This is a genomic window from Pseudomonas sp. LBUM1662 (assembly GCF_059695915.1).
The window spans coordinates 3,736,374-3,967,059 of sequence record NZ_CP166793.1 but is presented as its reverse complement, the minus strand read 5'-3'; the positions used below and the strand labels follow the sequence as shown (position 1 = coordinate 3,967,059).

Below are 230,686 nucleotides of genomic sequence, written 5' to 3'. Positions count from 1 at the left end.
CGCCCAGAACGAAGACACCGACACCTTTGCGGTGGGTGCGGTGTTGAACTGGTAAGCCCGGAATCAGCATCACGCAGATCCAATGTGGGAGCGGGCTTGCTCGCGAAAGCGGAGTGTCAGTCAGCAAAGATATTGAATGTTAAGCCGCCTTCGCGAGCAAGCCCGCTCCCACAGGGGTGTGTGGTGTTTTGCAGATCCCGGTAGATATCTCATCCCATCGAAGCGCCTGACCGCTACCCAAGTAGCATACGTCGCAGCCCGCAAGCTTCGTACACTCGTGCCTCATACACGCGCACCTGCGGGGGGCGACCATGCAGCAGGTCCAGAGTGAAGGAGTCGTCAGTGCAATGTCCCAGGCGACCGACGCCCAGCAGGTCGCTCAAGAGCTGGCGCGACAACTGTTGCACCCGCACCTGGGCTTCGTGCTGTTCTTCTGTTCCGCCGAGTACGACTTGCAGGCGCTGGGCCAGGCCTTGCAACAGAGCTTCGGCGGCATCCGGCTGGTGGGCTGCACCAGCGCCGGGGAAATCACACCCCTGGGTTACGGTCGCAACTGCGTGACGGCGGTAGGATTCGACCATCGGCACTTTTCCATCGACGCCGAACTGATCTGCGAGATGGAGCGCTTCAGCCTGATCGACGCCCAGCAAATGGTCGAGCGCCTGGTCAGTGGTTGTCGCAGCAATACCCTGGCGCCGATCAAGGGCAACAGCTTTGCCCTGACCTTGCTCGACGGTCTGTCCAGCCGTGAAGAAATGGTCCTCGCGGCGCTCAGCGCAGCGTTGGGCGATATCCCGCATTTTGGCGGTTCGGCCGGCGACGACAACTACCTGACCCACACCCACGTCTATTTCGGTGGCGAGTTTCACAGTGGCGCGGCGGTGGTGGTGCTGGTCAATACCTGGCTGGATTTCGAGGTGTTCACCACTCACCACATTTTGCCGAGGGCCGAGAAACTGGTGGTCACCGGGGCTGACAGCGCCTCGCGCCGGGTCTTCGAACTGAATGCCGAGCCGGCGGCCGAGGAGTACGCCCGGCACATCGGCGTGCCCGTGGCCGAACTCGACCACCGGGTCTTCGCCGCGCACCCCTTGGCCGTGCGGATCAACGATCAGTATTACGTGCGGGCGATCCAGCAGGTGCATCCGGACCTGAGTCTGAGTTTTTATTGCGCCGTGGAAAACGGCATCGTCCTCACCGTCATGACGCCCGGCCCGATGCTGCCGAACCTGCAAACCTTGTTTGAAGGCTTGCAGGAGCGTCTTGGCGATCTGCTGCTGACCATCGGCTGCGACTGCTTTCTCAGGCGTCTGGAACTGGAAGACGGCGGCAGCCTGGAACAAATCGGAACATTTCTGCGCGACCAACGGGTGATGGGTTTCAACACCTACGGAGAACAGTTCAATGGCATGCACATCAACCAGACCTTCACCGGGGTTGCCATTGCCCGGGGCCGGTCCCCTGGACATCGTTGAACTGCAGGCGCAGCTCGCCAGCCTGCGCCACGACAACCACAAACTGCAGCGCATCAACGGCGCGCTGATCGAGCGGATCGAATCCGGCATTACCCGCGGCAACGACCCGTATGCGGCGTTCCAGCATTCGGTGGTGCTGGCCGAGCAAGTGCGTGAACGCACCGATGCCTTGAACCAGGCCATGGCCGAACTCAAGTCGGGCAATCACTTGCTCAGCGAAGCGCGCCTGCGGGCCGAGACGGCGCATCAGCATCTGATCGATGCGATCGAGAGCATTTCCGACGCCTTTGTGCTGTTCGATGCCGAGCAGCGCATTGTCTTGTTCAACAGCCGTTTCAAGGCCTTCTGGGGCAACAGCCGGGTGCGGATCAACGCCGGCATGCGCCTGGCCGAGGTCAAGCGTCTGATGAGTGCCACCGGTTTGTTCACTGAAGAACCGCGTGGGCATGCCGACGAAAACCTGATCTATCGCCTGCAGAACGGCCGTTGGTTGCAAGTCAGCGAACGGCCGACCCAGGAAGGTGGGCGGGTGATCCTGTTCACCGACATTACCGACGTCAAACTCAGTGAAACCGTGCGCCGTGAGCAAGCCGTGGCGCAGAAATCCCACTTGCTGCAACGGGCGGTCGACAACCTGTCCCAAGGCGTCGCCATGGTCAATGCCGAAGGCGTCCTGGAACTGTGGAACCGCCGTTTCCTCGAACTCAGCGGACTGGCCCCGGTGGCGGCCCATCGACCATTTGCCGAAGTGATCGCCGACAGCGAATTGAACCTGTTGACCCCGGCCAGTCGCGACGCCAACGGGCGGCTCGTGCAGGAATGCGAGCAGCGCCTCTACGATGGTCGGGTGCTGGAAATCCGCACGCATCCGTTGCCCACCGGCGGCTTCGTCAACACCTTTACCGACATCACCGAGCGTTACCAGCACGCCGAAGCCCTCAGCGAAAGCGAACGCTGGATTCGCCTGATCACCGACCATGTGCCGGCGCTGATCGCCTACCTCAACGCTGACCTGGTCTACGAATTCACCAACAAGGTCTACGAAGAATGGTACTGCTGGCCTCGCGGCGTGATGCTCGGGCAGAGCCTGCGCGAAGTTCACAGCGAGCAGCATTACCAGCGCCTTGAAGCCTATGTCGCCCGGGCCCTGGCCGGTGAGAGCGTGACGTTCGAGTTCGCCGAAACCAACATCAACAATCAGGAGCGCTACATGCTGCGCTCCTACGTGCCCAATCGCCTGGCCACCGGCGAGGTGGTGGGGATTTTCGTGTTGATCCGCGACATCACCGAGCGCCGCCGCACGGCCGAGGCGCTGCATCAGGCCTATCAGAATCTCGAGTTGCGGGTGCGCGAACGCACCACCGAACTGACCACCCTCAATGACCAATTGCTGCGAGAGATCGACGAGCGTCGGCGCGTCGAATCGCGTTTGCGCGAGGCGAAACTTGAGGCCGAACAGGCCAACCTGTCGAAGACCAAGTTTCTGGCCGCCGTGAGTCACGACCTGCTGCAACCGCTCAACGCGGCTCGACTGTTTACCAGCGCGTTACTGGAACGGCGCGAGCCGGTGGCCAATGCGATTCTGGTGCGTAATGTCAGCAATTCGCTGGAAGACGTGGAAAACCTGTTGGGCACGCTGGTGGACATTTCCAAACTGGATGCCGGGGTAATCAAGGCCGACATTGCACCGTTCGCCCTGAGCGAACTGCTGGAAAACCTCGCCGCCGAGTACACCCAGGTGGCCCGCAGTGAAGGACTTGAGCTGCATTTCATCCCGTGTTCGGCGTTGGTGCGCAGCGACATCCAGTTGCTGGCGCGGATCCTGCGCAATTTGCTGAGCAACGCCATTCGCTACACCTACAGCGGGCGTGTGGTGCTTGGGTGTCGGCGTCATCATCAGCGATTGACCATCGAGGTGTGGGACAGCGGCATGGGCATTGCCGAAAATCGTCTGGAAGAGATTTTCCAGGAGTTCAAACGCGGCGATGTGCAGCGCCCGGATCAGGACCGTGGATTGGGCCTGGGGCTGGCGATTGTCGAAAAGATCGCTGGAATCCTCGGCCATCGGATTCACGTGCGTTCGTGGCCGGGCAAGGGCTCGATGTTCTCCGTCGAAGTGCCGTTGAGCGCCACCGCCCCCACGGCGCAACCGGCACTGCTGATGAGTGAGCCGATGCTGGAACGTCTGCGCGGGGCGCGGGTGTGGGTGCTGGATAACGACGCGGCGATCTGCGCCGGCATGCGCACCTTGCTGGAAGGGTGGGGGTGTCGGGTGGTCACGGCGCTGTCGGAGCAAGACCTGGCGCGGCAAGTCGATAACTACCATGAAGAAGCAGACTTGCTGATCGCCGACTATCACCTGGATGACGATCAGAACGGCGTCGATGCCGTCGCCCGGATCAACGCCCGTCGCGGTTCAGCGATCCCGGCGATGATGATTACCGCCAACTACAGCAATGAGCTGAAACAGCAGATTCGTGAGTTGGGGCATACGTTGATGCATAAGCCGGTAAGGCCGATGAAGCTCAAGACGGCGATGAGTCATTTGCTCGGCAGGCCTTGAATCTTCTGGTGACTGGCCTCTTCGCGAGCAAGCCCGCTCCCACATTGGATCTGTGACGTACACAAATTCTGTGTTCACTGAAGATCAAATGTGGGAGCGGGCTTGCTCGCGAAGGGCGCGACGCGGTCTTCCAGACAAACTTCAACGCCGCAGATAAGACCCGAAATCAATATCCCCGGCACTCAGGATCGCCTGCACCCGGTTGTGCACGTTGAGTTTGCGCAGGATCGCCGAAACATGCGCCTTGACCGTGGTTTCGGCGATTTCCAGGGTGTAGGCGATCTGCTTGTTCGATTCACCCTTGGTCATGCGTTCAAGCACCAACAGTTGCTTGCGGGTCAAGGCCTGGAGCAGTTCCGGCGGGAAGCTCGGGTTGTCATTCATGCGCCGGTGGGTGCCGCATTTTTGTGTGCGGATGATGTCCGGTGGCAGGTACACATTGCCATTGAGAATCTGCTGGATGGCCTCGGTCATCTGCACCCGGGGTGAGGATTTGGTGATGAACCCCACCGCGCCATAGGTGATGGCTTGCAGCACGATCTGCTTGTCCTGCTCGGCCGAGACGATCACCACCGGAATGGTCGGCGCCTCGTTGCGCAGGTTGATCAGGCCATTGAGACCGTGCATGCCGGGCATGTTCAGGTCGAGCAGGATCAGGTCCAGGTCGTCGTGTTCCTGGGTCAGCAACAGGGCGCTGTCGAGGTCGGCGGTTTCCATGACCTCGCTGCCCGGAAAACCATCGCTGATGACGTTATGAATGGCTTCGCGAAACAGCGGGTGATCGTCGGCAATCAGAATTTTGTACATAGCCTTTCACCTCATTATTTTCATTATGGTGTGGCAACAACACGCAAGCGTAAAGATCAGGGGAAGGGCTCGGGCTGGGCGGGCGTCACGGGCAGATTGGCTGCCTGCCAGGCGTCCAGGCCGTCGCGGTACCAATACAGTGTCTTATAGCCCATGGCCGCGGCGCGTCTGACGGCATTCCAGCTCAGCCAGCAGTCGGAGCGGCAGTAGAAGACCAGCGGTTGCGCCAGGTCTCCTGCGGTCAATGCGTTCAGGTTACGCGCAAAATAGCCTTGCCAGTCAGCTGTCAGGTCGCCGTCGCCGGTATTGGCCAGCCAATGGCTGCCGGGCAGGTTCTCGTGGGGCTGATCTTCGATGAAGCGGCCTTGCAGCCATTGGCGACGGTAGACGTCGATCAGCACCGGGCGCGGTGTCTGGGTGAGCAGGGTTTGCAGGGCGGCGGTGTCGATGATGGCCGCGCCTTGCAGCTGATTCGGGGTCGGGCTGCGATAAAGGTTGATGCGATAGCCATCGGAGGAGAACAGCGGTGTGTCGGCCTGCGCCACGCCCAGCAACAGGCTCAGCGACAACGCAGCAAGGGAAGGGCGCAACAAACGACGTTGGGCACGCGGCATGGGGTTCAATCCTTATAGTTATGAACCCATTACATGCCAGTCTCGGTGCGTTGGGAATGCGACGATAGACAGGAAAACCAGTACTAAAGTAGTAATTTTCCCTGTCTGCCCAACACAAGTCCCCTGTGGAAGCGGGCTTGCTCGCGAATCCGGTGTGTCAGTGAGATCAATGCTGACTGGCACACCGCATTCGCGAGCAAGCCCGCTCCCACAGGGGAGGAGGATTTACAGGGGGATCTGTGTGGTCAGGTGGTTTTGCGCAGGGCGGCGTGTTGTGGGTTGAAGGTGAGTACGGCCAGCAGGGCGAAAACCAGGGTCAGCCCCGCGCACACCGCCAGTGCCAGCGGGTTGAAACGCTCATACAAGGCAAACCGCACCAGCTCCACCGCGTGGGTAAACGGGTTCAACGCGCACAGCCAGTACAACCACTCGCTGGACTCGCGCATTTTCCACAGCGGATACAGCGCCGACGACAGGAAAAACAGCGGGAAGATCACGAAATTCATCACCCCGGCAAAGTTCTCCAATTGGCGGATCGCATTGGACAGCAGCAGACCCAACGCGCTGAGCATCAACGCCACCAGCAACAATGCCGGCAAGGCGATCAGCAACCCCATGGCCGGTGGCTGCACGCCGTACACCCAGGCAATCGCCAGGAAGGCATACACCTGCAACAGCGAAATCAACGAGGTGGCCAACAGCTTGCTGCACAGCAGGAAAGTCCGGGGCAGAGGGCTGGTCAGCAGCACGCGCATGCTGCCCATTTCCCGGTCGTAGACCATCGACAGCGAACCCTGCATGCCGTTGAACAGCAGGATCATGCAGGCCAGCCCGGGGATGATGTACACCTCATACGGAATGTAGGTGTCATACGGCTCGATGATCGCGATTCCGAGTGCTGCACGAAACCCGGCGGCGAACACCAGCAACCACAGTAAAGGCCGCACCAGTGCACTGAGAAACCGCGTGCGCTGCAACACAAAACGCAGCCATTCGCGCAGCACGATGCCGCTGAAGCATTGCCAATAAGCATTCATCAGGCGGCTCCTGATGTCGTCAGGCGGGTAAAGGCCGAACCGAGGTCGCCGCCGTGTTCCAGGCTCAATGCATCCGCCTGTCCACTGGCGACCAGGCGACCCTGATGGAGAATCAGCAAATCGTCGCTGGGCTGCACTTCATCCAGCAGATGGGTGGTCCAGAGCACGCTGATGTCCTGCTCGCGACACAGATTGCGAATGTGTCGATTGAGCGCCAGGCGGCTCGCCGGGTCGAGGCCGACGCTGGCTTCGTCGAGCAGCAGCAGACGTGGCTCATGCAGCAAGGCGCGGGCGATTTCCACCCGGCGGCGATGCCCGCCATTGAGTTCGCGCACCCGCTCGCGCCGACGCTCGGTCAGGGCCTGACGCGCCAGTTCGGCGTCCACCCGCAGGAGCATCTCGCGCCGCGACATGCCTTGCAGCGAGGCGTGGTAATGCAGGTTCTGTTCGACACTGAGGTCCAGGTCCAGCGTGCTTTGCTGAAACACCACACCCAATTGCTTGAGCGCCGGGCCTGCAGCGTTCCGCAGCGAATAACCGCCGACCCGGATGTCTCCGCGCTGCACATCATAGAGCCGGGTGAGCAGGGCAATCAGCGTCGACTTGCCCGCGCCATTGGGCCCCAGCAGCGCGGCAAAACGCCCGGTTTGCAGATTGAAACTCACCTGGCGCAAGGCCTCACGCGCACCATAGGCAAAGCTCAGGTCGCTGACTTCGAGGACGTTCATGGCGTCACCACCACGCCCCACGGATAACGCCCGACCTTCACCGATTTGGTCACTTTGAGGCTGTCGACATCAATCACCGACACATCGCCGCTGACGCCGTTGGTGGCCAGCAGTTGCTTCTGATCCGGGGTAAACGACATCTGCCACACGCGCCGGCCCACCAGCAGGTAATCGAGAATTTCGAAGGTCTTGGCATCAATCACCGCCACATGGTTGGCCGGACCGAGGGCGACGAAACCGTACTTGCCGTCGGCGCTGAGCTTGATGCCCACCGGCTGAACCTTGTCCGGGTGCACGCCTTTGATCTGGAAGGTCAGGGTCTTGAGGACTTGACGGGTGGCGACGTCGAGAATGGTCACCGTTCCGCCGATCTCTGCCGAAGCCCAGAGCTTGGAACCATCTGGCGCGAACTCGACGAAACGCGGCCGCTGATCCACCAGGGTGCTGTCGGCCAGGGTCTGGGTGCTGGTGTCGATCCAGTGCAGCATGTTCGTGGTTTCGCTGGTGTTCACCGCCCACTTGCCGTCGGGGCTGACGGCCATGCCTTCGGGTTCGACGCCGACGTTGATCTGGCTCAGGACCTTGGAGGTTTCGGTGTCGATCACGGTGACCAGCGCATCGTCTTCGTTGGAAACGTATAGCCAGCGGTTGTTGGGGTGCAGGGCGAACTGCTCGGGGTCTTTGCCCGAGGGCAGTTCCTTGATGATCTTGCGCGTGGCGACGTCCATCACCTGGACCCGGTCGGAGTCGCTGGCGCAGATGTACAGCAGCTTGTTGTCGTGGGACAGCAGCAAACCGCGCGGGCGCTGGCCGACGGGCAGGGTGTCGGTGACTTGCAGGGTTTGCAGGTCGATCAGGCTCAGGCTGTTGTCTTTTTCGTTGGAGACCCAGGCGGTGCTGGCCGCGGCGTGCCCGGCGGCGAGTAGCAAAGCGCAAGAGAGCAGGGTGCGGCGCATGGCGAATTCCTTTTTTGTTTTAGTTGTCTGGATGCGGGATCAGGGAAAGCGGCAGCTGACCTCGGGCTTGTCGTAGCCGAGGCTGTCCATCTCGTTGAAGGGGTGCAGGAAACCGTCCTGCGGCGACGTGCTGACCAGCGCCCGGGGCTGGACGATGGGAATCGGTTGGCGCAACTGACCGTTCCACGGCCGATAACTGAGCTTGCGACCCTTGAAACCGTCCAGCGGCAGTTGATCGCTGATTTCCAGCGCACGGATCGCCACGGGATCGACCTGCCGCAGTTTGCTCACTGCGCTGGCGATGCTGCGCACGGCGATCCATGCCGCGAAATCCCGGTCATTCATCCAGCGCCCGGCCAGGGCTTCGAAGCGTTTCTGCAATTGCGCGGCGCCGTAGGTTTCCACGGTTTTGTGCCAGCCCACCGGGGTCAGGCCCTGAGTGCCGGCGACTGGCCGTGGGTACCAGGTCTGGTAGGGCACGTATTCGCCGAAGTCGCCGCGTTCGTCCGCCACCAGCACCACGTCGTACTCGGCGGTCTGGGTGAACAGCGGCATATCGGCCTGGGCGCTGCGGCGCTGGTCGTTGTCGAAGCTCCAGGCTTTTTCCGCCACCAGTTTCAGGCCGAAGCGTTTGGCGGCGCGGCGCAGGGCGGCGGCATAGGCTTGATCGTCCGGGGTCGGGCCGACGATCAGCAACGCTCGCTGCCATTTGCGCACCACCAGAAATTGCGCCAGCGCATCGGCGAGCATCGCCCGGCTCGGCAGGCTGTGCAGCACGTTCGGCAGGCAGTCGGTGGTGCGCAAACTGTCATCGGGGCTGCCAGCGTTGAACAGCAAACTGTCGGGCAGCACGGCGCTGAGCCGGCGCAGACTCTCGACCGGCGCATTCACCACAAACAGGCGCAGACCCTGTGCATGCTGGGCCTTGGCTGCTTCGATCAGGGCCTCCGCGCTGTCGGCATTGACGCTGACCAGGCTGTAACTCTGGTTGAGAAAACGCCCGGTGCTGTTGCTGTCGGTGATCGCCAGTTCGGCGCCGCGAAGTCCGGCATCGACCGGCTCGGGAATCACGTTCGACAGCAACGGGCCGGGGTCAGGTCGATAGCCCAGGTAGCCGATCTGCACCTGCAACGGCGCGTCGGCCGCCTGGCTCTGGGTCGCCATCCCGGCGGCGCAGGCAATCGCCAGCAAGTAGATCAGGGCGTAAGGGGCAAGCTGGCGCATATCGGCACTCCATTACAGGTAGCGCCAGCATAGGAAGCCTGCGAGGCAGAATGAAATATGCAGAAAGTACTGATGGGCCAGTACCAAGGTCGTAACGCAGCAGGGTGTGCCCCACAAGCCCTACTACCAAGGGACTAGAAGGCGGCCACCAAAGCAGCATGGGGATTGTGCGAAGCCCGTACCAAGATGGGTGCCATAGCCTCTTCCAAGAGGTTTTGCGTGCAATCTTGAGGGCATAACAATGACAACAAAACGCAACGCCTTGCTCGTTGCCGGACTGCTGGCCGGTTTTATCAGCGCAGGCTCCGTCTGGGCTCATGGCAACGTGGTTCCGCAGGCAATCGCCACCCCAGGCCTGACCCCGATCAAGGATGCCGGCGTGCAGGTGGATGCCGATGGTTGGGCGGCGGTTAACCCCTATCGCGCCTCCCCGGAACACGAGAAAGCCGTGGAAATCGGCTCCTCGGCCTACAACCAGAACTGCGCAGCCTGTCATGGCCTGGAAGCCAAATCCGGCGGCATCGCCCCTGATCTGCGCATGCTTGATGTCGGCGATGCGGGTGACGAATGGTTCGTCGAACGGGTGCGCAACGGTGCCGTGCGCGATGGTCGGGTGTACATGCCGAAGATGGCTGATTACCTGAGTCAGGAAGCCTTGTGGGCCGTGCGCACTTACCTGGACAGCGTTCACGTCGAGGAGTAATCCATGCGCCTGTTCGCTGTGTTGATCAGCGCCGTGTTGCTGTGCTGCCAGGTCGTGCAGGCGCAGGTCCGCACCTATGACGAAATGATCGCCGCCGGGGAGCTGAAAGTGGCGGTCTACAAGGACTTCGCCCCCTATAGTTTTGAAGACGCCGGTCAGGCCCGTGGCGTTGATGTTGAGCTCGCCCAGGCGTTGGCCAAGGTCCTCGGCGTGCGGCTCACTTTGATTTGGGCGCCCGCTGGCGAGAAGCTCGATGATGACCTGCGCGATTACATCTGGCGGGCCAGTCAGCTGCACGATCTGCAACTGGCCGACCTGATGATGCGCGTGCCATACGACCGGGATTACGCGCAAAAACGCAACGAACTCGGTGAACTGGAAAACGGCCATGTGGTGATGTTCGGGCCGTACCAGAACGAACAATGGCAGGTCGCTTATGACCGTCGCCGTCTGGAATCAGTGGGCAGCGTCGCCGTGTTCGAGCATCACCCGATCGGCGTCGAAGTCGACAGCGTACCGTCGTTCTACCTGACCTCAGTGTTCAGCGGCATGCTTGCCGGTAAAACCCACCACTATCCCGGCGTGCCTCAAGCGTTTGCAGCGATGAAGGCCGGTGAAGTCGACGCGGTCATGGCCATGCGCGGCGAGATCGACTGGCAGGTTCACGAAGCCAACGATCCGCAAGTAACGCTGGCGGAAAACGCCTACCCGAACATGGGCAAGCAACTCTGGGAAATCGGCATGGCGGTGCATGAAAGCAACCGCCAACTGGCCTATGCCGTGGAAGAGGCGCTGGAGGCGTTGATTCGCGAGGGTGCGGTCAAAACCATTTATGGCCATTACGGCCTGCGCTATGACGTGCCCGAGATGTATCAATAGTGAACTGGCGAGCGCGTTGTCTGTTGCTCTGCTGGTTACCCTTGGCGGCGCACGCTGGCGCCATCGAGCCGGGCAAAGACCCGGTGCCCTCGGTGATGTGGGCCTTCTATCACAAGCAAATGCTCGGTGATGCGCCGTTCGTGTTCGATGAGCGGGTCAAGCTGCTGGCGCCGCCGTTCGCCGAAGACGCGCGGCAAGTTCCACTGGAAATCGACGCCCGCGCGTTCAAGGGTGACGTGGTGAAAATCCTCGCCTGGGCTGAGTTCAATCCGCTGCCGAAGATTGTTGATTTCCAACCGGTCGACCGCGTGCTGCCTTGGCTGTCGATTCGCATCCGAATCGAGCAGGCCACGCCGTTGCGTGCAGCGGTGCTGACCCGCGACGGCCTCTGGCATGTCGGCTCGACCCTGATCGATGCGGCGGGCGGCGGCTGCACGGCACCGAGTGTGGTGCGCACTCAGCCAGGCTGGGAAGAGCACATCGGCGAAGTGCTGGGCGGGCGTTATCCCCGTGGTGAATTCAGCCGTGTGCGCTTGCAGGTGGCGCACCCGATGGACAACGGCATGGTCAGCGGCATCCCGGAATTTTTCATCAATCACGCCGAACTGCGCGACCAAAACGATCAGCTGTTGGCCCGCCTTGAGCTGTTTCCCGCCGTCAGCGAAAACCCCAACCTGGCCTTCGACATCGAAGGGGCAGGGCAGACGCGCTTGGTGCTGCGCGACAACAGCGGCAATCAATTCGATGCGGCCATACCCTGACCCCAAGGAACGCGTGATGCGCTGGATGCTGCTGTTGTTTATGAGCCTGAGCCTGCCGGCCCTGGCGGACCTTGACTATGAACTCAAGCCCCGGCAGATCGCCGAAGACACCTGGCTGCTGGAAGGCAGCACCGACAATTTCGCCAAGGCCAACGGCGGCAACATCGTCAATACCGCGTTCATTGTTACCGAGCGGGGGGTGGTGGTGATCGACACCGGGCCGTCGAAACGCTATGGCGAGGCGATGCGCAAAGCCATTGCTGCGACCACCGACAAACCGGTGATCGAGGTGCTGCTGACCCATCACCATCCCGACCATGTGTTGGGCAATCAGGCCTTCAGCGACGTGCCGATCGGTGCACTAGCCGGCACCACCGAGCTGCTGCATCAGCAGGGCGACGCCATGGCCGAGAACATGTATCGGCTAGTGGGCGACTGGATGCGGGGCACCGAGGTGGTGTTGCCGACGCGGACGCTGACACCCGGCGCCCTCAATTTTGGGAATCACGATCTGCGCCTGCTGAGCCTGGGTGGGCACACTGGCGCGGATCTGGCTATTCTCGACCAGCAAACCGGCGTGCTGTTTGCCGGGGATCTGGTGTTTTACCACGGCTTCCGGAGCCTTGTTAACTGTTACATTTGTTTTATCTTCCATAAATCAGTCACTTACCCAATCTAACTTTTTTCACATATTTTTTTACGCGTGGAACGAGTGAGTGACTGCCAATCTGCCTCATTGCAATCTCATGGCACCCCCTCATTTGAGAGTTCGTCAGAGGTGGAGGTTAGTCTATGACGGTCAGAGGGCGCGCGATTCCAGAATCGATTATGTAATCGAAGAAAATCCAGTTCGAGTGGTCGAGCTTTTTGTCCATTAACGAGACTGGGGGGGCATTTGGGGTTGAAGGTGTTGATCCTGTTGCAACGAGTGTTCCGGGCTACCATCCGGCGATCTTGCTAAAGATCGATATCTGCGGCGATCTCAATAGAATTCAGTCCAGCCGCCAGCTGAAACATGAGGCCGAGCAGAGCGTCAAGTTGATGTGGCTGCTTGTTACTGCGCCGCGATGAAGATCGCTAGGGACGATGGTGGAGCCCCTGAGAACGGATCAGCCTCTGGTTTTGGGACAACCTCGAGGGGGAGTTTCTGGGCGATTACTACCTGTCGTGAAGGGTAGTAATCGCCCCAAAGCTGATGGTGGCGTCAGGCTGAAATCGACCCATAGCGGACGCTCAAGAGTGGAGCCGAATGGCTGTGAAGACGCCACAGTTACCTGAAATGTATCCATTACAATTTTTTGAATGTATTGGTCGGTTGATTTTACGATGGGCCTCAAGACTTTTCTGGCGCGAGAGCACCATGCACATTGCGATCCTTACCTTCGAAGGGTTCAACGAACTCGATTCGCTCATTTCGTTCGGCATTCTCAACCGGGTTCAAAAGCCTGATTGGCGAGTGTCTATCGCCAGCCCCACAGATAAGGTGCTATCGATGAACGGCCTGATGGTCGAGGCGCAGGCGTCGTTAGAGGAAGCCTGCGGCGCGGATGCGGTGCTGGTGGGTAGTGGGAGATTGACTCGGGACGTCGTCGCGGACGACGCACTGATGTCTCGACTGAAACTAGACCCAGCTCGCCAACTCTTGGGGGCCCAGTGCTCGGGCACGCTCATACTTGCAAAGCTCGGCTTGCTAGATGACGTTCCGGCTTGCACGGATCTTATCACCAAGCCATGGGTTGAAGAGGCCGGCGTGGCGGTGCTCAATCAGCCGTTTGTGGCTAAGGACAATGTCGCAACCGCTGGCGGCTGCTTATCGTCGCAGTATCTGGCCGCTTGGCTCATCTCCCGCCTAGCTGGTGCAGAGGCTGCACGTAGTGCTCTTCACTACGTTGCTCCGGTGGGGGAGAAGGACGTTTACATAACGCGTGCAATGGCGAATATTTCGCCGTTTCTTAAGTCGAGCAGTGGCTGCTAATGGTTCTTAGAGCGGTGATGGTTAATGCTCAGTTTTGTCGGGTAATCAGGCCGCGTATGCAGACTGGCCTCATGGTCGACCTCTTACGAGATGCTTAATTAACTTTCGGCGCTCCATCATCCTGGCCAAATACATGAGAGGCCGCCTCTATCCGCTCTTCGAGTTGAGCAATGTAGGTTTTAGCGTCCTCTAGGCTGGGGAACGAAACTGACGTTTCGCCTAGCCAAACTTTGCAACCGCTTCCTTGCTCATTTGTTTCAATAGTGATTTTCATCTGCAAACCCTTTGCTGTTGAGGTGGCGGAGGGTAGCGCATTTTTTAGATGATTCAAAATGTATCAGAGGCTCTATATCGGGGGCTTTGGAGGCGAATTGATGTCATTCTTTAGACTTCGCTAGGTCTTTCTCTAGGTGATCAAGGAGTGACGCCAATTTTAGCTCGGCATCAGCCAGCGCCTGCTCTGACGCGACTTCCCAGTACGGTGCGATTTCGAGCAAATCAGGTTCCGCCTCGGCCCGCAGGCACCATTGATGATGATCGTGCCATGAGCCGAGCGACGCTTGTACCGACTTCAATTGAGCCCTGGATTTTGCCTTGAGCGGTGACAGTCTCGGAAACGCATCGGAGAGGTATCTTGCGTTTTTCACGATGATCCTCAGCTCGTGCCGGTCAAAATGTTTATCCCGAAGTCCAGCGATCAGCTGAGTGATTCTTTTCTTCAGGGCTTTCTGGATTTGTCTTTTGACATCAGCCAGTTCGCCGGCTCGCTGGGCAGTCCTGAACAACTCTGGCCATCGATCCAGTTCGCCAAACAGTTTGTCGAGCATTGGGCTACCGATGATCTTCCGATATTGTCCTGTCATGGTTGCGCTTCGGCTCATCGCTTGGCGCGGGTACCCCATTTTCCGAAGCTCATCAACGATGACCTCCAGATCCCTCGTGGGAGTCGTCGCTCTGCCAACCTCAGCGGCGGCCTGATTCAATTCGATAATCTCCGGCATCTTGCGCAGCGGTCGCAGAAGGCTGCGTATTTTCCGAACCGCTATCCTCAAGTCATGCAGGGCTTCGCTATCGCTGTTGGCTTGCAGTCGAGCGCGCGAGTGATAGAGGGAGACTTCCAAGGAAATGATCTGAGCCACAAAATCGTCGACAAAAGACATCATCGTCCTCGCTTGTGAGTTAGTTTGCAGAGCGTAGCAGAGCGACTGTTCGTTGCAGCCATTGCACACGGACACTGAAATATAAAATTCATCAAGCTACCGCTGTGGATTCGCAGGAAATCGATAAACTGGAATCTTTTGCCGCAGGAATGGTGTTGATGCGTCGTGTTGTTTTCAATCAAAAAGGTGGGGTAGGCAAGTCGAGTATTGTTTGCAACCTGGCTGCTGCAAGCGCAATGGAAGGCTACCGGACACTCGTTGTCGACCTAGATGCCCAAGCCAACTCTACGTATTACCTCACCGGCCTGACCGGGGATGACATCCCGGTGGGCATCGCGGATTTTTTTAAGCAAACGCTGTCCTCGGGGCCGGCAGCCAAAAAAAGCCGGGCTCACATCATTGAGACACCCTACGATAATCTTCACCTCATCACTGCCAGCCGCGAGCTTTCGGATTTACAGCCCAAGCTGGAAGCGAAGTTCAAGATAAACAAGCTGCGTCGGCTGTTGGACGACATTTCCCAGGATTACGACCGGGTTTATATCGATACGCCGCCGGCGATTAACTTCTATACGTTCAGTGCACTCATCGCCGCGGATGCGGTTTTGATTCCATTTGATTGCGATACCTTCGCTCGTCAGGCGTTGTACCAGGTGCTGGCACAGGTGGCAGAACTTCAGGGGGACCATAATGAGTCATTGGTCGTTGAAGGGATTGTCATCAATCACTACGTCAGCATCACTGGCTTTCATCGCAATCTGGTTGAAGAACTCATCAACGAAGGGCTGCCGATTCTCCCGGTGTATCTCGGCAGTTCAGTGAAGATGCGTGAATCTCATGAGCAGTGCCGACCTTTGATTCATCTCGACCCGCATCACAAGCTGACAGGCCAGTTCGTTGAACTCTTGCATGTGCTGGAGTCGGCAAACTGAGCGAGCTGAAAGATCTGGAAATAATGCATTCCATCGACTTGAAGGTGAGCGATCAAAACGCTGCTTAACTGAACAGAGCGTTTTCTCGGATCACTGTTCGAGCGAGGAGAAAGAAATGGCTGACAAAATTCGGGTGCTGTTTGTCTGCGCTAAAAACGATGTCCGTTCCTTGCTGGCCGAAGCGCTGCTTCGCCACACTGATTCTTCACACTTTGAAGCTTTCAGTGCTGGCCTCGAACCCGGCGAGGTTGATCCTCGCACCCTGGAATCTCTCGAACACATAGGCATAGAGAGCAATGGCTTGCGTAGCAAATCGATCGATGAATTTGAAGGACAGCAGTTCCACTACGTCATCACACTGTGTGATAAGTCTTCCGAAGAAGCCTCACGAATGCCGTCTTCCGATGAAGCGATCATGTGGAGTTTTGAAGACCCGACGACCAGTGAGAAACATGACCCTTTGCGTCATGCACTCCAGGAGATTCACGACCGCATCAAAATGTTCGTCACAGTAAAGACAAGGTCGTGATGTTTCGAAATTCAGGAGAAAAAAGCTTCTGAGCGTTGTTGCGCAGGCTCCGTGTTTCTGTGCCGTTGCTGCCAAGCTAACTGTGCCTGGACTTCAGCTGCTGCATTTAAAACGCTCTGCGCCCAGTTCTCATCATCCGGACGCACGACCACGACGCGAAAACCGTGATCATAGCCTTCAATCTGCACGCCCTCGGAATCATCGACATGCAAGTCGATATCGAATGCGGGTGGAAACTTCGAAGGGGAGTTCGAAAGCCCATGCGCTGTCAGGGCATGGTTATGCCGAACACTGTTGACCACACCGTCAACGTGGATACCGTGCAGCAATAACCAGCGCCGGATGTAAGATGGTGTCCGACCGGACGACGTGTAGACCCAGATGCTGCATCCCTGTCGGCGTAACTCTCGGGTCAGGTCGCGTGTTCCCCTACGCAATGGCTCGCCCAGCCAACGATGAACAAAAGCCGGTAGCCTGCTGTGCCCGACAGCGCAGTGATGGGTCTGACAGGCCAACGTGTCATCGATATCAAACGAAATACGGATGCGCTGGCGGCTGAACGCGTCCATCGGAATGGAACGCTTGATTGCTTGCCACGCTCGACCGCTGGAAACCCGGCATCTGTCGAGCATCGGATACTTGCTCATCATTCGCCCCCCAGATAGATGGGCACTGGTTTGTCGCTCACAAAAAATTCCTTTGGATCAGGCGCTTGTTCTTCCAGGAAGGCTGCATACTTTTTCTTGATCTTGGGCAATTCGTACAAGGCCTTGACGCCATGTTTGGCGGAGTTGCGGATGACGGATGACGGGTTGAAGTAACCCTCGGCGTTGTCCAGCGTCAGTACGAACGGCGGCAGCCCTGCACGCATGAGCAAGTAACTGACGATCAGCGACCCAGTGCGGTTATTGCCTTCAATGAACAATTGCGGCTTGCTGAGGATCCGTACATAGACACCGGCCGCACGTTTCCAGACAAATTCGCTGCGATACGCACAGTACCAGTTGTACAAGTCCTTTATCCCGCCTTCAACGTTGTTGAAGAAGTGTTCTTCGGTAGCCGCGAGGTGCTGAGCGTACTCCAGACGACGTGCCGGGTCTCGGCCGCAGAGAACGGTGGCATTGATCTCCAGCATCAGGTTCAGTTGCTGAAGATCGAACAGATCGACACCACGGGCGACATAGTCGTCAATCAGCGCATAGCCATCAACCACATTGCGCAGCACTTCGTCAGTCAAGGGATCACGCGGCTCGGTGAAGTGCCTGCTGAGCTCGGCAAAGCGCCCCTGCACCTTACGGAGTGCACGCTCGATTGCTGGCAAATCAAGACGACGCTTTGCGGACATTGGCAATCCTGATTAGAAGTGTGAGAGGTAAAAAGACCGAAGGCATGCCAATGTCGTTTGCCATTGGCTGCTTTCGGTCTTGACTGGACGTTTGTCGATTAGCTGAATTTGCCGCTGATGTAATCGCTCGTCATTTGCTCGCGGGGATTGTCGAATATCTGGGCCGTGGGGCCCATCTCAACCAGATAGCCGGTACGCGTACCCTGGGAAATATCCACCGAGAAAAATGCCGTGGTGTCAGCGACACGGATCGCCTGCTGCATGTTGTGAGTCACCAGCGCGATGGTGTAATCCTTCTTCAACTCGACCATCAACTCCTCGACACGGCGGGTGGCGATCGGGTCAAGTGCGGAGCACGGCTCATCCAGCAACAGAACTTCCGGCTCGGTCGCGATGGCGCGGGCGATACACAGCCGTTGCTGTTGGCCGCCCGAAAGGGACAGGCCGCTGACCTTGAGCTTGTCTTTTACTTCATCCCACAACGCCGCGCCCTCCAGGGCGTGCTTGACGCGATCACCCAGGTCGCCCTGGTAGCGATTGAGGCGTAGGCCAAAAGCGACGTTATCGAAGATGCTCATCGAGAACGGGTTTGGTTGTTGAAACACCATCCCGATATAGCGGCGCACGACCACGGGATCAACGCCCTTGCCATAAACGTCTTGCCCTAGGAAATGCACATGACCCTCGAAGCGAAAGCCTTTGACCAGGTCATTCATCCGGTTGAGGCTGCGCAGTACGGTACTCTTGCCGCAGCCCGAAGGACCGATGAATCCGGTGATCTTGTTTTTTTCGATCGGCACATGGCTGTCACGCACCGCCATGAAATTGCCGTAGAAAATCTTGTCCAGCTTGCAGTCCATGACCACAGGGACCTGTGTCTCGAGCGGGGCAACTTTTTGCGCAGATAATACATTCACACTATGTGCTCCCATTCTTAAAACTTTGGCTTGCCGAAGATTCGGCTGACGATATTCACGATCAGCACGATCATCACCAACACCAGCGAGGCCGCCCATGCGAGCTCAAGCTGATTGTCGAACGGCATGCCGGAGAAGTTGTAGATCAGTACGGCGAGCGATGCGGTCGGATTCATCACCGCCAGGCTGCCGTCGTGGTAGATCCAGTAGTTGCTGAACAGGGCGGTAAACAACAGCGGCGCGGTTTCGCCGGCTGCACGGGCCACCGCCAGCATCACGCCGGTCAGGATCGCTGGCAGGCCGGTAGGCAGTACGATTTTCCAGATCACCTGCGATCGGGTGCAGCCCATACCGTAGGCAGCATCCTTCATGATCTTGGGCACCATCCTCATCGATTCTTCAGCCGTCAGCACAACGATGGGCAGCATCAATACTGCCAGCGCCACGCCACCTGCCGGTGCCGAGTAGGTGCCCGTGGTCATCACCACCAGGGCGTAGGCAAAAACACCCGCCAAAATCGAAGGCAATCCGGTGAGCATCTTGGCGGCAAAGCGCGCGGCGTTGGCCAGCTTGCTGTCCGGCCCAAGCTCAGCCAGAAAGATGGCCGCCATGATGCCGACCGGAACCGCGATGGCAGCGGCGATACCGACCATAACGAAGGTGCCTGCCATCGCGTTGCCGAAGCCGCCACCCGTCTCGAAGCCGGTCGGCGGCAGTTCTGTGAACACCTCTAGGCTGAGGCGGGCACCACCACGTGTGATCAGCATGTAGAGCACGGAAATCAGGGGCACGCTGGCCAGCAGGGCGCCAGCCCAGACCAGCGTAGTTAACACCAGGCTGCGCAGGGCGCGTCCTTCAAACTTGCGCTGCAGACTGGGCAAAGCGGCTGTCGAAGAAGTGATGTCAGTCATCATTTAGTACCACGCTGGGCATAGACCATGATCATGGAGCCGATGACGTTCACGATCAGGGTGATCAGCATCAGGACCAGTGCTGCATACATCAACACCTCGATCTCGGTCGGTCCCGCCTCGGGGAAGTTCAGCGCCAACAAGGCCGCGAGCGTGTTGGCGGGTGCAAACAGAGAAAGGGAAATGTTGTTCGAGTTGCCTACCAACATGGCCAGGGCCATCGTTTCACCCAAGGCCCGACCCAGACCCAGCACCAGCGAGCCAAAAATGCCGGTGGCAGCGGAGGGCACCATGACCTTGAGAATCGCTTCCCAGTGGGTGGTTCCCATGCCATAGGCCGCCTGCTTGGTTTTCATCGGAACGCCGGTGAGGGCATCCTGCGAAACAGCGGCAATGGTCGGCAGAATCATGATGGCAAGCACCAGCGCGGCAGGTAACAGCCCCGGGCCACTCAAGGTCGTGCCGAAAAAGGGGATCCAGCCAAGTTCACTGTTCAGCCAATCCGTGAGGGGACGAATGGCCGGGATCACTACGTAGATGCCCCACAGGCCATAAACGACGCTGGGAATGGCCGCGAGCAATTCGACAATGGTGCGAAAAACGGCCGCCAGTTTCGCGGGCAGGAAATCCTGGGTCAGGAAAATCGCCATGCTGACGCCGAAAAAGCCTGCGATCATCAAGGCGATGAAGGCGCTGTAGAGCGTGCCCCAAATGGCCGGCAGGATGCCGTACTTGCCCTGGTTCACGTCCCACACGGTTCCCAAAAGGACGTCAAAACCGTGTTTCTCCATGCCTGGAAGTGCCTTGCGTCCCACCTCGAACACCAAGGCAAAGACCAGCGCCAGAACGAGAACCACACCGATGCGCGCCAGTGCGCGGAAGGTGCGATCAACCAGAAAATCCTTTGCAGACGGTGGACGGCAGGCGGAATCCGGATTGACCGGTACGACAAATGGCTTGTTCATGGGCTATTCCGGCGTAGGGGAGAACGCTCTCGGCGAGGCTGGAAGCACACGCCGAGAGGTCTCGCGAGCGTCACTGGATGTTGGCGGAAGCTTTGCGAACCTGATCGACGACCGATTGCGGCAGGGGGATGTAGCCCATCGAATCGGCGATTTTCTGACCTTCAGTCAGGCTGTACTCGACCATTTCACGCATGGCTTTGGCCTTGGCCGGGCTTTCGTTCTGCTTGCGGAAGATCATCCAGGTGTAGGAAGTGATCGGGTAGGACTTGGCGCCATCCGGATCAGGCAGCCAGGCCACCAGGCTTTCAGGCATCTTCACCGCAGCCAGAGCTTCGGCACCGCTCTCGGCATTCGGCACAACGTAGTGACCGGCCTTGTTCTGCAATTGGGCAAAGTCGACCTTGGCCAGCTTGGCGAAGCCGTACTCGATGTAGCCAATGGCGCCCGGGGTCTGACGTACGGTAGCGGTCACGCCATCGTTTTTAGGCGATTTGATGAATTTGTCGCTGGCTGGCCAGTTGACGGTGTTGCCTTCACCCAACTCCTGCTTGAACGCCGGGTTGATTGCCGCCAAGTGCTTGGTGAATACCGCGGTGGTGCCGCTGGAATCTGCACGCACGACAACGGTGATCGGTGTAGCAGGCAGTTTCAGCTCCAGGTTGGCCGCGACGATCTGCGGGTCGTTCCATTGGGTGATCTTGCCCAGGAAGATGTTGGAGTAAACATCGCGTGGCAATTTCAGCCCTTTAGGACTGCCTGGCAGGTTATAGGCCAGGACGATTTCACCCGCTGTCATCGGCAGCAACTGCGCGCCTTCGGCAACCTTGGCGATGTCCTCGTCTTTCATCGCCGAGTCGCTGGCGGCGAAATCGACCGTTTTGTTCAAAAAGTCCTGCACACCTGCACCGCTGCCCTTGGATTGATAATCCACGGTGACGCCAGCGGTTTTCTTGCTGAAATCCTTGAACCAAGTGAGGTAAATCGGAGCCGGAAAACTGGCGCCGGAACCTGTCAGTCGAACGCTTTCAGCAGCGAAAGACACTGAGGTTGCACAAAGAGAAACCGTAATGGCGAGCGCAACAGACTTCATCAAATTTTTCATCGAAGGAACTCCTTGTGATAGCGGGCTCCGAAACTCTGCAACAATCTTGTTACGCCTTTATGAAAGTCCGATGGCACAAGATCTCGCTGATTGACTTGTCTGCCAGTTCGATATCGCCTTGCACCCGTAGCCGCCCTTGATACGGGCCTGCTTTGAAGCAAAAGTTTTTGTAATTACTTCGTAACCAAGTACGACTAACACTGAGTCAGGCCCTTCCCGACGCGAGTTGCTCCTATGCTATCAACCGAAGACACACTGATACAGCGCATCCGCCGTGAGCTGCTTGATCACAGTGACGAAGAGCTGGAACTGGAATTATCCGAAGACGGCACTGACCTGAATGCTCTGTTCGATGAGCAGGTAGAGGAAGGAAGTGAGAAGGAAGCTCGAAGAGTTTATTTCAGCGAACTATTCCGCCTGCAAGGCGAATTGGTGAAGCTGCAAAGCTGGGTGGTAAAGACAGGCCACAAAGTAGTCATTCTGTTCGAAGGTCGTGATGCCGCGGGCAAAGGTGGTGTCATCAAGCGCATTACCCAACGGCTCAATCCTCGCGTGTGTCGGGTTGCCGCGTTGCCTGCACCCAATGACCGCGAACGTACCCAGTGGTACTTCCAGCGCTACGTCTCACACCTGCCTGCAGCGGGTGAGATCGTGCTCTTCGACCGTAGTTGGTACAATCGCGCAGGCGTCGAACAGGTGATGGGTTTTTGCAACGCCGATCAGTACGAAGAGTTCTTCCGCACTGTGCCAGAGTTCGAAAGAATGCTTGCACGCTCCGGCATTCAGCTAATCAAATATTGGTTCTCCATTTCCGACCAGGAACAGCACCTGCGCTTTCTCAGTCGCATTCACGACCCGCTCAAGCAGTGGAAACTCAGCCCAATGGATCTGGAGTCCCGTCGGCGCTGGGAAGCCTATACCAAGGCCAAGGAAGTAATGCTGGAACGCACCCACATCGCCGAAGCGCCATGGTGGGTGGTGCAAGCCGATGATAAGAAGAAAGCAAGACTTAACTGCATCCACCACCTGCTCGGGCAGATGCCCTATGAAGAAGTAGAGTTACCGGTGATCGAACTACCGCAACGCGTAAGACAGGAGGATTACTCCCGCAGTCCGACGCCACCGGAACTCATCGTTCCTCAAGTCTATTAAAGAGAGGCTGGAGCGAGGCGCCCTTCGATTGGAGAGCAGCATTCGAAGCCGGATAGCCTGAACGACCGCCTCGCAAGCCTTCCAATTGCGGTGAAATCGGGGCACAGTGCCCCGGCATTTATAAGTCAGAAGCGAACGTGGCGTCCCCCTGTAACTGATGAGCGTCAGCGGTCGTCTGGCGACCCACCTTGAACCATGCGGCGTACAATGCAGGGACGAAGAAAATCGTTAGCAGCGTCGCCACCGTAAGACCGCCCATGATCGCAATTGCCATCGGCCCCCAAAACACACTGCGCGTCAGCGGGATCATTGCAAGTACGGTCGCCAGCGCCGTCAGCATCACCGGACGGGCCCGGTGTATTGCGGCATCCAGCACAGCATTCCACGGGTCGCGCCCTTCAGTGATTTCGATCTGCACTTGATCGATCAGGATCACTGCGTTGCGCATGATCATGCCACCCAGTGCGATGATGCCCAGGATTGCAACGAAGCCCAGCGGCGACTGGAACACCAGCAGCGCCGGCACCACACCGATCAGCCCCAGCGGTGCGGTCAGCACGACCATCCACATGCGAGAGAAATTCTGCAGTTGCAGCATGAGCAACAGCAGGATGGTGATCAGCATCAGCGGGGCCACCGCGAGCAGCGCTTTGTTGGCCTTGTCACTTTCCTCAACGGCTCCGCCCGTGTCGATGCGGTAGCCCGAGGGCAGCTTCGCTTCGATGTCCTTGAGCAACGGCTGGATCTGCTGAGTCACCGATACACCTTGCTCGCCATCCTTCACGTCGGCACGCACCGTGATTGCCATATCGCGGTTCCGGCGCCAAAGCACTGGCTCTTCCAGCTCAGAGCGTACTTGTGCGACTTGCGACAGTGGCACCACCGTTCCCTGGCGCGTGTAGAGGTTGATGTCTTTCAGCGTGTCGAGGCTCAGGCGCTCGGCGGGCACGGCGCGGGCGACGATGTCGATCAGCTCCTCGTGCTCACGCAGCTGCGACAAGGTTGCGCCGTTCATCACAGTCTGGGTCGCCAGCGACACGTCCGCCGGCGTGAGACCGAGTGCGTTTGCCTTGTCTTGATCAAGCTCGACCTTCAGCGTGCGCACCGGGTCGTTCCAGTCGAGCTGGAGGTCGCGCACCTTCGGGTTGGACGCAATCACGTTCTCCACCTCGCGAGCGATCTGCCGCACCTTCTGGGTATCAGGCCCGACGACGCGGAACTGCACCGGGTAGCCGACAGGTGGGCCCAATTCGAGCCGGGTCACGCGCACCCACGCCTGGGGGAATTGTTGGTCAGCGGAGGCCACCAGTCGCGCACGTACCCGCTCGCGTGCGTCCAGGTCTTTGGTCATCACAACGAACTGGGCAAATCCGGGATTGGGCAGTTCGGGGTTGAGCGAGAGATAGAAGCGCGGTGCGCCGGCGCCGGTATAGGCGGTATAGAAACGCACGTCCTCGTCCTTCGCCAGGATCTCCTCCATGTGCTTGACCTGCTCGGTCGTCGCCGCGAACGAGGAGCCTTCCTTGACGCGCAGGTCTATGACCAGCTCCGGACGCGAACTGTTGGGGAAGAATTGCTGCGGCACCAGCTTGATACAGGCCAGAGCAAGCACCAGAGCGGCAACCGTCGCACCGATGACTACCCAGCGACGCTCGATGGCGGTATCGATCAAGCGGCGCAAGCTGCGGTAGAACTTGGTGTCGTGCGGATCGGCGTGCTGGTGCGTGCCCAAGTCGTTGGGCAGCATCTTGACCGCCAGGTACGGTGTGAAGATGCCGGAACAGATCCACGAGAACAGCACCGCGGCGCCAACGATCCAGAAAATGCCACCCGCGTATTCGCCGGTGGTGGACTTCGAGAGGCCGATCGGCAGGAAGCCTACGACCGTGATGAGTGCGCCGGTCAGGCGCGGCATCGCGGTGGACTGATAGGAGAAGGCGGCCGCCTTCACGCGGTCCATACCGGTTTCCATCTTCGCCACCATCATCTCGATGGCGATGATGGCGTCATCCACCAACAGTCCCAACGCGATAATCAGTGAGCCGAGCGAAATACGCTCGAGGTTCCAGCCCATCGCCAGCATCACCAGTGCTACGCCGCCCAGCACCAGCGGCACCGTGGCCGCGACCACGAGGCCGGCGCGCCAGCCCAGGCTGGCCAGGCTCACCGCGATCACGATGATCAACGCCTCGGCCAGCGCGCGGCCGAAGTCCAGGATTGCATCCCTCACTGTGGTGGGTTGGTCGGCCACGAGTTCCAGTTCCACGCCGTGCGGCAGCTCGGACTGGATCTTGGCGACCGCCGCGTCCATCGCCTTGCCAAGGTCCACGATGTTGCCGTCGCTGGTCATCGTGATGCCGAGCATCAGCACGGGCTGGCCGTTGTGGCGGACCGTGTAGGTGGGCGGATCTTCGAATCCACGTGTAACGGTCGCAATGTCGCCGAGCTTGATCTGCCGGCCGCTCGCAGAGATGGGCACGTTGCGGATCGCCTCTTCGCTGGCGAACTGGCCGCTCACGCGCACCATGACGCGGTCGCCGCGGGTGTCGATCTGGCCCGCCGGCACCATGGCGTTCTGGCTCTTGAGGCTTTCGGCAATGGTCAGCGGTGTAATGCCCAGCGCGGCCAGGCGCTCGTGCGAGAACTCGACGTAGACACGCTCGGCCTGCTTGCCGATGAGATCGATCTTCTTGACCATCGGCACTTTCAGCATCTGGCGCTTGATGTCCTCGGCCGCGTGCGACAGGTCGGCCTGACCGACGCCGTCGCCCTTGATGGCGTACATCAGGCCATACACGTCGCCGTACTCGTCGTTCAGGATCGGGCCGATCACGCCGTCAGGCATCTCGAGGCTCAGGTCGTTGAGTTTCTTGCGCGCCTGGTACCAGGCTTCGCGCTGGTCAGCCTTGGAAGTGCCGCCGCGTACGGTGAGCGTCATGCCTGCGTAGCCTTGCCGCGCGTAGGTGACCACCTTCTCGAAGTTGTCGATCTGCTCGAATTTCTTCTCCATGCGGTTTAGGACCTGGTCCTGCAACTGCTGGGCAGTGGCGCCCGGCCAGATGACCATGGCGGTCATGGACGGCACGGAAAAGTTCGGATCCTCGAGCTGGCCGAGTCGGGTGAAGCTGAAGGCGCCAGCCACCGCGACAATGAGGAGCATGAACAGAACGATAGCGCGGTGGCGCAGCGCCCAGTCGGTGAGGTTGAAGTTGTTCATCGGGCTGCCTGCTGCGTGGTATTGGCGTCAACGATCGCCGCACCGGGGAGCGCGACCTTCAGTCCGGACGTCATCTTCTGGACGCCGGCGGTGACGACCAATGCGCCGGCCTGCGGCCCAGAGACGAGCACCTCGTCGTTGCGGTAACCCCAAACGGCCACACGCTCCAGATCAACTATGCCTGCCGGATCCTTGCCCGTAGGCGTGACCACCCACAGCGCCGGCTGACCGCCGTTCTGCGTCAATGCCGTGGCTGGCACTGCCGCCACAGAGACACTTGTCATGACTCGCTCGGCCGTCACCGTGGCGGTGGCGCCCAGCGGCAGCGCTTGCAACGGCTTGAGCCGCGCGCGATAGGTACGCGTCTGCGCTGCGGCTTGCGGCGATAGCTCACGCAGCGTGACATCGAAGACCTCGCCCGGCGCACTGGCCAGCGACGCCTTGAAACGCGCGTCCTTGAAGACGGCCAGTTGATTCTCGGGCACATCGATGACGATCTCGGACTCATCCGGATTCGCGATCGAGACAACCGCTTGACCCTCCGGCACAACCTGCCCGGCCTCAAAGCGCACAGCCGTGACGACGCCGCTGCGCGAGGCGCGCAACGCGGTGTACTTGAGCCGGTTGCGCGCGAGTTCGAGCTTGCGTGCCTCGGCCTCGGCAGTTGCATGCGCGGTTTGCGCATTGGTCTGCGCGCGCTCGGCGTCGGCCGCACTGACCGAGCCGTCAGCCTTCAGTGCGGTCAGACGCTGGCGGTCCGAGTCGGCCTGGCGTGTCTGCTCGACGGCAACTGTCCACTGTTGTCGCGACGCTTCTTCGGCGAGGCGGTAGTCGCTGTCATCCAGTACCGCCAGTATGTCGCCTTCGCGCACAAACTGGCCGACATCGACCTTGCGCTGGGCGATCTTGCCGCCCACGCGGAAGGCTTGGTCTACTTCGTGCCGCGACTGCACGGTACCCACGTAGCGATTGATGTCGCGAGCGTTGTCGTAGCTGATTTCAGCTGTGCGCACCGGTCGGGGTGCCTGTACCGCTGGCTGGTCCGGGCTGCACGCGCAAAGCATGACGGCTACGGCCAGAGCGCCGGCCGCAGTAAGGGAGGTTTTCAAGGCGGTTCCTCTTTGTAAAACGAAATTCTCAGGAAAGTGGTGGCCGGTCGGCTGCGGTGGCTGCTGTGGGAGTAGCGGGTTGTTCGAACACCTGCCAGCCCCCGCCCAGTGCCTTATAGAGCTGCACGCTATCGATCAGCAGGCGGGTGTTGCTTTCGTTGGAATTCAAGCGTGCCGCCAGGCGCGCGCGCTGCGAATCCAGCAGTGGCAACAGGTCGATCTGCCCGCGGTTATAGAGCGACTGGGCGCGGTTCTGTGCAGCCTCGGCGGACGCGGCGGCCAATTGCAGCGACCCGGCGCGGCGCCGCTCTTGCGCCAGCGTGACGAGGGCGTTCTCTACATCTTCGAGCGCCCGCACGATGCCGTCTTCGGCGCGCAGCAGCGCCTCTTTTTGAGCACTTTCGGCCGCATCGTTGATTGCTTGCGTGCGCCCGGCGTTAAAGAGCGGCATCGCCAGCAAACCCGCCACGTTAGTGAAGCGTGCAACGCCGAGATCGGCGCCGTTCAGGCTCAAGCCCTGGCGGCCGAAGGAGGCGTCGAGGAACAGCCGCGGAAACCACTCGGCCGCGGCCTGCTTGCGGCGCGCATTGGCTGCATCGAGCTGCGCCATCAACGCCAGCACGTCAGGTCGACGTTGCAGCAGCTCTGCGGGCTGGCCTGGCTTGGCCTCGGGCACCACTGCCACATCGCTGATCGAAGACTGGATGTTCGCGGTATTGAAGGACTGGTCGGCAATCAGCACCGCAATACGATGGCGCGACACAGCCACCTGTGTTTCCAGCGGCGGAATCTGCGCCCGCGCCGACAAGGCGTCGGTCTGCGCGCGTTCGACGTCGAAGGCCGAGGCCAGCCCCGCCTGCTGGCGAGCGACAACCAGACGCAGCGTCTCGTCCTGCATCGCTGAGATGGCGCGCAGTGTCGCGACCTGGCGTTGCGCGCCGAGCAGTGTGAAGTAATTGCTGACGACGTCGCTCATCACCAGCAGGCGTACGCCGCGCATGCTGTGCTCCGCGGCCATCGCATCGGCGTCAGCCGCCGCTGCGCCGGCGCGCAAGCGGCCGCTCAGGTCGAGCTCCCACGAGACGTCCAGCCCCGCACTGGTGGTCTCGGTATCCGGATAACCCTGTTTCGTGGCCGAGCTGTAGCCGCTGCTGCGATCGCTGCCGGAGGCGGATGCGCCGACACTCGGGAACAGCCATGAACGGCTGACCGTTTCGTCAGCACGCGCGGCGTGCAGGCGCTCGGCGGCAATCTTGACGTCGCGATTCTCGCGCGCGGCTCGGCGCACCAGATCCGTCAACACCGGGTCGTGGTAAACCTCCCACCATGCCGCCTCGGGTTCCATTTCGGAGGCCGTGCTCGCGGCGAAGTTGCTCGGTAGGTCTACCGACGGCGTCAGCACCTCCGTGGAGCAACCGGTCAGGATCAGGGCGATGGACGCGGCAAGCGCCGCACCCTTTACGACACCGATTACGCGTTCGGCATGTTGCAGGGGCGTCTGCCCGGTGTTGCGGGTCAACAGGTGGAAGTTTGGAAGTCGCGGCATCGGATTGGGCTCGTGCAAATTCGAGGTGGCATCAGCGTAGGGCCCGGTGTGCGCGAAGTCGTCAGCGAAGGGTCGCCGTTCGGTCGCCATATCGAGCACTCGTTCGTGGTGGAGGCGTCACTCGCCGCCGGTATCTGCCGTGTGCTCGCCGGCTGTCAACGCGAGGTCCGAGGCAATCGACTCCAACAGCTCTTCGGCGGACGAAAACTCGCGCTGTCGTCCGGTGACCAGGTTTTCGAGGCGGCCCACCAGGGCCCCCGGCGCGGCGTCGCTGCGCAGCTTCACTACGTAAGAGCGGCGGCTCGGGTACTTGGATTCAGGGTTCAGGATCATCGCAGACCAGGGGGGCAGGAAAGTTCGACACAGCGTAAGCGGCCCTCTGGGGCGAGTCGTAAGCGAAAGGTCAGACTTCGGTCGGGACAGCACCGTAGGTTAAGGTCGTGAACACCGCAGCCCCTGTGGGAGCGAGCTTGCTGGCGATGACGGCGGCACATCCAGCATCAATATTGGCTGACCCACCGCTATCGCGAGCAAGCTCGCTCCCACAGGTTTTCGCCCTTAACTTTTCAAGTCGACTGCGTAGCCTGAAGCAGCAAGCGCGCACGTTTCGCCAGCTCGGTTCCGTCAGTTTCCGTCGACTGGTCAACCAGCGTTGCCAATTCCTGTTGATCGTCGGCCGTAGCGACAGGGAGCTCGCACAGTTCGACCAGCGCTTCCAGCTCCAGCCACGGTGCTTCCTGGGCGCGAGCTTCTTCAACTGCGCGCCGCACCGCAGCGATGCCGGCGTCGGGCCGACCCTGTGCTCGCGAGATCGCTGCTTCCAGCAGCAACAGCTGCGGCAGGTAGACGCGCTCGCCCAGTTCCTCGCCCACCCGAAATGCTTCCTGCAATTCAAATTGCGCTGCGTCGCAATCACCTGCGAGCAGCAGCGCCTCGGTGGCGTAGCCGAGCACCTCGCTGGCACCGGAACGCATTCCAAGCCCGGTGTGTTCTTCATAGGCCTCGCGGATGCGACGGTAGCCATCAAGCGGTGCACCGTTGCGCGCGTCGGCCCAGCCGCGCCACCAGCGGCAAGCCGTACGCCCGAGTGCGAGCGAATATTTATCGACCAGCGCCTGCATGTCGTCGGCCAGCGCGGCTACACGTACGTGGTTTCCCATCCGCACCTCGATCAGCACCTCCTGCCAGGCGGCGACCAGCCAGGTCATGGGTTGACGCAACGCCTGCGCGCGTGCCCGCGCCTGCTGCATGTGGGCTCGGGCTTGCTCAACCAGACCTGACCGCACGAGTTCTATAGCCAGCATGCCGTGCAGCATGACCTGAGGATCAGCCGCAAAAACCTCGTTCGTCCCGATGTCTAGTGGCTCGGCGATTGCGAGGGCGCGTTCCAGCCAGCGGCGAGTCGTTTTCGTGCGTCCCTGGAGGTGATGCACCTCGCCCTGGACGATGCACGCCGCCAGCATGAGCTCTTGATCATTTGCGTCGCGGGAGAGGGCTTCGGCACGCTCCGCCACTTCGAGCGCCAACGCATAGTCGCCGCGCAGACCCAGCAGATAACCGAATCCGTGCAGCAGGCGACCACGCATGGGGTGCTCGGGGACATCCGCCAGCAGTCTGTAGGCACGTTCGAAGCTGCTCTTGGCTTCGCTGCCGACACCGAACATGTGGAAAGCCGAAACCCCTTGCAGCGTAGCCAGGGTCATTTCGAGCGCATTGCGCTCCGTCCCTTCGGGAGCCTGCATCAACAGGACCAAGGCGCGCTCAGTGAGACCAATGCACAAGTCCGGGCTGAAGTGCAGCAGCGCGGCTACCGCGGCCTCGGCGTAGTAACGCAGCGCAATCATCGGCTGCCGGGCGCGGTCGAAGTGCATTGCCAGCTCCGACGCAGCAACCGGCACGCCGGTCGTGCGTTCGCGTTCGAGGGCAGCGCCGACCTGGCGATGGAGTTGGGTGCGCAATGAGCGCGGCGTGCGGTCGTACAGCACCTGGCGGAAGAGCCCGTGTCGGAAAGAGTGGGGTGGCTCTAGCGTCTCTTCAACTTCAGTGGACCGTGATTGTATGAGCCATACCTGTTCGCTTATCAGCTCTTCACAGGCGTGTGCCACCGAAGCGAGCTCGCGCTCGAGGGCCAGCGAAACCGTCTCGATGCGGAATTCAACCCCGCACACCGCTGCAGCCGAAAGAAGGGTGCGTTGCTCCGGACCCAGCCTGGCGATGTAGTGATCGATGATGGCTGCGAGGTTTTCGGGCACCGCCAGATCCGCAAGCCGAGCCTCGATGGTGGTTTTGTCGTCCTTTGGGTCCATCACTTCACTGGTGATCGACGAAACGAACAACGGCACACCGTCGGTCCGTTCGTGCAGGGCGCGCACGAAGGCTTCATCGCGTGCCAGCGAAGTCGAGCGCAGCGCCACATACTCAGCGACCTCGGTTTCCGAAAACGGGTCGAGCACCACTTCTTCGCATAGACGTTGCAGGCGCAGTTCGTGGCGCAACGAGCTGAGGGGATGATCGAGCGCAACCACCTCGGCGAGGCGGAAGCTCGACAGCCACATCAGCCGCGTGCGGCCACGTCGCCGTGCTACATAGTTGATGAGCTGGACCGTCGCCCGATCGCTCCAGTGCAGGTCTTCGGTCACCAGCATCAGCGGGCGCTGCTCTGTGTAGCGGTCCAGCAATTCGCCCATTTCCCTCAGCATGCGATCCGGGCCGACGCCGGCAAGCTCGCGCCGCAACGCGTCTTTCTCCTGCGGGGTATTCAGCCAAGGGAGTTGCAGCAGCCAGGTCGGTGCCACGGCGCGCATCAGCGCCGGCAAGGTTGGGTCGCTGCGGCACAAATCGGCTAACGCCTCCAACACCGGCAGATATGGCTCGCCGACACCGTAGTGCTCCACGCAATGGCCGCGTGCGTAGGCGATATCGCCAACGCCTGCAAGGAAATGTTCGATCAACGTCGTCTTGCCAATTCCCGGCTCGCCGGCGAGCCAGACCACCGCGCGCTGGCCGCCATTCGCCTGCTCCCAGGCCCGTTGCAGCCTGGAGACCTCGTCGGTGCGACCGATGAATGACGATGACAGAGGTGTGAAGGCCGCTGTAGCCGTCGCGGGTGCAGGCGCTATCGAACGTGTGGAGGAGGGCGGGGCGATGAAGCGATAGCCGCGCCGTGACACCGTCTCGATGAAACGAGGATGCCTGGGATCGTCGCCCAGTACCTTGCGCAGATCGCTAATGGCCGTCTTCAGGACCGAATCGCTGACGAACCGATGCCCCCACACGGCATCAAGCAAGGCGTCCTTGGTCACCAGCGATCCTGGCTGGCGTGCCAGCGCGCATAACAACGTGAAGGGCGTCGGCGCCAATGCCACCGCTTGCCCATTGCGCGACAAACAGGCGTTGGACTCATCGAGCTCGAACTCGACGAAGCAGAGCAAGACTGGGTTGGGATGGGGCTGCGGACGTGCCACGGTTGATTCCTAAAGACTAGACAGAGTGTGCGCCGCGATCTTCACGAGGCCGTCTTCAGCTATGCCTCCAATGACAACGCTGATCAGCGCTGAAGCCAAGCGTCGCCGGTCGGAAACTGGCACACGCGCAAACTCCGTTCACGTCGCGCAATTCGGCTCGCCCATTGGCCCCGCGCGGCTTGAGCATGATCTCAAAGATTAATGACAAAAACATCAATATTGAAATATCTCTCAATATTGAATACCTTGACCTTGCCTGACGATGAGACCTCGCGTCTCACGACTTCAATCACAACAAGGGCCCGAGATGAACAACAACAAGAAAGTTTGCGAATTGCCTCCCGCCGCCGTCGACGTGCTGGTTATCGGTTATGGTCCGGTAGGTGCGACCATCGCTGCGCTGCTCGGCCGCTATGGGGTCACGACCCTGGTACTGGACAAGGTCCATGACGTCGTACTGATGCCGCGTGCCATTGCTCTGGACAACGAGGCGCTGCGCATCCTGCAACAGGCCGGTTTGTCGGAAGACGCTTTCGAGAAGATCGTTATCCCTGAAGTGAGGATGCACTCCCCGGTACTCGGGCAGTTTGGTCGAGCCAATACCGAGGGGTGCGTCGACGGCCATCCGAAACTCGTGACGTTCTATCAACCCGACCTCGAACGTGCGATGCGCGGCCAGGTTTCCCGGCTAAAAACCGTGACCAGCCTGGGTGGCTTCGAGCTTGAGAGCCTGGTCGAAGTGTCAGATTGCGTCTTCGCTTCCGTACGGGATGAAAATGGGCAGTCGCATTCCATTCGTGCCCAGTACCTGATCGGAGCGGATGGCGCTAGCTCCAGGGTCAGAGCGCTGATTGGCCAGGAATTCGAAGGGCAGACCTATGTGGAAGATTGGCTGATTGTCGATGTCAAGAACCGGCATAAGTCAGCGATTGATCACATCGAGTTTCTCTGTGATCCGCGGCGCCCGACACCGCACATGCCCGCACCCGGCGGCAGGGAACGTTGGGAGTTCATGCTGCAATCCGGCGAGTCCCGGGAAGAGCTTGAGAGCCCGGAAAGCATCGCCCGGCTGATCGCGCCATGGATCAACCCGCAGGAGCTGGAAATCGAGCGCAAGGCGGTGTATCGATTCCACGCGCGGTGCTGCAACAGATTCAGCAAGGGGCGCGTCTTTCTCGCCGGTGACGCAGCGCACATCACGCCTCCTTTTGTCGGGCAAGGCCTCGTTGCAGGACTTCGAGATGGCGCCAACCTTGCCTGGAAACTGGCTTGGGTCCTTCGCGGCCATGCCGCGCCTGCAATACTCGAAACCTATGACGTAGAGCGCCGCCCCCATGCCCGGGCGATGATCAATCTGGCGAAACTCATGGGCCGCCTGGTGATGCCCAAGAACAAGATCGCCGCTTTCTTTGTCCACGGCCTGATGCGCACGCTGGCGTTGACGCCCACTACCAGGAGGTACTTCGAACAGTTGGACATCAAGCCGAAGAACACCTTCAAACACGGCCTGTTCGTGCAGCATCGCCGTGGCGACAAACTGGTACGCGGCAGCCTGTTTCCCCAGGCCTGGACTCGCAACCTGCAAAAGCAGATCAAACTGAGCGACGATGCACTGGGAGATAGCCTGACTCTGGTTGGATTCGGTGTGGACCCGTTGTCATTGCTGACCCCTGATCAGATCGTTTCCTGGGAAAAAATGGGCGGCCACTTTTTAGAGGTCAGGGCACGCGGTCAACGCTCCGGCGGCAGCTGTGACTTCATCGAAGACATGAACCATGAGATCCTGCCGCTGGCTGCCAAGGGAACGCTCGTCGCGGTTCGCCCCGACCGTATCATCATGCACCACGCCCTTGGCGCAGAAGCAGACAATCTCCTTCGAGACTGCAGAAACCTGCTGGCCAGCGAAGACGCCACGCCTGACAGCGTTTCCGTTACCATCAACGAGCCCATTAGATTACGAGCTTGATCATGCATTCCCCCACACTTCCTTTAGAAGCTGATGCGCCAGAACCTCTCACGAGAGGTCACAAGAAGCGTGAGCGCACCCGTCGTTGCCTGGTGGACGCGGCATTGCGCCTTATCGCACGCAAGGAAGTGGGGGAGATCGCACTGCTCGAGGTCGCTGCGGAAGCCGCGGTATCTAACGGCACCATCTACAACTATTTTCGGACTCGCGACGAAGTGCTGGAGGCGGTGGGCATCGCAATGGCCGCGGAATTCTCCGATGCCATTTCCGCCATGAGCAGGCATGTGCACTGCGGCGCACAGCGTCTTTCGATCGGTGTTCGCATGTTTGTGTGCCGGGCCGCAGCCGACCACCAATGGGCGAATGCGCTGCTGCGCATCATCCATTTCGACCAGGCCATGCGCTCGCGTCTGGCTGACCATGTGCTGGGTGACTTGCGTGAGGGACTGCGTGCGGGGACTTTTGTTTACGAGGACGAAGGGATCGCCCTGGACATCGTCCTGTCGTGCACAACCGGAGCAATGCGCTCGGTTGTCGAGGGACGTGCAGTGGCAGAGCACGATTTGCGGGTTGCCGAAATGATTCTCCAGGCTCTAGGCGTCACACCTGCCAGAGCCAGGAAAATCGCCGGCAAGCCGCTACCGGCCTGATCCTCTACCTGGCTTGATCAATCCATTGCCGATAGCTCTTCGCCTGGCGACGAGCCTTCAGTTGATTGCCGATCAATGCCATGAGTGGCGAAGTCCCTGGGTTTGTCCGTTTACCTTGACTCAGCAAGCCGAGCTGCTTCTTGATCACCGATGCCACTGCCAGCGATGCCAGCGTCTTGTTCTTCCAGCTGACGACGATGGGCTCCACTCTGACGTCTCGACCTGCCATCCATTGCCTCGGCAGGGCTGGTACGATTGCCAGCGCAGTAGCAAGTCCGACCATTGACACCGAGCCGCTCACCACTCTCTCCGCAACCTCCTTTCTGCGCACGCCGCCGGTGACCATCAGCGGCATGCGCGCTATTTCTCCTATTTTTTCTGCGAACTCGAGAAAGTAAGCTTCTCGAGCGAGGCTGCTGCCATCGCGGGTTTGCCCCTGCATAGCTGGGCTTTCGTAGCTGCCACCCGACAACTCGACCAGATCGACCGCCTTGGTGTTAAGCATTTCCACCACGCGAGCCGCATCTGCTGCATCGAAACCGCCGCGCTGAAAGTCCGCGGAGTTGAGCTTCACAGCGACGCAAAAGATCGGTGCCACTCGCTGGCGAATTGCGTCGATGGTTTTCAATAGAATTTGCGCACGATTTTCGAGGCTACCGCCCCAGCGGTCATCACGCCGATTGGTCAGGGGGGAAAGGAATTGGCTGAACAGGTAGCCATGCGCGGCATGAATCTCCACGCCGGTGAATCCGGCGCGCTCCGCCAACACCGCCGCTTGGGCATAGCGCTCAATCAGCTCTTCGATCTCCTGCTCCTCCAAAGCCCTGGGCAGCACAAACGCTTTTGAAAGTCCGGGGATATCGACCGCAACTGCGGAGGGGCCCCTTGCCGGTTGGCCCATTGAAGCCAATAGCTGCCGTCCGGGATGATTGATTTGCATCCAGGCCTGAGCCCCGCGACTGCGGCAAGCATCGGCCCATAGCTTGAATTTGCCCAGGTTCCGATCGTCCTCAAGCACGACGCCAGCGGGTCCGGTCAAGGCGTGGCGGTCAACCATGACGTTGCCAGTGATGATCAGACCGGCACCACCCTCCGCCCAGCTCCGATAGAGCTTGACCAGCGCTTCCCCTGGAGCGTGATCCTCATTGGCAAGGTTCTCCTCCATGGCAGCCTTGGCGATCCGGTTTGGAATCACCGTGCCGTTGGGCAATCGAAGCGGTTTGAAGAGATTTGAGCCGGTCATGTTCTGTCCTTCAGCTTATAAAAAGTCGCCAACATAATTGAACATGCGTGTTCAGTTGTGTCAATGCGAAGGGCTTTTGTTGATCCGGCTTCCTCGATTCTAGTACTGGGATTATTTGGTTTTGCTTCGGTTTTCAGACAGAAAAACCGACATACTAAAAAATATGGTTGACGTGAAATGAACACGAGTGTTCAATCGGTCCATAAGGTAATCCTGGAGAGAGAACCGTGGAATCCCTGAATCCAACACAGCGCCGCATTCATCAAGCCGCCTTTCGCCTGTTCGCTGAAAGAGGCACCTCTCAAGTGAACATTCTTGACCTCGCCCAAGAGGCAGGCGTGGCGCGCGGAACGGTCTATAGCAACATCGACAGCATGGAAAACCTGTTCGAGGCGGTCGCCAGCCATCTCGCGAGGGAGATGCATGAGCGCGTCAACAAAAGCTTCAATTCCCTCACGGATCCAGCTCAGCGCCTGGCCAATGGCATTCGATTCTTCATTCGCCGAGCCCACGAAGACTCCCAGTGGGGCGCGTTCATCCATAAATTCGCCATGAGCAATTCTGCGTTGCGCGAAATGTTCAGCAGCCAGGCGACGAAGGATCTTCTGAGCGGGCTTGCCACTGGGCGCTACACGTTTGCGCAGGAGCAATTGCTTTCGGTACTGACGTTGATATCGAGCAGCGTGCTTGGTTCGATTTTCCTGGTACTGGAAGGTCACCGGACGTGGCGCGAGTCGGGCTCTGATACCGCCGAGCTGGTATTGCGGGCATTGGGTGTGCCGCCAGAAGAGGCGCGTGCGTTGTCGACCCAAGAGTTGCCGGCGCTTCCATCTCTCGACTGAGCTCGTAACTGATTTGACTGAATAAACCCCTGAGTTTTCAGGGGTTCGGGACCGCTTTGCCCTAAAAACCCGGAAAACAACAATGAACAACAAAAACGAATTGCACCGGTTGGCGACACCACACCCCGCGCAGCATCCGCAGCCGACGGTGAAGGCCCAGGCTCTGACTCACCTGATTTTCCAACGGCCGGACTTGAATGAGGCGGCGCGTTTCCTGACTGACTTCGGTCTGACGGTCAGTCGTCAGGAGGCCGATACGCTCTATCTGCGGGGCACCGAAGCTACTTCATATTGCTACCGTGTCCAACAGGCCGAGCATGCACGTTTTATCGGCTTCGGACTGGCAGTGCAGTCCCTGGAAGATCTGGAAAAGCTCGCTCGAATCCCGGGCGCGTCATCGGTCGAGAAATCGGAACATCCGGGTAATGGGTATTGCGTCAAATTGACGGATCCTTCCGGTTTTATTGTGGAAGCCGTCTGCGACCAGACGCCAGGCACGGCACTGGTACATAGGGCCCCTCTGCACTGGAATCTGGCGCACCAGCAATCGCGAATCAACGCCACGCAGCGCCCGCCGATTGCTCCCCCTGAAGTACTCAAGCTCGGTCACATCGTCATTGAAGTGGCCGACTATCAAGCGACCTGTGCCTGGTATACGCAGCATTTCGGGTTTATTCCCAGCGATGTGCAGGTACTCCCCGACGGCACGCCTATCGTCACTTTCATGCGCCTTGATCTTAGTGACATTCCCGCGGATCACCATACGCTCGCGATTGCGCAAGGGTTCATGGCGACCTATAGCCATAGCGCCTATGAAGTCGTCGATGCAGACGCGGTGGGAATGGGGCAGCGCGTCCTGCGCGAGCGCGGTTGGGAACACTCATGGGGAATCGGCCGACACATTCTGGGCAGTCAGATCTTCGATTACTGGCAAGACCCATGGGGCGATAAGCACGAGCATTACTGCGACGGGGATATTTTCACGGCCGCTCGGCCGACGGGCATTCATCCGGTAAGCCCCGAGGCAATGGCCCAGTGGGGTCAGCGCATGCCCAAGAGTTTTACCAAACCCAAGATGAGCCTGGCCAATCTGCTTCTGCTGATCCGCAATCTGCGGCGCAGCCCGGACCTGACCATTCGCAAGTTGATAACACTCATGCGGATGTTCGGGTAGAGCTGCCGCCATGTCGGACAACTCAACCCGGTTTGGCCGGCGGGACGTGCTTAAAGCCGGCGCTTTGATTGCTGGCAGTGCGTGGGTCTACACCGTTGCCAGCCCATCTTCAGAACAACACCACAGTTCCCACGCCACCGAACGCGGGACAAACGCCGCTCCAGGAGTACCTTCAATGTCTGCTGTACACGTAGTCCGCTTTGAATTTGAGAACGGTATCCACTGGGGCGTGCTTCGCCAGGGCCGTATCACGGTCATCCCCGGTGTGTTTGAAACCACCGGTGACTTCCTTCGCCAGAACAGTATCGATGACCTCGCTCAACTGAAAGGTACAGAGCTTGCGGAGGGCGAAGTAAAACTGCTGTCGCCGGTGACCCGCAACCAGCAGTTTGTCTGCCAGGGTGCCAATTACCGTCAGCACATGATCGAGTCGGGCATGGACCCGGATGCGAAGAAATTCAACATGATCTTCACCAAGGCGACGAGTTGCCTGGTGGCGGCTGACAGCGACTTGATCAAGCCGCGCCACGTGCGCTTCCTTGACTACGAGATCGAACTGGGCCTTGTGATGAAGCGCTCGATCACTGGCGCTGTTGCTGTCACCGACGCCAATCTGCATGAGTTCATCGCCGGCGTCGTCATCGTCAATGACTACTCGGCGCGCGACATTCAGATTCCCCAGATGCAGTTCTACAAGGGCAAGAGCTACCGCACTTTCGGCCCGGTCGGCCCGTATCTCTGCCTTCTGGATGCCAAGGACATGCATTACCTCAAGGCACTGCAGCTGAAGCTGACGGTCAACGACCAGGTGCGACAGAACGACAGCACGGCCAACCTGGTTTACGGTCCCGCTGAAACCCTGACCGAACTCTCCGCCTTGCAAGATCTCGACGTTGGAGACCTGATCGCCACCGGTACTCCTGCGGGCTGTGCTCTAACGATTCCTTCGCCTGGCAAAATGCGCATTGCAGCCCTTTTGCCAGAAGCCACCAAGTGGAAGCTATTCCTCAAGGCGCAAGAGGGCCGGACGCAGTACCTCAAGGCAGGTGATGTGGTCGAGGCGCGCATTCGCAGCGCCGATGGCGTGATCGACCTCGGCGTGCAACGCAATCGAGTCGTGGGGGAAGCCTGATGGTTGTGCAGACCCTGAATGACATTGAAAGTCTCGAACGAGTCCCCTTGTCGGGGCGTGGCCTGGCTTGCAGCACTTATGAAGCGCTGCGTCAGGCGGCCGAGCGCACCCCCCAGGTACCGGCGCTGAGTTTCTTCGCCGATGCCGCCGATTTCAAGCGCACCTGCGAGTGGAACTACTCCCAGCTCTTTGGGGATATTACCCGCGCGGCGAATGCCTTCGATGACCTGGGCATAAAACCGGGCGAGGTGATTGCCTTCATCCTGCCAAACCTGCCGGAAACCCACTTCACTATATGGGGCGGGGAGGCGGCGGGGATCGTCATGGCGATCAATCCTCTGCTTGAGGCCAAGCAGATGGCTGGCTTGCTGAGTGCCGCGAAGGCATCCGTGATGGTGACACTCGCGCCGACGCCAGGCAGCGATCTGTGGCCCAAACTGGTTTCGCAGCTGGATCAGTTACCCACGGTCAGGTCTGTCGTCTGGGTCAGCATGGAACCCTATGTCTCCGAATCTGTGCGTGGGGCTCTGAAGGCCGCGGCACTGAAGGAGCGAGACTTACACAGCGGTATCGCGATCCACGATTGGCGATCGCTGATGAGTACTCAGCCGCATACACACCTGAAGAGTGGTCGGCAAATTCGTCAGGATGAATGCTCCTCTTATATCTGTACTGGCGGCACCACCGGACTCCCCAAGATCGCCGCGCGTACCCATGGCTCTGAAGTATTCAATGCATGGGCCGTGGCCGCTCACTTGCAGCCAAGCAGTGGTGGCCAGGTTATCTTTTGTGGCCTGCCGCTGTTTCACGTCAATGGCCAGCTGGTGACTGGACTGATGCCTTGGACTCAAGGCGACCATGTGATCCTCGGGACGCCCCAGGGGTATCGTGGCGAGGGGGTGATCCCACGATTCTGGGAGATGGTCGAGCACTTCGGTATCAACCTCTTTTCCGGCGTGCCTACTGTCTATTCCGCACTTCTGCAAAATGAATGGCAGGGTCGCGACCTGTCCAGTCTTCGCTTTGCCATGTGTGGCGCCGCCCCCATGCCGGCTGAGCTTTTCCGGGAGTTCGAGAGCCGTACCGGGGTGAAAATCCTTGAAGGTTACGGCCTCACTGAGGGGGCCTGCGTCTCATCAATCAATCCACCCCATGGCGAGCGCCATATCGGCTCCATCGGAATACGGATCGCCTACCAGAATATGCGCGCGATCTTGCTCAACGATTCCGGAGAGTACCTGCGCGACGCCAACGTGGATGAAATCGGCCTCATCACGATCAGCGGTCCAAACCTCTTTGAGGGTTATCTGGAGGAGCGTCATAACCAGGGCCTCTGGATCGATATCGACGGTCAGCGCTGGCTGAATACGGGCGACTTGGGTCGCCAGGATGCGCAGGGCTATTTCTGGCTGACCGGGCGCAAGAAAGAGTTGATCATCCGCGGTGGCCACAACATCGATCCCAAGCAAATCGAGGAGGCACTTCAAACGCATCCCGCCGTCGCTCTGGCCGCTGCTATCGGCAGTCCCGATGCCTACTCGGGCGAGGTGCCGGTCGCCTACGTTCAACTACGCCCCGGGCAGGCGTGCAATGCCGAAGAACTTGAGGCGTTCGCTCATCTCAATATCAGCGAGCGGGCAGCCGTTCCCAAGCGCATTGAAATCCTCGAAGCACTGCCACTGACCGCCGTGGGCAAGATATTCAAGCCCGCTTTGCAGCAGCGGGAAATTGCCAAAGTAGTCCAGCAGGAAGTGGAACGTCTGGGGCTTTCGGATATTGCTGTTGACGTCGTGCAGGACAATCGTCGTGGGCAGGTTGCCTGCGTCAGGGCCGGAACGGGCCAGGAAGTTCTGGCTCCGCTCTTGGGCCGTTATAGCTTTCAAGTCGAGTGGATTTAATTGAGTTCCTGATTCGCAATCTGTAAGTCCGGCAGTCATGCCCTGGCGCTATTTAGCCAGGGTGTTTTACACAACATTGATCCACTCCAACCGGCACTGAAAAGTGCACGGAAAGGCGAAGCCTTGCCTGGTGCAATCAACAAAAACAATAAACATGAGGTGGAAAATGAAACTGAATAGCCGTGTGATCCCGAGTGTTTCTACTCAGCGTAAGTGTGCAGTCTGGATTGAATTCAGCAGTGCCATCGCACTACTCAGCGCCTCTACCATTGCAAGCGCCAATGGAATTGCGTTAAACGAACAAAGTGCAAGCAGTGCGGGAACTGCCTATGCGGGAAGGTCTTCTTCCGCGCTGGACGCCAGCACCATCTTTGGAAATCCCGCAGGCTTGACCAAGTTGAAACGCAGTGAGATTTCCGGCGGGGCCGCGGTCGTCTCAGTGCGCGATGACATCAGTGATGCGCAGAGCAGTGCCTCAGGAACGAATAAAGGGGACTCTGTACCGCTGGGAGTTGTGCCCTTTGCTTATATGTCGACGCCACTTGATGATCGTTTTTCGATTGGACTGGGTCTCTATGCTCCGAGTGGTCTGATCAATGATTACGAGAGCTCTTTTCAGGGGCGCTACCATGGCTCCTATAGCACGACCAAGGAAATAACCCTTCAACCCACCATTGCCTATCGGATCAATGATTACGTGTCCATTGGTGGCGGTCCGACCATAAACCGTTTTAATGCAAAGCTTCAAAATTACCTGGCCACCGGCGCCCTGAACAACGGCGAGGACACACTGGTCACCATCAAAGGCGATGACACGGCACTTGGCTACAACGTAGGCATCCTGGTTGACTTTACTGAGGCAACCAGTTGGGGGATTAACTATCACTCGAAGGTGGACTATGAACTCGAAGGGCATACTGAAGTTTCTGGCTCCCCGAGCGTCATCCCGCTGGACGGAAAGTATGACAACAAGATAGACCTCACAATGCCAGAATCCTTGGATACGTCTATCACGCATCATTTCAATAGTCGCTGGACGGGATACCTGGGAACCACCTGGAAACGTTGGAGCCGGATCAAGAAGGTCGAGGCCGTCAACAGCGGTCTTTCTCCCGTGGGGCAGGCGGCTGGCATGGGAACGGTGATCGAAGAAATGAATTGGCGTGACACCTGGAGCACCGCCGTTGGCGCCTCTTATCAATTGAACCAGCAATGGCTGCTGCGCGCAGGCTACGCCTATGATCCGTCGCCCATCAGGAATGCCGATCGCAGCGTGCGCATACCGGTTGGGAATCGCCAGGCCGTGACCTTGGGTGGCGCTTATTCGCCGAGTTCCGATCTGACGATAGACTTTGCTTACGGTTATCTCTGGGATTCCAAAGTCTCGGTAAAGCAACCGGACAACTCCGGTCTTCAACCGCAATACAGCGCCAATTACAACAATAGCGCGAATGGGTTTTCTGTGCAGGCAACCTATCGGTACTAATCGATTTGTTCCAGAGGATTTCCACTACGAACTGATTGAGTAGTTTTTTCAGCGCCCATAATTGAACCTGCTGTTGGGGCTTTTTACAGCGGGCGGACGCTACGCGTTCCACGGCGTTAGTAGCCATGCCCAATCGAGGCGCTTTACCAAGCTCCTTGCTGTCGGTGCACTCTCCACAAGGGGGGCTCTGCTTTATCTCTGCGCCTGTCTGAAGGTCGCCGCTATCCGTGGCGATTGGGAAGACCCCCGAACTCGCGTTTCGCGGGTTCGGGACGGCGCCACCGGACTGCAGCCCTCGAACGAAGCTATCCATTTGCCATCACCGTGTCCACCGTCCACTTTTGGCCGTTTTCTGCCCGTCGAGAGAGGCAGAAAACGACCCATAGGGGTCGTCTTGAAAACCTCTGAGGTTCTGCGCCAGTGCAGTTGTATCAAGCAGCGCCATTGCAGCCGGCTTCCTCATTCAGACTTGTCCACTATTCGCAGTCTGTATTCAGATCGACAGTTGCGTGGATCTGACACCTAAAGGCGCATAAATCACGTCAAAGAACATCGTGACCTTCGGCTCGCAGAACGCAGTTGGGTCGTGTGGCACGGTGGTTTTCCAGCTCAACGAAAATGACATTCGCTGCGCTGGCTGCGTTCACTAGCAAATCTTAAGCGGTAGCGAACTCAGATTTAGGCTTCTTCTGCCTGATGGTCAGGATGATCGCCGCAGCAAACAAGCACAGTACACCCGCTGTGAAAAACGCTGGCAGGTAGCTAAGAAGATTTACTCGGGACCACCCAGCTCCGTAAGCAGCTACCGCAGCACCAATTTGATGGCCTGCGAAGACCCATCCAAACACCAAGCCAGCACGCTCTGGCCCGAACTTGTTGACGGCGAGGCGTACTGTAGGTGGGACTGTTGCGATCCAGTCGAGTCCGTAGAACATCGCGAAGACCGACAACCCGAAGATCGTGAAGTCTGAATACGGTAGTGCAATCAGCGAAAGCCCGCGCAGTCCGTAGTACCAAAACAGCAGGTGCCGGCTGTCGTAACGGTCTGAGAGCCATCCCGAAAGAACGGTGCCGATCAGGTCGAACACGCCCATGGCGGCAAGCAGACCCGAAGCTTGAATCTGATTAATACCGAAGTCGCCGCACAATGGAATCAGGTGCACCTGAACCAAGCCAGCGGTACTCGCGCCACAGATAAAAAAGGTGGCGAACAAAATCCAGAACACACGCGTCTTGGATGCATCGCGCAGCGTATGCAGAGTCGCCATAAACACTGACTCACCACTTGCGACTGGCGCAACGATTGGATCAGTGCTCGTGTTGCCGTAAGGGCGCAGACCTAGATCGCTCGGGCGGTCACGCATGAACATGAGTACTGCGAACGCAGCCAAGGCAAGCATCGCAGAGAGTACAACGAGCGCCCAACGCCAGCCATGATGTTCGGTGATGCTTGCGAGCAGCGGCATGAAAACAAGCTGGCCTGTGGCGTTACTCGCGGTCAATACACCGATCACAAGACCTCTGCGGTGTTCAAACCAGCGGGACGCTACCACTGCACCCAGTACAAGGGCTGTCATGCCGGCGCCTACGCCAACACCCACTCCCCATAATGCAACTAACTGCCAGACCTTCGTCATATTGAGCGACACAAGGAGGGAGGTCATTATTAAGGTGATTGCTGCGACCGTGACATTGCGCGGCCCGTATTTGCTCATCAATGCAGCGGCGAATGGAGCCGTCAGACCAAATAAGACAAATCGGATCGAAAGTGCTGACGAGATCTCCGTAGTGTTCCAGCCGAATTCCATCTGCATTGGTACGATGAAGATGCCAGGCGCACCTACCGCTGCGGCACTTACCAAGGCAGCCAAAAATGTCACGGCGACCATGGCCCAGGCATAGTGGGATCCTCGTCGGGTGAGGAGATTGGAGAGCCATTCTGAAAGCATAGGTACCTCTGAATTTTGCCACCTAGAGATTAGAAAAAGGACAGTCAGGTGGCTTGATTAGCCATCCGCCGCTCCGTTGCGTTTGCGACCAAGTTCTTCTCACTGCATTGGCACGTGCAGGATCAAAATTTATTCAAAGCAACCCCGATAATGGTCTGTCGCGGCGCGTTATTGCCGAGAGGCTTTTTTAAAGGCGCAAGCAGTCCGCATTTGGGATTTAGTAACTTGTGCGAAAGCCGGGGCAATTTTCCGTCGGACTTACGAGGAAAATGAGGCAGTCCATAAAATCTTAGGAACTGAGAGACAGCTTGGCCGGAAGCAGCCGCCGATGAAGCGGCGCCTCCAAGCCTTCTACTGTTCTAAATTAGATATTTGCCTAGCGCACAATGGGGATTGGCCGATAGCACTCTAGATCTGGGTGAAGCCGCCATCCACGAACATTTCCGAGCCCGTGGTGAAGCTACTGTCGTCGGAAAGTAGGAAAACGGCTGCTTTGGCGATTTCTTCAGAACGGGCCATTCGACCTAGTGGAATGGTCGATGCAATCCGGGTCTTGATCTGAGCGGTCTGCTCGGCTCCTCCCGGTGAATCGAATGCGGGAGTATCGGTGGGGCCAGGACTAATCGCGTTAACACGGATGTTACGAGACTTGAGGTCATTGGCCCACGACCGTGCAAATGATCGAACCGCCGCCTTCGAAGCTCCGTAGATGCTTCGACCTGGGTTGCCTTTTGACCCAGCAACGGATGCCATCAGCAGAACGGAAGCGCCGTCCGACAACAACGGTAAAGCGCCCTGTACGGTAAACAAAGTGCCGCGCACGTTCACGTCAAAAACACGATTGTATTGCTCGATGTCTATCGCACCCAACGGCGCGCTGGCTTGAGCTGCCGCATTGGCAAACACCATGTCGAGCCGGCCTTTCTCTTCGGTGATGAGTTTAAACAACCGATCCACGTCATCAAGATTACTCGTGTCGCCCTGGACCCCTGTCACATTGCTACCGATCGAACGTACAGCTTCATCCAGATTAGCCTGACGACGACCCGTGATGAATACGTGCGCGCCTTCTTCGACCAGCAAGCGTGCTGTCGCCAAACCAATTCCAGAGGTGCCACCGGTGACGAGTGCAATTTTCCCTTCAAGTTTTTTCATGCTGTATTCCCCAGTAATTTCAGCCGAGCCATCCGCGTGCTGCGGCGACTAGATGTTGTAGCCGCCGTCGGCATCGATGATCGTGCCAGTGATGTAGGACGCGGCAGGGCTGGCTAGAAAGAGAATGGGTGCAACGACTTCTTCCAGTCGGCCAAATCGCGGGAAACACAAGCGCTCTACCAAAGGCGCCAAAGCGTCCCGCAGATGCGCGTTGAGGTCGGTTTTCATAAACCCAGCGTGTACCACGTTGACGGTAATGTTGCGCTCGGCCAGGTCACGGGCGACCCCTCTGGAATAGCCATCGATGGCTGCACGCAATGCCGCGAGATCGGCGATACCCGACATGCCAGGTCGGTTGCCCAGGTTAGAACCGATCATCACGATTCGGCCCTGATCGCTGAGTACTTTGGACGCCGCACGCACAGTGGCCATGAACCCCGAAAGCGTAACGGCCCAGAAGCGATCGAATGCTTCGGCGTCGCGGGCGGGATCATCGACTCTACCCAACTGATCGATGGAGGCGTTGTTGATGAGGATATCGATACGGCCGAACTTGGCCATTACTCGATCAATGAGCGATTGCGCGGCGTCGACGTCCGCCTGATCCGCTTGAAATGCTTCGCCTCGCACGCCTTGAGCGGTGACGTACTCGATCACGTTGAGTGCCTGCTCTTCGGCGAACACGTAACTGATGGCTACGTCTGCGCCTTGCTCGGCGAGGGCCTTGGCGGTCGCTGCGCCTAAGCCGCGCGACCCGCCAGTTACCAAGGCGACTTTGCCGGTAAATAATTTTGTCATGCTGAATCCCGTAATGGCTGAAGACATTCGTTGATGAGTCTTGAGCCAAAAGTAACCGGGAGAAGGGCGGGCGATAATTGCCCGAGCCACGATAAAACCTATCGATAGGCGGAATAAATCAGCATGACATGAACACTGCCGGTCAGGTCAGGCCAGCATGTGCTCGGCAACCTCGTCAGGCAGATCGAACTGCGGCCAATGTTCTGCATCGAGTGTCGTCAGCGTCGCGTGGGGGCAATGGGCGGCGATATCTTTAGCGACGGCAGTGTTGAGGTACTTGTCCAGACCACCCCAGATCAGTTTGACCGGCTTATTGAATTTAGCCAGTTCAGGAAGGCGCCGGTCATTTGCCGCAAGGTTTGCGTACGCATTCCCGGTCATGGCCAGGAAGGCGGGCATTGCACTCGGCTGCTGGGTGAAGTTGTGCGCAATGATAGGTTGCAACACCGTTTCGAAGCGCGTCCTCATTGCCGGCGTCATGTTGGCCAACAGTAGGCCCTGCTGAAAATTGAAGAGGTAAGCTGCTTGCTTAGGGTCCGTCATCATCGCGTGGGCCAAAAGCTTGGTTTTCGGATTGCAGCACAGTTCAATGAAGTCGGGAAAGGCCAATACGGAGGCGTTTGCGTAATAACAGTTGAGCAGTACGAGAGAGGCAACGCGGTCTTGATTGTCCAATGCGAAGTTAACCGCTGCCGGACCCCCCGCGTCGTGCCCAACCGGGATGACTGAATTCAATTTTAGATCATTGACTACAGCGTTGAAGTCAGCCAATTGCTGTTCAAAGTCATACCGGAAGTCTGTCGGTTTGTCGGACGCACCGAAGCCAAGAAAATCGAAAGCAATAACGCGACGGCCAGCGGCGCTCAGACGTGGGGCCAGATCTTCGTAGATACGACAGTTATCGGGAAAGCCGTGCAGCAGGACAAATGCAGGTTCTTTGCCGGGATAGTCACGAACGTAGATTCGGTGACCGTCCTTCAACACGATCTTTTCAGTGAAGCCTGTTGCTGGTTTGGGATGACTCGCGGTTGCCGTTGACTCAGCAGTGGCAGCCCAGGCAGAGCCCTGGTTGATTGTTGCCATCCCTGCGGCGAGAAGCATCGAGTGCTTTAGCACATCGCGACGCGACAGCTCACTGCGATTGAGGCTATTCATTTTTATTCCCCGTTCTGGTCCTGTGCAGTTGAATCACGTAGGTCTGGATTTCCGTTCTTTGGACTTCCAGCAGCACTTTGCGAATTGCTCAGAAACGGATGACGAGCAATAGCATTCATGATTTATTGAAGGTGGTCACTATGAATGTGTCAAGGCGACACGTCGTCATCGGAGAGGGGCTCGCGCTCAACATCATCAGGCGCGAAGAGTGACGGTGAACCTGTGCATGACACAGGCTCACCTCACCTGGTTTATGCGTTGAAAAGATCTTTATGAAGAGTGACAAACTCTTGCACGGTCATTGGCGCTTGTCCGGTGACTTCTCGAATGATCTTGTCTTCGCCTTCGAACACACCATGCTGGTAATCCAACGCGACTTCGACCAGATGTTGAACGACGAATGGAGGTAAGCCGGCTTCAAGCAGTTCGTGTTTGTATTCTTCGAGGCTGATTTGCTGATAGGTGATCTTGCGCCCAAGCACCTCGCCGATAGCGTCCGCGACACCTTGCTGGTTCAGCTCGACGGGACCGTGCAGCGTGTAGGTTTGGCCTGCATGTCGTTTCGGATTTTCAAGAATGGCAGCAATCAGGCGGGCCTGATCCTCAGCCGCGATGGGGGCGTGGCGGCCTTCCCCGAACGGCAGGCGGATCTCGCCTTTTTCCAGAATGTGCGAGCGGAAATGGGGATAGATCAGCCATTGCGCGAAGTAGGTGGGGCGAAGGTGGGTCATTGCCAGTCCTGACCAATCAAAGACGCGCTCCGCCGTCCAGTGATCAAGCGCCGCATTGCTCTTGGCTTCGCGTCTCGCGGAAATCTGCGACATGTTGACGACGGCTTCGACGCCGGCTTCCTTCGCTGCTTGGGCGAAACGAGCAGTCGCATCAATCAAGCCTGGGGTAATTGGGTATACGAAGTACGCGGTGCGAACACCTTCAAGTGCGCTGCGCACGGCGTTCAAATCCAGCAGATCACCCAGCACCACTTCGGCACCCATTGCACGAAGCTCTGCCGAACGTTCATCTTCCTTGTGCACCAGGGCCCTGACCGGTACACCTTTAGAAGTGAGGATTTCAACAGTTCTACGACCGGTGTACCCAGTAGCGCCTGTTACGAGAATGGTAGCTTGCGTCATGTTGGTAGCCTCAATTTATGGTGCGAAAGGTTAAATATTACGCTCGTCATAAATATAGATGTTAAGTAACATCTAAGTCAAACACCATTGATCAGGATTTTTGGCATGCGCAAATCACGGCAGGAAACCAGCGAGACCCGGCAACGAATCGTTGATGCTGCCAGCGTCGAGTTTCGCAAGAACGGTATTGGCGGGACGGGCCTCTCGGGGCTTATGGCGGCTGCGGGCTTAACGCATGGCGGTTTTTATCGTCACTTCGAATCCAAAGATCAGGTGCTGGCTGAGGCCTGCGGCGTGGCGGTCGATACACTGGTATCGGAGTTGGAGGGCGTAGCGAACGTCGGGGGATTCAATGGGGCAGTGAGTCATTACCTTTCAACCGACCATCGGGACTCGCTGGAAAAAAGCTGCCCTTATGCAGCACTTGGGAGTGAGCTGGTCCGGAGCAACGAACAGGTAAAGGAGATCGCTACCCAAGGTCTGGAAAGGGTCATTGAATTGTTGGCCGCCCAGTCTGAACCCGGAAAAAGCGAGTCCGCGCGTGCTCATGCACTCGCCGCAATGTGCACGATGATGGGAGCGCTCACCTTGTCGCGAATGGCCTCGCACCCAGCGCTTTCAGCTGAAATTCTGGAGACTGCTGTGAGCCATCTGACTCAATCCGAACGGCTAGAGGCTTAAGAGACTCCTGTGTTGGCGACAGCCTTCAGATTCGCACGGGTTGCCGCAATGATTTCCTCGGCCAGCTGAGGATTTGTGGTTTTGGTCGCCCGCGCCATAGCCACACTGCCGACCATGCTGCACATGAAAAACAACGCTTCGCGACGTGCGGTTTCATCGGCGAAATCTCCGGCGAGCACTTCCTGGAGGATGGCGACCATGTCCTCGAAACCGTGAGTGAAGGTGTTCTTGACGGCGTCGTCCTGACTTTTGATTTCGCAGGTGTACGCGGCCATCGGACAGCCCTCAGCGACGGCCTCGACGTGCTCGGGGGACACATAGGCGTCAATTAGCGTTTCCAAGTCATTCGCAGCCGGCCCCATCATGGCACGCCATGAGTCGCGACCGTTGGCCATTGCTTTCCGGCAAGCAGCTTCGACCAACAGGCTCTTAGATTTAAAATGTCCGTAAAAACCACCTTGGGTCAGTCCCGCCTCTTCGCTGATTTGCGCGACGCCAGTGGCGGCGAAGCCCTGCGTCTGGAATAGGCTGGAAGCCGCAGCAATGAGCGCTTCACGGTTGTAAGCGTTTTGTTCTTTTGAAACCTTCACGCATCACTCCTGAACTACACTGATCCATTTATTGTGATCGCCTTCAATAGAATGGATACTTTTGCGGGCGATCACTATGATAGGTGCCCGGCATGGACATTTAAACCCTCACGCAGGTACTCCCACATGAAAGCGATCCAGATCAACGCTTACGGCAACCCCCTCGAAAGTCTGGAGTTGGTCGACATCGCTGAGCCACCGCCACCCGGACCGGGCGAGGTGCTGATCGGTCTAGAGTTCGCCCCAGTTAACCACAACGATTTACTGTTGTTTGGCGGTAAGTTTCCGGTGCATCCGCCATTACCGAGTGTTGTCGGCAACGAAGGCGTTGGTATCGTGTTGGTCGTTGGAGCGGGCGTGGACAATGTAAAGGTCGGGGATCGCGTGACGCCACCGCTCTATAGCTTTACCTGGCGCGAGCGGATGGTCATTCCCGCCGCAGATCTCTTCGCTTTGCCCGTGGACGCGGATATTCAGCAGCTCGCCATGTTGCGTATCAATCCGCCCACAGCGGCACTTTTGCTGAGTGAATTCGTTGACCTAAAACCCGGCGATTGGGTGGTGCAGAATTGCGCGAACTCCGGGGTGGGTAGGGCGGTGATCGCCATCGCCAAGGGGCGCGGGTTACGGACGGTCAATTTTGTGCGGCGACAGGAGCAAGTCGCTGAGGTGGAAGCGGCTGGTGGAGACATTGTTTTGGTGGATGAAAATGATGCGACTGAGCGCGTTCAAGACATGGTCGGTGACGGTGCAGTGCGCTTGGCGCTCTGCGGCATCAGCGGAGTGGCGACTGCGCGATTGGTTAGCGCGTTATCGGCTGGGGGATCGCTGGTCAACTACGCACAAATGAGCGGCGACATGTCTGCACCGGGAGATCTCAGGCCGCTGATGAGAAAGAGCATCACGATGCACAACTTTTATCAGAACAAACCCGCATTCAGGGTGAAAGTGCCTGAAATATTGCATGAAGCGGTCGAGTTGATCAGATCCGGAAGTCTGCAAGTACCGGTTGCAAAGGTGTATCCGCTGGCAGCCTTTAAGGACGCCATCGTCCACACTCAAAAAGGCGGCAAGGTGTTGTTAGAGATCAACGGGGCTCACTGACGGTTTGGTTGAGGAGGCGCCGATGTTCGGCGCCCCCGCACAGTCAGATCAGAACGTGATACCGAACGCGGAAAACGCGCGGTCCATGCGGTCGTCCAGCAGCTCTTTGGTTTCTTTCCAGGCCGGAACTTCATCCAGCAGGCGTTGCTGCCAAGCCATGATGTTCGGGAATTCATCGTACGGCGTTTTGGTTCTGGCCATCTGCGAGAACGGTGCTGCGATATCGAAGTCCGCCAGCGTCACCTGGTCACCGACGATGTATTTTTTGCCTTCGAGGTGTTTGTCGAGCATGGCGGCGTTGCTGCGGATGTTGGTGAAGATGAACTCGACCATAGTCGGGTCTTCCGCCACGCCCATCACGCGTTTGCCGATGCGTTCGTTGAACAGGTAGGACGAAAATACGCGCCAGTGTTCAGCGGACCAGAACATCCACTGCAAGGTTTCATACCGGGCGGTGCCCTTGGGCAACAGCGGCGAGTCGAACTTCTCCGCCAAGTAGAGGTTGATGGCCGAAGCTTCGGAGATGACGATATCGCCATCGACCAAGACCGGTACGCGACCGACCGGGCTGATCGCCAGAAATTCCGGCGCTTGGCTTTCGCCTTTCAACAAGTCGACCGGGATATGTTCGAACTGAATGCCCATGTGTTTTGCAGCGGTCCATACGCGGCGAAAACTGCCGGAACCACTGTCGCCGTAGATGCTGATGGTCATGACTGACTCCATAAAACTGAATGTTAAGGGCGTTGCGCAGAGCCAGACTAATAGAGCGGTTCAAAAGTGATAATTGGTTGGCCGGCGATAAAATTTATCGCCGGCCGGAATATATATGCAGGCCGGGTATGACAGCGGTAGAGGGGCGGTGTGGACAGATTTTCGGCGTTAGAAATCTTCGTGAGGGTTGTCGAGATCGGCAGCTTTTCGCGCACGGCGATTGAGCTGTCGATCAGTCAATCTACGGTCAGCAAGCAAATTACCGATTTGGAAAAACAGTTACAGGCGAAGCTATTTTCACGTACCACCCGCCGGTTGTTTTTGACCGATGCCGGTGAGCGGTTTTATGAGCAGGCGAAGCTTATTCTTGAGCAATACGCCATGGCTTTAGGAGATGTATTCAATACCCGTCAGACGCCTTCAGGCACCTTACGTATCGCTACACCAATTCTGCTCGGGCGAAAGCAATTGACTCCGTTACTGCCGCGCTTTTTCCAGCGCTACCCCGACATTGTGTTGGAGCATTTCCTGAGTGATTCGGCGACAGATCTGATTCGCGATGGCGTAGACGTGTCTATCCGCGTTGGCGAAATGAAAGATAGCTCTCACCAAGCGCGAAAACTTGGTGCTCTGCAACCGGTCACCGTAGCCTCGCCGGCGTTCCTGGAGGACCATCCAGCGATTCTTCATCCTCGCGATTTGGCTCGCGTACCGTGCCTGATTTACCTGCGCAACCCGACGCCTTTCGAGTGGACGTTCAGCGATGTCAACGGTGAGATAGTGTCGGTTGAAGTTCAGGGATCCTATCGGGTGAACGTGTTTGAAGCGCTTTGCGAAGCCGCGATCGCAGGGCTTGGAGTTTTGAGAGCGCCATTGTCGGCCTGCGGCGAGGATCTGGAGGCCGGTAGATTGGTTAGGCTCCTGACAGATTACGACGCCGCTTTCGTTCCCATCTATGCGGTGATGCCTGCCTCATCCTGGATCCCACAGAAGACCCGCGTGATGGTGGATTTCCTAGTGGAAGAGTTCCAGAACAATCCGTGGCTTAGAGGGCCAGACTAAAGCTCTGGGCCAGCTGGAAACGCTTGCATGGCGACCTGCACGATCTCCAGAAGTTGGTCAGAAGTTGCACCATCTCTGGCTTGCACAGCCAATCCTCGGGCCAGCACATTGAAGTAGGCGGCTAATGCTTTGACATTGGTGTCGGCGGACACGTCACCTTCATCGATGCCGCGCTGAATCCTCGCCTCCATTGCATGGCGTGCCATCGATCTGTGCTCGGTCATCATTTCGCGAACCGAATGCAACGCCGGAGGAACGTGAACGCATGCTACGGAAATCATGCAGCCAGAGGGTAGATCGTCTCGGGTGAACTCAGTAGCGGTCGCCTCCATCAATCGTCTGAAGGCGGTTCGCGTGTCAGTCGCATCATTCAAGATGCCGAGAAACCACTCACCTGACGCTGCCAGATAGGCATTAGTCGCCTCTGCGTAGAGCTGCTCTTTACCCCCAAACGAGTTGTAAAAGCTCGACGCACTGATTCCCATAACCGCAATCAGGCTTTCGAAGGATGTGCCTTCGTAGCCCGACTCCCAAAACAATTTCATTGCTTGGTGTACGGCAATCGCCCGGTCGAAATTCGATGGCCGCCCGCGACCACGTTTTTTGGGTTCAGATAATTTTGGTTCAATCACTCCAATATTCCTTGACGAGGGGATTTCCATCGCCATAGTATTGCATATCGGAGTGATCACTCCAAAAAACATTTCCCCCGATTTAACGCATCGCTTATGAGGTCGCTTTTATGAAAATTGGGATGTTGGGCTCGGGCACTGTGGCGCTGTCCATTGCTAAGCACGCGATTGATCAGGGCCATGAGGTCTTGCTGAGTAATCGCAGCGGAGCGACTAAATTGGGCGATGCACTGTCGCAGTTGGGGCCTAAGGCTTCCGTCGTCACGCTCGCCGAAGCCGCCGCAGCACCAGTGGTGCTGCTAGCTACGCCTTGGACAACTATCAAGACAGTTCTCAACGGACTGCCAGCTTGGAACAGCCGAATCCTAATTGATGCTACTAACCCGTTTTTGGAGACAACGCCCGAGTGGGTGTTTGACGACCTTGGAGGGCGTGGCGCGAGTGAATTTGTTGCCGAACTGGCACCGGGAGCGAGGGTGGTTAAGGCGTTCAACAATCTTGAAATGGCTAACTTCAATGCTGGCCCCGTCCACAACCAAGGCCGAAGGGTGCTGTTCGTGTCAGGCGATGACAGCGAAGCCAAAGAATTCGTGACCGAGTTTATTCACAAAATTGGCTTTCGCACCGTCGATCTCGGTGGACTCCAGGAAGGTGGAAAAATGCAACAGGCCGGCGGCCCTCTGGCCGGGCACGACTTCTTACTCCCCCAATAATCATTCTTTCTAAACAAACTATCCTTCTGGAGTGCAAAACGATGATTGACGAAAACGGGCCACACTATTTTGTAGCCTTTCACACCCCAGGGCCGAAATGGGTACCGGGCGTGAAATACAACGAACAACCTGAGTTTATGACTCATGTGAATTACATGATCGAACTGCATCAGAAGGGGCTGATTGTGCTCAGCGGCCCTTTCATGGAAAAGGCGGGCGGGCTCAATGGAGTGTTGGCAAACGGCGGCATGTCGATTTTCAAGGCCGCTGATTTTGAAGACGCAAAAAAAATCGCCGGCGACGATCCAACGGTCAAGTCCGGCTTCCTAAACCTCGAAGTCAAAATGATGTGGGTCCCATTCCATACCTGACAGCACATCGCTTTTGAATCCCCCATTTTCCTTTTGGAGTAACAATCATGATTGACGAAAACGGCCCGCACTACTTTGTCGCCTTCCAATCGCCGGGCCCGAACTGGGTTCAAGGCGTTAAGTACAACGAACAGCCTGGGTTCATGGATCACGTGGGCTACATGATCGAAATGCAGGAGAAAGGTCTCACCGTGCTCAGCGGGCCGTTCATGGAGAAAGCCGGTGGCCTCAACGGTGTGCTGGCAGACGGTGGCATGACGATCTTCAAGGCCGCTGACCTCGAAGAAGCCATCAAGATCGGCACTGACGATCCAACGGTTAAGTCAGGCCTACTGAATGTCGAAGTGAAGATGATGTGGGTGCCGTTCCATACCTGATAAGCCCAGGAAGACTCATATGATGTTCTTCGGGGTTTAGTTTTCATCCTTTGAGCGGCGCTTTACAGCCCGCTCTTTTTTTCAGGCGCGGCAGGCCAGCCACTGATGACCGACTGCAAGAACTGTTCAGATAATTGAGGGCTGTCCAGCGCTCTGGCAATCAGCATTGCACCAGCGATTGAGGAAAGTATGCGAAGAGATTCCCGGTACTTCTCGTCATGAGTTTCGCCTTTGACCAGCGCCATCAGCGTTTCAATCAAGTCCTCAATACCTTTGGTAAACGCACTGCTGACTGCACCGCCAGTGCGAGCGACGTCTGCACCTAAAGCGGGGATGGGGCAGCCCTCCATCCAGTTATCTAGATGCGCTTGCGTCAAGTAACCCTGTATGAGTTCCGAGATGGATTTTGCGCTCTGCCACTCCTGGATGTTTGACTCGAATGTTCTGCTGACGGCTTCCGATGCTAGCTGTTCCTTTCCGCCAGGAAACTGTCCGTAAAATCCGCCATGGGTCAGACCCACTGATCGTGAGAGTTCACCAATTCCAATTCCATCTATACCTTTTTCGCGGTATAGGCGGGATGCAGCGGTGAGGATCGCCTCCTTATTCGCCGCCGCTTGTTCTTTCGTGACTTTCATGAGGTGTTCCTCTAGGACAGGCGAACCTGCTTGAACCGGTTTGCTACGATGCTAGCATTGATTACGGTGATCATATAACGTCGTAGACGAACGTCTATCGGGCCTCCGCGATGCTAGGTGCGTCCCGAGTCTGCGACTCTAGTCAAATCTATACGGGGATCTGTCCCATGAAACGTAATGAGCTGCGCAGTATCGATTTGAATCTGCTTGTTGTCTTCGAAACGCTCATCCAGGAACGTAACTTAACTCGTGCAGGTAAGAGACTATCGCTCGGCCAGCCAGCGGTGAGCGCTGCGTTGATCCGACTTCGTAGGCTGTTCAACGACCCATTGTTTGAGCGCAATGGTCGCACAATGGTGCCAACGCCTAGAGCTTTAAGTGCAGCGCAAATGCTGGGCCCGGCGCTTGATTCTGTTTGTGTTGCTCTTGCGGATACCAAGGGTTGAACAGGGCCAATTCTTCTTTCGGCTCTAAACATGATGCCTATCATTAATAGTGATACCTAAGTTCACTCCGTTCAATTCGTCGAGGCCTCGCGTGAGGCCGAGAATCCAGAAATCCCTAAACCCGTCTGGCGGACACATCCCATGGAACAGTCACTAAAACCTTTGCGTTATCCTTTTGCTGCGTTGGCCCTGACAGTTCTGGCAGCGTGTGACCGCACACCTGATGCAGCGTTGGCTTCAGCAGCGCCACACGTCACCGTTGCCAAGGTGCTCGAACAGCCCATCACCGAGTGGGATGAAGTCACCGCTCGACTGGAGGCGCCAGAAACCGTCGAGGTTCGTCCTCGGGTTTCGGGTCAGATCGACCGTGTGGCCTTCACCGATGGTGCGCTGGTAAAAAGAGGTGATTTGCTTTTTCAGATTGATGCACGTCCGTTCGAACATGAAGTCCATCGCATCGAAGCGCAGCTGCAACAAGCCCGAGCAACTTTGGTTCGCACAGGCAATGAAGCTCAGCGCGGCCAGCGCTTGTTAAGCAGCAACGCGATTTCCGCAGAGTTAGCCGACACTCGCACTACCACTGCACAAGAAGCGCGGGCCGGTGTCGATGCCATTCAGGCGCAGTTGGATCTCGCACGCTTGAACCTCAGTTTCACCCGCGTTACCGCACCGATCACCGGTCGAGTCAGTCGGGCGGAAATCACCGCCGGCAACATCGTCACCGCTGACACCACGCCGCTTACCAGCGTTGTCTCCACCGATAAGGTCTACGCCTATTTCGATGCTGACGAGCGCATGTTCCTTAAATACAGTCTGCTTTCCCGCCAAGGACAGCGCGGTCAAGCCACTCCGGTGTACATGGGCCTGTCAAACGAGGAGGGCAACAGCCACGTTGGGCAGATGAACTTTGTCGACAACCAGGTCAACTCGAAAACCGGCACTATTCGCGGCCGCGCGGTATTCGATAACGCTGACGGTCAGTACACCCCCGGACTGTATGCCCGTTTGAAGTTAGTCGGCAGCGCTGCCTACCCCGGCTTGCTGATCAAAGACGAAGCGGTGGGGACTGACCTCGGCAAGAAGTTTGTGCTGGTCGTCGATAAAGACAACAAAGCTGTCTATCGCAGCGTCGATCTGGGGCCAAAGCTTGAGGGGCTGCGCATCGTTCGCAGTGGTTTGCAGAAAGAAGATCGCATTGTCATCAACGGCCTTCAACGCGTTCGTCCTGGCGCGGTGATTGATCCGCAGGATGCGCCAATGGCTAGCCCGGAAACGGTTGCCACACTGGCGAGCCAGCGTCAGGCAATTGAAGCCAGTAATCGTCCCGTCATCCAGTCGCCCGTCTCTGTCAAATCACCCGAACTGGTGAAGACGGAAACTGCGATTTCGCCTCGCGGTTAATGGAGATCTGACATGAAATTTTCCCAGTTCTTCATTACGCGGCCAATTTTCGCCGCCGTACTGTCTCTGCTGATTTTAATTGCTGGCACTATCTCGCTGTTCCAATTGCCCATCAGCGAATACCCCGAGGTGGTTCCTCCGACCGTGGTGGTCCACGCCAACTATCCGGGTGCCAACCCAAAAGTTATTGGGGAAACGGTGGCTGCTCCACTGGAGCAAGCCATTACTGGCGTAGAGAACATGCTGTACATGTCCTCGCAATCAACCGCTGACGGTCGCCTGACTCTGACAGTGACCTTCGCCCTCGGCACCGATCTCGACAACGCCCAAGTTCAGGTGCAAAACCGCGTGACCCGCACCGAGCCAAAGCTGCCGGAAGAAGTGACGCGCATCGGTATTACCGTCGACAAAGCCTCGCCTGAACTGACGTTGCTGGTGCATCTGGTATCGCCGGACAAGCGCTACGACATGCTCTACCTGTCGAACTACGCGATCCTAAATGTAAAGGATGAATTGGCCCGTCTGAACGGTATCGGCGACGTGCAGTTGTTCGGCATGGGCGACTACTCACTGCGTATTTGGCTCGACCCGAACAAGACCGCCTCGCGCAATCTGACCGCAACTGATGTAGTCAACGCGGTGCGTGAGCAAAACCGTCAGGTCGCTGCTGGGCAACTCGGTGCGCCACCGGCGCCGAATGCCACCAGTTTCCAAATGTCGATCAACTCCCAGGGACGGCTGGTCACTGAAGAAGAGTTTGAAAACGTGATCATTCGCAGCGGTGCCAACGGCGAAATAACGCGCCTGAAGGACATCGCCCGAGTTGAACTCGGCTCAAACCAGTACGCTTTGCGCGCCTTGCTGAACAACCAGGAAGCGGTAGCGATGCCGATTTTCCAGCGCCCCGGTTCCAACGCCATCGACATCTCTAACCAGGTGCGGGCGAAAATGGCCGAGCTGAAGAAAAACTTTCCGGAAGGTATGGATTTCGAGATCGTCTACGACCCGACTATCTTCGTTCGTAGCTCGATTGAGGCGGTGGTCCACACCCTGTTCGAAGCCCTGATTCTCGTGGTGCTGGTGGTGATCCTGTTCCTGCAAACCTGGCGCGCCTCGATCATTCCCTTGGTCGCGGTGCCTGTTTCGCTGATCGGTACCTTTGCCGTGATGCACCTGCTCGGATTCTCGCTCAACGCCTTGTCGCTGTTCGGACTGGTATTGGCCATCGGTATCGTGGTCGACGATGCGATCGTGGTGGTGGAGAACGTCGAGCGAAATATCGAGGGCGGGCTGGAGCCGATCGAAGCGACCAAGAAAGCCATGGGCGAAGTGACGGGGCCAATCATCGCCACGGCATTGGTGCTCTGTGCGGTATTCGTACCGGCGGCGTTCATCTCTGGCCTTACCGGGCAGTTCTATAAGCAATTCGCGTTAACCATTGCCATCTCGACGGTCATTTCGGCATTCAACTCGCTGACCCTTTCGCCGGCACTGGCGGCGGTATTGCTCAAGGCCCACGGCGCGCCGAAGGATCGCTTCTCGAAAGTGCTCGATCGTTTGCTAGGTGGCTGGTTGTTCAGACCTTTCAACCGCTTCTTCGAAAAGGCCAGCCACGGTTATGTGGTGGCAGTAGCCAAGATCATTCGGGGCAGTAGCGTTGCGTTGCTGATTTACGCTGGCCTGATCGCGATGACCTACATGGGCTTCAGCACCACCCCAACCGGGTTCGTGCCGACGCAAGACAAGAAGTACCTGGTGACCTTCGCCCAATTGCCAGACGCCGCCAGCCTGGATCGCACTGAAAATGTAATCCGTCGCATGAGCACCATCGCCATGAACGAACCGGGCTTCGACAGCGCCGTGGCGTTTCCGGGCCTGTCGATCAACGGCTTCACTAACAGCCCGAACGCCGGTATCGCGTTCATCGGGTTGAGCAACTTCGAAGAACGCACCGACCCGAGCCTTTCGGCGATGGGGATTTCCGCATCGCTGAACGCCAAGTTCGGCGGCATCCAGGACGCCTACATTGCGGTGTTCCCGCCACCACCGGTACAAGGCCTGGGTACCATCGGTGGTTTCCGTTTGCAGATCGAGGACCGGGGCAACTTGGGCTACGACGAGCTGTACAAGGAAACCATGAACATCATCACCAAAAGCCGCTCGGTGCCGGAATTGGCCAACCTGTTCACCAGCTACACGGTCAACGTTCCGCAGGTCGAAGCAAACATCGATCGCGAGAAAGCCAAGACTCACGGCGTGGCCATCAGCGATATTTTCGATACCTTGCAGGTCTATCTCGGCTCGCTGTACGCCAACGACTTCAACCGATTTGGTCGCACGTATCAGGTCAACGTTCAGGCTGAACAGCAGTTCCGCCAGGAGCCTGAACAAATCGGCCAGTTGAAGGTGCGCAACGACCGTGGCGAGATGATCCCGCTGGCGACCTTCGTCAAGGTCACGCCCACCTCCGGCCCGGACCGGGTGATGCACTACAACGGCTTTATCACAGCGGAAATTAACGGCGGCGCGGCACCGGGATACAGCTCCGGCCAGGCTCAGGCTGCGATAGAAAAACTGCTCAAGGAGGAACTGCCCAACGGCATGACCTACGAGTGGACCGACCTGACCTTCCAGCAGATTTTGTCCGGCGACACCGCGTTGCTGGTGTTCCCGCTCTGCGTACTGTTGGCGTTCCTGGTACTGGCAGCACTGTACGAAAGCTGGAGCCTGCCATTAGCGGTGATTCTGATTGTACCGATGACCCTGTTGTCGGCGATTGCGGGGGTAATCATCTCCAAGGGCGACAACAATATCTTCACCCAGATTGGGCTGATCGTACTGGTGGGCCTGGCGTGCAAAAACGCGATCCTGATCGTTGAGTTCGCCAAGGACAAACAGGATCAAGGGCTGTCGCCACTGGACGCGGTGCTTGAAGCCTGCCGTATGCGTCTGCGCCCGATCCTGATGACTTCGTTTGCGTTCATCATGGGTGTGATTCCGCTCGTGACATCGACCGGTGCCGGATCGGAAATGCGCCGTGCTATGGGCGTTGCGGTGTTCTCCGGGATGCTCGGCGTGACCTTCTTCGGCTTGCTACTGACACCCGTGTTCTTCGTGTTGATCCGTCGCTACATCGAACGCAAAAACGCCCGCAAGGTTGCCAAGGCTGAGCAAACCCACGCTTCGAATCCGGAGGCACACTGATGAACACTCTTAAGCTTTTTTTACCCAGCCTTCTGGTTCTAGCCCTCGCTGCCTGCACGGTAGGTCCGGACTACAAGGCACCCGATACCGCTCCCGCGACGATCGCGGCAGCGCACACCAGCCAGTACGATCAGTCGCGATTTGAAACGGTATGGTGGCAACAGTTCGATGACCCCACGCTCAATCAGTTGGTGAGCAAGTCCTTGCAAGGTAACCGCGATCTTCGTGTTGCGTTCGCACGCTGGAAAGCGGCACGGGCGATACGCGATGACGTCAGCAATGACAATTTGCCGGTGGTCACAAGCCGTATTAGCAGCGAGCAAGGGCGGGCTCAAGTGCCGGGCCAAACGGAGCGCCGAGTCAATCAGGAACGTTACGATCTTGGTTTGGACATGGCTTGGGAAGTCGATCTGTTTGGGCGTATCCAGCGTCAACTGGAGTCCAGTAATGCGCAGGAGGGCGCAGCAGCGGCCGATCTATACCAATTGCGCGTGACGATGATCGCCGAATTGGTGGACGCCTACGGACAACTGCGCGGCGCCCAACTGCGAGAAAAAATCGCCTTGGCGAACCTGAAGAACCAACAGGACTCGCGCACTGTGACAGTTAGTCTGCGTGATGCCGGAGTCGGAAATGAACTCGATGTAGTACGGGCCGATGCGCGTCTGGCTGCTGTCGAGGCAACTGTTCCGCAGCTACAAGCGGAGCAGGTGCGGCAGCAAAACCGCATCGCCACGCTGTTGGGTGAGCGCCCGGATAAATTGAGCGTATCGTTGGCCCCTGCGGATTTGCCGGCCATCGCGAAAGCGCTGCCAGTCGGTGATCCAGCCGAGTTGCTGCGCCGGCGTCCGGACGTGCTCGCTGCCGAACGCAGACTGGCATCCGCCACTGCGGATATCGGCGTGGCCACCGCAGACCTGTTTCCGAGGGTGAGCTTGAGCGGCTTTCTGGGTTTCACCGCTGGTCGAGGTTCGCAGATTGGCTCCAGTGCTGCCAGAGCCTGGGGGCTCGGACCAAGCATCACCTGGGCGGCATTTGACTTGGGCAGCGTTCGCGCACGCATTCGTGGTGCCGACGCTGACGCCGAAGGCGCCTTGGCCACCTACGAGCAACAAGTTTTGCTGGCTTTGGAAGAGTCGGAGAACGCATTCAGTGATTACGGAAAACGCCAACAACGGCTGCTATCGCTGATCCGGCAGAGTGAGTCGAGCCGTGCAGCAGCTGATCTGGCAGCCATCCAATACAAAGAAGGGACCGTGGATTATCTAGTGTTATTGGACGCACAGCGTGAGCGCCTCAACGCCGAGGATGCTCAGGCGCTCGGCGAAACCGATCAATACCGTGCGATCGTTGCGATCTACAAAGCACTGGGAGGAGGCTGGGATAGCGATAAAGGTTGATCAGGCCCCTAAGTCTCAGCGATTTGCATCGCTGAGACGGTTTGTTAATCAGAGCCCTTGTTCAACTGCTTGCTCAAGCGACGGACCACTGGGTTGCCAATCCAAAAGCTTGCGCGCGTTGATGGCGCGTACACGTGCGTTTGTCGCCAGCGCAATCCGAGCGAAACCACCCAGTTCAGACATCGCATCATTAATGTCCCAACTTAGGGTTTTGCCTTCGAAGCCAAGGGACTTGCTCACTGCGCGCGCGATTGATTGGAAGGTGCTTTCACCATTCTCTGCAAAGAAAAATGCTCCGGATGGCGCGCGTTCCAAGGCTGAAAGGTAAAGATCCACAAGGTCGTTGATGTTGACGTTGGACCAGATAGTTTTGCCGCTGCCGATGTAAACCCCGGCACCCAGTTCTTTGGATTTCGCGACGATTTTGGGTAATTGGTCACTCACGACTTTCATGCCTAGGCCGTTGCCGTAAACCGTGGACGGGCTGATTACAAATGCGCGCAAACCTTGGTTGACGCCCGCAGTCCTGACCATGCGATCGATTTCAATTCGGGGGACGCGGTGCAGCATGGGTGTGAAAGGCTGATCATCTCCGTAAATGGCCTGACTAGGTTCACCTCCCATCGCGTCGTCACAGACGATGCTGGCTCCGCTGGTATGGATGAGGGTTTTCCCGGTACCGGCCAACGCAGTGATCAATGCTCGAATGGAGAAGTAATGATCTGAGTTCGCGGCATTGATAGTGGCGTCGGCGGAGCGCGCGACCTCTTGAAGCAAATCGGCGTCATCAAGCGTTCCGATCTGCGCAGCAATGCCCCGCGCTTCCAACCATTCAGCTTGTGCAGGCGTCCTTACCAAACCGATAACCTCATGTCCGTTTTCGACCAAGCGGTGGCTGATGGAACCGCCTAAGTACCCCGATGCTCCAGTGACAAATACCTTCATCTTCAATCCTCTGTGGTGACGTTTTGGCTCACCACGCTTGTGCATCACCGCGCGGCGCAAAGCGTGTTGAAGAATGGTGCGGTATTCGCAAAATGGGGACTATCGGGTGATTTTGAATATCACCTATCCGAGATCAAAATGAGTGATCGTTTCCAAGAGTTAAAGGTGTTCGTGAGGGCGGCTGAGACAGCGAGCTTTTCGGCGGCAGGCCGGGAGCTTGGTTTATCTCAGCCCTCCATCTCCCGAATAATTTCTGAACTCGAATCAAGATTAAATACGCGGCTATTGCTGCGTAGTACCCGTCGAATTGTGCCAACGGAGGCCGGACAGGTTTTTTTGCAAAAAGCACGGCAGATTCTGTTTGATCTGGAGGAGGCCGACCACGTCGCAATGGGGATGGACAGCCTGAAAGGTGTACTGCGAGTGGCGCTGCCCTCCATCCTGGCGGGAAGGATTGTCATCCCCCAGTTGCCGAAATTTTTGGCAATCCATCCTGAGCTGAAACTGGAGCTTCTGACGTTGGACAGAATGCATGACCTAGTCGCTGAAGGCGCTGATATGGCGATCCGTTTTGGCGAATTGGAAGACTCGTCATTTGGTTTCAGGCGACTCGCGATTGAGCACAGGTTGTTGGTTGCCTCGCCATCCTTTTTGGATGCATTGGGCACTCCTCAGCATCCATCGGATCTGGTGAATTTTCACTGCATTGCAGGCCCTGGCGGGTCAGCAAGTCCGGGCTGGAATTTCAGCCGTGATGGTGTATCGACTGTGGTGAAGATGTCACCGCGTATCCGTGTCGCTTCGGCAGAGGCTGCCTTGGCCAGCGCTTGTTCGGGGCTAGGATTGACCATTGCGTCTGCTTGGATCTGTGAAGCTGAGCTGGACTCTGGGCAACTGATTTCGGTGTTGCCGGACTGGTCGCTGGATTCAATTGAGGTCAACGCCGTTTATCCCGCCGGACGGGTACCTTCGCAAAAAGTACGGCTTTTCACTGAGTTTCTTTCAGACGTAATGCAGTCGCTCTGAGTGGCAACAAGCAGGGTTGAGCTGTAAAGCTTGTGGGCCTTACTGGATGCTGCTCTATTCAATCGCGTGAATCCGATATTCCGCTCCCCAAAAAGAAAAAAGCATTGCTGATTTTTTCATTGAGCTGGTAGATTCTCCTTAATAATAGCGATCGCTATCAATGTTGTTGATAGTCCAACGTAAGCTCAATGGTGGGGCCTTCCAGCATGTCAGTCTCAAGCGTCAGCAATGCAGCCGGTACATACTCTCAACAAGCCTTGTTTACTTCCAGGCCGACACCCCAGACAACCGATGTAACTACAAATACTGACCGTCCAGCCGACGTCGTCAACGAACCATCTCCATCCACTGTAGTGACTCTAAGCGAGGCGGCGAAGAATCCTGCCTCTCAGGTTGATGCAGAGAAATTTCCGGGGCTTGCCGCTTACGCCCGAGGTGAGAAAAACATCACTCTTACCGTTGAGGAAGGGAATGAAGGCGTGCGTCTCGGCATCATCAAAGTTGGAGTAGACAAAAGCTCCATGCCGCTTAGCGAGGCTTGGGCGCCACAGCTTTTCGTCCAAGCAGGCGGCGGCAAGGATCTCGATCTCAGCCATTTCGTGAAGCAGCTAAATCGCGCTGGAGTCAGCGACGCCAACGCACAAATCATGTTCAAGACCTTCGACAAGTCTGGCGATGGCAGCCTTTCGCTTGATGAGTACTACGCCGGTATCAAGTCGGGCGGCAGCCAGAACACCGAACTGTTTCAGAGGCTCATCGACACCTACACACGCAATGCGGATGGCAGTGTAAACGACACCTCTACCAACCAGTTCCTGGCTCAGGGTTTGGCCGTAGCCACCGCGTTCTGGTCACGCCATAACAACTGACTCACAGCCTGGACTCTGAACTCTATAAGAGTGTCTTATGAACAATTTGATAGAGCTGTATGGCGCCAATACAGGAAACAGTTTTCGGGCTGCAATTGCGTTGGAAGAGGCGGGTATTGCCTACACTGCCAAAAAAGTGGATCTGTGGGCACATGAACAGCGCGATATACCTTACAAGGCTCTCAATCCTGCCGGTAAGGTTCCTACACTGGTCGACCATTCGGAGACGCCAGCGCTGATCATCAATCAGTCGAACGCGATCATCCAATACGCTGATGCTAAAGTTCCAGGTCAGCTCGCGCCAATTTGGCCCGGCCCAGAAACTGTCAGAGTTTTTGATCGCTACTTCTTTTTCGTGACTGACGTTATCGCTCCTAGCCACGCCGCATTCTTCCTACGTCAGGCGGGATTGGACGATGCCGCCGCTGTGATAAGCGAGCGCGTCATCGAGCAACTCATCTTTGCAGAGGGTTTTCTGACGGAGGAATTTATGGCCGGAGATCGTTTCTCTATGGCAGATATTTCTGCATTTACGATCGCTTCATCTGTTCGCGACCGTTTGGACTGGAAAAGCCATCCTCGACTGGCAGAATGGTTTCACGCCATCGAAGCAAGGCCCGCCGTTCAGCGGGGCTTGAACGCTTTCCAATAGTCAGGGAGAGTAAGTGTTGCTGGCGAGGTAAGGTTAGTCGCCAAGATCTCAACGTCTTGGCGTAGTTGTGTGGAAGAGTTTTTGAACGTCAATGTGGATACCAAACACATCACGGCAAAAAGCGTTTTGCTCGCAAGCTAGCAATCATTTCGAGCAACGCGACTTCTGTGTGCATAGGCTCTGTGAAACCGGCACGGCGAATCTTACCCATGTCAGATAACAGGTCCTGTTGGAAGTTGAATACAAAGTCTCCGAACCCCCAGTTCACTAACTGTGCATATGGTATGGGTTGCAAGTCGTGTTTCTCTGCGAGGTGCTGCCAAACATCTGCCTGATCAGCCATGTGTGTGCTCATCGACATCGGTTGTGGCTCATCGATCGGCAAGCCAAGGGCTTCACCCAGCTTCTTCCACAGGTGATTCCAGCGGAACGGTTCACCGACTAAGTTAAAGGCCTCATTGCGCGCACTATCGGCAGTTGCGGCCCATAGGCTTGCGCGTCCAAGCCAGCGAGCGTCTGTCAATTGAGCATATATTCCACGATAGGTGTGTGGCGAACCGGGGAATTTGAGTGGCACGCCGGCTTCGCGGCACAGTGCCGCGTAAACACCGATGACCATGGCGATGTTGAAAGGATTGCCAGCGATGTCGCCCAACACTGCATCGGGGCGCAAGATCGACCATTCCAGCTCGCCTGCCAGTTGGCGTTCACGCAGGACGTCCTCTTGGGCGAAGTACAAGTTCGCCGCCAAGTGCCGAGAAGCATCCTCGTAAAACGGTGTAGGAACCGGTCCACCCAGGTGCCCACCGTAGACTTTTGCACCCTGGTACAACACGACCCTTTGAACTTTCGCGCCGGCGGATTTCAAGCCGTCGAGCGCGTTGCGCAACATGGCCGCATTGGTTTGCGCCTCGATGAGGGCATTGCTACTGGGCTGATAGGCCGCGAAAAATACATGGGTGATATCGCTGGCATCCGCCAGTGCGGTCTTGGTAGCTGCTGCATCTGTGAGGTCGCACTCGATGGAAGCGACATCCGGGTTCAGACTGCGACGCAGGGCGCGGACACTCCATTGCGGATCTGCCACCAGGGTCTCCACAACTGCATTGCCTATGATGCCGCTCGCTCCAACGACCAAGGCATGAAGACGAATGCTCATGCTCAACCCTCCCTGATCATGGAGGCACATACATTGCGTGCTGCGAGCTGGGCGTTTGAAAGGTTATGGCTAAGGCTGAGCGACGGCACCATGGGAATTCCTGAATAGTTATGAAGGGCATCAAGCGATGAGCAGCTATGCTGCGTCATTCATGATTTCTTCGGTATCCACTACCCACGAACATCAGATATCCGAATATCAAATGAGTCGTGGTTTTCAGGAAGTGACACGGCTGAGGATTCGTACCATCTCGTGGCTTTTGGGGCGGCTTCTAGACTGACCGCTATTGGCCGATTGTCGCCCGGCGTGAAGGGCTGCAATGGGTCGATTTCTGCCTGTCACGAGGGGCAGAAATCGGCCAATCTCTGCCGGTCGTCATTTCAGCGTGCGCTGTGCAAATCGAATGCGAACAGCTTGTCAGCAGTAGTGCAATTTACTGGGTTGAGTTCATAGGCCAGGGGGCGGTCAAGAAGCCAGTGCAGTTTTGCACGGCCCGAGTGTCCGCCTCCAACCAGAAGCCGCTACCAACGCTAAGGTATTCGGTCGGCAAACTCATTGTTGGGAAAGACGGCACTCGTGAACTCCGCAGGAAGGCGCGTTGCAAGCTCCTTCCACCACGGTGAGACGTCCTCATTCATGAAAAGGATGGGATACATCTGGTCGTTAACGCAAGCCAATGCTCGCAGATAGGTATCAGCTAGACTTACTTTTTTTCTTTATGGTATGCAATTTAAACAATTCAAGAGCCTTGCTCTCATCAAGCATTATTTCAATGAGCCTAGCTGGAACTTCTTGAAACTTTAGACGCAAACACCTTGATCGCAAATCTAATTTTAGAAATCGACAAATTGGATTTTTACTAGGCTCCAAAAGCTTCAAGGTGTCACGCTTAGTGTTTTTAGTGTATATATCAATGCGTGAACGGTTTCTCTCTACCATAAATAAATCAGATACACCGAAACCTCTAATGTACTCACATTCGGATGAGGCAAAAGCGTACTTTAAGGTAGACCCTTCCTTCATGCACTTATTCATTAACTCCTTTAGCGGAGGACAAATTTCCTGGTAATAACATTTCACCTTTCTAAAAATTGCTTCTTCGCCATACTCACTTGCCAACCACGCTTTGGCAGCAACAGCACGGTGATTTCCTAATCTACAATAGATGGCACCACCCGTGAATCCTATCCTCAGCTCTAGAGACGAATTTGGAGCTGGGAACGATTTATCTAGGAGATCAGATGTAAAATAGCGAACGATATCATCGCGAACGTCATCCCATCCTTGGCAATGCAATCCCTGTGCAGCATTACGCCAACTGGAGCCTGGAGCGTAGAAATCTCGAGGCTTAAGAGCTATAAGGTTTTTGATTGGTAGATCAAGATAGCGTTCAATGCTACTTTTTCTTTGTGAGCCAAATGCTTCTATGACATCCGCATCATAGATCTCATCATCCATAATACCGCCTCTTAGAGTATTATTGGCGGAGGCGTGTATTTCATCTTTCATACTATTCTTGTGGTTCCTATTGTCGGGAGTATATTGCCGCTTCCCAAACACTAAAGATTAAGCTAGGGGGCGGACCTTAGCCCGTCCCAGCGAATGATGTGAGCGATTTTAGCGCATTGCTAACTGCCGATTATGATGCAAAATTTATTATAATCGTACTGTTTCGTGTTGTAGAAGGCTTTTGCCTTTTCCCAGAACAGGCTGCTTGCTGATGTTGTCTCGATAAAAACCTCTTTAAATCCTTTCTTTGCAAGGCACTCAATAGTTTTTTTGAGTAGATAAAACCCTAACCCTTTTCCTCTTTGTTTTAGATCTATGTAGAGTTTGAATATTTCTGCTGACTCATCTCCGAAAGGGCCTATTGCTGCTGCGCCAATAATCTCCCCGTTAGACTCTAGCGAAAAATGGTACTGAACCATGTTTCCAAAAATATCCACGATCCCAACATTTTTTTCCTTGGAGAGCTTGCTCTGTAAAACGTCCAGTTGTTCCTTGGTTGCGTTATCAATTACACGCATGGGCTTTCCTGAGATGGTTAGCGTTTAACATGATAGGCTCGACCCGGCTTGCGGTTGCGAGTCCTATCGATGGAAGGGTCAGGCGTCAGGTCGAGAAGCCGACCCATTGGTTTTGAAGGGAGTAGCGAAGCCACGTGTTCTCTCGTGCATGCAACCAGTAACCCACCCAAGAATTGTCGAGATCGAATTCGTTCAGGTAGTCGTCTCGCACCGATACCAGCACGCCCGAGAACGTTGCACTCGGATCGAAGATTAGCTGAATTCGATTATTAGCTCGGACGGTGCACCCGGACTGATGAAGGTTCAGATCCCAGGCGTAAAACCCATCAATATTGGACACAACATTCGGATTCTTTGAGGTGGCAACTCTAGGATTTAGGCTCGTAGTAACATTCGGATTGATACTTGAAGCGACCCGGTAGTTCAGGCTTGTAGCCACCCTTGGGTTGTGGCTGGTCGCAACGTTCGGGTTCAGACTGGTTGCAACGAACGGATTCTTGCTAGTCGCGACGTTTGGATTGAGTGACGTAGCGACATTTGGATTCAGCGATGTGGCCACGAAGGGATTGCGTGAGGTCGTGATCGCTGGGTTTCTGTTCGACGGAACGTTCATCTGAGACTCCTCATAACGCCCAACTATAAGTAGACGACACAAGCGGGGTAATGCCTCCCTCCACTTGCGTCTGATAAAGCTCCATGTCCATGGACGACTCCTTCAGTAGCTTGAAAGGCGCGGAGAAAAAGCGACATGATATGGATGGAGATTACGACGTCGCTCCCAACGTGTCCATGGCCTGTTTTTGACCGGCTACTGCCGTTCGTGTCCAGGCCCTAGCCATCTTCTTCGAGAAGCCGCTTCTAGCCGAAATAGGCCGCCTATTAGTCTAAAAAAAGCGCTAGGCAATGCTGGCGTTTTTATCACTCAGATCTATTCCTGCCTCTTTCCGAATCGCCCTGCTTTTGCAGACGCATTGAATCACTGCTTTTGGCCGTTTTCTGCCTGTCAAAGGTTTAAAACGACCTTAAGTGTCGCGACCCTACTGGAAGTCCATCCCGGGGCTTCCTTCATCGTCGCCATGCGGTGGGACACCACACGATCCAGTCAGTACCCCATGCCCGCCACGCCTCAATATTTCTACTGCTAAGCTGAAGCCTCCACGGAGGATTCGCAATGCCCAACTCAGACCTGCTCCCTTCTTTGCTGTTCAAAATCAACGAAAATCAGTTAGCCCTGGAGGCTGCCATCATGGAGCTGACGCTTTGGGTTGAGCAGCGTGGATCGGAGGAGGCCGGCGGCAATGTCCGTGCGGCCCTGCAAACAATAGACAAGAACGAGGAGTTCATCAAAATGAGCCTAGCTGTGCTCATGGCGCCGGAGTAAGCATGCAAAAAAAGCAGTAGCCAAAAGTTATCTGTCACTACCTAAGAAACCTCGGGAATTCGTGTAAAAAACAATCGAGCTCAGATGGAGGCGCACTGATATGGACTTACTATCTATGCACGAGAGCCTCCATTCACAGATCTCATCTACAAAGGAGCTTCTCCGGTGGCAAAATTTACATGGCCTGGTTATCCGAAGTCAGAAGCTGAATTTGAGCAGCTTATGGCCGCAATTGATGATCTCCTGGCGACGGAGGAGTTGAAGCCCTTTCAAAGACCACTTCATGTAGGACGAAAGTTCTGGGAAGCGTTCGGTTGGGGCGGGTTAGCTTTGCCGGCAGACGAATTGGCGAATCAGCCCGGATTTCAGGGCGATGTTCTGATGGCCAAAGCTCTTCGCTGGTATAAGGAGACGCTCGGAAATCGATTGAATTCCTATTTCGAATTGGGATATGTACCTGCACTACTTGGTCGTACAATTTGGCGCGTTCGGCTAGCAGGGTGGTATGGGACAGTAAATTTTTTTGCGGACAGAAATTTAAATAATAAAGGAATTAGTAAAGGAGCTAAGGCGACTTTGCCAAGCATGAATATATTGACGCTTGTTGAAGATTTGCCTCAAGGAATGGTTGATCGCCTTTCCAGTTCTGAGATCGAAGCTCACTTTAAATTTCATATGTTCGCAGTGGAAAGCATTCAGTGGCGAAATAATTTGCCCTGTACAAATATTTTGGCAGTTGCAAGAGACGACTATAATTGCTCCACCCAAGAGATCCTGGAAGATCGCTACGTCCAAGCCAGATGGGCCGCACAACAGTGCGTTGAAAAGACGCTGAAAGGTATACTGGAAATAGCTGGGTCGACCTATCCAAAGGGAGCGAAAGGTCATGATCTTAGCAACTTGGCGACCATGCTTCATGAAACGCATGGAGTGGTCATTAATGATCATTTAATTAAAATGGCGCATTGTGCAACAGGTGCCAGATACAAGGACGAGCCATCTACTCAGATTCAGGCGTTGCATGCAAATATAGCGGCACTGGGGATATATGATATTTTAAGTAAAAGTCCGCAAGTCGAGAAGCTGCTGGCTGCCTATTATGTGGAGCATCCTATTACTTAGTTTGGTGGTTTAAGTAGTGAGAATGTTTGTGGTTTCTATTGATCCTTATCATCGATAATAGAGTTTAAATTTATGCAGAAGAGAGATGATGCTTTTTCTATAACGATCAATGATCCGGACTCGGTTGATGGTTCTGGGATAGTAACAACGGAAAACATTAATGATGTGCTGCTATTGATCTTTAAAGAAAACAGTATTTATAAGCTATTGACTGCCGATTCAACGGATCCACAAAAAACCCAGCCAGATACCGGGCACACATATGAAAAAATAGCGGTGCTTGGCTCAGCCTCTCCCTATGTGGCTCGGATATTTCTTCAGTTTAAACGCATTATTGATCAGGTTTTTCCGATAGACTCCATAAAGCCAAAGCTTTTAGAGCAGGTTTGGAGTCTAAACGAACAACTACTGCTGTGCGCGCAGTTTGAGTCTAATATTCGTGAGCAGCTTGATGATGTTATGCACAAGTGCGATTTAATCATTGAGCAGAACAAGTCCAGTCGCGCCATCCCACCGCTCGCTAAAGTAAAAAATTTAGAGAATGACGCGAAATCCTTCCTTTTGGTGGGGAAGCAATTTTTAATAGATTGCTTTAAATTAATAAGCCTATTTACTGGTTTGCCTTCGGGCGCAAGAGACGAGGCGCATTTCGATAAGCATATAAAGTGGCTGGAGCAGAATCGCCCTGCTTTAAATAAGCTATCTTTAACTCTCGGTAATGACCTGCATTGGATTCGTAGATTGTCGGAGTGCCGGAATGCTATCGAACATCCTGGGCCAGGCCAGTCACTTACGATAGAAAACACAAAACTTCATCCTGGTAATAAATTTTCACTCCCGACTTGGAGTTACAATCTAACAAATAAAATTAATGTGCAGGAGTCATCAGTTTCTATTCATCAAGAGCTTGATGCTTATTTGAATAATATGCTTTATCTGTTGGAGGATATTCTTTTGTTTTGTATTTCCGCAAATTTGCCCGATAATGGGATGTTTTCAATATATGAGCACGCTGAGCCAGACATAAAGCCGAGTTGCCCTATTAAGTATTATGCAAGCTTAAGTGTTGAGTTTTATTCAAAGTTGAAGCCAATTTAACTTTGTGCTTTTGTGGTTTGGTATCCGGGTGCGCTCGATTTGCACTATGTCTGCAAGATAAATATGTTTTGAACGCGACGTCAGCATCTACTTTCTGCCGATCACCGTGCGCTGTGATCGGCAGAAGGTCACTACATCTGGTCAGTTTATATGCCAGCAGCCCCCCAGGCAGGATTAACGAACAGCTTGACGGGAGGTTCATAGGCTGAGAGCTTGCGAGCAAACACCAAACGGAACGGACGCCCATGTCGAGTAAAGATCTCCAAGCCAAGAAGCGTCACCATTACGTCTGGGCGAAATACCTGACCCGCTGGGGCAGCGGCACGAAGAATGTTTTCTACACAACGAAGACTGGGAAGATCGCCCACGACAGCGTTCTAGCCATAGTCGCTGACGACTACTTCTATAAGGCCACCACGCTTACAAAGAGGGACGTTCAGATAATTAAAGGCTTCTCCCAAAAAAGCCCTGATCATCTCCATCAACAGCACATGTCGTACCTTAATGATTTTCTCAAGATACAGCAGCTTGAGAGCATTTATCATAAGTCTGGTATTAAGGACCAGGAAACCGAGCAGCGTCTACATGCGTTAAAGTGCAACCTACTAGAAAACCTCCACGCCTCCCATGAGAAAAAAGCGTTGCCAGTGTTGGCAGCGCTCGCTGATGAACAGCTCGATGTCCTGCAGGATAAACAGCATATGATCGAGTTCATGATGTTCTTCGGTCACCAGATATCCCGCACAAAGCCTTTTCGAGATGGTGTGGTCCAGGTTCAACCCCGGAGTACTGCCCTGGAGATTGAAGTGGCCGATGCGATGGCGCATGCGTGGTGGTTCATGAGCTACATGTTCGGGATGAGTATCGGCTTTAGCCTGTACGTAAGTCGCCACGAAGATATACATGCATTACTGGTGAATAACACGAGCGTGCCTTTTATTACGTCTGATAACCCCGTAGTCAATGTGCACTCTTGTGTCTCAGAGACGGAGTTCGCGGCGCCTGAGCATGCTGACTTGTACTACCCGATCTCACCGAGGATCGGCTATATCATCTGTAATTCCGAACGGTTCACGCCGGGCAGAAATGAGGTTGATGAAGCCACCGTCGCAGAGCTCAATGCCAAAGTGGCAGCCCAATCCATGGTGCACATCATAGGTGATAGCGAGAACGCCATTCTCCCCTTCAAAAAGTACCTCGGGCAGCGCTACAAGAGAAAACCTGATGGCCATGTCATCGTCTGACTGACGTTGCAACACTGTCTCTACAACCCTTCGTTACGACTCGACGACGCCTGCGCAATCGGGGGCGTCGGCACCGCGTGCACATGGACGATAATCCGTTTGTCGCAGTGGAGGGGAGGGAGTTCGGTCACAACGCATTGCGAATCCTCTCGATTGAGTTAAGTTTCAAATTAGGCGGACGACATTATTGGTCCTTTTCGGACCTCTCTGCCAATCATGGACAATCGAGTCCGAAATCGTCAGGGGGAAAAAAAACATCTGAAAATGCACTTATCCCCCTCCCGCCGACGGGCTCCGCATCCGTTTTTTGTGCAAATGGTTGGTGTGTAGAAATCAATAGCCCGGCCCAAGCCCGCTGGGGGCTCTGCGGGAGGATTGGATGTTTCACGGAGTGCAAGGTTTTGCAAAAAACTGAAAAGCCAATCCGCAGTTGTGAGGCATGGGCACTCATCGTAGCAAAATGTGAGAAGCTCGGTTTATAAGGTACGGCCAAGAAAAAAAGAGGGATTTTCGGGTTTTTTGAAATTTGGATGGCGCGAATATTGCGCACTGAATAGCTATGCCATGTACCGGCATGCCGCTACTACAACCCCAGTCAGCTGGGCCTGAGAGGCTAGTTGCTGTATTTCAGAAGCTCTCCGATCACATCGGTCAGGATCGCCAGTACGCCGTCCCTATTCGATGGCGATCCGTAAAACTTTCCTTGATCAACGATCAATTTAATAACGCCCTTAACCCATTGTTTAAGCGTTCAATGGAGTTTCAGGTATGGTCTCATCTAAATTCCTAACGGGATGGTCGTATGTGTAGTAGTCGATGTAATGCTCACTGCCGTTTATTAGCTTTAAGATGATTCTTGCAAGAATAACTCTTAATATTTTAGTTTGGCGAATAAGATCAATTTCGTCTCCGGAAATAATTTCATTTCCGTGGGCGGCATCATTGCGTTTGCTCCAGGCAGTATTTTCAAGGTTTCCTAATGGTAATCCTAGGGCTGTATAGAAACGCTCTGCAATAACTCGTTGTGAAGCATCGTTGCCATTGTCGATTTTGTACTGAAGCAGGCGAATTAAATTTGCATCTACTTTCTGTTTTTGCAGGAATTTTGTAAGAGTTTTTTTTATTTTTTTATAATCGTTGGGTGGTATGATTGTATGGCTAATTGACAACGCGGTATTTTTAATCTCGCGCTTTTGAATGGTTTCTATCATTGATCCGTAATAAGCTGGCTTCATGAAGTATGGGGAGGATTCTGCATGCCATAAGCGGAAAAGAAAGTTGCGAAGGTAATGTTTGTCATAGTTGTCAAAAAAAGCACGTACGAGGCTTTCTAGTTTGCTTATATCTAAATTATAATAATCAGATGTTATCGGGGCAAAGGGCTGTGAAGGTACGCTCCATGCTCTATCGCCCATAGTCATAGGTGTTAGTGCTTCGAATGCGATCAAGTTACCGCTATCGTTATAAAAACAGCTGCCAAAGTGTACGAGCGGTACACCGAAGGCAAAAGCTAGGCTGTTGCGAATCGCTTCGCGTGTTGCACAGTCGGGACTTCCAGTATAAAAAATATAGCCGGGATTTTTTGCTTTGGGGATTTCCTCGCTTTCCATCGTGCCGATGAATACAGTGTGACCTCCTAGTGAAAGTCTTGCGCAGGAACTTGATAAATTAGTGAGGCCGGGTGAATCCATTTCTATCGTAATTGGTGGTTCTCCGGTAAAGGTTCTCTTGTACTTACTGGATTTTTCTTCTTTGAACCCGTGAGGCCATTGATAGTGGGAAGGTAGATTGGCTATTCGGTCTAGTGTGAAATTTATCGGTTTGTCGCTGAATTTGTATTCAACTCGATTAATGCTGTATCGAGACGTCGTCGCCGTGTCTCTGTTGTGTGGTGAAAGTTCTGTATGGACATGTTGGAGGGTGACGCCGTCGATCATGCCGCTTCCAAGTCTTCCTTTTAGCTCTATGGTGTTATTGGAAATGTAAACATGCCCCAAAGGCATCTCTTTCATTTTGGGGCTATCGGTCGCACTGGAACCCACCTTGAGGGTTATTTTGAAATTATCGTCCCTTGATAACTCGAACCCACTGATTATTTTTGGCAAGTCATCACTTTGGCCTAGTTGAACTATGTACTTCCGCGCAAAATTTTTTACTGGGTCGTTATTCCATATGTCCATGTTATATCTTCCGTTGAATGGGGCAGGATCGGGATATATCGTTCTGGATGAGCGTAGGCCGATCTCCGCAAAGATTTCAACCAGTAACATGGCTACCGTTGGATCGTTTTCAACGACGATTTCTAATCGGGCTATCGGTAAGAATGTTTCTCATTTCGAGGCCGTACATCGGTTCCTTATCGGCGGAACATCACCACCTTGTCAGGTTAGGATGAGCATTGTTTTTTTATCACTCAGGAAGTCTATGGACATCAGCAAGCTTCGACACGGTAAGCGCGTCAGCGTACCGAGTGAAAAAGTAATGCAGCATCGACCTTGGGAGGAGCCTTACGGAACGGTTGTAGGAAGCGTTAGCGCGAATGGGGTATCGGTACGGCTGGACGGAGAGTGCGCCACAATTATTAGGCTCCCCCCAGAAGACGTGGACGACGAATAGGTCGATTAGCTGCAAGGCGATGTGTTCACTCGGACAGGGAGTGTCCACATTGTGTCCACAAAGCTAGGAGATTTATTCGGAATATGAGCGAAAATATCGCTGAAAGCTCCGGATTGTGAGGCTCATGTGAAGAGTCATTGACGCGCCGGGTTGATAGGAAATCAACACGAGGTTTACGTGGCTGAGTCTATTAAAATCTATGAGCATGCCCTGTTAGCCCTATGCAACAAGGATTTTAACCGGTCGTGAAGGGCCGCTTCTGGCCCAGAGTGTGTAAAAACGCTTCGTCAAAATTGAAGTTTGCGCGTCTATGCGAAATCTGAAAATTATCGGCTGCTCAGCCGATCTGGATTTTGCGTAGAAACGCGAGTTTCAGTCCAACACTGGGCTCCAATTGCGCTGAAAAACGTTTTTACACAGCCTCGGCCGATAGCAGCCTGTCATGAGAGGCTGCTTTCGTCCAAAGCGGCCATCCGGCTGGATACTTTCGCCCCTTTCCGGTCCCTCGTGTCTGCGAGCTAAAGCCATTTCTTAGCGTCCGAGTGAGGGCGGCCCAAAGAGCTCAGTTTCCCAGTCTTCAAGAGGCGGCGTTACTATGAAAGATGGGTCGCAGTATGACCTTAAGTAGTCAGTCGCTCTCCTTTGGGCGTAGGTGAAATTGAGCACGTTGCCTTCACTGTCCATCTCTATTACGTTCGCGAATATCGCGAAGACCATCTCAATTGCACTCGGCTCAGAGCCATAAATGTCGAGGTACTCCACGTTTTCAAGCATGTAGTGGCTTCCACTTGCCATGAAGTACACAAACGTTCGGAGTGCTCCACTGAAATCATTACTTAGCTTCTTCATGTACATTTTCTTTTAGTAAATATTCTGGGTTTAACTGCTTCATAATCAAACATCTGCTTTTTTGCCGTTTATTGCGGTAGAGACAGGCCGGAACCGACCCAGGCTGTGTGAAAACGCATGCGCCGTTTTGAAGTCTGCGTTGCTACGTAAAATCTCCCAGCGTTTGGTTAATCAGCAGACCGGAAATTTGCGTAGGAGCGCGATTTTCGCTCCAGTCCTGACTATAAAACCTGATCCAAAACGTTTTCACACAGCCTGGACCCAAAGCTACCGGTCAGGAACGGCAGAATTTGGCCACTCATCATCGAGGGATTCTACAAATGCCCAATTTTCTGAAGCGCATTTGAAAATAGAATGGGGGACGTACGGAAGCCGCATGGCTTTTTGATTTTTAGTACTAGTAACCCAGAGATAAAATTTCAGATCAATATTAGTTATGTCGAATGGAATATTGATAGCCTCATACAAAACTTCAAATAATACGAACGGCCATTGACTTAGTGAGAAATGATAATGGCCACTTTCATACGGCACTCGATCCGAGTGAACTCCCCAGTATGTAATTTTTCCATCTTCTAGCTTGGCCATCCAAGACCCTGCGGGGTAATCTACGCCCATGGTATGCATGGGCATAGATGCCATCTGAAACTGCTCAAGATTATGGGTGAAATTATTTCTTTTTTTAAAAATGTGTGCTTTTTTTAAGCTAAGCTCCTTCGCGGGATCATCTATAGGTTCGAGGGGGTAGCTAACATTGGGTTCATTGCAGTGTCCAGGGAGATAGCCCAAATGTATCGAGCAAAAAAGTTTTTGTTTTCCATTATCTGTCAACGTATCCATGCCGGAGTAAAAAGAGTTCTTTACCCCGAAGATCTCTGAATGCTTTGCTAGCAAAAGCTTGGTCAATCCAAGCGGGTCATCTCCATTTCCATCTCGTTCCATATCGACTGCAATCTGCTTTTGAGCAATGTGAATGTCTTTTTTACTATTCACCCAGTCGGCGAATGTCAGATGTTTTTCTTTTCTGCCCAGTATGTCGAAACAGGTTAACAACAAATATGTAACAAGCGCCTCTCTTTCATGGCGCGCATGGAGCCAATATTTAGCGGTATCCATCGCATACCCCTCAAAACCCTCAAGCTGATCCGATTCTTCGAGTAAAGCCTGAGCGAGGCGGAGTCGCGCATGTACTAACTCACGGGTGGTATTATCAATCACTATTAATGCCTCTCATCGTACCCTGGACTACTTGTGCACAAACTATAGATGGCCAAGCTGGTCGAGAGAACGCTGTGCGTTAAAAAAGGTTAAGTCGAAGCGCCGAACGATATCAGTGGCGTAGAGTATCAGCCTTGACGCTACGGGGACTTAGAAAGCCGAAGCTCTCAAAAAATTTAGTACATGGGATTACCATTTTAATGGCGTCGATGGAGGTGGCTGGTGACGCTGTTAGGTGCCCCCGAGAGGCAGCTTCTGGCCGATTGCTGCCTGTCGCGAAGAGCCGCGGTCGACCCATTGCGGTCGTTGAAGGCACCGATCTAATCGGTCGCCTATTGTTCCAGCCAGTCAGAATGAAGCTGCGGAAAACGTTTTTGCAGCCACAGCTACTCTTTCGACCCACGCACGGGTAGGTAGTCTGACACTGAGCGAAGGATTTGAGTCCGGGGCTCTGCGAATTTACGACCATTTTCGTGAGGCGCCGAGTTTGACAGCGCTTGATAAGGGCATTCACGTTTCACCCCATACACGGCCGCAGGGGGGCACCCGAATTAGGCGCGCATATGACCACCGATGACAGTTGAGTCAACGAGGGGGAGGTTTCCTGGTTTTGCCGGGATGGGGGGGCGAAATCGGGCTTAATACGCTACTGCGCTGGCGTTTTTTCGCGAGGCTCGGCCAGCCTCTTTTGCAGATAAAGCAGCATCAACACCGAATTTTTCTGGGCCTGCTGAGACTGCTGATCGAACAACGCAACAAGCTCTTTTTCACTCTTGCAGTCGGCTTTGCCAACACCCTTGGAAAATTCACAGGTACCGTATTCGCCCCAGCCTTTTCGGGCGTCATCGGTGTCTCGGGCGGGATACACCCAATACGCTTTCCACGCACCGTCAACGATAGGTTTACCGGCCGCGTCTATCTGCTCTATCGCCTGCAAGGTTGCTGTCGCAGCGTCATCCAAAAAGCGCCGAGGGGAGGCGTCTGCTTTACCCACCTCATCGCGAAGTTCCTGACATTGCGCGTCAGACAAGCCGAACACCGGCTGCGCTTCAATGCTCTCGAACTCATCAAACGGATCGGGATGATTGCCCGGCAACTTGGCGTGGTAAGCCGGCACCACATGGCCGGGTACGCTCATGTCCTGAATGTAATGCAATACCCGACCCGCCTGCTCGTACACCTCAACCGGGTCGGCATCGGGCTTCGCCAGCAGCTCGTCCAGCGCCTCAATGCGTTTGGTAAAAATCACATCCAGGCTGCGATTGGCGAACCAGAATGGCCTAAGCATTTTGTTGCGGTTGTAGAAGTGCCAGTTGGTGATGCGCTGATGGAGTGTCAGCGGGCTTGAATCCTCTGCATCCGTCCCTTCGGCCAACGCCTCACCCAAATGCGCAGGCAGCTTTATCCCCGTGCAGATCTGATACGCCTGCGCGGCTTTCAGCGCGTAGGCCGAATGCAGGTCGGGGGTGAAGGCGAAGGCAGGGCTTGAAGGGTTGAACAGCAGCGATATGCCCAGTGCTGCCAGGTAACGCGTTGCAGTTGAACGGTCTATCGGGGTGGCTTCCATGCTGTTGTTCTCCAGAAAATTTGTGTGATGGCGGGGGACACTCACGGTACACACAGGGCAATTTAGCAGCTAGGTGGTGCCTTGCTTCCATGTCCTGTTCGACTTGCGACGCTAAACGTTGACCTTGAATCACCACTGGTTCTTGTAGTGACGCGCTACCCCCCGGTGCTACGCAACATCGAACTCGATCCATGTTCTACGTTGGTCGCCCCCGTTACCGACGGTTCCTACCCGGACCGCGTGGATGGACCCGGAAGGTGTTTCAAAGGGAGCTTTGCCTTCCAGGAGTTTTGGGTTGTCAGCGCGAACAACCCGCGGGCCGCACTGGGCCTCAAGTGCCGCAATGAGTGAGTGGTAGGGCATCTCGCCCCACTTCACTTTCTTTGCATCGTGCTCATTGGTGGGAACAAAGGCGGTGAGATCCTCACTCGTCATCAGCTCAAGGCCCTTGGCCTTGGCAGTCGCGTTCTCGCTGCCGTGGTGACCCACCTTGTAATAGACGGTTCTTTTAAGCAGGTCCGGGCCAGTCACGATGGACCCATCTGACATCTCCCAGTCCGTGTCCTGCCAACTCAGCCAGTTGCCAATTTGCGCATCGGCTGCGAAGAGAAAAACGCGACCTGTGTCCACGATCTCGAAGGCGAGTACGAGGCTCGTGTTGTTGGTCTTGTTGTCTAGCTGCATCGCCAATGTGCCGGCGGAACTTAGCCAGTCGAAGTCTATCCTGCGCCACGCCTGATCGGTCTCGTTTGCGTCATCGGTTCGCACGTGTTTCTTGGAGGCAATGAGGGGCGACCGCTCACTCGGGCCGTAGTAATGCGAGTACGCGAATGCGGAAACGGGATTGCGCGGCTTGATTGAACGCTCGACGTCGGTGAGGCGGGTGCCCAGGCAGGGGTCGAAGGGAGCTGTCGGGTCAGTGAGGTCGCTTTCTGGTGCAGCTGCAGAGAATGCGCTTGTGAGCGTCTCGGCAACGCGGAGCCCGTCCTCATCGCTGGCCATCTGGTAACGCTCACCAACGCGGTCCACGATGTTGAGGTAGTCAGGATTTCGGGACGGAGCAAGGACGTACGCTCGTATCGCAGGTGTGCTGGGAATGTTGAGCGGCGCTTGCTTGGGTTCGAGATACTTGATTCCTTTGCTGGCGAGCCGGCTGGCGGCATCTCGCATACCGCGTACCGTTTCACCCTGGGCTCCGAAACTGAAGGCCAAGAGCTCGTCTATGCCTTCGCGCAGAGGCGCAGTCGGCTGTGCTGCGTCCAGGTGGGACGCGCCATGCAACTGTCGGCTAGCGCCGGAGAGCGCGTTCAGGGCCTGCTGCTTGAACTTGTCCAGGTCTTGAGCGTCGGGGTCCGTCGGTGATTCCGTCCAGGCCATCCACACCTCGTCGATTTTGAAGTTTGCAAATCGGTTAGAGGATTCCCTGAAAGCGGAGATGTGGTCAGTGTGTTCGTGCGTCAGCACCAGGACATCGATTTTGCCGCCGGTCTGTTGGTGAAGGTCGGCGACTATGTCGTCGATGATTTGCGACCCTCCCTTGATAGACGTGTGGATCCCGCAGTCGATGAGCATCCAGTAAGGGTCACCACTGTCTTTCTCAAAGCGGAGCAGATGACAGTCACCGATGCCTTGGCAGTAGTGGCGGATAGTGAAGCCCGGGTTCTTAGTGGGCATGACCGAACCCTCCGTTGTAGGCGTGCAGGAGCGCGAACGGCTCGCCCGGGTTCGTCGCGAAATAGAGTGCTTGCAGAGCGCTCAGGGATCCGATTGACGCCTGCTGTTGTTGCCTGGCCAGGCGGCTTTCGCTGCCACAGTTCTTGACGATGGCGTAGCGTACTTCGCTGGAGTTCGTGCGCGGATCCAGAATAAGCGTCGTACCGCCGCGGAACCACATCTGCGGACCATCCGGATTATTCGGGTCAACAGGGACGCGACGGCGTTGCAGGATCGTCGCAACCACCTCGGTTTGAAAGCCGCCATCGGGCGTCACACGGCGTGCAGGACGAACGCTGGGCACATCGAAAGTGGTGCAGCCTTCGGCCGCATCTTCCACAACCTCCCCATCGGCTGAAAACCTCGGTACACCGGGAAGCAGGCCAAACTCCGCGTACAGCTCGGGATTACGTTTTAGAAGGTCGGAAAGACGCCTCCACAGCGTCCAGCGATTAGTTTCGTTGAGCCTTTGTATTTCCTCTCTATTAAGCTTGAGGTCCCAGCCGAAGTTAAGGTCCTTCACCAACTCAGCCAGCCACTTGGGCCGCGAATTGGCGATCGTGCCCCAGGCGAGCGACTCCTCTGAGACCGTCCGCACGTCTCGCGGCAGGAGGTTGCGTTTTCGGAATGCGTCCATGAAAGCGACGCGGTAGTGGAATCTGTCCACGGCGACCAGATCAATATCGGCGGTGATGAGCGCGCGCAGATACTCGCCAAAAGTGATATCGACAGCGGGACAATAATCCAACGCGCGGATGCACATGCGCAGGACGTGCCGGGCAGTCTTGCAGGTCTCCTCCGTCAGTCGTTCGACCAGATCGTGAGGGAGGGCACCTTGAGGAAGGAGGCCGGAGCCATTCGTGGCAATACGGATGAGATCTGCCGTACGGCGGTCGACGATGCTGAGGAACGCTTCGTACACCGCCGACACTAGGATTGAGCCTCGCGCATGCACATCAATCTCGTCGGGATATTTGGGCTTCTCGCCCTCGTCGAGATAGTCGCGCAACGGGCCCCCACGGTTCGTCCCCTCGCCGAACTGCTTGGCAAGCGAGCCCAGCAGGCGGGCTGCGTCTAATGTTCCGCGAGCCTGCTGAACCTGAAAACGCACCAGCTCAGGAATTGAGAAGTGCTGGAAGATGGCTACGATGTCGGCGAAGGCCTCGTGGAAGGCCGGCACGTCAGGGTTCGATGCGTCTTGGAAACGGCGGTGCAACCCGTCCAGCAGCGCGTGCGACATTTCATGGGCAATGATGTCACTGGAAAGGCATGAGAACACCATCGTGCCGCCTGGCGTTGCACCGGTTGGGTCGGATTGAGACTGGAAGTAGCCGAATAGCAACGCAACTTTGTCAGGGCTGTAATAGGCGTTGTCGGTGCGCAGTGCATGGGGATAGACCCGCAAGCGACGCACGGTGTAGGCCTTGTACTGCGACTGACCTTTTTTGTCGGTGACTTTTGCCCACCGCGCTGCCCAAAGAACTCGTCGGCCAAGTGCTTCTTCGAAGTTCTTGATGGTTTTCATTGCAACGGCATAGACCATCTGCTGATGGAAAGCCGGGTTGCCCTCGGAGGGCGGCCATCCGTCTTGACCCAGCAGCTTTGGCTCGTTCAGGTCTACCGGGTCGTAGAGGCGATCAGATGCCGGGTCAATGTCAACAATTTCAAGGTATTCGCCGACCGGGCCGGGCTTGAGGTCTTCCTCCCAAGGGATGCTGATGACGGTCTCGTTGATCTCGACGGAGTTCAGTGTCTTGGCTATGGAAGGGTCTAGCGCGTACACCCGCAGGCGTCGCGGTGGAGTGGGCAGCACTTTGGGTTTGCGCTCGATTTGTGGCCCTGGGGCGGCGGCAGGGCTGACGTCTGTGGCGGCCTGCTTACGACCGAGGTGGTGCTCCAGGAAAGCTTTTAACGGAGCCGATGGATTGCCTGCATCGAGTGCTGCTTCGAGGTAGCGGTTGAGCATGGCCGGCGCGACGCTGGTGAAGGCATCGCTGTCCGGGATTGCCTCATCCACCAATCGGTTGCGCTGTGCCATCTGCGTCAACTCGAGCGCAAACATCTCACTCACCACAGATTTCTGCCCTGGGACGAGACTGACGCCACCGATACCGAAGATCAGATTGAGCCAGCCCCAACTTGGTTCCGCTGCTGAGGTTTTCAGGAGATCCATTGCGGCGGGGGGCGCGAACTGAAGCACTGCGTCGGCCTGCAGCACCCCTCGTCCAATCTTCTCAAGCGTTTCTTCTTTGCCCATGGCCGCCGTGGTCTGCAGCGCAGATCGAAACAGCGCCCATCGCGCTGCCTCGACTCGCATCCATGGCTCGGGATAAGCAGTGAGCGCCTGGGCGTGCCTGGCCATCCACAGAGCCACGGCGGCGGCCAACTGCGGTGTTGCGGAAGAGGTGCCCGCGCCATCCATACTGACGAGCTTGTCGCATCCAAACTCCGCCCATGGCACGTTAGGCGTGAAGGCGCCCATTGCTGTCTGCATCGCCGACGCCGGCCCATAGTTCCCCTGCATGGTGAACGGGCTCAGGCCAGCATAGGCCCGACCGTCAGCCATCACGCCGCAGGCAGCGAGTACGCGCTTGAAGCGGGCAGGGAATACGACGGAGCCAGGTGTTGGTGACTTGGCGTAATTGTTGCCTGCTGCTGTGACCATGAACAGGCCGTTCTCGTAGGCCAGGTTGACTGCGTCGGCAAGGGCACGTGAAGTCTGGCCACCCATGCTCATCGACAAAACGTGCGCTCCCTGGTCCACCGCGTATTGGAAGCCCTGGACCATGGTGCTGGTCGAGAACCGCACAACCCAATCCGCGATGCGTATTGGAATGACGGTCGCGTGAGGGGCACCACCAATGAAGTCGGCAAAGCCTTGCGATACAGGAGCGTTCTTTATCTGGTTGCCTGCCAAGAGGCTTAGCGTAGCGTGACCATGTCCTTGGTTGCGAATGGCTGTCCATCCGTCCGGCGTGCGATCGGTGGCGTCATTGGGACGGCCTTGATCTCGAAAGTTGCGCTGATTCTGTGTGTCAAGGTGCAGTGGCAGGGTGGCGTGATTCGGGTCATAGCCAGTGTCGAGGTGAGCAATCTTGGTGGCCTGTTGATCTGCCGGGGTGACGCTGCTTCTCGCAAGGGCAAGCTGCGAATACTGGTTCTGAAGATGCCAGTCATTGCCCGAGACTGATACGGCCTTGCGACCCGACTCGTCCTGAGGATGAAAGTTGCAGGTTGCTGCTGAAAACGCTTGCGCAGCCTTTGTCGAGTCAGGAAACCATTCTTGCTCAGTGTCCGGCTCGACGAACTCGATAGGCGCACCACCCGTGGCCGCGAATGCTGCCCCCTGGGATAGCATTGCATGGGCGGCGTCCCAAGGGTTAATCGTAGGCGGCAGTAGCGCTCGGTACCACGTTGAGCCTTGCGCCACCGTCAAGCTTGCCGCGCCGGCCATCGCTGGTTGAGCGGGAATCTTCAGGATTTCTTCCAAGGCTGGGCCGCCGACTGCTGCCGCGAGTCCTTGATTCTGCCCTGTGTTTAAGCTCCCGCGGACTTTGACCAGCAGTGCCTGTCCCATCTCTATTTTCCCTTGGGGCGTCGGATCAATCTGAATGTTCTAGCCCATTTCTCGATTAATTCCAGCCTGAGGAGATCGAGACTGAATGGCGAACCGGGAAAAATCGCCTTCAGGTATTCCGCCACTATGTTTCGGTTGGCAGTGCGAGCGTGACGATTCGTCACGTAGATTTGAATCCAATAACTGATACCGGCACAAAGATGTCGCCTTTGGGTGCCGGCAACGCGTGGGCTGTTCCGTTGCTCTATCTGTGAGGCGCCGAAGCGGATTTTCGCCTTATGCTGACAAATTGCGTTGGCCAACAGTCTTCGTGCACTTGGTAACTTTCACTCTACGAAACGGAATTTTTGCCCGTGATAAATTTTCACTCTGAGCAACCAGCTACCCAAGACGTTTTTCCAGGCGGTACCAGCGTTTCGCCGAGACAAGAGAGTTCGTAGGGTTGTTCAAGGTTAAGTGCGAGCGAGATGACCGTCAGACGCTTTGACTGAGGAGGCCGAGTAAATGAAAGTTGCTTGATAATCCATTACCAGTCGGAATCCTCCACCAAGGTCGTTTGAGATTTTGCCCAAAGTGCGGGATGCCTTAGCTGAATTGGATTGTAGGACTCTAAGAGTCTCGCCCGGCTTGGTTAATTAACCGAAGGAGGGTGACTGGCCAGCGGGTTGAAGCTCTAATCCAGATCTTCGCGGTAGTAGCTGTCGTGTGTCCCAGAATGAGCCCCGGTATTCTAATGTTCCTTTTGTGTGCGATTCCATAGCTTACCAAGTGGTCGATGGCTTGGGCGAGATACGCGGAGAATGCTGCGAATCGAATGCTTGTTCTGATGAGCAGATGGCGTCGTTACATGATCAGAGTCATGTGAGTGAGTTGTAGATAACAAATTGGTGCATGCCAGTTTTCCGATAGATCCTTAGAATACTAGGGTTCGGGCGCTCTTTATATGAGCCTATGTGAGTAATTGTATCCATCTGCCCACCGCTGCCTTGGACGTTTCGAAGCATTGAAGTCCGTTCAGCAAGTAGCGCCAAAGGGGTTTCGTTGGACTCGGGACCAATTGCCGTAGCTGATCTCCACTGAACTTTCCAACAATTCACTTAGAACGAATCAGCATTCACTCTATATCATTTTGAGCTAGAGAGGTGTTTGAAAAGTTAGCACCTTCGCTTGCAAAAAAAGAGCTTATAGTCTTCTATCTCCTGTGTTATATCAGCGTGCCACAATTGATATGTATGGGCAGAAGCCTCTATTTGATATTCAACATGGCGTGGCCTAGTCTATGGTTATAAGGGAGGTGTTATGAGTGTCTTTAGAGTTTTTGCGTTGTTATCGTTTTTATTGTGTGTATCTGGGTGCGGCTATAATGTTAAAACAATTCAAGATTTTGGAGTGAGCGGTAAGAGTCTTTCTGATAGCTTCAATGGAATAACAGAAGAAGTATATACGACTTGTTTTCAAGCGGCGATGACAACCAAGATCACGCAACAATTTGAGTATAGTTATGTCGATGCAGTCAAGTCTGCATCGGATCTTTGTAAGCGTACGTCGGAGAATAATGATATCGCCAAGTTGTACGCTACTGCTATTGCGGATTATTCAACCGCCCTTGCAAAGCTCGCTAGTCAAAATACCGAGTTTTTGGATGGCGAAGTTAAAAGTATCAGTGCGTCAGCAGAAAGCTTAAAGAAAAAAGATGGCACGGAAATTTTTAAAAAGGAAGAAGTTTCAAATGTCGCGGGGGCGCTTAAAAATATCTCGTCGATACTTACATATTACTTCGTGAAAAATAAAACCAGGGCTGTTATCACTGAAGGTAAAATCCCTATAAATAATGCTGCAGAGATGTTGGCAGTATGGCTAGACAAGTCGACAAAGGGAGTTCTGGAAGATTCTATCGATGCGTCAACATCTATGTCTAAAAGCCTAAGGTATGCATCAATTACTTCGTCTGTCAGTGACATCCCCAAAAGTCTTCCTATTAGGCTAGCCCAAGCAAGCGCTGAAAAACAAACAGAGCAAGCCAAGGAACTTGAAAAATCTGTGATGCTGTTTAGAGCGACAGTAGATGCCTTCAAGCAAGCGAATACACAGCTTGCAGAGAATTTCGAAACACTGGATAAAAAACAACAACTCAAAAGTGTTTTGGATCTAGTGAAGAAGGCGCAAGATCTTCGTGATAGTGTGGACAATATTAAGGGGTAAATCATCATGGCTAAAAAACCGACCCGAGCCAATTTGATCGCTCAAAACGAAAAGCTTGCAGCCTGCGCGAACCGAAGTTTTAATGCTATCAAGAAATATCGATACGATCATCCTGATGATGAAAATAATGACGCTCTTCTCGAAATTCAGGAGCAGTTTAGGCAGAAAAGAAATGATCTGCGCTCTGATACGATTCGGATTTTTGAACTTGAATCAAAAGATGATCTTGAGAAAATTAATAATGCCACAAGCGAAATAAATATATTTTTTGAGAGAATTGAACAAGTTGAAAAAGTATTTGTTGTCATAGGCTCTGTTCTCGATTTTTTCGCTGCGGCCCTAAATGGTAAACCTATCGCAATTGTGAGCGCTGCTCTTGCAGTTATAGATATGCTAGGAAAAGAAAAACAAACAGATCAGCCGTCTTCTAAAAAAGCGTAAAGAAGGGGCCGTGTCCTCTATGGCTAAAGACGCCGGCTAGGACCATCCAAGAAACTAGTAAACAGCGTTGTCACGCTCCAGGTCATTGCCGAATCAACCTGATTATTCCGTACGTTCGCTTAACAACGAACATAGATGCTCTAAGTCGATTAGTTCCATAAGCTTTTTGGCACTTTTGTCCGATAACGGCCTTTCGTGTCTGCCGGCGTTTAAATCCATCGTCGGCGTGCTATGGGTGACCAATCTCAACATCAGCAAACCCGGCCACACCTCCGCAGATTCGAGTAGTCATTTCAGTAAGCAGCGTACATCGTGGCATCTGGGTCTTTTTCTTAAAATTTCCGAGATGGCATGCCCAGATCACTCCCACCATTGGCCCACATCCTGAATCACATGGACAGTTTCCACTGCTGCCACCTTTCCACCCAGTTTTGCGATTATGGGAGCAAGCGTTGCCAAATCACGAAGTAATCTATCTCGCCCCTTAGTCGCGGAAAATTTGAGGAAACTACGCCAAATTGGATAGAGCTCGGTTGGCGAAAGGGCTGCAAAAGGGACGCCGAGCGCGGTCAATGCTTCTGCTCGCTGCTTATCCTCCGAAATTTCCATCGAGGTCTCAAGGAGTCTTTTCAATATTCGCGCGGGTAATGCTGATACTGGTTTGGCTATGACAATTGCGAGAATACTCTGTCGTGTCTCGTCGTCCGCTTCAAAAAGATCTTCGATCAGCGGAGGGGAAAGGTGGAGAGCCAAATCAGCTAACAGCTTGTTTCTTTTTGTGGTGTCCCTGCAATTTTTTGCGGCGTTGAAAGTGATTATCGACACTTGGCGATGCATTGTTTTAGATAAATGTGGGAGTAAGGTTATCAGTGACCTGGCGCGGTCGGAATCATGTTGAATATCTTTCGCCGTAGCTAAAGCCGACTCGAGAATCGGATGTCGAGTGGTCTCAGGTAGGAAGGGGGCCAGCACCGACAGAGCCATAACTCGAGCCCAATTATCATTGATGCCATTAGCGGTGACAAGAGCGGATTCCAGGGACTGCTTTCTAGCCGATTTTGGCAGCAAAGGAATAAATGCTGACAGGGTTTTTACTCGGAGCCACTCTGTCTCAATTCCGTTCGCTAAAGTTAGCGCTGTTTTGCGCTGTGCCCCGTTGAGCTTGGGAGCCAGTGCTATTAGGGTCTCGACTCGATCATATTCCTGCATGAGTCTCATCGTGGTGAAGAATGATTTTTTCAGCAAAGATGGAGGTAAGGAGATTAATAATACGGATAGGGCTTTGCTTCTATCGCTTTCATTTCTTATATCTTTTACAGCGCAAAAAGCTCGGTTGAACAGTGGTTCGGATAAGTATTTGGCCAAGCCTGCTAACGCATTAGTTCGGCTTGATTCATCTTCAATGGATATTGCTATGACAAGGGCTATTTCCTTCTGTCCCTCACTCAAAAACGGTGCTAATGCGTTGAAGATTTTATCGTGAGTACGCTTATCTTCAATATGTCGCTTGTCAATTACCACAGGTCCATGCCCCCTAAGAGCATCTACTTCATTGATTCGTCGCATAGCGTCTAGAGCATCTTCAAGCGGTTGAAGTCGATCAACCTCTGGCAGGCGAGGTATAAGAACGGAGAGAATGTGAGCTCTCGGCCAATCACTTTTAATACACATAGTGGCTGCCAGTACTGCGTCTAACGAAGTCACAGGAAGGTAACGCGCCAGGGCGGATAAAACCTTTGCCCGCGGCCACTCATCTCGAATATTTTGTGCGGTCGCGAGTATTTCCGAATAGGGCGCTGAACAAAAGGACGCTAATGAGGCAAGAACTTTAGCCCGGCTCCATTCGTTTTCGATGTCCTTTGCGATCACTAATGCCGACGATAATGCTTGTGGGCGATTGGATTCTGGCAGGTGCGGGGAAAGAGCGACAAGGGCGATGGCATGGGCTTCTTTATCATTAATGCTCTGCATTTCAAAGAGAGCTGTGTTTAGTACGGTGATGGGTAAATGGGGAGCCAGTTCGGTCAGAACTTCGTTTCGATGCGCTCGTTCTTGAATGTGCAGTGTTTTACTTAAGGCGGTGACTAGGATTTGATGGCGATCGGTTTTCGACAATTTTTCAGCCGTCCTAATAATGTTTCTAACGTTTTCATGCCGAATATGTTTAGCGGCCATAAACGCAGATTCAAAGATTTGAGCGTCTGTGGCGTCTGGAAGATATGGGGCTAGCGTTGCAAGCGCCTTAGCCCGGTATCTATCATTTTCGAGCTCTCGCGCAATAGCGCAAGCTTCTTTCAGCAAAGGCATGGGCAGATGCGGGGCCAAATCCCGTAGTAATTCATCGCTATTCGACTCTTTGGTCTTTTTCACGGCGGCAAGAGCCTCCTCAAGCGCCCGCTGTCTAGCGTTTTGAGGTAAAAATTCAGCTAACGCAGTCATAGCTCTAGCTCGTGGTTCAGCGTCACCAATATTTTTAGCAACAGTGAACGCAATTTCGAGTAGTGATGGGGGCAGATGACGTGCCAGGCCTACTAGGGCTATGGCTCGATCTATTTCGGAGCGTATATTCTCTACAATCGAAATTGCTTTTTCGAGTGATGCAACGGAAAGATATCGGCCTAACTTCGATAAAGCCCAAGCACATGAAAACTCATCAAGTGATTGCGTACAGGCTAGAGCCATTTCCTGATTTCTATATTGGTCGGCCTCAGGTAACTTCAGTGCAAGTGCTGCTATGGCTTCGGCACGCCAATTTATTTGGAGGCTTTTTGCGAGTGCGAAGGCGGACTCGAGTTGATCGTCGGTTTGCAGATGTGGCGCCAGTCCTTCCAAAGCCATACATCGGAAATACTGATCGGCAATGTTCTCTATGGCAGCGAGCGCGTTATCTGCTATTTGATAGCGCTCCGTTGTCAACAAGTGGGGGAGGAGTGCGATAAGGATTTCTAACCGTTGTTGGGATTCCGGTAGCTGTTCTGCATAAGCAAGACCTTGCGTGCGAGTCCACAATCCCTCTTCCAGAAATCGCGCCACCAAATGCGCTGGGAGTTTTCCGGACTGACTTTTGGTGCTTGCCTGACAGAGGGCGCAGCATATCTCAGTTCTCAGAAGCGGCACGGGGTGCCCATTGCGAGCTGCCTGTGCATTGGCTGTGTTGACGGCATCCCAAGCTCGATGCACATCGGTCAGAAATCCGCTATTAGTGTGCTCCAGTCTGAACCATCCACGTTGCCAGCCACCGGTTACCAGGCCCGTCATCGACACGATAGGCGCCTGTGCACGCAATAAGTGGGTCCCATAGTGGTGGATTATGTAATTCGAGGCTTTGGACGGTGCATCTGCTTCCGCGTTCAGGGCTCGTAGGGTTGTTTCGCCCCAATTCAGGAAGCGCTGCTCGACTTCCTTTTGCTCAAATTCAGCCAGTTGACCAAAAAAATAATCTGCCAGTCTCGGATGGCCAAACGTGAAGGGCTGCTCTAGCCCATTGCCAATGATAAATCGCCTCAAATGCACCAGCGCTCTATCGAGTTTTCGACTTGTTAACTTAAGCTTTTTGGGAGAGAGTCGCAGCAGATCATCCCGGCTCAATGGACCAAGTGCACAGCTCAGAAGATTGAGGAACTCCTCGACTGCGGGCTGTTCCGTTGCGTCCTTGTCTCCCCAGAGTTTACGCTGGTCCTCCCACCAACGTTCAAAGTAGCCCTCAAGCCCGGGTTTGATCGCCTGCAATTCGTCCAGGCGAAGTCTAGAGATTTTCTCTGGGGGGCACTCCCACAGCGCTTCAACATAAAGCCCAACGAGTAGGGGATCCCCTCCTGAGAGATGGTGAAGTTCTTCAGCAATATTGACCGGGGTACCAGGCAAGTCTAAAGGGCACCCCATCATCGCCAAAGTTTCAGTAATTCCTTCGGAGGTGAGCGGCTCGAGATCTAAGCTACGCGCTAGGCGCTGGTTCCACCCTAGACGTCTCGCCCAATCCCCAGCCCCCCTCTCAATGGCCAAAGTACGTGCTGAGAGCAGAATCCGAATTCCAGGTGCCGCATTCACAGGGAAGAGATGAGGGCCTGCCACCCAGTCACTGGCCTCGTCCAAACCGTCCACAATAAGTAGAACCTGAAGTCCGGTTGGGGCGGGTCGTTTGAGGTACTCAGCGACGAGTTGCTTCCAGAAAGATGCAGTCGCGTTCGGGCTGTGTGCGACGGTTTCTCCATGGATCTTGGCAAGGCGCATGGCCAATGAACGGAACACATTAATGGCAAGGTTAGTCTGATAGCGCACACTCACCGGGTAGAAGATCACCTCCAAATCTTCACGACACAGCAGGGCTTCACTCCAATGTACTAACAAACTTGATTTCCCGCGTCCGGCAGGAGCGGTGAGTATCAGGTAGGGTGGGCTCGTCTCCACATTGAGCCATGCATCGAGATCACCAAGCGCCTCATTGCGCCCCCCAAACGGAACAGGATGGTCTGGCGTTCCGAGATACCAGGAGCGGAAGTTTGAAATCTCGGAAAACGGTATCAAGGCGAATTCTTGGACCCGCTGTGCAGTCACGTGCTGTGGCATTTGGGCTTCGCGATATCGCTTCTGCAAGTCGACGGGAAGATCATCCCGTGAATAGCTCTTGCCATCTGATGCCGCTTTGCTAGCAATGACAATAAGTTCGTTCCAAGTTGGGGAAGCGGAGTCAAAAGGAGAACCGTCAGTTTTTGCCGAGCTGAGCAAGGATTTGATCAGCGCCTCATCTTTTGCAGACGCACTGGGGAAGTCATAGCTGAGAACGTAAAATGCGCGTAGAAAAACCCACAGATCTGCGTTAGGTATAGAGCTTCGTGTCGATACTTCAAGTATGTTCTTAATAGCGTCGTAGTCATCCTTCGAGCGGTTGTTTAACATCCCATCACCGCTCCTACGTTCCTCAAAATTTTCCGCAGTAGAACTGGCTCTGGCTTGAGTGAGTAGCGTTCCAAAATCACCTAGTAGTCGATTGGTGCCCAAATGAGTGATCAGCAGCAGCGCATCATCTTTTTTGTTAAACAGCTTTGAATTATTGAAATCCATCCATGCCGCCACAAATGTTTTGATGCAATTCTTATCTCTATTGCTTACTGTAAAAGAGAGTTTTACTTGGGCCGCCAGTCTGCGCTGGACTCCACTAAAATCTGCTGCCTCTATGACCAAATCATCGACATTCCAACCCAAGCGCTTTGCTTGGAAGTGGACTCGTATCGGGATTGAGTTTGATGGGTGGACGGGGAGGCAGGCTTTGGTCAGTAGATATGCTAGGAAGGCAGCTCCGACATGCTGTTCGAAAACTACCCCGATCCCTCCCGTTGATTTAATGTTCGCAATATGAGAAGAGTCGACCATTCGATGTGTCCTCGCCAAATTTGCTTTCTAAGGCAATGCAGCTCAGTGGGATTTCAGCCTGGCAACGAGTAGGTTGCGCCCGGCAACAGGCATCAAGACGGCGCGCGCACCCCGGCGAGCGATTTTTCGAAGCTCTGAATTTCTTAATCTGATGGCGGCCATATCACCCCCAAGCCTGGCGCGCAGTAAGCCTTGATCGATATCTCGGCGACCTCGGTCAGTTCGTTATCTGGAAAGCTTGCCCTTATGGCCAGTATCGAACCGAGCAGTTGCCAGGTTAGCCCTTGGCCAGTGAAGACCATTAGCACTGCAACCATCAACCCCCACGCTCCCAGCAGCCATAACACGATGCGATGCAATTGGCCGTTCAGTGCGCTGAAAATACTGAGCGTGGTAAAGCCCGCCACCAATAACATCATGCATAGCGCCGTCACGAGCGTTGTCACAACACCGATATTGGAGTGCAGGGCGGTGATGAATGGGCACATCAGCAGGCTGCCTAGTAGCAGGCCTACGCTCAACCCCTCTTTGTACATGGCGCCCAAACCTTTCAATACCTCGGCTGTGGCATCCCGTGGTTTTCTGTTCAAGACACGGACAAACACAGAGAAATGTTTGCGCAAACTCATCGCTGGCTGAAACAACCTGAACAGTTTGGAGGTGCCATCTTTGCTTTTTTCTCCCAGTAAATCGGGTAAATCTTCCAGTGCTTCAAAAGCCATATGGCCATTGTTCTTACCGTACTGGACAGCCGCACAGGCGCCCGCGGCAATAGCGCCAGCTGAGGTCCCGCCGATGTTTTTGAATTGATATTTTGAAGCGAGTTGGGCAGTCAGCTTGGGATAGAAGACTCCACTGGTGATACCTCCCTTCATCACAAGATCGCAATGCTCCGTCATGACACGGTTCCTGAATGTGTGCCTTGAAGGTCACTCATCGCGCTCATTTGAAGGGTTGATGCAAAATCTGGCGCAATGACACCCATAGCTCGAGTCACCGGGCAGGTCCAGTAGGGCAGGGCTACTGGCATGATGATACTAGGACGGATGTGCGCTTCGTGCCACTTGAGCCAGCAGCACGCCACGATCGTAAGCGCGGAGCTGGTTGGACGGTATGCATGGAGGAGTAGATCGGTTACTTGAGTCGGCAAGTGTAAGTGCGTCTAGACGCGTCTCTGCTCCTAAAATTGAGGGTCGAGGATGAAATTTCTTCCACTCAGGTCCATTTTTTATCTGGTGCTGTTCCCCCTGGGAGAGCATCCCCGCCGCAACCTTGTTGAAATTTACCGACAGTAGGGATCCGTTATTTCGATTCATTCCTAGTTCGGATTTGCAAATACTACAAACAACACCTTTGCTCAGAATATGTAGTATCGGGTCTCCCTCGCAAGATCCAGGCTAGCCCTCAAACCACGGTTGCGGGTCAGTTGCAGTACTTATGCAAAGCGGAAACGTATGGGGGAAGCGGAAGTGTCCTCAATGAAACTGGTGAAATCGTATGCTGAGCAAGTCGAGGTAAAGTGCCGTCTGTGTGGCATATTGATGTTCCCAGATGTGCAGGTTGTCGTCGATACATCGCTAAACCCTGAAATGGATGCACTGGCAAACTCCGGAGAAATGCGGCTGTTAACCTGCCCAAAAGGTCATACGGCTGGCCTCCAACTTCCTCTCATCATTAGGCGTCCGGGGCGGGAACCCCGGCTAATTTTTTATCCAGCCTATTCAAAAAGCGGGATGCAGGTGCGACAAGAACTGTTGCATTGGCTGAATCTAATCGAGTTGCTCGATCTTGGGTTTGCTGATGTAAACGAAGCTGCAGCCAATTGTTGTGTTGTTCCTGGACACTTGATGGCGTCTCAACTCCAGCCCTACGAAAGCTATCTCAAAGTGGTGGGAGCACCAGTCGGTTTCTTTGATCAATACTTGTTGGCTCTTGGCGCTCGGGAGTTGGCTAACGCGGATCCTACGAAAGTAAAACTCGACAATGCAGTGTCTGCATGGAATCAGTTGTGTCGAGCCTCATCCCAGACACCAATTTGGTTTCAACGAGGCGTACATTCGGAGCTTGCTTTCGCACTTAGTGCGCGGTTTGAGTCAATTGGTGACCTAGCAGATCTAGACCAGTCACTTGCCGCGTTCGTTATTGCGCTCGACTATCCAGTTTTCCACGCTGCTTACGGTGCTGTCCTTCGCCGTAATCAAGCGCTTGTATATGCCATGCGCTCTGATCGATCGGGAAGTATCAGGGATTTAGAAGCTGCAATAGGAGCCTTGCAGTTGGCGTTACCAGATCTGCAAGAGCCGTTTAGTACGGACGCGAAGAGAATGCTGGCTTCGATGCTTGGCGCGCGGCAACTGATATGTGGTAAACAAAACCCAATTTCGGACAACACTTCCCTTGAAAAACTCGTTGATCTTGCGCGTACGGATGATGAGCGACTTCGTTCTGAAGCAGATTTGGCGATAGCCAGTGCAACCTTCGGGGACACCGGTTACGACGCTATGGCCGCAGACCGCGCGATAAAACGTTTAAGAAGCGCGATCGCCAAGGTTGATACAGCCAGTCTAGGACGAGTTTTGGCGCTGGATATACTCGGCCGGTTGTTGCAAGACCGGTATGAGGCAAGCCAGGACGAAGCAGCGTTAAATGAGGCGATCGCCGTTCGTGAGGAAGCGATCGATTGGCTGGAATCCAGCAATGACAACGTATTGGCAAATTTGTTGCTGAACAATTTGGCCTATTCGCTTCGAGCTCGATATGTATTATCCGGGCGATTGACTGATCTCGAAAAAGCTGGGCGTGTAGTGCGTCGTGCGATGGCGCTCATGAAGAAGGGACAAACTCCCCATCCAGTATTGTTGGAGCAGTGGGGATGTATTGCATCGCAGTTATATGTGCGGGACAAAAATTCCAAATGGCTTGAAGAGGCCGTCAGGGTATTCCGAAGGGCAATTGAACTCACTGCACCAGATGATCCGATACATCGACATATCTTGCCCGAGCTTGGCATTTGTTTATCGGAGCTTGGTTCTCAATTCGAAGACATTGCTTACATTAATGAGGCTATCGAATTATTAAATGCGTCTGTTGGTCAGCCGTTTACATCGCTTCTAAGTCGCGCAGACGCGGTTCTGAATTTGTCGTCGGCCCTCCTGACGCGATTTCATTTGACGAACGACATTGAGGACGTGCATCAGGCAATTTCAGTTCTTGGGCTCGCGTTAGAGGTGGTTCCAAAAGGTACTCTTGATGAGGCGCGGATTGTAGCGGCGCTAGCTTGTGCGCATGAGGCCGTCGACGAAACGCAGTGTGCTACGCAGGCACCTAACGATCAGGTTGGCCAATGTTTACGAGACGCATGCTCCTTACGAGCGCTTTCCCCGGAAATAAAATTGGGTACCGCAAAGAGTTGGCTTGGCTGGGCTCTGCGACATCAACAGTGGGAGGAGGGTAATGAGGCTGGGACAATCGCACTCGAAGTGATCAAGCGTTTGACTGAGCAGCAGGATGATCGCTTTGGCAAAGCTTCTTGGCTAGCAGATGCACAGAGCGTTTCGACAGATATTGCATATGTGCGTGCTCGGTTGGGCGATCTTGAGGGGGCAGTTCTAGCACTTGAGTGCGGCCGTGCTCAGTTACTTCTACATTCGCTGCTGCAGGACAAAGTTAGCGTACAGCGGCTCCTCGATGAAGGTTTCGGCGAGTTGGCCGATAAGTATTTGAAATCACGTCGCCGGGTTGCCAAGAGAGAGAACGCGGCGCGGATGTTTGAGGATTGCGATATCAAGGGCGACGATACTCGTCCATCCCGACCGAGCAGAGGTTTCATTGATCCAGGCACAGATCCCGGAGGTTTTACAGGGCGTCTTTTGGAGTCATTCGAGAGTAAGAAGGAGATGGAGCGAGCCGAACTTCGCGCTGTCATTGCAGAGATTCGCCAGCATAGGAGCTTCGAGCATTTCCCTCTTCTGAATCATGAAGATCTCGCTTTAGTTTCCCCCGTGCCCGGCTTCATATTCGCCTATTTAGTAATCACTGCAGAGGGGTCAATGTGGCTGATACGTAGTTGCAGTGGAATTGAAGTAATCTGGCTTGATGAGGCGACCACCGCATTGGTGAAGGAGAGAGTGTTTGGTACTGGTGGGTACCATCGCTTCCAATTAGATCACTGCAGTTCCGATGATCTGCTCGACTACCTATCGTGGGCTGGAAGCACATTTGCGCGTCCCCTTTCAGATTGGATACAAGGAGATCGTACTGCGGATGAGTCAAGTTTGCGACTAGTACTCATATCAACCGGTCCAATTGCGTTGACGCCACTCCATACTTGTCCGATTCATTCAGCCAGTGATGCCTGTCTGCTTGATCAGTGCTCAGTTGAATTCGCACCATCTTTGGCGGTTTGGGCGCAGTGTCATGCTCGGCTGTCCACCAACGTTGAACGCGACTGCCAAATGCTTGTCGTAGCCAACCCACGACCGCTACCTTCTGAATGGATCGAACTCGCGGCTGCGGAGTTGGAAGCTAGTGCTATTTCGTCGTTGCTGCTAGAGAATGCGACGGTACTTCGCCGACGCGATGCTACTGTTGATAAGGTAATCGACAGCATAGGTAATGCGAACTACCTTCATTTTGCTTGTCACGGTGTATTCAATGTACTTCGCCCGACGCTATCGGGATTAGTACTTGCACAAGGCGACCACCTGCCGTTGCTTACGTTCTTGTCCGATGACTCTCGTCTAGATCATGTTCACTTGGCTGTTCTTTCAGCCTGTCAGACTGGCCTGAGCGATGCGATGAAACTGCCAGAAGAGTCTGTAGGGTTGGTATCTACTCTAATTGAAATAGGCATACCCGCTGTTATAGGTAGCCTCTGGACTGTCAGCGATGCTGCAACCGCCATTCTAATGACGCGGTTCTACGGAGTTTTATTTGAAGACGGACAGCCGGCGATGCATCCGGCAGAAGCCTTACGTCAGGCGCAACTCTGGTTGCGGGATGTCACAGTAGAAGCTTTGCAAGCGCTGGCTAATGCTACAGATGAGGAATTGCGGATCAAATCGCCCATGGAGCAAAGATTTGCCAAGGCCTTTCGTGACGCATGCTTGGTGGAATGCATTCCCTCTGGTGCTGGACCGGCTTTTGCGCGACCGAAGTATTGGGCTGCTTTTCGTTATCACGGGGCCTAACCGAGGAGTGAATTTACATGGGCGAACATAAAATGAATGCGAGACAACGTGCGTTGGATTTCGTTGAAGATTTAGCGTTGCCGGTGATAGCTAGCGGAACGCGTGGACAACTCAGTCGCGAAAATGTTGATGACCTCCTCAGCGCGCACTCTAACTCTGAGCCGCAATCGTTGGTGGCCGGTGCGAGTGTGATTTCTTTTGCGTCGGGCGTCCCTACTGAAATACGCCAGGACATTGTTAATTCTTCGCTTTTGGCACAACTTGCGGCCAATAAACGCACCGTAGGCCGACAGAATGTTAGTGAGTGGTATAACGCGTACTTCGATGTGCTTACCAATGTTGGCTGGGTGATGCAGGAGCGAACTTTCCAGCGGTACATGGAGAGTGGCGACGATTTCGAAGCTGATCAAGCCATTCTTGCGATTGCTGCTCAGGTTTTTGGCCCCGTCACTAGCGCAGTTGCAATTGTGAAATCCACTTTGGATGCATTGAAGCAGGCCAGCTCAGGCAAGTGGATTACTGTATTCAACAGGGAGAGCCAAGTGGCTCATACCGCCAAATTCCAGTTAATGTTTGTTGAGGCGACACCCAACCGGGATGTCAGCATTAGCATGATGGCCTTTGAGTTGAAAGCTTCGGCGTCGTTAACTCAAGTGCTGTTCTTCAAGTTCAGATCTAATAATGTCATCTTCGACCATGCCTCCGGAACTGTCTCCATGAATCGCGATGTCCTAGACGCAGTTCGAGAGCCGGTTACTCAGAAAATCAAAGCCTACGTGAGGGACTTCATCAGTAATATAGAAGTCTAGATCGCACAAGCTCAGTGATCTAAATGGCACTTGGACAACGATCACTACGGGCACCCCCTGCAAGGTATGTCCTGAAAAATATTCGTCCGGCCGGCGGGCGTAAGCACATCGTCTGATAAAACCGATAGCCTATTTTCAGTACTCTTCTTTCCGAACCGGACGCGTTATTAAAGGCGTTAATTGTCCAACGGAATCAACTGTCGTTCGTGGCTCTGTACAGGATTCAGCCGATTCAGCCTCCCGTCTGTCGAAATTATCCACATGAAAAATTGACCGGTGCGCCACTTCGACGTTAACTGTACAAAAATACAGTATTTGTAGAAGGCGTCTCCATGAGCGTTACCATCCTCGGCCCACTCGCAGAAGGCGGCATCAAGCTCCCTCGCTGCTCATTCCGCGTTCCGGCTGGCTTTCCTTCACCCGCTGCTGATCACATTGAACAGCACATCTCTCTGGATGAGATCCTGAACATCCGGGCGCCTCACGTGTACCTGATCTCCATCGCGCGCGACAGCATGCAAGGCGCTGGAATCTTCGACGGAGACTTGGCCATCGTCGATCGCGCATTGGAAGCGGGCCACAACGATATCGTGGTGGCACTGCTGAATAACGAACCCATGTGCAAGCGACTGTGCAAGCGCGGCACTCAAATGATCCTGCTCTCAGAAAACCCCAAATACCCACCACGATACGTTCTCGAAGGAGACGAGCTATCCATCTGGGGTGTGATCACCAGCAGCGTGCGCAGCCATGTCTAAAAAGCTGGAGCCAGTGTTTGCGCTGATCGATTGCAACAGCTTCTACGCCAGCTGCGAGCGTGTATTTCGTCCTGATTTAGCGCGTGTGCCCATCGTGGTGCTGAGCAACAACGACGGCTGTGTGATTGCCCGCAGCTACGACGCCAAGCCCTTTGTGAAAATGGGAGAGCCGTACTTCCAGATCAAGCACAAACTCAAGCAACACGGCATCGTTCCTTTCTCCTCAAACTACGCGCTATATGGCGACATGAGTGAGCGTGTGATGACGTTGATCGAATCGATGGTGCCGGCGGTGGAGGTCTACAGCATTGACGAAGCGTTCGCTGATCTGACGGGCATCTCGGACCTGGATGCACTCGGACGTCGCATTCGTAGTCAGGTGCTGCGTTGCACTGGCATTCCCGTCGGCGTAGGAATCGCCCACACAAAGACGCTGGCCAAGCTCGCGAACCACACCGCAAAACGCCTTCAAGCTGAAACGGGTGGAGTGGTCGATATCTGTGATTCCTTCAAGCGCGATTGGGTGTTGCGCAACACTGATGTGTCTGAGGTGTGGGGTGTCGGTCGACGCATGAAAATGCACTTGGACGCACTGGGCGTTAAAACCGCCATGGACCTGGCCAAGGCTGATCCGCGGATGCTGCGCACGAAATTCAGTGTTGTCATCGAGAAGACGGCCAGGGAGTTGGCTGGAACGCCTTGCCTTGAATTGGATGAGCCTGAACCACCGAAGCAGGAAATCTGCTGTAGCCGAATGTTCGGGAAGCGTCTCACAGAGTTGGCGCCGATCAAGGAGGCGGTGGCGACTTACATGATGCGCGCCTCGGAGAAGCTTCGTGCCCAGGGCTCAGTGTGCAAGAAAATCCGCGTCAGCATCCGAACGGGTATGTTCAATCCTGAGGAAGCCAAGTTCGCCAATGGGGTAGTGGTGGACCTGCCTTATCCAACCGACGATGTGAGGTTGCTGACCAAGGCTGCGGTGGATGCGCTCGAGCGTGTGTACCGGCCAGGGTTCAAGTACAGCAAAGCCGAGGTCATGCTCCTCAACCTTTGTCAGCCGGGCGAGTACACGGATGATTTGTTTGCGGTCTCACAGCCATCAGAGGCGACCAAGGTGATGGCTGTGTTGGACAAGATTAATGGGCGGTGGGGAAGGGGGACGCTACGTGCGGCGAGCGTGCCGAGTAATCCGGATTGGGCGATGCGGCGGGAGATGATGAGTCAGAGCTTCACCACGAGGGTTGATCAGCTTTGGACGGTTCAGTGCAGATGAGTTTCCATAGGGCCGGCCTCAATAAGCTATCCACAAAATGAGTGGATGTATCTGTGGATAATGACCTGAGAAGCGCAGCTTGCAGGGCTTGTCATGCGTTGGTGACTAATTGAGCGCGGTGTGAGAAATACCGCCGAAAAAAATTCAGGTCTACAGCATTGACCAAGCCTTTGCTGGTTTTGCGCGCACCACGAGCTAAGATGCGCTCGCTCGTCAGATACGTCGCGAGGTGCTGCGTTACACGAGGTTTTGGCCGCACGAGACGTTTTCCATGCTTGCGAACCAAGACGTCTTCAGGCTGAACCGGGCGATATGGTTGAGATTTGGATCCCTTCCTGCGCGATTGGTTGCTGCGCAACACGAATGTATCTGATTCTAGAGATTGCGATGATACACCTACAAATATCAAGCCGTGTTTGCCGGATCGTTTTAATGGGCCTCTAACTGAATAGATTCAATTAATTTTAACGATCTTTCATCTTTTGCCACAAAGGACTTGGTTGTCTCCGCGACAGATTGTTTTTGCTCTTCATCAGCTAGGGGTAAAGTCTGGTGAAGCACCCATAAGAGGTTATATTGGCCATTGGCGCTCGACTCTGGCAATTGTTGAATGACAGCCGGGATAGCTCGCGGATCTTTTAGGTTAACTAGGACATTTGTAGCAAATGATTGAATGGTATCATCGCTACTGGTTGAGGCTTTGGTCAATGCCTTCAAATCCTCTTCGTCAACGATTGCTTTAAGTTCGCCGTCTTGGCCAGCTTTCGACTCTGCAATCTCATCAAGAGAGACGAGTGCTCCGAGTTTTTTTCGATAGGTGTTATCGGGTTTTTTTACTTCACTCAGGAGTGGTCGCGCAGCGACAATGCCCTTTTTACCAAGCTCAGTTCGTGCGTCGTGCCTCACATATGGGTTGTCTGAATTAAGTTTTCCTATAAGTTCATCAACGCTTAGCTCAGGCTCAGTTGCATTGGCGGTTGAAAACAGTGTCCAAGACGGATTATTTGAAATGATAGGAGCATCGGCTGCCGCTTTGTTGGTCAGTGTTCCGCTTCTGCAAGGGCCAACTTTAGCAATCGTATTGCCCATCTCGTCACTTAGGCTTGCTTCAGGGAAATTATAATTCCAGTGGATAATACCTCCTGAACCTAGGTGTGGTCTGATCAATGACGCATCTATGCACTTAAACACCTGATCTGTTCCATTGATGGTAACAAATAGCGATAATTTATTTCGAGAGATATCTTTGTTAAACGCTATGAAGTCATAGCTGGTGTCTTGGCGCGATCCAAAAAAAGGATCATCGCCGGTAAGAATCATGTTTGCCTCTTTTGTGTCGTCTTCAATATTTATACGTAAATAACGATTATCCGTATGTTCAAGAATAATTAAGAAGATTCCGATTGCAAGTGCTGCAGAGCCGGCAACGGTCATTGATGTGCCGAGTACGTTGAGATTTGCTGTGGAGCCTAGTGCTCCAAGAATTATTCCAAAACCTGCGCAAAACATAAACGTCTTTAATGCAAAGCTACCAAGGTGCATCACTTCGAATGCTGTCCCTAAGCCGATCATGATCAAGCCCATTACAAGGGCAGAATAAAAAACAGGACCAACACGGACTAAGTTACTGTCGGTTACTCCAGGAGAGTCATTACTATAACTACTCTGAATCTCTTTATTTTTTTTTGCTTTTGGATCGTCTTCTTTATCGTCGACATCTGGATTGTCGTTCATGGCTGCTCCGGATCACGGGAAGTAGTGAGACACCACTCGACTCAACAACCCAATGAGTACCCATTTAGCTAAAAGTGGTGGTATCACAACGCTAGTAGGCATCTAGACGCTTGTCCAGGGAGGGCGGTTTCCTATACTAATGACTTTTTTTATGTACAAGGTTTGATGGTGGACGAAGCTGCTCTCGACTTATCCACATCCGATTAGACGCTTTCCAGATCGGTTGTGGCGCGGATATGTCGTGGTTAGCCCATAGCAGACATCAGCTTAGCGGCACCGGTTTTTTATCTCGACAGGTGCTCGCCAAGCGTGCAGATGAAGTTAGCCTATATGAGCTCGTCACAAGCGGTTACCAAGCTTAAAGCTTGGTAAGGGCGATATGATCGCAAAATAATTGCATTTTGCTACTTCTGTGCTGTTCTAGGAGAACTGTCCGCGCGGCTCACCTTTGTTGCGCAAGGATCACCTTTGATCACAGAGCCGTTAGTGCCTCTGGTTGAGGTTTAGGAGCAAGGATGGCCCAGTCCAAAAAAATCAAGGTCATGCTTTCGAGTCGTTGCAACGACCGTTTCCCCATTGATAGCGATCACACCCTTAGCTCAATTCGCGAGCAACTCAAGCGCGAAATCGAGGGCACAAAGCTGTTCGGCAAGCAGGTGTTTGAAGTCTGGATCAATGAAGACGCTCCACCCGCCGATGCTATGGACGACAGCTGGGATACTTGCCTACAGGCTGTTCGTGATTGCGATGTGATGCTCGTGTTGTCCAATGGCAATGCAGGTTGGGCCAAGCGTGCTGGCGACATCGGCATTTGCCATGCTGAATACATGGAAGGCCTGGCCACTACCCGCGGCAAGGTGCGCCTGATTGCTATGCCCAATATTCCTGTGGGTGAAGGGCAGGACGCTGAGACTGCGCGCAATAAACTGTTCCAGGACTTTGTCTCGCTACAGACACCTTTCCGAGGCGGGACTGTTTCCACTGTCGAGCAATTGCGCAGCCGGGTGCATGAAGCGCTTCTTGACGCTCTGGTTGTGCTGACCCAGCGAGGTGTTACGGCGGCGGCCTCTTCGCGTTTTGACATGGGGCAGGCGCTCGACTGGACCCGTCTCGATTTCCGCCAACGTAAACGCGCGATGGAAGCGGTTCTGTTGAGAGCACTGACCGGAACAGGTGCAGCCTCCAGTGAGACCGCCGTCGTTGTACCCATTGCCGGTGCGAAAGTAGCAGTTTTGGTCCACGCCATCCCGGCCGCATTCACTGTCGCTGCAGCGCGCGAGCTTGTCGGTAAACCCTTTCTACTTGATCACCTTCATGCGAATGCCTTGAAAACCGCGGTCGGACCATTGCATCTGATTGCCTGTCATCGAGGTGCAACAGAGACACAGGCGACCGCGTTGCTAGGTTTCGCCGATGCCACGGTGGTCAGTGGTTCCTTCGGCATCTTCGTCGCAGACGACGTACAGAAAGTGCAATTTGCGTTCCTGGCAAATTGCCGTGATGAATCACAAACCCGCCATGCCCTACAACGATTCATGGAGTGGCTGGATCAAACCGGCGAGGCCGACATCTTGGCGAAGAGAGCTGCTTCGCGCGCCAAGATCGTCAGAGTAATCGCTGCTGAATATCAAGGGAGATAACAAGGATGGCCAAGTCGCTTTTCACCGTGGGACCCGTGCTTTCGTTTCGAGGAATCAGTGCAGGGAAGTGGAGGGTCACTGCGTTGATTGGCATCACCACCGGTTTGCCTATACCCAAGCTCACGATCGAAGGGAAAGCGTGTCCCGTCCCCGTGGTTCTGCTGGCGCGGCCTAAGGAAACCATCCTTCGTTATGACCTGAGCTGTGCCCTCCAGAAAGAGGAACGGGTCGTAGAGTTTGGATTGGCGGGGGAAGTTTTTAGATGGAAGTTCTCTGTGCCTGGCAAAGACTATGCACCCAGGATGGCGTATGTCTCCTGCAATGGCTTTTCCGACCCCTCTGCAATGCGCAAGCTGGCTAAACCTCAAAATGCTGTTTGGGCAGATCTAATCGAAAACCATGACAGTGAACTGCGTCCCAACGATTTTGAGTTGGACAAGGAACAGCTTTGGCACGAAAGCCGAATTCATGACAAACATTTGAAGCGCTTCCACCTGCTGCTGATGGGGGGGGACCAGATTTACTTCGACTCGATTTGGGAGGATGTCAAACCTCTCAAGCAATGGGTGGGTTTGTCGCGTAAGGACCAGCTGAAATTCAAGGTGAATGCTGCGCTTGAGCAGGAGATCGAGTCCTATTATTTCGAGCTGTATGCCAAGCGCTGGTTACCGGACACGCGTAGTGACTGGGGCAAGGGTTTGCCGAACCTCGATGCAGCCGATGCCATGTCGCGTATACCAACGGTGATGATGTGGGATGACCACGACATCTTCGATGGCTGGGGCTCCTACAGTCCTGAGATGCAGCACTGCTCGGTGTTCCAGGTGTTGATGCGTTGTGCTCGCCAAGCGTTTTGGGTATTTCAGCTTCAGCACGCGCTCGAGGATTTGCCACCCTTGCTGGCGCAGCAACAGCGGGTGAATATTTCAAAACAGGATCCGCAGTTTGAGCCGATCGAATGGAGTGTGGAGCTTGCGGACGATCCATTGGCGCTGCCGTTTCTCGATAAGCAGCCGGGATTCAGCTTTGCTCATCACATAGGGCCCGTGTCCTTGTATGTGGGGGATTTACGCACGGAGCGTTCTCGCACTCAGGTGCTTGGTGAGGGGAGTTGGGGGGCGATGCAGGATTGGCTCGCCACGCTTCGAGATGGCAAACCGGCTCACCCAGGTAGCAAGTGTCAGCATTTGATTTTTATGTCATCTGTTCCTGTGGCACATCCTAAGTTATCGCTGGCTGAAGGGCTGCTTGATACGTTTGGTCAAGATGATGTGCTCGACAGCAATGCAGATGATTTGAAGGATCATTGGTCGCACGGTGATCACGAAGGTGAGCGCAAGCGGCTTCTGGAGACGCTGACGCGTGTTGCGGAGCAGAAGCTTTTACGTGTGTCGATTGCCTCCGGGGATGTGCATGTGGCGGCTTGGGGGAGTTGCTATCGCCGGGACATTCCTCCGACCTCGAACTGGGCACAGGTTCAACAGTTCACCTCATCCGGGGTGGTTCACCCCTCGTTGATCGGGGTATCAGAATGGCTTTTCCTTCAGTTGCTGAATCAGACTGCCAGTAAGGTTCAGTCAATTGATGTACAGCATTGCGTTGAAATGATGCTTTTCCCGGGATCTAACCGTTACATGATGCCCGCCAGGAACTGGCTGGCATTCGAGTTGGATGTGGGGGAGGGGAAGGGCTGTAAGTTGTGGGCGACGTGGCGGTGTGAGACCGACTCGGGTTTCTCGAACCATTTGCAGGCGGTGCAGCCGTTTCAAGAGTGAAGGGGGCAACGGCCTGATGGTGTGAAGTGGTCGGAAAGTTTTGCTTATTTATCGCAGTTTTCTGGATTGGTTGTTCCAATTGTAGCGTTTTGCATGTCGCATAAAAATCAGTTCGTGCTTTTGAGTTCCTGTACCGCTTACTCCGGGTTCGAGTCGCCGAAAATGCACCATTGACGGGATAATCCAATGGGCGCCTTAGTAATTTTTTCGATTTCTGCTCCTCGCTGGGAGGGAGCTGTCGGTGCGTGCGGATAACGGTAGGTTTCAGCCCAGCCCAGCCCAGCCCAGCCCAGCCCAGCCCATCCCTACACGACAGGCAGAAATCGGCCAAAAGCAGTCATTCCGTGTGTCGACAAAAATAAAGGCGATTCAGATGTTAAAAACGGGTGGAAGTCTGCGCCCCTCCGCACTTTAGTAGCCTAGGGCGGTGATAGTTCACGGCGAAGTACGCAAGTAAATTCGAATTGCTCTGGCAAGCACCGTACTTTACCCTGCATTGATTCTAGTTCGCATGCCCTACCAGACAAGCCGCGGCAGATTTTCACCGCAATTACTAAGATAAAAAATCGTCAGACAAAATCCACCAAGCAAAGTGAGTAAACAAATGTTAGAGCAGAATTTACTTGAACTTGTGGAGCCGCTCGCCGCAATCGAACATGAGCGATGGGCCCATTGGCAAAAATATCTTCACTCTCAGTGCTCAAAGAATAATGACGGCTCCCTGACGATTCCTCGTGAGCTCGTTGAGAGATGGGAGCGGCAACTAAATACGCCTTACCACAACCTTTCTAAAAAAGAACAGGATAGTGATAAAGAACAAGTTAAGCGATATCTGGATTTCATACTGCAACAAATAAAGTCGGACGACTAATCTCGGCAGCTACCAAATTAACTTTTTCACCTAGACCAAGGTTGCGCAAATAAAAAATCGGAGGGGCGACTGCGCCAAAGCCCCTTCCTGATTTTATTTTCCTGCACTGCTTTATCAATAAAACAGAAAGCTACGCTTAAATTATATTCTCTTCATCTCTGCCAGCTTCCTGTAGTGCGCCCCAAGGCCTGTCAGCCTACATCCAGTGGAGTTAATAGCAGCGTAAAACATGTGGTCGGCATCTACTGGAACTACTAGACCATAACGATTGCAATTTTGGAGCTCTTTAAAAATTTTTACATTCTCATCGTTAATGGGCAGATGTCTATATTCCTCTGGAATATTAATCCTGTCAGACTCGAAAGATGGATCTAGTGCGAAAATATCAGTCTTATTGGGGAAATATGTCACTAGCCTACGCAGCACTTCCTTTGGGACTTTTGGTTCAACTTTTCGCAAAGTTACAAAGTGTTGAACGTTTGCTTTATACATTGGCCGTTGCTCCCACGGCCCAAGGGTTTGATCGACATGGGAATAAATTGCGGCGGGGGTGATATTCCCTAGGATGTCCGAACAGCCGCCTCTAAGGCCATCAAGCAATATATCCGTGAAGATTCCACGACCATCTTCCTCCATTGCGCCACCTTCACGATGGCTTGCAGTCAGTATCGTAACACCAGTTCCGATCGCTGATGCATTTCCATCGACGCCAGCCACTTCTCCAGCGTAACCCGAATGGCAACAATCAAGGATGATCACGCAAGACTTAATTTTCGGATGGGCTTTATTTGCCAACCCAAGAATTTCGGAAAGAGAAGTACCCCAAGCGCCACGGCGTCCATCACTACTTACAATGTATCCCGCATTTGTCTCGGGGACGATTATTCCATGCCCAGCAAAATATAAGAGCGCCGTATCAGCCTCACCGCTGAACAGTTCGGATATCGAATTGATCAGCGATTCACTTGTGACTTTCTGCTCGTTACTGACCAATTTTATAACAGAAAAATTGGGATCACCATTTCCGTCATTCTCTAGCAGTTCCGCGATAGCAACTGCGTCGTTGACACAACCCATTAATGGGGCGGCTGGATAGTCATCTATTCCAATTACTAAGGCTTTTTTCATCATCGCCCCCCGCCGATCAAAGCCTTCAGATTATCCCAGGTCCACTTGTAAAGCTTGTCACCAGGTAACGCCGCTTTAGGTTTGACACATACAGCTTCGGAGTAGCCTTTAAGGAAGAAGTATGGAATTTTTTCTTCCTGAGCAATCTTTACTTCAGCGCTTACCCCGACTGCCGTATCGGTCTTCACGCCGCATATCACGCATACGACATCAACAGCCTTAATCCTCGTTCTAGCTTTCGCCTTCCAGTCTTCGTCAATGTGTTCTTTGATCGACCAATCCGCTAAATAAAAAGGGCTATCCTCCAGCTTTGCTTGGCCGACGAGAAAAGTTTTTAAGGTTATATCGTTGTCATAGTCAAAAGAAATGAATACGCGCGTTTTCATTGCAAAAACTCCATGTTTACTTGCGGTTAGAATTGCGAAATTCCGATCCATTTCAGATAAGATTCAACCCTGGGCGACTCAAGCTGCTCAGGGCTGAAATCTCTCTCGGCTTAAGCTTTCTTGGGAGGTGGTGGTGGCGGTGGTTCGCGACGCGGCAATGGAACATCACCTCTAACATTGCGCATCGGTGGTGGTGGTGGTGGTGGTGGTGGTGGTGGCTTTTGGTCGGACATCACATATCTCCTTGTTGTGAGTTGCTGGATAAGCTGGAAAAAAAGCAATAACTGACGCGATAACAGCGTAAATCACATATTTTGAAAACTGGTCTAACTGGGCGCTACGACTATCATTATTCGTCGCGTTTCTCGTTGCGCCCATAATGTAATAGTCCATCATGGTCAGCATGAACTGCCCGTTGGCTTGTACGACATTTCCGTCGTAATAGTCGAGCAACAATTTTCGGTGACTTTCAAGTTTTTCAGCAGTTGGAATAACCAAATCGTCCTTACGTACACGCCAAGCTTTTGAAAAGTGGGACATCGCCACCAAGAGATAGACGCCGGCCATAAGATAGGCGATCCAGAAAAGAACCCCTTCGGTGGTTTCGACGCTTGGTGCTTTCGACAGCAGATAAGAAAGAAAACTAAGCAGCGCCACAATAATTGCCAAAGGTAGATTGAGACGTGACATCAGTTTTTCTTTTCGCTCAGCCTCTGCGAGGTAAATTTTTTCGTAAAGTTTGTACTCTTCGTCGTCTGACTTCATTTGCGTGCAGCTACCACCCGAGGTTAGAGCCCCATCATAGTATCGAAAAGCCATGAAGTGCTAGAGAACCGCCGTACGGTTGGATCAGATTTCGTGCACCTACCCAAATGGCTGCTTCTGGCCGAGAGCAGCCAAGATCGAACAACCCGTTTTGCAAGTGGCCTGTCCCAAGGCACTGCCCAGCACTGCCCAGCACTGCCCAGACTGCATATATAACAACTGATCCGCTCCTCTCACACTCGGGTTACTATGCCACTTCACTATTAAAGCGGGGCGTCCATGTTCCTATCTACGAAAAATTATCTAGCTCAGTTTCATCATCTGATTGAAGTGGGGACGCACGTCTCACTTGCGGTAGCTTTCTGGGGGCGTGGAGCTGACAAATTGATTGAAACCGCTTGGGCTGGAGAATCCTTGAGAATTTTGTTCAATCTTGGCAACGGAGGAACCAATCCTGAGGTCATTCGCAGTCTCCTAAAGATCTCCATCCGGCTGCCAGGACTCGAGCTACGGATAGCCGATGACCTACATGCCAAGGTCGCAGTTAGTGAGACCACCGCAATAATAGGGTCAGCAAACTGCTCCGTTAATGGGCTCGGTTTAGAGGGTGCGGAATGCGCAGGTTGGCAAGAGGCAGGGGTAATGATTGACGAACATACGCAAGTTGCCCATGTTCAGGAATGGTTCGACGACCTGTGGGCTCGTGGTGACGCGATTACAGAACAGCGCTTGGCAGCTGCGGAAATCCAATGGGACCGAAATCGCTCCAGCCGGCCTAAGCATGCGAAGAGTTTTTCAGAGGCGCTTGATGCAGGGGAGCTCAGAAACCGTGGTATCTGTGTCGAGATCCACCGGTTAAAAGCCAGTGCCGAAGCCGAAGAGGCGGCAGCCGATGCGATCAAGCGGGCGCGGCGAGACGATGTACCAGAGGTGCGCAACACCAAAGTAGATTTCTACGAGGACTGGCCAGATGATTCCGATGAGCCCCTGCCAGTTGGTAAGCCAATTATATCGGTGTATTACGGCCCCACTAAGCGTGTTGCCGTTACCGGTGCCTGCGTACGAATACCGCAGCTCGATAGGCCTTTTAAAAGTGCATCTGGTGAGAACTCTTCAGTTGTCATGGTAGGCAAACTTGAGGAAGTATCCGGATTCACCTTCGCTAAGACCGATACCGCGCTACTCGCGAAGCGAATCAAGCCATGGGTGAAAGATCTTTATGCTGAGGAGGATCCAGACATCGCACGATGCGTTCGACTAGACGTTTTTCTGGACTGGGAGGAGCTGCAGCAAGCCGATCAGTAGAGCGTTGTGCTACAGCTACGCTGACTAGGAAGCACGATCCAGCAGCCATTTACAATCAGCCGATTCGCACGGAAGGCCCGCTCCTGTTCGGATCGATGAACTCCCCATTTCAGATTCCATATGATCGTCCGCTTCTGGCCGTTTACTGCCTGTCGCGAGAGGCAGGGAACGGCCGAAGCAGCCGGTCAGTCCCAGTCGTTACCAGACAAAACCTGACGTTTAGATCTATCTATAAATCTCGGGGCGATTCAATTTACGTCGTTCGAATAAAGGCAGGCTACGTGTGAGTCTGTCGGTATTTCCCGTCTCAATAAGGCTACCCATGTACATGGAGGTAGCCTCTGCAGCGGTTTTTCCTAACCTATTTTTTTCCAAACGTACTCTTCAGGCTTCCTTCAACAAATTGGTGTGGTTTCCACCCACCGATTATTTTGTCTGCTAAGAATGTATCGATAACACCCATTGTCAAAGCTGCTGTAGTAGCAATCCCTCCAGACAAAACGCTACCTAGAGCAAGCGATGTTCCTGTGAATAAAATCCATTTAGATGTCTTGGCAGGAAGTTTTGAGAGTGCGGAATCCTTTATTGTCTCTTTGTAAAATTCCTGCATAAGAGTTTTTTCAGGTGGCACACCCTGTATCCAACGCTTGAAAGCTTTCGAAGAGTTTATTACTTTAACTACTTCATAGAAACTCACCTTCCCTGAATTGACCGCTTCCCTTATAGTGTTGCAGTTGTCTAGTGTTAGATCTACAAAATCGTTGACTTCTTTTTGTGACTCGTTATCTCTTGCCCATAATCCTTGAAGTGTCTTTTTTTGCATTTCTTGTTCGTATGGATCTACGAACAGCTCTGAGTCTAATGATGCTGAAAAGAAAGATGACTCATAGGAATACTGTAATTGCGATAGCAATACGGATATTGGCACTCCCTGTTTCATTGGTAGCGGTAGTCTGTATGTACGGGAGAGAAGGAGGGGGTCAATATTTGTGTCTATAAAAAAGCCACCCGTACTAGGATACTCAATGCGAAATCTTAATTTATCTTTTTGAATATATTGAGGGGCCAGATAATCCAAAATTGTTGAGATGGAACTCTCTACGGCCTCAGAGTTTTCCCATTTTTTCAATAGCGCGTTCTGGTTAAAGCTTCCATGATCAAGTTGGTGTAGCTTTTTTTCAAACTTGTAAGCCATTGTTTTGGCTTGTGGGCTACTACTTGCCGCATCTTTAAAAGTCGTGAATGCATGTTCGTTATAGGTTGTTTTTGAGTCCTGCAACGTCGCCAAACTGTAGTGGTTTCGGGTTTCTGAAACATTTCTAATGTGTACGGCGAGATTGTCGGATAAAAAATGAAACTCTATAATATCTCGTTCAATTAAGTCCAGGAAAATGGCGGGCGGTATTTTTCTTAATAGATATTTTAGTGTTCCTTGATTGCCTACGATTTTAACTTTACCGTAAAAAATAAGGCTTTCTGCAAGCGCCCCTACATCTATTTTTTGATCATGACTGTATGAGTTTTTGAAAACAATTGAGTCAAACATATTTTACCCTTCCCATGGGAAAAAGCCGGATGAGCTATGACTATCAATACAAATCCGGCTACGAAAACAGTGGTGATGTCGTAATGCTATCAAAACAAGGTAGCACAGCCTAATCTTTGGGGTTGGCCAGTTCGACGTCGTGCCATGCAAAGCGCCGATCCAATCTTAGATTGTGGTTCTCGCGCACCACGTTTGCGAGTCTCTTTGCGCGCATCGGTATGAAGTTCGGTTCTATGGACGGCGTGACCACCTTTCCCGTGTCGGATTGCGAGGACTGTTCCTGCGAGGTTGGGACGATGGTCGCGGTGTGGAAGCCGGCCGCGTGTTCGGATCTTTTTTCAGGAGATTCCGCTGCAATCCCACAGCCCTCACTGCTGGTTCGATAGTCCCGATGATGTCCCACAAGGCTGGCGCTTTCTTATAGCGGAAACATTATCGTTTCCACACTAATAGGTCGAAAACTAGGCAACATAATGAACGTCCGCAATCGGCCAATCGTGGGCCCTCGCAACAGGCAGCTATTGGCCGACAGCTGCCCGACATGATAGGCGGCAGATGGACAGATGCTGACGCTCGCCGGTATCTGCTCTGGTGGCCTTTGTCACTTCAGGTCTGACCCTGACGCTTTACTACAGAGTCCGGCCATCCTGATAGAATCGATCAGGTTATAGATAACACCCTTCTGAGAAAATGGTATGAATACGGAATTGATGGAAGATGAGATGCGCCGGGCGCTATTCGGTGATTCTGAGCCCTCTGCGCCGGCAATTAACTCAGACGTGCAGGACACAGTCCCGGATGTTGTGATCGTGCAACCGGTGAAGGCAGCCAAGAAAAAGGCAGTCTCAAAAGGCTTCACACCTAGGTTGAGAGTTACCCTCCGTGTGGGAAACGAATTTGAAGGCGAGATGCACGAGATGGTGCATGAGGCCGATACGCTGAGCTCCCTAGTTGCAGAACAAGAAGCTACTAAGACGGCCAGAAAAAAATTCAGGTTTGTGGAAGTAGTCTCGGTCAAATCGATGTAAGTGGGTACTCTCACTTTTCGGCCGCTGGGCATTAAGCCGCATTCACTTACCGCGGGTCACCCAACAGATTCGTGTCGATTGAAGCCTCAAATATTTGGGGCGTTAGTCGTATCCCGGACTGGATTTAACACCATCACTCCATCCCACTCTCAATGTTTAACTGGTCGCCAACCCCAAGCCACATATCTGAGGGTGACGACAGGCAAAAATCGACCCAAAGCGGTCTTTCGCTTTTGCCTGACCAAGAGTTTATATAACCTCACGAAATCCGTTCGCACTCTAGCTTTTAATACCCGGGCTCCCTTTATGCAGACTGATCAGACCAGGCTACTCGCGCTCGCACTACTTGAGATCAGGACGTTGCTTGCTGATTATCTGGGCAGCGATGTAAATGCTCCCATGAGCGTCCGTGTCGCGGCACATATGGCCTATGCACTCCACAATGAGGCGGAGGCTGCATACAACAACGCAGAATTTCAGATCGACCACGCAAGCCTTAAAATCGCTGCGATCGATCAGATTCTTAGTGTTACTGATGGTGCCGCATTGTTGAGCAGGTTTGACGTCGAGGCCAAAGTCATTCCGGATAGCGCTCAATCTGGATGACTGCTTCTGGCCGATTTCTGCCTTTCACCTCCATCAGCTTTTGGTCGTCTGAAGCTGCCAGTCTTGATGAGAACTTACCAGTCTTCAGTTGAGGAACAAAAAACTGGGCCGAATGTACCTATCCCCACTTTTTTCGCTTGCTCTTCAATACGCCCAGCCTGCAGCACATCGTGCTTAGTAGGAAAGTGGCGTAAAAGGAAGTAAGCGTTTTGCCTAACGCGTTCGGGCACTTCTGTGTCGCGAGCAAGTTCCGTCAGGAACGCATGAGTTTGTGCGACGGACCTGCTCCGTTCAAATGGCATCGTCATTTAAGCCTCCACGCGTTGAGGTCGTCAGTCCAATACAAGGCGACTAGATTCGGTCACCTATAGTCGCTCTATAATCGCTCTATAATTCCCTATAAACCTGCGTCGTGTTCGAAACGCAGCTTCAAAGCTCAAGCTTCCTGGTCTTACCCGTCTCTATCCTTTCGAGCAGCATCGACAGTACTTCGGCGGCAGCCCCCATCAGCATGAACTCCTTCGGTTCACCCATTGCAACGTCGACTTTGTTCACATGAATGACCGAAGCTCCAGACGCCAACGCAAGATCGGGAAGGCCTGCGGCAGGCATGACGATCCCGGAGGTGCCGACTGAGACCAGCAGATCGCAATCTTTCACCAACTGCACCGCAGTTTTCCAAGCCTGGGGCGGCAAATCCTCTCCGTACCAGACCACCGCAGGACGCATCTTGCCATTACATCGCTGACACCTAGGAGGCTCGATCAGGGCACCCTCATCCGGTATAGCTGATTGATCTGGTGACACAACCGCAGGCCGATGGCAGGCGAAACACTTGGGCATTGCCAAACTGCCATGTAAATGCACCACATTTAAAGAGCCTGCTCGCTCATGGAGGTCATCAATATTCTGAGTGATAACAGAAACCTGGCGCTGTGGGTTAGCGATGCGAGGGATTGCAAGATGCGCAGCATTTGGCTCTGCCTGAGCTACTCGGAGCCTCCGCCACAAATACCACCCCCATACCAGTGCAGGGTTGTCCCGAAAGGCCTTGGCCGTCTCTAAATCCCTCGGATCGAACCCTGTCCAGATTCCAGAAAGTTTTTCGCGATACGTGGGGATACCACTATCGGCGGAGATACCAGCGCCAGTGAAAAAGACCACCTTCTTGGCTTTCTGTAGTAGGTCTACAGCTTGCTCTATGACAGTCATGGTACCAATCTGCTCCTAGCTTACCGCTTTACGTTCACTGAGCCGTCGCTGAGGATTATTGAGTACATGGCGCGGCATCTCAGCTTCTCGTTGATATCTTATCTTTGTGTTTAGGGCAACCGCGCTCCCGTAGAGATGGTCAGAGCAAGGCAAATGAGATGGTAGAAGCCGCCGTGACTCAACGGGTCATACAAATGTGCTGCTTCAGCTGGTATCCAACTGCCGAGTTTGAGATTGGTGAGCACGACGGATTCGGCATCATTACCGCTAACAGCGCCGGCGGGAATGGTTGACATCCACGACCGCCGATCCGTGACAATGCCGGAAAAACTGGCCCAATTATGGTTGGATCCTACGACACCCGCGCAGAACAGATGGTGCTGCTACATCGCAAATCTTCGGAGACCTTCGAGTGGTTCAAAGTTGACCGTGCGATTGACCGCGTATGCAATCAAGGGCGTGCGCTCATCGAACCGGTCGAGCAGATCCAAGGCGGTGACTACCAGGGTAACGGTTGAACGATTGGGATGATCTTTACTGCGGCATCCAATAAATGTCCCGGAGGAAAACCAGCCGAATATAGCGGCTCCGAGTAACTGAGATCAGCTAGAGCCCTATTTCGGCCAGCTCATTTCGGATCCTTTCAAACAACTGGTCCTTGTCGGCATCCTCATTTGATGTGAGGTAGCCAGCAACAATTATGCTTATCGGATGAACTCCGAGAACATCTGACATCTGCTCGATTTTGTCTAGCGACGCACTGCCTCTTCCTGCTTCAAGGTTGCTTATGTAGGGTTGGCTCGGACCTAAGCTTTCCTGCGAAATGTCTCTCTTGAGTCGATATGACTTGATGGAGGTGCCAATGGCCCGCTTGAGTTCCAATCGCATGAATACTTCTCGCAAAAGGAACGATAAGGCCGGTCAAAGCATTTTTGTTCTATACTGCGCACAGTATAAATCGGCTTCTCTGCCTAATTTTTCTTCTGAGAGGAGGTGCATCTTCAAGCAACTGGAATCGGCTGTTGCCATCCACCTTTTCGAATTTTCGTTAAACAGATCATCAATCCGCCACTGCGAAAGGCCACGTTTGCCTGGCATTTCGTTCTTTGTAGGATGTTCATTGTGAGCGTTGATAAGACCTTCGGTGCACTGGAGGGTGAGGGTCAACCAAATTGAGAGGGAGACTTTACTGACGCCCGGCCACAGTCAAAAGCCGATGAGTTTCCTGAGTTACGGCACATTTACCTCTCTCTTGCAGGGCTTCGACAAAAAACTTCCCTCTGTTTGGGCGTTTGTCGCGTCGACAGTGGCTGTAAAGGGAGCAAGACAAGCGGACGCAGGCATTGTGTTAGCGAGATTGATACGTCTATGAAAACGAATTCACCACGGTTACCCGCTTGCATCGAGTTGCCAGAGCGCGTGTTGCTTGCAGGCGGAGCGCTTTTTGTCCGCCTGCGAACACTCGATGAGCTGGATGAATTTTGGTTTAAGTATCGGGAAAAATTTGCCTTCGCCTGTGAGGGAAAACTCTCCGATCAGCCTACTTTTTTACACGAGTACGAATGGGTATTTGGCTCGACAAAGACGGCAGTAGTGCGCACGGTTTTACGCTGGGGTCAGTCCGGCATCGACTGCGAATTTTATGATTGGGCCAATAGTGATCCTCAAATGCATGAAATGTTTTTTTTGGATCGCGATGCAGACCGCGATTCCATGATTCAAAAGGGCATTTGGTCAGAAATGGATGAGACGAATTTTCGCGCCGATTCGGTTCGTCGATCTGCTGCGACATATCGTGGATGGTGGCGCTTTTGCAATTTGCCCAGTGGGTACAGTTCTAGCCAGTGGCTGAGTGGTGGCCAGGGCCATGAGGAGTTGATCGATCCTCGCATGCCCTATGAAGAGGTTGCGACCACCCTCCTAGAGCAAACGTTCGATGAGTGGCGACAATCCGATTTTGGGGAACTCGAATCGCATAATGTTGAGAGCGTCGACGAGCTTATCCAGTACTGGAAGAATGAGCGCGCGAAAGGAGAGGGTTATTATGGTGAGGAGAACCAGGTCCCTTGAGAGCTGTAACCGAGATAAACTTCACGTGTTGATGCGCTTTTGAATCCTTTGAGCATCACCGCGTCGGTCAAAGAAGTCGACAGCGTGGAAGTGCGGCAAGCTTTTGACCGTTCCTAAGGCGCTTTCAAATTTTGAGCCTTACTTATCTACGCGCCAAACCTAAAAAGTAAGACCTCTTCAATCGTCTGACACGAGATCTTTATACCTTTTGGGTCTCGGAATGGGGCGAGTGCCGCGTAGAGCAGCTTTGACGAACTCGGCTGCCAGTTCAAGACTATCTTTGTCCGCAGCATTTACAGCGTCTACCAGCCTGTCTCTAGCCCGCCGCTTGGCGCTCATGAATTCTTCGACGCTGTATTTATCTGAAAGCTTACGTTCATTGTTCATGAGACAACTTGCTCGTTCAACAAGCATTTCAACAAATGTCGGAGTAAGGCTCTGCTGAGGTTTTAGTCATGAACACATTTCCCTGAGGCGGCTTTTCAGCTCGTTTTGGGTGAAAGAGGAGCCAAGGCCTAATTCTGGGTTGCACGCTACCAAGTGTCTTGATGAACTCTCCGCCCATCCTTGTCCATCATCGTCCAGTGCAATCCACTTCTGCAGTTGTGAGCGGGCAGCGTACCGGCAAATTTGATTGTATCTTGTGCTCTCATCCCATTGTGTTTCATCCACCCAGGTTTTAGCCATTGAGCTGTGCCAAGTGGCGCCAATGACCCGATCCTGCAGTTCTCGAGGCAGAAAGCGAGCAGCTCTTTTGTGGCCTAGGTGCCTAACCCAACTGGTGCTCAATACAATCGAGACCATTGGGAACTCGTCGAGTATCTGTACAAGAATCGGCGCCCACATGAATAGCGCACCTTTAACCTTCAGTATTGGCCCCTGACGTCCCAAATAGACGGCGTCTGGATGAAGCACACCGTCAAAATCGAGGAACAGAATATGCGTATTCATCTGCACGGGGTTGCTCCATTCTCAATGTGATCACCTGTGGGTTGCTGATGACATTCTGGCCTCACTGCGGATTTTGGCTGATCTCATACCGACAAGCGTGACGTGTTGTAACTGAGCGTTGTGAGGATTTTCTTGGGTAGGGTAGGGCTTAACTAAACATGCGAATTCCTCGAAGCCAGTTCAACCACTTTACGGTCGCTCATCTTAGCCTTGAGCATGCGGTTCTCGTCCAATATCACCTCATTGACTGATGCGAGATGGGCTACCTTCGCTCGCAGTTCCTCGATCTCCTGACGGTAGCCTGCGCACTTCTTGCGCTCGGCAATCAAGTTCTGGTGCTTCACATCTCGCATGGCACGACTGGAGCGCCCCTGTGCCTCGCGAATAGCCTCGGCGATGCGTGGATAGTAGTTATGAATCAATGCTGTCGATACGGCCGCCTCGCGTGCGACTGCGGCGATAGTTACTTTGGTTTCCCCGGTGCGAGAACGGCCTTTCTGAATACGGTAGAGAGCGAGTTTCAGATCCTTCTGGCGATCCTCCGCAGGCTTGTAGTTGGTCGCCTTGTCCTTGGGTTTCATGCAATTAGAGTCTCCGGGCCCATTCCCAACTGTGCCAGTACGTCACGGCAACGATTCAAGTCGCGCTCAACGCGCTGGCGGCCACCCTCGCCAATGTCATGGCAATGCAGCAGCCCTTTCAGATCATCGTAGAGTCGCTGGTAGATTGCCGCGTGGCGGCGCCCGATCACGGCATTGTTGCAGTTGCCACAGCGGGTACGCTCTAGGGTATTGCCAACGCAACCGTCGTTGTCCGCTGTGCACCAGGCGTGGCCGTTGCTCCGGATTGCAGTGCTGTCAGCGATAGACTTCAGCATTGAAGCGTGATCCTTAAAGATCAGCAGATTCTGGGGTTCACGCTTCCACTGCTGGAGCGTGCGACCATACCCGCCAGCTAAGTGCTCCTCCCCCAGCCAGCTATCAACGACGCCTAGTTTTATATCCTCCAACTCCCCCTGAATATCGTCGTACATCTCAAGGTCCAGATGCTGTCCCCAGCTGTCGTCCATCGCGTAGCCCAAGGTCATGTCCAGCGTCCAGTGCGCGTAATGCTCTTTTAGGTAGCGCAGGTCACCGAAGCGGCTGTGCGCGGCGTAATTGGCGAACTTACGGCGGAACTGGTGGGTGGCCAGATTACGATTCAGCCCGCAATCCTTGGCGAATGCCTTGAGATGTAGGTTACAAGTAGCGACGGAAAGGGTGCGCACCAAGTTGCCCTGGCCACAATCCTCGCTGAGAAAGAGCGAATGTCGATGTTTATGCGCCTCCACGATCTGCGTATCCCGGGGATTGGCGCGGCGCCGGCGCAAGATTTCGGCGGCGATCTTGGCCTGATAGGGTGTGCTCCAACGTTCCATCAGGCGCAGGCTACGCACAGCAATCTCGGGGATCATCCAGTTGTGGATGCCGACATCGGTCTTGTTCGAACGTGAGCGCATCCAGTGGTAAACGGTGCCCTCATCGTCCTCGGTGCGGTGGCAGGATCCGGAACGCAAGTTGGCCAGCTCGTGGTTGCGACAGCCGGAGGTGCTGGCGAGAATGATATAGCAGGCTGTACGCAGATCGAGAAGCGCCCTATTGAATACTCTTAGCCCCCCCTCCCAACCGTGGGTGCCGAGGTGGCGATTCTTCCTCACAACGATTAAAGTTTCTGACAGCCCCTTACTCTGCGCTGCGACTGCATCGAGCGCATCGCGCAGGTCGAGCAGTTGCTGGCCGTGCTCTACCTTTTGAAATGCCCGCTCGAAAAGGATGCAGAACTCATCGTCGGGGATCAACCGCGTTTTGCTGCCCTGCTTGTGTTGGGAGTTAGACCCGGTAAGGCCCGCCATCCCCTTCGCGGAAGTCTCGGACCAAGGATGCAGGGGCATCGGATCGTTGGTGTAGTGGCTCAGTTCATGGAGCGCTTCGACGGCATTGAAACGGTGACGCAGCCCATACTGTGTCAGAGGTTGAGCTTTGGATCTGATAGTCTTGCGGTGCGCCTTGCAGCTGGCCACATAGGTCGTGCAGATCAGGGGCGTCACCGCGCCTAGATGGTCGAGTCCCAGTGCCTCCAGGTGTTGCAAAAATGGCTTAGCGTTTGTGAAAAATATCAGTAATGTGGAGCCTTTAGGTCGACCCAACCCGCTACGCCCACGGCGTAGGTACCGGTAAATGATCGCTTTCAGCACCGTCTGAAATGCCGTCGGTACACTGCGGAAGTCCAGCCGTCTACGACAGACTTGAACGTTGTTGGTGAAGCCGTCGAGTTGCCAGATGTCATCGCTATAGCGGCTGAGGATGATCCATTGCCCATCGAGCAGAGTAGCACTGATGATCAGGTCGTCGCGTTCACATTCTGGGAGCCCGCGCACGTCCCCCGGCTGAGTCGCAAGGGGAGCCCAAGGTAGCGCCGCTAGTGTGTTGTTCCTCATGCAAATACCTGCAGACTGTCGATCAGATCAACCGACCAGAATGGGTGCGGCTCAGTTCGGGCGCGATCACGGGCGGCCTCCACGGCTGTGGCTTTGAAGGTGCCGCGCCGTAGCCCCTCGGCAACGATATAGTGGTCAATCAAGCGGCAGATATGGGCATACTCTCGGTTCCAGCGATGCTTGTCCATTCGCGAGCGTTCGGCCAGCACGCGGAAGTAGAAGCTGAACAGCTTATACAGATCTTCGGCGGTTACCGCGTAGTGCTTGCAGCGCAGGCAGTTCATGAAGTTCATGCAAGTCGCGCCCTCGCGCTTCGGGGCATACTGGCCATTCACCGGGTCGGAGCAGCGGCCCATCGGGGTGTCCCTGTGAGAAGCACCAATCGTCTGAGTCAATAACTCCTGCACCAGTACCTCGCCCATGAATTGCCAGTTGCGTCGGGCATTTTCGCCGGGCGCCAAATAGTTTTGGTCGGTTACCCGAGGGGTATTGCCGAGAGCTGCGGAGGTGGTCGCGAGATCGCCATCGGTCAGCTCGAAGATGCGATTGGCAAAGGTCTTGCGCAGGCGTGAGACGTTAAGACGCAATGGCTCTCCGTTGCTGTCAGTCAGGCCATACTCCGTTACAAGGCGATTTTTCGCCAACTCCAACGTACGTGAGCTTAACGCCGTGATTTGACCGACATTTTGGCCACGATTGCGATATAGCCATACGCGACCTTTGAGGTCCTCCGGGGCCTCTGCATCTAGAGGCTCCGTTTTGGCTATTACATGGCGGATGAGGCGCTCCACGTTGATTCTAACGGTTGGCGTGGACTCTAGAAGGCGCTCGACGTCGGACTCGGCGCGCAACGCCACCTTGCTGAAGTTATAGCCGCGTCGCTTCCACAGCACCAGGAACGAAGTATTGTCCTTAGGATGCGGGCGTAGGCATTCGCGGTCCATTTCCAGCAATGGCGTTTTATTGCATCCGGTGTGCAGCGCCACGACCAGCAGGGCCAAGCCTAGTAGTTCGCTCGTCAAAGGTGTGTCGTCGTCCCAGATCGGTTTGATTGCCTGCCGCAGCGCCGACGTGAACGCTTGTCGCTCGTGCTTTGACAGGGCCGTCTCGCTCTTAGCTTTACGGTTGCTGTTCGGAAAAGGATTTTGCGGGAAGGTGGCCGCATCACCGGAGGCGACCAGAGGGATCAGCCCACGCCGCCCCAAGGCCAGCAGAACGGGCTTGGTGTGCGCGTACAGAGCCTTCTGAGTGGTAGTTGCCCCGCCCAGTCCGGCGAGATGCCCGAGATAGCCGTCTATAAGGTCCCGGTTCACGTCGGTTAGTGCCAAGTAGTGCTTAAAAGCCGTTGCCCGCAGCACGCAGTATTCGAGGAAATTGCGTAGCCCACCGTAGCAGTAGCAAGACACGGTGGTGGCCGTCACGGCGCCCTCCTGGCCGGCGAGAAAGCGCTCGACCTGGCGCTGGCAGGCATAGGTGATGGGGTCGATGCCAGCGTCGTACCAGCGGGCAAAGTCGAAGCTACGCCTACTTGATGTGTCCCGTCCGAGCTTGACTATGGTGTTCGTCGGAGGGATGGCCTCGGGCAAAGTGATTACATTACCTGCCGCGTCGTGATAGTGCTCGACTTGCGGGATATCGAGGTCGGTTTTGGCGAACACTTTGCGCTTGCCCATCAGACCACCCCCGCCAGTGCGTTCAATTCATCGTCATAGGCCAGCACCGCTTCGTCCGCCATTTCGTTGACAAGATGGAGGTATACCATGGTTGTCTGAATCGAACTGTGGCCGAGTTGCCGTTGAACGAACACCAAAGGATCTAGTCCGCTCGCGGGGTTACGCTGAAGGCTGACCAAGGTTTGGGTGGCATAGGTATGCCGGAGCATGTGCGTATGAACCTTGACTCCAGCCCGCTTGCCCGTTTCGCTAACGATCCGGTTTAGGCTCTTGCCATCGTCGCAATAGGGTTCCCCGGACTGGTTGAGGAACAACGCCTTTTTTGAGGTCTTGCTCAGTGAGGCACGTTCGCCGCGCACCTTCGTCACATAGCGATAGAGTTCGGCCATGAACTTGCGGCTGACGTAAATATCTCGCGACTTGCTGCCTTTGGACACCATACCGCTGCCGTCGAACGGGTCGAGGCGGATGCGGAGATTGCGTTCGGTTCGTGCCGCCTTGTCCGGGTCGATAACATAGGCCACCGGAAAAGCGGCGATTTCCTCGCGGCGCAACCCAGTATGCAGTGCCAGACGCATCATCATCCGGTGATGGGGGTTCTGCACTACGGCCAAGAGCGACTTGATCTCGGCTATACTCAGGAACTTGGGCAGGGCCTTTTGGCTACGCGGCATTACATCGTATGCCATAGCCTTACCGCCACTGGCATCGACATGCGCAAGGAAGCCTAGTTCACGCCTCACGGTGCGTTCTTCATAGGCGAAGGGCAGGCGTTTCACCCAACCCTCCTTCAGCGCGTATTCGTAGAACTTGCAGATGTAAGTCAGGCGTTGGCGAGTAGTGCTTGGTGCCAGTTTGCACGTCTCTAGGCAATAGTCCCGATAGGCCGCCACAAGGCTCTTTGGCTCGCCATGATCAACATCGCGCCATTCCATTTCATGAGCCTGGAGAAAGCTAAAGAAGTCGTAAAGGGCGCGTCCAGTACTGGGCCAGGACCGCTTAGAACCAATGACCCCGCGAAGCAGGTAATGACGCAAGAACTGATTGGCCGGGATGCAACTCTCCATCGAATCCCAAAGCAGAATGGGAAACCCCGGATAGGGTTGCCCAGCGATCACCAATTCCTCAGTAGCCCACACAAGCTCCATCTGCCTTCCTCTGCATTAATCAGAAATCCAATCCCGTTGTCTGCTTCGACAGCAGTAAAGTCATCAAGCGTCTTTTAAACGATGCCTGGCTTCTAAGGGTTTTTTCTAATATGGCAGATATCTAACGCTTTCCAAGTACCGGATCAACGGGCGCTGACCACGCCCAACAGCCCGGGACTGTCAGTGTGGCTGGCGGACATCGCCACCCTTCAGGGCTTGCCGTGGACGCTGATCGTGCCCGGCCATGGGCCGGTGGCTACGGACCCGAAACCGTTCGAGCAAATGCGCGATTACCTCGGCTGGCTCGATCAGCTGATGCGTGAGGGTGCGGCCACTGGCAGCGACATGAGCGAGATGATCCGCAGTCCCATTCCCGAGCGATTTGCCGCGATCAGCCTGAGTCGTTACGAGCTGATCCGCAGCGTCAGCCATCTGTATCCGCGCTACGAACGCGTGCAAATGACTCGAGTCGATTCCACCGCCCACAAATGACCCACACAGATCTCCTGTGGGAGCGGGCTTGCTCGCGAAGAGGGCCTTACATTCAACACATGTATTGCCTGATACACCGCCTTCGCGAGCAAGCCCGCTCCCACAAGGGGCCGGTGTCGACCGACATATCCGGTGTTCGTTTAATCCGACCCGGTACTAAGGAACTAGCAATCTCAACACTGCGGGCAATTGTTCCAAAGGCCACGGCGCCGAAGAATCTGCACCAGACCGGGAAAATTTCCCGGGTATAACAAAAACCGCAGAGGTAGCCGTCATGACCCACCCCGCACGTCGCCAACCCTTCGTCCTAAGCGTGCTGCTCAGTGCCATGCTGTTGTCCGGCACCGCGCTGGCCGGCGTCACCGACCAGGACATTCTCCAGGACCCCAAGAACCCGGAGCAGATCGTCACCAATGGTCTGGGCGTCCAGGGTCAGCGCTACAGCCCGCTGGACACGCTCAACGTCAACAACGTGAAGGACTTGCGGCCGGTCTGGGCATTTTCCTTCGGCGGGGAGAAACAGCGCGGTCAGCAAGCACAGCCGATGATCAAGGACGGCGTGATGTACATGACCGGTTCCTACTCGCGGGTGTTTGCGGTGGATGCTCGCACCGGCAAGAAGCTCTGGCAATACGATGCGCGCCTGCCCGATGACATCCGTCCGTGCTGCGACGTGATCAACCGTGGCGTCGCGCTGTACGGCGACCTGGTGTTCTTCGGCACCCTCGACGCCAAGCTCGTGGCCCTGAACAAGGACACCGGCAAAGTGGTCTGGAGCAAGAAAGTTGCCGACCACAAGGAAGGCTATTCGATCAGCGCCGCGCCATTGGTCATCAACGGCAAACTGATCACCGGTGTGGCCGGTGGCGAGTTCGGCGTGGTCGGCAAGATCGAAGCCTACGACCCGAAAAACGGCGACCTGCTGTGGACCCGACCTACCGTCGAAGGCCACATGGGTTACACCTACAAGGACGGCAAAGCGGTAGAGAACGGCATCTCCGGCGGTGAAGCCGGCAAGACCTGGCCAGGCGATTTGTGGAAAACCGGCGGCGCGGCCCCTTGGCTCGGCGGTTACTACGACCCGGAAACCAATCTGTTGCTGTTCGGCACCGGCAACCCGGCACCGTGGAACTCGCACCTGCGTCCTGGCGACAACCTCTACTCGTCATCGCGTCTGGCGCTCAACCCGGACGACGGCACCATCAAGTGGCACTTTCAGAGCACGCCGCACGACGGTTGGGACTATGACGGCGTGAACGAGCTGGTGTCGTTCAACTACACCGAAGGCGGCAAAGAGATCAAAGCTGCCGCGACCGCTGACCGTAACGGTTTCTTCTATGTGCTCGACCGCACCAACGGCAAGTTCATCCGTGGCTTCCCGTTCGTGGACAAGATCACCTGGGCCACCGGCCTCGATAAAGAGGGCCGGCCGATCTACAACGAAGCCAGCCGTCCAGGCGCGCCCGGCACCGAAGCCAAGGGCGGTTCGGTGTTCGTAGCGCCGGCGTTCCTCGGTGCGAAAAACTGGATGCCGATGGCCTACAACAAGGACACCGGGCTGTTCTATGTGCCGTCCAACGAGTGGGGCATGGACATCTGGAACGAAGGCATCGCCTACAAGAAAGGAGCGGCGTTCCTCGGCGCCGGTTTCACCATCAAGCCGTTGAACGAAGACTACATCGGCGTGTTGCGTGCGATCGATCCGAAGACCGGCAAGGAAGTCTGGCGCCACAAGAACTTCGCGCCGCTGTGGGGCGGGGTGCTGACCACCAAGGGCAACCTGGTGTTCACCGGCACACCGGAAGGTTTCCTCCAGGCCTTCAACGCCAAGACCGGCGAGAAAGTCTGGGAATTCCAGACCGGCTCCGGCGTCCTCGGCTCGCCTGTGACCTGGGAAATGGACGGCGAGCAGTACGTCTCGGTGCTGTCCGGTTGGGGCGGCGCTGTGCCGCTGTGGGGCGGCGAAGTGGCCAAGCGCATCAAGGACTTCAACCAGGGCGGCATGCTCTGGACCTTCAAGTTGCCCAAAGACCTTGTTGTGGCCAAGCACTAACCCCGTATCCACCGCATAACCCCTGTGGGAGCGGGCTTGCTCGCGAAAGCGGCGGCACATCCAACATTGATGTGACTGACACACCGCTTTCGCGAGCAAGTCGAATCGTCGCACCGCCGCTCCCACAGGGGGAGATTTGCCACAGGTAGATGTGGGCAAATCTACTACCAAATAACGAGAGTCCCCCTGCCAACGGCGCATTCGTCTGGCGCGCGGGGCTCTCTACTATCGGTTCATCGCCTGTTTGCCCGACAGGCATCGACCCAGACAGAGGCCCACCATGATCTACGCACAACCCGGAACACCTGGCGCCGTCGTTTCCTTCAAACCGCGCTACGGCAATTTCATCGGCGGCGAGTTCGTCCCGCCGGTCAATGGCGAGTACTTCACCAACTCTTCGCCCGTCACCGGTGAAGTGATCGCCGAATTCCCGCGCTCAAGCGCCGCCGACATCGAAAAAGCCCTCGACGCCGCCCATGCCGCGGCGGATGCCTGGGGCAAGACCTCGGCTCAGGACCGCTCGTTGGTGCTGCTGAAAATCGCCGACCGCATCGAACAGAACCTGGAAATCCTCGCCGTCACCGAAACCTGGGACAACGGCAAGGCCGTGCGCGAAACCCTGAACGCCGACGTGCCGCTGGCCGCCGACCATTTCCGCTATTTCGCCGGTTGCATCCGCGCTCAAGAGGGCGGCGCCGCCGAGATCAACGAGCTGACCACCGCCTATCACTTCCACGAGCCATTGGGCGTGGTCGGGCAGATCATTCCGTGGAACTTCCCGCTGCTGATGGCGGCGTGGAAACTTGCGCCAGCCCTCGCTGCCGGCAACTGCGTGGTGCTCAAACCCGCCGAGCAGACGCCGCTGTCGATCATGGTCTTCGCCGAACTGATCGCCGACCTGCTGCCACCCGGCGTGCTGAACATCGTCCAGGGTTTCGGCCGCGAAGCCGGTGAGGCGCTGGCCACCAGCAAGCGCATCGCCAAGATTGCCTTCACCGGTTCCACCCCGATTGGCGCGCACATCATGAAATGCGCCGCCGAGAACATCATTCCAAGCACCGTCGAGCTGGGCGGCAAGTCGCCGAACATCTTCTTCGAAGACATCATGCAAGCCGAGCCGCAGTTCATCGAGAAAGCCGCTGAAGGCCTGGTGCTGGCGTTCTTCAACCAGGGCGAAGTCTGCACCTGTCCATCGCGAGCGCTGGTGCAGGAGTCGATCTACGACGACTTCATGAAAGTGGTGATGCAGAAGATCGTCAAGATCAAGCGCGGCAACCCGCTGGACACCGAAACCATGGTCGGCGCCCAGGCGTCCGAGCAGCAATACGACAAGATCCTCTCGTACCTGAAAATTGCTCAGGAGGAGGGCGCTGAGCTGCTCACCGGCGGCGCGGCCGAACGCCTTGAGGGCGACTTGTCGACGGGTTATTACATCCAGCCGACCCTGCTCAAGGGCCACAACAAAATGCGCGTGTTCCAGGAAGAAATCTTCGGCCCGGTGGTGGGTATCACCACGTTCAAGGACGAAGCCGAAGCCCTGGCCATCGCCAACGACAGCGAGTTCGGCCTCGGCGCCGGCCTGTGGACCCGTGACATCAACCGCGCCTACCGCATGGGCCGGGCGATCAAGGCCGGGCGTGTCTGGACCAACTGCTACCACCTGTACCCGGCGCATGCTGCGTTCGGTGGCTACAAGAAATCCGGTGTCGGCCGTGAAAACCACAAGATGATGCTCGACCATTATCAGCAAACGAAAAACCTGCTGGTGAGCTACGACATCAACCCGATGGGGTTCTTCTGATCTAGTAAGCACCACACAACCCCCTGTGGGAGCGGGCTTGCTCGCGAAAGCGGTCTGTCAGTCAACCAATGTGTTGAATGTGATGCCGCCTTCGCGAGCAAGCCCGCTCCCACATTGGTTTTGTGTGTTTCTGAAGAACGTCGCACCCCCTACCAACGCACGCCCCCACCTCGTTCCAAAGTAGCATTCGATCACTCGGCGCCCCGTGCATTAATGGCTTTACCGGAATTGCCCGGCACAAGAAGAGGATTGACCCATGTGGAATAAACCCGCGTTTACCGATCTGCGCATTGGTTTTGAAGTGACGATGTATTTCGCCAACCGTTGATTGTCCACCCGGCCAACCGTGGCGTTGGCCGGGTCTGCCTTCTGGAGCCTCCCATGCACATCCGCGTTCTCGGTTCCGCCGCTGGTGGCGGTTTTCCGCAATGGAACTGCAACTGCCGCCAATGCGCCGGGATGCGCAATGGCAGCTTGCGGGCGCAACGGCGCACGCAGTCGTCGATTGCCCTGAGCGACAACGGTGTGGAGTGGGTACTGTGCAATGCGTCACCGGACATTCGCGCGCAGCTTGAAAGTTTCCCGGCGCTGCAACCGGCCCGACGCCTGCGCGATACCGCGATTGCCGGCATTGTCCTGCTGGACAGCCAGATCGACCATTGCACCGGTCTGTTGAGCCTGCGCGAAGGTTGTCCGCATTCGGTCTGGTGTACGGAACGCGTTCATCAAGACCTGAGCAGCGGCTTTCCCCTGTTCCCCATGCTTGAACACTGGAACGGCGGGTTGCAGTGGCAACCGGTCGGGCTGGACCGTGAACCGTTCAGCATCGCGGCTTGCGAACACCTGCAGTTTCGCGCGATTCCCTTGGTGAGCAATGCACCGCCGTACTCGCCCGATCGCGGCAATCCGCAACCGGGCGACACCATTGGTTTGTTTATCGAAGACCTGCGCAGCGGCGCCAGCGTGTTCTATGCCCCGGGCCTCGGGCAAATCGACGACGAAGTCCTGAGCTGGATGCAGCGTGCCGATTGCCTGCTGCTGGACGGCACCTTGTGGCGCGACGACGAGATGCGCGTGTGCGAAGTCGGCCAGAGCCTGGGCAGTGAAATGGGGCATCTGCCGCAAAGCGGTCCTGGCGGGATGCTTGAGCTGCTGGAGGGGTTCAGTCGCCAGCGCAAGGTGCTGATCCACATTAACAACACCAACCCGATCCTCGATGAAGACTCGGCGGAGCGGGCGTTGCTGGAGCGGCGGGGGATTGAGGTCGCCTTTGATGGCATGAGTCTTGTGCTGTAGCTCATGGCCCCTTCGCGGGCAAGCCTCGCTCCTACAAGGTTTCGCCGTACGCAGGAGTGGCAAACGACACAAAACCTGTAGGAGCGAGGCTTGCCCGCGAAGGCGTCAGACGTAACACCGCGAAATCCGGAGAACCGCAATGACCGACACCCCGATGTCCCCCAGCGAATTCGAGCAAGCCCTGCGCGCCAAAGGCGCCTACTACCACATCCACCACCCGTTCCACCAAGCCATGTACGCCGGCCGCGCCACCCGCGAGCAGATTCAGGGCTGGGTCGCCAACCGCTTCTACTACCAAGTCAACATCCCGTTGAAAGACGCTGCGATCCTCGCCAACTGCCCCGACCGCGACGTGCGCCGTGAATGGCTGCAACGCATCCTCGACCATGACGGCGTCCCCGGCAGTGAGGGCGGCATCGAAGCGTGGCTGCGGCTGGGCGAAGCGGTGGGACTGGACCGTGAGCAAATCCTCTCCCAGGAATTGTTGCTGCCTGGCGTACGTTTCGCCGTGGACGCCTACGTCAATTTCGCCCGTCGCGCCTGTTGGCAGGAAGCGGCCAGCAGTTCGCTCACCGAGCTGTTCGCGCCGCAGATCCACCAGTCACGTCTCGACGCCTGGCCCACCCATTACCCGTGGATCGACCCGGCCGGTTACGACTACTTCCGCACGCGCCTCGGCCAGGCGCGGCGCGATGTCGAGCATGGTTTGCGCATCACCCTGACGCACTACGTCACGGTCGAAGGCCAGAAACGCATGCTGGAAATTTTGCAGTTCAAGCTCGACGTGCTGTGGAGCATGCTCGACGCAATGAGCATGGCCTATGAACTGGGACGGCCGCCGTATCACACCGTGACCACGGAAAATGTCTGGCACCGGGGGATCGCCCTGTGAACCTGATCGAACAGCCGCCCGGTCCTCCATTGTGGTTACTGGCGGAGCTGACGTATCGCTGCCCGCTGCAATGCCCGTATTGCTCCAACCCGCTGGATTTCGCCCAGCAGGGCGAGGAACTCAGCACCGAAGAATGGATTCGCGTGTTCCGCGAAGCCCGGGAGATGGGCGCCGCGCAGCTGGGCTTTTCCGGCGGTGAGCCGTTGGTGCGCCAGGACCTGGCCGAACTGATCAAAGCCGCGCGGGACATGGGTTACTACACCAATCTCATCACCTCAGGCATCGGCCTGACCGAGCAAAAAGTCCGCGACTTCAAGGTCGCCGGGCTGGACCACATTCAGATCAGCTTTCAGGCCGCCGACGAGCAGGTCAACAACATGCTCGCCGGATCGCGCAAGGCCTTCGCACAGAAACTCGCGATGGCCCGGGCGGTGAAAGCCCAGGGTTACCCGATGGTGCTGAACTTCGTCACCCACCGGCACAACATCGACCAGATCGCGCAGATCATCGACCTGTGTCTGGAACTGGAGGCGGACTTCGTCGAACTCGCCACCTGTCAGTTTTACGGCTGGGCCGAGCTCAACCGCGTCGGCCTGCTCCCAACCCGCGAACAATTGCAGCGCGCCGAACGCATCACCAACGAATACCGTGAACGCCTTGAGGCCCAGGGTCATCCCTGCAAACTGATCTTCGTCACCCCGGATTACTACGAAGAGCGCCCCAAGACCTGCATGAACGGTTGGGCCAACCTGTTTCTCGACATCACCCCGGACGGCACGGCGTTGCCTTGTCACAGCGCGCGGCAGTTGCCGGTGGAGTTTCCCAACGTGCGCGAACACAGCGTTTCGCACATCTGGACCGAGTCGTTTGGCTTCAACCGCTTTCGTGGCGATGACTGGATGAAAGAGCCGTGCCGCTCCTGCGATGAAAAGCACAAGGACCTGGGCGGATGCCGCTGCCAGGCGTTCATGCTCACCGGCGATGCCGAGAATGCCGACCCGGTGTGCAGCAAGTCGGCGCACCACGGGGTGATCCTCAAGGCTCGCGATGAAGCGGATGCGCCGGGGCAGGGGATGGAGCACCTGACGTTGCGCAATGAGAAGGCTTCGCGGCTGATCTATCGCGGCTGAATCCAGGACGACACAAATCCCTGTGGGAGCGGCGGTGCGACGATTCGACTTGCTCGCGAAGGCGGTGTGTCAGGCAATAGAGATGTCGAATGTGCCGACGCCTTCGCGAGCAAGCCCGCTCCCACAGGGGGGCTGCGGTGAATACAAAATCCTCGTGTGAGCGGCATCCATTGGTCTGATTGCATTCGCGGGGGGATGGGTTAGTGTGGTTCTACCTTCAAAACAATAAAAACAGGCTTTCCAATGAGCCAGAGTCTCAGCCAGCTGCGTAAATTCGTTTCGCCTGAAATCATCTTCGGTGCCGGTTGCCGGCACAACGTCGGCAACTGCGCCAAGACCTTTGGTGCCCGCAAGGTATTGGTGGTCAGCGATCCCGGTGTGATTGCCGCCGGTTGGGTGGCCGATGTCGAAGCCAGCCTGCAAGCCCAGGGCATCGATTACTTTCTCTATAGCGACGTTTCGCCCAACCCGCGGGTCGAGGAAGTCATGCTCGGCGCCGAGCTGTACAAGGAAAACCATTGCGATGTGATCGTCGCGGTTGGCGGTGGCAGCCCGATGGATTGCGGCAAAGGCATTGGCATCGTCGTCGCCCACGGCCGCAACATCCTTGAGTTCGAAGGCGTCGACACCATCCGCGTGCCCAGCCCTCCGTTGATCCTGATTCCGACCACTGCCGGCACCTCGGCGGACGTCTCGCAATTCGTGATCATTTCCAACCAGCAAGAACGCATGAAGTTCTCCATCGTCAGCAAAGCCGTGGTGCCGGACGTGTCGTTGATCGACCCGGAAACCACCCTGAGCATGGATCCGTTCCTGTCGGCCTGTACCGGCATCGATGCGCTGGTGCATGCCATCGAAGCCTTCGTCTCCACCGGCCACGGACCGCTGACCGACCCGCATGCGCTGGAAGCCATGCGCCTGATCAACGGCAACCTGGTGCAGATGATCGCCAACCCGACCGACATCGCCCTGCGTGAGAAGATCATGCTCGGCAGTATGCAGGCCGGTCTGGCGTTCTCTAACGCGATCCTCGGCGCGGTGCACGCGATGTCCCACAGCCTCGGCGGGTTCCTCGATTTGCCCCATGGCTTGTGCAACGCGGTACTGGTGGAACACGTGGTGGCGTTCAACTACAGCTCGGCGCCGGATCGCTTCAAGGTGATCGCCGAGACTTTCGGCATCGATTGCCGTGGCCTCAATCACCGGCAGATCTGCGGGCGTCTGGTCGAACACCTGATCGCCCTGAAACATGCGATCGGCTTCCATGAAACCCTCGGTTTACATGGGGTCAGCACCGCGGACATTCCGTTCCTGTCGCAACACGCCATGCACGACCCGTGCATCCTCACCAATCCGCGCGAATCCAGTCAGCGTGATGTCGAGGTCGTCTATGGCGAAGCCCTCTGACGAGCAGCAACGCGCGCTCGCCGGGCTACTGGGATTAGGCAGCCACTCGGCGCGCAAGAGCCATTACCCGGAACTCGCCGCGCGGCTGGACGAGCTGGAAGCCGAGCGCAATCGCTATAAATGGCTGTTCGAAAACGCCGTGCACGGGATCTTCCAGGCCAGCCTCATGGAAGGCATGCGTGCCGCCAACCCGGCGCTGGCGCGGATGCTGGGCTATCAGGACCCGCAAGAGGTGTTGTTTTCGCTGGCCGACCTGGCAAGCAACCTGTTTGTCGGCGGCGCTCAAGAGCTGGAGAACATCCGTGAAATGCTCCAGCGCGAGCGCAGCCTGCATGGATATGAAACCCAGTTGCGGCGCAAGGACGGCACCAGCCTCCATGTGCTGATGAACCTGCTGCTCAAACCCGATCAGGACGGGCTGGTGGAGGGTTTTGTCGCCGACATCACCGAACGCAAATTCGCCCAGGATCGTCTGCAACAACTCAATGACGAACTTGAACAGCGGGTCACCGCGCGCACCGATGAACTGCTGGAAGCCAACCGTAACCTGCAACAGCAGATCACCCAGCGTAAACAGATCGCCGAAGCCCTGCGTGACGCCCGGGACGCCGCCGAGGCCGCCAACCGCAGTAAGGACAAATACCTCGCCGCCGCCAGTCATGACTTGCTGCAACCACTCAACGCCGCGCGTTTGCTGATCTCGACGTTGCGCGAGCGCAAGTTGCCGGAAGTCGAGCAGGTGCTGGTGGAACGAACCCACCAGGCTTTGGAAGGCGCTGAAGATTTGCTCACTGATTTGCTGGATATTTCCCGGCTCGATCAGGCTGCTGTAAAACCGGACGTCGCGCTGTACCGTCTCGACGAATTGCTCGCGCCGCTGGTCTCGGAGTTCCAGTCGGTGGCCGAGGCCGCCGGGTTGAACCTGCGGGTGCACATGGGCGATTACGCCATTCATACCGACTTGCGCCTGATGACGCGGATCCTGCGCAACTTCCTCAGCAATGCCTGCCGTTATACCGATGAAGGCGCCATTCTGCTGGGGGCGAGGCGCCGTGGCGACATGCTACGCCTGCAAGTGTGGGACACCGGGCGCGGGATCGCGGCGGATCGGCTGGATTCGATTTTCCTGGAGTTCAATCAACTGGATGTCGGGCGCGCCGCTGATCGCAAGGGCGTGGGGCTGGGCCTGGCCATCGTTGAGCGGATCGCCAAGATCCTCAATTACCGGATCCAGGTTCACTCGCGGCCGGGGCGCGGTTCGGTGTTCAGCATCGACGTGCCGATTTCCCATGAGGTTCCGCTGCCGATCAGCCTGGCCGTGCCACAGCCGGGCGCGGGCAATCCGTTGCCGGGCCGGCGCCTGCTGGTGCTGGACAACGAAGTGAGCATTCTGGAGAGCATGAGCGCGCTGCTCGGGCAGTGGGGTTGCGAGGTGGTCATCGCCACGGATGAACACTCAGCGCTGGCCGCTTTGAAGGGGCGGGCGCCGGAACTGATTCTGGCGGATTACCACCTCGATCACGGCATCGTCGGCTGTGATGTGGTGCGGCATTTGCGCGAGCATTTCCGTCAGGCGATTCCAGCGGTGATCATCACCGCCGACCGCACCGACCAGTGCCGGCGTTCGTTGCAGCGACTCGACGCGCCGCTGCTGAACAAACCGGTGAAACCGGGCAAGTTGCGTGCGGTGTTGAGTCAGATGCTGGGCTGATCCAGCGGGCGATAGTGCAGGCTGAAACCGAGTTCGACGGATTGACCTTGTTCGAGCAAGCGCAACCCCGGACGGCCGGGCAAGTGGTGGGCATTGACCGGGTGGCTGACCGGTTCGATGCAGAAGAACCCCAAACCCACCGGGCAATAGAGCAGGTAGTAATCGCTGCCGGTGGCCTGGCACTCCAGTTCATAACCGAGTTCGGGTTGCTGGATCAGGCAATGACCGTCCCATTCGCAGAAACCGTTGTCGACCAGTGTGTCGGGCAGCCCTTTGAGTTGCTGAAAGTCCCACTCGGCAGGCAGTGCCATCCGTTCGGTGGGCAGTTTCGATCCATCGCATAACCAGGCTTTTTCCGCTTTGGCCTGTAGCCGGGTGTTGGCGGTGCGCGGAAAGTACGGATGCAATCCGAGCCCATGCCACGCGGGGTGTTTGGCCAGGTGGGTGACGTGCAAATCGATACTCAATCGGCCCTCGCTCAAATGAAACCGCTGCCGGGCGCGATAGGCGAAGGGGGCAGCGCTGTTGAGTTGCAGAATGACTTCGTCATGGGTCTGCGACACCACCTGCCACGGTTGTTGCCAGGCGCTGCCGTGAATCGGCAGTGGGTCGGTGAGGCTGTTGGGCGTCAAGGCGAGCCAGCCATCGGGGCAGTCGAAACCTCCTCGGGCGATGCGGTTCGACCACGGAACCAGGGGATAGCAACCGAGTTTGCCCGGCAGGCCGCTGTTCAGCGCGTGGGTGTCGTTATGGCGCAGCAGCGGTTGCCCGGTGCTGCGAACGGTCCAGTTGACGAGGCTGCCACCGAGTTCGGGGGCGAGGGTGAGGTGGGTGAGATCGTCTGTGAGTTCTAGAATGTTTGGTGTCATGCTGACCCGCGATATAAAGGCTTTTTCGGTAATGGGTGAACAGGCTTTCTGTAGGAGCCAGGCTTGCCGGCGAAGGCGCACTCAAGGACGCTTTCGCCGGCAAGCCTGGCTCCTACAGAACGGGTTTACAACACCAAATGCGGCAACCACAGCGACAGTGCCGGAATGTAGGTCACGGCCATCAGCACCAGGAACAGCACGCCGTAGAACGGCAGCAGCGCTTTCACGGTTTTCTCGATACTGACTTTGCCCACGGCCGACCCCACAAACAATACCGCGCCCACCGGCGGCGTAATCAATCCGATCCCCAAGTTCACCAGCATGATCATGCCGAACTGTACCGGGTCCACGCCAATGCCCAGAATCACCGGCATCAGGATCGGCGTCAGGATCAGGATCAGCGGCGCCATGTCCATCACGGTGCCGAGCAGCAGCAACATGACGTTAATGCACATCAGGATCACGTAACGGTTGTCCGACAGGGTCAGGAACATCGTGGTGATCTTCGCCGGAATCTGCATCAGCGTCATGATGTAGCCGAAGCTCGCTGCGAAGCCAATCAGGATCATCACGATCGAAATCGTCCGCACCGTGCGGTGCATCAGTTTCGGCAGCTCGCTCCACTTGTAGTCGCGGTAGATGAACATGGTCACGAAGAACGACCACAACACCGCAATCGCCGCCGATTCGGTGGCGGTGAAAATACCCGAGAGGATCCCGCCGAGGATGATGACCATGGCCATCAGGCCCCACATCGCTTCACCGCAGATTTTCAGCGCCTGCTTCAAGGGAATGACTTCGCCCTTGGGGTAGTTGCGCTTTTTCGCGAAGATCAGGCACAGCACCATCAGGCACGCGCTCATCAGCAAACCCGGGACCACGCCGGCCATGAACAGCGACGCAATCGACACCGTGCCGCCCGCGGCCAGGGAATAGAGCACCGAGTTGTGGCTTGGCGGGGTCAGCAAGGCTTGCACCGAGCCGCTAACTGTCACGGCCGTGGCGAATTCACGGGGATAACCACGACGTTCCATCTCTGGAATCAGCACCGAACCGACCGAGGCCGTGTCAGCCACCGATGAGCCGGAGATCGCGCCAAAGAAGGTCGAAGCCATGATGTTGACCAGCGACAAGCCGCCACGGACAAACCCGACCAGCACGCCGGCAAACGCCACCAGCCGCCGGGACATGCCGCCCTCGGCCATGATCGCGCCGGCCAGGACGAAGAACGGAATCGCCAGCAAGGAGAATTTGTTCACCCCGCCGGCAACCTGAATCATCAGCGCCTGGAACGGGATGTCGATCCACCACGCACCGATCAGGGCGGAAAGCCCCAGTGCATAGGCGACCGGCATGCCAATCAGGATCAACGCAATAAAACTGCCCAACAGAATCAACGCGTCCATTCAGGCAGCCCCTTCGCTTTCTTCAACCAGGTCGAAACGCACGACCCGACGGTTGCTCTGGTCACCGAGCAAGAGTTTTTCCAATACAAAGATCAGCGTCAGCAACCCGCCAACAGGGATCGGCATGTAGGTGATGCCGACGCGCAACGTCGGCATCGCGCTCATGAACTGATTCCAGGTCGACAGGCACAGCTTGGTGCCCCAGATCGCCATGAACAGGCAAATGGTCGCCATCAACAGCTGGGAGAAAATACTCATGGCTCTGCGCAACTCGGGGGCCATGCGATCAGTGAGCATCGCCACCGCCATGTGCGCGCCGGCGCGGTAACTGGCTGCGGCGCCGATGAAGGTGAAGACCATCATCAGCAAGATAGCGGTGGGCTCCGGCCAGCTGGAGCCGGTGCCGAGTACATAGCGGGCGAAGACGCCCCAGGGAATGATCAGGGAGATCGTCAGGACCGACAGACCGGCGACCCAGATGCAGGTCATGTAAATCCTGTCGTTGATGCGTAGTAGCAGATTCTTCATCGGGTTCCACCGTAACCGGGCGCGCGCTGACATACACCAACGTCAACGGCGCCGGGCCTTTCATGAGGGCAGGGAGGGTTACTGAACGGCTTCGATGCGCTTGATCAGGTCGGCGTAAGGCGCGCCGTATTTCTCGCGGATCGAGGCGGTGGCCTCATAGAAAGGTTTTTTGTCGACGGTGATGAACTCGACGCCGGCTGCCTTGAGCTTTTCCTCACTGCTGGCCGATTTTGCATCCCACAAGGTGCGTTCCTGCGCCTGTGCGGCTTTGGCGGTTTTCTTCACCAGCACTTGCTGCTCGGGGGTGAGTTTGTCCCAGGTGATTTTCGACATCACGATCGGCTCAGGCAGGATCAGGTGCCCGGTCAGGCTGTAGAACTTGGCGTTCTGGTAGTGGTTGTGTTCAAGCAGGGTCGGCGGGTTGTTTTCCGCACCGTCGATCACGCCCGTCTGCAAGGCGCTGAAGATCTCGCCGGTGTCCATCGCAATGCCGTTGCCGCCCATGGCGTTGATGGTTTCGATGAACATCGGGTTGCCTTGCACGCGGATTTTCATACCCTTGAGGTCTTCAAGTTTACGCACCGGTTTTTTCGTGTAGATGTTGCGCGTGCCACCGTCCATCCAGGCCAGGGCGACCAGGTTGAATCCGGAGTTGGTGATCTTGTCGAGAATCTCGTCGCCGACCTCACCGTCGATGACTTTGCGCATGTGCGCCTGGTCGCGGAACACGAACGGCATGTTGAACACGTTCACGTCCGGCACCACCGGCCCGACGATGCCGAGGCTGACCCGGGCCATCTGGATGGCGCCGACCTGGGCTTGTTCAACCACTTCTTTTTCCGAGCCGAGCACACCGCCGGCGAACATCTTGAAAGTCAGCGTGCCGTTGCTGTCGGCCACCAGGGTTTTGCCCAGTTGCTCTTCGGCCACTACGGTCGGGTAACCAGCGGGGTGGATGTCGGCGAATTTGATTTCCAGCGCCTGGGCGGCACTGCTGAGGGTGAAGGCCAAGGGGAGTGCAGCGGCGAGCAAGGTGCGTTTGAAGTCCATGGGGGTGTCTCCAGTTTGTTATTTTTTTTGTATTCAAGGCGCAGCGGTGCAGCAGAAGCCGTTAAAGCGGGTCGTTGAACAGCGGTTCCGGTAAACCTTTGACGCCGGGGTCGAGCGCGAACACGCCGCCGGCCAGTGACTGGGGATCATGGTCGTCACCGGGGCGGATCGAGGTCACGAACAGCGTGTCCAGTCGACTGCCACCGAAGGCGCACATGGTGGGTTTTTTAACGGGGACGGCGAGGGATCGGTCCAGTCGGCCGTCCGGGGTGAAACGGTGAATCAGCCCGGCGTCGTTGGCGCAAATCCAGTAGCAACCTTCGGCATCGACGGCGGCGCCGTCGGGGCGGCCGGGGAACTGATTCATGTCGACGAACAGCCGCCGATTGGACGGTGTGCCGCTGTCGATGTCGTAATCGAAGGCCCAGATCTGCTGCACCAGCGGATGGGAATCGGACAAATACATCGTCCGGCCGTCCGGGCTGAAGCCCAGGCCGTTGGGCACGATGAAGCCGTCGAGCCGTGCTTCGAGCGGCCCACGCTGCCCGGCGCTGTAGCGATACAACGTGCCATCGGCGGCGTTGGCGCCCATGTTCAGCACCATGCTGCCGGCCCAGAAACGCCCCTGACGATCACAGCGACCGTCGTTCAGGCGCATGTCGACACGGGCATGGTCGACGTGCGCGAGCAGTTCGCTGTCAAGGCTGCCATCGTTGTGCGGTTGCAAATGGAAGAACCCGCTTTCCATCCCGGCCACCCAGCCGCCATCGCTGTGGCGGGCGATACAGGCGAGCATTTCCGGGGCAGTCCAGGCATGGACATGACCGCTGTCGGCGCTCCAGCGCTGCAATCCACCGGCAGGAATATCCACCCAATACAGGGCGTTTTCCTCCGGGACCCAGACCGGACTTTCACCGACCGCGTTTCGGGCATCGACAATCAATTCGGCTTGCATGGCAACTCATTCCCTTGGGTTTTTGTTGTGGGGATCAAGTGAGGTCAGCGGGTTCAGTCACCGAACGGGCCGGACGCCACAAACGCTCCACCCTGGTAAACCATGGCCGGGTCATCAGCGGCGGGCATCGGCTGCGCTTCGACTTTTTCGCGGAACACTTCGGAGCTGTCCTGAGGCGCATACCCCAGGGCGGTCGCGAAACGGTTGTCCCACCAGACGTTCTTGTTATCGGACATGCCGTAGACCACGGTGTGGCCGACGTTCGGCGCGTACAGCGCGCGTTCGAGCAGTTTGGTGAGGTCGCCGAAGCTCAGCCAGGTGCTCATCATTCGGCGGTTTTGCGGTTCCGGGAACGAGGAGCCGATGCGAATGCTGACGGTCTCGATGCCGTAGCGATCGAAGTAGAAACTGGCCATGTCTTCGCCGTAGGACTTGGACAAACCGTAGTAGCTGTCCGGGCGGCGAGGGCAGTGGGCGTCGATGGTTTCACCTTGCTTGTAGAAACCGATGACGTGGTTGGAGCTGGCGAAGATCACCCGCTTCACGCCATGGCGGCGCGCGGCTTCGTAGATGTGGAAGACGCCGCAGATGTTGGCACCGAGGATTTCTTCGAACGAGCGCTCTGTCGATACACCGCCGAAATGCAGGATCGCGTCCACGCCTTCGACCAGTTGATGCACGGCCTGCTTGTCCGCCAGATCGCAAGTTACGACTTCTTCGCGGTCATCGACGGCCGGGGCCATGTTGGCGATGTCTGACAGGCGAATGACGTTGGCGTAAGGGCGCAGGCTTTCGCGCAAGACTTTACCCAGGCCACCGGCGGCACCGGTCAGCAGCAGGCGATTGAAAGGGGCTGTAGGAGTGCTGGTCATGGAAGTCCCTGTGTACGCAATTATTGTTGTAGGTTGTCGTATGACTGTGTCGAAGTATCGTAAGGCTTTCCGAGTCTTGTCAACGCGACTTTGGTTGAAAATGACGGAGGGTCATCGCAGTGCTGCATCGCTCTGTACTTCACACTTACCCTGTGGGAGCGGGCTTGCTCGCGAAAGCGGTGTGCCAGGAAACATCAATTTCGCTCATTACACCGCTTTCGCGAGCAAGCCCGCTCCCACAGGTTTGAGCCAGCCAGAAAAAACGCCTTACAGCAACGAAATCGGATAGCTGATGAAAATCCGGTTTTCGTCGAATTCGTTGGTGCTGAAGCTCTTGCGGATGGTCGCGTTGCGCCATTTGACGTTGAGGTTCTTCAACGGACCGCTTTGCACGGTGTAGGCCAGTTCCGATTCGCGGCCCCATTCCTTGCCGTCGGTGATTGTCCCGGTGTGGACGTTATCGCCGCTGATGTAGCGGTTCATCATCGTCAGGCCGGGAACGCCGAGGGCGACGAAGTTGTAGTCGTGGCGCAGCTGCCAGGATTTTTCCTTGGCGTTGTCGTAGCTGGAGTTGTAGCTATCGTTGGCCAGCGTGCCGCCGCTGGTGCCGTTGACCCGCATCCAGACATCGTCGCCGCTGAGTTTTTGCAGGCCGACGTAGAAAGTGTTGCCGCCGTACTTGGCCGAGAGCATGGCGAACGCGGTTTTGTTGTCCAGGTCGCCGGCGAAGGCGCTGCCGTCTTCCTTGCCGATGAAGTAGCCGAGGTTGGCGCCCAGGGTCCAGTCGCCGATCGGCTGGCTGTGGCTCAGGTTGAAATATTGCTGCTGATAAATATCGCTGAGTTCCGAATACCAGACGCCGACCTGAGTGCGTTTTTCATTGAAGGCATATTCACCGCCGCCGAAGTTGAAGCGGTCCGAGGTGAACGCGGCTTTGGTGTTCATGGACATGTCTTCCATGCTCGCATCGTTGCGCGGGCTGTTCTGGCGGAACTGGCCGCCGTAGAGCGTCAGGCCGCTGATCTCGGTGGACGTCACCTGGCCGCCACGGAAGGTTTGCGGCAGCGAGCGGCCATCGTCGGAGCGCAGGATCGGCAGCACCGGCATCCATTCCCCGACCTTCAATTCGGTCTTCGAGATTTTGCCTTTGAGCGCCACGCCCATGCGGCCGAAGTTGTCGGCAGGGCGGCCGTCGTCGTGGATCGGCAGCAGCTGTGTGCCGCCCGTGCCTTTGCCGCCATCGAGTTTTTGCGAGTACAGGCCCAGCACATCCACGCCGAAACCGACGGGGCCTGGGGTGAACCCGGACTTGGCGTCGAGGATGAAGTTTTGCGTCCACTCTTCAGCCTTGCCCTGGGGGTAGGCCGGGTTGGTGTAGTTGCGATTGAAATAGGCGTTGCGCAGGTTCAGCGTGGCTTTGGCGTCATCGACAAAACCTTCTGCATGACTGGTCATGGGCAAGGCAAAGGCCAGACTGCTGCAACCGATCAGGCTCAGGGTGTGGCGGCGTACGAAGGTCGGGCGAGGGGTGCTGGCGAAGGAATTGCGGACGAGTTTGCTCACAGTGACGCTCCCTTTTTTCTTGTTGTTTTTATTTTTTGTCATACGTCGTCGTACAACATGGGGCGATTATTTGCGGGGCTTTCAGGGATTGTCAATCAGAAGTTATACGATGACTTGGGATGTGCTGCCAAATCCCCTGTGGGAGCGGGCTTGCTCGCGAATGCGGTGTGTCAGTCGACATCAACGTTAACTGACACACCGTATTCGCGAGCAAGCCCGCTCCCACATTAGACCTGTGTTTAGCCAGCCATCATCGGGGGCAGGGTGCCCAGCAGGGAAACCGCCGCCACCGCGCCAATCCCCAGCAACCATTCCACGATAACGCTGGTTTTCAGTGCCGCCAGGCGTTGCTCGCATTCCTTGATCCGCAGTCGGTTGAACATCGCCAACCCCAGCATCATGGCCACCAACACCACTTTGATCAGCAGAATCAACGCAAATCCGGACAGCAACGGCGTCGGCCAGAACTGCCCGGTGAGTACGCGAACGTTGATCAAACCGGTCACCAGCAGCCCGGCGACCAAGGCGTAACCGACGCCACTGAAACGCTGCAGCATGGCGCGTATGTCATGGTTTGCCGGTTGCCGCAGGATCATCACCAACAGCATCAACCCGCCCAGCCAGGCGCCGACGCAGGTCAGGTGAATGATTTGATTGAGGATCAATAGTTGGCCTTGAAGGCCGTCGAGCATGGCGCCATGACCGATCGGGGCGAGGGTCGCCAGCAGCAGACTGACGAGGCCGATCCGCAGGGGATGACTGGAGCGCCAAGGCGTCAGCAGCAGCGCCACCAACAGGACATTGAACAGCAGATGCCAGCGCCAGACCTGACCGAAAAACGTATTGCCCAAGACCAGCCGCAGTGTCGACGGATCGAATGCCGCGTCCCAGGCACCCGCCATGCTGGCGGTGATCAGCAGCAACCAGCCGACGCCAGTGACCAGCGCCACCGCCGCGAGCAATCGGGTCACTCGCGCCAGCGGTTGATCCAGCACCGTGTCACGGCGTAACAGCAAAGGCCTGAACACCCAGGCCCCGAACAGCATCAGCACCACGGTGAAATGCAGAAAGCGGCACAGCACCATCGCGCTGATCATGAATTACTGGCCAACCTTGAAGCTGTAGGCGCCTTCACTTTTGTGGGTATCGACCGACACCGCATGCCATTCGACTTTGTAGGCTCCCGCCGTCAAAGGCACGGCTGGCGTGACGATCAAGGTCTTCTTGTCACTGCCTTCGGTGGCCAGGTTTTTCACCGGCACATCGGCGCCGTCCTTGCTGATCGTGACCTTGGTGAAGGTCGCTTCGACGCCTTCGGAAAACACCAGGCGCAATTCCGTTGGCCCGGCCACGGTGCTGTCGGCGGCCGGGGTCTGGCTTTTCAGATGGGCATGGGCAAACACCGACGAGGCGGCGAGCAGCGAACCGAGCAGGGCGGCGGTGGTCAGGGCTTTCTTGAGCAGCATCGTGAATACCTCAGAGGCAAGTTCGAAGAGGCGCCAGTTTACCTGCGAGCACCCTTGTAAACGAAGTTTCGTTTTCCCTGGTCGCCGCGAGGTAGAGCGGATGCTAGTCTTGGCCAACGCTGTTGTCAGGGAGCCCTCATGGGCAATCACAAGATCGAGATTCGTCGCAGTAACGTCGAGAAGATTCTGCTGGGGGCCGAAAAGGTCTTCGCCGAAAAAGGCTTCGGCGGCACCGCCATGGCCGACATTGCCGCCGAAGTACAACTGCCGCGCTCCAACCTGCATTACTACTTCAGCACCAAGACCGAGTTGTACAGCGCGGTGCTGTTGGGTTTGCTGGAAGTCTGGAAGCAGGACGCGTTGTGCTTCGAGATGTTCGATGACCCGCGCGTGGTGCTCAGCAGTTACATCCGCGCCAAGATGAACCACTCCCGCAGCCGGCCTTATGGCTCGAAAGTCTGGGCCAACGAAATCATCCACGGCGCGCCCACGCTGGGCGTGGCGCTGGACGAGAGCCTGTACGACTGGGCCAAGATGAAAGAAGCGAAAATCCGTCAGTGGGTCGATGACAAACGCATCCTGCCGGTGGAGCCTTCAAGCCTGCTGTACATGATCTGGGCCTCGACCCAGCATTACGCGGACTTTGATCATCAGGTGAATATTCTCAATGATCATCAGCCGCTGTCGGACATGCAGTTCGAGCGGGCGGTGCAGACGGTGACGAGTGTGATATTGCGGGGGATCGGGTTGGAGCCGTAGATCAAAAGATCGCAGCCTCGTTTCACTCGACAGCTCCTACATTGGAATGCGTTTCCCTGTAGGAGCTGTCGAGTGAAACGAGGCTGCGATCTCTTGATCTTGATCTTGATCTTAAATATCAAACCGCAACACGGTACGGATTCCGCGGATCATGATTCCAATCCAGAAACGGCTTGCCGTTCTCCATCGGCACCATCTCGATGCAATCCTCCACCGGGCAGGTGATCTGGCATAGGTTGCAGCCCACGCACTCGTCATCAATCACTTCGTACTTATGCGTCCCGTCCGCCTGCTTCAGGCTGGCCACCGCCTGGTGCGAGGTGTCTTCGCAAGCGATGTGGCAACGCCCGCAACCGATACACGCCTCCTGATCAATCTTCGCGATCACCTGATAGTTGATGTCCAGGTACTTCCAGTCCGTGGTATTGCCCACCGCGCGACCGGAAAACTCCGGGATGCTGGCGTAACCCTGACTGTCCATCCAGCGTGACAACCCGTCCTTCATCTCCTCGACAATCCGGAAGCCATGCAGCATCGCCGCCGTGCACACCTGCACCGAGCCGCTGCCCAGGGCGATAAATTCCGCGGCATCGCGCCAACTGCCGATGCCGCCAATGCCGGAGATCGGCAGGCCTTGGGTCTGTGGATCACGGGCGATTTCGGCGACCATGTTCAGCGCAATCGGCTTCACCGCCGAGCCGCAATAACCGCCGTGGGTGCTTTGGCTGCCCACGGCTGGATTGGCGACCATGCGCTCCAGGTTGACGCTGGTGATCGAGTTGATGGTGTTGATCAGCGACACCGCATCGGCACCGCCTCGATGGGCTGCTCGGGCCGCCACGCGGATGTCGGTGATGTTCGGCGTGAGCTTGACGATCACCGGCAGCGAGCAATACGTCTTGCTCCAGCGGGTGACTTGCTCGACATACTCCGGCACCTGGCCGACCGCCGCGCCCATGCCGCGTTCCGGCATGCCGTGGGGGCAACCGAAGTTCAGCTCGATGCCGTCGGCGCCGGTGGCTTCCACCAGCGGCAGGATGAATTTCCACGACTCTTCGACGCAGGGCACCATCAGGGAAACGATCAGCGCGCGGTCCGGCCAGTCTTTTTTGACTTGGGTGATTTCCCGCAGGTTGATCTCCAGCGAGCGGTCGGTGATCAGCTCGATATTGTTGAAGCCCACCACTTCACGGTTGGCACCGAAGAGCGCCGAGTAGCGCGACGACACGTTGACCGCCGCCGGGTCTTCACCCAGGGTTTTCCAGACCACGCCACCCCAGCCGGCCTCGAAGGCGCGAACCACGTTGTAGGCCTTGTCGGTCGGCGGCGCGGAGGCCAGCCAGAACGGATTCGGGGATTTGATGCCCGCGAAGACAATCGAGAGATCGGCCATTTACGCAGCCTCCACGTTGAGCATCAGTTGAGCGTTGATGGCCTCGGCCGCCCGTTTGCCATGCTGCACGGCTTGCACGGTGAGGTCCTGATCGAGGCTGGTGCAATCGCCACCGGCATACACGCCGGGAATGCTGGTGCGCAGTTGTTCGTCGACCTGGATTCGATCGCCTTGGCGCATGAGTTCGCGTGCCAGCGGATCGGCGAGGGCGCTGGCATCGAAGGCCTGGCCGATGGCTTTGAAAATCGCGTCGGCAGCCAGTTCGAAGGTGTCGCCGGTGGTTTGCAGACGACCGTCTACCAGATGCGTGCGGGCGAAGCGCATGCCGCGCACGTTGCCTTGGTCATCGAGCAGCACTTCTTCAGGTTGTGCCCAGGTCAGCAGGCGCACTTGATTGGCCTTGGCGATGTCCTGTTCGTGGCCGGTGGCGCCCATTTCCTCGACGCCGCGGCGGTACACCAGATTTACGTCGCGAGCGCCGAGGCGAGCCATTTGCACGGCCATGTCGATGGCCGTGTTGCCGGCGCCGAGGACGATGCAATGATCGGCCAGCGGCAGTTGGCTCAGGTCATCCGCCTGACGCAGTTCGCGGATGTAATCGGTGGCAGCGAGCAGGCCGGGTGCGTCTTCGTGAGGCAAGCCGAGTTGTTTGCTGGCGGCCAGGCCGAGGCCAAGGAACACCGCGTCAAATTGCTGATGCAGTTCGCTGAGGGTCAGGTTCTCGCCGAGTTTCTGCCCGTGACGGATTTCGATGCCGCCAATCGCCATAAGAAAATCCAGTTCCTTCTGCGCGTAGTCGTCCACCAGTTTGTACTTGGCGATTCCGTATTCGTTGAGGCCGCCAGCCTTTTCCCGGGCCTCGAAAATCACCACGTCGTGGCCATGCATCGCACTGCGGTGAGCGCAGGACAACCCGGCCGGGCCGGCGCCGACCACCGCGATGCGTTTGCCGGTGGCGGCGGCGCGCTGGAAGGGGTGTTCGCTGAAGTGCGCGTTGTCGACCGCGTAACGCTGCAACAGGCCGATCAATACCGGTGCGCACTCATGGTCGTTGTTGCGCACGCAGGCTTGCTGGCAAAGGATTTCCGTCGGGCACACCCGGGCGCAGCTGCCGCCGAGGATGTTCGCCGAGAGGATTTTCTGCGCGGCACCCTGGACGTTTTCCTGATGGATATTGCGAATGAACGACGGAATATCGATCTCGCTCGGACAGGCATTCACGCACGGCGCGTCGTAGCAATACAGGCAGCGCGAGGCTTCCAGATGCGCCTGACGGTCGTTGAGTGGCGGTGCCAGGTCGGTGAAATGGCCGGCGAGGGCGGCCGCATTCTCGTAGGGATGCGGAAGGTGGTTCAGGGTCTTGATCACGGTGTTGGCCTCACGGTTAATTGAGGTGATGCCTCTGGTGGGCATTGGTATTCGTGTTGTCTGGGCCGGCCTCTTCGCGGGCAAGCCTCGCTCCTACTAATGGAATGCGTTCCCCTGTAGGAGCGAGGCTTGCCCGCGAAGGCCGAAGGCCTCGATCTCAGCGTTTCACTGCCACAGGCTTGTTCAACTCCGCCCGCTTGCTCAGCAAATCAAACACCGCCGGATACGCCGGCCGTTCGACATACCGCCCGGCACCACGCTCGGCCCGCAGATCACCATCGGCCCACACCACCCGACCCTGGCTCACGGTATGGCTCGGCACGCCGCGCACGGTTTTGCCTTCGAAGATGTTGAAGTCCACCTGCTGGTGGTGAGTCTTCGCCGAAATGGTCCGCGTGCCCTCTGGATCCCACAGCACCAGGTCCGCATCCGCACCCACGCGAATTGCCCCTTTGCGCGGGTAGAGGTTGAAGATCTTCGCGGTGTTGGTGGAGGTCAGCGCCACGAAGTGCTGCATCGACAATCGCCCGGTGTTGACCCCTTCATCCCAGAGCACGGCCATGCGATCTTCGATGCCGGCGGTGCCGTTGGGGATCTTGCTGAAGTCATCCCGGCCGGCGGCTTTCTGCTCGGCGCAGAAGCAGCAATGGTCGGTGGCGGTGGTGTGCAGGTTGCCTGATTGCAGACCATGCCAAAGCGCTTCCTGATGGCCGCGCGGACGGAACGGCGGGCTCATCACGTAACCGGCGGCGGTCTGCCAGTCCGGGTGTTGGTAGACGCTGTCGTCCAGCAGCAAATGCCCGGCCAGCACTTCACCGTAGACTTGCTGGCCCTTGCTGCGGGCGTAGGTGATTTCGTCCAGCGCTTCCTTGGTCGAAACATGCACCAGGTACAGCGGCGTACCCAGCGTTTCGGCGATGCGGATCGCCCGGCTTGCGGCTTCGCCTTCTACTTGAGAAGGCCGAGACAGCGGATGCGCTTCAGGCCCGGTCATGCCCTGGGCCATCAACTTGCGTTGCAGGTGATAGACCAGCTCACCGTTTTCCGCGTGCACCGTCGGCACCGCGCCGAGTTCCAGGCAGCGCTCGAAACTCGCCACCAGGGTGTCATCGGCCGCCATGATCGCGTTCTTGTAGGCCATGAAATGCTTAAAGCTGTTGACCCCGTGCTGGCTGACCAGCTCGGCCATTTCCTCGCGAACCTGTTCGCTCCACCAGGTTATCGCGACGTGGAAACCGTAATCCGACGCCGATTTCTCGGCCCAGCCGCGCCACTGATGAAACGCTTCCATCAGGGATTGCTGCGGATTGGGAATCACGAAATCGATGATCGACGTGGTGCCACCGGCAAGACCTGCCGCCGTGCCACTGAAAAAATCTTCACTGGCCACGGTGCCCATGAAGGGCAGTTGCATATGCGTGTGCGGGTCGATGCCGCCAGGCATCAGGTATTGGCCGCTGCCGTCGAGGACTTCGGCGCCTGCGGGAACATCAAGATTTTCGCCGATGGCTTTAATCACGCCGTCGGCGCAATAGACATCGGCGCGATAACTTTCATCATGGGTAATAACGGTGGCGCCACGGATCAACAGAGACATTCCGAGTTCCTCGCAGGCAATGACCGACTTGGGTCGGTTCTAAATGTTTTATATGAAGCTTAGGCAAACAGGTGTATTCCTGTCAGCGCTGTCAGGAATAGAAACTAGTCTGAGTTTATGGAATGAGCAAGATTATTTTTTATAAGCTTATTGCTGTTTTAACGCATTGATAAATAACGATAAAAACTGAAAATCACCAAAATGGTGTGACGCTGAACCATTTTGACGCACTTGACAGGTTATCAAAATGAACGAGATTTCTTATGTGAAATCAGCTGCTTGAGGATGGTCTATGGTTGATGCGCAACTTTGAAAAAAAGACGTATGCACCAGATTGAGCCCTGACTGTTCGGACAACTTGCCTGACATTCGGCCTGAGTGAATAGGCAAGTCACCGGGGGGCTTTTCCGGAACTGTATATAAAACTGATAAACATCAGTTGGTTGCGAAGTTTTTGTGGAACTGCCCGATGCGCAAACAGGGTGCCCGGCACGTTTATTGATGCCGCCAGCCCCTGATGAGCAAAAAATAATTCAAAGAACAGTGGAGCGGCCATGCAACAGATCAGATCGCAAGTGACCGAGCGCGACGGCTTGTTCGAGCTCGAAGCCGGCAGCGACGTCCTCGACAGTCCCCGGTACAACCACGACATGGCACCGACCAAGGTGCGCGAACGAACCTGGAACAAATGGCACATCACCGCGTTGTGGGTCGGCATGGCGATCTGCGTGCCGACCTACACCCTCGGCGGCGTGCTTACCGCCTATTTCGGCCTGAGCGTCGGCGAAGCGTTGCTGGCGATTCTGTTCGCCAACATCATCGTCTTGATCCCGCTGACCCTGAACGCCTTTCCCGGCACCAAGTACGGCATTCCGTTCCCGGTGCTGCTGCGTTCGTCCTTTGGCATCCTCGGCTCCAACGTTCCGTGCCTGATTCGAGCGCTGGTGGCGTGCGGCTGGTTCGGTATTCAGACGATGTTCGGCGGGTTGGCCATTCACCTGTTTCTCGGCTCGGTGTTCGACGGCTGGAAAGCCCTCGGCGGGACCGGTGAAGTGATCGGCTTCATGGTGTTCTGGGCCTTGAACCTGTGGGTGGTGATTCGCGGTGCGGACTCGATCAAATGGCTCGAAACCCTCTCGGCGCCATTGTTGGTGCTGGTCGGTGTGGGGCTGCTGGTGTGGGCGATGCCGAACGTGTCGATGACCGAATTGATGGCGATCCCGCCCAAGCGTCCGGAAGGGGCCAGCGTGGTCAGTTACTTCGCCGCCGGGTTGACCGCGATGGTCGGGTTCTGGGCGACGTTGTCGCTGAACATTCCCGACTTCAGCCGCTATGCGAAAAGCCAGAAGGATCAGATCGTCGGGCAGATCATCGGCTTGCCGCTGACCATGTTCCTGTTCGCCTCGCTGGGCGTGGTGATGACCGCCGCCTCGGTCAAGCTGGTGGGCGTCACAGTCTCTGATCCGGTCACCCTGATCGGCCATATCCAGAGCCCGGTCTGGGTCGCGTTGGCCATGGCGCTGATCATCATCGCCACGTTGTCGACCAACACAGCCGCCAACATTGTGTCGCCGACCAACGATTTCCAGAACGTCGCGCCCAAGCTCATCAACCGCACCAAAGCGGTGATCCTCACCGGCTTGGTCGGCCTGGCGCTGATGGCCCATGAACTGCTGAAGAAGCTTGGATTGATCGTCTCGGATCTAAGCCTGGAGACCGTGTATTCGAATTGGTTGCTGGGCTATTCGAGCCTGTTGGGCCCGATTGCCGGGATCATGGTGGTGGATTATTTCCTGATCAAGAAACAGCAACTGGACCTGGCCGGGTTGTATCGCGATGACGTGTACCCGGCGTGGAACTGGTTCGGGTTTATTGCGTTTGGCGTGCCGGTGGCGTTGACGCTGCTGTCGTTGGGCAGCGATGCGTTCAGCTGGTTTTATAGTTACGGCTGGTTCACCGGTTCGGCGTTGGGTGGGTTGATTTATTACGGGTTGTGTTCGATGCGGCCTAACCCGTCAGTCGCGAAATCTGCGGTGTGAGTACTGGCCTCATCGCGGGCAAGCCTCGCTCCTACAGGTTCGCGTATTCCTTGTAGGAGCGAAGCTTGCTCGCGAAGACGGCCTTCCAGACACCAAAAATTGCCTGAAGAATTCCATAAGAACTGCCTGAGGAGATCACCATGAACGCTGCTGTAGACGTTCTGCAATCCACCCATCAGCACATCAACCGCGACCGCTTGTGGCAGTCGCTCATGGACCTGGCCAAACTCGGTGCCACGGTCAAAGGCGGCGTGTGTCGCCTGGCCCTGACCGATCTGGACCGCCAGGCCCGGGACATCTTCGTCAACTGGTGCGAAGACGCCGGTTGCACCGTCAGCATCGACGCCGTCGGCAACATTTTCGCCCGCCGCCCCGGCCGCAATCCGAACCTGCCACCGGTGATGACCGGCAGCCACATCGACACCCAACCCACCGGCGGCAAGTTCGACGGCTGCTTTGGCGTACTGGCCGGGGTCGAAGTGCTGCGAACCCTCAACGACCTCGGTGTGGAAACCGAGGCGCCGCTGGAAGTGGTGGTCTGGACCAACGAAGAAGGCTCGCGCTTCGCCCCGTGCATGATGGGCTCGGGTGTATTCGCGGAGAAATTCACCCTCGAAGAAACCCTGGCCAAGGTCGATGCCGAGGGTGTCACCGTTGGCGAAGCCCTGAATGCCATCGGCTATGCCGGCCCGCGCAAGGTCAGCGGCCACGCCGTCGGTGCCTATTTCGAGGCGCACATCGAGCAAGGTCCTATCCTCGAAGACGAGCACAAAACCATCGGCATCGTCATGGGTGCCCTCGGCCAGAAATGGTTCGACCTGAAACTGCGCGGCGTCGAAGCCCACGCCGGCCCGACGCCGATGCACCTGCGCAAGGACGCCTTGGTCGGCGCTGCAGTGATCGTCGGTGCCGTCAATCGCGCTGCCCTCGGCCATCAACCTCACGCCTGCGGCACCGTCGGTTGCCTGCAAGCCTATCCCGGCTCGCGCAACGTGATCCCCGGCGAAGTGCGCATGACCCTGGACTTCCGTCATCTGGAGCCGGCGCGCCTGGACTCGATGATCGCCGAAGTCCGCGAAGTCATCGAAACCACCTGTGAGGAACACGGCCTGACCTTTGAACTCACGCCCACCGCCGACTTCCCGCCGTTGTATTTCGACAAAGGTTGCGTCGAAGCGGTACGCGGCGCTGTGCAAGGTTTGGGGCTGTCGCACATGGACATCGTCAGCGGAGCAGGGCACGACGCAATCTTCCTCGCCGAACTTGGTCCGGCCGGGATGATCTTCGTGCCGTGCGAAGGCGGCATCAGCCACAACGAAATCGAAAACGCCGCGCCGGATGATCTGGCGGCGGGGTGTGCGGTGTTGTTGCGGGCAATGCTGGCGGCGTCGGCGGCGATTGCGGACGGTGAGCTCGCCGCTTGAAGATCAAAAGATCGCAGCCTCGTTTCACTCGACAGCTCCTGCATTGCAATGCGATCCCTGTAGGAGCTGTCGAGTGAAACGAGGCTGCGATCTTTTGACTGTGGCAATTCAAAAATCAACACACGTCACAATCCCGAACCCTCAATCGTCATCCTGTTAAATCCCCCAGACAGTGGAGCAACACGATGCCGTCCAACACCCAACCGGTCAACCTTCTGCAGTCTATCCCTCAGGTGTTCGAGAGCCTGACTCAGGTCCATGTCACCCTCGACAGCCACGACCTGAGCCCGACCCTCAAACACCTGATCCACCTGCGCGCCTCGCAGATCAACCAGTGCGGTTTCTGCGTGAAAATGCACACCCGCGAGGCCCGTGATGCCAATGAAACCAACGAGCGCCTGGATCGCCTGATCGTCTGGCGCCACGTCAGCGATTTCACGGCGGCTGAATGCGCCGCCCTGGCCTGGACCGAAGCCCTGACCGTCCTCGATGCAAAGACCGATTACGCCAGCCTGCGCGGTGACTTGCGCGAACACTTCAACGACGCCCAGATCGGTGCCTTGACGGCCGAGATCGGCATGATCAACCTGTGGAACCGTTTGCAGGTGTCGAGGCACTGATTGATGAACTGCGCTGAAAAAGCCGCCGCTGTGTTCGAGCAGCGCCGGCCCTTTTTGCTGGGTCTGGCGTACCGCATCCTCGGCTCCCGCGCCGAAGCCGAGGATGTCGTGCAAGAGCTGTTCATCAAATGGCTGGAGGCTGATCGCGCCGCCATCGCCACCCCGGCGGCCTGGCTCACCACGGCCTGCACCCGGCACTGCATTGACCTGCTGCGCTCGGCGCACAAGTCGCGTGTCGACTACATCGGCACCTGGCTGCCGGAGCCGATCCACACCACCCACCAGGATTCCCCCGAACACATGCATGAACTGGCGTCCTCGCTGTCCACCGCATTCCTGTTGCTGCTGGAACGGCTGACTCCCAAGGAACGGGCCGCTTACCTGCTGTATGAGATTTTCGACATGGATTACGCACACGTCGCGGATGCCGTCGGCGTACAGGAAGCGGCGTGCCGCAAACTGGTGTCCCGCGCCAAGGCCCGCCTCGGCAGCGGACACACCCGTTACCCGCCGGAGCGGGCACGTCAGGACCAACTCTTGAGTGCCTTCCACAGCGCCATCGCCAGCGGTTCAACCGCGTCCTTGACGGTGATGCTCGCCGAAGACGTCGAACTCTGCGCCGACAGCGGCGGCAAGGCTTCGGCGATTCGCGAGACGCTGTTCGGGATTGGCCGCGTGCTGGATTTCATTGGTCAGTCGCTGCATGTCTACTGGCAGGCGTGCGAGTGGCTGCCCACGGAAATCAATGGCGCCCGAGGGGTGGTCATCAAGGCCGACGGCATCATCAGCGCGTCGCTGACCTTTGATTTTGACGAGGCGGGGCGGGTGAGCCGGATTTTCATCATGCGTAATCCGGATAAGCTGGCGGGGCTGGAAGCGTCGTTGCTGTAGCCGATGTAGCCTCTGTAGCACGGCGGCTGCACGTCCTTTGCACTATCCCACCCCTGCGCGGTCGTAATCTTCACAGGGCGGCGCGTTGCTGCGCCGCCGCACCCGTGGAGATCCAATGAGCCAGGACGTCCTGACCACCGAAACCAATCGCCGTCAGTTGCAGCAGATCATCGCCGGGTTATCCGACGGGGTGATTCTGCTGGAACTCGACCAGACCATTCTGTGGGCCAATGAAGCCGCGCTGGCCATGCACGGCGTCAACCGGATCGGCGAATTGGGTGTCAATGCCAAGGAATACGCCAGGCGTTTTGCCTTGCGCTATCGCAACAATCATCCGGTGGCGCCGGAAAACTACCCGATCAGCCGCGTCGCCAAGGGCGAGACGTTCGCCGATGTGCTGGTTGAGGTGACACCGACCGACGACGAAGAACGCACCTGGGTGCACAACGTGCGCAGCATGGTGCTGACCGACAACGGGGGCGAGCCGGAGTCGCTGGTTTTGATCATGGACGACGTCACGGAATGGGCCAGTGCCGAGCAGCGTTTCGAAAAGACCTTCAACGCCAACCCGGCGCCGGCGGTGATCTGTCGTCTCAGCGATTTGCGTTACATCAAGGTCAATGCGGGCTTCCTGGAAATGACCGGCTATGCCCGCGACCAGGTGATCGGAGCTTCGACCTATGAGCTGGACATTCTGGACGGGGCTGAAAAAAGAGACCTGGCGATCGAGCGTCTGCGCGATCACGCCACGATTCCGCAGATGCAAGCCGAGCTGAAGCTGCCTGACGGCGGCTGCAAACAGGTGATCGTTGCCGGCCAACCGCTGGAGTTCAACGAGGAAGACTGCATGCTGTTTTCCTTCGTCGACATGGAGCCGCGGCACAAGGCCGAAGTGGCGCTGCGTCAGAGCGAGGAGCGGTTTGCCAAGGCGTTTCGCCTGACGCCGGTGCCGACGCTGGTCTGCGATGCGCAGGATCAGGTGGTGATCGACGTCAACGAAGCCTTCCTGGACACCCTCGCGTACCCCAGTGAAGAAGTGCTTGGCAAAACCGTCGTCGAGCTCGATTTTATCGATGACAAGGGCGCACGCACCCGGCTGTTTGCGGCGCTGGAGAAGGCCGGCAGCCTGGACCGGGTCGATGTCAGAATCCGCAGGAAAGACTCGACCTTGATCGATTGCACGGTGTCGGCCGACACCGTGAACATTCAGGACAAGCCTTGCTACCTGCTCGTGTTGATGAACATCACCGAACGCAAGCGCACCGAGCTGGAGCTGGTGGCGGCGATCGAGGAAGTGATGAAAGACGCCTCCTGGTTCACTCGTACGCTGATCGAAAAACTCGCCAACGTGAAGAACATCAACTCGCCGCAATTGCCCAGCGTGTCCTTCACCGACCTGACTGCCCGCGAGCGCGATGTGCTCGGCCTGATCTGCGAAGGCCTCGCGGACAAGGAAATCGCGGCACGCCTGAAACTGGCGCCCAACACCGTGCGCAACCATGTGTCGACGGTGTATTCCAAGCTGGATGTGCACAGTCGCAGCGAGGCGATTGTGTGGGCGCGGGAGCGCGGTTTGTTCTCTAGCGAGTGGCGGCCCAAAGGTCAGCGTTAAGGTGCAAATGCACTAGACGGGGCAGTGCAAATGGATGTTCTGGCGAGCCGCGGCAGTTCCTAATCTGTAAGGGTGCGAAACGGGCTTTTGGTCGGTCTCGCGTCCTCTCCGTAACAGCTTAAGGAACAGTCGCATGCTCGGCCAATTCAACAGGTTTTCAGTCGACGGGGTCAGCCGGCCCATGGGTGAATCGCAATGATTTATCTGACGCAATTGCGTGCGCAACTGGAACAGCACTTTTCCCCACTGGCTTGTGATTGCAGCGTGTCGGGTGACAACTCGGTGACGGTGAAGCTGTATCACCCGGTGTCGGGGCAGGTGGATCTGGTAGTCAGTGGCCTGAGTGTCACTCACCTCAGAACCCCGGAAGCGGTCGCATCGTTGATTGAGGAGCTGCGTTACGAGCTCGAGAGCAACAGTTTGCATCCGCGACAGGACTCGGTTTCGTAGGAGCTGTCGTTTTTCAGGGTTGAAAAGCGGCTAAGCGCCTCAATTGCTGGCATTGGCGGCTGGCTAGGCTATAAGAAATGCGAGGGTATTATTTTCTGTGACCAGTCCGCGGCTTCGCGGTAAGGGTGTCGGGTCGCGGAAAGTGTCGATTACTTATCGCGGGACAGCCTATGAACAGTCTTGGGAAACGTGCTTTTTCGCCTCTGTCGCTCGCCTTTTGCGCAGCGATTCTCAGCGGTTGCGCCAGTCCGCCTCCGCCTGCGCCCGTCGCACCACCGCCCGCTCCTCAACGCACGTGTGAAACCACTGAGCAGAAAGAAGTGATGGGCGACGCCCGAGTGACCGAAGAGGTGACCCGGGAGACGACGCTCACTCGTTGCGTCACTCAATAATCCTGAGCGGCTGGCGGTGCAATGACCCGGCATCCTCACGGGTGCCGCAAGTCATCGGTGCCTGAACCTCAGACGTCCTCGATCCTGACCCAGCGTGACTCGTCTGCCGCCAAACGAATCGCCGTCGCCAGACGTTCGACTTCCCACGCTTGCTCAAAGTCAGTGCCGCCCCGGGAAAGGCCGGCCAGCGCCATTACCAGGTCGTGCACTTCCAGCGTCTTGAGTTCGTTGTACCCCAACTGGTGACCCGCCGCCGGACTGAACGCGGCGTAGCCCGGCAGGTTCGGCCCCGCCAGCAAACGCTGGAAACCGTCCTGACCGGCGCGATACAACCGCAGCTCGTTCAAGCGCTCCTGATCGAACGCGAGCGTGCCTTCCGTGCCGCTGATCTCGAAGCTCAGGTGATTCTTGTAGCCATGCTTGAGCCAACTGCTGCTGAACGTACCGCGCGCGCCGTTGGCAAACCGCAGCAGCGCGTGGACCTGATCGTCGACCGCGATGTGCCGTTGCTCCTGGCTGCCCGCCGTCGCAGGGCGCTGGCGGTGCACGGTCTGGGTGTCGGCGCACACGGATTCGACATCGCCCACCAGATAGCGCGCCATCGCCAGCAAATGACTGCCCAGATCGGCCAGCGCGCCGCCCGCGTGATCGGCATCGCAGCGCCACGACCACGACGAAGAAGGGTCGGCCATGAAGTCTTCGCTGAACTCCCCCTGAAAACTGATGATCCGCCCCAGCTTGCCACTGTCGATCAGCTCCCGGGCCAGCCCGATCATCGGATTGTGCTGATAGTTGTATCCCACCCGCGTCACCACGCCCGCGGCTTTGGCGGCCAGGCGCATGGCGTTGGCTTGCTGCAGATTCACGGCCAAAGGCTTCTCGCAATACACCGGTTTGCCGGCGGCGATGGCGGCCATGGCCATGGGGTAGTGGAGGTGATTGGGGGTGGTGATGGCGATCAGATTGACCTTCGGGTCGTCGATCAGTTGTTGCCAGTGGGAGTGAGCGATTTCGAAGCCCCAGCTGTCGGCGCAGAACCGGGCACGCGTCGGATCGGCGTCGGCGAGGGCGGCAAGTCTGAGCTTCAGCGGGAGCTCGAACACCGCGCTGACGTTGCGAAAGGCCAGGGCGTGGGCGCGGCCCATGAAACCTGTGCCGATGAGTCCGATACCGAGTTCGCGCATAGCTGGGGGCCTTTTGGATTTTTGTTGTGGGGAGGTTATTTATGGAATAAAAATTCCTCAAATGCAATTGGTGGAATAATAATTCGTTTGTCGGTTCGTATAAGGCATCAGTGCTACAGCGCTATGGGGCCAGGAAGGGGGGCCTGGCCGGAGGGGTTACGAGTCACCGGGAGTAAAATTCGGTGCATCGCATTACCGATCTGTACTGCCCCTCTGTCAGATTCTGAAATAACTCGTCTCGTATGAGGCGCTCCGAAACATTGTAGGATCTCATCCCCCATTTCTTTCAGGTCTATATGAACACCTTACTGGAGCCTCCCAGTCGCTGTTTTCAATTCACACCCTGTTTCAATTCGGTCTCCGCTATTCGGCGCAGGTCTCGTTTTCCACTATCGCTTGACCTCGAAATCCCGGTTGCAGCTTTCCCCCTGAACAGCAAATCCGCTCCGTCGAGCCGGCGTTCGTGTGTTCCTGCCATTCACTCATTCGCCCCCACTCTACGAGAGACTGAATAATTCCTATGGAATGGATTGCTGATCCCACGGCATGGCTTGGCCTGCTGACCCTGATCGTGCTGGAGCTGGTACTTGGCATCGATAACCTTGTGTTCATTGCCATCCTCGCTGACAAGCTACCGCCAGAGCAGCGGGATCGTGCGCGTGTCATCGGGTTATCCCTTGCGTTGTTGATGCGTCTTGGCTTGCTGGCCAGCATCTCCTGGATGGTCACGCTTACCGAACCTTTGTTCGAGGCCTTCGACAAGACGTTCTCGGGCCGGGATTTGATCATGCTGTTCGGTGGTGTGTTCCTGTTGTTCAAGGCAACCATGGAATTGCATGAACGGCTTGAAGGGCATGTGACACAACGTTCAGGTAATGCAGCCTATGCGATGTTCTGGCCTATCGTTGCGCAAATCGTGGTGCTGGATGCAGTCTTCTCGCTGGACGCTGTGATCACTGCCGTGGGCATGGTGGAACACTTGTCGGTCATGATGATCGCTGTGGTTTTCTCCATTGGCTTGATGATCATCGCGAGCAAGCCATTGACCCAATTCGTCAATGGTCATCCAACCGTCATCATGCTTTGCCTGGGTTTCTTGATGATGATCGGCTTCAGCCTCACCGCTGAGGGTCTTGGTTTCCACATTCCGAAAGGCTATCTCTACGCAGCGATCGGCTTCTCGATCCTGATCGAGCTGTTCAATCAGGTGGCTCGCTCACGCCGCAAGAAGAGCGCGCAAGGTCATCGCCCTATGCGCGAGCGGACCGCGCATGCCGTTTTGCGTTTGTTGGGTGGCCACAAGCTGGGGGCAGATGAAGTCGGCGAGGAAATCGCTGACATGCTGTCCGGCGAAGAGGCCGATCAGGTCTTCCATCGTCGCGAACGCGTCATGATCAGTGGCGTGCTTCAGTTGGCCGAACGCCCGATACGCGGTGTCATGACCCCTCGTGCGGAAATCGATCACATTGACCTGGCCGATTCTGCAGAAGAAATTCGCACCCTGCTTATGCACTCGCCGTACTCCAGATTGCCGTTGATCCGCGAGGGACGCATTGATGAGCCTTTGGGCTTCGTCCACAAGAAGGAGCTGCTCAAAGAGCTGCTGGCAGGAAACCAGCCCAACCTGGAAACCATTGCGCGCCAGGCCATCAACTTGCTGGACAACTTCACGATTCTCAACGCACTGGAACAGATGCGCAAAGAGTCAACTCACATCGCTTTCGTGGTGAACGAGTTCGGTGACTTCATGGGTATTCTGACCATGACCGACATCCTCGAATCCATCGCGGGTGAGCTGCCGGATGCCAGTGAAATCGAAGGCCCGAACATCGTTGCCGAGGATGGAAGTTTCCTCGTCAGCGGTGCGCTGAATCTCAGCCAGATCCGCGAACACATTGGCTTCCAGGCTAAAGCGACGGATGACTATCAGACCCTCGCGGGGTTGGTCATGAGCTTGCTGGATCGTCTGCCGATCATTGGAGACCAGCTCAATTGGCAGGAGTGGAGCATGACCGTTGTCGAGGTCGAAGAGCGGCGAGTGACGAGGGTGCGATTGCGTAAAGAGTGAACCGGAACGTGCTCGGCAAAAGGCAGCCCGGAGGCTGCCTTTTGTTCATCTGGAGAATTGAATCAGGACAAGAACCCGCCATCCACATTCAACGAAACCCCGGTCGTGTAGCTCGACGCATCACTGGCGAGGTACAGCACGGCACCGGCCATTTCACTTGGATCCGCCACACGCTTGAGCGGGATCTGCTGCAATGCGGTGTTCAAAATGGCCTCGTTTTTTACCAGCGCCGAGGCAAACTTGGTGTCGGTCAGACCAGGCAACAGGGCATTGCAGCGGATATTGAACTGCGCGCATTCCTTGGCGAACACCTTGGTCATGTTGATCACGGCAGCCTTGGTCACCGAGTAGATGCCCTGGAAGATGCCCGGCGAGATGCCATTGATCGAGGCGACGTTGATGATGCTGCCGCCGCCGTTTTCGCGCATCAGCTTGCCGGCTTCGACCGACATGAAGAAGTAGCCGCGGATGTTGACGTCGACGGTCTTCTGAAAAGCGCTGAGGTCGGTGTCCAGTACGTTGCAGAACTGCGGGTTGGTCGCGGCGTTGTTGACCAGGATGTCCAGGCGCCCGAACTGTTCCTTGATGCCGGCGAAGACCTGGCTGATCTGTTCCATTTCACCAATGTGGCAAGCGATTGCGGTGGCTTTGCCGCCGGCGGCGATGATCGCGTCGGCCACGTGTTGGCAGCCGTCGAGCTTGCGGCTCGAGACGATGACGTGGGCGCCTTGCTGGGCCAGCAGTTTGGCGATGGCCTCACCAATGCCGCGGCTGGCACCGGAGACGAAGGCGATTTTGCCGTCGAGGTCGAACAACTGAGTCTTGGACATGGGATTCTCTTATAAAAAGTCTTGTTATTGGGGCCAAGGGTGCAATCAGCGCCGCGATCAGAGCGTAGATTTCTGGATGACTTGCAGGCTCATCTGCTCCAGCAGTTTGTTCATGTGAATGAACTGCGCGAAGCGTTTGTCCTGGGTCTGACCGTGGAAGAAACGGTAGTAGATCTGCTGCACGATGCCGGCCAGGCGGAACAGGCCGTAGGTGTAGTAGAAGTCGAAATTGTCGATCTGGATGCCAGAACGCTCGGCGTAGTAATCGACGAATTCGCGGCGGGTCAGCATGCCCGGGGCGTGGCTCGGCTGACGACGCATTAGTTGCACCGGCGCCGGGTCTGCGGCTTCGATCCAGTAGGCGAGGGTGTTGCCGAGGTCCATCAGCGGGTCGCCGAGCGTGGTGAGTTCCCAGTCGAGCACGCCGATGATTTGCATCGGGTTGTTCGGGTCGAGGATCACGTTGTCGAAGCGGTAGTCGTTGTGAACGATGCTGGAGGTCGGGTGATCGGCCGGCATCTTGTCGTTGAGCCAGGCCTTGACCGCTTCCCACTTCGGCGCGTCCGGGGTCAGGGCTTTTTCGTAGCGATCGCTCCAGCCTTTGATCTGCCGCGCCACATAACCTTCGGGCTTGCCGAGGTCGCCCAGGCCGTAGGCCTTGTAGTCGACCCGGTGCAGTTCAACGAACTTGTCGATGAAGCTTTTGCACAGGGCTTCGGTTTGCGCCGAGTCCAGGCCCAGTTCCGGCGGCAGTTCGGAGCGCAGGATGATCCCGTTGACCCGTTCCATCACGTAGAACTCGGCGCCGATCACCGATTCGTCGGTGCAGTGCACATAGGCCTTGGGGCAATACGGGAAACCGTCGCGCAGCTGATTGAGGATGCGAAATTCTCGACCCATGTCGTGTGCGGACTTGGCTTTGTGGCCAAACGGCGGACGACGCAGGACAAACTCCTGCTCCGGGTATTCCAGCAGGTAGGTCAGGTTCGACGCACCGCCGGGAAACTGGCTGATCTGAGGCAAGCCACTCAAGCCAGGAATGTGGGCCTTGAGGTAAGGATCGATCAGGCTGGCATCGAGTTCTTCGCCGGTACGGATACGGGTGGACTGGTCAGTAAGCGCCATGCTTATCCCTTCTGCTTATTTTGGAGGCCAGACATCATTGGCTAATCTAATGGTGCGCCGGGGTGGCCACAAGCGTGGCACGGTCTTATAGGTCAGCGTGTTGCTGGATAATCAGCGTTCCTGATGTGCGGGAGCAGGCGCGGCGGACCAGGGTTCAGGGGGCGAACAGCGCCCCGGCTCTGGGCGCTGTCGGGCGTCCTTTAATCAGCGAACGAGAGCGGCGGTGACCGGCGCGGGTAACTCAATGGGCGTCAGTACCGGTTGCCCGGAAAAGAACGCCACCAGGTTTTTCCCCACCAGTTCAACGGTGCCCTGGGTCGCTTCCGGGGACAAGCCCGCGACGTGCGGCGTCAGGATCACGTTGGTCAGCGCCTTGAGTGCATCCGGCACGTGAGGCTCGGCATCGAACACATCCAGCGCGGCTCCGGCAATGCGTCGTTGTTCAAGCGCACTGACCAGGTCGGCAGTGGCGATCACCGAGGCGCGGGCGATGTTCACGACAAAACCATTGGGGCCCAGGGCGTCGAGTACTTGTTTGTTGATCAGGTGTTTGGTGCCCAGGCCGCCGGGCGTGGCGATGATCAGAAAGTCCGAGGCGCGTGCCAGTTCGGTCGGCGTCGAGCAGAAGGTATAAGGCACGTCGCTGCGATGCTGGCGGTTGTGATAGCTCACGGTCATGTCGAAGCCGGCGGCAGCGCGTTTGGCGATGGCCATGCCGACCGCGCCGAGGCCGAGGATCCCCAGGCGCTTGCCGGCCAGGGAAGGGCGCATGATCTTCGGCCACTCGCCGCGGCGTACGGCGGCATCGCAACGAGGAATGTCGCGCACCAGCGCCAGCAACATGGCCATCGCATGGTCGGCGACTGACGAGGCATTGACCCCGGCGCCATTGGTGACGGTAATGTCACGGTCGGCGGCGGCTTGCAGGTCGACGTGTTCGTAACCGGCACCGATGACGCAAATGATCTTGAGGTTGGGCAAGGCAGCGATTTCATCAGCGTACAAACCCAAGGGGCCGCGGGTCAGCACCGCGTCGATCTGGGCGCCATGCCGGGTGATGGCTTCGGCGCGCTCGGCCGGTGTCGGAGCCAGAATCAGGTGAAAGCCCTGATGTTCGAGAATCGGCAAGTAATCATTGATGGTCTCAACCAGTACCAGAACGGTTGCAGGCATGCTGGGCTCCTGTGGGTATTGAATGTCGGATCTCGAATGTTGCTTCAGATTGCTGATTCCAGAGGAGTTTAGCAACGACCGGGGATTGCACACGCCGTTGATCAGACTGATTTAACTGGCGAGGTAAGAAAATTGCGCGCCGCGTCGAGAATCTCCTCGGACAACCCGTCCCCGCGTGTGGCGCGAGCCAGGGTCAGGGCGCCGACCATCAATGAATAATCCACCAAGGCTTGCTGGCGATTGGCTTCGGGCTGGTCGGCACCCATCAAGGGCATGAGCATCTGCAGCAAGGCTTCCAGCCCTTGGGTGTAGGTCTGGTGCAAACCGCTTTCGGCGGTTTCATGGCACATGTCGCCGGCAAACGCGGTGACCGGGCAGCTTTCGCCCGGGTTGTCGCGATTGGCTGCCGACAGGTAGGGCGCGATGATGTTGGTGCGGGCCGAGACGGTGTCGTCGCTGGCGTCGATTTTCTCCTTCCAGCGTTCCATCGACTGCGTGAACGCCCGGGTGCAAGCTTCCTTCGCCAGCGCTTCCCTGGACTCGAAATGACCATAGAACCCGCCATGGGTCAGTCCCGCCGCGCCCATCACATCGACGACGCTGATCCCGTGCAGGCCGCGCTCACGAAATAGCCGTGTGGCGGCTTCGACGATGATCTCGCGGTTGAGGTCGGCTTGTTTGCGGGAGACTCGGGGCATGGCGGCTCACAGGTAGGGAAGGTGGATAGATGACTGGCATCATAACGAACGGTGGGTCGCGCGTCCGGCCGTCTCTTTCTGCACTGCTGCAAGATTGTTCTTTCCCGATTGCAGGACGTAAACGCCACCGAGGATCAGAACCATCGCCAGCAAGTCGAGGCTCTTGATCGGCTCGCCCACCAGCAATGTGCCGATCAGCAAGGCAATCACCGGCGGAATGTAGGTGACGCCCGAAGCGGCGAGGGCGCCGAGCCGTTGCACGATGTAGTAATAAAGGATGTAGGCAATGCCGGTCCCGGCCAGCCCCAAACCCAGTATCACGCCCGCCAGCGCCACCGGGTCCAGCGAAATGTGCGCGATGCCATGCATGTCGGTAATCAGCGTGATCAGCACCAGGGCGAAACCGATCTGATAGGTCGACAGCGCCAGCGGCGACAAGCCCAGCGGTGTAATAAAACGTCGGGCATAGACAAACGAGCAGCCGACACTCAGCGAACCGGCGATCATGTACAGCACACCGCTGACATCGACACCCGCCGCCAGGCTGTTCCAGGGCCGGGCGATCAGAACCACGCCGACAAAGCCGAGGAAAATACCGAAAGCCGTCCGGGTGTTCAGCGGTTCGGCGAGCAGGAACAGCCATGCGGTGAGAAAAGAAAACAACGGAATCGCCCCGCTGAGCATCCCGGCCACGCTGGACAGCAACAACGAGGTGCCTTTGGCGAAGGCGTAGTAGTAAACCACCGTCGCCAACAGCGCCATCACCAGGAAATGATGGCTGTAGCGCAGGTGCGACCAGCTCAGGCTTCGACGCGCGAGGGCGAATGCCAGGATCGGCAAGAACCCGAACAACACCCGCAGGAACACGATTTGCGTGGGTGTAATCCATTCGGCGGCCCACTTCATGAAAATGAAGTTGGTGCCCCAGATCAGGCCGAGCAAAGCGAACGCGATATACGCGGCCTGTTTCATGGACGTGCTCCCGAGGGGTCGCGAAATAGCGAGTGGAGCGTTAGACCGCTCAAAGCGCGTATTGAGCGATGCCGTTGCCAAACGACCAGTTTTCTTTCTTCACTTCCACCAGATTGATGAAGACGTCTTCCAGGCGCACCGCCAGTTCCTTGTGAAGGCTCTCGGCGATGGTTTTGTAGAGAAGTTTTTTCTGTTCGATGGTGCGGCCTTCGCTCAGGGTGATCTGAATCACCACCAGGCCGTCGCTGCGATTGATGCCCAGATAGCCGGGATCAAAGATGAAATGATGCTCATCGTGCTCGGCAAGAATCTGGAAATTATCGTTTTCCGGCACGCCAATCGAGCTGTGCATGGCAGCGTAAATCAACTGCCCGACACGTTTGGCGAAAGTGGGGTCTTGATGCTTTTTGATGTCGACGCGAACGAGTGGCATGAGAAGGCTCCGCAATCAGGGCTGCCGGTCAGCAGTCAGGGTTGAAAGTACCTGACGCTCATCCTTTATCAAATAGATTTTTTGAAACATCTATTTGATGCTGCGCCAGAAAATCTGATCCGCACAACCACTCCTCAGCTAAGTCTTTGCTTCTGTTCATTAATCCCGGACAATCGCGCCCCTGTTTCGGCCAGGGCGCTGCCCGTCGGATTTTTCCGACTCGTCCTGACCGGGTAGCAAATGACCGGACTGCGGAGATCCCACCGGATGAATGATCAGGCCAATAGCGTCGACGAACGCTATGTAGCGGCGACACCAGCGACTCTCACGAGCTGGAACCGCCATGACACCACCTGGATGCTGGGCCTGTTTGGCACGGCCATCGGGGCCGGTACCCTGTTTTTGCCGATCAACGCGGGGCTGGGCGGTTTCTGGCCGTTGCTGATCCTGGCGGTGCTGGCGTTCCCCATGACCTTTTACGCACACCGTGGCCTGACCCGCTTCGTGTTGTCCGGCCGCGAAGGCGCGGACATCACCGAAGTGGTGGAAGAACACTTCGGCATCAAGGCCGGTGCACTGATCACTTTGCTGTATTTCTTTGCGATCTTCCCGATTCTGCTGATCTACAGCGTGGCCCTGACCAATACCGTGGGCAGTTTCCTCGAGCATCAACTGCACATCATGCCGCCACCGCGTGCCGTGCTGTCGTTGGTGCTGATCCTCGGCTTGCTGGCCGTGGTGCGTTGCGGCGAGCAAGTCATCGTCAAGGCCATGAGCCTGATGGTCTATCCGTTCATTGTGGCGCTGCTGTTCCTGGCGGTGTTCCTGATTCCGCACTGGAACGGCGGCATCCTGGCCACGGCGTCGACCCTGCCTGAGCCGTCGGCGCTATTGCACACGCTGTGGCTGGCGATTCCGGTGATGGTGTTCTCGTTCAACCACTCGCCAATCATCTCTGCGTTCGCAGTGGACCAGAAGCGTCGTTACGGTGAACACGCCGAAGAACGCAGCTCGCAGATCCTGTCCCGCGCCCACGCCTTGATGGTGGTGATGGTGCTGTTCTTCGTCTTCAGCTGCGTGCTGACCTTGTCTCCAGCGCAACTGGCCGAAGCCAAGGCACAGAACCTGTCGATCCTGTCGTACCTGGCCAACCACTTCAGCAACCCGACCATCGCCTTCGCGGCGCCGTTGATTGCCTTCGTGGCCATTTCCAAGTCGTTCCTGGGGCACTACATTGGCGCCAGCGAAGGCCTCAAAGGCCTGATCGTGAAAAGCGGCAAACGTCCGGCGCCCAAGACCCTGGACCGCATGACCGCCGCGTTCATGCTGGTGGTGTGCTGGATTGTCGCGACCCTGAACCCAAGCATTCTCGGCATGATCGAAACCCTCGGTGGTCCGATCATCGCGGCAATCCTGTTCCTGATGCCGATGTACGCGATCCGCAAAGTGCCGGCGATGGCGCGCTTCCGTGGCCAAGCGTCCAACGTCTTCGTGACGGCGGTGGGTCTTGTGGCGATATCAGCGTTGATCTATTCCTTGACGGCCTGAATCGCGGGCCAGCCAATCACTGGCTGACACGCTGAAATCCTGTGGGAGCGGGCTTGCTCGCGAATGCGGTGTGTCATTCACCTAACTGTTGGCTGACACACCGCATTCGCGAGCAAGCCCGCTCCCACAATGGTTTGTGCAGACCTTACAGGCATAAAAAAACGCCGCTCATCTCACGATGGGCGGCGTTTTTTATTGCGTTGCAGCGTTAGGCTTGAACGACCGGGATGTTGGCGTTCGCAGCAGCTTCACGGAACTCGGCGATCTGGTCGAAGGACAGGTAGCGGTAAACATCAGCCGCCATGCTGTCGATCTTGCCAGCGTATTCCATGTACTCCTCGACGGTCGGCAAGCGACCCAGGATGGAAGCCACAGACGCCAGCTCGGCCGAAGCCAGGTAGACGTTCGCGCCGTCACCCAGACGGTTCGGGAAGTTACGGGTCGACGTCGACACCACGGTGGAGTTCGGCTCTACACGTGCCTGGTTACCCATGCACAGCGAGCAGCCTGGCATTTCCATGCGTGCGCCGGCCTTGCCGTAGATGCCGTAGTAGCCTTCTTCGGTCAGCTGGTGAGCGTCCATTTTGGTCGGCGGCGACAGCCACAGACGGGTTGGAAGCTGACCCTTGACCTGATCCAGCAGTTTACCGGCAGCGCGGAAGTGACCGATGTTGGTCATGCACGAACCGATGAACACTTCGTCGATCTTCTCGCCAGCAACGCTGGACAGCAGACGGGCGTCGTCCGGATCGTTTGGCGCGCAGAGTACAGGCTCTTTGATGTCGGCCAGGTCGATTTCGATGATTTCAGCGTATTCGGCGTCAGCATCGGCAACCATCAGCTCAGGGTTGGCAACCCAGGCTTCCATCGCTTGGGCACGACGTTCCAGGGTACGTGCATCACCGTAGCCTTCGCCGATCATCCAGCGCAGCAGGGTGATGTTGGAGTTCAGGTACTCGGTGATCGACTCTTTCGACAGCTTGATGGTGCAACCGGCAGCCGAACGTTCAGCCGAGGCGTCGGACAGCTCGAAAGCTTGTTCGATGCTCAGGTTGTCCAGGCCTTCAATTTCCAGGATGCGGCCGGAGAATGCGTTCTTCTTGCCTTTCTTCTCAACGGTCAACAGGCCAGCCTGAATCGCGAAGTAAGGAATGGCGTGAACCAGGTCACGCAGGGTGACGCCCGGTTGCATTTTGCCTTTGAAGCGCACCAGGATCGATTCCGGCATGTCCAGCGGCATAACGCCGGTGGCTGCGGCGAACGCTACCAGGCCAGAACCGGCCGGGAACGAAATGCCCATCGGGAAACGGGTGTGCGAGTCACCACCGGTACCGACGGTGTCCGGCAGCAGCATACGGTTCAGCCAGCTGTGGATAATGCCGTCGCCCGGACGCAGGGAAACGCCGCCGCGGGTCATGATGAAGTCTGGCAGGGTGTGGTGGGTGGTCACGTCGATCGGCTTAGGATAGGCCGCGGTGTGGCAGAACGATTGCATTACCAGATCGGTCGAGAAGCCCAGGCACGCCAGGTCTTTCAGTTCGTCACGGGTCATTGGACCGGTGGTGTCCTGAGAGCCGACGGTAGTCATCTTCGGTTCGCAGTAGGTGCCAGGACGAACGCCTTTGCCTTCTGGCAGGCCGCACGCCTTGCCGACCATTTTCTGTGCCAGGGTGAAGCCTTTGCCGGTGTCGACAGGTGCTTCAGGCAGTTTGAACAGATCGGTAGGGCCCAGGCCCAGTTCGGCACGCGCCTTGTCGGTCAGGCCGCGACCGATGATCAGCGGGATACGGCCGCCGGCACGTACTTCGTCCAACAGCACCGGGGTCTTCATTTCGAAGGTGGTCAGGACTTCGTCAGTGCCGTGTTTGCAGACTTTGCCAGCATGCGGGTACAGGTCGATCACGTCGCCCATGTTCATGTTGGTGACGTCGAATTCGATTGGCAGTGCGCCAGCATCTTCCATGGTGTTGTAGAAGATCGGAGCGATCTTGCTGCCGAAGCAGAAACCGCCAGCACGCTTGTTCGGCACGTAAGGAACGTCGTCGCCGAAGAACCACAGCACCGAGTTGGTGGCGGATTTACGCGAAGAACCGGTACCGACCACGTCACCGACGTAGGCGATAGGGAAGCCTTGACCGCGCATTTCTTCGATCTGCTTCATCGGACCGGTGACGCCCTGGACGTCAGGCACGATGCCTTCACGGGCCATTTTCAGCATGGCGAGGGCGTGCAGCGGGATGTCCGGGCGGGACCAGGCGTCCGGAGCAGGGGACAGGTCGTCGGTGTTGGTTTCGCCGGTGACCTTGAACACGCGCAGGCTGATCTTGTCGGCCAGCACAGGGCGGTTTTTGAACCACTCGCCGTCAGCCCAGGATTGCAGCACGCCTTTAGCGTGAACGTTACCGTTCTTGGCTTTTTCAGCGACATCGTGGAATGCGTCGAACATCAGCAGGGTGTGCTTGAGTTCTTCGGCAGCGACTGGCGCCAGTTCGGCGTCGTCCAGCAGATTGACCAGGGTCACGATGTTGTAGCCGCCTTGCATGGTGCCAAGCAGTTCAACAGCGCGTTTCTTGTCGATCAGAGGGGATTTTGCTTCGCCTTTGGCGAGGGCAGACAGGAAACCGGCCTTTACATAGGCCGCTTCGTCCACGCCTGGCGGAATGCGATTGGTGATCAGGTCAACGAGGAAAGCTTCTTCGCCAGCCGGGGGATTCTTCAGCAGCTCGACCAGGCCTGCAGTTTGTTCGGCGTTTAGCGGCTGGGGAACGATACCCAGTGCTGCACGCTCTTCGATATGTTTGCGGTAGGCTTCAAGCACAGTTATTACCCTCATCAGTGGTCCCAAATGGGTGTCCGGGACGCTCATCCCGAAATTGCCGTACTCATGCGCTGCGTGGCGTTGTGGGCCACTTAGCCAGAATTACCGACAATTCCTTACAGAAGCTGCTTTCAAAGTTTTACGCCTGCAGAACGGGGAGCTGATGAGGGTTGGCGTAGAGTTTTTCCCCGCTGGAAAAACCCTTCGCCAACTCCGCTCTGAAGGAACGACTGTGCTCGTGACGCTTTGAAAACAGCTTCTAACGGACATTGGCGCCTTAAAAGGCTGGCTGATTCTACGGCAAAAAAAAATTAAAGGTAAGTTAGCCCCTCAACTTTGAGGGGTGATGAATGTTAGACAAAGGGCTAACATGCCGACCTGTTCTGCTTTCCCGTGTTCTCCTTACCTATGCCCAATCAGACCATCAAGACCCCCTGCGTCGGCCTCTGTTCCACTGTTTACGGTGATCTGGTGTGCCGTGGCTGCAAGCGTTTCCACCATGAAGTGATCAACTGGAATGGTTACAACGAGGAGGAAAAGCGCGCGGTGTGGCTGCGTCTTGAGCAGCTGTTGTCCCAGGTGATGGCCAGCAAGCTGGAGGTTTTCGATGCCCAGCGCCTGCGCTTGCAGCTGGAGCAGCGCAAGATCCGCTTTGTGCCGCATCAGTCGGAATATTGCTGGGCGTATCAGCTGATCGCCCGGGGCGCGCGGGTCATCAACAACCTGGAAGCCTACGGGATGGTGCTGATGCCGGAGTTTCGCGACTGGAACCTGCCGGAATTGCGCGATGCCATTGATCGGGAGTTCTTCTTGCTGTCGGAGGCGCATTACCAGCGCTACATCGCGCCCGGTTTCCTCCGGGATGCGTTCGGCGGGTAAATCTTAAAAGCTTCGCGGGCAAGCCTCGCTCCTACAGGTCATGCATCGATCATGAAAGCACCGATAACCTGTAGGAGCGAGGCTTGCCCGCGAAGGCGTCATCACTGACACCGCACATCTCAATGCTGAGTCACAATCTCCTCCAGATGATCCATGATCGTATCCGGTTTCAGCACCAGCACATCGCTCTCCACTGCATCCAGCACCACCTCCGCCGTATTGCCGATCAACGCCCCGGACAACCCGGACCGCGCCACCGTGCCAATCACCGTCACTGCCGCACCCAGTTTGTGGACCATGAACGGAATCAACACATCTGCCGGACCTTCCTCGATGTGCAGGTGTTCATCATCGATATCGAACTCGGCCTGAAACGATTTGCACTGCTCGCGATAGCGCGCCTCGATGGTTTCGCTGAGCTGCAACGTCGGGTCGGCCGCCGACAGCATCGGTGACGGATGGGCGCTGACCACGTGCAGATGGGCCTTGGCCAGGCTGGCGATGTCGTAACCGTGATCGACGATGGTGGCGTGCAAGGTGCGGTGTTCGCCATCGGTATTGCCGACGTCGATCGCCGCCAGAATCACGCCGCCCGTCCACGGTTTCGAGGTTTTCACCAGCAACACCGGCGTCGGGCAATAACGCAGCAATTTCCAGTCCGCCGGGGTCAGCAGGGCTTTTTTCAGCGGGCTGTCGGGGAAATGCTGTTTGACCACCAGCCCGCAGCCTTCGGCCTGCTGCACGTCGACGATAGTTTCGTGCAGGCTCTCATTCCAGGCCTGCTCGGTGGTGACGCTATAACCGTCCTCGATCAGGGCTGCCTTAAGTACGCCCAACATGCCGCTATGGTCATGCTTGCGATCGCACACCAGCAAGTGCAGATGCGCCTGAGTCACACCAGCAATCAGTTTGGCCCGTTTGAGCGCCAGGCTTTCCGAGTGTTCGGGTTCGATGACCACCAGAATGCTGCGAATGGCTTGCATGATCGGGATCTCCAGGAAGGTAAAAAATGCTGCGTTGGACAACTATAGTTCTTCGCCGTCAACCCGGTACTTGATGCATATCAACGGTGGCGACTGGTGGTCTGGCGGCAGGCCGGTATAATCGGCGCCCTTCGATTTACACCTTTTATTCCGTGAGCCCCATGATCCTTCCCGAAATTCACGAGTTCCTCGGCTGCCGCACCCCCGATGGCTGGGTCCAGGCCGCGCTTGCCGATCAGGAAACCCTGCTGATCGACCACAAGAACTGTGAGTTCAAGGCGGCCAGCACGGCGTTGAGCCTGATCGCCAAGTATCACTCCCATGTCGACCTGATCAACCTGATGTCGCGCCTGGCCCGGGAAGAGCTGGTGCATCACGAACAGGTCATGCGCCTGATGAAAAAGCGCAAGATCGAGTTGCGTCAGCTGTCCGCCGGGCGTTACGCCTCGGGCCTGCGCAAAGTGGTGCGCAGCCACGAGCCGGTCAAACTGGTGGACACGCTGGTGGTGGGCGCGTTTATCGAGGCCCGTAGCTGCGAACGTTTCGAGGCGCTGGTGCCGCATCTGGATGAAGAACTGGGCAAGTTCTATTTCGGCTTGCTGAAAAGCGAGGCGCGGCATTTTCAGGGGTATCTGAAACTGGCTTACCAGTATGGTGACGCCAAGGATATTGCCCAGGTTATTGACCGGGTTCGTGCTGCCGAGCAGGAATTGATCGAGTCGCCGGACGTGGAGTTTCGCTTTCACAGCGGTGTGCCAACTGCCGCATAACCTTGTAGGAGCGAGGCTTGCCCGCGAAGGCGATTTCAAGGACGCCTTCGCGGGCAAGCCTCGCTCCTACAAACGTCATGCCTGATTCGACATTGTTAAAAACTCTTAAAAACATGAAACATCGCCAAAAACCGGCCCTCGAGGCCGGTTTTTGCTGCCTGCCATCACCGTCCTGTCACCGATTGGCGCCATAATGCCGCCCACTTCACACAAGGGGCAGCAGACGGTCGTTATGGATAACCTGGGTTTTGGCAAAGTTTTGCTGGTGGAAGACGATGAGAAGCTCGCCGGGCTGATTGCGCACTTCCTGTCCCAACATGGCTTTGAGGTCCGGCAGGTGCACCGCGGTGACCTGGCGCTGGCCGCCTTCCTCGAATTCAAACCGAAAGTTGTCGTGCTCGACCTGATGTTGCCGGGGCAGAGCGGCCTGCACGTGTGCCGCGAGATCCGCAGCGTGTCCGACACGCCGATTGTCATCCTGACAGCCAAGGAAGACGACCTCGACCACATCCTCGGCCTGGAATCCGGCGCCGACGACTATGTGATCAAACCGATCAAACCGCCGGTCCTCTTGGCCCGCCTGCGTGCCTTGCAACGCCGTCAGACCCCGGACAGCAACGTGTGCAGCGCCCTGGAATTCGGCCATCTGAGCATCGACCGCAGCTGTCGCGAAGTGCGGCTGGCGGGAGAACTCATCGAAATGACCACCATGGAATTCGAACTGCTGTGGTTGCTGGCCAGCGCCGCCGGCAAGACGCTGTCTCGCGATGACATCCTCAACCGCATGCGCGGCATCGCGTTTGACGGCCTCAACCGCAGCGTTGACGTCTACATCAGCAAGTTGCGCGGCAAGCTCAAGGACAACCCGCGCGAACCGGTGTGCATCAAGACCATCTGGGGCAAGGGTTACCTGTTCAATCCGTTTGCGTGGGAGCTGTAAATGCTACGGTTATTTCTTGGGCTGTTTCTGGTGATGACCGTTGGCCTGGTCCTGGGGCTGCAAACCGTCGAGCGCACGTTCGATGCGCTGCTCGCCGGTCAGATGCAGAGCTACAACCGCGAGGCGGTGCGTGGCCAGGCCTGGTCGCTGGCCGAGCAGTTGCGCGATCTGGATGGTTCGGACCGGGAGCAACAACTGGAAGCGGTACGCCCGCACTATGGCTTGGGCCTGACGTTGGTCGAGAGTCGTCAACTGGCCCTGACCGATCAGGAGAAAGCCGAGTTGGCCCTGGGGCTGCTGGTGATTCGCGACAAGTACACGCAGTTTATCTCGCGCATCGACGAAGGTTCTCAGTTGCTCAGCATCAAGTTGCCGGCCGAGCCCAGCCTGATGCCGTTCTACATTGCCGCGGCGTACTTGATGATCGCGGTGATGATCGGTTTCGTGTTGATGTTCTGGGTGCGTCCGCACTGGCGGGATCTGGAGAAACTGCGCCTGGCGGCCGAACGCTTCGGCGATAACGACCTGTCGTCACGAATCCAGCTGTCCAAGCGCTCGAACATTCGTGATTTGTCCGAACACTTCAACCTGATGGCGGCGCGCATCGAAGGCCTGATCGCCAATCAGCGCGAGCTGACCAACGCGGTGTCCCATGAATTGCGCACGCCGATTGCCCGGTTGTCTTTCGAACTCGATCAGCTCAAGCAACAACCTGATCCGGCCCAGAATCGCGAACTGATTGCCGACATGTACGCCGACCTTGGCGAATTGGAGGAAATGGTCTCCGAGCTGCTGACCTACGCCAGCCTTGAGCGCGGTGCCACGGTGATCACTCGGGAAAACATCCAGGCCAACAGTTGGCTGGACAGCGTGGTCGGCAGCGTGGCGCTGGAGGCCGAGGCCGCCGGGGTGCAGTTGTTGATCGTCGAGTGTCAGGTCGATGAGGTGCGCATCGAGCCGCGTTTCATGGCCCGCGCTGTGATCAACCTGCTGCGCAATGCCATTCGTTATGCCGAGGAGCGGGTGGAAGTGTCGCTGGTCCGCACCGGCGATCATTACGAAGTGCGGGTCAACGATGACGGCCCGGGCGTGCCGGTGGACGGACGCGAGAAAATCTTCGAACCGTTCTCGCGCCTGGACGCCAGCCGAGATCGCCGCACGGGCGGGTTTGGTTTGGGGCTGGCGTTGGTGCGGCGAGTATCGCAATCCCATGGCGGGCAAGTGGAAGTGGCGGATTCGCCGTGGGGTGGGGCGTCGTTTCGGATGACTTGGGCGCATCTGGATTGATTGTGTTGTTTTCACTGACGCCTTCGCGGGCAAGCCTCGCTCCTACAGGATATTGGTCGCTCACATGATTTGTGTACGACTCCGGACCTGTAGGAGCGAGGCTTGCCCGCGAAGAGGCCATCAGCAACAAAGCATCATCAAAAGGTGTACACAACCTGCCCAGCTAACGAGGTCTGCATCCGCCGCTCGACAATTGGACTGTCCGCCGCATCACCCGCCAGATACTGCACCGCCAGCACCGTCGAAACACTCCACCGATCATCGATCGGCAATGACCAGCTCAACTCCGCCCCGCGACTCACCAGTCCGCCGTGAGTGTCATGCGTCCGGAACTGACTGCGCGAAGCCTGGGCGGCACTGACGCCATACCAGGTGCGCACGTAATTACTGTCACCAAACTGACTGTTCAGGCTGCCCGTGACCTTGCCGTAGTCACCTTCATAAAACGGCGCGCTGATGCTCAGTTTCAGGCGATTCCAGGACGAGCCAGTGTCGCGATCGTCATCGTCCTTTTCCAGCGCATGTTCAAAATCGGCACCGAGAATGATCGGGCCCATGTGGTAAGTCCCGTCCAGCCCCAGCGCCGGCCGCGACTTGATCGAGCCCATGCCGTTGAGCTCATCCGAGCCTTTGAATCCGGTCTTGCGATCCTTGCGCACATCGCTCGCGCCGATGTACACGCTCAGGCCAAAGTCGTCTTCATCAAACGCCCAGCCCAATCCCTTTTCAGTGTCCAGAAAGATGCCATACGGGCTGACCACCTTGGCGCCCAGTAGCGGCGCGACCACGCGCTCGTCGCTGCCGCTGTAACGGGGCGCGCTGGCAGCACCGGTGCGCAGCGTGTAGCGCCAGTCTTCAGCGTGTAATGAGTCGGCGGGAAACAGCAGGCAAAGTGAAGGCAACGACAGACACAGCGAACGTAACATGGGAGCACCCGAGGGAGATTGGATGCGCCCATGCTAGGCGGCTGCCCGCCAGCAATCTTTGAGAGCTTTGTCGGGAAACTGTCAAAGACTGTGAAACGACTTCAGCGGCTCAAACCCAGGCGTTCATGCCAGTCGGCGATGGACTCTTCGGGATAGACGTCGAACTGCTTGTCCCCGGGACGCATGTCGACTTCCACCCACGGTGCCTTGGAGTCGAGCAACAAGTGCGTGTGTTCCGGCGGCACCGGCAGCGGGGTGTCGATGGCCGACGCGAACGGGTGAATCAGCTCCGGCCATTCAGGGCTGTACACCCACAGGCACGAGCCGCAGACCGAGCAGAAATGCCGACCCAGGCTGCTGCGATGGGCACGCTTGTCGCTTTCGTTCTTGAGTTGTGCATGGTAGACCGCGACGTGCTTGCACCCGCGGACCTTCAGGCTGGCGGCATCACCGGCAATATTGATCGAGTAACCGCCACCGCCCTGAGTCTTGCGGCAAATCGAGCAGTAGCATCGCTGATACGGGTAGGGATGGGCGCTGGTCAAACTGAATGACACAGCGCCGCAATGGCAGGAACCTTCGAGCTGCATGGGAACCTCCGACGAGGGTTGGGTTACCCAAGACAGCCTAGACCGTCAGCGAGCTTCGACCGGCACCAGAATCGGGGAAGTAAGGGTGAGTGATGAGCCGCTGGATTTGTGGCGGATGTGCCGGCCTCTTCGCGAGCAAGCCTGCTCTCACAGTTGAAATGCGTTCCCCTGTGGGAGCGGGCTTGCCCGCGATGAACGATAACGCGGTCTCACTGGACGCCCACTCATGCCCAAGGCAGCATGGTCGCCTTCACCACCGGGGCTGAATTCATGCGACGACTGCCTTCACTAGCAGCACTCAGAACCTTCGAATGCGCCGCCCGCCACGCCCACTTCGGCCGGGCCGCTGCAGAGTTGTGCGTCACCGACAGCGCCGTCAGCCATCAAATCCGTCAGCTCGAAGAGCACCTGGGCGTCTCGCTGTTCATCCGCGAAGGCCGGCAAATCCGCCCGACCATGGCCGCGGGCCGGTTAATGCAAAGCCTGCAGCAAGCCTTCGAACTGATCGGCGAAGCCTGCGATGAATTGCGCGACCCGTCATCGCTGGCGGTGTTGCGTCTGGCGGTCACCGCCGAGCTCGCGCAAAAGTGGCTGATGAGTCGCCTCACGGACTTCTACGCGCGCTATCCGCACATCACGCTGCACCTTTATGAACAACCGATCGACGCCACGGCGCCGGGGGAAGACATCGACCTGGCGATCACCTACGGCACCGGGCCGGTCGACAGCAGCGCCTATTTCGTCCGCCCTTTGCCGGCGTTGCAGTTTTTCCCGGTGTGCAGCCCCGGCCTGTTCAACCAGGGCACGCTGAAAGCCCCGAAGGACCTGGCGCGCCATTGCCTGCTGCACGACGATCAGGACGGCAAGACCTGGACCGCATGGCTCACCAGCCATGCCGGCGATCAGCGTCCCCAGCGGCAACTGTATTTCGCCCATGCCGGCCTGGCGCTGGAAGCGGCGGTGCAAGGGCAGGGCGTGGCCATGGGCGACAATCTGACGGCTCAGGAAGACTTGCTCAGCGGTCGTCTGGTCCGGCCTTTCACCGCCAGCATGACTGCGCTCGGGCAATATGCGCTGGTGTGCGAGCGGGTGCGTCTGGAGCGTCCGGCCGTGGCGCAAATGCTGGAATGGTTCAACGATCAGCTGATCGATTGATGAGTTGAATTCAAGTATTCCGAAATAATCATCGTTGGCGAGGAGGACGCCGACGACCGTAGCCTGTGGTCATTCCAATCCGCGTTGATGAGGTCCGACCATGGCACGCTTGCTCGATTCCACCCCGAAACTCGATGGCTTCCGCCTGCCCGGCGAATTCGAAACCAAGTCCGGTTGCTGGCTCGGCTGGCCGGAGCGTACCGATGTCTGGCGCAACGGTGCCAAGCCTGCGCAGAAAGTCTGGGTGCAAATCGTCACCGCCATTGCTCAGAGCGAACCGGTCACGGTTTGCGCATCCGCCGCACAATTCGCCACCGCCCGCCGCCAGTTGCCGCCTCAGGTTCGCGTGGTGGAAATGACCTGCAACGACACCTGGTTCCGCGACAGTGGCCCTTGCTTCGTGGTCAACGACGACAGCGGCGAAGTGCGCGGGGTCGACTTCGAGTTCAACGCCTATGGCGGTCTCGACGGCGGCTTGTACTACCCGTGGGACAAGGACGATCAGATCGCCAGCAAAATCCTCGAAATCGAACGCTTCGACCGTTACCGCGCGCCGTTGATTGCCGAACTGGGCGGCATCCAGAGTGACGGCCAGGGCAGCATCCTCACCACCGAACAATGCCTGCTCAACCGCAATCGCAACCAGCATCTGGGCAAGGAAGAAGTCACCCGCCGCCTGACCGATTACCTCGGCGCCGAGCAAATCATCTGGTTGCCACGGGGTTGCAAGTTCGACGAAACCGACGGCCATGTCGACGACCTCGCGTGCTTCGTGCGTCCCGGTGAAGTGGTGCTGCAATGGACCGACAATCGCGATGATCCGCAATGGGAAATCTACCAGGAGGCCTACGACATTCTGCGCAGCACCCGCGACAGCCGGGGCCGTGAGTTGATCGTGCACAAGTTGCCGCAACCGGATGTGCTGGAATGGACCGCTGAAGAAGCCGAAGGCCTGGACCAGCAAGACAGCACCCATACCCGTCAGGCCGGGACCCAGATCTGCGCGTCGTACATCAATTACTACGCCGGCAACAGCTCGATCGTGGTGCCGTTGTTTGGTGATCGCAACGATCAGGCGGCGCAGGCGACCCTGGCTGAATTGTTCCCGAAACACAAAATCGTCGGCATCGAAAACTCCCGGGAAATCCTCCTCGGTGGCGGTAACGTCGCCTGCATCACCATGCCGCAATACGCTGCGCCTGCGCGCAGCAAACAGGGAGCGTAATCATGGGCCTGCACAAACTGACTCAAGCGTTATTGCTGGTGCTTGCACCCTTGTGTGTGCAGGCCGCCGACACCGCGAAACCGGTGGTGAACCTGTACATCTGGGGCGAGTACCTGGCCCCGGATACCCTGACCGATTTCGAGAAGAAAACCGGCATCCATGTGGTGGTCGATCACTTCGACTCCCTGGAAACGGCGGAGACCAAACTGTTGACCGGTGGCAGCGGTTATGACCTGGTGCTGACGGCGGGGCAGCACCTGTCCCGGGCGATCCAGAGCGGGGCGATCCAGACACTGAACCTGCAACAGTTGCCGCACTTTGCCGGCGTAGGGGAAGAGTTCCGCCAACACATGGCGGCGTTCGATCCGGGCAATCGTTACGCCGGCATCTACGCCTGGGGCACCACCGGCGTTGGCTACCAGGAAGAGGCGATCAAACAGCGCTTGCCCGACGCGCCAAGGGACAGTTGGGCGATGCTGTTCGACCCGGCGGTGGTGTCGAAATTTGCCGATTGCGGGGTCAGTCTGCTCAACGATCCCAACGAGGTGTTTGCCGCGGTCATGAAGTACATGGGGCTGGACATCAACCGCCAGAACCTCGATGACCTGAAACGGGCCGAGCAACAACTGGCGAAGATCCGGCCCTACATCCGCTACTTCGACAATGACCTGAACATCAGCGACCTCGCCAACGGCAACACCTGTGTGGCGATGTCGTGGAACGGCAACGTAGCCATCGCGGCGGGTCAGGCCGAGGCGGCGAACAAACCGTTCAAGCTCAGTTACCGGATACCGAAGGAGGGCACGTTGATCTGGTTTGACGCCATGGTCATTCCCAAGGATGCACCACACCCCGAGGCGGGGCTGGCGTTGATGGATTACCTGATGACGCCGGAAGTGATTGCGCCGATCACCGACACCATCCACTACGCCAATGCGATTACGGCGGCGGACGAGTTGATCGATCCGGCGATCCGCAATGATCCGGGGACGTATCCGTCGGCGCAGGTGAGGGCTTCGTTGTATAGCAAAAATGACAATGGCAAGGCGTTCAACCGGGCGTTGATTCGGGCGTTTACTCGGTTGAAATCCGGGTTGTGATTGGTTTTGAGTGATGTGTTGAATGAGAAATCGCCTTCGCGAGCAAGCCCGCTCCCACAGGTTATGTGTCGGGCACAGAGGCTGCGTACACAAAGATCCCTGTGGGAGCGGGCTTGCTCGCGAAGAACGATAACGCGGTCTACTTGCCTGTCATCCGCCACAAATACCACGAAGCCACCGTCCGATACGGACTCCACGCCAGGCCAATCTCCACCATCTGCTTGCGCGTCGGCTGCACCTCCAGCCCCTTCAGCCGCCGATACCCCTCACGCACCCCAAAGTCATCCGCCGGCAAAATATCAGGGCGCTCCAGGCTGTAAATCAGCAGCATCTCGACCGTCCAGCGTCCAACCCCGCGCAAGGTGACTAGCCGCTCGATCAGCGCCTCATCGTCCATCGCCAGTGCGGTGGCGTAATCCGGCACCACACCGTCCAGAGCCGCCTGCGCAATCCCCTGAATGGTCGCGATCTTGCCTGCGGAAAACCCGCAACTGCGCAGTTGATCAAACCCTGTCGCCACAATCTGTTCCGGCCTTGGAAACGCCGTCGACGGATACAACGCCAGCATTCGACCGACAATCGCATCCCCGGCCTTGGCGTGCAGTTGCTGATAGGCAATCGCCCGCACCAGCGACTCATACGGATCGCGCGCCGCGTGGGGTTGATGCAGGCACGGGCCGATGGCGGCGATGTGGCGCCGCCAGTCTTCATCGATCGATGACAGAAACTCAGTCGCAGGCAGATAGGGATCGGGCATGGCGATCAAGCGTTCCCGGCAGGTTTGAGCAGGGCGTTGACTTCCCCGTACGTGAAGGCCTTGAGATGGCTGGTGTCGAGTTTTCCGGTCTCCAGAAAGCCATTGGCCAAGGACGCCATCGCCCCATAAAGAAACTCGGCGATGCCGGAGCCGGCACTCAGGCGCCGTACGCCGAGGGCTTGCAGGGTTTCAGGCGACTGCAAACCCGGCAGCCCGAGCACGTTCACCGGCAACGGCGTGCCTTGGCACAGTGCTGCAATCTCATACTCCGCCGTCACGCCCGCTGCGAACAACCCATCAGCGCCCGCCGCCTGATACAACGCAGCGCGCTTAAGCGTTTCGGCGACGCGATCTTCCGCAGGCACCAAACCCCTGAGGTACACGTCAGTGCGGGCATTGATAAACAGCTTCACATTGCGCCGATTGGCAACCTCACGGGCGACTTCGATCTTGCGTGCGAGCAACTCCGGCACAGAGGCACCGTCCTCGATATTGATCCCGACCGCACCGGCCGCGATCACCGCCTCAACGACTTCGGCCACCCGCGTCAGGTCATCGGAATAACCGGCCTCGATGTCGATGGACAACGGCACCGAAATCACCCGGGCGATGGATTCCACGGTGGATATCAGGCGTTCAAGCGGCAGGGCATTGCCGTCCGCATACCCGTGTGCCCAAGCCACCGCCGCGCTACTGGTGGCCACGGCTTTGCAGCCCAGTTGCTCGACGATGCGCGCCCCGGTGGCGTCGGCGACGTTCGTGAGGATCAGCAGGCCGTCGTGGTGCAGTTGATGAAAATGCGTGTCCATCGAATGTCCTTCCTTATGACCTTTTGCAGAAAACCAGGGGATCAGAATGCGAGTTGTTCGGTCACCTGCACGGCGGCTTTTTCCAGCCTGAGCAAAAACGCCTTGCGCGGTTGTCCTCCACCATAGCCCGTCAATGAGCCGTCTGCACCGATCACCCGGTGGCAGGGCAACACAATTGAAAGACGGTTATGCCCGTTGGCCAGACCCACGGCGCGACTGGCGCCGGGCTTGCCCAATGTCGCGGCGATGGTGCCGTAGGTGCTGGTCTGGCCGTAGGGGATCTTCGCCAATTCGGCCCAGACCTGCCGCGCGAATTCGCTGCCGGGCAAGTGCAGAGGTACGGTGAACTCGGTGAGTTTTCCGGCGAAATACTGCGCAAGCTCGGCTTCAATCTGCTGTAGATGAGCGTTGTGCCCCGGCGCCACGGCGTAGCCGTAACGGTTCTGCAATTCTTCGACTTCACGGGTCAACGCCGGACGATCCAGAAACTCCAGCAGCACCAGCCCACGGCGTTCGGCCATGGCGATCATCGGTCCCAACGGCGTGGTCAGGCGCGTGAACAGCAGCGGCTCGCTGTTGGCTGCACGGCCCGGCGTGATGTGGAAGGATTTCTGAAACGCATCGCGAAAACCGCTCAGGGATTCGTAGCCCGAGTCGAACGCCGCGTTGTCGATGGAATCGCCCTGTTTGATACCGCCCAAGGCCATGCCCAGGCGCCGGGTACGCAGCCAGGCGTGGAAGGTCATGCCGAAATGCTGCTTGAACCAGCGGCGCAGTTTCAGCGGTTCGATGCCCTCGGCGACGAGTTGGGCATCGGTCCAGCGCATCTCGGGATCGCTGTCCACCGACTTGAGCAATGCCTGCACCCAGTCCGGCGCGATGGCGGCAGCGTCCAGCGGCTTGCAGCGCAGACACGCGCGATAACCCGCCGACATGCACTCATCGGCATGGGCGAAGAACTCGACGTTCTCCGGCTTGGGCTTACGCGCCGTGCAACTGGGGCGGCAGAAGATCCCGGTAGTTTTCACGGCAGTAAAGAACACCCCCTCGTAGGCGGTGTCTCGTTCGAGCATGGCGCGAACCATCTCGGCGTGGGGCGGCAGCAAAGCGTTTTGTAGGTTCATGGGCTGAGCATAAGACGCGTTGAGCGACGCCTCCACCGGAAAATCGACAGAGAATTCCGTTGCCTCAGATCGAGCGTTGATTGACCCGTTTCGACAGCTCTTCAGCGCTCTCTTTGCGTTCCGAATAACGGTCCACCAAAAACTCCTCGCGGCCACGCACCAGCACCGTGAACTTCATCAGTTCTTCCATCACGTCCACCACCCGGTCGTAGTACGCCGAAGGCTTCATCCGGCCAGCTTCGTCGAACTCCATGAAAGCCTTGGGCACCGAGGATTGATTGGGGATGGTCAACATCCGCATCCAGCGACCCAGCACGCGCAGTTGATTGACGGTGTTGAACGACTGGGAGCCGCCACAGACCTGCATCACCGCCAGGGTTTTACCTTGGGTCGGACGGACCGCGCCCATGGTCAGCGGGATCCAGTCGATTTGCGCCTTGAACACCGCCGACATCGAACCGTGGCGTTCCGGCGAGCACCAGACCTGGCCTTCGGACCAGAGCACCAGCTCGCGCAGTTGCTGGACCTTTGGGTGGTCGCTGGGCGCATCGTCGGGGAGAGGAAGACCGGAGGGATCGAAGATCACCGTTTCTGCGCCCAGTAGACGCAGGATTCGCGCGGCTTCTTCGGTCAACAGGCGACTGAAAGAACGCTCGCGCGTCGAGCCGTAGAGCAGCAGGATGCGCGGCTTGTGGGTGCTTTCGGTTGAAAACGTCAGCAGGTCCAGATCGAGATTGGGCAGGTCGTCGTTCATCACAGGGCTCCGATGCGGTCCAGTTCGGTTTTCAGATCGGCGTCCGAAAGGTTTTTCAGGTCCAGGGCGAAGAAGGCTGCAAACCGTTGCTTGATCGTTTCCACGGTGCTGTCGAACGCAGCCTGAATCTCCTGCTCGGTGCCGTGCACCTCCGACGGATCGGCCAGTCCCCAGTGGCTTTTGAGCGCCGGGCCGAAATACACCGGGCACGCTTCCCCGGCGGCTTTGTCGCACACGGTAATGACAATATCGGGCGGTGAGTCGGCGAACACCGAAGAGTCTTTGCTGTAGAGGCCTTCGGTCGAGATACCGAGGTTATGCAGTGTTCGCACGGCTTGAGGGTTGAGCCGGCCGCTGGGGAAACTGCCGGAACTCACCGCCATAAAACCTTCGGGCGCCAGATGATTGAACAGCGCTTCACTCAGCACGCTGCGGCAGCTGTTGGCGGTGCACATGAAGAGAACTTTGGTGGGAGAGGGGAGTGGGCTCATCGCTGAAAGCTCGCATATATGGATATCCGAATATACGGATGCTCGCCCGAATTGCCAACTCCCTTTTCCCCATCGTCACCTTCAGGCGCGGCGCGCCATCAACAGCACCGAAGCCGCCGCCGACAATAACCCCGCGCAGCACCGGTTGAAGATCCGCTTGCCCCGAGGTTCGGCAAACCAGCGGCGCATGTGCAGGCCCATGTAGGCGTAGGCGCTGATGGCGATCCATTCCAGCATCAGGAACAACGCGCCGAGCAACGCGAATTGCGGTGTCACCGCGCGAGTCGGATCGACGAACTGGGGCAGGAAGGCGGTGAAGATCAGGATTGCCTTGGGATTGCCGGCCGCCACCAGAAACTCCTGCCGCGCCAACCCCAGCACGCCAACCGACGCACCCGTCACTGCTTTCTCGGCCCCCGGATCGGCGCGCCACAACTGCCACGCCAAGTAAAACAGATACGCCGCGCCCACGATTTTGATGCCGTAGAACAGCAACTCGGACGTTTGTAGCACCACCGCCAAACCGGCCGACGCCAGGGCAATCATCCCGGCGAATGCGATCAACCGCCCGATCCCGGCCACGCACGAGATGCGGTAGCCATAGCGGGTCGAATTGCTGACGGACAACAGATTATTCGGGCCCGGCGCCATGTTCAGGGCGAAGCAGGCGGGGAGAAACAGCGTGAGCGTGGCGAGGTCCATGACAGGTCTCCGGTAACGAGAGCGGTATTTTTATCATGGACGGCGGGGGCTTTTCCGGTACAGCGGGGGAGGCAAGTCGCCGTACACTTTTGTTGCTCGTGGAGAGTGAGTGCCCGTTCATTCAACAGGACTTTCGAGCCAAAAAATGGAGGAATGTGTTTTTCGACTTTTTGTGCAGTCCACTTCGGATCGAATGCAGGGCTCGCGACAGGCAGCAATCGGCCAAAAGCAACCGTTCGCGTACGCACGCTTTGAGCCGATAGCTACCCTGCTCACCGATATCCAAATCTAGCGGTTTGGAATTCTGTTTCGAGGGAATAAAATGTTGGCCACGAAGGTCATCCTTTCTTCCTTGGGCCCACTCGGTTCTGCTGATCCGAATGGGCATGTCGCTAGGGTTTTCCATGTCCAGGGCGATCCCTTCGTCCTCGTAAGAGAAAGTCCCCGCGCGCAACCGTCACGAAGATCGCCCAGCACATGGGCAGCCAAGCGCGAGCGCATGGCCTGATCGGAATGAATGATGCGCAGCAGTGCGTTGGCCCATTGATGGTCGTACGCGGCCCGGCATACGAACATGCGCACACCGGGTTTTGTCCGTTTCCCCTAGCAAGCCGAGCTGCTTCTTGATCACCGACGCCACTGCCAGCGATGCCAGCGTCTTGTTTTTCCAGCGAACGACGATGGGCTCCACTCTGACGTCCCGACATGCCATCCACTGCCTCGGCAGGGCTGGCTCGATTGCCAGTGCAGTGGCAAGTCCGACCATCGACACCGAGCCGCTCACCACCCGCTCCGCGACCTCCTTTCTACGCACGCCGCCGGTGACCATCAGTGGCATGCGCGCTATTTCTCCTATTTCTCCTATTTTCTCTGCGAATTCGAGAAAGTAGGCCTCTCGAACCAGGCTGCTGCCGTCGCCGGTTTGTCCCTGCATGGCCGGGCTTTCGTAGCTGCCACCCGACAACTCGACCAGATCGACCGCCTTGGCGTTAAGCATTTCCACCACGCGAGCCGCATCCGCGGCATCGAACCCGCCGCGCTGAAAGTCCGCGGAGTTGAGCTTCACAGAGACGCAAAAGGTCGGTGCCACTCGCTGGCGAATGGCGTCGATGGTTTTCAATAGAATTTGCGCACGATTTTCCAGGCTACCGCCCCAGCGGTCATCACGCCGATTGGTCAGGGGAGAAAGGAATTGGCTGAACAGGTAGCCATGCGCGGCATGAATCTCCACGCCGGTGAATCCGGCTCGCTCTGCCAACACCGCCGCTTGGGTATAGCGCCCGATCAGTTCTTCGATCTCCTGTTCCTCCAAAGCCCTGGGCGGCACAAACGCTTTTGATAGTCCGGGAATGTCGACAGCAACCGCGGAGGGGCCCCGTGCCGATTGCCCCATTGAAGCCAACAGATTCCGTCCGGGATGATTGATTTGCATCCAGGCCTGGGCTCCGCGACTGCGTCAAGCATCGGCCCATAGCTTGAATTTGGCCAGGTGTTGATCGTCTTCAAGCACTACGCCAGCGGGACCGGTCAAGGCATGGCGGTCAACCATGACGTTGCCAGTGATGATCAGGCCGGCACCACCCTCCGCCCAACTCAGATAGAGCTTAACCAGCGCTTCCCCTGGAGCGTGATCCTCATTGGCAAGGTTCTCCTCCATGGCAGCCTTGGCGATTCGGTTTTAGCCAGAAGCGTAGATGAAGGTAGCCCGGCCTCAGCGTCGCGGATGAACCCCCACAGCAGTCGTCTAAGCCCAAGCATCCATGCATCCTGCGGGGCACCCTGAAGGTGGGTGCTGAGGCCATGCGGTGGCTTATCCATCAAACCCACCACCGCTCGGCACACACGCTTGAATCAGTCTTGATAGCGGCCTTGCTGGTCTCGGACCAATGCTGCTTCGGTGAAAAGAGCGACCGTACCTTGACCTGGGGGAGCAGCTTTGCCGGATAGCACTGCCGCCCGTTCAGTCCCCCGGCTGAGTATCACCGCATCTTGATATTGCATGCCCAAGTCATCAATTTGCGCTTTGAACGATTCAAAAAGCTTAGGAAGCTCCGAGTCCTTGTACCCGACGAAATATGCCCCTCCGTTTTCAGGCTCCCGATCGGCTTCATCCTCGCGGCCACAGAGCGAATTGGCGATGGTGATGATTGGAGGCAGTGAGCGGTAATTGCGCGTGAGCTTGAAATCCTTCACCCCAGCACGGTTGTAATAAGTGCTCAGAAACGAACCGTCAGCTCCTGCGAAGCCGTAAATGCCCTGGTTCACGTCACCAATGAGCGAGACATGGACTCCAGCCTTGATGAGCAATTCCAAGATAGCCTGATGCAAGGTGCCCAGGTCCTGGCACTCATCGACCAAAAGCTGCGGATAGCGCGCGCAAGATTGCAGGTTGCCCCACCAACGTTCGGTACACCCAGTACCGACCAAGCTCGTGCGTGTAGGCTCCAATGCGACCCAGGCGTTTGCGCGCCAATGTCGAGTACGTGCTGGACAGGCGTTACTGGAGTTCCGCCGGCGCTTCCGATGACAGCGAACCGGGGTTGACGCTGTCGACACCTCGGACTTATCTGCTGTCGGCGACTGTGGACTTCTGAGCAAGCAAGTTACATCGGCAATTGAATCAGGGCGGTGTGACACCGCCCTGATTGCTTTACACGCGTTACCGATCAAGCGTCGGGGATGCTTTGCAGGTCGCGGATCATCTGCTCGATGACCTTTCCTGCGTGTTCGCCATAGCCATCGGCGTCCATGTCGATCCGCCCTGAAATATGCTCGTTATGCTCATCCAGAGTGATCTCGAAAGCGACCCGGCAGGTATCGTTCGGCAATAGCTGCAGGCTAATCCACTGGTTGTCACCCAGGTCGATGCGACTGCCTTCGCTGCGTGAGTTCCAGGCGTTGAACAACTGGGGAAACGGCAGTTCGAAGCCGGCGGTACGCGTAGACATGCCTTCGGGATACAACGCTGCCGGTTCGATGTGCTGCCGTGTCGCGGCATTGATCACCGCCCGCTGCACCCGCTTGACCACTGTTGCCAGCGGTTCGTCGGGTTCATGCCGGGTACTGACCGGGATGGTATTGGACAACGGCCCCACCACAGTCTGAGCGGCAGCATCCGGGCGATTGGCGAAGGGCACTCCCGTCACCACGGTCGCGACCCCACTGACGGCACTGATTGCCCGTTGATAGATGGCCAGCAGCAGCGCAAACGGCGTCACGCGCAAGGTTTTGGCATAGTCCAACACCCGGCTGCGGGCAACGGGGGCGGTGAACTTCAGACTCTGCATGCGCCCCTTGCCGCTTGTGTTTTTGCTGCGCACTGCATCAAGTCCGTAGGGGCCTGTTCCCGGGTAGATCTCCAGCTGCTGCGCTGTGCTCACGAGCTGCTCCGGCAGGTGCAGCCCCTGGCAATAGTCGTTCCATTCCGTGCAGGAAACCGGGGGCAGGCCCCGGTAATACCGGGTGATGTCGTCGATCAACAGATCAATCGACGCGCCATCGCAGGTATAGATCCAGAAACCGATCCAGACATGCAGGCCAGCCGCGTCGACCGCCGAGGCGATGCGCAGCCCGGGTTCGCCGGCGTGCCGGGCGCGATAGGCGAGGAAGTCCTGATCGCTGAGCGTGGCCTGCACCTGGCCCAATTGCTCACGCAACGCCTGACGCAATGCCTGCTCAGTGGGGGCTCGGCCGATCAGGTGTTCCTGTTCCAGCTCGAACCGGGCCGCGAGGATTGGATGTCGCGCCAGGGTCTGGGCCACGGCATCGAATACTTGTGCCTGGTCACACTCTGCGCTGAAGTCCAGACGCAGGGCGCCGCAATAGGCGCGCCCTGTCTGGTCAAGCATCGCCCCGGTCCATTTTTCCCGCAGTCCCGCGACGCTGGACAGCGTCGTGAGGGGGCCCTTGAAGGGCGGGATCAGGTAGTTCTGATGCATGACGGTTTCCTAAGGCTGGGGGCTCGACGGGGCTGGCTCGAGCGCCAGGGCATTGCGTCCGGCCCATATCAGCAAGGCGCCCCCGAGCATGGCCAGCGCCGACACGGCGAAGGCGGCCACGAAACCGTTCGCGGCGATGGTCGGCACGCCACTGTTGTCAGAGACCGCCAGCGCCACGGCTGCCAGCAGGGTGACCCCGAACACCTGGAACAGTTGCTGAAGGGTGGTGGTGATGCCCGACCCTGCACCGGCGTCGGCCTCGCTAAGGTCGCTGGTGGCCAACGACTGGGCGACCGGGGCGACACAGCCGAAGCCGATGGAGGTCACCAGCATCGCAGGAAGCATTCCCAGCCAGTAGCTGTGCAGGGGCACGCCGAAGGCAAACAAGGCGAAACCCAGAGCCGAAATTGCCAGGCCGACCACGGCGGCGGCCTGCGGATTCCAGCGCTGCATGACGAACTGCGAAAGGAAGATCCCAGGGAAGAAACCCAGACAGAAGGGCAGCCACGCCAGGCCCGTCTGCATCGGCGTCAGGCCGAGATAGTCTTGCAGCAACAGCACGCCCAGATAGAACAGGGCGCCGGAGGTCGCTGCGAGAATAGCGACGATGGCGTAACCAGCCATGCGCGGAGAGCGCGTCATCAGGCGTGCCGGAATAATGCCGTTTTCCGAACGCTTGCAACGACGCAGTACCACCGCGATGCCCAAAACGCCCAGCAGCAGAAGCGCCATGCGCTGGCCAGGAAGATGCTCAATGCCAGAACCCATCACGGCCATGACGGTCGCGGCGACGGCCACGACCAGGATCAGCGCGTTGCCCAGATCCAGAGAGGTGGAACTGCGGTGGCTGAACTTGGGAATCATGACGGCGGCAGCCACGATCAGGAGCATGACAATCGGTACGTTGATCCCGAAGACCCAGCGCCACGAGAGATAGTGCGTCAGTACACCGGAGAGCAATACGCCGATGATCGAGCCCAGGCCGCCCAGTGCTGCCCAGATGCCAAACGCCTTGCCGCGTTCGGGGCCGGAAGGAAACAGCAGTGACACCATTGCCAGTCCGGTGGCTGACGCCAGGGCTTCACCGAGCCCCTGACCGGCACGGCTGATGATCAGCACGGTGGCGTCTTGGGCGAAGGTTGCCAGTAAGGAAAATCCGCCAAAAATCACTACGCCGACCTGAAAGGTGCGGCGCACCCCGAAGGCATCGCCGATCCGTCCGCCCAGCAGCAACAGCGAACCTGCGGTAATGAGGTAGGCATTGACGACCCAGGTCAGGGATCCGTCCGTGAGTCCCAAGTCGTGTTTGATCCGTGGCAGGGCGACGTTCACCACGGTGGCATCCAGCAGCAGAATCAACTGGATGATCGAGATGACAGCGAGTGCCTGCCATCGTTTTTCGTGCAGCGTTGTGTTGGTTGGTGTGTGCATCATGTTTATCCAATCCTTAGATTTAAAGAGGTGTCGACCGGCTTCCGGTCGGCATCCAGGGCTTTCTTCATGAGCGATCAGCCCATGGCGTGGACGTTGGCCAACGCCAATGAGTTACGGATCATTTTGATCCCGTGGGCGGTGCCGACGCTCTCGGGGTGAAACTGCACGCTTTCGATCGGCCGGGTACGGTGCCGCGCCGCCATGTTGACGCCATCGTCCGAGTACGCCGTGGCCACCAATGGGCTTGATGTTTGCGGCTCGGTGATGGCCAGCGAGTGATAACGCACCACAGTGACGGCCGACGGTACATCCTGGAAAACGCCGCGGCCGTCATGATGCACCTGGGCGTATTTGCCATGCTGGGTGGTCGGTGCACGGCTGAGCTTCCAGCCGAAATGTTCGCCCAGTGCCTGATGCCCCAGGCAGACACCGAAAATGGCCTGCTGCTCATCCATCGCGCGAATGATCTGCGGGTAGCCATGATCTTCGGGAGTGCCCGGCCCTGGACCCAGAACCAACAACTGCGGTTGCCACTGTCGATATTGGGCGATCGGATCATCGTTGACGCGAACGACCCGGGTTTCTGCACCCACGGCCGAGTAATACTGCTCGATGACATACACAAAGCTGTCGAAGGCGTCGATCAACATCACTTTCATGCGCAGGCTCCCATCGCTCGGGAAAACGACTTGATCTTCGCTCCCGCTTCATTCCATTCATCCTCGGCCTCGGAGTCAGCGACGACTCCCGCCGCCGACTGCAACACATAGCGTCCGGCGTTGCCGACAATGGTGCGGATTGTCAGTGCCAGCACCGCGCTGTTGGGCCCGGTGATATAGCCGACACAACCGGTGTACAGCCCGCGTGCGGTGCCTTCCAGCTCGGCGATGATTTCCATTGCGCGGACCTTGGGTGCGCCGGTCATGGTTCCCGCCGGGAAATTGGCCACGATCAGATCCCAGACATCGCATTGCTCGCGTACCCTGGTTTCCACAGTGGACACCAGGTGTAGCAAGGACCCGTAAGTGTCCTGCTGCATGAACGAACTCACCTGGACGCCCCCGGGAACCGCGCACCGGGCCAGGTCGTTGCGCGCCAGATCGACGAGCATCAAGTGCTCGGCGGCTTCCTTGGGAATCTTGTCCAGCGAACTGCCGCGCTGATCCTCCCGGCTCATGGTGCCGGCGATGGGCCGGACCTGGGCCACGCCGTCCTGCAGGCGGATCATCAGTTCAGGACTGGATGACACGACATGCAGGTCGGCAAGGTCGAGGTAGTACATGTAGGGCGCCGGATTGACCGTTGCCAGACGCTCGTAAAGATCGACCGGAGCAATCGTCGCGCTGGACACGGCACGCCGGCACAACTGCACCTGATAGATGTCACCGGCGCGGATGTACTCCTTGGCCCTTAAAACGGCGGCACAGAAGTCCTCGCGATCAGTGACGTCCTCGATCACCGCGACTTCAGTGCCGAGTCTTGCAACAGGTGCCGTCACCGGCGGATTGCGCAGCACGGCGAGCAGGGCATCCAGTTGCGCTGCCGCGTTGTCGCCGGCATTGAGTACGTCGATCCGCGCCGGACCTTCGGGAGCTTCGAAGCGGACGACATGCCGATAGACCCGCACCACCACCTCCGGGACATCTGGCTCGATGGCAATCTCCGGCAGGTTTTCGACAAACCGCGCGGCGCTGTAGCCCAGCGCCAGCACCAGCGGAAAGCCCTCCGGCAGGGCCAGCGTCTGGGTGACGCGTCGCAGGCGTTCGCACAGGCTCGCTTGCGAATTGTTCAGCAACTGCTCGCACGCGGCCAGGGCCCACTGGAACGGCGCACCGGTCGACAGGTGCCAGGTGTCGTTGACCAGTTTCAACTCCAACAACAGGTCGATCATGAAGGTGGTCTGGTTGCCGTCGACCGGCAGAAAACCCGCACCGGTCTCGAACAACGCCGGGCACGGATACAGCCCCAGCAGGCCTCGCCGCACCTGGGCGATCGGCGCCGCATCGCTGATTTCGTGGTGCTCCACGCTCCACAGGGGGATGGGTTGTAATGAGCTCACAGGGCGGGCTCCCGTTGATCGCGGATACGTGCGTGCTTCCAGGAAATGTAGGCACCGGTCTCGGTCCTCGGGTCCAGGTTCTGTGCCAGTTGCAATTGGACCGAGGTGCCGAAATGGCCGGCCATCTGCTCCTGAACCTCGGCCAGCGAACGCTCACCGATCCCTGCCACCATCGACACCTCGACATGGTCGCTGCCGTCGCTGGCGGAACAGATCCTGACCTCGTAGCCGGAGACCCACTCGGCCGCCGTCAGCACCGCCGACTCGATCAGAGCCGGGAGTACCTGGCGACCGGCCAGGGTCATCACATCACTCACCCGGCCAAAGACCCGCAGGCAACGCGAACGATTGCCGCATCCGCATTTTTCGGCAGAATGCAGGCTTGCCAGGTCGCCGGTGCGGTAGCGGATCAGCGGTTTGGCGCCGGGTACGAGCATCGTCAGGCACAGCTCGCCGATATCGCCGTCCATCCCGGGCACCGGAAGAATCTCCGCCAGATAGTTGGTCTCGGAAAAGTGCAGGTTGCCGTTCGGGCAACCGGTGGCCACCGCGTGGGCTTCCTGAGAGCCATACAGGCCGTGGGTGCAATGCGCATCCCAGACCCGGGCAATATTGCTCAGCATATGCGGCGTGCACAGTTCGCCCAACACCATGATCTGCCCGACTGCTGTCTCGCGCGGATCGATCCCCTGACTCACATAGAGGCGGGCCAGGGCCAGCGCGACGGCGGGTGAGCAGATCAGCGAGCGGACACCGAGGTCGTTGATCAACTGGGCGGCTTTGACCAGGCCGACCCGAGGGCTTTCCGGCCATAGCCGTACGTAAGGAATGCCCAGATTGCGGCAGACCTCGCCATAGGTATCGCCGAACGCGTAGAGCTCCGACGGCCCCATGATCGCGGTGAGGGCATGAGTGGTGCCGAAGGTCGACTGATACAGGTCGGCAACAGCCTTCTGTACATAGGCGCCGCTGGTTTCGACATCGATCGCCGCGCGCGGGCAGGGGGTTGGCAGCCCGGTGGTCCCGGTGGTCTCGTAGTACACCGCGATCTGGTCGAACGGCAGGCTGCAGACCGAGCGGCCCACGGCGCGCAGGTCGTCCTTAGTGGTGAACGGTACGCCGTCCAGCTCCGGCAAGGCGCTCGGACTGCCCGCTTGCGAGCGCAGGTGATCGGCATAGAACGCCGAGCGTTGCGCGACATAGCGCAAGACTTCCCCGGCCCGTTGCTGCCCGTTGGCCTGCAGCGTCTGCGGCGTCGTGCGTCCATCCAGGTAGGCGTCCACATCATCCAGCCATTGCTGGTGCAGGTTGTCTCTGATCATGACTGGGTCTCCGCGTTCAGGCACTTGGCGAACTCACCGATGGTCTCGGTGAGCATGAGGTCCTCCAGCTCAATGGGCTGTGACAACCTGGAGCCAAGTTCGACCTTGATCTTCATTGCCGACAGCGAGTCGCCGCCCATGTCGAAGAAGTTGTCGTCGGGCAGTACTGGCTGTCCGAGATGCTGGCTGATCACACCAATCACGATGCGCAGGGTGGATTGCGAAGCCTTGCCATTGGGTTCTTTCATGTCATTCCTCATGGTTTCTCGCAGGGCCAGCACATCCACCTTGCCGTTCTTCGACAGGGGCAAGCGGGGCAACGACTGGACAGTTTTCGGCACCATGTACGCGGGCAGCCGTTGGCTCAAGGTCAACGTGATTGCAGGCGCCAGTCCGGGCTCGCCGACATACACCAGGGCAATCTGTTTGGGATGCCCGTCGGGCCCCGGCAGTGCTATCGCACAGGCCCGCGAGACGCCGGCGCAGGACTCGGCGACGCCCTCGATTTCTCCCAGCTCGATGCGCAGACCATTGAGCTTGATCTGGTTGTCGATACGTCCGAGGATCTCGATTTCGCCGTTAGGCAGGTAACGCCCAAGGTCGCCGGTGCGGTACATGCGCCGCCCGCTGCGCGGGTGCTGGACAAAGGCCTTGCCGGTCAGTTCCGGTTGGCCGATGTAGCCACAGGCCAGGGAAACATCGCTCTCCACCAACATTTCCCCGGGCACCCAATCCGGGCAATCGGTCCAGTCGTCGGCCACGATGTGGTAGGCAGAGTTACGCATGGGCGCGCCGTAGATCACCGAACGCACTCGCTGGCCTTCTTGTTCGTCGATCTCGTGCAGCACCGACCAGTTGGTGGTCTCGGTGGGACCTCCGCAGGAATACAATCGCGCGTTCGGATACAGCGCCCTGGCGCGTGGCAACAGTGGCAGTGGAATCCAGTCGCCCGCCATGACGATGTTGGCCAGCGAATCTACCGCGCAGAAACTCCGTGCAGTTTCCGCAACACTGCACAGCAGGTCCATGATCGCCGGAACGCAGGCCCAGAAGGTCACGCCGTGACGCCGCTGGAGTCGTATCCAGGCATCGGGGTCCGGGCCCGCCGCCTGAGCTGGCACCACCACCGAGCCGCCGTGCAGCAGGGGGCCGAAGATATCGAAGACCGACATGTCGAAATGCAGGGCGGCAGTGGCCAGATGGCGAGTGGAGGCATCCAGGCCAAAGCGCTCGACGACGTCATAAACGTGGTTGACTACTGCGGCCTCCGGGATCTCGACACCCTTGGGATTACCGGTAGAGCCGGAGGTGAAGATCACATACGGCGAGTAGTCCGCAGCCAGAGGTGCGAGAGTCAGCTCCGTGTGCTCGGCAGTCCAGTAATGCAGGTCCTCATCGGTCAGTACCAGCCGCTGGATCTGCTCCGGCAACGGGGTATCGATACCGGCGATAACCGTGTGCACTCCGGCCTGCGACAGCACTGAACGAATACGCTCGGACGGCAGATCGATATCCACCGGCACATAACCGACCCCGGCCAGCAGGCAGCCATAGACAGCCGCGTAGTGGCCGCTGCCCTTGGGCAGGACGATGCCGACAAAACGTTCATCAGGGTTACGGGTGTGTTGGATCATCTTGCTGATCCGTGCTGCGGCCCGGCCGATTTCACCCCAGCTGTAGCTGCGCCGGGTATCGATCACTGCGGTTTCCCCGGCGCGCTCGGCAATCCGGGCCAGTAGCAGGTCACGCAAGTGAACCTGCGGCACGGGGGCCTGAGTCGCGTTTACGGCGCGGCGTACGTCAATCTGCGCGGCGGGGCGCAGGTCAAGCCAAGTGCGTTGCCAGATCTCGCTGTCGTCGGCCAGTTGCTGCAGCAATGTGCTGAATGCGCCGAACATCGACTCCACGACTTCGGGACGAATGACCCCGGTGAGGTAATCCCATTTGAAGTACAACGTGCCTTCGGATTCGCGCAGTTGCACATCGAGGGTGACTTGCGGTGTCTGCGAGACGCCGTAAACCTCTGGCCCAAGCAGCGCCGCATCATGGCGTCCTGGGTGCCCGAGCAGGCTGGTGAGGACGATCGGCATCAGTGGCGCGCCGCCACTGCGCCGGACCCGGGCCAGCTCGCGCAGCACCTCGACACCGTTGAACAGGCGATGATCCAGTGCCTGCCATATGGCGCCCTGCAGTTGCTGGCCACGAACCTCGAGGGTGTCGGCGGCCGCGGTTTCATAGGGCACCAGCAAGGTGTTGGTGAAGTCACCGACAACCTGGTCGATATCGGCAGTGACGGGCATCCGGTCGGAGACCGGGAAGTTCAGGGTGAAGCGGTCTTCTTCGCCCCAGCAGCGCAACACTTCGCACAAGGCCAGCGCGACCACGCCGGACGGAGAGATGTTGCGCGCCTGCGCCCGGGCCTGCAGTCGCTCCCAGGCATCGACGGCGAGGGTGCCTTCGTGTCGCTCGAAGTGCGACGTGCCGCTGAACTCTCCAGGCTCCAGTTGAGGCAGGCGCGGGGCTGCCGGCAGGTGATTGATCTTCTCCAGCCAGTATTCGCGGTCGGCCTGGTACTGGGCGCTCTTGAGCACTTTTTGCCGATAGGCGACGTAGTCATGGAAGCTGGTCTGCAGCACCGGCAGTTGTGGATCATCTTCCAGATACAGATCGATCAGGTCGGGAATGATCACCTGGAAAATCGACCAGGCGTCGGCGATCAACATGTCGATGCACAGATGCACCCGGCTGGCGCTGGCACTGATGCGACTGATGCGGAACTGGAACAGCGGCCATTGCGTGGTGCCGATTTCTTCGTTGGCCATGCGGTCGCGAACCGCATCGATCTCGCGCTCGATCTGCGCGCCGTCCAGAGCACTGAGATCGACATATTTCACCGCTTGCGTGCCGTCGACGTCGCCGATGCTCTGGCGGCCCCTGGCATCGATGGTCATGCGCAGCATTGGATGCCGTTGCACTAGCAACCCCACGGCACGGGTGAAACGCTCGCTATCGAGGGCTTGCACTTCCCACTCGAAATACCCCTGGCAGCCGACGCCGCCGTAGTCGTAGAACGAACCACGACCGATCCACAGCGCCTGCTGGCTTTCGTTGAGCTCGAACGGCAGCCATTGCTGCTCTGCCGGTAAGTGCTCGAACGTCGGCAACTGAGTGTTGTGCGAGGCATTGGCCAGGCGCACCAGATTCGCCAGAAACGGCTCCTCGAGGAACGCCCCCATTTGCACATGAATGCCATGCTTGCAGGCCATTTCGCCGACCATGCGCAAGGCGCGCAGGGAATCGCCACCGGCGTCGAAGAAGCTCGCCTCCAGCATGGCTTCGTCACAGAGCGTCCAGGCCAGCCAGCAGTCACGTACCGCGTGGTCTGCCGGGCTCTGCGGGACAAAAACGGTCTGGTTCGCATCGCGCTCGATCGGGCTGACCTGCAACGCGCTGTAGTCCACCTTGCCATTGCGCCCGAGGGGCAGGGCGCCGGTCACGATCTGGCCGGGTTGGGCGGCCGGGTGCAAGCGCGCGGCCAAGTGCTGGCGAACCCGGGCGACCACTTCTTTGGCACCGGGAGCCAGCTCCAGGAACAATGCCAGCGTCGCGCCGAGGTCATTGCTCAAACAATTGGCCGCGGCCTTCACCACGCCCGGAACTTGCAGCGCGGTGATCTCCAGTTCAGTCAGGTCGACCCGATGGCCGCGGATCTTGACCACGGAGTCGGTACGGCCAAAGATTTCCACGGTGCCATCGGCCGCCATGCGCGCCCGGTCGCCGGTGCTGTATTGCAAGGCCGACGTGGCGTCCAGAGTATTGCCACGAAAGGCTTTCCTGGTGTCCTCGGGATTGACATAGCCCACCGACAGCGTTTCGCCGGTGATGATCAACTCACCGACACAACGGGCCGGTAGTTGTTGGCCATTGCGGTCGACCACGTACATCCGGGCGCCAGGAATCGCGCGGCCTACCGAGGGCAGCAAGGTGCGGCGCGGGGCGCTTAGGTCTTCGATGGAGACTACGGCGGCTTCTGCGGAGCCGTAGACATTGATCACCCGGTAGCCGAGGTCGCTCGGCGGCCATTGCTTGCAGCGTTCACCGGCGATCAGCATGGTGCGCAGACCGGTTCGGGTGCTCGTGGCCCACAATGCTTCGGCAATGGAAGTCATGGCCAGTGTGTGGTTCATGTCGCCTTCAAGCAGCCAGCGTGCCAGCAGGTTGACGTCCTGCAGCACCTGGGGTGCAGGGATGCATACCGTGCCGCCGGCACACAGAACCGGCAGCGGGTCGACTTCGACCATCCCGTAGCCGGGCGACGACAGCCATGAGCCGCGGCTATGCTCGCCAAGTCCGGCCTGCTCGATGACAGCGTCGAGGGTCGCGGCCATCCCCCGATAGGACAGGCAAACGGCTTTGGGCCGTCCGGTACTGCCGGAAGTCCCGGCGATAAAACAGGCTTCATTGGTGCTGTCGACCCACTTGCCGTGCTCCCAATCGACGAGGGTAGGATGGACCTGCACCTTATCGATATCCAGCAGCGGAAAGGTCAGCAGCTCGCGTGCGCGTTCGGTGGTGCTGCCGGCGGTCAACACCGCATGCGGACTGCACTCTTCGATGAAGGCACGGATGCGTTCATCAGGATGCGCCGGGTCGATCAGCACGCAGGTACCGCCCATGCGTTGCACGGCGATGATCGCGGCCAGATGCTGCCAGCCGCGTTCCAGGAACAACGCCAGGCGCGGGCTCGAACGGCGGGAGGTGACGCGCTCGCGAATGTGCTGGACCAATGCCTCGGAGGCGTTCCAGAGTTCGGCGTAAGTCAGGGTGCGATCGCTGTTGTCATCGATGATTGCCGCAGCCGAGGGTTTGCTCTGCACATGCCGGTAAATGCGCTCCACGAGAAACTGGCGCTCGACGGCTTCGGCCGGGGCCGGGCAGCCCGGTTGGAGCGCGGGCGCCGGCAGGGCCTTGGAATCAAGCACACGGGCGCAGGCGAAGGCCACCAACTCCAGTAATTCCAGGCTTAACGCCGGGGTCATGTAATCGCTGCGTACCGACAGTTGGCAGCGGCCCTCGTGCACCAACAGCCAGACCGGTGTTTGCGCCGCTGGCAGGTGCTTGCCATTGCTGATCTCGATATCGGCCCGCAATTGCGGCTCGCCATGGGACGCTTCGACACTGTTGCGCAATTGCGAGATGTAGTCGCGAGCGTCTTCTGCAAGGTTCAATGTCATGCAATCGACGCTGAGCAGTGACGGCTTGGCGTCATCATGGATTGCCAACGTCAGCCGGCCTTCCGGACTGAGCAGGTAGCCCAGAACCGCGGCGACCGTGACCATGTCATTCATGGTGGCCGTCAGGCCAGCGGGCAAGACGATCTCTTGCTGTTCTCGGGTGTTGTCCGCTGATTGCCCGGCCTGTGGCTGCGCAAACGCGTCCCAAAGGCTGCGCTCACTCCCTGACAGCGATTGTGGCGCTTGGGGTACTGATGTCATGTCGTCCCTCATCTTGTTCATGCTTCCCTGTTTTCACGCTGTGAGTTCGTTTTCGATCTGGTGAATAGCCCCGATCTGCTCCGCCAGAACCGTGGCAGCCTCAAGCACGGCTGCACGTTCCTGGTCAGTCAGTGTCGAGGCATCGACTGCGATGACGCGTTTGCTGCCCTTGGCCGCCGTGTGCCAGGTTGCGGCGGCCCGGCCACCGATGAGCACTACCGGCCGGCCGTTACCGGCCGGGTCGTAGCCGCCGATGCGTTCCAGTTCAAGGCAGTCGCGCTGCCTGGAACCGGGCGCATACCCCATGACCAACGGGTCCCAGGCCGGCAGAAAGCGGATCTGCTTGCTCGCGGGTTTCTGCTCGCGTTGCAGGAACTGCTCAAGACGCGCTTTCCCATCCTCGCTATGCCACATCTGATCGGCGACCTGGCAGGCTGCGCAGGCTTGAAGCAGCGTGCGCGCGGTGTCCTTTGAAACCGCGAGCCACCAGGCGAGGTCATCGACCGTGACCGGTCCGTAGTGCTCGACGTAGCGCCCAGCGATGTCACGCAGCAACGAGTCGCGGTCCAGTGGCACACCGTCACCCGGCAACAGGCCTTCGGGTGCAGCCGAATACAGCCAGCGATTCGACCAATGATTGGCCGCCGGTATGCGAACCAACGCGCCGTCATAGGTCGCCACTGACGTCAACGCCCGCGCCTGGGGCGCCGGCAGTTCGAGGGCACTGGCGATGTCTTGCAGACGCACGGCGGCGCCTGTGCTCAAAGTGATCAGCGCCGGCAGCAGGCGTCGGTAATCGTCCAGGCCAAGCCCGACGTCCCGTAGCCGCCACTCGTGGTTGGCCAACGGCAGGCGAGTGGCCGCAAAGACGTTGCCTGCCAGCTCGCCGGGCAGCAGGAATTTGGAGCGCCGCATACCCGGGATACGCAACAACTCGCTGTCGTTTTCTTTCGCCAGTAGGCTCTTGCGATCGAGGTTTTGATTGCGTGCCATGACCGCCAGCCAACTGGTGGGCCGCGCCGAATAAACGCCGACATAGGCCTGTGCTATCTGTGCCACCGTTGCTTGTGCCAGGCGCTCGAAGTGTTCCGACACCATCCATTCCCGCAGGAGAGTGTCGGTGAGGCCATTGCAGGCAGTTCTAATGCTCATATGATTCTCGATTGGCTCTGGGGCTGCGCTGTTCAGTCGCCGACGACATCGAAGTTGCAACTGCGAGTGGCCTCGACCTGGTACATGTCGGACTTGGTCGGGACGAAGAACTTGCCGTCGTTACCCTCGCGATGGCGTTCCCCAGGCACCGAGACCGGCAGCGCCGGCTGCCCGGTGAGTTGTTCGTAGTCGCGGATCAGACGCGTCATGGACACCATGCGATCGAGCATCCGACGCAGCATCTCCATGCCTTCCTTGTCACCCAACACTTCGCCTTTCTTGTCGCCCACGAGCATCGCCGGGAAGCCGTAGCCGACCATGATCATGCGGTTGAGCAAGGCGCACTGGAGCATCTGGTTGTAGACCTCGACATGGCCCATGCGCCGACCAGTGACCATGACCCCGGCCACTTTGTTGGTGAGGGTGCGGTCGTGGCGCAGGAACCCGGTGCCGACCCGTTCCAAGAACGCCGACATCAGAGGGGTTGCGCCAAAGCCATGCACGGCACAGGCGAAGATCACGCCATCGCTGGCTTCCATGAGGCGCACGGCGCGCGCGGCGTCATCTTTCTGGGCGCAGGGTTCGTTGCGAAAATTGCAATCACCGCAGGCCCCGCAAGGGTCGATTTTGGCGTTGGCCAATGAGAAAACTTCGAGAATGACATCCTGTTTTTCCAGGTACTCGGCCGCCCACTCCAGCGCTCTGGCATTGTTGCCATCCACCCGTTCCGAGCCATTGATGGCGACATACTTGATCTTGTCCGTCATGGTGCTTCTCTCTCCTTAGAGTTTTACCTGTTCCCGGGCACGACGATCGGCGGATCGTCCTACCATGCCTCCAGCGCTGCCGGAGACTGTTTTAGCGTGCGAGGTAATCGGCGATCGGATACTTCGCGCAAAGCGCCTCGGCCTCTGCGCAGAATTGCTGGCGCAGGAGCGGATCGAGGGTGAACTCGCTGTCACCGAGCGGCGTCACCTCGTCCAGGATCCGGCAGAGCAGGTCGACGATCTCCCGGCAACCCTGTGGGTCGACATGACGCTGGGCGAGGGCGCCGGTACCGATGCGCAGGCCACTGGTGACGAAGGACGAGCGGGTTTCGCCGGGCACACGGTTCTTGTTGACGACGATTCCACAGTGCTCCAGCGCGGTCTCGGCGATAGCGCCGGTCATCGCTGCACGCAGGCGGATCAGAATGGTGTGGTTCTCGCTGCGACCGCCCACCACTTCATAGTCCCGGGCCTGGAATTCGCTGGCCATTACGTCCGCCGCAGTGCGGATGCGCTGCATCTCGGCATCGAACTCAGGGGTCATGGCGTAACCCAGTGCCGCGGCCTTGGCAGCCATCATGTTGACGGCCGGTGCGCCTTGCATCCGCGGGAACACCGCCAGTTCGAGCACGCGGCTGAACGTCGCTTCACGGCCAGGGACTTTTTCGTGGGCGTCACGGCCTGAGAGAATCAGGCCACCACGCGGGCCGGCGAGCTGCTTGTGGGTACAGGTGGTGGTGACGTGCGCAGCGTCGATCGGGCTCGGATGCCGCCCGGTTGCCACCAGACCGGCAATGTGCGAGATGTCGGCCATCAGGATGGCGCCGGCTTCGTCGGCGATCCGGCGGAAGCGCTCGAAATCCACGACTCTGGAGTAGGCCGTGGCACCGCAGATGATCAGTCGCGGCCGATGTTCCAAAGCCAGCCTGCGGACTTCGTCGTAGTCGATCAGGCCTTCCTTGGTGGTGCCATAGCCGATGGCGTTGTAGTAAGTGCCCGAGAACGTCACGGGGCTGCCATGGGTCAGGTGGCCGCCGTTATCCAGAGCCATGCCCAGCAGCGTGTCGCCAGGCTCGAGCAAAGCCGCGAGTACCGAATAGTTGGCGCTGGAAGCCGAGTGCGACTGCACACCGGCGTACTGCGCAGAGAACAGCTCGCGGGCACGCTGGATCGCCAGAGACTCGACCAGGTCGACGTTCTCGCATCCGGCGTGATAGCGGCGTCCGGGCACACCTTCGGCGGTCACGTTGACCAGCACGGAGGACGACGCGGCCAGGGTGCGCGGCTTGACCGCGCAGCAAGAGGCCACCAGAGAGAGCGTGCGTTGCTGGCGAGCGACCTCGGCGTCGAGGATCCGCGCCAGTTCGGCATCATGTTCCTGCAGATCGGCCAGGCCACGCTTGAGCAGATCAGCCTGGGTCAGAAGTGGTTGATGATTGACTGTCATGACTTGCTATCCCTTCCTTTGGTGTTGTGTGCTGCAAAAGACAGCACGGTTTCCTCGACCTCGTGCGCATGGGTACGCACGAAGTAGTGCCCGCCACCGGCGAGGGTGGCGGCTTGGGTGACGTTGATGAACTTGCCCCATTGCGCCAATACGACTTCAGGCTCGGCGGTGGCCGGATCCTCGTCGCCCAGCAGCACCAGTGCCGATACGCCATTGGCTGGGTACTGCGTCAGGTGGCGATAGGCTTCGCAGGCGATCAGGTGGTCTCTTCGACCGCGAGCCAGCATGCTCTCGACCTGACTGTCGAGCAGTCCGGTGAAGGCCCCCAGCGATCGCAAGTAGTCGGTCCAGATCTGGTCCGAGGTGGTTTCAGCCGCACGAATCGCGGCGTCTGCATCCAGCACCGGGCGCGAGGCGGCCACCACCAGAGCGAGGTGGTTGTGGTGGGCGGCGATGCTTGAGGCAATGCACGCGGCGGTCGCCGCGCCTGCGCAGTGGCCATAGATCACCAGATGGGCAGCGCCGATTTCTTCGATGTCGCTGGCAAGGCTGTCGAGCAGACTTTGAAAATCCGCGGCGTTCTCCACCTCGGTATCACCGAAGTCCACGCCGAACACCTGCACATCCGGATTACCTTGAAACAGATTGCGGTAGGCCGTGGCGTCTCCGCCGCCGAAAGGCACCGCAATCACCGCGGTCGAACCCGCGGCTGCTTGCACGTTGCCAAAACAGACCAGACGTGCGGCTTGTCGGGTGGCGGCGCAGACAATGCGTTGAGCAAGACCCGCTGCCGTCGGGTGCTCGAAAAGAGTCACTATGGGCAAATTGCAAGACAGCCGCGACATCACGCGAATCGCGTCAAAGGAGTCGCCGCCGAGGTTGAAGAAGTTGTCCTCGTGGCCGACACTCGGCAGGTTGAGCACCTCGGCAAAAGTGGCGCAGACGCGAGCCACTTCATCAGCCAGAGCGTGTTCATCAAGCTGGATGTTTTCAGTCATTCCATTCACTCCTATCCATAAATACATCAGCGAGTTCATTGAGCAGATTGGTGGGTGCGCTGGCGTTGCAAAACGGTCCCTCGAGTTCCAGGAGCAGTTGCGAAGCGCCGGCACGCCGTATGTCGATGCCGACCGGAAAAGCGGCACTCATCACGTGTGAAGCCGGGATGCCGCGTCGACCGGCACCATTGATGAACAGCTCGGACGCGCGGCAGCAGGCCAGCGCCTGGCGCGCAGCCGGAGAGCGACGGGCGCATGCTTCAAGGCTGATTTGCCCGGGAAGCACAAGCGCTCCAGGGGTCGCCACGGAGCGTGGAACAAGCCCTGTCATCATGCCGATGGCATCCTGCTGGTGAGCCTGGCGCCAGTTGTGCGACGAACACAGGGTGTCGCCCTCGGCGATGACACCGGCCCGCTGCAGGCAGCCCAGGAGTTTCGCCACGGGCGGCTTGTCGGCATTGATCGAGGCGATGTCCAGGGTGCGTTGCAGGCTGATGCGCTGCCGTTGGATGTCGAAGGCCAAGCGCCCGGTTTGCAGCAAACGCACGGGGGTCATGGCGTGCGCCGCAGCGGTCAGCTGCGTGCCATCAACTTCCGCGAGCTGTGCTTGTGCCTCGATGTATTCGCCATGGCGTTCGCGCCCTCGACGCATGCACATCAGGGCCGAGTCGATGTCTTCTGTTTGTAGCTGTCGTGCCAGAACCTCAAGGCTATGTTCGTCGGCCAACCCATGATGGATCGAGACCAGGCAGTGCACTCCAGTGCGGGTGGTCAGGCTGCCGGCGGCAAATAGCGCAGTGCCGGATCTGACAGCCAGCTGAACCTTGCGCAAGGCCTCTGGAGCGCCGTCTCCCCCCAGATCGAGCACCTCAAGATACTGGCCAAGCGCTTCGCCCCATCCAGCGATCACCAACTGACGCAAAAGTCCCAAATCCGGGTGGATCGCAGTTTTGACCGGTATGACGATGGAAACTTCCTGAGCGACCCCGGCGTAGATGCCTTGGGCGACCATGGCCTTGGCCTCGACACTCAGCCTGGCATCGGCAAGTGCTTGCGTCATGCTCATCTGCTCGGTCGAATCTTTGGTCGAGCGTTCAACTGTTATTTTTGGCATGTCAGATCCTCGACGCACAGGCAGCAGCCGGCGGCGATCTCGATCCATTGGGGAGCACATTCCCGGGCACTCGCATCTCACCCGTTCAGCGGGAAAGACATAGAACGCGCACAGGTTTTTGTACGACAGACTCAGTCAGTCATGTCGTAAAAATGTGTCGGTGATTTACTGGCTATGAGCGGGCCAATCAATTTCTAAGGCGCACGCTAAGGAGAGAGCCTGACGTCATCTCGGGCACGGCTCTGAGGGTATGGGAGTTATTGCTTACAGCAGTTCGCTCATGGGATGAGGTGCTGAAAGCCGGGGACACAAGCGAGTGCGGCAGGCATCGAGCCACAGTCATGTCGGCAGAGAAAAACATTTAGCCATTCCTTAGCTTTGGTCGAAAAGTGTCGCCTCTTGGCGATCTCAATAATGCATTCTTTGACACGGCTCCAAACTCGTCCTTATGGAGCCAAGGAAACCCCTACGCGTCATGGGGAGTAACCTTAGTCGGAAATGTCGTATCCGCAAGTAAGATTTTTCCGATTATTAAGAATAATTGTCGGAAGATCTGGAACTGCGGTTCAGCAGTGGAGAACAAACAGGGGTTGTTGTCAGCGCAGTATTGGAGGAGTGGTTCAAGGGTGAAGTGCGCTACGGCCCGGTAACAGGCCGCAGCGCCGAGGTGAGGGGAGAGATAGAGGGAAGGGTTCAGCCGTGAATATGTTCAGCCGCATGCATGGCCAGGTACGCTTCCAGCTTCTTGTCGTTCAATCCCAAGGTGTCGAGAATTTGCGCCATGAAACTGACTGGCGCGCTGCCGGGAGCCGTGACCACACCCTGGTCGGCAACTGCGTACGGTACGTCCTGGTAATAATCTGCTCCGCGATAATGCACCTGCTTCAGGTTGTCAACGGAATTGGAGGTGTGCTGCAAGTGATCCAGCACTCCAGCCTTGGCCAGTACGCGGGTACCGTCACAGATTCCCGCCACGACTATGTTCCTGTCGTGGGCCTCACGGACCAGCGCCTCGATGGCGGGTGCCTTGTCTGTTTTCCAGATCGGGCCTCCCGTCACAATCAGCAAGTCGACATCGTCCAGCCGAATGGCCTCGATGGCCAGGTTGGGGATGATGGTCATGCCTCCGGATGATGTCACTTGCTTGCCACCGGGAGCGGCAAAACAAGTCTCGAAGCCATAGTAGGCGCGGCCCGTGGAGTTGATCAGCGCGGGCTCCCAGTCAGAAAAATTCTCGGTGAGAATAGTAACGGCACGTACCATTTGAGTGTCCTTCTCAAGCTTCCATGATAATCAGCAGCAACCTGCCCAGCAGGGTTGTCCTGGTGGGCATGGCCGTCGAGTGTAGACGCCAGCGGGGCTGATGAATGATGTGGCTGAGTATTGGCAGTGTGTGTTTCAACTGACAATGACAGTGATCAACGCGGCGGCATATTCAGGCGTGAAACGTTGAGAGGGTGTTTCGTTACGCTGCGCAGCCCGCCGTTCTTACCTGGGAGACTTAAAGCCAGACGCCCAGGTTCAAACAGGCTCCATTCGGGAAAACTGGCTTCTCAACCACGTATAGAGTTGCGAAAAGGCAGGAGAAATCTGCTTGCGGTGCGGACATACCATGCTTAACGGCGAAGCGTTGCCCGGATGATCCGCCGGCAACACGACCAGTCGCCCGGAGCTCACGTCAGCGCTGACGTCCAGCCTGTTGGCGCCGGCGCCGAATTGACCCAGTTGCCGAGATATCACTGACCCGGGCAGACTCCTCGATAACCCACGATTTTTTCCGCAAACGGAGTCACCTACATGGACGTCATCAATCAGTTGCAGCCCGAAGAGTGTGCAGGCATGGAGGATATTCGACGCGAAATCGACGCCCTTGATCAGGTTGTTATCAAACTGTTGGGCAAGCGTTTTCACTACGTACTGGCTGCCTCGAAGTACAAGACCTCAGTAACTTCAGTGCGTGCTCCGGAGCGTTTCAAGGCCATGTTGGCGACACGACGCGAGTGGGCCGAGGCTGAGGGCCTGAGCCCGGATGCAATCGAGAAGATGTACAGTGACTTGGTGAACCACTTCATTGCAGAAGAGATGAAACACTGGGCGGCTCATCAATCCAACACCTGACTCTAGTATCCGGACTGCGTCAATCGCCCTTTATGTCAGCTGCAGTCGGCCATTTGCGGACATGCCATAGCTTCCCATCACCCTTCGCTAGCCTTGGGACTCAGCTAAAGAACTGATTCATGGAGCTTAGAGACGAGCAATGAAACTAAACCACAGGCCAGTGAAGGCTAGCGACGTTAAAATGATCTGCGGCTTTCCTCAGAACGCTCAAGAGTTGTTTTTCATGTTTCCCAAAGCGCACTTCCCGCTAACGGAAACGCAGTTGATTACCGCGATCTCCCAGCGCTTTGACTCTACCGTCGTGGAGATCAATGGGGCTGTCGTTGGGTTTGCCAATTTCTATCGAGCTGAACGCAATGGCGTTTGCTGTATCGGCAATGTCATCGTCTCGCCGAGCGCTCGGGGCGAAGGAGTGGCCACGTTTATCGTAGAGACGATGACCGCCTTGGCATTCGAGCGTTACGGAGCCAACGAGGTGCAGATTTCCTGTTTCAACGAGAACACGGCAGGGCTGCTGCTCTACCCCAAGCTTGGGTTTGTGCCTTATGCCATTGAGGAGCGACCTTCTTTGGGAAACGGCCGATCGGCCCTCATACACATGACGCGCAGCAGAATCTCAACCGGTTGAATCCACAGTCGTTAGCTGCCCATCGCGGAGGCCCGCTTTCGACCCATAGCAGTCACTCGGAATCCAGCGTTGAGATAATTTAGGAGGGCCATCGCGGGAAGGTTCGCCCCACCTTCACTGCGTTCCCCTCAGAGTGCGATCTATGATCTTGCTTTTAAAGATCGCAGCCTCGTTGCACTGGGTAGTTCCTACAGGGGATGCTTCCTCACAGTCTACGGTTCAATTCCGGATGCCTGCGCTAATAATCAATAGCCATATTTTCTGCCGTCCTTGAATTCGATATCGGAAAGAATACTCACCTCTTTGTCAACGTTATAGAGATTAGTGCTCTTGACTAGATCCGAACCTGGGAACGGATCAGGCTTGGCAGTTTTATGCTCTGCAGCTTTTAACTTGTCGCGAATCAGCACTATTTCCTCGAAGGTCATCTTCGGAACCAGATTTGGATCTGAACCCGCGTGAGCGCCATAAATAGCAGTGTCTTTATTAATAACAGTCAACGTTGCCGAAACCGAAGCCACGTAATCTTTCATGTTGCCCACAAACAGCGACGACGGATAAAGATGGTCGCCTGACAACAGCACGTTGTTCTTTTCATCATAAAGCGCCACTTCATCCTGAGTGTGGCCGGGCATGCTGAGCAGCTTCAGTGTGACGACACCCAGGTCGATCACTTCATTGGGCTTGACCAGGCGGGACACCTTGAATGGCTCGAGCACAAACTTATCAAAATCCCCAAGATATACGGACTCCGGCACGTGGTAGAGCCCATCGTCCTGCTTGAATTTGCGCGTGAATTCGGTATCCAGCAGATAGATGCTGTCGAAGTTGTGCAGGCCGGCGATATGGTCGAAATGCAGGTGGGAGGGCAATACGGACAGCGGTTTTTGCGTGATGCTCTTGACGACCTTGGTGATGTCTTCTTTTTGCTCTGCGCCGGCATCGAGCATTAAGGCTTTGTTATTGCCGATAATCAGATAAGAATAATTGGCTTGGTAGTAAGTGGGTTCGCCAATGGCGTAAAGATTGTCGTTTAATTTGTGCACAACGAAATTGGATTTCTCTTTGATGGCGTCTTCGGCGTGAGCGTTGAACACAATGGTCGCAGCCAGGGTTAAGGCAAAGGCTATTTTTTTATTATTGATTTTCATGGGTGAAACTTCCTCGTGGTGGAGCGCTTAGTCAAACCAATACGAGGGCGTCAAACAATCGATAAGTATTAAAGTATTTATGGTTAGAAAAACTAAAGGTTTGCAGAAGACGGGGCGGCGGGCCTTCCGTTGACGGGGTCTACGGGATCAGTTATTACCTGCCGATCCATCGCAATTGACTAACCTGGGCCGTCACCTATGAGCTTGCCACCCCTCCACAGTTTCAAGGTGTTCGAGTGCGTTGCACGGCTGGGCAACATCAGTGCAGCGGCGGATGAGCTGCATGTCACCTCTGGCGCTGTGAGCCAGCAGTTGAAGGCGCTTCAGGCCAGCCTGGGGGTGGAGCTGCTGGTCAAACAGGGGCGGCAATTGGTGCTGACCGACAGCGGCAGGGTGTTGCAGAAACATGTGGCCAGCGCGATGAGGGAAATCGGCGGGGCGGTTTCGGTCCTGCGCAACGCGACCGTCAGGCCCGATGAAATTAAGCAACTGACCCTGTCCATTCCCGGGGCCTATGGCCTCACATGGCTGGCGACGCGTCTGTTCACCTATATGGATGAGAATCGCCACATCAAGCTCAATGTCATCAGCGAGGTCAGCTACGGTCTGGTCGACTGGCGTCGAGCGGATGTCGCCGTAACCTATGGAACGCCGCCCGGTGCCGGTTTTTGGTGGCGCCTGCTGCACGGCATTCGCATGACACCGGTGTGCAGCCCTCAGCTGTTGCGTGGCGACAGGGCCATTCGACAACTGTCCGACCTTGCCCACCATCGCCTGTTGCATGAAGACGATGGCGCACAGTGGCGGCGTTGGCTGACCGAAGCCCGTTGCCATGAACGCGAATACACGGATGTGCATTTCGACGACTTCGGCATGGTGCTACAGGGCGCAATCGACGGCTTTGGCGTTGCCCTAAGCGATGAACTGGTATCGGCCAGGGATCTGGATGACGGGCGCCTGGTTCAGCCCTTCACCTTGAGCGTTCCGGCCCTGCATAACTACTACTGTGTGTGCAATGACAGCAGCCGGGGCCGCCCCGAAGTCGATGAGTTCATCGAATGGCTCGGCTCCAGTACCTGATCAGTCGGCCATCAGGCATCGATTGGAATGGTGATGCTTTTGGTGAGCTCTTTCAGCAGTTGGGTATTGAGTTTGAACGCCTGCCAGAACAACTGGATGTCCAGCGTATGCTCAGGGGCCAGTTCTATCAGGTGGCTACTTTCACACGCCTCCCGGATCAGTTTTTCCGGCCCCATGCACCAGCCCAACCCCATCATTGCCGCTTCGATAAGTCCTCGGGAACTGGGGATGTAGTGCACTGGCATTTGCATTGATTGGCCGAACAGTTGCTGGCAGAAGCGCTCACTCATGGTGTCTTGCCTATCAAACAGAATGGTCGGCGCACGCTCCAGCGCCTGCCAGGTAAAACCTTCAGCAAAGTACTCTTGCTGAAACCCTCGGCTGGCTACCGCCTTGTAGCGCATGGCCCCGATCGCCTTGATTTCGCAACCTCTGACAGGCTTGGGATCGGTGGTGATGGCGGCAATGGCGGTTCCATCACGCAGCAGTTGATTGGTGTGTTCATGATCGCCCATCCGCAAGTCCAGCGACACGTCATGGGCCTTGATCACCGGCAGTATCGCCGGCAGGAACCAGGCGGACAGTGAGTCATCGTTCAAGGCAATCGTCAGCCGGGTATTGACCGTATTGTTGGCCTCGCTCAATTCCTGACGGGTGTCCATCTGCAGCATCCGGACCTGTTGCGCCAGGCGCAGCACGACTTCTCCCGCCGGCGTAACCTGGGTCGGCAGCATTCGCTTGACCAGCAGCGTCCCGACACTCTCTTCCAATTGCTTGATCCGATGGGACACGGCCCCCGGCGTGACATGCAGCACTTTGGCCGCTGCCTCGAAGCTTTCCTCCTCGATGACCGCCAGGAATGTCATCAGATCTCGGGTGTCGAGCATGGTGCCTCTGGTTTAGTTTTTCTAATGATTGGTTAATTTATTTAGCTTGAGGATACCTGCGGCGTTGCGTCTACTCAACGTGCCTGGACAACACGCCACGGCTACTACAGGAGTCTTCGACCATGAACACGCAAACCACTCACGCCCCGGTTCGGCCCTTTCTGAACTGGCCCATCGCAACCAATCTGAGGACCCTGCCGACCCAGGTGGCAATGCTCGGGCTGCCGCACAGCGAGCCTTATCCGGGCAATCCGCACCCCAACGACCAGGCCCGCGCACCGGACGCTATCCGCTGGCAATCCGGCCAGTTCTGCGATGGTCAGGCGCATTGGGATTTCGATCTGGGCGCCGAGTTGTCCAGCGTGCTGCCGCCTCATTGCGTCGACTACGGCAACATGCCTTGGACCCACGGCAACTACGACGAACACGCCGCGCAGGTCACCGAATTGCTGGCCAGCCTGTGGGGCGACGGGGCGCAGGTGTTCATCCTGGGGGGCGATCATGGGGTGACCATTCCGGCGCTGGATGCCCTGGCGGTATTGCAGACCCCTGTGCACATCCTGCACATCGATGCGCATTTGGACTGGCGTGCCGAGGTCAATGGCGTGCGTCGGGGGTACAGCAGCCCGCTACGCTGGGCCAGCGAGAAACCGTGGATTTCCGGGATGACCCAGATTGGTATGCGCGGCACCGGTAGTGCCCGTCGGGAAGAGTTTGTCGCGGCTGAGGTCTACGGATCGCGGATCTTTACCGCAGAACAGGTTCACGTCGACGGCATCGGGCCGGTATTGGCCACGATCCCCAAAGGCGCTGCGGTCTATATCACCGTCGACGCCGATGGGCTGGACCCGTCCGGCATGCCCGGCGTATTGGCACCGTCACCGGGTGGCCTGCGTTTCGACCAGCTTGCACCGCTGTTACGGGCCGTTTCGCGCGATTGCAAAGTGGTGGGGATGGATGTCGTGGAAGTGGCGCCCAGCTTTGATGCCAGCAATGCCATCACCTGCATCACCGCCGGCCGAATGATCCTGAATGTGCTGGGGGCTTCATGGGGTAATGGCGGCGCTTACCGTCATCGCAAGTGAGTCATCGATTTAAAACTGACGCAGTTGCATCTGATTACTTCTCTAAGTCTAATAAAAAACAGGAATATCCATCATGAGTATGATCAAGTTGATCGGACTCTTCGCGCTCGCCTTGACTTCAACGCTGGCAGTCTCCGAAGAGTTAAAAACGGTACGCATCGGGATAGAACCGAGCTATCCACCGTTCTCTTACAAGACAGCCGATGGCGGTACGGCTGGCTTTGATTTTGATATCGGCAATGCAATCTGCGATCAGATGAAAGTCAAATGTGTGTGGGTCGATCAGGAATTCGACGGGCTGATCCCTTCACTTAAAGTCCGAAAGATAGATGCCATTCTTTCTTCGATGTTGATTACCTCGGAACGAATGAAGTCCGTGGATTTCACTCAGCAATACTATCGAAGCATGCCAGCCAACCTAGTCATGAAATCGGGATCGGTCATCAATAATCCTCTGGCCGATCTCAAGGGGAAAAAGGTCGGTGTCCAACAAGGCACTACCAACGATCGTTTTGCCTCCGAGGTCCTGGCCCCAGCCGGGGTCGATGTTGTGCGTTACGGCTCCCAGGGCCAGTTGTTCCTGGATCTGGTGGCGGGGCGACTGGATGCCGGGCTGGCCGATGTCGTCAATATCTACGAAGGCTTCCTCAATACCGACGCCGGTAAAGGTTTCGCCGTAGTCGGGCCTGACTTCGATGACCCGAAATACTTTGGCGACGGCAACGGCATTGCGGTGCGCAAAGGGGATAAGGCGTTACTGGAGCAGCTCAATTCGGCGATTGCCGCCGTTCACGCCAACGGCACCTGCAAGCGCCTGCAGGAAAAGTATTTCAAGTTTGAAGTGTGCGGTAATTAAAGGTGTTTAGTTAGTAGAGTCCCCCTGGAACTATGGCTTCAGGGGGGGCTTGCGGTGCTGGGTGAACCAATCAAGTCCAAAAAAATAGGAATGTATGCAGCTCGATGAGGTTGAGTTGTTCGCATTGGAACATCTACTCAGTGCGAGCGATGCAGGCGTACCCGCGCCGGCTCTCAATGCTGATCACTACCGTGTTCAAGAGCGGACTATCCCAAGTCTCCGGTAACGAGAGCGGTATTTTTATCATGGACGGCGGGGGCTTTTCCGGTACAGCGGGGGACGCAAGTCGCCGTACACTTTTATCGCTCGTAGTGAGTGCGCGCCCGTTCATTCAACAAGATTTGAGGGCGCTTGTTTAAACGCCATCGGGTTTACTTCCTGAAAGCTACAAGTCCTTGCGCCGTTGCCTACGGCTGCGCCAGAATCCGCCGGCTTGTGCGCTTTGGGGCTGGTCTCTATCGTTTCCGGGTCGCTGCCAATTCAGCGTCCGGATTTGACCGTCCGATCCAATCAAGGCGTATCAGTGCCCAATAAAAGCTTCCGGCTTTTTTGCGGTGGCTGTGCGTGGGACATCTTCGGGTGTGCCGGATTCCTTGATTTCCGGTCGGTCAACCCGCGTACAGCTGCCACCTCAATTCGTTTGACCGCGAACGGTGGCGGCTCCACTAATCAAGGAGCAACACCATGTTCAAAGCCACGCCCAATCCCCCGGAAACGGACGACGTTTCCCCCTACGAATCCACCGATTCCAAAAAACTCAACGATGCCGCCGAGCGGGCGCTCGACTTCCACTTCCCGTCGAATGCCGACATCAAAGCCATCCCGCGAACACGCAGTACCCTGTTTTCCGTAGACCCCGAGGCCACGGCCGAAACACTGGCGGTTTATCTGGTCGAGACCCTGGCCTCGGTCGATGTAATGGTCCATCAGTTGGTGGATCATCTGGAGGGTGAGTCGCGCTACGCGCTACTGGGCATTTCCAACAGCATCATGATGGCGGAGATCACTGCGAACCGGGTGTTGGATAAGATTGATCTCCCCAAGTAGGGCCGGTCTGCTAGAAAACTCCCAGTGGTCTGCCGATCACTGGGGGGCGCAAGACCTGCGAGCTTTGCCGGAAGCCGGGGCGTTACTTCGCAAACCTCCGCGCACCCACCACACACAAAATCACCGCAACAGTAACCCCAAGCATGCCAAGACTAACCTGCTCGTGAAGCAACGTAGCCGCCAGCGCCAAGCCAAAAAATGGCTGAAGCAGCTGCAGCTGTCCAACGGCAGCAATCCCGCCTTGAGCCAGTCCGCGGTACCAGAATACGAAGCCGATGAGCATGCTGAAGAGCGACACGTACGCCAGGCTCCACCAGGCCGGCGCGCTGATGCCCGAGAACGAAGAGGGCGCCAGCCACCAGGTCAGCGGCGCCACCACCGGCAACGACAACACCAGTGCCCAGGAAATCACCTGCCAGCCGCCCAGGGTTTTCGAAAGCTTGGCCCCTTCGGCGTAACCGAGGCCGCAGGCAAGGATGGCCAGCAGCATCAGGATGTCGCCAGCCGGTGAGGCGGTCAGGCCCTGGGAAATGGCGAACCCGACCACCAGCAGGCTGCCCAGGACCGAGAACAACCAGAACGCCGGCCGGGGACGCTCGCCACCGCGCAGTACACCGAACGCGGCGGTCGCCAGCGGCAACATGCCGACGAAAACAATGGAATGTGCGGATGTCACGTACTGCAGCGCCAGCGCCGTCAGCAGCGGAAACCCGACCACCACGCCCAGCGCGACGATGACCAAGGGCAGTAACTGGTGTCGTGCAGGACGTTTTTCCTTGAACAGCCACAGAATGCACAGCGCCAGAACGCCGGCGATGGTGGCGCGGGCCACGGTCAGGAAGACCGGGTCGAACTCCAGCACGGCCACCCGTGTCGCGGGCAGCGAACCGCTGAAGATCAGCACGCCGATGAGTCCATTGACCAACCCGCTGGAGTTCTTTTCCATCGTCTGATTTTGCAGCTTCGATGCACGTTCCATTTTGAATTCACTCAGTCGGGTTGCGTGAAGCGCATCGTATGGCTGACTATCGATACAATCAAAAAATTGTCATGGATACATTTCCCTATGCCTCGCTCCCGGTACAAGTCGCTGGTGGACGCCTTTGCAGCTGACATCCGATCAGGGCGTTTGCCGCCCGGTACGCGCTTGCCCACGCATCGCCTGCTTGCCGCCAGCCACGGATTGGCCTTGGTTACTGCCAGCCGGGTTTATGCAGAGCTGGAGGCCATTGGCCTGGTCAGCGGGGAAACGGGGCGCGGGACTTTTGTCCGGGAGACTTCGCTGCCGCCGAGCCTGGGGATTCATCAGCCCAATGTTGCGGCGGGGATGATCGACCTCAATTTCAACTATCCCTCGGTGCCGGGGCAGGCCGATCTGCTACGCAATGCCTTGCGTCAGCTCGCGTTGTCCGGCGACCTGGAATCCCATCTGCGCTACCAGCCGCATGCAGGGCGCCTGCATGAAAGGGCATCGGTCGCGCGTCATTTGGTTGCGCGCGGGCTGACGGTGCAGGCCGAGCAGGTGTTGCTGGTCAGTGGCGCGCAGCATGGATTGACGGTGGCCCTGATGGCGTTGCTGCAACCGGGTGACGTGATCGCGGCAGACGCCTTGACCTACCCGGGGTTCAAGGTGCTGGCCGAAACGCTGCACCTTGAAGTCGTGCCCATTCCTGGAACCGACACCGGGCCAGATCTGGAAGCATTCGAAAAGCTCTGTCGAAGTCGTTCCGTGCGAGCGGTTTACACCATGCCGACGCTGCACAATCCGCTGGGTTGGGTGATGCCTGCGGATCAACGCGAGCACCTCGTGGCTATTGCACGCAAGTATGACCTGCACATCATCGAAGACGCGGCGTACGCGTTTCTGGCTGAAAATTCGCTGCCACCGATTGCGCAACTGGCACCCGAAAGAACGCTGTACGTTTCAGGATTTTCCAAGAGCGTGGCCACCGGGCTGCGCGTCGGATTCGTCGCAGCGCCCTTGCAAACGGTGCCCGCACTGGAGCGCACGATCAGGGCGACCACCTGGAATACCCCCGGAGTGCTGACGGCGATTGCTTGCGCGTGGATCGATGACGGAACCGTCAGCCAGCTTGAGGCGCAAAAGCGCGCAGACGCCCAGGCCCGGCAAGCCGTGGCCGACAAGCATCTGGCCGGGCTGCATTTCGTGCGTCATCCATCGTCCTACTTCATCTGGCTGCCTTTGTCGGAAGACGCGCGGGCCGACCAGATCGCCATGGCGTTGATGCGCGAGCACGTCGCGGTGTCGACCGCCGAACCGTTTGCGACCTCTGTCCATGTGCCGCACGCGATCCGCCTGGCGCTGGGCTCGGTGGATATGGGCGCGCTTGGGGTGGCGCTGGAGAAAGTGAAGCGGGTGGTGGGGGCGTATGTGTAAAAAGCCATTCTCTGCGGTGTGATCTACACTTTTCTCTCTTTGACGGAGGCCAGCCGTTCGTGGATGTTCTCGCGCTTGTCTATGACTACTTGTCTCTGTGGGTGATTACGCCAGTCACCGACCAGTTTCTGGGCATCTTCGATTTGAACGGCCGCTTCGGCCTGGCGTTTCTGTTTTCCTCCTACAGCGTTGCCTACGGCCTGTTCCGCTACCGCAAATCCCGCGGGCTGACCGACGCGCGTTCTTTCGGGCAATTCATCGGTGGGACACGGGTGCATTTGCATCGCTCGGCGTTGCTGGATTACCGCTACTACTTCGTTCGCGCCATCCTGAAAGTTGCGCTGGTGTTGCCCATCGTCGGCCTGGTGGATCCGTACATTCTGCGTTCCGGTGACTACGTCCGTTTCATGACCAACCTGTGGGGCGCGCGCGTGCAAGTCGGCGACCATCTCTCACTCTCGCTGCTCTATGGGTTGGGGGTGTTTATGGTCAAGGATTTTGCCAACTATTGGGGCCACCGGGCGTTTCATACCCGATGGCTGTGGGCGTTCCACAAGGTCCATCATTCGGCGCCCGTCCTGGTCCCGGCGACCGCCAGCCGGGTTCACTTCGTGGAAAAAATTGTCGAGAAGCTGACGAATACGGTCTGTATCGCGGCCTTTGCCGGCGTCTTCTGGTACGCCTGTGGGGGCGAGATCAGCCGTTACACGTTGTTCGGCGTGACCTGGCTGGTGCTGATCCTCAACGGTTTTGCCGCGAACCTGCGTCACACCCATGTGTGGCTGTCGTTCGGGCCGCTGTTCGAACATGTGTTGAACAGCCCGGCCCAACATCAGATTCACCACAGCGACGCGCCCCGACACATCAACAAGAACTTCGGCATCAACCTGTCACTCTGGGACTGGATGTTCGGCACGCTCTATGTCACCACCTCGAAACCGGAATCCATCCGCTTCGGCACTGGTGAACAGGATCACGAGCGTTACCTGACGGTCTACAGCCTGATCGTCACGCCATTTGTGGACATCGCCCGCAAGATCCGCCTGGCGAAACGCCCCCAGGCAGCTGCGCCCGCCGCTTCACACCCTCCAACGTTGCCCGCCGAAGGATCTCGTAAAGCATTCAGCTGAGCGAAGGGCGTCACCAAACACAAGCATGACCTACGCTTGTTCACAGACGCATGTTCAGTGAGCAGGGTTTGCTCCTGAGCGAGATTCAATCGGCACCCACAAAAACAATATCGGGAGACTCCATATGCTCGCCTTGTTCCGTCGCTCCATCGCAGTGGCCATGACGGCTGCCGCGCTCTCTACGCCCGCGTTTGCGCTGGATACTGTCAAGTTCATGGCCCCCGGCTCGGTCGGTGGCGGCTATGACCAGACCGCCCGGGATCTGGGCAAAGCCCTGGTCGAGGCCAAAGCCGCAAAATCCGTCACCTTCGAGAACAAGGGCGGGGCAGGCGGGACGTTGGGGCTGGCGCAATTTGCCAACAGCACCAAGGGCGATCCGAATGCGCTGCTGGTGGTCGGTGCGATCATGGTCGCGGGTATTGAACAGAACAAGCCGCAAATCACCCTGAAGGACGTGACCCCCATCGCCCGGTTGTTCACCGAATACAACGTGATCGCCGTGCGCAAGGAGTCCGAGTTCAAAACCCTCGACGACTTGCTTAAAGCCTTCAAGGACAAACCCTCCAGCATCACCTGGGGCGGTGGTTCCAAAGGTTCGATCGATCACATCGGTATCGCCGATCTGGCCAGCAAAATGGGGATCCCCGTCAATAAGGTCAATTACGTCGCCTTCGCCGGTGGCGGCGAAGTCGTGGCTCAGGTACTGGGTGGCCAGATCAAAGTGATCACCGGTGGTTATGCCGAGTTGGGCCAATACATCAGGAACGGCCAGTTCCGTGTACTCGCCATCGGTGCGCCCGAGCGTATTGCCGGCATCGATGCGCCGACACTGAAAGAGAGTGGCTACGACGTGATTATCGGCAACTGGCGCGGTGTCTACGGTGCGGCAGGCCTCACACCCGAACAGCGCAAGGAAGTGACCGACGCCGTCCTGGCTGCCGCCGAAAGCCAAGGCTGGAAAGCCAATGTCGAGACCAATAAATGGGCGCCTAACGTGCTGACCGGCGATGAGTTCGGCAAATTCGTCGATGAAGAACACGTGCGGCTGCATGGGATGCTGGTCGAGGTCGGGCTGATCAAATGAACCAGTCTCGTGGAATCTTGCCGGTACAACTGGCGATCGGCTTGGGCGTGGTCGCCATCAGCGCCGTACTGGCGCTAGGTGCCTACCAGTTTCCCGAGGAAATGGGCTTCGTCATCCTCGGTGCTCATGTCTATCCCTATGCCTTGGCGGTGTTCCTCGGCGTTGTCGGCCTGTTGCTGTGTTACCAGGCGGTGACCGGTGGTTTTCGCGAACTGGCGGATCACGATGACGAGTCTGCCAAGGCACTGCCCGGCGGCAAACTCGGGGCTGCCTGGGTGACCGCGGGGCTGGTGGCCGTGGCGGTGCTGATCAACCTCATCGGGTTCGTCCTGGCGGCGGGGCTGCTGTTTGCCTGTTCGGCCCGGGGTTTTGGCAGTCGCCGTCCGCTGCGGGACCTGGCCATCGGCATTGCCTTGACGCTGCCGATTTACTGGTTGTTCAACGCCGGGCTCGGGGTTTCCCTGCCGCCCCTGATCAACGCCTGGCTCTGACCCCGGCCCAAGGAGATAAACACGGTGGATATTCTCTCAAGCCTGGCCGTCGGTTTTGCCGCTGCGCTGACGCCGATCAATTTGATGTGGGGATTTATCGGCTGCTTGCTCGGCACGGCCATCGGTGTCTTGCCGGGGATCGGACCGGCACTGACCGTAGCGCTGCTGTTGCCGATCACCGCCAAGGTCGACCCTACCGGGGCGCTGATCATGTTCGCCGGCATTTACTACGGTGCGCAATTTGGCGGCTCGACCACGTCCATCCTGCTCAACACCCCTGGCGAGTCGTCATCCATGGTCACGGCCCTGGAAGGCAACCTCATGGCCCGTAACGGCCGGGCAGGGCCGGCCTTGGCGACGGCGGCTATCGGCTCGTTTGTCGCTGGCACCATCGCGACGGTTCTGCTCACCTTGTTTGCCCCGATCGTTGCCACGCTGGCGCTCAAGTTTGGTCCTGCGGAGTATTTTGCGATTCTGGTGCTGTCCTTCACCACCGTGTCGGCGGTGCTGGGGGCTTCGATGCTGCGCGGTTTTGCTTCGCTCGGGATTGGCCTGACCATCGGCTTGATCGGCCTCGACTCGACCTCGGGCATTGCCCGTTACACCCTGGGCGTGCCGGAGTTGGTGGATGGCATCGAAGTCGTGCTTGTGGCAGTCGGTTTGTTTGCTGTGGGCGAAGCGCTGTACAGCCTGCTGTATCAAAAGGAAGAGGCGTCCGGTCGGCACCGGTTGACGTCTTTATGGATGACGCGCGCTGACTGGAAACGCTCCGTTCCCGCCTGGTTACGGGGCACGCTGATCGGTTTCCCGTTCGGCTCGATTCCGGCCGGAGGTGCCGAGATTCCAACCTTCTTGTCCTATTCCGCCGAACGCAAACTGAGCAAGTTTCCCAAAGAGTTTGCGGGGAACAAGGGCGAGGGCGCCATCGAAGGGGTTGCCGGCCCCGAAGCCGCCAACAATGCCAGCGCGACCGGTTCTCTGGTGCCGCTGCTGACACTGGGTATCCCGACCTCCGCGACAGCGGCGATCCTGTTGGCCGCGTTCCAGAACTACAACCTGCAACCGGGGCCGATGCTGTTCCAGACGTCGGGTGATCTGGTCTGGACCCTCGTGGCCTCGCTGTACATCGGCAACGTCATCCTGTTGGTGTTGAACCTGCCGCTGGTGGGGTTGTGGGTCAAGCTGTTGCAGATTCCCCGACCGTACCTGAACGCCGGCATTCTGGTGTTCGCCACCATCGGCGTGTACGGCATGCGCCACTCTTCGTTCGACCTGATGCTGATGCTGGCGATCGGTTGGGGCGGGGTGCTGATGCGGCGTTTCGATTTCCCCGTCGCGCCCGTGATCGTGGGCATGCTGCTGGGGCCGATGGCTGAAAAACAGCTGCGCAACGCGTTGTCCATCAGCGAGGGCGACTGGATGATCTTTCTGACGCAACCGATCGCCGCGTCATTCCTTGCGCTGACGCTGCTGGTGCTGATCGTGCCTCACCTGCTGCACGCCCGGGGCATCAAGTTGCACGAAGATGATTGATCAAGATAAGGCACACCGCGAATCTGGTAGCAGCTGGCGAAGCCTGCGTTCGGCTGCGCAGCAGTCGTAAAACCGGAGTGCGCGGTTTTCCAGAAACACCGCATTGCCTGATCTCGCGACGGCTGCGCCGCCGAACGCAGGCTTCGCCAGCTGCTACCGGGAGCGTGCGGCATCAACCAATCTGGGCAGTTTTCTTCAATACGCAGGGCAGGGCGCTCAGTACCTTGAGCGCTGATTTCCCTGAATTGAAGAAGGTGTGCGATGAGTCTGATTATTTCCATGGCGACATTTGCCCTGGTCGCTTCGATAACGCCCGGGCCGGTGAACATTGTCGCGTTGAGTTCGGGGGCGCAGTTCGGTTTTCGCGCCAGTCAGCGGCATGTCGCCGGGGCTACGCTGGGCTTCGTTCTGCTGCTGGTGTTGATGGGGCTGGGGTTGCATGAAGTGCTGCGGCTATGGCCGGCGCTGACGCGGGTGGTGCAACTGGCCGGTGTGGCGTTTCTGTTGTTCATGGCCTGGAAACTGGCGGCGGACGACGGCCGCCTCGAAGCCAAAGAGTCGCACCGGGCACCATCGATGCTGTACGGCGCGGTGATGCAATGGCTCAACCCGAAAGCCTGGCTCGCCTGCGTGGCGGGCATGGGCGCCTTCGTCGCGGACGGCGAGGCGCGGTTGGTCTGGCAGTTTGCGGCGGTGTACCTGGTGATCTGTTACGTCTCCGTCGGATGCTGGGCTTACGCAGGCACCTTTTTGCGCGGTTACTTGAGCAATCCTGCGGGCATGCGCCTGTTCAACCGGATCATGGCGTTGCTGCTGACGGTGTGTGCTGCGTACCTGTTGATGCCCTGATCAGCCGCGATATTGCCCCGGTGTGGCCGCCAGATGTTGTTTGAACACCCGCTGAAAATGCGCCTGATCGGAAAATCCTGCTTCCAGCGCCACATCAGCAATCAACTTGCCATTGCGCAATTGATCACGGGCGAACTGGATACGTCGGTTGACCAGAAAGGCGTGGGGCGTCATGCCGTAATGCTGCTTGAAGGCACGAATGAGATAGGACGGCGACAGTTGAGCTGCCTCGCAAATGTCCTCCAGTTTGAGCGGGTGTGTGCAGTGGTCGCGAATGTAATCGGCGGCCCGTTCCAGCTTGAAATTGGGTTCGCGCAGCGATTGATTGATCGGGTTAAGTCGCTGTTGCACCTCGGTGAAAAACTCCACCGCTGCACTGTGTTTGCACAACACGTCCTGCACAGGATCCACCAGGATGTCGAACAGACCGTTGAGGCCGGCGAACAGGTTGTCGTCGCGGGTGTGGGTGATGGAAAACCGCCGGAACGCCGAGTCCCGGCTGAAACCGAGCTGGTGTTGCAGATCGGTCAGCCAGGGCGTCTCGACGTACAGCATCAGGTACGACCATGGCTGGTCGTCGATTGGATTGCAGGCATGCACATCTTCGGGGTTCATCAACACCACGGTGCCTGCGCTGACCTCGAACTGCGCTTGCTCGTGAAGGTAGGTGCTGCGTCCGGCGGTGATCGCTCCGATGGAAAAGTGCTCATGAGCATGCCGGGTGTAGCAGACCTCGCGGCCGTCAGCGATGGAGCGGGCTTCGATGAAGGGCAGGGCGTCGTCGCGCCAGAACCGGGGGGCTTTGTCAGCGTCTTTGGCAACGGTGTGTTTCATCGTCAGTGTCCCAGGCAGGCCAGCAACGGAGTGTATTAGCTCTCGCCGTCAAAGGCTCGCTGCAGAGCGGCGATGTCGAGTTTTTTCATCTGCATCATCGCTTGCATGGCCCGTTGCGATTTCTTCGTGTCGGGGTCTTTCAACATGTCCATCATGGCGACCGGCACGATCTGCCAGGACAGGCCGAACTTGTCCTTGACCCAACCGCACTGCTCGTTCTCCGGATGGGCGGACAGAGAGCCCCAGAAATAGTCGACTTCTTCCTGGGTCTGGCAGTTGACCTGAAAGGAAATCGCTTCGCTGAACGTGAACACAGGACCGCCGTTCAGCCCTGTCATTGGCTGTCCGTCGAGTTCGAAACTGACCGTCAGCACCGAGCCTTCAGGCATGCCATGCACCTCCTGGCCAGCCTTTCCATAACGGGTGATGGCGGTGATTTTCGAATGATCGAAGATCGAACAGTAAAACTTTGCTGCCTCTTCAGCCTGATTGTCGAACCAGAGGCAGGGAGTCAGTTTTTGCACGCGTTGCATGGTGGCGCTCCTCTACGGGTTACTCATGCTGGATTATCAGCGTAGCCAGCTTGTAGTCGATTGGCTGGACCGTAGATCGACATTTGCCCTCATGCGTGGGGGAGGCTGGGTCAAAATGACAATGATATGAGTCATATCGACTGCATCCGAAATGGTCGTTATGACTCGGAGTGCTTCAAGGGGCTGATTTATAAGGCCCGAAAAACTGGCACGGGACTTGATAAGCAATACGTACAACTGAACTGCTTCAGGAGTACGGAAAAATGTTCGATTTCTTCAGCAATCCTCAGAACGTTCTGCACTTGTCGAGTCGTGTGCTTGGCGCTGGCCTGGCGCTGCTTTTGGCGGGCATCTACGGCGCTTACCTCTACGACGGCCATCTGCCCATCGTGGTACTGGTGACGCTGCATGCCATGACCATCATTGGGCCGACCTTGCTCAAGATCGGCTACGTCATGCGCCTGCTGGCTCAGCATCGCTTGGGCACAGGTCTGGTCAGGGCGGTGGCCTGATGCGCAGACTCGCCGCTGCGCCGCTCTTCAGTCTCGGATTTCGACCGTTCTTTTTGGCGGGAGCCGGGTTTGCTGCGATCGCGGTGGCGATCTGGGCGCTTTGGTTGTACGGGCGATTGCCCGACGCGCAGCCTGTTGGCGGGATGCTGGCCTGGCACCGGCATGAAATGCCGTTCGGTTTTGCCACGGCGATCATCGCCGGTTTCTTGCTGACTGCTGTGCCGAACTGGACAGGGCGCCCCGGCCTCAACGGCTGGCCCTTGATGGGGCTGGTGCTGGTCTGGCTGCTGGCGCGACTGGCCTGGTTACTGCCCATTCCCGATAGCCTGTTGCTGGCTTCGCAAGTGCCTTTTCTTCCACTGCTGGCATGGGCGATCGGACGGGATCTGGTGGCCGCCGGCAAGCGCGACAACTATCCGATTCTGTTGGTGATCGCCCTGATGGCCGGCTGTCAGGGCATGACGCTGGTGGGCATTGCGATTGATGACGCAAGCCTGCAACGGCGTGGCGTGTTGGCGGCCTTGTGGCTGGTGGCGGCGCTGATGACCGTGATCGGCGGCCGGGTCGTTCCCTTCTTCATCCAGCGTGGCTTGAACCATACCGCTGCACCCGCCGCTCACGCACTGCCAACCAAGGTGTTGTTGCTGAGCAGCCTGCTGGCGGCGATAACCTTTGCGGCCGGGTGGAACGATGCGCCCAGACCTTGGTTGGCGGCGTTGTTTCTACTGATGGGCGCGTTGCATGTGTTGCGCCTGTGGCGCTGGCATGACCGGGGCCTTTGGCGCGTGCCGCTGCTCTGGTCGTTGTACCTCGCGTACGCCTGGCTGGTGGTGGCGGCGCTGGCGATGGCGCTGTGGCACGCAGGCTTGATGCCGCAGCAAAGTCTGGCCACGCACGCCTTGGCGGTCGGCGGTATCGGCGGGTTGATTCTGGCGATGATCGCGCGAGTCAGCCTGGGCCATACCGGGCGCCTGCTGCAGCCATCGAACACGGTGGTGCTGGGGTTTGCCTTGCTGCTGATCGCCGCGTTGAGCCGGGTGTTTCTGGTGCCGTTTTCCGGGCTGGGGCTGGGCCTTTCGGCGCTGCTTTGGAGCAGTGCTTTCGGCCTGTTCCTCGTGCACTACACCGGCATCCTGCTCAAGCCGAGGGTTTAACGCCCCAGGCCCCCCTGATCAGCAATCCACTGCGTGGCCATATCGATAAAAGCGCGCAGTTTCGGTTGGGTCTGCGTGCGACTGGGGAAGTACAGGTACAACGCCGAACTCAGCGGCACAAACGGCTGCAGCACCGGCTCCAGCTGACCGTTCGCCAGCTCGTCGATGATCTCCAGGTTGCAGGCGTAAGCCAGTCCGAGCCCGTTTCGGGCGGCGGAGACCAGTAGCTTGCGATCATTGACGATCACGCCACTCTCGACGCCCACCGTGAAGTCCCGCCCGTCGCGGCGAAACTCCCAGCGATGCGCGCTGCCGGAGTTGGCGAAGCGAAAGCCGATGCATTCATGCCGGGTCAGGTCTTCCGGGCTGAGCGGTTTGCCGGCCTTGGCGAAATACGCCGGCGAGCCCACCACCGACCATTGCAGGTCCGGTGTCAGGCGCACGGCGATCATGTCTTTCTCGATGGATTCTCCCAGCCGGATCCCGGCATCGAAACCGCTCTCCATCAGGTCGACCGTGGCGTCGTCCAGGGAGATGTCGAGGCTGACCTGCGGGTAAGCCTGACGGAACAGCGGCATCAGCGGCTCGATCAGCAAGGCGCCGGACAGACGCGGCGCGGTGATGCGCAGCGTGCCCATGGGCTGATCGCGAAAACCGCTGAGCACCGCCAGGGCTTCATCGATCTCACTGGCCGCCGGGCGCAGACGAGCAAACAGGCTCGCGCCGGCCTCGGTCAATGCCACCCGGCGCGTGGTGCGCTGGAACAGCAACACGCCGGTACGCCGCTCCAGCAGTTTGATCGCGTGGCTGACCGCCGTGGGCGTGACCGCCAACCGGGTGGCGGCGAGGGTGAAGCTTTTGTGCTCGGCCACCGCCAGAAACTCGGTCAAGCCGTCGAAAGGATCGTGATTCATAGCACCGCCATTATGAAAGACAGTTTCATAGTGCTTGTAACACGAGGGCATTTTTCCGACCAATCTTCCTGCGTACCTTGTGCTCACCCCAACCCAAACAAGGAACACGATCATGACTACTTCCCACACCTTCAAACGTGTCTGGCTCATCACTGGCGCTTCCCGCGGTATCGGCGCCAAGATCGCCGCCGCTGCACTGGCCAACGGCGACGCGGTGGTGGCCACCGCCCGTGATGCCAGCAGCGTCACTCAGCGATTTGGCACTCAAGCTGCGTTGCTCGCGGTGTCCCTGGATGTCACCAACGAAGCCCAAGGCGTTGCGGTCGCCAAGGCGGCCATCGACCATTTCGGGCGCATCGACGTGCTGGTCAATAATGCCGGCTTCGGTTTGCTCGGCGCAGTGGAAGAAGCCAGCGCCGATGAAGTGCGCCGGGTGTACGAAACCAACGTCTTCGGCTTGCTCAACGTCACTCGCGCCGTTCTGCCCTACATGCGCGCCGCCCGCAGTGGGCATGTGATCAACCTGTCCTCGGTGGGCGGTTATGCATCGGGGCCGGGCTTCGGCGTTTACTGCTCGACCAAGTTTGCCGTCGAAGGCCTGAGTGAAGCGCTGCACGCCGAGCTGGCGCCGCTGGGAGTCAAAGTCACCGTGGTTGAGCCTGGTTATTTCCGGACCGAATTCCTCGAGGGTAATTCACTGGTTGAATCCCCGTCGACGATCGCCGACTACGACAGCACGGCGGGCGAGGTGCGCAAAATTGCCAAGGCCGTGACCCTGAATCAGCCGGGCGACCCGGACAAGCTCGCCCAGACCATGATCACCTTGGTGGAAGCGAAAAAAGCACCGCTGCGCTTGCCGCTGGGCAGTGACTGCGTTGCGGCGATCGAAGCCAAGAACGCCTTCGTCGCCGATGAGTTGCAGACGTGGCGTGAAGTGTCGGTGTCCACCGACTTCTAAGTCTCAACACCGTCCGTAGCAGCTGCCGAGCCTGTGAGGCCGCGTTCGGCGACGCAGTCGTCGTGAAGTCAGACCCCGCGGTGCCTCAGGAAAACCGTGTTCACAGTGGTTGCGACGACTTCGTCGCCGGACGCAGCCTCGCAGGCTCGACAGCTGCTACAAAGCACCCCGGTCAGCCCTTCCTTGTGTGACCGGTGGTCGATGAACCGGTCTCCCCCGGCATTTTGCGCTTAGCTGTAGGGATAACCCAAGGCGCGTAGACCTGCCGGCTTTTGTAGGAGCGAAGCTTGCTCGCGAAGAACGATGCTTCGGTTTGCCTGAAAAGACCCCTTCGCGGGCAAGCCTCGCTCCTGCAGAAAACGACGACGTCTACATAGAAACGCCCCTTCAGAACACCGTGAGTCTGAGGAAATTCGCAATGCTGACCCTGAACATCAATGGCAAGGATCAGGCGCTGGATGTCCCCGCGGACATGCCGCTGCTCTGGGTCCTGCGCGATGTCGCGCACCTGACGGGCACCAAATTCGGTTGCGGCATGGCCCAGTGCGGCGCCTGCACCGTGCATGTCGACGGCGCGCCGCTGCGTTCCTGCATCACGCCCGCCACCGCAGTGGCCCACGGGCAAAAAATCCTCACTATCGAAGGCCTGTCTACCGACGGCTCGCATCCTGTGCAGCAAGCCTGGGCCGAACTCGACGTGGTGCAGTGCGGTTACTGCCAGTCCGGGCAGATCATGTCCGCCGCCGCCTTGCTGGCGAAGATCCCCAAACCCACCGACAGCGACATCGATCAGGCGCTCTCCGGCAATATCTGCCGCTGCGGCACCTACCCGAGGATCCGTGCCGCGGTCAAACGCGCCGCCGAGATCGGTTGATGCCACGTGAGGGGAGCCTGAACCATGAACAGCATCAACCCGGTTTCACGTCGCGGTTTTCTCAAGGGCAGCGCACTGTTGGGCGGTGGTCTGGTGGTGGCGTTCGTCATTCCCGGCGCGCATCGCTTTGCCATGGGGGCGGAGAACGAAGGAAACGTTTTTGCGCCCAATGCATTTTTGCGGATCGGCAACGATAACGTCGTCACCGTGCTGCTCGGCCACTCGGAAATGGGCCAGGGCATCTGGACCGGCCTGACCATGTTGATCGCCGAAGAACTGGGCGCGGACTGGTCGAAAATCCGCGTCGAACATTCACCCGCGTCAGCGGCGGATTACGGCATGGCAGGGTTCGGCGGGATGCAGATCACCGGCGGCTCGACCTCGACCTGGATGGAGTTCGATCGTTACCGCCAGGCGGGTGCGGCTGCGCGCTTGATGCTGATCGAGGCCGCCGCCAAGCGTTTCAACGTCGCGCCCTCGGCGATTCACACCGAATCAGGCGTGGTCATTGCCGGCGACAACCGCGCGACCTACGGCGAACTGGCGGACGACGCCGGCAAGCTACCGGTACCGGATCCGGCCTCGATCAAGTTCAAGGAGGCCAAGGACTGGAAACTCATCGGCAAACCGACCAAGCGCCTGGACACCCCGGAGAAAATCACCGGCCGGGCCAAGTTCGGCATGGACGTGCAATTCGAGGGCTTGATGACCGCCATGGTTGCCCGTTCGCCGGTGTTTGGCGGCAGCGTCAAATCCTTCGAAGGCGCCGAGGCGCTGGCCGTGCCGGGCGTCCATAAAGTGGTGCAGGTGCCCACGGGCGTGGCGGTGATTGCCGATCATTACTGGGCGGCGAAGCTTGGCCGCGATGCGCTGAAAATTGACTGGGATCCGGGACCGAACGCCGGCCTCGACAGTCAGAAACTGCTGGAAAGCTTCCGCAAACTCGCGGCCACGCCTGGCATCTCGGCCATAAAGGCGGGCGATACCACTGCGGCGCTGGGCAAAGCGGCCAAGACCGTCGACGTCGAATACAGCGTGCCGTACCTGGCCCACGCGCCGATGGAACCGCTCAATTGCACGGTGAAAATCAGCAAGGACAAGTGCGAGATCTGGACCGGCACGCAGTTCCAGACCCTGGATCAAATGATCGCGGGCAAAATCACCGGGCTCAAGCCCGAACAGGTCGAGATCCACACGGAATTCCTCGGTGGCGGCTTCGGTCGTCGGGCCAATCCAACCTCGGACTTTGTCGCAGAAGCCGTGCAGGTCGCCAAGGCGGCAGGCGAGCCGGTAAAAACCGTCTGGTCCCGGGAGGATGACGTGCGTGGCGGTTACTACCGCTCAATGTTCCTGCATCAGGCACGCATCGGCCTGGACGTCGGCGGCATGCCCATGGCCTGGAAGCATGTAATGGTCGGTCAATCGATCATGGCCGGCACCATGCTCGAAGCCACGATGGTCAAGGACGGTGTCGACAAGACCTCGGTCGAAGGCGTCGCCGACAGCCCTTACCTCGAAGGTATGGCCAATCACCAGGTGGAACTGCATTCGCCGACTACTGGCATCAGCGTGTTGTGGCTGCGTTCGGTGGGGCACAGCCACACAGCGTTTGTCATGGAATCGTTGATCGATGAACTGGCGGAGGCGGCCGGCAAAGACCCGGTGGACTACCGACGAACCTTGCTCAAGGCGCATCCGCGACATTTGGGCGTACTGAACCTTGCCGTCGAGAAAGCCAACTGGAAGGCGCCACTGCCGGACGGCCATGCGCTGGGTGTGGCGGTGCACGAATCCTTCGGCAGTTACGTGGCCCAGGTTGCGGAAGTGTCGCAGGACAATCTGAAAATCCGTGTGCACCGGGTGGTGTGCGCAGTGGACTGCGGGATTGCGGTCAACCCGATGAGTATCGCGGCGCAAATGGAGTCCTGCATCACCTTCGGCCTCGGCTTTACCTTGCACAGCAAACTGACGTTCAAGGAGGGTCAGGTGGTGCAATCCAATTACCACGACTATCAGGTGCTGAGGCTCAACGAAATGCCAGTGGTCGAAGTGCACATCGTGCCGAGTACCGAACGGTCCGGCGGCATCGGCGAGGCCGGTGTCCCGCCCACGGCGCCGGCAGTGGCCAACGCGGTGTTCGCCCTGACCGGGCAGCGCTTGCGGGAACTGCCGTTGCAACTGTCGGGGGTATGACATGAAACGACATCTGATTCTGGGTGCAGTGGTGTTGATCGGCCTGGTCGGCTACGCCGAGGACCTGTTTGCTGACGATAAGGAAGCCATCAAGGCGTTTGATACGGTGCAGAAGGTCTTTCAAAGTCCGCGCTGCCAGAACTGTCACATCCCGGGCGATTCGCCGTTGCAGTTTGACGCTGGCATCCCACACGCGATGAACGTGGTGCGCGGTATGGACGGTAAGGGCGCGGCCGGTTTGCCCTGCGCGACCTGTCACGCCGAGGCCAATCCGCCCGCCAGTTACGGGCCGCATGCGCCACCCGGGGCGCCGCATTGGAGCTTGCCGCCAGCGGCGCACAAGATGGCCTGGATCGGGCTGCCGGCCGATAAATTGTGCGCAATGATCAAGGACCGTTCCAGTAATGGTGACCGTGATTTCGCGGCGCTGATCAAGCACGTCAGCGAAGACAAACTGGTGCTATGGGGCTGGAATCCGGGTGAGGGAAGGGCGCCGGTGCCGGTGCCGCATGACATTTTCGTCACTCAATTCAAGCTGTGGGCGGACGCTGGAGGACCGTGTCCGGTGCAGGGTAGTTGACCGGCGGTCCGTTAACAGGGAGTCAAACCGGGTATGCACGACTCTAAAGTACATATCCGCCAATGGAGTGAGTAATGCTGATCCCAGGCAAACCGGTCAAGCGCGGTGCTTGCACAGACCCGTTACGTTCGCCATTGCAGGAGCGAGAGCTGCTGCGTGACCTGGCCCGCAAGGCCGAGCAAGAACTGATGGGCGTGCAGATGGCGAGCATGGACGAGTTGACACTGCTGCCCAACCGTCACGGTTTTACCGCGCTGGCCCAACACGGGCTGGACGCCTGCCAGCAGTTGGGTCTGCCGGCGACGCTGCTGTACTTTGATCTCGATAATTTCAAGCGAATCAACTATCTGTACGGGCGAGCCGAGGGCGACCACGCCTTGAAGACCTTCGCTGACGTGCTGCGTATCGCCTTTCGCGAAAGCGATGTGATTGGTCGCCTGGGCAACGATGAGTTTGGCGCCTTGTTGACGGGCGCCAGTGTGGTGGAGCTGTCCGCGATCATGGCCCGGCTCGAGGAAATACTCGCCGAGCGCAATGCCACGGCGAATCGCAGTTTTGCCATTCACTTCAGCATTGGTCAGATCGAGTGTGATACTCGGTTAAACCCGACAGCGGAAGACCTGCTGGCCCGCGCCGACAAGGCGATGCACGACACCGGTCAGTGTTGAGCGGCGCCTTGCAACACCGCAGCAACCTGCGCAGCCGTTCGCAACAACCGGCCATCGTCCCTGAACTTGCCGATTACCTGTAGCCCGACCGGCAACATGGGTTGGGTGCGCACCAGGGGAATGTTCACCTGTGGCCAGCCAAACGCCCCCCAGAACTTGATGAAGTCTGACGGTCCGGTACTTTCCAGGCCCATCGGCGCAACCATCCCGCAAGAGGCGCCGAGTATGGCGTCGAAGGGTTGGCAACGCTCATTCAAGCATGGTGCAAGTGTGGCCAGGCGCGCCTTGGCAGCGGATTCCTGCTCCCAGGTGGTCGCGGCCGCTCGCTCGAACATGTCCAGTGTCGAAGGGCTCAGTTGAGCCCGGTGGCGGTGAAACTCCTTGGCCAGTGAGCGGGCGCCTTCGCAATCGTTAATCAGCTGATGGTCGTCGAACACGCCGGCAAATTCGTCGGGCAACTCCAGGTCGCTCACCTGATGGCCAGCGCTGCGCAACTGATCTGCAGCCTGCTCCAGAGCACGGGCGACCTCGGGGTCCACCTGATCCCAACGCGCGGTGCGGCAGAAACCCAGCCGTAGCGGCCGCCGCTCGATATCCGGCACGACAAAACCGGGAATCAACACCCGCGCCACAAGATGCAGATCGCGCACCGATCGTCCATACCAGCCCACCGTGTCGAAGCTTGGCGCCAACGGCTTTACCCCTTCGAGCGACACCAGCCCCAGGGACGGCTTGTAGGCAAAGAGGCCGCAGTAGGAGGCCGGCTTGAGCAACGATCCAGCGGTTTGGGTGCCCAGCGCCAAGGCAAAGAAACCTGCGGCCATCCCGGCCGCCGAACCCGCGCTGGAACTGCCCGGTGTACGCGCGAGGTCGTGGGGATTGCGGGTCGGGCCGGTGTGCATGTAGGCAAATTCGGTGGTGTGTGTCTTGCCCATGATCAGCGCTCCGGCCTGGCGCAGCAGCGTCACCACGTGGGCGTCCCGGGACGGTTGATGGTCGGCGTAGATGGGCGAGAAGAATTGCGTGGGCCAGGCCGCGGTGTCGAAGATGTCCTTGATGCCGACGGGGACGCCGGCCAGCAGGCCACGGCCGTTGTTCTGCGCCGCTTCGGCCCGTACCTGTTGGGCGTCGAACGAGACGAAAGCCTGGATTTCCGGCTCCCGCGCCTGAATGCACTGAAGAAAGGATTCGGCGATGGCAGCAGCGGTCGTATCGCCATTGAGCACCGCTTCACTGAGGGTGGTCGCGTCAAGGGCCGGGCGGTTCATTTGGCGAACAACTGGTTGATGTCCTTGAACGCCTTGAACTCCAAAGCGTTGCCGCAGGGGTCGAACAGAAACATCGTCGCCTGCTCCCCGACCAAACCCTGAAAGCGAATGCCCGGCTCGATCACAAAGCGTGTTCCAAGGCCTTTCAAACGCTCGGCCAGCGCCTCCCAGTCCGCCATCCCCAATACCACACCGAAATGCGGCACCGGTACGTTATGGCCATCCACGGCGTTGGTGTGCGCCGATTCCTGAGAAGCATTTTTCGGGGCCAGGTGAATCACCAGTTGATGGCCGAAAAAGTTGAAATCAACCCAGTGGTCACTAGAGCGGCCTTCTTCAAGACCAAAGATTTCGCCATAGAAGCGCCGGGCAGCGGCCAGATCGTAAACCGGTACGGCCAAGTGAAAAGGGGAGAGTTGCATCGGTTTCGCCTCGGATTGTCAGGAGATGAGGCTGAGTTTAGCGCTATGATTTTCGATTGAAAGACGATAGTTTTTGCGTCGAGATCAAATTATTTCGATCAATCGAGAACGCTATATGCTGCGCGAATTGAAAACCTTCATCGCCGTCACCCGCTACGGCACGTTCGCGGCCGCCGGCATGCACATCGGCCTGACCCAGTCGGCGGTCAGCGCGCAAATACGCAATCTGGAACAGGCGCTGGGCATCCGCCTGTTCGATCGCACCGGGCGTCAGGCGATTCTCAATGCCGCCGGGCACCGGGCGTTGCCGATGGCGCAGGAGATCCTCACGACGTTTAGCCGGATGGCCGTCAGTGATGACGTCAGCGAATACCGCGGCGAGTTGAAGATTGGCGCGGTGGCCACGGTCCAGACCGGGTTGTTGCCCCAGGCATTTTTGCGCTTGAAGCAGCAGGCACCGCTACTGGAGCCGAAACTGGTGCCGGGCGTGTCGATGAGTTTGCTGAGTCAGGTCGATACCGGCGAGGTGGATCTGGCGATCCTGATCAAGCCGCCGTTCGAGCTGCCAAAGGAGCTGTCGGCGCAAGTGATCCGCCGGGAGCCGTTTGTGTTGATCGTGCCGCTGGACCTTGAGGGCGATGACCCCTTGCAGATTCTCGCGAACCACCCGCACGTGCGTTACGACAGCAATTCATTCGGTGGGCGTCTGATTACGCGATTTTTGCGTGAACAACAGATTGATGTGCACGTGGCGATGGAGCTGGATGAGTTGGAGGCCATCGTGAAGATGGTCGAATGCGGCTTCGGCGTTTCACTGCTGCCCAAGGCCGGGTTATGGCTTGAGCATGGGGCGAAGGTCAGGATCATTGCGCTGGGCGAGTTGACGTTCTACCGGGAGATTGTCTTGTTGCAGCGCTACAGCCAGCGCACAC

198 protein-coding genes and 8 pseudogenes (2 of these 206 only partly in view) are annotated in these 230,686 nt (G+C 57.3%); 96 read left to right on the top strand and 110 right to left on the bottom strand.

What is annotated here, in order from left to right; genetic code table 11:
* From ACA049_RS17705 to nahK, 3 genes are all read left to right on the top strand, one after another.
* Positions 1–55, top strand: the 3' end of a protein-coding gene (locus ACA049_RS17705; protein ID WP_497328557.1) for a porin. The gene continues 1,130 nt to the left of window position 1, outside the view; the window shows 55 of its 1,185 coding nt (coding positions 1,131–1,185); the start codon falls outside the window, past its left edge; its stop codon occupies positions 53–55.
* Between the two features lie 256 nt (positions 56–311).
* Positions 312–1,475 (top strand): nitric oxide-sensing protein NosP, encoded by a 1,164-nt coding sequence (nosP, locus tag ACA049_RS17700; protein ID WP_497328556.1) that lies wholly within the window; start codon positions 312–314, stop codon positions 1,473–1,475.
* Complete coding sequence (nahK, locus tag ACA049_RS17695; RefSeq protein ID WP_497336899.1) at positions 1,444–4,038, top strand: hybrid sensor histidine kinase/response regulator NahK/ErcS'; 2,595 nt, start codon at positions 1,444–1,446, stop codon at positions 4,036–4,038. Before nosP ends, nahK begins: the two co-directional genes overlap by 32 nt.
* 141 nt (positions 4,039–4,179) lie before the next feature.
* On the opposite strand, the gene ACA049_RS17690 is transcribed toward nahK, so the two are convergent.
* The 6 genes from ACA049_RS17690 to ACA049_RS17665 form a co-directional block, all read right to left on the bottom strand.
* Positions 4,180–4,845, bottom strand: coding sequence for a response regulator transcription factor (locus ACA049_RS17690; RefSeq protein ID WP_094471953.1), 666 nt, complete (start codon positions 4,843–4,845; stop codon positions 4,180–4,182).
* Between the two features lie 56 nt (positions 4,846–4,901).
* Complete coding sequence (locus ACA049_RS17685) at positions 4,902–5,459, bottom strand: PQQ-dependent catabolism-associated CXXCW motif protein (protein ID WP_497328555.1); 558 nt, start codon at positions 5,457–5,459, stop codon at positions 4,902–4,904.
* A gap of 245 nt (positions 5,460–5,704) precedes the next feature.
* Positions 5,705–6,496, bottom strand: coding sequence for an ABC transporter permease (locus ACA049_RS17680; RefSeq protein ID WP_497328554.1), 792 nt, complete (start codon positions 6,494–6,496; stop codon positions 5,705–5,707).
* Positions 6,496–7,224: an ATP-binding cassette domain-containing protein gene (locus ACA049_RS17675; RefSeq protein ID WP_497328553.1), complete on the bottom strand. Its 729-nt coding sequence runs from the start codon at positions 7,222–7,224 to the stop codon at positions 6,496–6,498. Before ACA049_RS17675 ends, ACA049_RS17680 begins: the two co-directional genes overlap by 1 nt.
* Positions 7,221–8,180: a YVTN family beta-propeller repeat protein gene (locus ACA049_RS17670; protein WP_497328552.1), complete on the bottom strand. Its 960-nt coding sequence runs from the start codon at positions 8,178–8,180 to the stop codon at positions 7,221–7,223. The genes ACA049_RS17675 and ACA049_RS17670 overlap by 4 nt, the downstream gene beginning before the upstream one ends.
* Before the next feature lie 39 nt (positions 8,181–8,219).
* Positions 8,220–9,404, bottom strand: coding sequence for an ABC transporter substrate-binding protein (locus ACA049_RS17665; protein ID WP_497328551.1), 1,185 nt, complete (start codon positions 9,402–9,404; stop codon positions 8,220–8,222).
* Between the two features lie 241 nt (positions 9,405–9,645).
* Here ACA049_RS17665 and pedF point away from each other — a divergent pair, with 241 nt between their 5' ends.
* From pedF to ACA049_RS17635, 6 genes and pseudogenes are all read left to right on the top strand, one after another.
* On the top strand, positions 9,646–10,107 hold the full coding sequence (gene pedF, locus ACA049_RS17660) for a cytochrome c-550 PedF (protein ID WP_497328550.1): 462 nt from the start codon (positions 9,646–9,648) through the stop codon (positions 10,105–10,107).
* Between the two features lie 3 nt (positions 10,108–10,110).
* Positions 10,111–10,986 carry a substrate-binding periplasmic protein gene (locus tag ACA049_RS17655; RefSeq protein WP_497328549.1) on the top strand — a complete coding sequence of 292 codons (876 nt, stop codon included), beginning with the start codon at positions 10,111–10,113 and terminating at the stop codon, positions 10,984–10,986.
* Positions 10,986–11,747 carry a quinoprotein dehydrogenase-associated SoxYZ-like carrier gene (locus tag ACA049_RS17650; RefSeq protein WP_497328548.1) on the top strand — a complete coding sequence of 254 codons (762 nt, stop codon included), beginning with the start codon at positions 10,986–10,988 and terminating at the stop codon, positions 11,745–11,747. Before ACA049_RS17655 ends, ACA049_RS17650 begins: the two co-directional genes overlap by 1 nt.
* A 16-nt stretch (positions 11,748–11,763) precedes the next feature.
* Positions 11,764–12,354: pseudogene (locus ACA049_RS17645) on the top strand (MBL fold metallo-hydrolase); the annotation flags it as partial.
* 217 nt (positions 12,355–12,571) lie between these two features.
* A pseudogene (locus ACA049_RS17640) lies at positions 12,572–12,797 on the top strand (transposase); the annotation flags it as partial.
* Between the two features lie 310 nt (positions 12,798–13,107).
* Complete coding sequence (locus ACA049_RS17635; RefSeq protein WP_497336897.1) at positions 13,108–13,722, top strand: DJ-1/PfpI family protein; 615 nt, start codon at positions 13,108–13,110, stop codon at positions 13,720–13,722.
* A 94-nt stretch (positions 13,723–13,816) separates the two neighbouring features.
* On the opposite strand, the gene ACA049_RS17630 is transcribed toward ACA049_RS17635, so the two are convergent.
* Positions 13,817–13,996 carry a hypothetical protein gene (locus ACA049_RS17630; RefSeq protein ID WP_497328547.1) on the bottom strand — a complete coding sequence of 60 codons (180 nt, stop codon included), beginning with the start codon at positions 13,994–13,996 and terminating at the stop codon, positions 13,817–13,819.
* A 103-nt stretch (positions 13,997–14,099) separates the two neighbouring features.
* Complete coding sequence (locus ACA049_RS17625) at positions 14,100–14,882, bottom strand: CHAD domain-containing protein (RefSeq protein ID WP_497328546.1); 783 nt, start codon at positions 14,880–14,882, stop codon at positions 14,100–14,102.
* Positions 14,883–15,040: 158 nt separating this feature from the next.
* Here ACA049_RS17625 and ACA049_RS17620 point away from each other — a divergent pair, with 158 nt between their 5' ends.
* Both ACA049_RS17620 and ACA049_RS17615 read left to right on the top strand, forming a co-directional pair.
* Positions 15,041–15,814: a ParA family protein gene (locus ACA049_RS17620; RefSeq protein ID WP_497336895.1), complete on the top strand. Its 774-nt coding sequence runs from the start codon at positions 15,041–15,043 to the stop codon at positions 15,812–15,814.
* Positions 15,815–15,929: 115 nt separating this feature from the next.
* Positions 15,930–16,343 (top strand): arsenate reductase ArsC, encoded by a 414-nt coding sequence (locus ACA049_RS17615; protein WP_497293874.1) that lies wholly within the window; start codon positions 15,930–15,932, stop codon positions 16,341–16,343.
* Between the two features lie 11 nt (positions 16,344–16,354).
* On the opposite strand, the gene ACA049_RS17610 is transcribed toward ACA049_RS17615, so the two are convergent.
* The 6 genes from ACA049_RS17610 to pstS all read right to left on the bottom strand — a co-directional run bounded on the left by ACA049_RS17610 (position 16,355) and on the right by pstS (position 21,583).
* Positions 16,355–16,990, bottom strand: coding sequence for a hypothetical protein (locus ACA049_RS17610; RefSeq protein ID WP_497328545.1), 636 nt, complete (start codon positions 16,988–16,990; stop codon positions 16,355–16,357).
* Positions 16,990–17,688, bottom strand: a complete 699-nt coding sequence (locus tag ACA049_RS17605; RefSeq protein ID WP_497328544.1) for a hypothetical protein — start codon at positions 17,686–17,688, stop codon at positions 16,990–16,992. The genes ACA049_RS17610 and ACA049_RS17605 overlap by 1 nt, the downstream gene beginning before the upstream one ends.
* Before the next feature lie 98 nt (positions 17,689–17,786).
* Positions 17,787–18,620 (bottom strand): phosphate ABC transporter ATP-binding protein PstB, encoded by an 834-nt coding sequence (gene pstB / locus ACA049_RS17600; protein ID WP_372242820.1) that lies wholly within the window; start codon positions 18,618–18,620, stop codon positions 17,787–17,789.
* A 2-nt stretch (positions 18,621–18,622) separates the two neighbouring features.
* Complete coding sequence (pstA, locus tag ACA049_RS17595) at positions 18,623–19,516, bottom strand: phosphate ABC transporter permease PstA (protein ID WP_090457824.1); 894 nt, start codon at positions 19,514–19,516, stop codon at positions 18,623–18,625.
* Positions 19,516–20,481 (bottom strand): phosphate ABC transporter permease subunit PstC, encoded by a 966-nt coding sequence (gene pstC / locus ACA049_RS17590; protein WP_090454569.1) that lies wholly within the window; start codon positions 20,479–20,481, stop codon positions 19,516–19,518. The genes pstA and pstC overlap by 1 nt, the downstream gene beginning before the upstream one ends.
* Before the next feature lie 70 nt (positions 20,482–20,551).
* The gene (gene pstS / locus ACA049_RS17585) at positions 20,552–21,583 is read right to left on the bottom strand and encodes a phosphate ABC transporter substrate-binding protein PstS (protein ID WP_497328543.1); all 1,032 of its coding nucleotides are present in this window, start codon (positions 21,581–21,583) and stop codon (positions 20,552–20,554) included.
* Positions 21,584–21,817: 234 nt separating this feature from the next.
* On the opposite strand from pstS, the gene ppk2 reads away from it, so the two are divergent.
* Entirely contained in the window at positions 21,818–22,735 is a 918-nt protein-coding gene (gene ppk2 / locus ACA049_RS17580) for a polyphosphate kinase 2 (RefSeq protein ID WP_090454573.1), read from the top strand.
* 118 nt (positions 22,736–22,853) lie between these two features.
* Here ppk2 and ACA049_RS17575 read toward each other — a convergent pair whose 3' ends face one another.
* The 5 genes from ACA049_RS17575 to ACA049_RS17555 all read right to left on the bottom strand — a co-directional run bounded on the left by ACA049_RS17575 (position 22,854) and on the right by ACA049_RS17555 (position 32,071).
* The gene (locus ACA049_RS17575; RefSeq protein WP_497328542.1) at positions 22,854–25,952 is read right to left on the bottom strand and encodes an efflux RND transporter permease subunit; all 3,099 of its coding nucleotides are present in this window, start codon (positions 25,950–25,952) and stop codon (positions 22,854–22,856) included.
* Positions 25,949–27,061 (bottom strand): efflux RND transporter periplasmic adaptor subunit, encoded by a 1,113-nt coding sequence (locus ACA049_RS17570; RefSeq protein WP_497328541.1) that lies wholly within the window; start codon positions 27,059–27,061, stop codon positions 25,949–25,951. The genes ACA049_RS17575 and ACA049_RS17570 overlap by 4 nt, the downstream gene beginning before the upstream one ends.
* A 28-nt stretch (positions 27,062–27,089) precedes the next feature.
* Positions 27,090–28,607 (bottom strand): efflux transporter outer membrane subunit, encoded by a 1,518-nt coding sequence (locus tag ACA049_RS17565; RefSeq protein WP_497336893.1) that lies wholly within the window; start codon positions 28,605–28,607, stop codon positions 27,090–27,092.
* 117 nt (positions 28,608–28,724) lie between these two features.
* Positions 28,725–28,940, bottom strand: a complete 216-nt coding sequence (locus tag ACA049_RS17560) for a hypothetical protein (RefSeq protein ID WP_497311548.1) — start codon at positions 28,938–28,940, stop codon at positions 28,725–28,727.
* A gap of 233 nt (positions 28,941–29,173) precedes the next feature.
* A complete protein-coding gene (locus ACA049_RS17555; RefSeq protein ID WP_497328540.1) occupies positions 29,174–32,071 on the bottom strand; it encodes an AAA family ATPase in 2,898 nt (965 codons plus the stop codon).
* Positions 32,072–32,378: 307 nt separating this feature from the next.
* Between ACA049_RS17555 and mhpA the strand changes: the two genes are divergently transcribed.
* Complete coding sequence (mhpA, locus tag ACA049_RS17550; protein ID WP_497328539.1) at positions 32,379–34,037, top strand: bifunctional 3-(3-hydroxy-phenyl)propionate/3-hydroxycinnamic acid hydroxylase MhpA; 1,659 nt, start codon at positions 32,379–32,381, stop codon at positions 34,035–34,037.
* Between the two features lie 2 nt (positions 34,038–34,039).
* Positions 34,040–34,687, top strand: a complete 648-nt coding sequence (locus tag ACA049_RS17545; protein WP_497328538.1) for a TetR/AcrR family transcriptional regulator — start codon at positions 34,040–34,042, stop codon at positions 34,685–34,687.
* Between the two features lie 4 nt (positions 34,688–34,691).
* Here the strand turns inward: ACA049_RS17545 and ACA049_RS17540 are convergent, their stop codons facing one another.
* Entirely contained in the window at positions 34,692–35,930 is a 1,239-nt protein-coding gene (locus tag ACA049_RS17540; protein ID WP_497328537.1) for an NADH:flavin oxidoreductase/NADH oxidase family protein, read from the bottom strand.
* Between the two features lie 227 nt (positions 35,931–36,157).
* Here ACA049_RS17540 and ACA049_RS17535 point away from each other — a divergent pair, with 227 nt between their 5' ends.
* From ACA049_RS17535 to ACA049_RS17515, 5 genes are all read left to right on the top strand, one after another.
* Positions 36,158–36,772, top strand: coding sequence for a TetR/AcrR family transcriptional regulator (locus tag ACA049_RS17535; protein WP_497328536.1), 615 nt, complete (start codon positions 36,158–36,160; stop codon positions 36,770–36,772).
* Between the two features lie 82 nt (positions 36,773–36,854).
* Positions 36,855–37,946 (top strand): VOC family protein, encoded by a 1,092-nt coding sequence (locus ACA049_RS17530; protein ID WP_497328535.1) that lies wholly within the window; start codon positions 36,855–36,857, stop codon positions 37,944–37,946.
* Between the two features lie 175 nt (positions 37,947–38,121).
* On the top strand, positions 38,122–39,078 hold the full coding sequence (locus ACA049_RS17525) for a fumarylacetoacetate hydrolase family protein (RefSeq protein ID WP_172791235.1): 957 nt from the start codon (positions 38,122–38,124) through the stop codon (positions 39,076–39,078).
* Positions 39,078–40,976: an acyl-CoA synthetase gene (locus tag ACA049_RS17520; protein ID WP_497328534.1), complete on the top strand. Its 1,899-nt coding sequence runs from the start codon at positions 39,078–39,080 to the stop codon at positions 40,974–40,976. The genes ACA049_RS17525 and ACA049_RS17520 overlap by 1 nt, the downstream gene beginning before the upstream one ends.
* A 166-nt stretch (positions 40,977–41,142) precedes the next feature.
* A complete protein-coding gene (locus ACA049_RS17515) occupies positions 41,143–42,462 on the top strand; it encodes an outer membrane protein transport protein (protein ID WP_497328533.1) in 1,320 nt (439 codons plus the stop codon).
* Positions 42,463–43,118: 656 nt separating this feature from the next.
* On the opposite strand, the gene ACA049_RS17510 is transcribed toward ACA049_RS17515, so the two are convergent.
* The 5 genes from ACA049_RS17510 to ACA049_RS17490 form a co-directional block, all read right to left on the bottom strand.
* A complete protein-coding gene (locus tag ACA049_RS17510; RefSeq protein WP_497328532.1) occupies positions 43,119–44,411 on the bottom strand; it encodes an MFS transporter in 1,293 nt (430 codons plus the stop codon).
* A 408-nt stretch (positions 44,412–44,819) separates the two neighbouring features.
* Positions 44,820–45,566: an SDR family NAD(P)-dependent oxidoreductase gene (locus tag ACA049_RS17505; protein ID WP_348131819.1), complete on the bottom strand. Its 747-nt coding sequence runs from the start codon at positions 45,564–45,566 to the stop codon at positions 44,820–44,822.
* A 48-nt stretch (positions 45,567–45,614) separates the two neighbouring features.
* On the bottom strand, positions 45,615–46,364 hold the full coding sequence (locus tag ACA049_RS17500) for an SDR family NAD(P)-dependent oxidoreductase (RefSeq protein ID WP_092280701.1): 750 nt from the start codon (positions 46,362–46,364) through the stop codon (positions 45,615–45,617).
* Between the two features lie 147 nt (positions 46,365–46,511).
* On the bottom strand, positions 46,512–47,519 hold the full coding sequence (locus tag ACA049_RS17495; protein ID WP_497328531.1) for an alpha/beta fold hydrolase: 1,008 nt from the start codon (positions 47,517–47,519) through the stop codon (positions 46,512–46,514).
* A 251-nt stretch (positions 47,520–47,770) separates the two neighbouring features.
* On the bottom strand, positions 47,771–48,652 hold the full coding sequence (locus ACA049_RS17490) for an NmrA family NAD(P)-binding protein (RefSeq protein ID WP_497328530.1): 882 nt from the start codon (positions 48,650–48,652) through the stop codon (positions 47,771–47,773).
* A 105-nt stretch (positions 48,653–48,757) separates the two neighbouring features.
* On the opposite strand from ACA049_RS17490, the gene ACA049_RS17485 reads away from it, so the two are divergent.
* Entirely contained in the window at positions 48,758–49,333 is a 576-nt protein-coding gene (locus tag ACA049_RS17485; protein ID WP_348127072.1) for a TetR/AcrR family transcriptional regulator, read from the top strand.
* Here the strand turns inward: ACA049_RS17485 and ACA049_RS17480 are convergent.
* On the bottom strand, positions 49,330–49,923 hold the full coding sequence (locus ACA049_RS17480) for a TetR/AcrR family transcriptional regulator (protein WP_348127069.1): 594 nt from the start codon (positions 49,921–49,923) through the stop codon (positions 49,330–49,332). The two genes, ACA049_RS17485 and ACA049_RS17480, sit on opposite strands and share 4 nt — an antisense overlap.
* A gap of 126 nt (positions 49,924–50,049) precedes the next feature.
* On the opposite strand from ACA049_RS17480, the gene ACA049_RS17475 reads away from it, so the two are divergent.
* The gene (locus tag ACA049_RS17475) at positions 50,050–51,027 is read left to right on the top strand and encodes a zinc-dependent alcohol dehydrogenase family protein (RefSeq protein WP_497328529.1); all 978 of its coding nucleotides are present in this window, start codon (positions 50,050–50,052) and stop codon (positions 51,025–51,027) included.
* Between the two features lie 48 nt (positions 51,028–51,075).
* Here the strand turns inward: ACA049_RS17475 and ACA049_RS17470 are convergent, their stop codons facing one another.
* Positions 51,076–51,741 carry a glutathione S-transferase family protein gene (locus tag ACA049_RS17470; protein ID WP_212621873.1) on the bottom strand — a complete coding sequence of 222 codons (666 nt, stop codon included), beginning with the start codon at positions 51,739–51,741 and terminating at the stop codon, positions 51,076–51,078.
* A gap of 150 nt (positions 51,742–51,891) precedes the next feature.
* Between ACA049_RS17470 and ACA049_RS17465 the strand changes: the two genes are divergently transcribed.
* The gene (locus ACA049_RS17465; RefSeq protein WP_150734415.1) at positions 51,892–52,803 is read left to right on the top strand and encodes a LysR family transcriptional regulator; all 912 of its coding nucleotides are present in this window, start codon (positions 51,892–51,894) and stop codon (positions 52,801–52,803) included.
* On the opposite strand, the gene ACA049_RS17460 is transcribed toward ACA049_RS17465, so the two are convergent.
* The gene (locus ACA049_RS17460; RefSeq protein WP_348127062.1) at positions 52,800–53,435 is read right to left on the bottom strand and encodes a TetR/AcrR family transcriptional regulator; all 636 of its coding nucleotides are present in this window, start codon (positions 53,433–53,435) and stop codon (positions 52,800–52,802) included. The two genes, ACA049_RS17465 and ACA049_RS17460, sit on opposite strands and share 4 nt — an antisense overlap.
* A 110-nt stretch (positions 53,436–53,545) precedes the next feature.
* Between ACA049_RS17460 and ACA049_RS17455 the strand changes: the two genes are divergently transcribed.
* The 3 genes from ACA049_RS17455 to ACA049_RS17445 are packed head-to-tail and all read left to right on the top strand — an operon-like array spanning position 53,546 to position 54,896.
* A complete protein-coding gene (locus ACA049_RS17455; protein WP_348127059.1) occupies positions 53,546–54,148 on the top strand; it encodes an NADPH-dependent F420 reductase in 603 nt (200 codons plus the stop codon).
* Positions 54,149–54,189: 41 nt separating this feature from the next.
* Entirely contained in the window at positions 54,190–54,519 is a 330-nt protein-coding gene (locus ACA049_RS17450) for a YciI family protein (protein WP_092280719.1), read from the top strand.
* A gap of 47 nt (positions 54,520–54,566) precedes the next feature.
* On the top strand, positions 54,567–54,896 hold the full coding sequence (locus ACA049_RS17445; RefSeq protein WP_092280721.1) for a YciI family protein: 330 nt from the start codon (positions 54,567–54,569) through the stop codon (positions 54,894–54,896).
* 62 nt (positions 54,897–54,958) lie between these two features.
* Here ACA049_RS17445 and ACA049_RS17440 read toward each other — a convergent pair whose 3' ends face one another.
* A complete protein-coding gene (locus ACA049_RS17440) occupies positions 54,959–55,534 on the bottom strand; it encodes a TetR/AcrR family transcriptional regulator (protein ID WP_150734413.1) in 576 nt (191 codons plus the stop codon).
* A gap of 167 nt (positions 55,535–55,701) precedes the next feature.
* Between ACA049_RS17440 and ACA049_RS17435 the strand changes: the two genes are divergently transcribed.
* The 4 genes from ACA049_RS17435 to ACA049_RS17420 all read left to right on the top strand — a co-directional run bounded on the left by ACA049_RS17435 (position 55,702) and on the right by ACA049_RS17420 (position 61,985).
* Positions 55,702–55,980 carry a LysR family transcriptional regulator gene (locus tag ACA049_RS17435; RefSeq protein ID WP_092280725.1) on the top strand — a complete coding sequence of 93 codons (279 nt, stop codon included), beginning with the start codon at positions 55,702–55,704 and terminating at the stop codon, positions 55,978–55,980.
* Between the two features lie 141 nt (positions 55,981–56,121).
* On the top strand, positions 56,122–57,381 hold the full coding sequence (gene mexE, locus ACA049_RS17430; protein WP_348127051.1) for a multidrug efflux RND transporter periplasmic adaptor subunit MexE: 1,260 nt from the start codon (positions 56,122–56,124) through the stop codon (positions 57,379–57,381).
* 12 nt (positions 57,382–57,393) lie between these two features.
* The gene (locus ACA049_RS17425; protein ID WP_348127048.1) at positions 57,394–60,585 is read left to right on the top strand and encodes an efflux RND transporter permease subunit; all 3,192 of its coding nucleotides are present in this window, start codon (positions 57,394–57,396) and stop codon (positions 60,583–60,585) included.
* On the top strand, positions 60,585–61,985 hold the full coding sequence (locus ACA049_RS17420; protein ID WP_212621877.1) for an efflux transporter outer membrane subunit: 1,401 nt from the start codon (positions 60,585–60,587) through the stop codon (positions 61,983–61,985). Before ACA049_RS17425 ends, ACA049_RS17420 begins: the two co-directional genes overlap by 1 nt.
* 48 nt (positions 61,986–62,033) lie before the next feature.
* Here ACA049_RS17420 and ACA049_RS17415 read toward each other — a convergent pair whose 3' ends face one another.
* The gene (locus ACA049_RS17415) at positions 62,034–62,930 is read right to left on the bottom strand and encodes an NAD-dependent epimerase/dehydratase family protein (RefSeq protein WP_348127043.1); all 897 of its coding nucleotides are present in this window, start codon (positions 62,928–62,930) and stop codon (positions 62,034–62,036) included.
* A 63-nt stretch (positions 62,931–62,993) separates the two neighbouring features.
* Between ACA049_RS17415 and ACA049_RS17410 the strand changes: the two genes are divergently transcribed.
* The 3 genes from ACA049_RS17410 (at position 62,994) to ACA049_RS17400 (ending at position 65,477) form a co-directional block, all read left to right on the top strand.
* Positions 62,994–63,956, top strand: a complete 963-nt coding sequence (locus ACA049_RS17410; RefSeq protein ID WP_497328528.1) for a LysR family transcriptional regulator — start codon at positions 62,994–62,996, stop codon at positions 63,954–63,956.
* Between the two features lie 206 nt (positions 63,957–64,162).
* Positions 64,163–64,825, top strand: coding sequence for an EF-hand domain-containing protein (locus ACA049_RS17405; protein ID WP_497328527.1), 663 nt, complete (start codon positions 64,163–64,165; stop codon positions 64,823–64,825).
* Positions 64,826–64,862: 37 nt separating this feature from the next.
* Positions 64,863–65,477: a glutathione S-transferase family protein gene (locus tag ACA049_RS17400; RefSeq protein ID WP_497328526.1), complete on the top strand. Its 615-nt coding sequence runs from the start codon at positions 64,863–64,865 to the stop codon at positions 65,475–65,477.
* Positions 65,478–65,586: 109 nt separating this feature from the next.
* On the opposite strand, the gene ACA049_RS17395 is transcribed toward ACA049_RS17400, so the two are convergent.
* From ACA049_RS17395 to ACA049_RS17380, 4 genes are all read right to left on the bottom strand, one after another.
* The gene (locus ACA049_RS17395) at positions 65,587–66,636 is read right to left on the bottom strand and encodes an SDR family oxidoreductase (protein WP_497328525.1); all 1,050 of its coding nucleotides are present in this window, start codon (positions 66,634–66,636) and stop codon (positions 65,587–65,589) included.
* A gap of 693 nt (positions 66,637–67,329) precedes the next feature.
* Entirely contained in the window at positions 67,330–68,145 is an 816-nt protein-coding gene (locus tag ACA049_RS17390; protein ID WP_497328524.1) for a hypothetical protein, read from the bottom strand.
* Between the two features lie 119 nt (positions 68,146–68,264).
* A complete protein-coding gene (locus ACA049_RS17385) occupies positions 68,265–68,663 on the bottom strand; it encodes a GNAT family N-acetyltransferase (RefSeq protein ID WP_497328523.1) in 399 nt (132 codons plus the stop codon).
* Positions 68,664–68,748: 85 nt separating this feature from the next.
* The gene (locus tag ACA049_RS17380) at positions 68,749–69,276 is read right to left on the bottom strand and encodes a hypothetical protein (protein ID WP_497328522.1); all 528 of its coding nucleotides are present in this window, start codon (positions 69,274–69,276) and stop codon (positions 68,749–68,751) included.
* A gap of 558 nt (positions 69,277–69,834) precedes the next feature.
* On the opposite strand from ACA049_RS17380, the gene ACA049_RS17375 reads away from it, so the two are divergent.
* From ACA049_RS17375 to ACA049_RS17360, 4 genes are all read left to right on the top strand, one after another.
* A complete protein-coding gene (locus tag ACA049_RS17375) occupies positions 69,835–70,044 on the top strand; it encodes a hypothetical protein (protein WP_497328521.1) in 210 nt (69 codons plus the stop codon).
* A gap of 165 nt (positions 70,045–70,209) precedes the next feature.
* On the top strand, positions 70,210–71,166 hold the full coding sequence (locus tag ACA049_RS17370) for a HEPN domain-containing protein (protein ID WP_497328520.1): 957 nt from the start codon (positions 70,210–70,212) through the stop codon (positions 71,164–71,166).
* 72 nt (positions 71,167–71,238) lie between these two features.
* Positions 71,239–72,264: a hypothetical protein gene (locus tag ACA049_RS17365; RefSeq protein WP_497328519.1), complete on the top strand. Its 1,026-nt coding sequence runs from the start codon at positions 71,239–71,241 to the stop codon at positions 72,262–72,264.
* A gap of 245 nt (positions 72,265–72,509) precedes the next feature.
* Positions 72,510–73,508 carry a DUF4238 domain-containing protein gene (locus ACA049_RS17360; RefSeq protein WP_497328518.1) on the top strand — a complete coding sequence of 333 codons (999 nt, stop codon included), beginning with the start codon at positions 72,510–72,512 and terminating at the stop codon, positions 73,506–73,508.
* A 743-nt stretch (positions 73,509–74,251) separates the two neighbouring features.
* Here the strand turns inward: ACA049_RS17360 and ACA049_RS17355 are convergent.
* From ACA049_RS17355 to ACA049_RS17330, 6 genes are all read right to left on the bottom strand, one after another.
* Positions 74,252–75,688, bottom strand: coding sequence for a hypothetical protein (locus tag ACA049_RS17355; RefSeq protein ID WP_497328517.1), 1,437 nt, complete (start codon positions 75,686–75,688; stop codon positions 74,252–74,254).
* Positions 75,689–76,655: 967 nt separating this feature from the next.
* Complete coding sequence (locus ACA049_RS17350) at positions 76,656–76,973, bottom strand: DUF7677 family protein (RefSeq protein WP_497328516.1); 318 nt, start codon at positions 76,971–76,973, stop codon at positions 76,656–76,658.
* 267 nt (positions 76,974–77,240) lie between these two features.
* Positions 77,241–78,191 (bottom strand): hypothetical protein, encoded by a 951-nt coding sequence (locus tag ACA049_RS17345; protein ID WP_497328515.1) that lies wholly within the window; start codon positions 78,189–78,191, stop codon positions 77,241–77,243.
* A gap of 646 nt (positions 78,192–78,837) precedes the next feature.
* Positions 78,838–79,758 (bottom strand): hypothetical protein, encoded by a 921-nt coding sequence (locus tag ACA049_RS17340; protein WP_497328514.1) that lies wholly within the window; start codon positions 79,756–79,758, stop codon positions 78,838–78,840.
* 168 nt (positions 79,759–79,926) lie between these two features.
* The gene (locus tag ACA049_RS17335; protein WP_497328513.1) at positions 79,927–81,432 is read right to left on the bottom strand and encodes an MBL fold metallo-hydrolase; all 1,506 of its coding nucleotides are present in this window, start codon (positions 81,430–81,432) and stop codon (positions 79,927–79,929) included.
* Positions 81,422–85,048 carry a S8 family serine peptidase gene (locus tag ACA049_RS17330; RefSeq protein WP_497328512.1) on the bottom strand — a complete coding sequence of 1,209 codons (3,627 nt, stop codon included), beginning with the start codon at positions 85,046–85,048 and terminating at the stop codon, positions 81,422–81,424. The genes ACA049_RS17335 and ACA049_RS17330 overlap by 11 nt, the downstream gene beginning before the upstream one ends.
* Positions 85,049–86,347: 1,299 nt before the next feature.
* Here ACA049_RS17330 and ACA049_RS17325 point away from each other — a divergent pair.
* Positions 86,348–87,250 (top strand): hypothetical protein, encoded by a 903-nt coding sequence (locus tag ACA049_RS17325; RefSeq protein WP_497328511.1) that lies wholly within the window; start codon positions 86,348–86,350, stop codon positions 87,248–87,250.
* 6 nt (positions 87,251–87,256) lie between these two features.
* Positions 87,257–87,691 (top strand): hypothetical protein, encoded by a 435-nt coding sequence (locus ACA049_RS17320; RefSeq protein ID WP_497328510.1) that lies wholly within the window; start codon positions 87,257–87,259, stop codon positions 87,689–87,691.
* Positions 87,692–88,051: 360 nt separating this feature from the next.
* Here the strand turns inward: ACA049_RS17320 and ACA049_RS17315 are convergent, their stop codons facing one another.
* A complete protein-coding gene (locus ACA049_RS17315; RefSeq protein WP_497328509.1) occupies positions 88,052–93,061 on the bottom strand; it encodes a P-loop domain-containing protein in 5,010 nt (1,669 codons plus the stop codon).
* Between the two features lie 143 nt (positions 93,062–93,204).
* Positions 93,205–93,960, bottom strand: a complete 756-nt coding sequence (locus ACA049_RS17310; RefSeq protein WP_497328508.1) for a patatin-like phospholipase family protein — start codon at positions 93,958–93,960, stop codon at positions 93,205–93,207.
* A gap of 579 nt (positions 93,961–94,539) precedes the next feature.
* On the opposite strand from ACA049_RS17310, the gene ACA049_RS17305 reads away from it, so the two are divergent.
* The 4 genes from ACA049_RS17305 to umuC all read left to right on the top strand — a co-directional run bounded on the left by ACA049_RS17305 (position 94,540) and on the right by umuC (position 101,090).
* Entirely contained in the window at positions 94,540–98,250 is a 3,711-nt protein-coding gene (locus tag ACA049_RS17305; RefSeq protein ID WP_497328507.1) for a CHAT domain-containing protein, read from the top strand.
* 17 nt (positions 98,251–98,267) lie between these two features.
* Positions 98,268–99,059, top strand: coding sequence for a hypothetical protein (locus ACA049_RS17300; protein WP_497328506.1), 792 nt, complete (start codon positions 98,268–98,270; stop codon positions 99,057–99,059).
* A gap of 332 nt (positions 99,060–99,391) precedes the next feature.
* Complete coding sequence (locus ACA049_RS17295; RefSeq protein WP_497328505.1) at positions 99,392–99,817, top strand: LexA family protein; 426 nt, start codon at positions 99,392–99,394, stop codon at positions 99,815–99,817.
* Positions 99,810–101,090 (top strand): translesion error-prone DNA polymerase V subunit UmuC, encoded by a 1,281-nt coding sequence (gene umuC, locus ACA049_RS17290; protein WP_497328504.1) that lies wholly within the window; start codon positions 99,810–99,812, stop codon positions 101,088–101,090. Before ACA049_RS17295 ends, umuC begins: the two co-directional genes overlap by 8 nt.
* A 429-nt stretch (positions 101,091–101,519) precedes the next feature.
* Here the strand turns inward: umuC and ACA049_RS17285 are convergent, their stop codons facing one another.
* The gene (locus ACA049_RS17285; RefSeq protein WP_497328503.1) at positions 101,520–102,824 is read right to left on the bottom strand and encodes a HEAT repeat domain-containing protein; all 1,305 of its coding nucleotides are present in this window, start codon (positions 102,822–102,824) and stop codon (positions 101,520–101,522) included.
* A 515-nt stretch (positions 102,825–103,339) separates the two neighbouring features.
* Here ACA049_RS17285 and ACA049_RS17280 point away from each other — a divergent pair.
* The 4 genes and pseudogenes from ACA049_RS17280 to ACA049_RS17265 form a co-directional block, all read left to right on the top strand.
* The gene (locus tag ACA049_RS17280) at positions 103,340–104,464 is read left to right on the top strand and encodes a DUF4062 domain-containing protein (protein ID WP_497328502.1); all 1,125 of its coding nucleotides are present in this window, start codon (positions 103,340–103,342) and stop codon (positions 104,462–104,464) included.
* A 5-nt stretch (positions 104,465–104,469) separates the two neighbouring features.
* Positions 104,470–106,239, top strand: coding sequence for an alkaline phosphatase D family protein (locus ACA049_RS17275; RefSeq protein WP_497328501.1), 1,770 nt, complete (start codon positions 104,470–104,472; stop codon positions 106,237–106,239).
* Positions 106,240–106,843: 604 nt separating this feature from the next.
* A complete protein-coding gene (locus ACA049_RS17270; RefSeq protein WP_497328500.1) occupies positions 106,844–107,110 on the top strand; it encodes a hypothetical protein in 267 nt (88 codons plus the stop codon).
* 407 nt (positions 107,111–107,517) lie between these two features.
* Positions 107,518–107,592, top strand: a pseudogene (locus ACA049_RS17265) (hypothetical protein); the annotation flags it as partial.
* Between the two features lie 58 nt (positions 107,593–107,650).
* Here ACA049_RS17265 and ACA049_RS17260 read toward each other — a convergent pair.
* The 3 genes and pseudogenes from ACA049_RS17260 to ACA049_RS17250 all read right to left on the bottom strand — a co-directional run.
* A pseudogene (locus ACA049_RS17260) lies at positions 107,651–108,238 on the bottom strand (caspase family protein); the annotation flags it as partial.
* Positions 108,238–108,624, bottom strand: coding sequence for a TIR domain-containing protein (locus ACA049_RS17255; protein WP_497328499.1), 387 nt, complete (start codon positions 108,622–108,624; stop codon positions 108,238–108,240). The gene ACA049_RS17255 and the pseudogene ACA049_RS17260, both read right to left, overlap by 1 nt.
* A gap of 171 nt (positions 108,625–108,795) precedes the next feature.
* On the bottom strand, positions 108,796–109,389 hold the full coding sequence (locus ACA049_RS17250; protein ID WP_497328498.1) for a hypothetical protein: 594 nt from the start codon (positions 109,387–109,389) through the stop codon (positions 108,796–108,798).
* A 279-nt stretch (positions 109,390–109,668) separates the two neighbouring features.
* Here ACA049_RS17250 and ACA049_RS17245 point away from each other — a divergent pair, with 279 nt between their 5' ends.
* Complete coding sequence (locus tag ACA049_RS17245; protein WP_497328497.1) at positions 109,669–110,694, top strand: phospholipase D family protein; 1,026 nt, start codon at positions 109,669–109,671, stop codon at positions 110,692–110,694.
* A 361-nt stretch (positions 110,695–111,055) separates the two neighbouring features.
* Here ACA049_RS17245 and ACA049_RS17240 read toward each other — a convergent pair whose 3' ends face one another.
* Entirely contained in the window at positions 111,056–112,240 is a 1,185-nt protein-coding gene (locus ACA049_RS17240) for a hypothetical protein (protein ID WP_497328496.1), read from the bottom strand.
* A 695-nt stretch (positions 112,241–112,935) separates the two neighbouring features.
* Here ACA049_RS17240 and ACA049_RS17235 point away from each other — a divergent pair.
* On the top strand, positions 112,936–113,268 hold the full coding sequence (locus tag ACA049_RS17235; protein ID WP_348124443.1) for a hypothetical protein: 333 nt from the start codon (positions 112,936–112,938) through the stop codon (positions 113,266–113,268).
* 306 nt (positions 113,269–113,574) lie between these two features.
* Entirely contained in the window at positions 113,575–113,874 is a 300-nt protein-coding gene (locus tag ACA049_RS17230) for a hypothetical protein (RefSeq protein ID WP_497328495.1), read from the top strand.
* Between the two features lie 74 nt (positions 113,875–113,948).
* Here ACA049_RS17230 and ACA049_RS17225 read toward each other — a convergent pair whose 3' ends face one another.
* The 3 genes from ACA049_RS17225 to ACA049_RS17215 all read right to left on the bottom strand — a co-directional run bounded on the left by ACA049_RS17225 (position 113,949) and on the right by ACA049_RS17215 (position 115,974).
* Positions 113,949–114,182: a BPSL0761 family protein gene (locus ACA049_RS17225; protein ID WP_008017168.1), complete on the bottom strand. Its 234-nt coding sequence runs from the start codon at positions 114,180–114,182 to the stop codon at positions 113,949–113,951.
* Between the two features lie 121 nt (positions 114,183–114,303).
* Positions 114,304–115,086, bottom strand: coding sequence for an SIR2 family NAD-dependent protein deacylase (locus ACA049_RS17220; RefSeq protein WP_497328494.1), 783 nt, complete (start codon positions 115,084–115,086; stop codon positions 114,304–114,306).
* Positions 115,087–115,692: 606 nt separating this feature from the next.
* Complete coding sequence (locus ACA049_RS17215; protein WP_497328493.1) at positions 115,693–115,974, bottom strand: helix-turn-helix domain-containing protein; 282 nt, start codon at positions 115,972–115,974, stop codon at positions 115,693–115,695.
* A 480-nt stretch (positions 115,975–116,454) separates the two neighbouring features.
* Here ACA049_RS17215 and ACA049_RS17210 point away from each other — a divergent pair, with 480 nt between their 5' ends.
* Positions 116,455–117,156 (top strand): hypothetical protein, encoded by a 702-nt coding sequence (locus ACA049_RS17210; RefSeq protein ID WP_497328492.1) that lies wholly within the window; start codon positions 116,455–116,457, stop codon positions 117,154–117,156.
* A 177-nt stretch (positions 117,157–117,333) separates the two neighbouring features.
* Here ACA049_RS17210 and ACA049_RS17205 read toward each other — a convergent pair whose 3' ends face one another.
* The 6 genes from ACA049_RS17205 to ACA049_RS17180 all read right to left on the bottom strand — a co-directional run bounded on the left by ACA049_RS17205 (position 117,334) and on the right by ACA049_RS17180 (position 123,404).
* On the bottom strand, positions 117,334–117,543 hold the full coding sequence (locus tag ACA049_RS17205; RefSeq protein ID WP_497328491.1) for a hypothetical protein: 210 nt from the start codon (positions 117,541–117,543) through the stop codon (positions 117,334–117,336).
* Positions 117,544–117,609: 66 nt separating this feature from the next.
* Positions 117,610–118,107, bottom strand: coding sequence for an HAD domain-containing protein (locus ACA049_RS17200; RefSeq protein WP_497336891.1), 498 nt, complete (start codon positions 118,105–118,107; stop codon positions 117,610–117,612).
* A gap of 152 nt (positions 118,108–118,259) precedes the next feature.
* Entirely contained in the window at positions 118,260–118,688 is a 429-nt protein-coding gene (locus ACA049_RS17195; RefSeq protein ID WP_497328490.1) for a TetR family transcriptional regulator, read from the bottom strand.
* A complete protein-coding gene (locus ACA049_RS17190; protein ID WP_497328489.1) occupies positions 118,685–120,583 on the bottom strand; it encodes a site-specific integrase in 1,899 nt (632 codons plus the stop codon). Before ACA049_RS17190 ends, ACA049_RS17195 begins: the two co-directional genes overlap by 4 nt.
* Positions 120,580–122,256 (bottom strand): hypothetical protein, encoded by a 1,677-nt coding sequence (locus ACA049_RS17185; RefSeq protein ID WP_497328488.1) that lies wholly within the window; start codon positions 122,254–122,256, stop codon positions 120,580–120,582. Before ACA049_RS17185 ends, ACA049_RS17190 begins: the two co-directional genes overlap by 4 nt.
* Positions 122,256–123,404: a tyrosine-type recombinase/integrase gene (locus ACA049_RS17180; protein WP_497328487.1), complete on the bottom strand. Its 1,149-nt coding sequence runs from the start codon at positions 123,402–123,404 to the stop codon at positions 122,256–122,258. Before ACA049_RS17180 ends, ACA049_RS17185 begins: the two co-directional genes overlap by 1 nt.
* Positions 123,405–123,548: 144 nt before the next feature.
* Between ACA049_RS17180 and ACA049_RS17175 the strand changes: the two are divergent.
* The 9 genes and pseudogenes from ACA049_RS17175 to ACA049_RS17135 all read left to right on the top strand — a co-directional run.
* Positions 123,549–123,896: pseudogene (locus ACA049_RS17175) on the top strand (quinoprotein relay system zinc metallohydrolase 1); the annotation flags it as partial.
* A 274-nt stretch (positions 123,897–124,170) separates the two neighbouring features.
* Positions 124,171–125,949, top strand: coding sequence for a PQQ-dependent methanol/ethanol family dehydrogenase (locus ACA049_RS17170; protein WP_497328486.1), 1,779 nt, complete (start codon positions 124,171–124,173; stop codon positions 125,947–125,949).
* 280 nt (positions 125,950–126,229) lie between these two features.
* Complete coding sequence (gene exaC / locus ACA049_RS17165; protein ID WP_497328485.1) at positions 126,230–127,750, top strand: acetaldehyde dehydrogenase ExaC; 1,521 nt, start codon at positions 126,230–126,232, stop codon at positions 127,748–127,750.
* 256 nt (positions 127,751–128,006) lie between these two features.
* On the top strand, positions 128,007–128,078 hold the full coding sequence (pqqA, locus tag ACA049_RS17160) for a pyrroloquinoline quinone precursor peptide PqqA (RefSeq protein WP_010455123.1): 72 nt from the start codon (positions 128,007–128,009) through the stop codon (positions 128,076–128,078).
* 53 nt (positions 128,079–128,131) lie between these two features.
* The gene (gene pqqB / locus ACA049_RS17155; RefSeq protein WP_497328484.1) at positions 128,132–129,046 is read left to right on the top strand and encodes a pyrroloquinoline quinone biosynthesis protein PqqB; all 915 of its coding nucleotides are present in this window, start codon (positions 128,132–128,134) and stop codon (positions 129,044–129,046) included.
* A 139-nt stretch (positions 129,047–129,185) separates the two neighbouring features.
* Complete coding sequence (gene pqqC, locus ACA049_RS17150) at positions 129,186–129,938, top strand: pyrroloquinoline-quinone synthase PqqC (RefSeq protein WP_497328483.1); 753 nt, start codon at positions 129,186–129,188, stop codon at positions 129,936–129,938.
* Positions 129,935–131,068 (top strand): pyrroloquinoline quinone biosynthesis protein PqqE, encoded by a 1,134-nt coding sequence (pqqE, locus tag ACA049_RS17145; RefSeq protein WP_010455116.1) that lies wholly within the window; start codon positions 129,935–129,937, stop codon positions 131,066–131,068. Before pqqC ends, pqqE begins: the two co-directional genes overlap by 4 nt.
* Before the next feature lie 243 nt (positions 131,069–131,311).
* Complete coding sequence (gene ercA / locus ACA049_RS17140; protein ID WP_461954414.1) at positions 131,312–132,475, top strand: alcohol dehydrogenase-like regulatory protein ErcA; 1,164 nt, start codon at positions 131,312–131,314, stop codon at positions 132,473–132,475.
* Positions 132,459–134,186, top strand: a complete 1,728-nt coding sequence (locus ACA049_RS17135) for a PAS domain-containing hybrid sensor histidine kinase/response regulator (protein WP_497328482.1) — start codon at positions 132,459–132,461, stop codon at positions 134,184–134,186. The genes ercA and ACA049_RS17135 overlap by 17 nt, the downstream gene beginning before the upstream one ends.
* Here the strand turns inward: ACA049_RS17135 and ACA049_RS17130 are convergent.
* The 9 genes from ACA049_RS17130 to copC form a co-directional block, all read right to left on the bottom strand.
* Positions 134,171–135,055: an aldose 1-epimerase gene (locus tag ACA049_RS17130; protein WP_497328481.1), complete on the bottom strand. Its 885-nt coding sequence runs from the start codon at positions 135,053–135,055 to the stop codon at positions 134,171–134,173. The genes ACA049_RS17135 and ACA049_RS17130 overlap by 16 nt on opposite strands.
* Positions 135,056–135,180: 125 nt before the next feature.
* The gene (locus ACA049_RS17125; RefSeq protein WP_438662143.1) at positions 135,181–136,461 is read right to left on the bottom strand and encodes a TRAP transporter large permease; all 1,281 of its coding nucleotides are present in this window, start codon (positions 136,459–136,461) and stop codon (positions 135,181–135,183) included.
* A complete protein-coding gene (locus tag ACA049_RS17120) occupies positions 136,462–136,989 on the bottom strand; it encodes a TRAP transporter small permease (RefSeq protein ID WP_497328480.1) in 528 nt (175 codons plus the stop codon).
* Positions 136,990–137,067: 78 nt separating this feature from the next.
* Positions 137,068–138,039, bottom strand: coding sequence for a TRAP transporter substrate-binding protein (locus ACA049_RS17115; RefSeq protein ID WP_497328479.1), 972 nt, complete (start codon positions 138,037–138,039; stop codon positions 137,068–137,070).
* Positions 138,040–138,100: 61 nt separating this feature from the next.
* Positions 138,101–138,994, bottom strand: a complete 894-nt coding sequence (locus tag ACA049_RS17110; protein ID WP_497328478.1) for an SMP-30/gluconolactonase/LRE family protein — start codon at positions 138,992–138,994, stop codon at positions 138,101–138,103.
* Positions 138,995–139,047: 53 nt separating this feature from the next.
* Positions 139,048–139,866 (bottom strand): NAD-dependent epimerase/dehydratase family protein, encoded by an 819-nt coding sequence (locus ACA049_RS17105; RefSeq protein WP_497328477.1) that lies wholly within the window; start codon positions 139,864–139,866, stop codon positions 139,048–139,050.
* 267 nt (positions 139,867–140,133) lie between these two features.
* Complete coding sequence (locus ACA049_RS17100; protein WP_497328476.1) at positions 140,134–141,429, bottom strand: OprD family porin; 1,296 nt, start codon at positions 141,427–141,429, stop codon at positions 140,134–140,136.
* A 239-nt stretch (positions 141,430–141,668) separates the two neighbouring features.
* Positions 141,669–142,526, bottom strand: a complete 858-nt coding sequence (gene copD, locus ACA049_RS17095; RefSeq protein WP_497328475.1) for a copper homeostasis membrane protein CopD — start codon at positions 142,524–142,526, stop codon at positions 141,669–141,671.
* A gap of 3 nt (positions 142,527–142,529) precedes the next feature.
* Positions 142,530–142,895 carry a copper homeostasis periplasmic binding protein CopC gene (gene copC, locus ACA049_RS17090; protein ID WP_497328474.1) on the bottom strand — a complete coding sequence of 122 codons (366 nt, stop codon included), beginning with the start codon at positions 142,893–142,895 and terminating at the stop codon, positions 142,530–142,532.
* A gap of 138 nt (positions 142,896–143,033) precedes the next feature.
* Here copC and ACA049_RS17085 point away from each other — a divergent pair, with 138 nt between their 5' ends.
* The gene (locus tag ACA049_RS17085; RefSeq protein WP_497328473.1) at positions 143,034–143,654 is read left to right on the top strand and encodes a TetR/AcrR family transcriptional regulator; all 621 of its coding nucleotides are present in this window, start codon (positions 143,034–143,036) and stop codon (positions 143,652–143,654) included.
* Positions 143,655–143,772: 118 nt separating this feature from the next.
* Here ACA049_RS17085 and preA read toward each other — a convergent pair whose 3' ends face one another.
* The 4 genes from preA to ACA049_RS17065 all read right to left on the bottom strand — a co-directional run bounded on the left by preA (position 143,773) and on the right by ACA049_RS17065 (position 148,568).
* Positions 143,773–145,047 (bottom strand): NAD-dependent dihydropyrimidine dehydrogenase subunit PreA, encoded by a 1,275-nt coding sequence (preA, locus tag ACA049_RS17080; protein WP_497328472.1) that lies wholly within the window; start codon positions 145,045–145,047, stop codon positions 143,773–143,775.
* Positions 145,048–146,415, bottom strand: a complete 1,368-nt coding sequence (locus tag ACA049_RS17075) for an NAD(P)-dependent oxidoreductase (RefSeq protein ID WP_497336889.1) — start codon at positions 146,413–146,415, stop codon at positions 145,048–145,050. It lies immediately after the preceding gene.
* A 157-nt stretch (positions 146,416–146,572) separates the two neighbouring features.
* Positions 146,573–148,012, bottom strand: coding sequence for a dihydropyrimidinase (hydA, locus tag ACA049_RS17070; protein WP_123364390.1), 1,440 nt, complete (start codon positions 148,010–148,012; stop codon positions 146,573–146,575).
* Positions 148,013–148,403: 391 nt separating this feature from the next.
* Positions 148,404–148,568: a hypothetical protein gene (locus ACA049_RS17065; RefSeq protein WP_497328471.1), complete on the bottom strand. Its 165-nt coding sequence runs from the start codon at positions 148,566–148,568 to the stop codon at positions 148,404–148,406.
* Between ACA049_RS17065 and ACA049_RS17060 the strand changes: the two genes are divergently transcribed.
* From ACA049_RS17060 to ACA049_RS17035, 6 genes are all read left to right on the top strand, one after another.
* Entirely contained in the window at positions 148,567–150,051 is a 1,485-nt protein-coding gene (locus tag ACA049_RS17060) for an NCS1 family nucleobase:cation symporter-1 (protein ID WP_497328470.1), read from the top strand. The genes ACA049_RS17065 and ACA049_RS17060 overlap by 2 nt on opposite strands.
* A gap of 140 nt (positions 150,052–150,191) precedes the next feature.
* Positions 150,192–151,475 (top strand): Zn-dependent hydrolase, encoded by a 1,284-nt coding sequence (locus ACA049_RS17055; RefSeq protein WP_497328469.1) that lies wholly within the window; start codon positions 150,192–150,194, stop codon positions 151,473–151,475.
* Positions 151,476–151,660: 185 nt separating this feature from the next.
* Entirely contained in the window at positions 151,661–152,095 is a 435-nt protein-coding gene (locus ACA049_RS17050) for a carboxymuconolactone decarboxylase family protein (protein WP_497328468.1), read from the top strand.
* A 3-nt stretch (positions 152,096–152,098) separates the two neighbouring features.
* Positions 152,099–152,986, top strand: a complete 888-nt coding sequence (gene sigJ, locus ACA049_RS17045) for an RNA polymerase sigma factor SigJ (protein WP_497328467.1) — start codon at positions 152,099–152,101, stop codon at positions 152,984–152,986.
* A gap of 115 nt (positions 152,987–153,101) precedes the next feature.
* A complete protein-coding gene (locus tag ACA049_RS17040; RefSeq protein WP_497328466.1) occupies positions 153,102–154,598 on the top strand; it encodes a helix-turn-helix transcriptional regulator in 1,497 nt (498 codons plus the stop codon).
* 195 nt (positions 154,599–154,793) lie between these two features.
* Positions 154,794–155,048, top strand: coding sequence for a DUF1652 domain-containing protein (locus ACA049_RS17035; protein ID WP_497328465.1), 255 nt, complete (start codon positions 154,794–154,796; stop codon positions 155,046–155,048).
* 460 nt (positions 155,049–155,508) lie between these two features.
* Here the strand turns inward: ACA049_RS17035 and ACA049_RS17030 are convergent, their stop codons facing one another.
* Positions 155,509–156,624 carry a Gfo/Idh/MocA family protein gene (locus ACA049_RS17030; RefSeq protein WP_497328464.1) on the bottom strand — a complete coding sequence of 372 codons (1,116 nt, stop codon included), beginning with the start codon at positions 156,622–156,624 and terminating at the stop codon, positions 155,509–155,511.
* 520 nt (positions 156,625–157,144) lie between these two features.
* On the opposite strand from ACA049_RS17030, the gene ACA049_RS17025 reads away from it, so the two are divergent.
* Positions 157,145–158,692, top strand: coding sequence for a TerC family protein (locus ACA049_RS17025; RefSeq protein WP_497328463.1), 1,548 nt, complete (start codon positions 157,145–157,147; stop codon positions 158,690–158,692).
* A gap of 62 nt (positions 158,693–158,754) precedes the next feature.
* Here ACA049_RS17025 and ACA049_RS17020 read toward each other — a convergent pair whose 3' ends face one another.
* The 6 genes from ACA049_RS17020 to ACA049_RS16995 form a co-directional block, all read right to left on the bottom strand.
* Entirely contained in the window at positions 158,755–159,522 is a 768-nt protein-coding gene (locus ACA049_RS17020) for an SDR family oxidoreductase (protein WP_497328462.1), read from the bottom strand.
* Between the two features lie 57 nt (positions 159,523–159,579).
* Complete coding sequence (locus ACA049_RS17015) at positions 159,580–160,647, bottom strand: phosphotransferase family protein (RefSeq protein WP_497328461.1); 1,068 nt, start codon at positions 160,645–160,647, stop codon at positions 159,580–159,582.
* A gap of 204 nt (positions 160,648–160,851) precedes the next feature.
* Positions 160,852–161,820: a 2-hydroxyacid dehydrogenase gene (locus ACA049_RS17010; RefSeq protein ID WP_497328460.1), complete on the bottom strand. Its 969-nt coding sequence runs from the start codon at positions 161,818–161,820 to the stop codon at positions 160,852–160,854.
* 101 nt (positions 161,821–161,921) lie between these two features.
* On the bottom strand, positions 161,922–162,518 hold the full coding sequence (locus tag ACA049_RS17005; protein ID WP_497328459.1) for a TetR/AcrR family transcriptional regulator: 597 nt from the start codon (positions 162,516–162,518) through the stop codon (positions 161,922–161,924).
* A gap of 39 nt (positions 162,519–162,557) precedes the next feature.
* Complete coding sequence (locus tag ACA049_RS17000) at positions 162,558–163,490, bottom strand: DMT family transporter (RefSeq protein WP_497328458.1); 933 nt, start codon at positions 163,488–163,490, stop codon at positions 162,558–162,560.
* 49 nt (positions 163,491–163,539) lie between these two features.
* On the bottom strand, positions 163,540–163,923 hold the full coding sequence (locus ACA049_RS16995) for a tautomerase family protein (RefSeq protein WP_497328457.1): 384 nt from the start codon (positions 163,921–163,923) through the stop codon (positions 163,540–163,542).
* Positions 163,924–164,190: 267 nt separating this feature from the next.
* Here ACA049_RS16995 and ACA049_RS16990 point away from each other — a divergent pair, with 267 nt between their 5' ends.
* Complete coding sequence (locus ACA049_RS16990; protein WP_497328456.1) at positions 164,191–165,471, top strand: serine/threonine transporter; 1,281 nt, start codon at positions 164,191–164,193, stop codon at positions 165,469–165,471.
* Between the two features lie 208 nt (positions 165,472–165,679).
* Here ACA049_RS16990 and acnB read toward each other — a convergent pair whose 3' ends face one another.
* Complete coding sequence (gene acnB / locus ACA049_RS16985; protein ID WP_497336887.1) at positions 165,680–168,289, bottom strand: bifunctional aconitate hydratase 2/2-methylisocitrate dehydratase; 2,610 nt, start codon at positions 168,287–168,289, stop codon at positions 165,680–165,682.
* A 408-nt stretch (positions 168,290–168,697) separates the two neighbouring features.
* Between acnB and ACA049_RS16980 the strand changes: the two genes are divergently transcribed.
* Positions 168,698–169,168, top strand: coding sequence for a DUF1289 domain-containing protein (locus ACA049_RS16980; RefSeq protein WP_461974117.1), 471 nt, complete (start codon positions 168,698–168,700; stop codon positions 169,166–169,168).
* 119 nt (positions 169,169–169,287) lie between these two features.
* Here the strand turns inward: ACA049_RS16980 and uspL are convergent, their stop codons facing one another.
* Positions 169,288–170,151: a universal stress protein UspL gene (uspL, locus tag ACA049_RS16975; RefSeq protein WP_497328455.1), complete on the bottom strand. Its 864-nt coding sequence runs from the start codon at positions 170,149–170,151 to the stop codon at positions 169,288–169,290.
* Between the two features lie 161 nt (positions 170,152–170,312).
* On the opposite strand from uspL, the gene ACA049_RS16970 reads away from it, so the two are divergent.
* From ACA049_RS16970 to ACA049_RS16960, 3 genes are all read left to right on the top strand, one after another.
* Positions 170,313–170,921, top strand: coding sequence for a MiaE family protein (locus ACA049_RS16970; protein ID WP_054615108.1), 609 nt, complete (start codon positions 170,313–170,315; stop codon positions 170,919–170,921).
* A 232-nt stretch (positions 170,922–171,153) separates the two neighbouring features.
* A complete protein-coding gene (locus tag ACA049_RS16965; protein WP_497336885.1) occupies positions 171,154–171,861 on the top strand; it encodes a response regulator in 708 nt (235 codons plus the stop codon).
* Complete coding sequence (locus ACA049_RS16960; RefSeq protein ID WP_497328454.1) at positions 171,862–173,148, top strand: ATP-binding protein; 1,287 nt, start codon at positions 171,862–171,864, stop codon at positions 173,146–173,148.
* A gap of 137 nt (positions 173,149–173,285) precedes the next feature.
* On the opposite strand, the gene ACA049_RS16955 is transcribed toward ACA049_RS16960, so the two are convergent.
* A complete protein-coding gene (locus ACA049_RS16955) occupies positions 173,286–174,074 on the bottom strand; it encodes a MipA/OmpV family protein (RefSeq protein WP_497328453.1) in 789 nt (262 codons plus the stop codon).
* 101 nt (positions 174,075–174,175) lie between these two features.
* Complete coding sequence (locus ACA049_RS16950) at positions 174,176–174,664, bottom strand: GFA family protein (RefSeq protein WP_497328452.1); 489 nt, start codon at positions 174,662–174,664, stop codon at positions 174,176–174,178.
* A gap of 270 nt (positions 174,665–174,934) precedes the next feature.
* On the opposite strand from ACA049_RS16950, the gene ACA049_RS16945 reads away from it, so the two are divergent.
* From ACA049_RS16945 to ACA049_RS16935, 3 genes are all read left to right on the top strand, one after another.
* Positions 174,935–175,819: a LysR substrate-binding domain-containing protein gene (locus ACA049_RS16945; RefSeq protein WP_497328451.1), complete on the top strand. Its 885-nt coding sequence runs from the start codon at positions 174,935–174,937 to the stop codon at positions 175,817–175,819.
* A gap of 100 nt (positions 175,820–175,919) precedes the next feature.
* Positions 175,920–177,044 (top strand): agmatine deiminase, encoded by a 1,125-nt coding sequence (gene aguA, locus ACA049_RS16940; protein WP_497328450.1) that lies wholly within the window; start codon positions 175,920–175,922, stop codon positions 177,042–177,044.
* Positions 177,045–177,046: 2 nt separating this feature from the next.
* Positions 177,047–178,144 carry an extracellular solute-binding protein gene (locus ACA049_RS16935; protein ID WP_497328449.1) on the top strand — a complete coding sequence of 366 codons (1,098 nt, stop codon included), beginning with the start codon at positions 177,047–177,049 and terminating at the stop codon, positions 178,142–178,144.
* Positions 178,145–178,283: 139 nt separating this feature from the next.
* Here the strand turns inward: ACA049_RS16935 and ACA049_RS16930 are convergent, their stop codons facing one another.
* The 9 genes and pseudogenes from ACA049_RS16930 to ACA049_RS16890 all read right to left on the bottom strand — a co-directional run bounded on the left by ACA049_RS16930 (position 178,284) and on the right by ACA049_RS16890 (position 185,109).
* The gene (locus ACA049_RS16930; RefSeq protein ID WP_497328448.1) at positions 178,284–178,901 is read right to left on the bottom strand and encodes a DNA-3-methyladenine glycosylase family protein; all 618 of its coding nucleotides are present in this window, start codon (positions 178,899–178,901) and stop codon (positions 178,284–178,286) included.
* 5 nt (positions 178,902–178,906) lie between these two features.
* The gene (locus tag ACA049_RS16925) at positions 178,907–179,710 is read right to left on the bottom strand and encodes an isocitrate lyase/PEP mutase family protein (protein ID WP_497328447.1); all 804 of its coding nucleotides are present in this window, start codon (positions 179,708–179,710) and stop codon (positions 178,907–178,909) included.
* Between the two features lie 41 nt (positions 179,711–179,751).
* The gene (locus tag ACA049_RS16920; RefSeq protein WP_497328446.1) at positions 179,752–180,834 is read right to left on the bottom strand and encodes a bifunctional transcriptional activator/DNA repair enzyme AdaA; all 1,083 of its coding nucleotides are present in this window, start codon (positions 180,832–180,834) and stop codon (positions 179,752–179,754) included.
* Between the two features lie 64 nt (positions 180,835–180,898).
* Positions 180,899–181,588, bottom strand: coding sequence for an arsenical resistance protein ArsH (arsH, locus tag ACA049_RS16915; RefSeq protein ID WP_497328445.1), 690 nt, complete (start codon positions 181,586–181,588; stop codon positions 180,899–180,901).
* On the bottom strand, positions 181,588–182,043 hold the full coding sequence (locus ACA049_RS16910) for an arsenate reductase ArsC (RefSeq protein WP_497328444.1): 456 nt from the start codon (positions 182,041–182,043) through the stop codon (positions 181,588–181,590). Before ACA049_RS16910 ends, arsH begins: the two co-directional genes overlap by 1 nt.
* A gap of 117 nt (positions 182,044–182,160) precedes the next feature.
* Positions 182,161–182,781: a LysE family translocator gene (locus ACA049_RS16905; protein WP_497328443.1), complete on the bottom strand. Its 621-nt coding sequence runs from the start codon at positions 182,779–182,781 to the stop codon at positions 182,161–182,163.
* A 403-nt stretch (positions 182,782–183,184) separates the two neighbouring features.
* Positions 183,185–183,381 (bottom strand): annotated as a pseudogene (locus ACA049_RS16900) (TetR/AcrR family transcriptional regulator); the annotation flags it as partial.
* Positions 183,365–184,453 (bottom strand): annotated as a pseudogene (locus tag ACA049_RS16895) (NADH:flavin oxidoreductase/NADH oxidase family protein); the annotation flags it as partial. The pseudogenes ACA049_RS16900 and ACA049_RS16895, both read right to left, overlap by 17 nt.
* Before the next feature lie 179 nt (positions 184,454–184,632).
* Positions 184,633–185,109, bottom strand: coding sequence for a hypothetical protein (locus tag ACA049_RS16890; RefSeq protein ID WP_497328442.1), 477 nt, complete (start codon positions 185,107–185,109; stop codon positions 184,633–184,635).
* A 119-nt stretch (positions 185,110–185,228) separates the two neighbouring features.
* On the opposite strand from ACA049_RS16890, the gene ACA049_RS16885 reads away from it, so the two are divergent.
* Positions 185,229–185,375, top strand: a complete 147-nt coding sequence (locus ACA049_RS16885; RefSeq protein WP_497337023.1) for a hypothetical protein — start codon at positions 185,229–185,231, stop codon at positions 185,373–185,375.
* 72 nt (positions 185,376–185,447) lie between these two features.
* On the opposite strand, the gene ACA049_RS16880 is transcribed toward ACA049_RS16885, so the two are convergent.
* The 13 genes and pseudogenes from ACA049_RS16880 to ACA049_RS16820 form a co-directional block, all read right to left on the bottom strand.
* Positions 185,448–186,719 (bottom strand): condensation domain-containing protein, encoded by a 1,272-nt coding sequence (locus ACA049_RS16880; RefSeq protein WP_497328441.1) that lies wholly within the window; start codon positions 186,717–186,719, stop codon positions 185,448–185,450.
* Between the two features lie 9 nt (positions 186,720–186,728).
* Positions 186,729–188,153, bottom strand: a complete 1,425-nt coding sequence (locus ACA049_RS16875; protein ID WP_346609076.1) for an MFS transporter — start codon at positions 188,151–188,153, stop codon at positions 186,729–186,731.
* A 74-nt stretch (positions 188,154–188,227) separates the two neighbouring features.
* The gene (locus tag ACA049_RS16870; RefSeq protein ID WP_134660331.1) at positions 188,228–188,812 is read right to left on the bottom strand and encodes an aminodeoxychorismate/anthranilate synthase component II; all 585 of its coding nucleotides are present in this window, start codon (positions 188,810–188,812) and stop codon (positions 188,228–188,230) included.
* Entirely contained in the window at positions 188,809–190,212 is a 1,404-nt protein-coding gene (locus ACA049_RS16865) for an anthranilate synthase component I family protein (RefSeq protein ID WP_497328440.1), read from the bottom strand. The genes ACA049_RS16870 and ACA049_RS16865 overlap by 4 nt, the downstream gene beginning before the upstream one ends.
* Positions 190,209–191,534, bottom strand: a complete 1,326-nt coding sequence (locus ACA049_RS16860; protein ID WP_497328439.1) for a phenylacetate--CoA ligase family protein — start codon at positions 191,532–191,534, stop codon at positions 190,209–190,211. The genes ACA049_RS16865 and ACA049_RS16860 overlap by 4 nt, the downstream gene beginning before the upstream one ends.
* On the bottom strand, positions 191,531–197,029 hold the full coding sequence (locus ACA049_RS16855) for an amino acid adenylation domain-containing protein (RefSeq protein WP_497328438.1): 5,499 nt from the start codon (positions 197,027–197,029) through the stop codon (positions 191,531–191,533). The genes ACA049_RS16860 and ACA049_RS16855 overlap by 4 nt, the downstream gene beginning before the upstream one ends.
* A 33-nt stretch (positions 197,030–197,062) precedes the next feature.
* Positions 197,063–198,181 (bottom strand): DNA glycosylase AlkZ-like family protein, encoded by a 1,119-nt coding sequence (locus ACA049_RS16850; protein WP_497328437.1) that lies wholly within the window; start codon positions 198,179–198,181, stop codon positions 197,063–197,065.
* A 32-nt stretch (positions 198,182–198,213) separates the two neighbouring features.
* Positions 198,214–198,948, bottom strand: a complete 735-nt coding sequence (locus ACA049_RS16845) for a flavodoxin family protein (RefSeq protein ID WP_104995203.1) — start codon at positions 198,946–198,948, stop codon at positions 198,214–198,216.
* 91 nt (positions 198,949–199,039) lie between these two features.
* Positions 199,040–200,395 (bottom strand): serine hydroxymethyltransferase, encoded by a 1,356-nt coding sequence (glyA, locus tag ACA049_RS16840; RefSeq protein ID WP_403100010.1) that lies wholly within the window; start codon positions 200,393–200,395, stop codon positions 199,040–199,042.
* Positions 200,392–201,393, bottom strand: coding sequence for a phosphopantetheine-binding protein (locus ACA049_RS16835; protein WP_497328436.1), 1,002 nt, complete (start codon positions 201,391–201,393; stop codon positions 200,392–200,394). The genes glyA and ACA049_RS16835 overlap by 4 nt, the downstream gene beginning before the upstream one ends.
* The gene (locus ACA049_RS16830) at positions 201,386–202,507 is read right to left on the bottom strand and encodes a hypothetical protein (protein WP_497328435.1); all 1,122 of its coding nucleotides are present in this window, start codon (positions 202,505–202,507) and stop codon (positions 201,386–201,388) included. The genes ACA049_RS16835 and ACA049_RS16830 overlap by 8 nt, the downstream gene beginning before the upstream one ends.
* Positions 202,508–203,200: 693 nt before the next feature.
* On the bottom strand, positions 203,201–203,770 hold the full coding sequence (locus tag ACA049_RS16825) for a type 1 glutamine amidotransferase family protein (protein ID WP_497328434.1): 570 nt from the start codon (positions 203,768–203,770) through the stop codon (positions 203,201–203,203).
* A 258-nt stretch (positions 203,771–204,028) separates the two neighbouring features.
* Positions 204,029–204,202, bottom strand: a pseudogene (locus ACA049_RS16820) (LysR family transcriptional regulator); the annotation flags it as partial.
* A gap of 102 nt (positions 204,203–204,304) precedes the next feature.
* Here ACA049_RS16820 and ACA049_RS16815 point away from each other — a divergent pair.
* Positions 204,305–204,625, top strand: a complete 321-nt coding sequence (locus tag ACA049_RS16815; RefSeq protein WP_497328433.1) for an isochorismate lyase — start codon at positions 204,305–204,307, stop codon at positions 204,623–204,625.
* A 139-nt stretch (positions 204,626–204,764) separates the two neighbouring features.
* Complete coding sequence (locus tag ACA049_RS16810; protein ID WP_497328432.1) at positions 204,765–205,253, top strand: GNAT family N-acetyltransferase; 489 nt, start codon at positions 204,765–204,767, stop codon at positions 205,251–205,253.
* 245 nt (positions 205,254–205,498) lie between these two features.
* On the opposite strand, the gene ACA049_RS16805 is transcribed toward ACA049_RS16810, so the two are convergent.
* Positions 205,499–206,404, bottom strand: a complete 906-nt coding sequence (locus ACA049_RS16805) for an MBL fold metallo-hydrolase (RefSeq protein WP_497328431.1) — start codon at positions 206,402–206,404, stop codon at positions 205,499–205,501.
* Between the two features lie 198 nt (positions 206,405–206,602).
* On the opposite strand from ACA049_RS16805, the gene ACA049_RS16800 reads away from it, so the two are divergent.
* On the top strand, positions 206,603–207,484 hold the full coding sequence (locus ACA049_RS16800; RefSeq protein ID WP_497328430.1) for a LysR substrate-binding domain-containing protein: 882 nt from the start codon (positions 206,603–206,605) through the stop codon (positions 207,482–207,484).
* Between the two features lie 11 nt (positions 207,485–207,495).
* Here the strand turns inward: ACA049_RS16800 and ACA049_RS16795 are convergent, their stop codons facing one another.
* Entirely contained in the window at positions 207,496–208,371 is an 876-nt protein-coding gene (locus ACA049_RS16795) for a LysR family transcriptional regulator ArgP (protein WP_497328429.1), read from the bottom strand.
* A gap of 122 nt (positions 208,372–208,493) precedes the next feature.
* Here ACA049_RS16795 and ACA049_RS16790 point away from each other — a divergent pair, with 122 nt between their 5' ends.
* From ACA049_RS16790 to ACA049_RS16780, 3 genes are all read left to right on the top strand, one after another.
* Positions 208,494–209,456, top strand: coding sequence for an arginase family protein (locus ACA049_RS16790; protein ID WP_497328428.1), 963 nt, complete (start codon positions 208,494–208,496; stop codon positions 209,454–209,456).
* 73 nt (positions 209,457–209,529) lie between these two features.
* Positions 209,530–210,312, top strand: a complete 783-nt coding sequence (locus ACA049_RS16785; protein WP_497328427.1) for an ABC transporter substrate-binding protein — start codon at positions 209,530–209,532, stop codon at positions 210,310–210,312.
* 684 nt (positions 210,313–210,996) lie between these two features.
* Positions 210,997–211,359, top strand: coding sequence for a DUF6124 family protein (locus ACA049_RS16780; RefSeq protein WP_497328426.1), 363 nt, complete (start codon positions 210,997–210,999; stop codon positions 211,357–211,359).
* Positions 211,360–211,441: 82 nt separating this feature from the next.
* Here the strand turns inward: ACA049_RS16780 and ACA049_RS16775 are convergent, their stop codons facing one another.
* Complete coding sequence (locus ACA049_RS16775; protein ID WP_497328425.1) at positions 211,442–212,338, bottom strand: DMT family transporter; 897 nt, start codon at positions 212,336–212,338, stop codon at positions 211,442–211,444.
* An 87-nt stretch (positions 212,339–212,425) separates the two neighbouring features.
* On the opposite strand from ACA049_RS16775, the gene ACA049_RS16770 reads away from it, so the two are divergent.
* The 6 genes from ACA049_RS16770 to ACA049_RS16745 all read left to right on the top strand — a co-directional run bounded on the left by ACA049_RS16770 (position 212,426) and on the right by ACA049_RS16745 (position 218,844).
* Positions 212,426–213,757, top strand: coding sequence for an aminotransferase-like domain-containing protein (locus ACA049_RS16770; RefSeq protein ID WP_497328424.1), 1,332 nt, complete (start codon positions 212,426–212,428; stop codon positions 213,755–213,757).
* A gap of 59 nt (positions 213,758–213,816) precedes the next feature.
* Positions 213,817–214,887, top strand: a complete 1,071-nt coding sequence (locus tag ACA049_RS16765; protein ID WP_497328423.1) for a sterol desaturase family protein — start codon at positions 213,817–213,819, stop codon at positions 214,885–214,887.
* A 124-nt stretch (positions 214,888–215,011) separates the two neighbouring features.
* Positions 215,012–215,971, top strand: a complete 960-nt coding sequence (locus tag ACA049_RS16760) for a Bug family tripartite tricarboxylate transporter substrate binding protein (RefSeq protein ID WP_497328422.1) — start codon at positions 215,012–215,014, stop codon at positions 215,969–215,971.
* The gene (locus ACA049_RS16755; protein WP_497328421.1) at positions 215,968–216,462 is read left to right on the top strand and encodes a tripartite tricarboxylate transporter TctB family protein; all 495 of its coding nucleotides are present in this window, start codon (positions 215,968–215,970) and stop codon (positions 216,460–216,462) included. Before ACA049_RS16760 ends, ACA049_RS16755 begins: the two co-directional genes overlap by 4 nt.
* A 24-nt stretch (positions 216,463–216,486) precedes the next feature.
* Positions 216,487–217,995, top strand: coding sequence for a tripartite tricarboxylate transporter permease (locus tag ACA049_RS16750; RefSeq protein WP_497328420.1), 1,509 nt, complete (start codon positions 216,487–216,489; stop codon positions 217,993–217,995).
* 261 nt (positions 217,996–218,256) lie between these two features.
* Positions 218,257–218,844 (top strand): LysE family translocator, encoded by a 588-nt coding sequence (locus ACA049_RS16745; RefSeq protein WP_497328419.1) that lies wholly within the window; start codon positions 218,257–218,259, stop codon positions 218,842–218,844.
* Here the strand turns inward: ACA049_RS16745 and ACA049_RS16740 are convergent, their stop codons facing one another.
* Complete coding sequence (locus ACA049_RS16740; RefSeq protein WP_497328418.1) at positions 218,845–219,678, bottom strand: AraC family transcriptional regulator; 834 nt, start codon at positions 219,676–219,678, stop codon at positions 218,845–218,847. It abuts the gene before it with no gap.
* A gap of 35 nt (positions 219,679–219,713) precedes the next feature.
* Entirely contained in the window at positions 219,714–220,211 is a 498-nt protein-coding gene (locus ACA049_RS16735; RefSeq protein ID WP_497328417.1) for a VOC family protein, read from the bottom strand.
* A 263-nt stretch (positions 220,212–220,474) separates the two neighbouring features.
* Between ACA049_RS16735 and ACA049_RS16730 the strand changes: the two genes are divergently transcribed.
* On the top strand, positions 220,475–220,723 hold the full coding sequence (locus ACA049_RS16730; protein ID WP_497328416.1) for a transmembrane sensor/regulator PpyR: 249 nt from the start codon (positions 220,475–220,477) through the stop codon (positions 220,721–220,723).
* A complete protein-coding gene (locus tag ACA049_RS16725) occupies positions 220,723–221,877 on the top strand; it encodes an NnrS family protein (RefSeq protein ID WP_497328415.1) in 1,155 nt (384 codons plus the stop codon). The genes ACA049_RS16730 and ACA049_RS16725 overlap by 1 nt, the downstream gene beginning before the upstream one ends.
* Here the strand turns inward: ACA049_RS16725 and ACA049_RS16720 are convergent.
* The gene (locus tag ACA049_RS16720) at positions 221,874–222,791 is read right to left on the bottom strand and encodes a LysR family transcriptional regulator (protein WP_497328414.1); all 918 of its coding nucleotides are present in this window, start codon (positions 222,789–222,791) and stop codon (positions 221,874–221,876) included. The two genes, ACA049_RS16725 and ACA049_RS16720, sit on opposite strands and share 4 nt — an antisense overlap.
* 112 nt (positions 222,792–222,903) lie before the next feature.
* Between ACA049_RS16720 and ACA049_RS16715 the strand changes: the two genes are divergently transcribed.
* The 5 genes from ACA049_RS16715 (at position 222,904) to ACA049_RS16695 (ending at position 228,064) form a co-directional block, all read left to right on the top strand.
* On the top strand, positions 222,904–223,749 hold the full coding sequence (locus ACA049_RS16715; RefSeq protein ID WP_497328413.1) for an oxidoreductase: 846 nt from the start codon (positions 222,904–222,906) through the stop codon (positions 223,747–223,749).
* 418 nt (positions 223,750–224,167) lie between these two features.
* The gene (locus ACA049_RS16710; RefSeq protein WP_054615082.1) at positions 224,168–224,623 is read left to right on the top strand and encodes a (2Fe-2S)-binding protein; all 456 of its coding nucleotides are present in this window, start codon (positions 224,168–224,170) and stop codon (positions 224,621–224,623) included.
* A gap of 24 nt (positions 224,624–224,647) precedes the next feature.
* A complete protein-coding gene (locus tag ACA049_RS16705; RefSeq protein WP_497328412.1) occupies positions 224,648–226,816 on the top strand; it encodes a xanthine dehydrogenase family protein molybdopterin-binding subunit in 2,169 nt (722 codons plus the stop codon).
* A gap of 1 nt (position 226,817) precedes the next feature.
* Entirely contained in the window at positions 226,818–227,396 is a 579-nt protein-coding gene (locus tag ACA049_RS16700) for a hypothetical protein (protein WP_497328411.1), read from the top strand.
* Positions 227,397–227,470: 74 nt separating this feature from the next.
* Entirely contained in the window at positions 227,471–228,064 is a 594-nt protein-coding gene (locus tag ACA049_RS16695; RefSeq protein WP_497328410.1) for a GGDEF domain-containing protein, read from the top strand.
* Here the strand turns inward: ACA049_RS16695 and ACA049_RS16690 are convergent.
* Both ACA049_RS16690 and ACA049_RS16685 read right to left on the bottom strand, forming a co-directional pair.
* The gene (locus ACA049_RS16690; RefSeq protein WP_497328409.1) at positions 228,055–229,332 is read right to left on the bottom strand and encodes an amidase; all 1,278 of its coding nucleotides are present in this window, start codon (positions 229,330–229,332) and stop codon (positions 228,055–228,057) included. The genes ACA049_RS16695 and ACA049_RS16690 overlap by 10 nt on opposite strands.
* On the bottom strand, positions 229,329–229,754 hold the full coding sequence (locus ACA049_RS16685) for a VOC family protein (protein ID WP_497328408.1): 426 nt from the start codon (positions 229,752–229,754) through the stop codon (positions 229,329–229,331). Before ACA049_RS16685 ends, ACA049_RS16690 begins: the two co-directional genes overlap by 4 nt.
* A gap of 115 nt (positions 229,755–229,869) precedes the next feature.
* On the opposite strand from ACA049_RS16685, the gene ACA049_RS16680 reads away from it, so the two are divergent.
* Positions 229,870–230,686 carry the 5' portion of a LysR family transcriptional regulator gene (locus ACA049_RS16680; protein WP_497328407.1) on the top strand. Its footprint extends 50 nt past the window's final position, so 817 of the gene's 867 nt are visible here — the first part of the coding sequence; its start codon is at positions 229,870–229,872; its stop codon lies beyond the right edge, outside the window.

Excerpts from the sequence above, each read along its gene's own strand:
- nosP (WP_497328556.1), top strand. The coding sequence starts at position 312 with ATGCAGCAGGTCCAGAGTGAAGGAGTCGTCAGTGCAATGTCCCAGGCG.
- ACA049_RS17690 (WP_094471953.1), bottom strand. The coding sequence starts at position 4,845 with ATGTACAAAATTCTGATTGCCGACGATCACCCGCTGTTTCGCGAAGCC.
- ACA049_RS17685 (WP_497328555.1), bottom strand. The coding sequence starts at position 5,459 with ATGCCGCGTGCCCAACGTCGTTTGTTGCGCCCTTCCCTTGCTGCGTTG.
- ACA049_RS17680 (WP_497328554.1), bottom strand. The coding sequence starts at position 6,496 with ATGAATGCTTATTGGCAATGCTTCAGCGGCATCGTGCTGCGCGAATGG.
- ACA049_RS17675 (WP_497328553.1), bottom strand. The coding sequence starts at position 7,224 with ATGAACGTCCTCGAAGTCAGCGACCTGAGCTTTGCCTATGGTGCGCGT.
- ACA049_RS17670 (WP_497328552.1), bottom strand. The coding sequence starts at position 8,180 with ATGCGCCGCACCCTGCTCTCTTGCGCTTTGCTACTCGCCGCCGGGCAC.
- ACA049_RS17665 (WP_497328551.1), bottom strand. The coding sequence starts at position 9,404 with ATGCGCCAGCTTGCCCCTTACGCCCTGATCTACTTGCTGGCGATTGCC.
- pedF (WP_497328550.1), top strand. The coding sequence starts at position 9,646 with ATGACAACAAAACGCAACGCCTTGCTCGTTGCCGGACTGCTGGCCGGT.
- ACA049_RS17655 (WP_497328549.1), top strand. The coding sequence starts at position 10,111 with ATGCGCCTGTTCGCTGTGTTGATCAGCGCCGTGTTGCTGTGCTGCCAG.
- ACA049_RS17635 (WP_497336897.1), top strand. The coding sequence starts at position 13,108 with ATGCACATTGCGATCCTTACCTTCGAAGGGTTCAACGAACTCGATTCG.
- ACA049_RS17630 (WP_497328547.1), bottom strand. The coding sequence starts at position 13,996 with ATGAAAATCACTATTGAAACAAATGAGCAAGGAAGCGGTTGCAAAGTT.
- ACA049_RS17625 (WP_497328546.1), bottom strand. The coding sequence starts at position 14,882 with ATGTCTTTTGTCGACGATTTTGTGGCTCAGATCATTTCCTTGGAAGTC.
- ACA049_RS17620 (WP_497336895.1), top strand. The coding sequence starts at position 15,041 with ATGCGTCGTGTTGTTTTCAATCAAAAAGGTGGGGTAGGCAAGTCGAGT.
- ACA049_RS17615 (WP_497293874.1), top strand. The coding sequence starts at position 15,930 with ATGGCTGACAAAATTCGGGTGCTGTTTGTCTGCGCTAAAAACGATGTC.
- ACA049_RS17610 (WP_497328545.1), bottom strand. The coding sequence starts at position 16,990 with ATGAGCAAGTATCCGATGCTCGACAGATGCCGGGTTTCCAGCGGTCGA.
- ACA049_RS17605 (WP_497328544.1), bottom strand. The coding sequence starts at position 17,688 with ATGTCCGCAAAGCGTCGTCTTGATTTGCCAGCAATCGAGCGTGCACTC.
- pstB (WP_372242820.1), bottom strand. The coding sequence starts at position 18,620 with ATGGGAGCACATAGTGTGAATGTATTATCTGCGCAAAAAGTTGCCCCG.
- pstA (WP_090457824.1), bottom strand. The coding sequence starts at position 19,516 with ATGACTGACATCACTTCTTCGACAGCCGCTTTGCCCAGTCTGCAGCGC.
- pstC (WP_090454569.1), bottom strand. The coding sequence starts at position 20,481 with ATGAACAAGCCATTTGTCGTACCGGTCAATCCGGATTCCGCCTGCCGT.
- pstS (WP_497328543.1), bottom strand. The coding sequence starts at position 21,583 with ATGAAAAATTTGATGAAGTCTGTTGCGCTCGCCATTACGGTTTCTCTT.
- ppk2 (WP_090454573.1), top strand. The coding sequence starts at position 21,818 with ATGCTATCAACCGAAGACACACTGATACAGCGCATCCGCCGTGAGCTG.
- ACA049_RS17575 (WP_497328542.1), bottom strand. The coding sequence starts at position 25,952 with ATGAACAACTTCAACCTCACCGACTGGGCGCTGCGCCACCGCGCTATC.
- ACA049_RS17565 (WP_497336893.1), bottom strand. The coding sequence starts at position 28,607 with ATGCCGCGACTTCCAAACTTCCACCTGTTGACCCGCAACACCGGGCAG.
- ACA049_RS17560 (WP_497311548.1), bottom strand. The coding sequence starts at position 28,940 with ATGATCCTGAACCCTGAATCCAAGTACCCGAGCCGCCGCTCTTACGTA.
- mhpA (WP_497328539.1), top strand. The coding sequence starts at position 32,379 with ATGAACAACAACAAGAAAGTTTGCGAATTGCCTCCCGCCGCCGTCGAC.
- ACA049_RS17545 (WP_497328538.1), top strand. The coding sequence starts at position 34,040 with ATGCATTCCCCCACACTTCCTTTAGAAGCTGATGCGCCAGAACCTCTC.
- ACA049_RS17540 (WP_497328537.1), bottom strand. The coding sequence starts at position 35,930 with ATGACCGGCTCAAATCTCTTCAAACCGCTTCGATTGCCCAACGGCACG.
- ACA049_RS17530 (WP_497328535.1), top strand. The coding sequence starts at position 36,855 with ATGAACAACAAAAACGAATTGCACCGGTTGGCGACACCACACCCCGCG.
- ACA049_RS17525 (WP_172791235.1), top strand. The coding sequence starts at position 38,122 with ATGTCTGCTGTACACGTAGTCCGCTTTGAATTTGAGAACGGTATCCAC.
- ACA049_RS17520 (WP_497328534.1), top strand. The coding sequence starts at position 39,078 with ATGGTTGTGCAGACCCTGAATGACATTGAAAGTCTCGAACGAGTCCCC.
- ACA049_RS17515 (WP_497328533.1), top strand. The coding sequence starts at position 41,143 with ATGAAACTGAATAGCCGTGTGATCCCGAGTGTTTCTACTCAGCGTAAG.
- ACA049_RS17510 (WP_497328532.1), bottom strand. The coding sequence starts at position 44,411 with ATGCTTTCAGAATGGCTCTCCAATCTCCTCACCCGACGAGGATCCCAC.
- ACA049_RS17505 (WP_348131819.1), bottom strand. The coding sequence starts at position 45,566 with ATGAAAAAACTTGAAGGGAAAATTGCACTCGTCACCGGTGGCACCTCT.
- ACA049_RS17500 (WP_092280701.1), bottom strand. The coding sequence starts at position 46,364 with ATGACAAAATTATTTACCGGCAAAGTCGCCTTGGTAACTGGCGGGTCG.
- ACA049_RS17495 (WP_497328531.1), bottom strand. The coding sequence starts at position 47,519 with ATGAATAGCCTCAATCGCAGTGAGCTGTCGCGTCGCGATGTGCTAAAG.
- ACA049_RS17490 (WP_497328530.1), bottom strand. The coding sequence starts at position 48,652 with ATGACGCAAGCTACCATTCTCGTAACAGGCGCTACTGGGTACACCGGT.
- ACA049_RS17485 (WP_348127072.1), top strand. The coding sequence starts at position 48,758 with ATGCGCAAATCACGGCAGGAAACCAGCGAGACCCGGCAACGAATCGTT.
- ACA049_RS17475 (WP_497328529.1), top strand. The coding sequence starts at position 50,050 with ATGAAAGCGATCCAGATCAACGCTTACGGCAACCCCCTCGAAAGTCTG.
- ACA049_RS17470 (WP_212621873.1), bottom strand. The coding sequence starts at position 51,741 with ATGACCATCAGCATCTACGGCGACAGTGGTTCCGGCAGTTTTCGCCGC.
- ACA049_RS17455 (WP_348127059.1), top strand. The coding sequence starts at position 53,546 with ATGAAAATTGGGATGTTGGGCTCGGGCACTGTGGCGCTGTCCATTGCT.
- ACA049_RS17450 (WP_092280719.1), top strand. The coding sequence starts at position 54,190 with ATGATTGACGAAAACGGGCCACACTATTTTGTAGCCTTTCACACCCCA.
- ACA049_RS17445 (WP_092280721.1), top strand. The coding sequence starts at position 54,567 with ATGATTGACGAAAACGGCCCGCACTACTTTGTCGCCTTCCAATCGCCG.
- ACA049_RS17440 (WP_150734413.1), bottom strand. The coding sequence starts at position 55,534 with ATGAAAGTCACGAAAGAACAAGCGGCGGCGAATAAGGAGGCGATCCTC.
- ACA049_RS17435 (WP_092280725.1), top strand. The coding sequence starts at position 55,702 with ATGAAACGTAATGAGCTGCGCAGTATCGATTTGAATCTGCTTGTTGTC.
- mexE (WP_348127051.1), top strand. The coding sequence starts at position 56,122 with ATGGAACAGTCACTAAAACCTTTGCGTTATCCTTTTGCTGCGTTGGCC.
- ACA049_RS17425 (WP_348127048.1), top strand. The coding sequence starts at position 57,394 with ATGAAATTTTCCCAGTTCTTCATTACGCGGCCAATTTTCGCCGCCGTA.
- ACA049_RS17420 (WP_212621877.1), top strand. The coding sequence starts at position 60,585 with ATGAACACTCTTAAGCTTTTTTTACCCAGCCTTCTGGTTCTAGCCCTC.
- ACA049_RS17415 (WP_348127043.1), bottom strand. The coding sequence starts at position 62,930 with ATGAAGGTATTTGTCACTGGAGCATCGGGGTACTTAGGCGGTTCCATC.
- ACA049_RS17405 (WP_497328527.1), top strand. The coding sequence starts at position 64,163 with ATGTCAGTCTCAAGCGTCAGCAATGCAGCCGGTACATACTCTCAACAA.
- ACA049_RS17400 (WP_497328526.1), top strand. The coding sequence starts at position 64,863 with ATGAACAATTTGATAGAGCTGTATGGCGCCAATACAGGAAACAGTTTT.
- ACA049_RS17395 (WP_497328525.1), bottom strand. The coding sequence starts at position 66,636 with ATGAGCATTCGTCTTCATGCCTTGGTCGTTGGAGCGAGCGGCATCATA.
- ACA049_RS17390 (WP_497328524.1), bottom strand. The coding sequence starts at position 68,145 with ATGAAAGATGAAATACACGCCTCCGCCAATAATACTCTAAGAGGCGGT.
- ACA049_RS17385 (WP_497328523.1), bottom strand. The coding sequence starts at position 68,663 with ATGCGTGTAATTGATAACGCAACCAAGGAACAACTGGACGTTTTACAG.
- ACA049_RS17380 (WP_497328522.1), bottom strand. The coding sequence starts at position 69,276 with ATGAACGTTCCGTCGAACAGAAACCCAGCGATCACGACCTCACGCAAT.
- ACA049_RS17375 (WP_497328521.1), top strand. The coding sequence starts at position 69,835 with ATGCCCAACTCAGACCTGCTCCCTTCTTTGCTGTTCAAAATCAACGAA.
- ACA049_RS17365 (WP_497328519.1), top strand. The coding sequence starts at position 71,239 with ATGCAGAAGAGAGATGATGCTTTTTCTATAACGATCAATGATCCGGAC.
- ACA049_RS17360 (WP_497328518.1), top strand. The coding sequence starts at position 72,510 with ATGTCGAGTAAAGATCTCCAAGCCAAGAAGCGTCACCATTACGTCTGG.
- ACA049_RS17355 (WP_497328517.1), bottom strand. The coding sequence starts at position 75,688 with ATGGACATATGGAATAACGACCCAGTAAAAAATTTTGCGCGGAAGTAC.
- ACA049_RS17350 (WP_497328516.1), bottom strand. The coding sequence starts at position 76,973 with ATGAAGAAGCTAAGTAATGATTTCAGTGGAGCACTCCGAACGTTTGTG.
- ACA049_RS17340 (WP_497328514.1), bottom strand. The coding sequence starts at position 79,758 with ATGGAAGCCACCCCGATAGACCGTTCAACTGCAACGCGTTACCTGGCA.
- ACA049_RS17335 (WP_497328513.1), bottom strand. The coding sequence starts at position 81,432 with ATGCCCACTAAGAACCCGGGCTTCACTATCCGCCACTACTGCCAAGGC.
- ACA049_RS17330 (WP_497328512.1), bottom strand. The coding sequence starts at position 85,048 with ATGGGACAGGCACTGCTGGTCAAAGTCCGCGGGAGCTTAAACACAGGG.
- ACA049_RS17325 (WP_497328511.1), top strand. The coding sequence starts at position 86,348 with ATGAGTGTCTTTAGAGTTTTTGCGTTGTTATCGTTTTTATTGTGTGTA.
- ACA049_RS17320 (WP_497328510.1), top strand. The coding sequence starts at position 87,257 with ATGGCTAAAAAACCGACCCGAGCCAATTTGATCGCTCAAAACGAAAAG.
- ACA049_RS17315 (WP_497328509.1), bottom strand. The coding sequence starts at position 93,061 with ATGGTCGACTCTTCTCATATTGCGAACATTAAATCAACGGGAGGGATC.
- ACA049_RS17310 (WP_497328508.1), bottom strand. The coding sequence starts at position 93,960 with ATGACGGAGCATTGCGATCTTGTGATGAAGGGAGGTATCACCAGTGGA.
- ACA049_RS17305 (WP_497328507.1), top strand. The coding sequence starts at position 94,540 with ATGAAACTGGTGAAATCGTATGCTGAGCAAGTCGAGGTAAAGTGCCGT.
- ACA049_RS17300 (WP_497328506.1), top strand. The coding sequence starts at position 98,268 with ATGGGCGAACATAAAATGAATGCGAGACAACGTGCGTTGGATTTCGTT.
- ACA049_RS17295 (WP_497328505.1), top strand. The coding sequence starts at position 99,392 with ATGAGCGTTACCATCCTCGGCCCACTCGCAGAAGGCGGCATCAAGCTC.
- umuC (WP_497328504.1), top strand. The coding sequence starts at position 99,810 with ATGTCTAAAAAGCTGGAGCCAGTGTTTGCGCTGATCGATTGCAACAGC.
- ACA049_RS17285 (WP_497328503.1), bottom strand. The coding sequence starts at position 102,824 with ATGAACGACAATCCAGATGTCGACGATAAAGAAGACGATCCAAAAGCA.
- ACA049_RS17280 (WP_497328502.1), top strand. The coding sequence starts at position 103,340 with ATGGCCCAGTCCAAAAAAATCAAGGTCATGCTTTCGAGTCGTTGCAAC.
- ACA049_RS17275 (WP_497328501.1), top strand. The coding sequence starts at position 104,470 with ATGGCCAAGTCGCTTTTCACCGTGGGACCCGTGCTTTCGTTTCGAGGA.
- ACA049_RS17270 (WP_497328500.1), top strand. The coding sequence starts at position 106,844 with ATGTTAGAGCAGAATTTACTTGAACTTGTGGAGCCGCTCGCCGCAATC.
- ACA049_RS17255 (WP_497328499.1), bottom strand. The coding sequence starts at position 108,624 with ATGAAAACGCGCGTATTCATTTCTTTTGACTATGACAACGATATAACC.
- ACA049_RS17250 (WP_497328498.1), bottom strand. The coding sequence starts at position 109,389 with ATGAAGTCAGACGACGAAGAGTACAAACTTTACGAAAAAATTTACCTC.
- ACA049_RS17245 (WP_497328497.1), top strand. The coding sequence starts at position 109,669 with ATGTTCCTATCTACGAAAAATTATCTAGCTCAGTTTCATCATCTGATT.
- ACA049_RS17240 (WP_497328496.1), bottom strand. The coding sequence starts at position 112,240 with ATGTTTGACTCAATTGTTTTCAAAAACTCATACAGTCATGATCAAAAA.
- ACA049_RS17235 (WP_348124443.1), top strand. The coding sequence starts at position 112,936 with ATGAATACGGAATTGATGGAAGATGAGATGCGCCGGGCGCTATTCGGT.
- ACA049_RS17230 (WP_497328495.1), top strand. The coding sequence starts at position 113,575 with ATGCAGACTGATCAGACCAGGCTACTCGCGCTCGCACTACTTGAGATC.
- ACA049_RS17225 (WP_008017168.1), bottom strand. The coding sequence starts at position 114,182 with ATGACGATGCCATTTGAACGGAGCAGGTCCGTCGCACAAACTCATGCG.
- ACA049_RS17220 (WP_497328494.1), bottom strand. The coding sequence starts at position 115,086 with ATGACTGTCATAGAGCAAGCTGTAGACCTACTACAGAAAGCCAAGAAG.
- ACA049_RS17215 (WP_497328493.1), bottom strand. The coding sequence starts at position 115,974 with ATGCGATTGGAACTCAAGCGGGCCATTGGCACCTCCATCAAGTCATAT.
- ACA049_RS17210 (WP_497328492.1), top strand. The coding sequence starts at position 116,455 with ATGAAAACGAATTCACCACGGTTACCCGCTTGCATCGAGTTGCCAGAG.
- ACA049_RS17205 (WP_497328491.1), bottom strand. The coding sequence starts at position 117,543 with ATGAACAATGAACGTAAGCTTTCAGATAAATACAGCGTCGAAGAATTC.
- ACA049_RS17200 (WP_497336891.1), bottom strand. The coding sequence starts at position 118,107 with ATGAATACGCATATTCTGTTCCTCGATTTTGACGGTGTGCTTCATCCA.
- ACA049_RS17195 (WP_497328490.1), bottom strand. The coding sequence starts at position 118,688 with ATGAAACCCAAGGACAAGGCGACCAACTACAAGCCTGCGGAGGATCGC.
- ACA049_RS17190 (WP_497328489.1), bottom strand. The coding sequence starts at position 120,583 with ATGAGGAACAACACACTAGCGGCGCTACCTTGGGCTCCCCTTGCGACT.
- ACA049_RS17185 (WP_497328488.1), bottom strand. The coding sequence starts at position 122,256 with ATGGGCAAGCGCAAAGTGTTCGCCAAAACCGACCTCGATATCCCGCAA.
- ACA049_RS17180 (WP_497328487.1), bottom strand. The coding sequence starts at position 123,404 with ATGGAGCTTGTGTGGGCTACTGAGGAATTGGTGATCGCTGGGCAACCC.
- ACA049_RS17170 (WP_497328486.1), top strand. The coding sequence starts at position 124,171 with ATGACCCACCCCGCACGTCGCCAACCCTTCGTCCTAAGCGTGCTGCTC.
- exaC (WP_497328485.1), top strand. The coding sequence starts at position 126,230 with ATGATCTACGCACAACCCGGAACACCTGGCGCCGTCGTTTCCTTCAAA.
- pqqB (WP_497328484.1), top strand. The coding sequence starts at position 128,132 with ATGCACATCCGCGTTCTCGGTTCCGCCGCTGGTGGCGGTTTTCCGCAA.
- pqqC (WP_497328483.1), top strand. The coding sequence starts at position 129,186 with ATGACCGACACCCCGATGTCCCCCAGCGAATTCGAGCAAGCCCTGCGC.
- ercA (WP_461954414.1), top strand. The coding sequence starts at position 131,312 with ATGAGCCAGAGTCTCAGCCAGCTGCGTAAATTCGTTTCGCCTGAAATC.
- ACA049_RS17135 (WP_497328482.1), top strand. The coding sequence starts at position 132,459 with ATGGCGAAGCCCTCTGACGAGCAGCAACGCGCGCTCGCCGGGCTACTG.
- ACA049_RS17130 (WP_497328481.1), bottom strand. The coding sequence starts at position 135,055 with ATGACACCAAACATTCTAGAACTCACAGACGATCTCACCCACCTCACC.
- ACA049_RS17125 (WP_438662143.1), bottom strand. The coding sequence starts at position 136,461 with ATGGACGCGTTGATTCTGTTGGGCAGTTTTATTGCGTTGATCCTGATT.
- ACA049_RS17120 (WP_497328480.1), bottom strand. The coding sequence starts at position 136,989 with ATGAAGAATCTGCTACTACGCATCAACGACAGGATTTACATGACCTGC.
- ACA049_RS17115 (WP_497328479.1), bottom strand. The coding sequence starts at position 138,039 with ATGGACTTCAAACGCACCTTGCTCGCCGCTGCACTCCCCTTGGCCTTC.
- ACA049_RS17110 (WP_497328478.1), bottom strand. The coding sequence starts at position 138,994 with ATGCAAGCCGAATTGATTGTCGATGCCCGAAACGCGGTCGGTGAAAGT.
- ACA049_RS17105 (WP_497328477.1), bottom strand. The coding sequence starts at position 139,866 with ATGACCAGCACTCCTACAGCCCCTTTCAATCGCCTGCTGCTGACCGGT.
- copD (WP_497328475.1), bottom strand. The coding sequence starts at position 142,526 with ATGATCAGCGCGATGGTGCTGTGCCGCTTTCTGCATTTCACCGTGGTG.
- copC (WP_497328474.1), bottom strand. The coding sequence starts at position 142,895 with ATGCTGCTCAAGAAAGCCCTGACCACCGCCGCCCTGCTCGGTTCGCTG.
- ACA049_RS17085 (WP_497328473.1), top strand. The coding sequence starts at position 143,034 with ATGGGCAATCACAAGATCGAGATTCGTCGCAGTAACGTCGAGAAGATT.
- preA (WP_497328472.1), bottom strand. The coding sequence starts at position 145,047 with ATGGCCGATCTCTCGATTGTCTTCGCGGGCATCAAATCCCCGAATCCG.
- hydA (WP_123364390.1), bottom strand. The coding sequence starts at position 148,012 with ATGTCTCTGTTGATCCGTGGCGCCACCGTTATTACCCATGATGAAAGT.
- ACA049_RS17060 (WP_497328470.1), top strand. The coding sequence starts at position 148,567 with ATGCAACAGATCAGATCGCAAGTGACCGAGCGCGACGGCTTGTTCGAG.
- ACA049_RS17065 (WP_497328471.1), bottom strand. The coding sequence starts at position 148,568 with ATGGCCGCTCCACTGTTCTTTGAATTATTTTTTGCTCATCAGGGGCTG.
- ACA049_RS17055 (WP_497328469.1), top strand. The coding sequence starts at position 150,192 with ATGAACGCTGCTGTAGACGTTCTGCAATCCACCCATCAGCACATCAAC.
- ACA049_RS17050 (WP_497328468.1), top strand. The coding sequence starts at position 151,661 with ATGCCGTCCAACACCCAACCGGTCAACCTTCTGCAGTCTATCCCTCAG.
- sigJ (WP_497328467.1), top strand. The coding sequence starts at position 152,099 with ATGAACTGCGCTGAAAAAGCCGCCGCTGTGTTCGAGCAGCGCCGGCCC.
- ACA049_RS17040 (WP_497328466.1), top strand. The coding sequence starts at position 153,102 with ATGAGCCAGGACGTCCTGACCACCGAAACCAATCGCCGTCAGTTGCAG.
- ACA049_RS17035 (WP_497328465.1), top strand. The coding sequence starts at position 154,794 with ATGATTTATCTGACGCAATTGCGTGCGCAACTGGAACAGCACTTTTCC.
- ACA049_RS17030 (WP_497328464.1), bottom strand. The coding sequence starts at position 156,624 with ATGCGCGAACTCGGTATCGGACTCATCGGCACAGGTTTCATGGGCCGC.
- ACA049_RS17025 (WP_497328463.1), top strand. The coding sequence starts at position 157,145 with ATGGAATGGATTGCTGATCCCACGGCATGGCTTGGCCTGCTGACCCTG.
- ACA049_RS17020 (WP_497328462.1), bottom strand. The coding sequence starts at position 159,522 with ATGTCCAAGACTCAGTTGTTCGACCTCGACGGCAAAATCGCCTTCGTC.
- ACA049_RS17015 (WP_497328461.1), bottom strand. The coding sequence starts at position 160,647 with ATGGCGCTTACTGACCAGTCCACCCGTATCCGTACCGGCGAAGAACTC.
- ACA049_RS17010 (WP_497328460.1), bottom strand. The coding sequence starts at position 161,820 with ATGCCTGCAACCGTTCTGGTACTGGTTGAGACCATCAATGATTACTTG.
- ACA049_RS17005 (WP_497328459.1), bottom strand. The coding sequence starts at position 162,518 with ATGCCCCGAGTCTCCCGCAAACAAGCCGACCTCAACCGCGAGATCATC.
- ACA049_RS17000 (WP_497328458.1), bottom strand. The coding sequence starts at position 163,490 with ATGAAACAGGCCGCGTATATCGCGTTCGCTTTGCTCGGCCTGATCTGG.
- ACA049_RS16995 (WP_497328457.1), bottom strand. The coding sequence starts at position 163,923 with ATGCCACTCGTTCGCGTCGACATCAAAAAGCATCAAGACCCCACTTTC.
- ACA049_RS16990 (WP_497328456.1), top strand. The coding sequence starts at position 164,191 with ATGAATGATCAGGCCAATAGCGTCGACGAACGCTATGTAGCGGCGACA.
- ACA049_RS16980 (WP_461974117.1), top strand. The coding sequence starts at position 168,698 with ATGCCCAATCAGACCATCAAGACCCCCTGCGTCGGCCTCTGTTCCACT.
- uspL (WP_497328455.1), bottom strand. The coding sequence starts at position 170,151 with ATGCAAGCCATTCGCAGCATTCTGGTGGTCATCGAACCCGAACACTCG.
- ACA049_RS16970 (WP_054615108.1), top strand. The coding sequence starts at position 170,313 with ATGATCCTTCCCGAAATTCACGAGTTCCTCGGCTGCCGCACCCCCGAT.
- ACA049_RS16965 (WP_497336885.1), top strand. The coding sequence starts at position 171,154 with ATGGATAACCTGGGTTTTGGCAAAGTTTTGCTGGTGGAAGACGATGAG.
- ACA049_RS16960 (WP_497328454.1), top strand. The coding sequence starts at position 171,862 with ATGCTACGGTTATTTCTTGGGCTGTTTCTGGTGATGACCGTTGGCCTG.
- ACA049_RS16955 (WP_497328453.1), bottom strand. The coding sequence starts at position 174,074 with ATGTTACGTTCGCTGTGTCTGTCGTTGCCTTCACTTTGCCTGCTGTTT.
- ACA049_RS16950 (WP_497328452.1), bottom strand. The coding sequence starts at position 174,664 with ATGCAGCTCGAAGGTTCCTGCCATTGCGGCGCTGTGTCATTCAGTTTG.
- ACA049_RS16945 (WP_497328451.1), top strand. The coding sequence starts at position 174,935 with ATGCGACGACTGCCTTCACTAGCAGCACTCAGAACCTTCGAATGCGCC.
- aguA (WP_497328450.1), top strand. The coding sequence starts at position 175,920 with ATGGCACGCTTGCTCGATTCCACCCCGAAACTCGATGGCTTCCGCCTG.
- ACA049_RS16935 (WP_497328449.1), top strand. The coding sequence starts at position 177,047 with ATGGGCCTGCACAAACTGACTCAAGCGTTATTGCTGGTGCTTGCACCC.
- ACA049_RS16930 (WP_497328448.1), bottom strand. The coding sequence starts at position 178,901 with ATGCCCGATCCCTATCTGCCTGCGACTGAGTTTCTGTCATCGATCGAT.
- ACA049_RS16925 (WP_497328447.1), bottom strand. The coding sequence starts at position 179,710 with ATGGACACGCATTTTCATCAACTGCACCACGACGGCCTGCTGATCCTC.
- ACA049_RS16920 (WP_497328446.1), bottom strand. The coding sequence starts at position 180,834 with ATGAACCTACAAAACGCTTTGCTGCCGCCCCACGCCGAGATGGTTCGC.
- arsH (WP_497328445.1), bottom strand. The coding sequence starts at position 181,588 with ATGAACGACGACCTGCCCAATCTCGATCTGGACCTGCTGACGTTTTCA.
- ACA049_RS16910 (WP_497328444.1), bottom strand. The coding sequence starts at position 182,043 with ATGTGCACCGCCAACAGCTGCCGCAGCGTGCTGAGTGAAGCGCTGTTC.
- ACA049_RS16905 (WP_497328443.1), bottom strand. The coding sequence starts at position 182,781 with ATGGACCTCGCCACGCTCACGCTGTTTCTCCCCGCCTGCTTCGCCCTG.
- ACA049_RS16885 (WP_497337023.1), top strand. The coding sequence starts at position 185,229 with ATGCGACCCAGGCGTTTGCGCGCCAATGTCGAGTACGTGCTGGACAGG.
- ACA049_RS16880 (WP_497328441.1), bottom strand. The coding sequence starts at position 186,719 with ATGCATCAGAACTACCTGATCCCGCCCTTCAAGGGCCCCCTCACGACG.
- ACA049_RS16875 (WP_346609076.1), bottom strand. The coding sequence starts at position 188,153 with ATGATGCACACACCAACCAACACAACGCTGCACGAAAAACGATGGCAG.
- ACA049_RS16870 (WP_134660331.1), bottom strand. The coding sequence starts at position 188,812 with ATGAAAGTGATGTTGATCGACGCCTTCGACAGCTTTGTGTATGTCATC.
- ACA049_RS16860 (WP_497328439.1), bottom strand. The coding sequence starts at position 191,534 with ATGATCAGAGACAACCTGCACCAGCAATGGCTGGATGATGTGGACGCC.
- ACA049_RS16855 (WP_497328438.1), bottom strand. The coding sequence starts at position 197,029 with ATGACATCAGTACCCCAAGCGCCACAATCGCTGTCAGGGAGTGAGCGC.
- ACA049_RS16850 (WP_497328437.1), bottom strand. The coding sequence starts at position 198,181 with ATGAGCATTAGAACTGCCTGCAATGGCCTCACCGACACTCTCCTGCGG.
- ACA049_RS16845 (WP_104995203.1), bottom strand. The coding sequence starts at position 198,948 with ATGACGGACAAGATCAAGTATGTCGCCATCAATGGCTCGGAACGGGTG.
- glyA (WP_403100010.1), bottom strand. The coding sequence starts at position 200,395 with ATGACAGTCAATCATCAACCACTTCTGACCCAGGCTGATCTGCTCAAG.
- ACA049_RS16835 (WP_497328436.1), bottom strand. The coding sequence starts at position 201,393 with ATGACTGAAAACATCCAGCTTGATGAACACGCTCTGGCTGATGAAGTG.
- ACA049_RS16830 (WP_497328435.1), bottom strand. The coding sequence starts at position 202,507 with ATGCCAAAAATAACAGTTGAACGCTCGACCAAAGATTCGACCGAGCAG.
- ACA049_RS16825 (WP_497328434.1), bottom strand. The coding sequence starts at position 203,770 with ATGGTACGTGCCGTTACTATTCTCACCGAGAATTTTTCTGACTGGGAG.
- ACA049_RS16815 (WP_497328433.1), top strand. The coding sequence starts at position 204,305 with ATGGACGTCATCAATCAGTTGCAGCCCGAAGAGTGTGCAGGCATGGAG.
- ACA049_RS16810 (WP_497328432.1), top strand. The coding sequence starts at position 204,765 with ATGAAACTAAACCACAGGCCAGTGAAGGCTAGCGACGTTAAAATGATC.
- ACA049_RS16805 (WP_497328431.1), bottom strand. The coding sequence starts at position 206,404 with ATGAAAATCAATAATAAAAAAATAGCCTTTGCCTTAACCCTGGCTGCG.
- ACA049_RS16800 (WP_497328430.1), top strand. The coding sequence starts at position 206,603 with ATGAGCTTGCCACCCCTCCACAGTTTCAAGGTGTTCGAGTGCGTTGCA.
- ACA049_RS16795 (WP_497328429.1), bottom strand. The coding sequence starts at position 208,371 with ATGCTCGACACCCGAGATCTGATGACATTCCTGGCGGTCATCGAGGAG.
- ACA049_RS16790 (WP_497328428.1), top strand. The coding sequence starts at position 208,494 with ATGAACACGCAAACCACTCACGCCCCGGTTCGGCCCTTTCTGAACTGG.
- ACA049_RS16785 (WP_497328427.1), top strand. The coding sequence starts at position 209,530 with ATGAGTATGATCAAGTTGATCGGACTCTTCGCGCTCGCCTTGACTTCA.
- ACA049_RS16780 (WP_497328426.1), top strand. The coding sequence starts at position 210,997 with ATGTTCAAAGCCACGCCCAATCCCCCGGAAACGGACGACGTTTCCCCC.
- ACA049_RS16775 (WP_497328425.1), bottom strand. The coding sequence starts at position 212,338 with ATGGAACGTGCATCGAAGCTGCAAAATCAGACGATGGAAAAGAACTCC.
- ACA049_RS16770 (WP_497328424.1), top strand. The coding sequence starts at position 212,426 with ATGCCTCGCTCCCGGTACAAGTCGCTGGTGGACGCCTTTGCAGCTGAC.
- ACA049_RS16760 (WP_497328422.1), top strand. The coding sequence starts at position 215,012 with ATGCTCGCCTTGTTCCGTCGCTCCATCGCAGTGGCCATGACGGCTGCC.
- ACA049_RS16755 (WP_497328421.1), top strand. The coding sequence starts at position 215,968 with ATGAACCAGTCTCGTGGAATCTTGCCGGTACAACTGGCGATCGGCTTG.
- ACA049_RS16745 (WP_497328419.1), top strand. The coding sequence starts at position 218,257 with ATGAGTCTGATTATTTCCATGGCGACATTTGCCCTGGTCGCTTCGATA.
- ACA049_RS16740 (WP_497328418.1), bottom strand. The coding sequence starts at position 219,678 with ATGAAACACACCGTTGCCAAAGACGCTGACAAAGCCCCCCGGTTCTGG.
- ACA049_RS16735 (WP_497328417.1), bottom strand. The coding sequence starts at position 220,211 with ATGCAACGCGTGCAAAAACTGACTCCCTGCCTCTGGTTCGACAATCAG.
- ACA049_RS16730 (WP_497328416.1), top strand. The coding sequence starts at position 220,475 with ATGTTCGATTTCTTCAGCAATCCTCAGAACGTTCTGCACTTGTCGAGT.
- ACA049_RS16725 (WP_497328415.1), top strand. The coding sequence starts at position 220,723 with ATGCGCAGACTCGCCGCTGCGCCGCTCTTCAGTCTCGGATTTCGACCG.
- ACA049_RS16720 (WP_497328414.1), bottom strand. The coding sequence starts at position 222,791 with ATGAATCACGATCCTTTCGACGGCTTGACCGAGTTTCTGGCGGTGGCC.
- ACA049_RS16715 (WP_497328413.1), top strand. The coding sequence starts at position 222,904 with ATGACTACTTCCCACACCTTCAAACGTGTCTGGCTCATCACTGGCGCT.
- ACA049_RS16710 (WP_054615082.1), top strand. The coding sequence starts at position 224,168 with ATGCTGACCCTGAACATCAATGGCAAGGATCAGGCGCTGGATGTCCCC.
- ACA049_RS16705 (WP_497328412.1), top strand. The coding sequence starts at position 224,648 with ATGAACAGCATCAACCCGGTTTCACGTCGCGGTTTTCTCAAGGGCAGC.
- ACA049_RS16700 (WP_497328411.1), top strand. The coding sequence starts at position 226,818 with ATGAAACGACATCTGATTCTGGGTGCAGTGGTGTTGATCGGCCTGGTC.
- ACA049_RS16695 (WP_497328410.1), top strand. The coding sequence starts at position 227,471 with ATGCTGATCCCAGGCAAACCGGTCAAGCGCGGTGCTTGCACAGACCCG.
- ACA049_RS16690 (WP_497328409.1), bottom strand. The coding sequence starts at position 229,332 with ATGAACCGCCCGGCCCTTGACGCGACCACCCTCAGTGAAGCGGTGCTC.
- ACA049_RS16685 (WP_497328408.1), bottom strand. The coding sequence starts at position 229,754 with ATGCAACTCTCCCCTTTTCACTTGGCCGTACCGGTTTACGATCTGGCC.